Origin of the sequence: Cryobacterium ruanii (genome assembly GCF_004404055.1) — a bacterium.
GTDB lineage: Bacteria > Actinomycetota > Actinomycetes > Actinomycetales > Microbacteriaceae > Cryobacterium > Cryobacterium ruanii.
In genome coordinates, this window is sequence record NZ_SOHK01000007.1 from 1 (window position 1) to 230174 (window position 230174).

Genomic DNA, 230174 nt, shown 5'->3' on the forward strand with positions numbered 1-230174 from the left:
TCTATCGCTCACTGGCGACCCTTACTGCTTGACTTCAACCATAGAAGGGTCGTGTGGTGTCCTTCGTGAGTTGCTTTAGCCGGTCCCCACTGACCATCCCACGATGGCTCCTCGCGTTGACGAAGCAACGCTCAAAGCGGGGAAACCACACCACTCAATGGGACATGACCGTCGCGAAAGCCCAAATACGGGTTCAGAGTGGTCATCGAAATTCTCCTCGGTGAGTGTGCGCTGACTGCTGGATTCAGCCATTATGTCCCGGTTCCCCCGGTTTTTCAGCGCGTGGCCGAGCGCTCATTGCGCTGCGCACGCGGTGAATGAAACCCGAGTCTGAGGGTCGACAGGCACCAGCGGAGTGGCCAGAATAGGGGCAACGTTTTGCTCGTCGTTGACGTGCCTGTGTCGAACCGGCGGCGGCAACGGCGTGGTCCCGAAGACGAGAAGTCCGATGAGCACAGGAAAAGCCGACCGCGCCGCGCGCAATCTGTCTGCGAGTCACCCGCCGTACCCCGCATCTTCCGGCTACGCCCCCGTGTCGGATCGCTCCTTCGTAGCAACCTGGCTGTTCTCCTGGTTGCTCGGATTTCTCGCCGTGGACCGGTTCTATCTGGGCAAAGCAGAGACCGGAACACTCAAACTGATCACTCTGGGAGGCTTCGGCCTCTGGTGGCTCATCGATCTGATTCTCGTGCTGACCGGTTCACAGCGTGACAGGCAGGGCCTGCCCCTGTCCGGTTTCGACGCGAACAAAAAAAACGGCCTGGCTGGTCACGGTGGTGGGGGTCCTCGTGTCGGCCGCCGTGTCGGGCCTCAGCGCGATCTTTGACGTGCTGGTGGGAGGCTGACCGGCTCACCTCACCCATCACACCGAAACGCCCCCGGCCTCGGTACAGGAGGTCGGGGGCGTTTCGGTGCTGCGGCTGCGTTACGAGGGCTGTCCGGTGGGAAGGACGGCGATGTGCTGCAGATTCACGTGTGCGGGGAGGCTCACCGTGAAGGTGATGATTTCGGCGATGTCTTCAGCGTTGAGCAGTGTGATGCTGTCGTCAGCACCGGCAATCCAATCCGACACGCCGGCGTCGGTCACGTGACCGGCCAGTTCGGTCTTCACAAGCCCCGGTGCGATCGATCCCACGCGCACGCCCTGTGCACCGAGCTCCACACGCAGTGTGGTGGTCAGGTGCGTGACGAACGCCTTCGTGGCGGAGTACACCGAGAAGTTGGGAAAGATGTTCTGCCCGGCGATGGAGCTCGTGTTGATGAGGTCCGAGGGGCCGCCCTTCGCGGCACTGACAACGAGCTGGTCGACGAACGCACCGATGGTGGTGACGAGCGCCGTGACGTTGAGGTCGATCTGGTGCTTCCACTGATCGACGGCGTGCTCCTGCATGGGGGCGGGGAGCATGATGCCGGCGTTGTTGAACAGGATGCTCGTGGTGCCGAGCTCCTTCTCAACGGTGGCGGCGGCGCGGCTGATGGCGTCGGCATCCGTCACGTCCGCGACGATCACGAGCGCGGTTCCGCCGGCGGCGGTGATCTCAGCGGCGAGCGCTTCAAGCTTGTCAGCGCGACGCGCGATCAGTGCAACCGATGCGCCGCGGGAAGCGAGCTGACGTGCAGTTGCCTCACCGATTCCGCTCGACGCGCCGGTGATGACCGCGACGCGGCCGTTGAGGTTTGCGGACAAAGTCATGGTGTTCCTTTCGTGCGGACGTGAATGCCCACACCTAGGGGAACCATCGGAGCGCCCGGATATGCCCGCACAACCGCGCCCCCGTCTTCCTAGGACAAGTTGTCCCCGGCTGATGTGCAGCCGGCCTGGGCGATACTGGAGTCATGGACACCGCTGGCACCCTCACTGATTTTCTGCGCTCTGCCCGGGCTCGGCTTGCGCCCGGCGACGTGGGACTGCCCCTGAACCGGGCCGTGCGGCGGGTGCCGGGATTGCGCAGGGACGAAGTTGCCGGAATAGCCGGGGTGAGCGTGGATTATTACGCCCGCATGGAACAGGGCCGCGTGACCCAGGCATCCGACGCGGTGATCAATTCCCTGTCCGTGGCCCTGCGCATGAACGAGACCGAGCGCACCTACCTGTTCACGCTGTTGTCAGCGTCGACGGGTGGGCGGCTCGACGTGCGGGGACGCACGAGCACGGTGCGCGCGCCGCTGCAGGGCATCATGGATTCCCTCACCGGCTCCCCCGCCTTCGTGCTGGGACCGGGGATGCAGGTTCTGGCCATGAATTCCCTCGCGGTGGCGCTGATGGCCGACTTTGGCGCTCGCACGGGTCACCGGCGGAGCCTGGCGCACTGGACCTTTCTCGACCCGTCTGCACGGTCGTACTACCAGGACTGGGACCTGATCGCAGCGGATGTGGCCGCGATCCTTCGACGGGACACGTTGAGGCACCCGCACGACCCCGCCATGACAATGCTGATCAAGGAGCTGATGGAGCAGAGCCCCGAATTTGAAGCGATGTGGGCCGAGCATCGGGTCTACGAGTGCACCTTCGGCATCAAACGGCTGGTGCACCCCGTGGTCGGGCGCATCGATGTGGACTTCGAGAACTTTGCCGTTGCCGGAGAACCGGATCAGGAATTGTTTGTGTACAGCGCCCCGGTCGGCTCGCCGTCCGCCGATGCGCTGAGCATTCTGGCCGCCTGGAACGTGCAGCAGACACGGCCGGCGCGGAGCCCAGAAACCACCGTTGCCGGGTGACCGGGCACCAGCAGCGCTAGGGTCAGGGTATTCGGCTCGACCGCGTTGATCAGACGCGTTATCAGAGGAGACCCATGCGCTATCAGGCAACGATCATTGTGGTGGCGGCCGTGACCAAGCCGGAGGCGCTGAGCGCGATTTCTCAGGTTGTGGGCCGGCCCGTGCAGGGTAGCGCGGCGCATCCGTTCGTCGCGTTGCCCGACGGGGGTCGCGTCACGGTGGAGGTACCGAAGTTCGGCGAAGCGCCCCCGTTGGCCATCGACGTCACCGATCCGCGGAGTGACAGCGACGCCCGGGCTGCTGCTGAGACGCTGCTGGTCTCCCTCGGCGACGCCACCGGGTGGGCCATTCATCATCTGCAGGCCTCGGCCGAGTAGCCGATACAGTGATCTTCATGGAACGATCATCATGAAACTCACCGACGTTGGCGCCCCGGATCGCAGCTTTTCGCGGTGGCTGAGCGACGACGAGATCGGCCAGGTGATCGCGCATAAGCGCGGCTGGCGGCTGGCTCCAGACGGGCGGGTCATTGCCGGCAAGATTTTGCACCGCACCATTGCCTCATCGCTGGCCGCGTTGGGCAGCGCGGCGGTCGCGAACCGTTGGGCGTCTCGCCCGGCCGAGCCGCGCAGCGACGGCAGCGGCCCCACCCACATGATGTGGGGCATCGTCGACGCCCGTTCCGACGCGGAAATCGCCGAACAGATCTAATCACCCGGTGCGCTACGCACCGGCAGGCAGGAACACACCGGCTGGCACGGAGGCATTCGTTGTAGCGTGAAAGCATGACCAACCTGACGCCCCGTTACATCGAACCCGGCCAGCCCTTCGATCGCGACACCAACTACATCGAAGATTGCATCACCCGTGACGCGCGGGACGGCTGACCCGTCGAGACCGGTCGATATCGCCTTGTGGCCGCGCGGGCATGCCCCTGGACGAACCGCACCGCAATCGTGCGGCGGTTGCTGGGTCTTGAAGGGGTCATCTCGCTGGGACTGCCCGGACCCACCCACGATAAGAACAGCTGGACCTTCGACCTCGATGCGGGCGGAGTCGACCCGGTGCTCGGAATCGACCGGATTCAACGCGCCTATTTCGCCCGGTTTCCCGACTACCCCCGTGGCATCACCGTGCCCGTGATTGTGGACGTGCCATCGGGCAAGGTCGTTACGAACAACTACCCGCAGATCACCCTCGATTTCGAGAGTGAGTGGGTCGAGCACCACCGGGTCGGAGCCCCTGACCTCTACCCCGAAGCCCTTCGGTCGGAGATCGACGAGGTCGCCAACCTGATCTTTCACGACGTGAACAACGGTGTGTACAAGTGCGGATTCGCCGGCAGCCAGAAAAGCTACGAACGGGCCTACAACGCACTGTTCGCCCGACTGGACTGGCTTGAGGAACGGCTCAGGGGGCAGCGGTTTCTGGTTGGTGACACCATCACCGAAGCCGACGTGCGACTGTTCACCACACTGGCTCGTTTCGATGCCGTGTACCACGGGCACTTCAAGTGCAACCGCAACAAGCTCAGCGAAATGCCGGTGCTCTGGGCATACGCGCGTGACCTGTTTCAGACGCCCGGGTTCGGTGACACCATGGACTTTGAGCGGATCAAGGCGCACTATTACGTGACGCACAGCGAGATCAACCCCAGCGGAACGTGGTCCCGGTTCCCTCGGGACCCGAGGGGCCCGATCCCGACGAGCTCGCTCGGGCGTTCCAGGAAACTGGTTCGCGCGTCTTCTATGCGCAGCCCACCTATGCGAACCCCACGGGCGCACAGTGGTCAGAGTCCACCACGACGCACATCCTCGACGTCGTTCGGGCGCATGGCGCCTTCTTGGTCGAGGACGATTGGGCCCATGACTTCGGCATCGATACCGATCCGCATCCTGTCGCCGCGCGCGATGACGCCGGCCATGTCGTCTATGTGCGATCCCTCACCAAAAGCGTCTCGCCATCCCTCCGCGTGGCGGCAATTATTGCCCGCGGTCCCGCCAAGGAACGCATCCTCGCCGACCGCAGCGCCGAATCGATGTACGTCAGCGGGCTCCTTCAAGCCGCGGTACTCGACGTCGTCACCCAGCCCGGGTGGCAGACCCACCTCCGCAACCTGCGCCCGCAACTGCGGGCCTGACGAGATCTGTTACTGACGAGTCTGCGCGAGCATGCACCCGACGCCCACGTAACCACCGTTCCGGCTGGTGGTCTCAATCTGTGGGCTCGCCTGCCCGACGGGACCAACCTCGAGCGGCTGGTCGCAGACTGCGAAGCAGCCGGGGTCCTAATCGCTGCTGGCTCGAGTTGGTTCCCGGCCGAGGCCACCGGCCCCTTCATCAGGCTCAATTACTCCGGGCCGAACCCGGGGGCATTTCCCGACGGAGCCCGCATCATCGGCCAAGCACTTTTGTCCAACCGCTGACGGCGCCCGTGCCCGCGGTCCGCGAGCGTTATCAGCGCGAGCGCACCGTGCATAGTTAGCGCCACCGCGGGACTGATATCTCAGCCGTCCCGTAGGGGGTTCCCGTGTGACACAACTTCGGCGGACTCGGTCGCGGGGTGGTTTGGCCCCAGATCTGTCGCGTTCGACGTCCGTCAACTGACACTCGTTGGTCGGAGTAACTCGAAGGACAAGGGCACGATTGCCATGGCTTATTGCCCGGGGTCGGGCGCGTCCTGTAGCTTTCGGAGATGACGACTGACCGCACAAAACCGACTCGGAAGCGCCGCCTGCCCTCTTGGGCCGTTGCGATGATGGGCGCTTACTTGGCGGCAGTCGGCGGGCTCGTTGCGTCGGTGTGCGTGATGCGCGCCTTTGACGTGGGAGCGGGGACGGGCGCAGCCGAATCGATTGTTCTACTCATCGTTGTGTTGACGCTGCCGCTATCAACTCCGTATTACGTTGCCGGTTCACTGGGTTCATCGCAAGGATCGGGGCCAGAAGAATTGGCCGTCGGAGCACTGTCGCTGAGCGCGGCGTTGTACTACCTGGGATTCTTCCTTTTGGCCGCTGTCAATGCCGCCATCTTTCGATGGATAGTAATTAGCACTCGCCGCCGGCGAGCGGAGGCTCGGTCTGATTCCTGATGGTCAACGGGCGCGTTGGGGGAACGGAGCCAGCGCGAAGCAGCGGCCTGGCGAGGACCAGCCCGCAAACCAGGCCGACGAGGGGAGAATGGGCCGTGATACCCGACTTGGAGAATGTCGCATGGGCCGGTCTTGCTCATGAGCGCGATGCAGGACACTGACCTGCTGGAGTTCTTCCCACCACCGAAGAGCGGCGGGGAAGCCCGGGCGTTGATTGTCCGGAACAGACCGCTAGATTAGGGCTGCGATGGAGTCCAGGTATCCCGTGACCGGGCCGTACTAGGCACCGCGTTGTGCACGGGTACGTATGCCTGCTGCCGCCCGCGCGATTGGAGTTCCGACCAGCCACGTGACCGGGGTGGCTGCATGGTTACGCCTCGTCGGACCTGGATGAGGCACGTTCAATCGTCACTGGGTTGCGGCGGATCGGCCGGGCAAGGATCAGAACGCTTATGAGGGCAGCAGCGGCAATGGGTACCGCCAGAAGGTAACTTAGCTCCGGAATTAGAGTGGCGCCAGCAAAAAGCGAGAGCCCCCCAACGAGAGCCGCCGGAACAGCGACCAGGATGCAAGCCCAAAGCGGCACGCGCATTAGCCGTGCCCAAACCGCGGCGATGAACAGGCCGAGTGAGCCGACGAGGATCAACAGGTTTCCGGTCCGGGCTTCTGCGAGTGCCTCGCCGGTTGCTGCGAAGTACACGGTCATGTAAGCACCACGACCCAAGAGCCCTGTGCATGAAACGACGAGGGCCGACCACAGGACGAGGATCCCTGCCCAGGCCAGAACCGCGCCCACGCCGAGAGCCGACTCCGCCTCTTTACCGCTCTGCGTCATCATTATTTGAACTTGAATTTGGCGACGTCGGAGCTGCCGTCATCGAGCGTAAGTGTGAATGTTCGGCAGGTGCCTGCCCATGTGGACGCGGTCTTCCAGACGTACGTGTACGTTCCGCTCGCCGCATCGTATGACAGTGAGCTGTTGCCTGCGGTTGTGGTCGTTTCTACGTTGCTTATGGCTGCGCCTGTTGCGCATTCGGTCGCTGTTGAAGACGGCGAACCTGCGCTCAGAATGTCCATCCCAAAGTCCCCGCCCGGCGCGAACTTCAATGGCACAGCCCTGCCTGCCTTCATCTGGTTGAAGGCCGGTGCGGCATCCACGGGTGAGCGGAAACCGCTGAATTCATATTTCGGGACCTCAACAAGCTGATCCGCCGAAACGAATGCTTCCCCGCCTTCGTCATCTCGAATTGCGAGCGTCACCAAGTATGTTCCGGCGGTGGTGTAAGTGTGGCTGAGTTGACGTCCGGTAGTCGTGCTGCCATCGCCGAACTCCCAGAGATATTCGACGATGCTGCCGTCGGCGTCGGCGCTCGCGCCTGCATCGAGCGTGATCGAACGCCCTGCGGAGGCCAGAGACATGCTTGCCGTGGGATCCAGGTTGGCAGGTGGCGCCTGCCAGACGTCCAAACGAGTCTCCTCGCCCTGCGGCGCGACCTGCGCACCGAAGAGTGTCGCGGTCCATTGCCCCACCTCGGCGTTCGCAATGTGGTAGCTCTCGAAAGTAGGACCGACTTCGTGGCTCACATCGGTGGCGCTGGTTTCTCGCCCGATGACACGGCCTGATGGGGATGTCAGAGACAGCACCACATCGCTACCGGGCCACTGGGTGGATGCGTCAAGGTCGCCCCCTGAGGGCTGGAAGGAGTAGTCGATGGTTTCACCAGGATGCACATTGAAGAGCGTCCCTGGAGAAGGTGCTCGCAGTGCCGCGGTGACGTCGCGAGCGATCAATTCGTGGCCGAATTCGTTCGGGTGGTACGACTCGACTTGATCGAACAATTTGATCCCGTTGAGGAAGAGGTCGGCGCTGGGACCGCACAACTCGTGGCCAGCAGGAGTGTCGTAGATGCCGACGTATTGGAGGCCGAGAGACCGCGCTGAATTGCTGATGGCACTGTTGAACTGTCTGATCTCACGGTTGATCCACCGCTGATCTGTCATGCGCATTCCGGCGCAATAGTCGTCGTGGGCGGCGTTGTGCTGGCCGCCTTCGACGTAGAAGCGTGGGTATCCGAGTATCAGCACGCGAGCAAATGGAGCGCGGCGCCTGACTTCCTTGTAGATGGTTCCCAGCTTGTCCTTGTCGATCATGACTTCAAGTCTGTCATCGACGCTGTCGCCATACTCCGGTTCACACGCGGCATCAACGAACGGGTTCAGAGCGTCGCCGAGCTGCGCCGTTACGCAGCCTTTGAGCACATCCGCGAACCCCATGTCGTTGCCGCCGATGCCCAGGGTGACCAGTTTTGTGCTGCTACCGAGGCGATCGAGTTGCGCAATACCGTCGGTGTAAGGCGGGCGGTTGGGGTCGTAGCCGACTGAGAGATCGTCGATCACTGCGTTGCTGCAGGCTCCGAAGTCCAAATTCAGGTTGACCACGCCAGCGTCGACGAGTCGTTTCGGGTATGCGTAGGCCGAACGTGGCAGCGGTTGCCGGGAATGTCGGTGTTGGGAAGGTACGCGCCCGCGCCTTCTCCGGATTGAAACGAGTCTCCGAGCGCGACGTATTGGGTCAGCGGTGCGCTGCCGCCGCGGACCCGAAATACGTGTCTTCCGGTGACGGAGCTATCGGTGCTGGTGTTAGCCAGCCCAGTGGGGCTCGTGTCGACGAAAGCCCCATTGACCGAGGAGCCGAAGAGCTCGTAGGAGGTGCCGTCACGGCCGCTGCCGTTCGAGCAACCTGCCACTGCTGAGGTTCCGCCGAGCCCTCCCGTCCCGCCGCTGGCGCTGCCTGTTTCCCATTGGACCTTGTCGTAGTTGAAGATGATATCGAAGGCGCCAGGGGAGGAAGCGTCTTCCCGGTTGACCAGGAGCAGTTGGAAACTGTTGAGCTTGTCGGTACTTGCACTGTAATAGCCGACGTCGACCCAGTTCACACAGAAGGCACGCTGGCCTTCATAGGTTGTGGTTCCCCAGCCATAGCGCACGGTTTCGGAACCGACACCGCGAGTGTCGACATCCGCGAAAAACGGAGCGATGATCTTGGCGCGCGTATCAGCTAGACCGAAAAGGAGTGAAGGTGTTCAACGGCCCGTCGAATGTCACGTTGCCGTTGTTGTTCACCCACAAGCTCTCAAACGACGTGCCGTAGAAGTCCACGCCGAACGGCAGCTGCACCTGGCTGGAATAAGAATCATCGTTCGCTCTCAACTCGTTCTGCATGCAATCGGCCGAGTCGATGACCGCACCACCTATCGCCTGAGCTGGCTCCACTGCTAGGAAGCCACCAGCTAGCACAGCGAGCACCGCCATCGCTGCCGTGTTTCGAACCCATTTCAGCTGCACGGTTCCCCCTCGTTCAGACGTGATTCAGACGTGATTCGGAAGCTAGCGAGATTCACATTGGTGCAGCAATACCCCGTTTGGGTGCCTGATCCGAGTCGCCGCGTTCCTCACAGAACGGGGATCCCCGAAGGTCGGGCGCGTCACCTCGGACAACGCATGTATGCAGCCGACAAGGTCTGTCGCAGCTTCCCCGCAGCATGGCGGGGAAGCTTTGTCATACGGGAGCGCTCAGAATCGGATGAGGGCTGGGTTCGACAGACGGGACTACTCAGGAGGGGTGCTTGATGGATCCAGCGATTGTGCCTTTTGTGGTGCAAGAAGGGCATGGTGTTCCGTGGTCGCTGAAGTCAGCCAAGGCAACACGCTCTGACCGGCCCGGAAAGGGTTCCCCTTTCGGGAACGGACTCAGAGCCAGCGATCGTGTGCCCAGGTGTGCCGGTGGACGTCCGGCTTACGGGCGGTCGCATGAGCGACACGCAAATTTCTCCGAGCGTATGCTCGGCTGCATGGGTTCGATACCCCCGATCAGCAAGACGCGAAGCACCGTCATCATCCTGGCGGCCGCGGTCCTCGCTGTCGCTGGCCGGGCGCAAGTTTTGCTTCGGATCGCTGAGGGGGAGGGCGAGCCGGGTGACATATTCGTGTTGGTACTCGGTGCCATTCAGTTCATCTGCGGGCTAGCGGCGTTCATCTATTACGGTCGTCGCCGCTATCTGCAAAAATTTGCGCTCGACAAGTCTCAGGATGACTCGCCTGAAAGCTAGCGCGCGATCCGCCATAAGCAACCCGTGAGGGTCCGGCTTACGGCACCCTTCGTCAAGCTACATTCGGAGTCATATGGAGGACTTTTGTGCGACAGGCGACGGCCGACGACCTGGAGTTTCTTGAAGCGATCGAGAATGAAGCAGATGCGCTGTTCGCGACCGTGTTCTCGATAGTCGACTGGCGGCCTGCTCCTTCTTATACGACGCCCTCACTGCAGAGTGGCTTCATCCTCGTAGCCAGCGAAATTCCGGGATCGGACCCGATCGGGTTTGCCCATGTCCTCGAAGTCCCTGGCAGCAGTCATCTCGAGCAGCTGTCGGTCATGCCGTCGGCGGCACACCGCGGGCATGGGCGCGCGCTCGTCGAGGCAGTCAAGAGCGAATCACGACTGCGCGGATGCAAACGGGTTACCTTGCGAACGTTCACGGACGTTCCACGAAATGCGCCCTTCCACTTGAACTGTGGTTTCATCGAGCGTGATCCCGATTCTGATTTTCTTCGTGATCTGTCAGCGGCAGAGCAACAGCGAGGACTTGGGTACGGCCGGCGTATTCAAATGAACTTCGACCTGACTGATGAGCTGCCCCGATAACCGTTCCCCACTAGGAGCCTCTGGCGGGGGTGCTCCCAGGTCACCGCGAGCGGAACACGATTCGCGGAAATCAAGCTCTCGACATCCCCATCCTCCGGCGTCGGTTTCACCGGGCTTCGCACCGCCCGCACCACAGCAATCGGCGCAGGGCTTTATTTGATTTGGCCGTCGTGCGCTCGGCCACTGCACCACCACCGTCTAGAAGTCAGTCACTTTCTTGGCAGGCCACGCGCACCTTGCGGGAATACGATCTCTTTATCGGGCTTCCCGTCACGTCGGCAGCCCGCGACGCACCGCCTCACAGCAGCGTCGAAGCATAGCTGCACCACAGATTGACGCCGCTGCGATGCGGCGGCTAATCGTTATATTGTGACCCCGACGACACCGTTTCTCATCCAGCTAAAGCACACAGGGAGCATCAATGAGCACTGACGACCAGACCAACACATGCAGTTTCCACATGAGCGGTGCGCTGCCAGCAGGTGGCGACCACCTCGGTGGCACCTTCGGTCAGTCGCCGACCCTGGACAGTTGGTACCCGCAGCGTCTCCGGGTTGAGCTTCTCCACCGGAACGGCGTAGACGCCGACCCGCTCGGCGCGGACTTCGACTACGCGGCGGCTTTCGCCACGATCGACCTCACGACGCTCAAGTCGGACATTAAGCGACTGCTCACCACATCGGTGGACTGGTGGCCGGCGGACTACGGCAACTACGGTCCACAGATGATCCGAATGGCCTGGCATGCCGCCGGCACGTACCGAATTGCCGACGGCCGTGGCGGAGCGGGCACCGCGATGCAGCGGTTCGCACCAATCGGAAGCTGGTGGGACAACGGCAACACCGACAAATCACGACGACTCCTACAGCCGATCAAGCACCAGTACGGCAACGCTCTGTCGTGGGCCGACCTGATGGTCTTGACCGGCAACTGCTCCCTCGAGTTGATGGGCCTGCCGACGTACGGCTTCGGTGGTGGACGACTCGATGCGTGGGAACCGGACGACGGCACCTGGTGGGGCCCGGAGGTCTGGAACCCGCACGCGGTCGCGAGCCCTGACGAGATGGTGAGCCGCGACGAACGCTGGCATGGTCAGAACGGCGACGCCGACTACGACTTGCAGAGCCCCCTGGCCGCGTCGCACCAGGCGCTCATCTACGTCAACCCTGAGGGGCCCTATTCGAACGGCGACCCGCTGGGCTCAGCACGCGACATTCGCATCACGTTCACGCGGATGGCGATGAACGACGAGGAAACGGTGGCATTGATCGCCGGTGGCCACGCGTTCGGTAAGAGCCACGGCCAGGTACCCGCATCCGACATCGGACCATCACCCGAGAAAGCCCCGATCGAGTCGATGGGGCTCGGTTGGCACAACCCGGTGGGTACCGGTAGTGCCGAGCACACTTCGACCAACGGCATCGAGGGCAGCTGGACTCCGAACCCGACACAGTGGGACAACGCCTACCTCGAGAACCTGTTCGCGTACGACTACGAGCAGACGAAAAGCCCGGCCGGCGCGCTGCAGTGGACACCGACTGACTCGGAGGCGCCGAAGACTCCGGACGCCCACGTACCCGGTCAGATGTACCCGCTCATGATGATGACCTCGGACATCGCACTCAAGGTCGACCCGGAGTATCGGGCCATATGCGAGCGTTTCCTGGCCGACTTCGATCTGTTCACCCTCGCGTTCTCGAAGGCCTGGTACAAGCTCACGCACCGCGACATGGGGCCGAAGCACCGGTACCTCGGCCCGGAGGTCACCATCGCCGACGACCTGCTCTGGCAGGACCCGCTCCCGGACGCAGCAGGATCCTCACTCGACGAGGGCGACGTGGCAGCGCTCAAGGAAGCCGTCCTCGCGACCGGGCTGTCCGTGTCCGACCTCGTCTACACGGCGTTCTCCGCCGCCTCGACCTACCGCGACAGCGACAAGCGCGGAGGGGCGAACGGTGCCCGCCTGGCCTTGTCGCCGCAGAAAGACTGGGCGGTCAACCGACGCACCGTCCCAGTCATCGACGCGCTGCGGAACGTGCAGGCGGCTTTCACGGCGACGTCGGGCGGACGGAAGGTGTCTCTCGCCGACCTCATCGTCCTCGCCGGCAGCGCCGCCGTGGAGCAGGCGGCACGGGCGGCAGGATCTGACGCCAGCGTGCCGTTTACGCCAGGCCGTGTCGACACGACGCAGGAGTTGACCGACATCGAGATGTTCGAGTGGCTGCGACCCATTGCGGACGGGTTCCGCAACTTCGTGTCCGAGCGCTTCGAAGAGTTTGCTCCGGGCGTCGCGCCCGAGGCGGCATTCCTCGACAAGGCGAACCTGTTCACTCTCACCGCGCCGGAGTGGACCGTCCTGCACGCCGGGCTCCGCGTGCTCGGCAGTAACTGGGACGGGTCCGACGTGGGTGTGCTCACGGATCACGTCGGAGCCCTGACGACCGACTTCCTCGTGAATCTGACCGACACCGACCTCATCTGGACGAAGGACGACGAGACCGCGATGACCTTCACTGGTCGGGTTCAGGCGACCGGCGAGGCTCGCTGGAGGGCCTCCCGGAATGACCTGGTATTCGGCTCGAACGCGCAACTGCGGTCGATCGCCGACGCCTACGCGGGCAGCGACGGGCAAGAGCGGTTCGTCCGCGCATTCATCCGCGTCTGGTCGAAGGTCATGATGCTCGACCGCTACGACGTCAATGGCCACAAGCGTTACGGGGCGATGGCCGCCTGACCCCCGGAGGTCGCGTCCCGGCGAGCTGACGGCGTGGAGGCACGGCGCGGTCACGCGCTGAGCCTCCAAGCCGTCGAGGCCTTGACCGAACGACGCTTGAGGCCGCGAGCCGAACGTTGCACGGATTGATCAGGCTGGGGACGGCCAAGGATCCTCCGCGGGCAGCACGTGGTCGACCACACTCGCACCTCGACGGCCTGCGAGGGTGGACTGGCCGCTATGCCCTGGAAGCCGTTGCCCCCACTCGTAGAGACGCCGGCCGGATTTGCTTTGGCCTCGGGTCGCGAGAGGGTGCCGCTGATGTTCTCTGTGGCGGCTCGTAAGGCCTGAACCTTCCGGGGTCTTGTCCCGATGAGGAATGCGCGTGACCGGTAGAGGTTCCGCAACGGACGGAGCACGAGCGATCGCCACCGGTCCTGCAATAGCTCGTACAGGCAATCCAGATAAGTGACCTTTGGCGCTCTATGGCGGCATACTATGACACCTAGGTAGCGCATCGACCACCATCGGCGGGAAATCACCGACGACACACCAAAGTCCAAAAAGAGCGTGGTCCTCTGGCGCACGCTTCTTCACCTAGTCTTTTCGAACACCGCCCCGGGAGTACAGGATTTTAAACGCGAGCCCTATGGCAAGACCATATGTAACAAAGATGACCCCGTTGATCCACATGCCCAAAGCACTCGCAAACAGGACAATTCCCAGGACCATCGTGAGTACGGCTGCGACCCACCAAAAAACTTTATCTGCCACGATGCCCCTAATCGAATGATCTAATGCAAGCGAAACGCCCGTTACACCAGCAATAATACGTGCGTCCTTTGTCGCGATGAGAGCACCAGCAACACTCCCCGCACGTGCGACATCGGCTCCGCCGAAAATGACGCGAAGGTTCTCCAATTCGCTATTTCTTAGAGAAGAGCCTCTCACCGTCAGGGCGCAGCTTCCCCTCGGTGAAACATGGCGGTACACCGTCTGCTGGGTGATGCCGAGCTTGTTGCAGAGGTCGCCTAATTTCGTCTCTTTAGCCTTCAGTTAGAGACCCGGGGGTCGGTCGCCGGTGTGTCCAATAGCGTGGGGTAACCCCCGGCCCTGACGGGAGTGCCGCACGAATGTGAGGCGGCCACCACCGTGGAAAAACCGATCCAGACTTTCCGAAGGAGTACAGGCGGCGACATCGCTCGGCCTCAGTGATTTTTCAGCGGTCCGGTCAAGGTTCGGCGGATTCAACCGGTCGTCGCAACGATTGGTTTTTCTGGGTCTGAGAGTAGTCGTTGCATGGCTTGAGTGGGTGTGCTGCCGTCGAGTGTTTTGCGCGGTCGATCGTTGAGTTCGGTGGCCACTTCCAGGAGCCGCTCGGGTGAATGGACGGAGAGGTCGGTGCCCTTGGGGAAATACTGGCGCAGCAGCCCGTTGGTGTTTTCGTTGGAGCCTGGGCGGAACGGACCGTCGCACGTTTGATTTCGTCACGGAAAAAAATGCGATCGGGACCTTTGGGCTCGGCAGCACGATCCTCTCCGGGTCGGTGCCATTCGACCTGGTCAGCAACCGCAGCCGGGCAGCGCGAAGACGCCACTTCTTCGCCGAACTCCTGCCCGAGGGTGCTGCTCTCGACAACCTCCGCTGAAATCAGAGTCTCCACCGACGACACCCTTGCGCTGTTGGCGCGGTTCGGTCGAGGCCGGCAACTGGGTCCGGCTGGGGCCCGACGTCCAAGACCGCGGTCCGCACCTCGTGGGCCGCGAGGTTATGGGGGAGTCGCGCGAGGGCTTGGCGGTTGGCCAACGAGTATCCTGGAGCGGCATTTACTTCGAGACCCCAGCCGATGCTGGCCTGAAGTCGTCGGATGTCGACGTACCGACGGATGTCGGCCCGGCGCCCGCATGACCCATCGCGCCTCAAGGCACGTCGTCGACAACGTGGGTCATCCATATTCACGGTCTCGGAAGCACGCGCGCCGGAACCCTGTATGGCGTGCAGGTTGCCTCGGAGGCCGGTTTGACGTCGCTCGTCGTGACGTATCGGAACGATGGTGAAGGTCCAATGATGGGCACCGGGAGATCTGAGTTCGGTGCTACAGAGGTCGATGACGTGCGCGCGGCCGTGGATTTCGCCCGCGAGAACGGCGCGCACACCGTCATCCTCTTCGGGTGGTCGATGGGTGCGGCTATTGCCCTCCAGCTCGCCGCTGATCCACTGCTCCGCGGCATCGTCGTCGGGCTTGTGCTCGAATCTCCCGTTCTCGACTGGGTCGCCACGATCAAGGCGAACTGCATGCGGTCGGGCCTGCCCGCCTGGACGGGCGCCTTCGCGCAGCCGTGGCTCGGCTGGTTGCTGCTGTCGCGCGTGAGCCGCCTCGCTCACCCCGTGGCTTTGCGTATCTTCGACTGGATCGCGCGCGCCGACGAGTTGGCGGTGTCGACGGTCATCCTTCATGGCGCCCTTGACGCATCGTCGCCGTTCGCGCTGTCGACGCGCTTCCGGTCGCAACGCCCCAACATGGTCGGCCTCGAGTCATTCCACGCAGATCACACGATGACCTGGAACTCGGATCGCTGGCGTGGAGTCGTCACCTCGCGGATAAGCAACTTTCAGGTGACCGTATAGCGGGGAAATATCCGCCACGTGGAAGAAGGTAAGCGTGCGGAGTCGGTGGGAGTCAATTTACCGCTCGTTCGAGAACACCGGCCTTCACCGAGGGTAGACGGCGGGTCTGCTAGATTCAGAATAATTCAGTAGCAGTGGGGAGCCGAGCGTGACATCATCTGATCTTTTGGCCGGGCTTGTTCCCGTCTTCGCCGCTTACGGGGCGGTGTTTGTTCTCGCCGGCGTACTGCCCTTCGTTCTCGCCTTCCTTCTCGATGGCGCCGTGCAAATCTTGCGCGGCAACGGGTTTAAGGCGCTCATCGCCGCCCTTGTGCTGAGCGTTGTCATCGCTGCGGTGGGGTATTTCGTGCTGGTTTACGCATCCGCTCAGCCAACGGTGACAGCAGGCACTGCGACGAGCCTGAAGACGGTGGCCATGTATTTTCTTTTCTTCTCGGTGCCCCTCGCGCTGATTGCGTTCATCGCACGAACGGTCAAGCTGGTACGTGCTGGGTCGCAGGGGGTGTCGGGCCCGGCAAGGTCAGTAGGCCGCTGAAAGCTTAGATCTGAGCCACGACTCTGGAAGTGTCTGACCCTCTGATATTCTGCGAGGGTTTTACCGCATTGCGGCCGGCCGTTGTTCACCGCCAGGCGCCCCCGAGTGCTTAGCTTGCACTTCCCCAAAGGAGCCTCTTCCCGTGCTACCCGCGCACCTCAAATTGCAGATCGACAAGGTCCGGGATGCATTTTGGGCAGCATCTTCAACCTGGTCGAAAACTAATGCGGGGGAGGCATAGTCGCACCATGCGCAGGGCTGGATACCGGTCCGCTGAATGTCACATCTGATCGACGTGAGCTCGTAGCGTCTTCGGCCGGTCTGACCACCCAGCCTCAGTACCGCAGCGTATACAAAACGCGGTCCCACGCCTCTTGCAGATCGAGGCGCACCTCCGTTGTGACGGTGAAGGTGGGCGCGGTGTCGATGCGGGTGATGAGTGCCGGCGATGGGTACAAGTACTTGCTGCGCACGATCGCCGCTGGTGACGGCAAGCGCCTGCTGTCGACCCCGCTCACGCGCTACTACACCGAGGAAGGCGCGCCGCCGGGTCGGTGGATGGGCGGTGGCCTTCGCGGCCTCGGCGAGGGACTCATTATTGAAGACGATGTCGTCACCGAGGCGCAGCTGCAACTGATCATTGGATTGGGCCGGGACCCGGTGACCGGCGAACCCCTCGGTCGTGTATATCCGGTGTATCGCACCGCTGCCGACTGCGCCTTGGACGGGCCACGCGACGACGGTGGCGGACTTAGCGAGCGGGCCGCGGCATCCGCTTTCGAACAGCCGGGCTCAGAAGGCCGCCGCGCCGTGGCCGGTTATGACTTTACGTTTTGATTCCGAAGTCGGCGAGCATCCTCTGGGGTGTCGGCGACGCGGCCACGCAGGAGCGCATCGTGCAGGCCCACCATGCGGCGGTGGCCGAAGTGCTGGCTTACATGGAGCGCGAGGTCGCGGCGACGCGCACCGGCACCACCGGGCAGGGTGGCGCGGTGGCGCAGGTCGACGTGACCGGATTGATCGCGACGGCGTTCGACCATTTCGACAGCCGGGCCGGCGACCCGCACCTGCACACGCACGTCGTGATCAGCAACAAGGTGCAGACCGTGCTCGACGGCAAGTGGCGCTCGCTCGACGGCCGGCCGATGCACGAGGCCGTGGTGGCGCTGTCCGAACTGCACGAGACCCTGTTTGCTGACGAGCTCACGCGATCGCTCGGCGTGCAGTAGCAGAGGCGCGAGCGGGGGCGCGATCGCCAACCCGCGTGGGCGATAAGCACTGGTCCCGAAGCGCTCGTCGCGGAATTCTCAACGCGATCCCGGCACATCGATGTCGAGACCGACCGGCTGATCGAGGCCTACGTGACCAGCCACGGGCATCGTCCGAAGCCCGTGACGATCACGAAACTGCGCGCTCAGGCCACGCTCGCCACGCGACCCGCGAAACAGATGCACTCGCTGGCGAACCTCACGGCGGCATGGCGAGAAGGCGCTGCACACGTGCTCGGACACGACATTTCGACGTTGACGGTCGCCGCGTCGTCACCTGTGTTGCTGCGCGCAGAGGACTTGCCGCGCGACGCCTTAGATACACTCGGGGTGAGCGTGATGACGGCCGTCAGCGAGAAGCGGACCACCTGGCGGCACTGGAACCTCACGGCCGAGGCCGCGCGCCAAACGATGCCGTACCGTTTCACGTCGGCATCCGATCGAGAAGCCGTCGTCGGCCTCATAGTGGATGCCGCCGAGCGCGCGTCCCTGCGCCTCACACCTCCAGAGCTCGCACGCCAGGCGACTGATTGAGCTCGCGAGGCGTCCATGCGCTCTGGGCTCCCACGGACCGACCTCTGATGCGTTGCTTCCGCGTTCACAGCGCCCGCCCGGCCGTGAACAGATACGCAATCATGGGTAGGCTCGATGAGGCGCGGTTGCAGAACTTGTTGACGTGCCGCTCGGCGGGCAATGTCCCGTCGCGCTCGGCTTGAACGTGAAGGAAACACCGTGTCTGATCACGCAAGAATCAAGGGGCACACCGTGGCCCGCACCGTGCACATCGAAGCCTCGCGCGCAGACGTCTGGAAGGCGCTGACCGATCCCGAGGTGATGGTCAAGTGGTTTGGCGACGGTGTGGAGTTCGCCGCGCTCGAGCCCGGTGCAACTGGCAGCATCAACTGGGATGACTACGGCAGCTTTCCGATCGAAATCACCGAGGTCGTGCCTGACGGCTCGTTCGGCTTCCGTTGGTCGGGGATCCCCGCCGAACAGCTTGACGAGTACTCGACGCACGTGCGCTTCACCATCGCCGATGCTGGTTCCGGGACGGATGTCACGGTGATCGAATCGGGCTTCGACACACTCCCCGGCACCACCCGCTACCGTCGTGAACGTCTTGAGCAGAACCGAGAGGGCTGGGACGTCGAACTCGACGAGCTCGCGATCCTGTTCGAGGGTGTCACGGAGTAGTTCACGATTACGGGGGAGGCGCTCGACGAGTTGGCCACGTTGCTCGGCCGGTAGAGGACTATTTGGCGGAGCGCAGAAGATGTGAGTGAAAGCGCCCAAAATCTGCCAGGGATTCCGCCGCCCGTGAGTTCTAGGGATAGCCCGCCATTTTTATCCTTGATCAGAAGATTTGTTGCGCCCATATTGGACGGCCCCCAAACCTCAAATACTCAGCCGGTCGCAGACTAGGGCTACCTTGCCGGTGTCGTGACAAGCCACTATCGGGCGATTCAACCCGACCAGACATTAACCATAAACCCATAAACTGACCAGAATCAGGCCGTATTTCTCCGGCGCGACGCGTACGTTCAGTGCCATGACATCCGCGGAATTCCGCGGAATGCTGCCTGATTTCGGTTGTGCCAGATGACCACGGCGACTTTCATTTGTTCTTGGTTCCCGTCCCGCCGAGTGGATGCTCCTATCGATGACAAGCGACTTTTTGTTCCGGATTGATTTGTTGAGTTTTGTCGTCGAGCCATGCGCTGAAGGCGACTTCCAGATTGGTGTCAGCACGTTGTCCTATCTCGAGTCGGCGTAGGCGTTGGTAGGGGACGTCGAGTTGTTTGGCCGCCTCAGTGAGGACGATGCCGCGGGTTTGACGGCGTTGTCGCAGCCGCGGTCCGATAGGTAGCGCGATAGTGGGATTCTGGGTGAGCAATGCGAATATTGCGTTGGCAACGCGGCGTTTGAGGCAGCGGACGATGTCGCGGTCGGAGAGGCCTTCGGCGGTCCGCCGGGCGATGTAGGCCATAGTCCGCCGGGCGATGTAGGCCATAGTCCGCTGTTCCTTGTGGCGTTTGTGAAGCAGCACGATGCGGTGCAAGGCCGCGTTGGTCTGCCGGTCACCACCGCGAGAAAGACGGAAGCGCTGCCGTGTTCCGGAGGATGCTGGTATCGGTGCGACGCCGCAGAGGGCTGCGAATTGAACCTTGGTAGTAATGCGATTTGGATTGTCATCGGCGGTGGCGAGCAGGTGCGCGGCAACGTATGGGCCGACTCCGCTTACGGCCAGGAGAGCTGGGTTCTGACGGCTGGCAAGCAAGCGGAGTTGGTGATCGATATGAGCAATGTCTGCCGTCAGCGCCTGGTGGCGTTGCGCGAGCCGTTTCGTGGATGCTCGAGCTATCAGCTCCAGAGTGGTCCTCGGCGCCGGACGTGTGCGCGCGAGAGCGACCGCTAGTTTGTCGCCGTGTAAGCGACGAAAATCCTGTCGGACTGCCTCGGGCGTGCTGACCCACAGTGCGTGGATCTGATTGATACTCGCGGTGCGTGCCTTGCTGGCTGAGGAGCGTGCCGCGAGCTGGCCGCCATGAACAATCCCATCGAGGTCATCGATGAGGCGGTGATGATCCCAGCACTCGCTGCGGCCTAAACTAAAACTTCTGACCCGCGTGGTGACGAGGAATTACACCACTCAGCGGGACGTGACCGGCAATGGTCGACGGGCAGGAACATTCGCCGTCCTCCGCCGGGTCATTTGGCCGTGGTCGACCGAGAACAAAAACGAGGAGGAAGACACATGGGACGTTTGAACGGACAGGTCGCGATCGTCACCGGAGGCGCGCGGGGGATTGGCCTAGGCATCGCGTCGCGATTCGCCCGGGAGGGAGCATCGGTTGTGCTTGCCCAGCGCTCGGCGGAGGAGGGGGCCGACGCGGTTGCCTCGATTACCGCGGAGGGCGGGCGCGTTATCACCATCACGACCGACATCACCCTCGAGTCCAGCGTGCAGGGGCTCATCGAGCAGACCGTTGCGACTTTTGGCCGACTTGACGTGCTAGTCAACAACGCGGGTACCGGCGTCGTCGAGCAGGTGTGGGACCTCAATTACACGGACTACGAGCGAGTGATGAACGTCAACGTCGGTGGGACGCTGCTCTGCACGAAGTTCGCCTCGCGCGTCATGAAGGAGGCAGGCCGGGGGAGCATCATCAACATTTCGTCCATCCAGGGGGTGTTGCCGCTCGCGCAATCCGCGGTGTACGCCGCGACCAAGGGCGCGGTCGACCTCATCACGAAGCAGAACGCGCTTGACCTCGGGCCGTTCGGCATCCGGGTGAATGCGATCGCGCCGGGTTACATTGACAACCCGATGATGCACGAGTACTGTGACCTCGTTTCACAGACGCCGGGCTCCGCTCTGGCGGCGGCGAAGAAGGCGATCCCGCTTGGCCGGTTGGGCAGCCCGGATGATATTGCCGGGGCTGCCGTCTTCTTCGCATCGGATGATGCGGCGTGGGTCACCGGAACGACCCTGTTGGTCGATGGCGGGTCGCTCTGCCATGGGCCGCTGGCCTGAGCCGCGAAGGAACAGGCGGCGAAGCGCAGCGATAGTTGCGGAGTCCGCGACGGCGCAGTTCCTTTCGCATTGCTGGTGTCAGCCTGGACTTGACGCGGCTTTGGCAGCCATCGACGAGGCCTCCTTGGCTGGCACGTTACCGCTGGACTGGATCACGGCGCTTGCTGCTTCAGCGGGCGCGAAGGTTCTACTAGTCGGTGACTACGCCTAGCCTCTGTGGCCCTGCGGGAGATATCGACGCGACGGCCAGTTAAATTGCCTAAACGTGATGCAAAATGCAGCGTGCCGTCCACCTACATCGTGAAGACTTGACGCAAGCAGGTTTATGCACCACTTATCGCTTCGAGATTGACCGCTTCAGCCCGAGATGGAACGAGGTGTCGAGATAGAAGTGATGACAATTCACGCAAATATAACTTGATCAGCTCTCGATAACTCGAGACGCGTCGAGGTTTGGTGCGTAGGACGGGTAGCTGAAGAAGGTCGCGGCGCAAACTGTCGGTCCCGGGTTCAAGTCCCGGTCGCCCTACGATTAATTTGATCTGATCGGGGTTTCTTGTCTGTACCGAAAGGGCAAGTCTTGATGCACCCATTGTTTATTCAAAAATATCCGCCTTTTTCAATTGCTTTCAGAGAAGGTGCACGACCCGGTTCGAGTCATCTGGGGTGACCTCGATCACCTTCGGGTTGTGGACACTGAAAAACTCTTCGGCTGGGTCTTGAGCCCGTTTTGACGACAAGCGAGCTCGCCGAATATCTCGGGGTGCAGGCGCAGGCCATCTACGACATGCGCACCGACGGTCGTGGCCCCTCAGGTATTCGAGTCGGCCGGGAGATTCGCTATCGGGTCTCCGATGTGCGGCAACGGCTGGACGGGCTGCACGAGCCTGAACTGGCTATGAGCCGTCGTGGAGGCGATCGCTGGAGGCGGGGCGACCAGGTCTGCCGATCAGCACCTTCGGCTCGATCACAACCGTCAAGCTCGGCCCAGGACGGTTTAGGGCGACGACCGTCTTCCCCGACTGGGACGGACAATCGGCATGTCGGCGCAACATGTGAAAGCCGCAACGCGGCACAGGCAGCGCTCAAAGCCGACCTGGCTGCACGCTTGCGATCTGGTGGCGTCGGCGACTCCGTCGATGCCAGCTCGCCCTTTCCGCTGCTCGCGGCAGCCTGGCTGGAGGACGTGATGCTCGACGTCGTCCGTTCCCAAGGCACGAAAGACACCTACCAACGCGAACTGCGCGCGCTTGTCTTAACCTTCTTCGAGAACTTCACCATTCGCGAAGTGACCGTTGGGCGCATCGAGCTTTTCCTGAGGCAGCAGCGAGCAAAGTCCTATTCGCGAGCAAAGCACTCCCGCACGATTCTCCGAATGATCCTGGTATTCGCAGTGCGGCGGGGCATCATCCCGCGCAATCCCATGAAGGAGACGTCGCGGATGAAGAAACCCCCGCACACCCCGAAGCCTCTCTCCCCGGAGCAGATCGCTGCGATACGCCTCGCATCCAGCGAATGGCGCACGGAGAAGGGCGGGACGGGCCCGCGATCAGACTGGCAGGTGCGGGACCTCATCGAGGTGATGCTCGCCACCGCCACTCGCATCGGAGATGTGCTCGCAATCCGGCAGTGCGACGTCGACCTGGACGCCGACCCGCCGCGGGGAAACATCAGCGGGACGCTCGTCGTGCACAACAAAGCCGGCGTTCACCGGCAGGAGCATCCCAAGACCCACGAGTCGAACCAAGTTATTGGCATGCCGCCTTTCGCTGTCGAGGTTATTCGCCAGCGCTTGGCACTGCTCGATCCGGAGGAGACGGAGCACCTGATGTTCTACTCAAGGGTGGGCACTCCACTCGCGCCATACAACGTCAGGCGCACGTTCCGGGGGATCGTCCGGAATGCTGGCCTCGAGGGCCTGAACATCTCTACACACTCCTTCCACCGCACGGGCGCGACGCTGCTCGCCAACGAACTCGGCATGCGGGCTGCCGCCGACTTGCTCGGACACACCTCCACCTCCTCGACGAAGGCTCACTACGCGGAACCGGACCGGACGGTGAAGTCGGAGCCGGCGGAGGTGATGCAGCGGTTGGCGCCGCCGGAATGAATTTGGCATATCCGGCGAGGGTGAATGAACCACCATGCAACCTACGCATCGGACCGCAAGTAGTTCGTGCAAAAGCTCGGGGAGGCACCGGGGAAGTAAACGTCGTATTGATGCCTTCGCAGGCAGGCGAAAATCGTGACCACGCGGGCGTGTCCGCTAGGCGCCCAAACCGGAAGGTGTTCGGTCGCCTGCCAGCGGAGGAACCCTGTTGCTCCGGCGGGTAACGGTCAGAAGTAGAGTTCTGGACGTCGATCCGTCATGACGTTATTGCGCGGTCCGATCTGCGTACGCCTGGCGCCAATCGTGACGCTCGATTCCAAGACGCCATTTTCGTCTTTCAACCCTCGACGCCAACCATCGGGTCCGACGATCGCCGTGCCCTGAGTCCACTCGTTGCCGCGCTCCACGCCGCTGCGGTCGCAGCAAATTATGGCTACGCTCGAGGCTCGTGCGGCGGCCATTGCTTGTACAACTTCGGGTGGATGTTCTCCGTTAGGGCGCGGCACTAAAGGCCAGTTGGTGGGTACAGCAATGATTTCTGCACCACGTAAGGCGAGGTTTCGGGGCATTTCGGGAAACTCAAGATCGTAACAAATGAGTATGCCCAGTTTTCCCAGCGGGGTATCCACGACCGGGGCAGGATCAGTTCCAGCAAGAAATAGATCGACCTCCGAATCCCAGAGATGGGTCTTTCGATAGACGGCCAGGGGGCCGGCCTCCGTAAGAACGGCGACACTGTTATAGAGGGCTGTGCCGTCCGTTTCTACGAATCCGACAACTATGACCGCGTCGGGCGACAGCATCCTGGCCCAGCGATTGAACAGGGCCGCGTCGGCTGAAATGGCACACGCTCTGGCTTCATCCGCTGTGAGGTAGTAACCGCTGGTGGCTAGCTCGGGCAAGACCAATAATTGAACTCCCGAGTGCTGCGCATCAAGGATGGCAGCCTCAATGATTGCCACGTTCGCAAGAAAGTCCCCAGCTATTGGCGCGAGTTCATGGCACCGCACCCGAGTGGTGCGGTCAGCTGCGACGTGCGTATTAGGAGCGTCCATGACGGGCTCCCTAGACCGATTGAACGGCGTCTGCCGTACGTATTCCGTGCTGCGCGGCTTCGAAGCGCTCTAGGCGCATAGTCGCCGTAGCGCTGTGCGCGGCCATACCTTCGGAGTCGGAAATGATTTGAACAGCCTCCGCGAGTAGCGGTGTGCATTCGCGTTCGACGCGCTGGTAGGTGAGAGGTTTGACGAATCGTGCGGCAGACAGGCCGGCGCTGTGCTTGGCTCCTCCCGCGGTCGGAAGAACATGGTTCGTGCCCGCCATCCCTTTGTCCGAGTAGGCAACCGTGCTCCACTCGCCGATGAATAGCGATCCATAGTTGCGCAAGTGATCATGGTAGTAGGCGTCATCGGTCGTGATGATCTCGAGATGCTCTGGGGCTAGGTCGTCCATGAGCGCGATGGCTACGTCACGATCATTGGCCACCGTAACGGATCCAAAATTGTGCCACGCTGGCCCTGCGATAGACGCGGTCGCAAGCGTTTCGAGCTGGCGGTCGACTGCCTGCATGACCGCCAAACCGAGTTCCTCCGAAGTTGTGATCAGCGCAGCGGGAGACGTGGGGCCATGCTCAGCTTGCCCGAGCAAATCGGCGGCAACTATTTCGGGATCTGCGGATTCGTCTGCGAGCACCGCCACTTCAGACGGTCCAGCGAGCAGATCGATCGCGACGGTACCGAAAAGCTGACGCTTCGCCTCGGCAACGTACGCGTTACCAGCGCCGACGAGCATGTCGACGGGTAGTTCGCCGAGTAATCCGAACGCCATCGCCGCTAGGGCTTGCACGCCTCCGAGAACGAACATCTGGTCGACGCCGGAAAGATAGGCCGCGTAGGCAACGGCGTCGTTGGCGGTTCCGTCCTGTTGCGGTGGCGTGCATGCAATTACGGTAGGAACTCCCGCCTCTTTTGCTACTCCGATAGTCATGAAGGCACTCGCGGTGAGCGGGAAGCGGCCCGCTGGCAGGTAAGCCCCGACCCGGGATACCGGCACGTAGCGCACTCCGGTTACCAGTCCGGGGATGGGTCGGGTTTCGAAATCGACCAGGCGAGACCGTTGTTCCCGTGCAAATGAGCGGGTTCGCAAACTTCCGAGTTCGATAGCGGTGCGCAGTTGTGGGGTCAGGCGATTTCCTGCCGCGGCGATCGACGCCCGATCCAGTTCGATCTCGCGGCCGTCCCAGCGGTCGAGTTTCGTGGCGTAGTCGCGGACAGCGTCCATACCCCTGAGCTCGATGTCACTCAGCATCGCCGATACCGTCGCGATAACGGACGGATCACGTTGCGCGGCGGGCGCATCAACCAGCGGAACTTTCAGTCGATGAAACGCTCCATCAAATTTGTCCAACGCGCCTTTAGAAAAGATCATGCTCAGAGTCTAAAAGAATCTCGAAGTACAGGACAAGAACCCACCTTCCTTGTCCTCCCATAGGCTTTGGCTATGACAACTATCACGCAGCTACGGGCATTTCTTGTGGCGGGCACTGTTGGTTCATTCACCGCAACAGCAAAAGAGCTTGGGTTGACGCAACCCACAGTTTCCGAACTCGTTCGGAAACTCGAGGATGAGCACGAACTTGCACTATTCGTACGCACTGGCCGGAAGCTAGTGTTAACAGCCGCGGGAGAGGAATTGTTTCCGTGGGCCAGACGCGTTGTGGAGAGCGCGGATGGTGCCGACGAAGCCTTGCGAGCACTTCGCGGAATCGAAGGCGGCGTAGCATCCTTCGGGGTTTTAAGAAATGCGCCATTTTATTTTCTCTCAGACCTCGCCGAACGCTTTCATCAGGAACACCCAGGGGTTCGAACGCGCCTCGTCGGTCAAAACTCCTTCGAGGTCGCCGAGGCAGTCAGATCGGGCGAATTAGAGGCTGGTCTCGTCGTCCTACCCGTACCGGATCACGATCTGGATGTAAAACCATTGATGAGAGATGAAGTGCTGTGGGCGAGCGCCGATCCCAGCCGCACGGCGTGCCCGATGACAATGGAGGCTATCAATGAGGCCCCTCTTATCCTTTATGACGCCTATTACGGGTGGAACGACCCGACGAGGCGGCAACTCGCTGCCCGCGCTCAAGTGGCGGGAGTGCGCTTGGAGCCGATGATTGAGGTCGAAAACATAGATTCGGCACTCGGCCTCGTTTCTCGCGGCGTGGGTGACACCATCGTTTCCAAGGCCGTGACGCGCCATTCGATTTTTCCTGCGAACGTCCAGACTGTGGGCTTTGCCGAGCCCATTTTCGACACAATTGCCTTGATCACCCGACAGAATGCCACGCTCTCACCAGTCACTGCCAAGCTGGCCATCATGGCAACGACCATGATGCTTTCCCCGCCCAGCTGATCGATCGGGGCGCTTCCCATGACTCTGAGGACCTGAATTTGGTCGCAATAGGCCTTGCCTATGAGTTTTATAGGTTCTTCCCTGCTTGTACCAATAGCTAATGCCTCACTACTCTTACGTCAACCGTTGAGGTAGATCGTAGATGTGACGCGTGCGGCTATCCCAGCCATGGCGCACCTCGCGACTGAGGAGCACCAAATGAACGCTGTGAGCACCACAATTCCGTCGGACGTCGATTCATCCCGCGGGGAACGCATTGAGTCGCGATCGATCGATTGGGTTCCGCTCAACGAGCGCCGCGGCAAACCAGGGACACTATTCCCCTTATGGTTCATGTCCAATGCGAACATCACAACCCTCGCGACGGGCATGCTCGGTGCCGCGCTGGGGGCCACGTTGGCGACCTCCCTCTTGGCCATTGTGTTGGGAGTAGCGGTCGGCACCGTTTTCACCGCATTCCACTCGGCCCAAGGCCCACAGCTCGGCCTCCCGCAAATGATCCAGTCCCGGGCCCAATTCGGCTACCGGGGGGTCATCTTGATCTGCGCGATTGTCGTGTTCAGTCTCGTCGGATTCAACATGTTCAACCAGATGCTCGGCGCGGACATCATCAGGATGACGACCGGTGTGGATGCGAGCGGTTTGTGGTACCTGCTCATCGGCGGTCTTGCCGTAATTCTCGCGATCTTCGGCTACCACTGGATCCACGCAACCCAGAAATGGCTGACGCTCCTCTTCTTGGTTACCTTCGGTCTGTTCACGATCGCCGCCGTAGCGGTTGTGCCAATCGACCCTGCTCAATTCACCTTCGCAGATTTCAATTGGACAGCATTTCTGGTTCAATTCAGTGCAGCAGCGGCCTATGCACTTGGCTGGGCCCCCTACGTATCGGACTACTCCCGCTACCTTCCGCCGCAGACTAGCCCCGCCAAAGCACTCACGTACACCTACGGAGGAGTGTTCGTCGGGGCGGCATGGCTCATGGCACTCGGCGCACTTGTTGCTGCGGCGTTCGCGGGCGCTTCACCCTTAGACGGCGTCCGCGACGCCGCGGACATGATTTTGCCGGGGGCCGGTTTCTGGCTTCTACTCGCAGCTTTGCCGGGGCTCATTAGCGTCATCACGGTCAATATCTACGCTGCATCACTCGAACTCATCACGATCGTCGATTCGATCAAGCCGATCAAGCCGACTCGCGCGCTTCGCGTTCTTGGATGTCTTGTTATCGCCGCTGCCGCCTACATTGGATCGCTTTTAAGTACTGGCGAATTCCTGGCGAATTTCGGCAGCTTCCTCGTCATTCTGCTTTACGTCCTTGTGCCGTGGACTGCTGTCAACCTGGTCGACTATTACTTCGTGCGACGCGGCAACTATGCAATACGAGACATATTCATACCAAATGGTATCTACGGATCGTGGGGTTGGCGGGGGCTCGTGGCTTACCTCGTGGGAATTATCGCCATGATCCCGTTCGTAGTAACCACTTGGTACACCGGCCCGGTCGCGCTGTCACTGGGGGGCGCTGACCTCGCACTCTTCGTGGGTCTTGCTGCGTCGGCGATCGTGTACCTGGTTTTGGCTCGCAGTATTGATTTCGCGCGCGAACGAGAAGTTGCCGCGCGAGATAGCGCAGAATTTGGCGAATCTGCCGTCGCGTTCCACTTAGGTGCCAGCGCAGGATCCAAAGTGTCGGAAAGCTGAGCGCGGCCGGACGCTAGGCCGCTGAACCAGAGGGCGAGGTGAGATTGTTAAACTTCGCCTCGGCCTTGCGGCGCCTCGCAACGTTCTTCACGACGAACTGCACAAAGTCTTCGTCGCGGTCGCCGATGAACACGTCTTCGACCGTGCAGGCGGGTGGTTCTCCGGGCCACGCAGTGTGCCGAGTGTGCCGTTCGCGTTCCAGTCATGTTCCCGATACTGCCACCCAGTCTCGGAGGCGTTGGCGGGCATCCGCGAAGTCGCGATGCCAGCCGAAGGGGGCTGATCCGTGCTGGTCGGGGTCGTAGGCGCCGATCCAGTGCAGGTGTAGGGCGGAGAGTTCCCAAACGAGTTCGGGGTGCCGATGCCAGAACGGCGGCACAACTGAAGTCGGAAGCGGAAGGGTCTACGCCGGCGGCATCTAGTGTCGGGTGTTTTCCACGAATAGGCTCGGCGCTATGGCGCTTCGACTAGTTCAGGTGAATTTCAAATCTTGGGATGACTCGGCGCTCGGCCGGTTTTGGAAGGATGCGCTCGGTTGGGGCGTGTCCAGCGAGACGCCGGGTGTGACGAACGTTGAACCCTCGGGATTGGTCCTGCCGGATCCAACCGCCGTCTGCGTTGATGTCGTCACCGTGCCAGATCTCGAAACGGTGAAGTACCGCGCGCACCTGGATCTCGCCACATCTTCCTTGGCTCATCAGACGGAATTAGTGGCGCGGTTGAAGGAGTTGGGTGCAATATCCGCTGATATCGGCCAGGGTGACGTGCCGTGGCGAGAGGCGTTCAACGATTCGAAGCAACGCAGGACCGCGGGCAAAGAAGTCGGGCAAAAGGCACTCATCGGGCCCGGTCGGCGCCATTGAGCTGCCCGTTCTCAAAATGGTTATGAAAAAGGCCCTAAACCCGGGGCATGAAAGTCAGTCAGCTGCGATCACACTTGTCGCGGGTGCGCACGGAGCACACGCGTTGCCGTCCCCGTGCCAATTGACAGCAACGGAAGACTCTGGCGAGGCGAGACGCCTTACGCGACTCGAGACTTGTAGTGCCAACGCGGTTCGAATCACTTTCGCACGACACAGCTGCGGAAATAGATGAGGTTCGCTGCGGATAAAGAGCCATCCGGCGACTCGATCACGTCCATCACGCCGTCGACGTAGCCGTTGTGGAGCTGGATTGACTGACTCGCAAGCCACTCGTAGTCCAGAACGTCATAGGCCTCCGGCCAGGGATCGATGTCTTTGATAATGTACCCCGTGACGTCATCTCGATTCATCCCGAACGCGTCATAAGCCGGCGTGGCCTCCGCCGCCTGCCCTTCAGCGGCGTCATCTAGTCCTGACCGGGCGGCTTGGCACATCAGCCCCTTGAGGAGCTTCTGCTCTAGACCTACGACGACATTCCGAAAGTCGTCACTTGGGTTTTTCAGCAGGCTGGAATTGGCGAGGCGCACTGCGTCATCGTTCATTCCGATCTCCCAACCGATGGCAAGTTGAAGAACTCTGTCAAGTTCCTTGTAGAACGCAACCCACCGTTCACCCGACGCGAGAAGCGCCAGCTCATTGTCGGTGAGCGTAGTGCCGGCGCGAACCGCATCGTCTGCTTGTCGCACCGCATCGTCGAGCCCTGACGGCACTGCGATTACTGTCTCTCGCGCAATTACAGCGAAGTCGTCCAGGTAGCCACTGAAACTGGAGCTGGCCTCTTGCAGGCCAGCTTTCAGTACACCCCGAAGAGCGCTCGGGGTTCCTCCGGCGCAAGCAGTCAGGCCCAGAAGTACAACGCAGGATAGGGCAAGGACCTGCGCCAGTCGAGAGCCTGTGTCTTGCGAGCGGCGCGACACGTCAAGCCGCCCAAATCCCGTAGGTGCACACGGAAATGGCATCGGCCACGAGGTGGCATTCCGGGCAGCCACGCAGGGCGTTGGGTCTCTTGCCCCTCAGCATCCTGGACCTTATGGACTTTGAAGCCAATTCATCACCGCCCTGTGACAATTTCACCGATTGCCAGGATTTTCCTACCGAAGTGCTCCGCGCGCAAGGGGCAACTGTTGGGCACGTTGACTCAGTGGAAACCTCGCGTGGCTGTATTCGACGCCTGACGCAAATTTGCAGCGCGTCGGGTGCACGCCCGGACCCACCGTCTCTGCTGGCTCTGGACGATGCCAGCAATCTTGCCGCCGAGCCGGCCAATCGCCCGCATGAGTGATAGCGCTGACCGTTACCCTCACACGCAGCCGTTGCCGACGGTAGGATCCGTTTAGGCGCAGAGTCCTGGGATCAGGAGGCGTCGGCGCGGGCGTAGAACCCGGCCTCTGCCTTGCGTCGCCGAGCGACGTCATCGAGGTCGAGACCATCGTCTACGCCCGGGCTGTCGAGATAGTCGCAGAGCGAATGCGCCGGGTCGACCTGCTGACCGGCCGCGACGTAGCAGCGGCCGTGCGGAGCACGAAGGCCGAGGTAGGCGCGAAGAGCGGCAACGGCAGTTCGACCGAATCGTGAAAACCGTCGTGGCAGACGCTCACCTTAACAGCGCTCGATATGCCCACGAATCCGAGATGGAGATCCAAGCGAGAGTGCTTCGGGGAATGCCTCACCAACCGGTCGAGTCAAAGATCGTGGCGCTCGCGATGCCAGAGGTTATCGAGCGCGTACCCACGATAAGGCTGACGGTTGAGGATACTCGGAGCGCCGCCCGGTTGGCGATATTGCGAATGGATGTACCTCGCTAAGTTTTCACGAGAGGCTTGAGAATCGGACTCACCGCTAGATCCGATAGCTCTCTGGGTGTTTACCGTTCCTTAGGCTAAAAACCCTTGCCGTGTAACCGGCACTCTGACTGGGAGCAGAGTCAGACCCAGCGACCAGAGTGCACTACTCCTATGCCTGAAATGGTGGCGTTGGCAATATCGTCCGCTATTGTTTCGATCCTGCTGCCGTGGCCGCCGGTACCTCGATCAGGCGCCCGGATGCAACGTCGTAAATATAGCCATGGATCGGGATGTTTCGCGGTATGAGCGGGTGCGCTTTGATTCGTTCGACATCCTCCAGCACGCTGGACGCCTGATCTGAGATTGTCAGCCAGTCAATGTACTTCGCCTCGGCGGAGCCCGGGCCGGTGCCGATGTCGTAGAACCCTGCCTCTCCCAAGGCTGCTGTGTCCAAGCTGTTTGCTAGGAGGCCCCGGATGACGTCGTCGGTGAAGAATTCCATTCCACAGTTGGTGTGGTGAATGACGAACCACTCTCTGGTACCCAGCAGCTTGTATGAGATGACGAGGGAGCGAATGGCATCGTCAGAGGCGCGCCCGCCGGCGTTGCGGATCACGTGCGCGTCGCCCTCGCTCAAACCCGCGTACTTGGCAGGATCGAGGCGGGCGTCCATGCAGGTGAGGATGGCGAAGCCGCGCGCTGGCGGCAGTGCGAGTGTGGACTTCTCACCGAATGATTGGGCGTAGACGTCATTAGCTGCTTTGATTTCCTCGAGCACGGTCACGGATGCATCCTTCGTAGTCGGAAAAAGCGACCTTGGTTGGCCGACTTTTGTAGATCGTACTCAGCGAGCCTGCGAGCGAAACATATATTTCGATATGTTCCGATGATCAAACGGGCCCCCGCCCGGTCACGCCATTTCGACCAGCCGCGTAACGGGCACATGCAAAGCACGCAGGCCCGCGGTGCCCGATTGGAGTGATCTGGTCGGGCTTTGCACGCCCTGGTTTGGGTGGATTCGGCGGTACTCGCGCGAGGCCATGGTCCCAGGCCGTGGTGGTTACTCGGGCTTGTGGTAGCCAAGGTGCGGGAGATCTCGTCGGCCTTGGCGCGCCCGCACGCTCCGAGGCGGCCGATCCTAGCCAGGAAGCGCTCACGCGGCGTCGAGACACTCATGCCAGCGACGACGCGGCCGCTGCTGTCCATAATGGGGACGCCGACGCAGCAGGTGCGTAGTTCGTTTTTCTTGAGGCGGGGCGGAAGCGCGTGCGCGGTCCTCGGCCAGGGTCGCTTCGAGCACCACGGCGTCCACGGTGTCCACGGGTTCCTCTCGCCCGCTGTTCGTCTCGCGGAGGACTCGAGCACGTCCGCTGAAGCACAGGCCATGCTCACTGGTGAGTATTTGATGCCTTAAGAGCCACCACAACTTGCGGGTCAGAGCCATTGATCGTGCGGAAGAGAGCCAGTCGTGGTGCGACTGGGAGCCACTGGCTCTTTTCGCGGCCGCGCCGCCGTTCCTTGAGTGGAAAAGAGTTGCGGCTGCGCTGCCGCGCCCGTTGTAGTGCACTACGGATTGGTCGTGGTGGCCTCGGCGACGCTTCCCTGACGGACTGGTAGCGATGATGTCGGAGTTCTTGCCACCACACGGCTCAGCCCGTGGCGAAACGCCAGTGGTCGCCGCGGCGGGTACTAAGCGAGCCCACCGGCGGTGCCTGACCGCAAGGCGTGCTGCTTCGTTATGTCCGCGCCATGATCCGGCGATACAAGGCGCCGAAGGGATTCTCGCGACGGTCGCCGTTTTAGTGGACTTTCACGACGCGGACACCATTGCCAAACGCGACATGGTCCCGAATGTTCTCTGCCGCCGGCGTCGGGGTGGGGTAGTACCAGGCGGCATTCACGTTCTCCTGCCCGTCGACGATGAGCGTGTAGTACTTTGCAGAGCCTTTCCATGGGCACTGCGACGTCAACGATGTGCGGGAGAAGTATGCAGAATTGAGCGACTCAGCCGGGAAGTACTGGTTGCCTTCAACCAGGATGGTTTCATCCGACTCTGCCAGCACGACATCATTCCAGACTGCTTGATACATGGCTTGCTCCCTGCGCGTTGTGTGCGAGACTGACCCGCAACTGCACCAAGTGTAGGCGGCTTTCCCTGCTCGGTTCTATAACCAGGAACACACACGGCGCACGCCCAAGAACATGAGCATGACCTCGGCTGTGCGCCGTAGTGCTCAGTCAGATGTCGCTGGCACTTTCAAACATTGAGGCCTGGGGGCGCTGGCTAGCAATGACCCCAGGTCGGTCGCACCAAGCCACCCCACGACGACGAGGGCCTCGACGTCGCTGAGGCCGTAGCCCCACGCGGCCAGCCGCCGGATTCCAGACCCCGGCAAGCGCGGAACATGGTCGTACTACAGTCTGGTGCCCGGGTTGCTGGACTCGGTCGCCGGGGTGCTCGCCACGGTCTGAGGGCCGCTTTCGGCGGCACTTGCGGCGGCATCCGTTGCCAGCGTTTTCCGGCGACGATAGATTTGCACGGCAATCACGATGGGAATGACGATCAACGCAATAGCGCGCATCCAGGGCTGATCAAGACGGTGCCTGGTCACTCCATCGAGCGAGATCGGTCCGGCACCGGACATCGCGAATGCCGCGGCAGCGACGCCGAGCAGGGCCGGGTATTCGAGACCACCCTCGGTTGCAAAGAAACCATTCGGGGTGTTTACACTCGCGGCGACGCCCATCGTGATCGCCGCCCCTGCGCCGGCAGCCGGCGTCGCCAGCCCGAGGGCGAGGGCGGCGCCCGCGCCCGCTTCGCCGATTCCGGCCATCACGGCGCTCTGCTTCGCGGGGCGGAACCCCATCGCGTTCATGGCCGTGGTTGTCCCCGCGACGCCGCCGCCGCCGAACCAACCGAAAAGCTTCTGGGAACCGTGCGCGACGAGCACCGATCCGAGCGCCACTCGGAAAATCGTTTGCGCAATCGTTGTGGACGTAGCGGATGTGTGCACCATGATCTGTCCTCCCACGTGCATCGGCGGCGCCGGGCCCGGCGCCGGTGCGAAGAACGCTTTCTTTCTAGGCTAGCTGCCCCCGCGCACCGACAGAAGAGGCGGCGTGAACCGTCCCTAGGTAGTGTCCGCGCCGCCATTTCCGTGCCGCTGCCCGTGCCCTTTTAGGGTTGTCCCGGCGGGGAGCGCGAGGGAATCCCCGCGTCGGCCAGCCCGAAGGCTGGCCAGTCCCGCCCCCTCGGGTACCCTGCAAATCCTTGGCGTGCAAAATCGGGTGCACCCCGGTGGTATCAGGACGCCGGTGATTGTGGGACTGGGCCTGAACCCGAGCAACACGGCCATGCATCGATTGGGAGAGCCTGAAGAAGTCTCCAACCTCGTTCTCTTTCTTGCGAGCGCTGAATTTCATTCTGCACCGGAGCAGAGTACCTTGCCGATGGTGGTGAAGCAGCAGACCTTTTTAATCTCATACCTCTGTCGCGGGTTGCCATTTAGTCGGGCTGTTTCGTCCCGGGAATTCCCTGGAGAACAGTGCATGGGAGATCCGCAGTGTTGGCTGTGACGGTGATATCAGTCGCCGATGCAGTTCGGTTTGAGCGGGGTGCCTGCGTCAGACTCTGACGCCTGTCATGAAGTGCATGAAAACGACGGTCTGCTGGGGATACCCCCGATGTTCTTCGTCAAGTCGTGAACGGGGTCCTGATTTCGCAAGGGGTACCTCGTGGAGCGTGACTAAGAAGACGTAGCAGCGCGGCGTGTGAGGGCGACGAGGGCTTGGTTGCGACGTTTGCCTCGGGCGCCTTGCCCTCGCAGGACCTGCGCCAGACGGAGCCGCCGAGGGCTCAGAAGGCGGCTAGAGATAGCGCGCGTTTGAGTATTTTGTTGCCTCATCTCGAGGGATGTTGGTCAGTCGCGGCGGGGCAGTTGAATTCCGTACTGTGCAAGTTTGCGGTAAACAGTGGCGCGGCTCATTCCCAGCTCGGCCGCTGCACCTTCTGAGGTGGCGCCGGGTCTGCTAAGCACGCGCACGATCTCGTCGCGCTCGAACGCCTTGATGCGCGAAAGATGTTCGCTGCGGGAAAGTATCTCGGGCGGAAGGTGGCGCACGTCGACCAAGTCGGTGCGTATCGCGGCCTCTCTGACGGTCTGCGCGAGTTCCTCGACGTTTCCCGGCCAGGCATAGTCGGTGAGCGCGCGTGAGGCGGCGGTCGTAAAATCGACCTCGCGGCGGCGTGCTCGCCAGGCTAGATGGTTGGCAAGGGGCAGGATATCGGCAGGCCGTTCACGCAGCGGAGGAACCTGCACCACGGTTTCGACCAGGGTGCGCAGCGGAAGCGGGATGGCATCGAAATGCTCCGCGGACACCGGGCAGGCCGTCGCGTCTGCGGTGCGCTCGCGGACCAGCATAGCTCGTAAGCGCTCGGCGGCCGGCGAGGAGAGATCATCGACGTCGCACAGCACGAACCCGGTTTTGGGGTGGCTGAGCTCGGGTGTCCAGACCGAGAACCACGAATCCGTGTCGCGCGGCGCTGGGGCACGTACGGCAAACAGCCGGTCGTGAGGATGCACCTGCCGAACGGCTTGGGCCAATAGCGTAGCTCGTCCCGAACCGCGCTCACCGACCGCTGCAACCATTCGTCCCGCGGTGAGGGCTTCGACGGTGCGGGAGACAGCTTGGTTCCAGGCGTCCGACAGATCGCGTAGTGGAGCGCTCCCCGACTGCTCCCGCAGACCCTCGATGCGGAAGACCTGGCCGCGCGATACCGGGCGCGTGTGGTGACCCTGCGATCGGGCGAGCATAAGGTTCGCGGTTGACGTGGCAGCCGTCTGCGCTAGCGCGAGCAGCAGGTCAGAGCCCTTCTCCGACCAAGTCGTCAGATTCACAGCCCCCTCAAGTCGACCGCTTACCGGGTCGAAGACCGGGGCAGCTGCACAGGTGTACAAGCGCAGGCTCAGCGTGTAGTGGTCCTGCGCGCGAACGAGGGTCGGCACTCGATCGGCGAGAGCGAGGCCGAGGCCGTTGGTGCCGGCTTGCCGCTCGGAGTACGAGAACCCCGGAGCCAAGTGAACATCGTCGAGCGCGTGTAGCAGCTGGCGATCTCCGCTGAGTCGGTTGAGCACGAGTCCGTCGGCGTCGGTGAGCATGAGTCCGATGGGTTCGGACGAGAGCGTGTCGTGCAATTCTTTAAGGACCTCACGCCCACACTCGACGAACAGCGACTCGTCGTCGTAGGTGCCCGAGAACATAGGCCGGACGTCGTCAAGGGAGACACCGTAGTCTTCGCTGCGCTGCCACGAAGCGAGAAGGCGAGGGGAGATCGCCGCCATCGGTGCGGTATGCACGTCTGCACGGGAGGGTAGGTCATGAGCGTCCATCAGCACCTTTGCGGTAGTCGGTCACGCACAGCTTAGGTGTTCCCGCCACCATGCTGCTGGGACCCATCTCAGAATGAGACGGCACCGACACGCCGCTGCGGAAAGCATCCGTTAACGTGACGTAGGTAATCACGATTCCCGCATACAGCAAAGGAGCAGGTATGTATCAGAAGGATGGCGAGAGCTACTTCATTGTCGACGCCCACGTTGCGCTCTGGGACGCGCGCCCTGAGAATCAGCGCAACATCCACGGCAAGCAGTTCATCGACTGCTTCTACGATTACCACGCCAACCTGTCCCCAGCTTCGGAGAAATGGCCCTACGAGGAATACCTCTATCAGGGCGGCGAGCGTTTTATCAAGGATGTTTTCACCGACGGTTACGTCGACCACGCCATTTTCCAGCCTGCCCACCTCGGCGAGTTTTACAAGACCGGCTTCGGGCAGACCGAAGAAGCGTTCGCGCTCACCCAGGCGAACTCTGGGCGGCTCACCTACAATCACAATTTCGACCCACGCAACGGCGAGGCCGGCCTGGACCAGCTGCGCGCTGACGCTGAGCGCTTCAATTTGAAGGGCGTCAAACTCTACACCGCCGAGTGGCACGGCGACTCCCGCGGCTACAAACTGAATGACCCATGGACATACCGCTACTTTGAGCTGTGTCGAGAGCTCGGCATCCGCAATATCCACGTGCACAAGGGTCCGACCATTCGCCCACTCGATCGCGATGCCTTCGACGTGGCCGATGTCGACCACGCAGCGACCGACTTCACCGACCTCAATTTCATCGTCGAGCACGTGGGCCTGCCCCGCCTCGAAGATTTCTGCTGGATAGCCACGCAGGAACCCAATGTGCACGGGGGACTTGCGGTAGCGATGCCGTTCATGCACACACGCCCGCGCTACTTCGCTCAGATCATGGGGGAGCTGCTCTATTGGATTGGCGAAGACCGCATTCAGTTCTCCTCCGACTACGCGATCTGGACCCCGCGCTGGCTGGTCGAGGCCTTCGTGGACTTCCAGATCCCGGAGGACATGACGGAGTACGCTCCCATAACGATCGAGCAGAAGCGCAAGATCCTTGGATTGAACGCGGCAAAAATGTACGACATTCCGGTGCCGGTTGAACTGCAGTTGCCCAATGCCAATGAGCGGGCGACGGGGCCGCGCCAGCCCGAACGGGCCGATCTTGAGACAGTGTGATGGCTGCCACGACGATGCCGGGAGCAGCGGCGCCCACTCTTCATTTAGTTGAGCGGGCACCGGAACCGCTCACGGAAAGCCACGTGCTGCGGGCTTTGGATTCGGTCATAGATCCTGAGCTCGACGAGCCCATCACCGACCTCGGATTCGTGCGCTCGGTGACGCTGACGGGTGCGGGCGTCGAGGTTCACCTGCGTCTGCCCACGTCATTCTGCGCACCGAACTTCGCCTATCTGATGGCGTCTGACACCAAAGACGTGCTAGCAGCACTGCCCAATGTCGGGGTGGTGACGGTCGAGCTCGACGACCACCATGACTCCGACATCATCAACCGCGGGCTGGCGGCGGACGCCGGCTACCAGGGAACGTTCCTGCACGAGGCGGAGAGTAGCCTCGATGAGTTGCGGGCGACCTTCCAGCGCAAGGCCCACACTGCGGCAATGGAACGCGCGCTCACCGCGTTCCTGCGCACTCGGCCCGAACTCGCCGAGGAGGCTATCGCGGCCGTGGTGTTGGGCGACCTGCCCAACGACTCGGCGAAGGCCGCCCTCATGCGCCGGCGGGACACGATCGGCCTGAGCACCGTCGACTTCGCAACGGTGCTCGTCGACGACCGTGGATCACCCTGCCCTGCGGCCTCCGCTGCCCTCGCTCTTCGCCGGGCTCGCTCGACCCGTATCTCGATCGATGGCAACGCACATTTCTGTCGGGGGTTGCTCGCGACGCGGTATCCGGGCTCCGAGGCCGACCAACTACCCCGGGCGCAGGAGAATTTCTTTCCCCTGTCTTCACTCATCCGCACGCATAAAAGGAAGATCGCATGAGCACCATGAGAGCCGTTCAGGTCGTCGACTACCACCAGAATCTCCAGATGACCGAGGTGCCAAAGCCTGAAATCACCGGGCCGTTCGACGTGATCGTGAGGGTCGGGGGTGCGGGGGTGTGCCGCACCGACCTGCACATCCTCGAGGGGCAATGGGAACAAAAGTCAGGGGTTACCCTCCCGTACACGATTGGCCATGAGAATGCGGGATGGATAGACGAGATCGGAAGTGCGGTGACGAACCTGGCAGTCGGTGACAAGGTGATCGTACATCCGCTCATCACCTGCGGGTTCTGCCGCGCCTGCCGATCCGGTGACGACGTGCACTGCACTCAGAGCGCCTTTCCGGGCATCGACACCCACGGTGGCTACGCCGAGTACCTCAAGACCTCGGCCCGCAGTATCGTGCGCATCGCCGATTCGCTCGAACCGGCGGATGTTGCGGCGCTCGCAGACGCGGGGCTCACCGCCTACCACGCCGCAGCCAAGGCTGCCCGACACCTGCGCCCTGCCGATCGCTGCGTCATCATTGGAGCCGGCGGACTCGGGCACATCGGCATTCAGGTGCTGCGGGCGCTCACGGCGTCGGAGCTGATCGTCGTCGACCGCAACCCGGCCGCACTCGAACTGGCGATGTCACTCGGTGCCGACCGCGGCGTGATCGCCGATGGGTCGCACGTCGACCGCATTCTCGAACTCACCGATGGGGTCGGAGCCGAGGCCGTGATCGACTTCGTCGGCGAGGGCGGGTCGACGGCAGAGGGAATTCGGATGCTGCGCCAAGCCGGAAACTACTATGTGGTGGGCTACGGCGAGAACATCGACGTGCCAACGATCGATATTATTTCGAGCGAGATCAATTTCATCGGCAACCTCGTGGGCACCTACACCGATCTCACCGAGCTGATGGTGCTTGCCGCACGAGGCCAGGTCACGCTGCATACGACGGCCTACACGCTCGACGACTTCCAGCAAGCGGTCGACGATCTCAGAGCTGGCCGAGTGCGCGGTCGCGCCATCCTCATCCCCTGAAACTGGCTGCGCCGCACCGAGCGCGGCCGCTCCCAATCGTCAAGTGATTGCGAGCAGTCGCTATCGGCCGTCGCACGCCAGGTTGCACGTTTAAAAGGAACGAGATCTTCCAGATGGGCGGCTGTCACGGATAGAGCGGCCTCCAGGCTCTCCCAGCCGCGTGGCCGGGTAAGGCGCTCCGTCATTTGCTACACGTTGAGTCCGCGGGCACTGCTCCAGCGACTTGGAGCAGTGCCTCGGCTCGGTCGACGTAATGGTCACACAGCGAGGTATTGCGTTCGGCGAGCCCGACGAAGCGGTACATAAACTTCGGGTAGGCCTCGTACCCATCCCACGAACGCATGAGATCGGCGACCAGGCACCGCTGAATCGCGGAGGTCAAAGATATGCTCCGCGTGCACGAGGAATTCAGCAGATCGAGCTCGCCAACGCGGCTAGCATCGCGATTAGCACGCATGCCCGTGCGCCCTGCTCCATCGTCCGCATCGACGTCACCGAACGGCCCCTCGAATTCGCATCAGCGGGTGAAGTCGGTGCCTTACTTCTCACAGGCAGCAGAAATCCAACTCGCCGCTTGACCCGTAGCCACTCTCCGGGGTCAAGGCCAGGACTGTTGGTATCTGCACTAGGTTGCCATCCACGGTGACCCGAAGAACTACGCCCATAACAATGAACAGGCCGCCGACGAGCTTGGGCGCGAGTGACGGTTTCATATCGTGACGGTATACCCCATCGGTCGCGATCGCATTTTTAAAAATGCTGCCAGTTCATGCCGCAGTGTCCATCCCTGCGGTCTAAGAGGGACTCGTGGCGCAACACGCGGCGGCGCTTAATTCTGGCGTTAATCAAGTCCATCACTCCCAAGATGAGTTCGTTTCGCAGAGGGTTCCCCAATGAAACGGCGGGCGGCAATGAAGCTTCCAACGCGGACTAAGCGTGATTCTTGTCGCTGTCGCCTATCCTGTCGGGGCGACGCTTGGATCGCTCGACGGTGGATGAGCTGGCGGCCGGCGGTGCTTTCGCTAATCGACCATGATGATCCAGCCGATGAAGAGGGTGAATACTGAGAGGAGAAGCAAGCCGATAGAGAACGAAACTGCCATCTGAGCAGCAGAACCTTCGGTTCATCGCCGTGTTCTGCCGCGACCTAGCGGAATGAGTTGGCAAAGTACTGGCTGGCCGTCGCTAGCATTTCGGGGCACGCAGAAAATAGCATCAGTCTCCCTGCTCGGGTGCGACGGCGGGCAGCTTGATCGGAAACATTGATTCGTCCGCTTCGGCGTCCCCGCCGCCGACAGTAGCCGGCACGCTGCCGGAATCTGCAGGCCGGGATGCTGCGGTCGTTGGAGCCGGGGACGGCCCGGTACGGTCCGCTACTTTCTCCACACGCACGGTCGAGTTTTTGAACAGGGGCTGCTTGGATACCGGATCCCATTCCGTCATCGTCAGTTCGTTGGCTGCGGTGGGGTGACCGTCCGGACCGGACCGTCCCAAATCCCAATAGCCGTAATGAAACGGTGCGAATACCGTACCCTCGCGCACGTTGCTGACGCGGGCGGGAACGACAAGTTCACCGCGACGGGAGGTGACTCGTACAGTGTCGCCCTCCAAGATATCGAGACGGCCAGCATCCAACACCGAGATCTCTAACCACGCCGACGGTGCCGCGTTGTTTAGCTGCCGGGCACGACCGGTGCGAGTGCGCGTGTGGAACTGGTACGCCGTGCGACCGGTCGTGTAGCTTAGCGGGAAGTCGGCATCCGGCTCTTCGGATGGTGGCGCGTAGGGTGCAGCCTTGAAAACGGCGCGTCCGTGAGTTTTCAGCGCACGGAACGCCTGCTCACCGACCGAGGCACCGGTAAGTAGGTCATGGCCGAACGTTTCGCATTCGTCTGGCTCGGTGGCGAAGACGCCGTCACCGTAGAGTCGAACTGTTCCGTCCGGATGCTCGTCGTTGCACGGCCACGGAATGCCGCTTCCTCCTCGAAGTCGCTTGTAGGTGATGCCGGTGTAGTCACACGGGCGGCCTCGGCTGCAGTCCTGCCAAGCGCGGAATCCATCCTCCGGCCCGGCCCAGTCGAGGAGTGGCGCGCCCGACTTCGTGCGGAAATTCATCCGCGCCGAGTAGTCAAGAAAAATGTCCAGGTCGCTCCTTGCCTCACCGGGCGGCTCGACGGCCTTGTCGGAGAGATGCACCGTACGATCCGCGTTGGTGAAAGTTCCTGTTTTCTCGCCCCAGCCCGCGGCCGGCAGCACGATATCGGCATACAACGCTGTTTCGGTGAGATAGAGGTCCTGCACGACGAGGAAAACGCTCTCTTGGCCGAGGATGGCGCGGATACGTTCCAATTGCGGCATCGAGACCGCCGGGTTCGTCGCCGAGATCCAAAGAAACTCGATGCTGCCTTGCTCGACACAACGAAAGATTTGCATCGCATGGGTTGGGGGGACCTTGTGCGGAATGACCGAAATATCAACGTCCCACAGCGTCGCGAGCTCGCTGACGTGCTCCGAATTCTCCCAGTTGCGAAATCCGGGGAGGTCTCCGTCCGCCCCGCACTCCCGATTGTTCTGCGCGGTGGGCTGGCCGTTCATCTGCAGCACCCCGTTTCCTGGCGCGCCGAGCTTTCCTCGCAGCAAGTGCATATTGTTCACCTGACAAGATGCCGCGGTTGCTTGCGCCGACTGGTAGAAGCCCTGCAAAACGGTGGAGAGTACCCGAGCACTCGTACCGAAAATTCGTGCAGCTTCTCGCACATCATCGACCGAGACACCGCAGGTCTCAGCTACTGCCTCTGGCGTCCATGGTTCCACGACGGCCCGCAATCTGTCGACTCCGATGGTGTGGGCCGCGATGTAGGCCACATCAATCCATCCGTTCATGAACAGTTCCCGGATCAGACCATTCATCAGCGCCTGGTTCGTCCCTGGACGCACCGCAAGGTGCACGTCCGCGACCCGCGCCACCTCAGTCTCGCGCGGGTCGATACAAACAATACGTGGCCGGTCGGACCCGGCGATCCGATCGAGCACCCTCGCCCACAGCACCGTCTGCGTCTCAGCCATGTTGTGCCCGTACAGGAACATCGCGTCACACTCGTCGATGTCGGCGTAGCTACCAGGCTGGCCATCCGTACCAAAGCTCTCTTTCATTGCCGCAGCCGCGGTCGCCGTGCACAATCGGGTGTTGCCATCCATGTGCGGGGTGCCGATACCGGCCTTGCCGAGAATTGCCAGCGCGTAGTACTCCTCGAGAAACAGTTGGCCACTGGTATAGAACGCGTGGCTCAGCGGACCCTTGTCCGCCAAAAGCTGCCTGCTTCGCTCGACGATCCGGGACATCGCCGTGTCCCAGTCGGTCTCGACCAACTCGCCACCGATTCGGATGAGCGGACGAGTCAGCCGGTCGCCGTTCGACATACCCTGCCAACTGCCGAAGAGGCCCTTCGGCCCGAGTCGCCCATGATTGACGGTGTCGATGGCTCGACCCCGCACTCCGACCATCCGCCCGTCTTTCACCGCGATGTCGCACGCGCAGCCATTGCTGCACAGCGTGCAAGCCGACTGCACCCAACGATCGACGTCGTCCTCACCGAGGCCATCAGCCAACTTCTGATCAACACGCACCGGCCACTTCTGGCCTCGGGCAAAGGGCGTCCTGGTGCCCCAGATGTCGCCGATCCTGTCCACCATGACAACGCCCTCTTCCGCTCTGATCTGTAGTCTGCGCCCGCTAGCGGTCCAGATCAATGTCACGACGGGATTCTTCTAGAGTGCTCTGTGGCAAAACGATATTGTGCGGGTTGTCTTCACAGGTACCACACTGACTTCTTTACCGACGTGCGGGCCAAAGGAGGAGACAACATGATCACGCATCACACTCCGAACCCTCCACGGTGACGCCCGAGCAGTTGCATCTTTCGTGGGCGTTGACGTGTCAACGCCGACCGAATACAGGGCCAGTATCGCGGACAGTTTCAAGCGGTCAATGCACGGGAGCATAACGACCGACCGGAGGCGAGTCTTTGTTGTTGAGGTTCGGCGGCGCAGTCGTCGGCAAATCTCGCGGAGCACTTCCGCCGCGGCTGTTCCAGTATGACCTGTCGGCTAAAATCGATACGACGTTTGTCGACTGATTACCGCTGAGGAATTCTGACCATGAAAACTCGCAAAGTAGCCATCATCACCGGGGGCTCCCAAGGCATCGGAGCAGGTCTGGTGTCCGCCTTCCGCGGGCTCGGCTACTCTGTCGTGGCCAATTCACGTTCCATCAAGGCGTCCGAACACTCGGAAGTCATTACGGTACCGGGAGATATTTCGGACCCCGATGTGGCCGGGATGGTCGTCAGCACGGCGATGGAGAAGTTCGGCCGAGTTGACACCCTCGTGAACAATGCCGGAATCTTTATCGGTAAGCCATTCACTGAGTACACCCAGGAGGACTACAACAACATTCTTCAGGTGAACCTCGGGGGATTTTTCCACATTACGCAGAAGACCATCGCGCAGATGGTCGAACGGGGAGCGGGCCACGTGGTGAACGTGACAACAACGCTTGTTGAATTCGCGAACTCAAGCGCTCCGTCTGCTCTCGCCTCGTTGACCAAGGGTGGGCTATCTTCCGTCACGAAGTCCCTGGCGATCGAGTACGCCGGCCGCGGTATCCGCGTTAACGCCGTTTCTCTGGGAGTAATCCACACCCCCATGCACCCGGAAGAAACGCACGGAATGCTCGCAGGCTGGCACCCGGTCGGACGGATTGGCACGATCGATGATGTCACCCATGGCGTCCTCTACCTTGAACAGGCCCCGTTCGTCACGGGCGAGATCCTGCACATTGACGGCGGACAAAGCGCCGGAAGCTGAGTCATGATTCGACGAGCAGGCTGCGCTGGCCGTCTCGTCTTCAACGATAGAAAAACGCATGGGAGAGAAACCGATGACCGCTCTTGATAGCATCGCTCGAGTTCGCATCTTGACGGAAGTCTTGGATGGGTGGGCAAATGGAATCCGTGAACATCAGCCGGAACGTGTCGCGTCCTACTTCACCGAAAACGCTCTATTTCAGGGCGTCGCGCCGACGCATTCGATTGGCAGGCTTGGTGTGATCACCTATTACGACAGCCAGCCTGTGGGTCTCAGCCCCGCGTTCCAAATACTGGAACACCGCCAGCTCTCCGACACAACACTGATCTCTTATGTCGACGTCGACTTCACCCATCCTGACGGTGTCGTCATTCCCGTACACCTGACGGCTGTTTTGCAATATGTCGATGCTTCTTGGCTCATCAGCCACTACCACGTTTCACAAGTCGAGTAGCAGCGACTCGTCGTAGCGGGTGCCATCGAACTGGCTAATGTCGTCGAATTCGGTCTAGTTGGGTACGTCCTTAGCCTGGATCTCAACCGTGCGCTGCGACTGTCCGAGGAACTCGAGGTGGGCATGCTCGGCGTGAATACGGGCATCGGTTCGAATCAGGCGGCACCGTTTGGTGCAGTCAAGCAGTTCGGGCTCTGCCAGGAGGGCTTCGATGGCATCGAAGAATACTTGGTGACCCGCTATGTCGGCATCGCCGACCCCTTGGCCACCGCAAACTAGACCTCGGACGCACCTACCGCGTTGAAGGCCCCCCGGGTGACTTCTTGCAGCCCGGATGCGATCGAAAGGGGCCGAAGCCATAGTGAACTGGCACGACCTTCGGCGCGATGGCCACGGCAAATGGCGGGTCCTGCGATTGAAGCCTGTCGCGCGCATATTCGCGCCCGCAAGATGACCGTGCTGTTCAGCGGCTCGACCGAGGTGATTTAGTGCTTGAAGCGCGTGCTCGCACCGAACTGATTCTGGAGGGTCGCGTCGACGCCGTCGATGGCACGCAAACTTTGTCGCCATCCGCGCTCGTTCCCTACTTTAAGCAGCGCAGAGGCTGTCGGGAGGCCTGCTGTCGACGCACCGGGAGCGACCTGTGACGCGGGGCTTCCACCCGCGAGCATCAGGATCTAAAAATTGTTCAGATAACTGATATTGCGCGCCATCGCTAACTGCGATGACAACACCCGAGAGGCCGCGCCATGTTGGAATTGATCTTGGCCGTCACCGCGCGAAGTTACTCTTTCTGCGCCGGTTGATGCCGTCCAACATCGTGATCGACGCCAGCCACTCGCGGCGCGGTCTCAAATGGGGCGTGCCCGCGATGCTTCTCGCGGTCCTGTATGGGCTCGCTGCGGTGTACTTCGTCGGGCTGGTCGAAATTCGGAGGTCGCGATCGATGATGATGACCACAACCTCCAGAATGACATCGCGTACTGCCTGGAGCCCGTCGCTGCGAACGCGGATGCTGACTGGCTGCGCGTCGCGGTCGGGCGTGTGATCACCAATCCGACGGCGCATCGCTCGGAGCTCTTGGCTCTGGTCATCGAGCTGGCCCCGCCGCCTACCGCCTAGCAACGATCATGAACGCACCGCCGGTGGGTCAGCCGTCTGCGCTAACCTCCGAAAAGCGGCGCCAGTATGTGGCGGCGAACCGCGAGAAAGTCCGCGAGTACTACGACCGTTACTTCAAGACCCACCGCGACGAGGTGAACGCCTCGGCCGCCGCGAGACGGGATGCTGACCCCGACCACACGAAGCGGATCACTCGGCAGTGGGCCGAGCGCAACAAGGAGCGCCGTGCGGGGGGTGCACCGCAACCGGCGGAGTGATCCTGGGATCTACCAATCCGAACTGGAAGCCAACGCTGCAGCAGGACGCCTCAAGCGCAGCCTCAGTCGGGCCGGTCTCCCGCGGAAACCATTGCGTGCGACGACCGCGGCCGAACGCCGCACCAACGCGCGCGAAGGAGACGCTTATTTCAATGACCCATCGCGGCCCGAGCATCTGCGGCAGTTCACGGTGTTCGTCGCATCGTTAACCGAGCACATGCTCAAGAACGGTGCCCGCATGCACGAGTTCGCCGAGGCCTACGTATCGTCAAGAGCACGCATCGGGCTTCCTCCTGTTCCGGTGGAGACCATCGTCTACGCCCGAGCTGTCGAGATAGTCGCAGAGCGGATGCGCCGGGTCGACCTGCTGATCAGCCGCGACGTTGCGACTGCCGTGCGAAGTGCGGAGCACGAAGGCCGTGGTCACGCGCTTCGAGCGACAGCAGCGGCTAAACCACCTCGTGGTAACCGTCGTGGCGCACGTGCACCGCCACAGTGTGCGGCTTCGCGTCGACGCGGAGACGGAGAACAAAGCGAGGGCCCACCGGAGAAAGCGGAGCGTGCCGGTTGAGTCGCTCGTCACGCAATTCGCGATGCAGAAGGTGATTGGACGTGAGCCCCGGATCGGCCTGATGATCGAGGATGTTCGAAGAGCGGCTCATCGCGCGGTTGCGCTTTGCGGTGTCGCTTGAATCTTGCCGTTACGTGGTCGACGAACAGAATGGCAGACGGTCATTTAGATAAATGTTGGTCGTTGCGCGCGACGTCGTTTTGACGCGCAGAGGGTCCTACGATTAGTGATGTTGTTGTGTCATCCGTTGCTGCTATCCCGAGCATGGCACGGAACAAGCCCAAAGGTTTACACAGGAGTCTCCGGATAGGCCTTTCTGGACTTGGGCTCTGATGAGACCTGGCTTTTTTGAGCGCTGGTGCGCAAGCATCGAGTCTCCGTTGAGAGTCCTTCCGCCATTCCCGTTCCCGAATCACAGAATATTTACGGTTTCAACCCGTGCGAACGGGCCGCACTTGTTCAGCCCTCCGGTTGACGGAAGGTTACTCCGGTTGCAGCCGATCGGCAGGACCCTATCGGTGCACTCATGCGCATGAGTGCGAACGGAGTGATTACTGGCAACTTGCGACGAGCGGCGCAGACCACCTAACCAAATCTACGACTAGCATCAGGCCGTCGGACGAGGCAGAACCGCGGGGATACTGGGACCTTGTCCCCTGCAGTAAACCATGACCGTGCGTCGGAAACTGATTACCGGCGTTCCGTCTTGGTTATAGCCCGTCGTGCAAACAGTCACGATACCAACGTTGGGTCGAGATGCAGATTCGCGTACCTCAAGAACCTCGGATCGAGAATAGACCGTGTCACCCTCGAAAAGCGGGTTAGGCAACCGAACCTCATCCCAGCCAAGGTTCGCCATCACGTTCTGCGAGATATCGCTCACGGACTGCCCCGTTACTAGCGCCAGCGTGAAGGTCGAGTTGATTAGCGGCTTGCCGAATTCTGTCTGTGCAGCGTAGTGATGGTCGAAGTGTAGCGGGGCCGTGTTTTGAGTTAAGAGGGTGAACCACGAGTTGTCCGTCTGTGTGACCGTTCGGCCCAGCGCGTGCTGGTACACCTCACCCACGACAAAATCCTCGAAGAAACGTCCGCGCCAACTTGGAAGCTTTGTCATTTCCTTTAGTTCTCTCTCTCTCGCTCGGCGCGACTAGGTCGAGAATCCGTCTCGCGTGACGAACTACCGCCTCGTCGACCATTTTGCCGTCAATCCCAACCCACGCCCCTTGACCGGCGTCTGCAAAGACTTTTGCGGCACGAATCAACTCTCTGGCTGACTCGACCGCGCCAGCCGAGGGTGTGAATATCTCATGAATGATACGTAATTGAGCGGGGTGTATAGCTACGCGACCGACGAACCCCAGCCGGCGCAACTTTTCAGTGGACGTGCGGAAAAGTTGAAGATCTGAATAATCTGTTGAAACCGGGCCGACGGGGGCTGCCAGGCCGCTGGCCCGAGACGTGACAACAACGTTCGACCGAATAGTCGAAAGTTCCTCACAATTGGCACCGGGCTCCATCTCCACGTCCGCGGCGAGGTCGGCTTCCCCGAGCTGCAGCATGATCACTCGCGGCCTGGCGATCGGAAGGATGTTGATTATTGCCTCGGCCGTTTCAATGAGAGGCTTAATTGCGATCGCGCCTGGGGAGAGGCCCTGTTTTCTCTCTGCTTTGGTGATCACCTTGTCGGCCGCGGTGAGATTGGCCGACGAGGTGATTTTCGGCAGTACAACTCCCCGTTGGTGTGCCGTCGCGAGTTTGTTCAACTCCTGGAGCCCTGTATCGCAGGCATTCACCCGGACCCATCGCTCCACCACCCGGCCATCGGCGTTCCGGGTAACCTGCTCGGAATCTAACCAGGCGAGGACTTCCGTCAGGGCGCGCGATTTGCGGCCGAGCACTACCGAGTCTTCAAGGTCGGCACTAACTTCGTCCGCTTGCCGCCCTTCTGCCAAGTCGAGTCGTCGACCCGCGCCGCCAGGTACATAGAGATAACTCCGCAGGATTCGGCGGATACCGGGAGGAGTCATCGTCAAAAAAGGATCTGTACGAGCTGGCGCGACGTGGTGAGATGATCGCGCATGGCGGCCTCGGCACGAGAAGGATCCCTGCTTTCGAGCGCACTTAACAAGTCCGCATGCGAAAGCATCGCATCCTTTGACGGTGGCCGGTTCTTCCAGTGCATTCGCCAGAATCGCAAGCTGTGCAGCAACAAGCGGTCGGCGGCATCCTGGAGCAGCACATTCTGTACAATGTGCACGAGCCTGACGTGAACGGCGTGGTCATCGAGAAGGAACTGCTCGTAGTCTGTGCTTTCGCGGTCGCGATCGACGGTCTCTACAAGAGTGCGCAGTGCCGCGAGATCTTCCTCACTCGCGCGTGCGGCCGCAATGTACGCAACACCGCACTCAATCGTTTCGCGTGCCTCGAATATGTCAAGGACATCCGGCAGCGTCAGCGGGGTCACGGCCGTGCCACGCCGGGGCATGATCGTGACGAACCTGTCTTTCGCGAGTCGCGCAAGAGCCTCTCGCACCGGAACGCGGCCAAGCCCCAGTTCGCTAGCAAGCGCGCTTTCGTTGATGAAGGTGCTGGGCGGAAGACGTAAGTCAACGATCATATCTTGCAGGGTCGCATAAGCAATGTCACTGTCCCGTTGAGCTGGCACCCACATTCCTTCCTTCGCTTGCCATTATTAACGACTATCCCTAACAACCGAGGATGCTGAATATAGTCTCCCTCGACTGCGTAAACAACTGATATACAAGATGTGTTCATAAGTGTAGGTTTGGCAGCGGAATCAAAGAAGGACTTCCGATAACCGATTCGACGTCAGGATTCGAACGCATGGCCAATGGGACAGGTGTTGCCGGCGCGAGCGCCGCAACAGCCAGCGAAGGTGCATTTCTGGAGGTCGCTGGCCTCGGTGTGACTTTCGGCGGGCTAACCGCGCTTAGCGGATTCGGCCTGAATCTCGAACAGGGCCGCCTCTTGGGGATCATTGGCCCCAACGGCGCTGGCAAAACTACTCTCTTTAACTTGCTCACCGGACTCGTACGGCCCACGACCGGGTCCGTAGTGCTTGAGGGCCGTGACATCACTGGCGCGAAACCCCACGTGCTCGCCGACGCCGGAGTCGCTCGCACGTTTCAGAACATTCGCAACATTCGGGGGCTTTCAGTCATCGACAATGTGAAAGTCGCACTGGGACTTCACGAATCCCCGTCGTTGCTATCAACGATCTTTTTTACGCCGGCATACCGCTCCGGACAATTCCGCACTGAGCAGAAGGCACGCACACTACTTCAGTTGCTGAATCTGGACGACGTGCGGAATTTGCCGGGTGACGGATTGCCTTACGGCGCTCAGCGGCGGCTTGAAATTGCATGCGCGTTGGCGCTCGAGCCGAAACTATTGCTGCTCGACGAGCCGGCAGCGGGGATGAACCCAACGGAGACGATTGAATTGATGGAACTCATCAAGAGAGTTCACCGCGAGTTCGGGCTCACCATCATGCTCATTGAACACAATGTGCACTTCATCATGAACACGTGTGAACGGATTCAGGTGTTGAACTACGGTCAGCTCATTGCCGACGGTGAACCGTCCTATATCCGAAAGCACCCTGCCGTGATTGAGGCCTACCTCGGAGCGGGAGCCCACGATGCTTGAGATTCGGAACCTTTTCGTCGCCTACGGCAAGATTGTCGCCGTTTCTAAGCTCAGCCTGACGGTCAACGAGGGTGAAATCGTCACCGTCGTCGGGAGCAACGGCGCAGGAAAGACCACAACTCTGCGGACTGTCTCTGGAATGCTCAAGCCACAGTCCGGTGAAATATCGTTCAAAGGCCGGTCGATAGTCGGACTTTCCCCTGAAGCAATTGTGACTCGCGGCATCTCCCATTCGCCGGAGGGAAGAATGGTTTTCGGACGCCTCACGATCACCGAGAACTTAAAACTTGGTGCATACAACCGTAAGGATGCTGCCGGTGTGAAAATCGATATGGAGCGGATGTTCGAAATGTTCCCGGTGCTTGAGCAACGTAAGTCGCAGCGGGCAGGAACCCTCAGCGGTGGTGAACAGCAGATGTTAGCTATTGCTCGCTCACTCATGAGCAGGCCAACACTTCTTCTCCTGGATGAGCCGTCACTCGGACTCGCTCCTCTGCTCGTCGAGCAGATCTTCGATGTCGTGGTTGAGCTCCGAAACGAAGGCGCCACGATTCTTCTGGTCGAGCAAAACGCGAATGAGGCCCTGCGCATTTCCGATCGAGCTTATGTGCTCGAAACGGGAACCGTGACCGTCGAAGGACCCTCGATCGAACTGATTAACAACCCACAACTTCGTGCGGCCTACCTGGGACTGGACTAATCCGATGACGATGAACTACATCCTGCAACAGCTGGTGAACGGGCTAGCCTTGGGCAGCATTTACGCCCTCCTCGCTATTGGGCTAACAATGGTTTACGGCATCCTGCGTCTCATCAACTTTGCGCACGGAGACCTCATGATGCTCGGTGCTTACGTCTCGAGCATCTTCATAAGCGCAACGGTCGTCCCGATTTTGTTCGCTGTCATGATCCCGACCCTGCTCATGGCTGTCATGGGCCTGATTGTCGAACGAACCGCGTACAAGCCGCTACGAGGGGCGCCGGAAGTTGCGATGCTAATCACTTCCCTCGGTGTGAGCCGATTAATACAGAATTCAACGGTATTGGCGCTCAGTCCTCAGCCGCGCGCATTCAGTCTCCCAGGCGACCTCACAAAGACCATGAATGTGGGTGGTATCCGGTTCACTCAGCTGGATGTCCTAACCTTTGCTCTGGTAATCGTTCTCATGGTGCTCCTGACCCTTTACATAAATCGATCGAAGACTGGCATGGCGATGCGAGCTTCGAGCGAGAATCTTCAAGCCGCGCGACTTATCGGTATCAACGTCAACTGGGCAATTGGCGCAGCTTTTGTTCTCGGTTCTGCTCTCGCCGGAACAGCTGGCTTTCTCTGGGCCTCGCGGTATGGAATCATCGACCCTTTCATGGGTTTCCTCCCCGGCGTGAAAGCATTCGTGGCGGCCGTCATCGGCGGGATTGGGTCGATTCGTGGGGCAGTAGTCGGAGGGGTGCTCCTCGGGGTCGCCGAAATTGGATTCGTCGGCTTTCTGCCCCCGGAGTTCTCGGGCTACCGTGACGCCTTCGTCTTCACGCTCCTGTTGATTGTTCTGCTCGTTCGGCCGAACGGCCTGTTTGGTGCCTCCGAGGTTGAGAGGGCATAAGTGATGAAAAGCATCATTACGCGCAAGAATGTCGTCCTGCTCGGCGGGCTCGTTCTACTCGTGATTCTCCTCGGAGTTGCGGACGCGACGCTCAATAACTATTACTTGCGAATTCTTCAACTAATCGGGATCTACATTGTTCTGACGGCCAGCCTCAACCTTACAAACGGTTTTACGGGGGATTTTTCCCTCGGCCATGCGGCATTTATGGCCATTGGCGGCTATACCTCGGCGCTCTTGACTATGCCGCTTGCCGCGCGAGCCCTTCAGCTCGCGGAGCTGCCGGTCTGGTTCCAGGAGTTTGTATCCCCCTTCCCGCTGGCGACCGTGTTCGGTGGAATTCTCGCAGCGATTATTGCTTTGCCGGTCGGCCTAGTCGTGTTGCGACTTCGCGGTCACTATCTCGCGGTGGCTACCCTCGGTTTGCTGATCATCGTCAAGAGCATCGCGAGCAACTGGGAGCCTGTCACCCGCGGTGCTCGCGGCTTGAGCGGTCTAAACGCGGAGACCAATCTGTGGTGGGCGTTCGGATGGGCCGTCATTACGATCTTCGTCGTTTGGCGAATGGTGCACTCTCCCTTCGGTCGATCGATGATTGCCGTGCGGGATGACTCCGTGGCCGCGGCGAGCCGCGGTGTGCACGTCTTCCGGATTCGCCTCGTTGCGTTCATCATGAGTGCATTCTTCGGCGGGGTGGGTGGCGCGTTGCTAGCCCACCAACTAACGGCAATAACGCCGCCCACCTTTTCCTTTGATCTGACCTTCTTGATTGTGATCATGCTTGTCATCGGCGGATCGGGCAGCGTGACAGGTTCCGTTATTGGAGCCATCATCATGACAATCCTGCCCGTGATTCTGCGAGACCTAGAGCGCAGATTCGATCTGCCCGGTGTGTCACAAATTATTATCGCGGCCGCCCTTATCGCGTTCATGATCTTCCGTCGGCAAGGCCTCATGGGTCACCGCGAGCTTCATCCCTCGACGTGGTTCATGAAGAAGCCGGCCACTCCAGCTTCAGTTGACGCACCACAGCAGTAATCGCACACCCACAACACCACGAAAGGCATGACAATGAGAAATATCCGATTTATGGCCCTCGGCGTGAGCGCTGTGATGCTCCTCGCCGGTTGTTCCGCTGGCGGCGGCGGTGGCGACAGCGACGAGATTGTTGTCGGCGCTGTCTACAGCATCACCGGGTCGCAGGCATCAATTGACGAGCCTGCCTACAACGGATTCAAACTTGCCGCGAAGGAAATCAACGAGGCGGGTGGTATCAACGGAAAGCAGATTCGCGTCGCGTTCTCGGATGCCGCCTCCGACACAACGACTCTGACGAATGTCGTTTCCGAGCTCATAGAGAACGACGGCGCGGTGGCGCTCGGCGGAACAAATGACTCCACCTTCGCGCTGGCAGCCGGGCCAATCGCCCAAGCCGCTGGCATCCCGTTCGTTGCTTCCGGGGCAACCCTCCCGACGCTGCCCGACCAGGTCGGTGATTACATGTTCATGGCCTGCTACGGTGACGACCTGCAGGCACAGGCAATCGCGAACTACTCGATGGAGGAGTTGGACGCCAAGACTGCATGGGCACTCGTTGACCAGGCGTACGACTTCACGACCGCGCTTAACACCTTCTTCCAGGAGCGTTTCATCGCAGTCGGTGGCGAGATCGTCCTCGAAGATTCGTACAAGTCGGGTGACACTGACTATTCGGCGCAGATTGCACGACTTCAAGCGCTGCCGACGCAGCCTGACGTGCTGTTCGTCTCAGCAATCCCAAATGAGGCCGGAATCATTACTCAGCAAATCCGCGAAGCGGGGCTCACGCAGCCCATCGTTTCCGGTGACGGCTACGACACTCCGCTGGTCGCTGAAGTCGCGGGCGACAACTCGAAAGACGTCTACTTCTCCACTCACGTCTCGCTAGAAAGCGAAGATGCGGTTGTTCAAAATTTCGTCAAAGCTTACACCGAGGAATACGGTACGGGTCCCGAGAACGCATTTGCCGCTTTGGGTTACGACACGATGAACCTCATCGCTGACGCACTCAAACGTGCGGCCGACGATAGCGACCCGGCAGCGGTCAAGGATGCTCTCGCCAGCACCCAGGATCTCGTTGCGGTGACGGGCACAATCTCGTACCCCGAGGGGTCGCGTAAGCCGAGCAAGGCCGTCTCCATCATGCGAATTGTCGACGAGGTCACGACGTTCGTCAAGGTGATCGAGCCCTAACCCCGCGTCGTTGGGCGGCTCAGCAGCAACCTCGCTGAGCCGCCCAACGTGAGCTCTTCGCCGCTCGGGCGCTCTTAAAAAAAAGGAGAAAGAGAAGTGATAATCGTCGAAGGTAAGCAGGTTTATACCGAGCTCGAAGAGCTTGTCAATCCTGTGCATACCGCGCTCCTCGTTGTCGATATGCAGAGAGACTTCATCGAACCGGATGGCGTTTTCGGTCTCATGGGAGTCGACGTGAGCATGTATCGCAGGAGCCGCCCCAGGTTGCACGAACTTCTGACAAGCGCCCGCGAAAACAGCGTGCTCGTGGTACACATCCAAAACACGTCGCTGCCCGGGCGAGCCAGCGACTCGCCGGCGCAAATTCGATTTAACCTGCGGATGCACGCGGATGCCCGCTCCGGAACTCAGCCCCTCACATATACCCGTCCCGGCACCCCTGGATTCGAAATCGTCGACGAGCTCGCTCCGGTCGGCGATGAACTCGTCGTGCGCAAGTATCGGTCCAGCGCGTTCTGGGGAACCAATCTTGATCTCCTGCTGCGCAGTAACGGTATCGAGACGGTGGTCGTCACCGGATGCACAACAGAGGGTTGTGTGGAATCCACCGCTCGCGACGCGATGTTTGCGAGCTACTACGTGGTTCTCGCCGAGGACTGTGTCGCCAGTGACGATCCGGCGCAGCACGACGCGTCAATGCTGCTCATGCGCCACCGTTTTGACACGGCAACGGAAGCCAAAATTCGAACGGTATGGGCAGGCAGTCCAGCTGCCCTCACCAGTTAGACGCCAGCAATCGAATTGAATTGAGGAGAGCAATGAATACCGTTGCGACAGGACAAGGACTACTAACAGGCAAGGTTGCAGTTGTGACTGGCGCGGCCTCTGGTATCGGCGCCGGGATTGCACTCGCTTTTGCACGAGAAGGCGCGCATCTGGCAGTCGTCGACTTGTGCGGTGAGGCAGACGCGAAACTGGTGCTCGATGAGCTGGAGGCGATGGGTGCAACGGCCCAGTTCTTTCGCACTGATGTGGGCGTCGCTGAGGCCGTCTCCGAACTTGCCGGTGCGGTAACCAGCAGCCTGGGGCCAGTAGATGTGCTCGTCAATTGTGCGGGGGTTTTCACTCAAGCGCTTGTTGAGAACATGACGGTTGACGAGTGGGATTTCGTGATGGGGGTGAACCTCCGTGGTACGTTCCTGTGCACTCGGGCCTTCCTCGGCGGGATGCTTGAACGCGGAGACGGCCGCATCATCAACATTGCCTCCCAGCTCGGCCAGATTGGTGGCGCCGAAGTAGCTCACTACTCCGCCAGCAAAGCGGGTGTTATTGGTTTCACGAAAGCGCTCGCGCGCGAGGTCTCTTCGAGGGGTGTGCTCGTCAATGCAATTGCCCCCGGTCCGATCAACACTCCACTACTCGATTCAGAGACGGAGGAGTGGCGCACTGCAAAGCTGGCCGAATTGCCCATCGGACGATTCGGCGAGGTCAACGAGGTCACGCCTACGGCAGTTCTACTTGCTTCAGCTGGAGGCTCCTATTACGTAGGCCAAACCCTGGGGCCAAACGGTGGGGACGTGATGCTGTGAGGATTGTCGATGTCATCTGCGTGCCCGGCCGTACTGGTTTCTACCGCGATGATCAGATGGCTATTCGCGCAGGAGCCGGGCACGACGGCTTTCTGTACACTGGATCTCCGGTCACCCCCGGATTTCGTTCTGTGCGCGAACCGGGGGAATCGGTCTCGGTGATGATTGTGCTCTCCGACGGACAAGTCGGCGTCGGTGACTGCGCTGAAGTTCAATATTCTGGAGCAGGCGGGCGCGAAAGGGTTTTCCACGCTGACGCTGCGATCCGGCAGATTTCCGAACGGGTCGCTCCTGCGCTTGTCGGTCGCGAGCTTTACAGCTTCCGCGAACTGGCGGAGCAGATTGATGGCGACCCGCATGATCCAGACCGCCTCCCCGCCTCGGTGCGATACGGGGTGACTCAGGCCCTCCTTCATGCCACCTCGCTGACGCATGGCGTGACGATGGCCGAGATCGTGCGGGACGAATACGACACAGGGATCGAGATTTTACCGGTGCCGCTGTACGCGCAAACGGGCGACGAGCGTCGGATAAATGTCGACAAGATGATTCTCAAAGAAGTCGACGTTTTACCTCACGGCCTAATCAACAACGTCGAGACCAAGCTCGGCGTTGACGGCGGACTGCTCAAGGATTACGTCAGCTGGCTAAGCAAGCGCATCCGGACGGTTCGGTTGAATCCGGACTACAACCCGCGGCTCCACATTGACACGTATGGGACAATCGGGATCGCATTCGCGAACGACCTGGATCGCATTGCGGACTACATTGGCGAGCTGGAGAAGTGTGCGTCACCGTTCAAACTGCGTATCGAGCATCCTATCGACGCCGGCAGTCGGGATGCTCAGATCGGGGTATTCACAGCGCTGCGGGCCCTGCTTGCTAAACGTTCAATCCGAGTCGAACTGGTCGTCGACGAGTGGTGCAACACCCTCGAGGACATTGAGGCGTTCGTCTCGGCTCGGGCCGCTGACGTGATCCACGTCAAGACGCCGGACCTTGGCGGTATAAACAACACGATCACCGCGCTACTTCTCGTCCGGGCAAGCGGCCTCGCTGCGTTTTGTGGTGGGACCTGCAACGAAACCGATATATCGGGGCGCGCGTGCGCCCATGTCGCTATGGCGTGCGGGGCGGACCAAGTTCTCGCCAAACCCGGAATGGGCGTCGACGAGGGGCTCATGATTATCGGGAACGAAATGGTGCGAACAGCGGCGCTGGCCGCTGCACGATTGAGCACCTCGGAGTTGCCTCCCTCAGCGGTGGCCGGATGAGGCCACTCGAGGACGTCCGAATAATCGCCATCGAACAGTACGGCGCTGGGCCATTCGGCAGCCTGCACCTCGCGGACCTCGGTGCCGATGTAATCAAGATTGAAGACCCCTCCAGCGGCGGCGACGTCGGGCGCTATGTGGTTCCGCTCCAGGACGGCGAAGACAGTCTTTTTTTTGAAGCGTTCAACCGCAACAAGAGGAGCATTAGCCTCGACCTTTCCACTTCGGGCGGCCGCCGGGTCTTCGAAGACCTCGTTCGCAACAGTGATGCCGTTTACTCGAACCTTCGCGGCGACGTGCCGAGCAAGCTCGGAATAACTTATGAGGCCCTCAAGCATCTCAACCCCAAAATTGTCTGCTGCTCCCTGAGCGGATTTGGGATGTCAGGTCCTCGCAGCGCGCAGCCGGGTTACGACTATCTCCTGCAGGGAATCGCGGGATGGATGGACCTGACTGGCGAACCAAGCGGCCCGCCAACCAAATCGGGGCTCTCTGTCGTCGATTATTCAGGGGGATTGGTCGCGGCCATCGCCCTCCTCTCGGGTCTCCACGCGGCCCGGCGAGACGGCGTGGGCATGGACTGCGACGTGAGTCTTTTCGACACCGCGATTTCGATGCTGACCTACCCCGCGGCCTGGGCGCTGAATAGTGATTTCGTGCCCGAGCGTACGCATCACTCCGCTCATCCGTCCATCGTGCCATTCCAAGCCTTCCCATCTCAGGATGGCTGGTTGGTGGTGGCCTGCGCAAAGGAGAAGTTCTGGTCACGATTGGCCGCTGCCGTCGGCCGACCAGAATTGGCCATGGACGCTAGATTTGACAGCTTCGCGACACGGCTCGCGAACCGAGAAACGTTGACGGACATTCTCGAGGCGGCATTTCGATCCGACACCACCATGTCTTGGATCGAAAAGCTCACCGCAGCTGGTGTACCGTGCGGTCCGGTCAACACGGTCCGCGAGGCGCTCGCGGATCCGCACACCGTAGCGCGCGACATGCTCGTACAGACAGAGCATCCTCGGTTTGGGACCATCGTGCAGGTCGCTACCGCGGCGCGGGTCGGATCGCTCCTGACGGCACGGGGCCGAGCTCCCGCCCGCGATGAAGACGGCCCAGAAATTCTGAGCAACCTGCTCGGATACCCCGAAACGCAAATTCGCGAGCTGCGTGAGACTGGCGCTTTCGGCGCACATAGCTCCGCCGTATCCCCGGCGGTAACAGAAACAGGAGATGCTGATGTTTGACCTTACGGGGCGAGTGGCCCTAATCACTGGCGCCGCCTCAGGCATTGGGGCGGCAACCGCGAGAATATTCGCGGAGGCTGGAGCCGATGTCGCGCTCGCATTTTACCCGCCGGACGGGCACGACATTCGCCCCGTCGTCGCCGCCGTCGAGGCAGCGGGTCGCCGGGCGATCACCGCCCCCGTCGACGTTTCATCCACTGCGGATGTCGAAGGACTCGTGAGAGCCGCCGAAAACGAGTTCGGGGCCGTCCACATTGTGGTCGCCAATGCCGGAATTGCGCGCACCGTGAGCCTCGCCGACTTGGACGACGAGGCGTGGAACTCCGTAATGGAGGTCGACTTGCACGGAGCCTGGCGCTGCTTCCGGGCTGCGATCCCGTCCATGCAGCGCGAGAAATATGGTCGGCTGCTCGCGACCTCATCGGTTGCGGGTACAGTCTCGGGCTGGCCCGAGCATTCCCACTATGCCGCAGCAAAAGCCGGACTTGTCGGGCTCGTGAAGTCGCTCGCCGTGGAGTTCGGTGGCGACGGGATCACGGCCAATGCCGTCGCACCGGGCGTTATCCGAACCCCGCAGTCGCTCGATCCCGTCAACTCACTCGGCCCCGCCGGGGTGGAAGCTGTGGCCAAGAAAATACCTGCCGGGAGAGTGGGAGAACCGTGTGACATCGGGTACGTCTATCGATTCCTCGCCAGTCAAGAGGCGTCTTACGTCAACGGTCAACTTCTGGTCGTGGATGGCGGCCGCAACCTTGCCGGGCTCGACTAGGTGCGTGAACTCGCGCCGAATACCAACCCAGTACACAAACACCAAAGGAGTGAGACTATGTCCCATAATTCGCAGTTTTTCCGTCAGACCGACGTTGCCGATGTTCCCGGGCCAGCCCGCGATTTGATCGGATACGGCGAATTTCCGCCCCGAGTTCGCTGGGCGAATGATGCGAAGGTCGCGATCCAGGTCGTCGTTAATTATGAGGAGGGTTCGGAGAAATCTTTCGCGATGGGCGACGGCGTCAACGACGGAATGTATGAACTCCCGTTCGCCGTTGACGACCAGCGCGACCTCGCGGTCGAGTCAATGTACGAATACGGTGCCCGTGCGGGGATCTGGCGTCTGTTCCGGATCTTCGACGCCGCCAATATTCCGGTCACATTCTTTGCGGCCGCCGTGGCGCTCGAGCGCAACCCGGCGGTTGCGGAGAAGCTCGCTCGCCGTGGCGACGAAGCGGCTGGCCACGGTTACCGATGGAGCAATCACTACGAAATGACCCGCGAGGACGAACGCGAGGCCATTAGGCGCGCGATCGACTCAATTGAGAAGACGACGGGCAAGCGTCCCACTGGCTGGTATTGCCGAGAGATGAGTGTCAACACGCGGGATCTCGTTGTGGAGGAGGGCGGATTCGTGTACGACTCCGATACGTACAACGAAGACATTCCCTACTGGACCCGGGTGGACGGTTCCAACCATTTGGTCGTGCCGTACTCGCTGGTGGTCAACGACGCGCGTTACGTTGTTGGAACCGGATACGCGAGCCCCGAGCACTTCTTCGAGACCGCCAAGGCAAGCTTGGACCGTCTGCGCAATGACGGCGATGATGTGGGTCGAATGATGTCCATCGGCCTGCACCCGCGTATCACCGGGAATCCAGCTCGCGCAGATGCCCTGGCTCGCTTCATCGACTATGCGAAGCAGTTTGACGACGTCGCCTTTATGCGCCGCATCGACATTGCTGAGAAGTTCGCAGAGCAGGTTCCCGCGCCGACTGAGTGACGATGAACGCTGATAGGCAGATTCCAGAAATACTCGTATGTCAGCGATGCCGACATTGGGGTAGCCTGCGACATCGGCGCAACCTGACCGGATTTCCCTACCGCGCACGCACCGGGCTTGCCCTCTGGCGTACAGGTGATTGTCATCTTAGGCTGGAAGTGGGCGTGGGCGTACCGCTACCTGCTCTGCTTCTCCTCACTTAGAACCTAAGTATCCTTCGGAGAAGGAACCGCAATGCCACAGCCGAGATCATGACCGAAGCCCCCCGGGCACTCTCGGGGCTTCGGCGTCTAAAGTCTCGCCAGTATCTGCGCCGATCTTCCCTGCTTCACCCACTACAACATGTGTTGGACCCGTGACCACTTGGATACCGGAATGGCTGCACCGCGCTCGCCGCTGGGGAGGTCGCGCCCGACCTTTTGTCGCTTGCTAATGATGGCCGGTGGACGAGGTCGCCTCCGCATTGGCATTTCTCGTGACCGGCGTGACCTCGGTTCGTCGTTCGTTTCACGTTGCATAGCGACGGTTGGATGTTGTTGATCCGGAACGCAACGACGGTCTTGGGTGAGCGATGGTTGATGGTCGCCTGCGCACGAGCGAACAGTGCGGCTTCGCCGAACACTTAGCTGCCCACAGCCATCGGCGATCTCGCGCCAGGTTCGAAGCCGTCGTCGGCCAGTTCCCGATCCGTCGCTCTGGCAAGCCCGCTGATACCGCTGCGGCGTGCGCGTACTTTGCCTTGGAGGTCGCCTACTGCTTCTTGAGCACCGTGCTCTCACCCGAAAGTCGTTTCTCGGACGGGAGGACCTCTCCCCATCTCCTGCAATCCTCGCGACGGCTGGCCTCAAAGAAGCGCAGGCACGCTTAGGCTTACAGTTTCCAGCGTGTCAGGGCGGCCGCCTCTTCAACGGGAAGCGCTCCGTAGGTGGCTGCGTCGTGACGCCGTACGGCAACGTAGGCGTCGAGAAGAATGGAGCCAAAAGCCTCGCGAACAAACGTGCTCTTCTCGAGCAGGTCGAGCGCTTCGCTAAGGTCGGTCGGGAACGGAGTGACACCGACCGCGAAACGCTCGGCATCAGTGAGAAGCTCAGGATCGACGTTGACAGGTTCAGGCAGCGGGGCTTTAGTGCGCACGCCGTCGAGTGCCGAGGCGATGACTGTTGCGACTGCGAGGTAGATGTTCGCCGCGGGGTCCGCGCACTTCACCTCGACATTCGCTTGCGTCGCCTCTAAACCGGCATAGCCCGGCATGAGTCGCACAGCGACCTCGCGATTTCCGACGCCCCAGCAGATCGCGGCACCCGACCAGTGGTGTGGTTGCAGGCGCTCAAAGCTGAGGGTGCTGCCACCGAGGAGGGCGACGCTTTCTGGCATGTGAGCGAGCACTCCGGCGATCATGTGGCCGCCCTCACTGCTCACCCCCCATGATCCACCCGGAGAGTGAAAGACGTTTATCCCGTCGCGCTGGGCCGAGAAGTGTATGTGGCAGCCATTCGAGGAGGTCGCTGTGCTGGCGACCGGCTGGAATGAGACCAGCAACCCGTGCGCTGCGCTGATGCGGGTGATGACGTGGCGCGCTAGAAGGTAGTCGTCGACCGCCCGGACCGGATTGCGCGGGGCGAACGACACCTCCACCTGCCCGGCACCGTACTCTGGGTGCAGTTGCTCGATCGGCACCCCCGCCTGCTCAAGTCCTCGCAGCACATCCAGGTACCATGCCTCAAGTTCGAGGAAAGGGCGCACCCCGAAACCCGGCCCGAAGTGTGCCAGCACCGGTGCGTCGGCCGAGCCGGTGAAAAGGGTGAACTCCATCTCGAGGCCGATCGCGAAGTTGAGACCGTCGGCGTTTGCTTCTTGGCCGAGACGCCTGAGCAGCGAACGCGAACAGGCCGGATGAGGGCTGCCGTCGAGCGCGTGCAGGTCCGAGGGTGCCCAGGCGAGCCCAGAAATCGGATCGATTAGGGCGACGGCGCCCAAGTCTGGGATGCCCCTCAGATCGCCGACAGTGGAGTCGAGCTCGTCGGTACGGCACGCGTGATCATCGATCGCGAGGAGCAGTGCGACACTTAGCGAAACGGTGGTTCCGCTGCGCGCAGCGCTCTCGATTTTGCGACCGGGTACCACCTTGAGTCGCGAGACGCCGGCGTTGTCGACATGCGAAATCATCAGCGCGCGTACGGCGCCGAGGTCGACGGGCGAAGCCGCGGGTGGGATGCTGGTCATTAAATCTCCTCGTTCGTCTGGATCAAGCGAGCAGTGTGCGGCAGGCTGCGAAATAGGCGAGCATCATCACTCGGGCCACCTGTCGCACGCTCGTGTCGGCGGGGGCGAACTGCGGATGGTGGAGGCCGGGCGAGTGTGGATCGCCGTCGCCCGTACCTGCGAAGACCATGAGAGAGGGCATGTGTACGCTAAAAAAGGCGAAGTCGTCGGCCCCGCACGAGCGCACCGGCGCCGATTCGACGAAGTGGTTAGACCGAAGCTGAGCGGTGAGCTCCACGGCGAGCTCGGCGTTGTTACGGAGCACGGGCTCGCCAACGCTGATCTGCACGTCGGCGGTGCAGCCGTAAGCCTCGGCGGTGGAGTACCCAATCGTCCTGACTAGACCGTGGATCAGCTTTCGATCGGACAGGCTATAGCTTCGGATGGTGCCCTGCAGCAACACCTCAGAGGGGATAGCGTTGTGTGAGTCGCCGCCGCTGATGCGACCCACGGTGATGACCGCAGGATTCATCGGGTCGACCCGACGTGCGACGACCTGCTGCAAGCTCTGAACGATGGCGGCGGCGGCGAGGACGGTGTCGTGGCCGAGGTGAGGATAGGCTCCATGCGCCGGTGTCCCGTTCACGAGGATGTCGAAATTGTCGGCGGCGGCGTTGATGGCCCCCGCCGCTGCGGAGATCGATCCGTCGGGTATGGCGGGTTGCAGGTGCACCCCGATCATCGCGTGGATTTCGTGTTCAAGCAGCGTCGGGTCGTCGACAAAATCCTGCGCGCCGGACGGCATTGTCTCCTCACGCGGTTGGAACACAGCCAACAGCGGTACTGGTATTTTTATACTATCGAGTGCCCGAGTGACCGCCACCAGTGCTGCCATGTGCACATCATGCCCGCAGAGATGGGCGACGTTCGCACGCTGCGAGCGCCACGGGACCTCCGAGCGCTCCTGGATGGGCAGCGCATCGAGCTCGGAGCGGATCGCGATCGACGGACCGTTCGCATCACCGACCCGCAGCACGAAGCCCTCGTGGATGAATTGCGCACCTGGCATCCTGAGTGCTCGTAGGATCTCGTCGCGGGTGTCGAACTCGTCCCCGCCGAGCCTTGGGTCTGAGTGTATACGGTGGCGTAACTCCACCGCCGCGGGCAGGAACGCTTCCAGGGTGTCGAGCACCATCTCCTCCAAGGCGTCTAGTTGCTCGGCCGTGCAGGCGAGTGAACTGCCACTCGCGATCCCATCAACGAAGAATGGCTTCTCGTTCATCGGCTGCCGTCGAGCCGGCGTGCCTCGAGCACACGATCGTCAAGCCCGTGGTTTCCCAGCTCGTAGACGCGCCGAGCATTGCCGGCAGCGACGAGCTCGACGATGCGGTCTGCTTCACCTGTAGTCAGCCAATCGTCGGCTAGCCACTCATCGGCGATGCGCGAGATGGCACTGCGCCACGACGTCGCGCTCACGAGGTAGTGCTCGGCCAGACCATAGGCGTCAGAAGAGTAGAGGACCTTGTGGAAGGGAGCGATCTCGAGCGACTCGCGCACGGCGAAGCCGGCGCTCGCTCCCATGTAGTGGCTCACGAGGCCGACGTCGAGGTAGACGTGAGGGAAAATGTGCGCGAGGCTCCCGGCCTCGCGGATAAATGGGTAACAGTGAAGCAGCATAAACGAGGCGCCCGAGGCGTGGGTGGCGCGGAAGAAGCCGGTCAGACGGGTCGGATCGGACAGGTGCAGATGCACGTCGCTGTCGCCGAAGCCCACGTGAAACTGGATGGGCTTGGCGAGGGCGACAGCCTCCCAGACGACGTGCGCGAGCAGCACCCGGTGATCGAGTCGGTACCCGACCTCAGGGTTGGTGCCAGTCAGCCATTCCGCGGCGGCTGCTTCGACCTCGGCGGCGGTGAAGGGCGAGTCGGGGATGTCGAAACCGGTGCGGTATGCCATCACCGATTTGAAACCCACCGCGCTCGCCGAAGCACGCTGCAACGCCTCCCGGAAGTCGGCCAGGAAACCGGACGCGGTAGTGGAGGGTGCTAACTCCTCTGCGATGCGCTCGAGCCGCACGATCTCGGCCGAACCGATGCCGAGTTCGACGGTCATCGACGAAGGCGACACCACATCGGATGCCGTGAAGCCGGTGTCGAGGATCAGCACGTCGGTGCCGGTAGACGCCATCAGACGGCGGTTGACCTCAGGCGCGCCGAGCTCGTCGCGCCGCGCCAGGTAGTCGGCGATAGATACATGACGCGGCAGACCTAGCAAGGGTGCACACCGCGAGCGGATGCCCAGCCCGAACGGCGAGTCGAGAGTCTCGGTGCCATCGATGCTGAGCCAATCGGACTCGGTGGCGAGCAGCCGGAACTCGTCGGCGGGCAACGCGTCGAAGAGCAGACCATGGCAGTGGTGGTCGACGAGCCTGACGTCGGATGCGATCATTAGGGAGCGACTCCGGAAGCGTCGTCGGTCGCTTCGAAGCGCGAGCCGAACCGGTTGCTGAAGCCAAGGCTGTCCCAGGCCGCGTCGTAGCGGCGCATCCGCTCCACCGGGGTGTCTCCAAGTGAGTCCACGACTCCGGCCAGGAGAGCCTCGGTGACCGCCATCGCCGGCACCATCGAGTCGAGCGGATGTGGCGCGTCGATCGAGCAGGTGAGAACTGCATCGGACTGCGCGGCCAGAGGGCTCATCCATCGATCGGTGAGCAGCACGATTTTTGCCCCGCGGGCCTTCGCCTCGCGGCCGAACTCGATCGTGTTTGACTGGTATCGGCGCAGGTCGACGATTACGATCACATCATTTAAGGCGATGTCGGCGAGCATCGTGGTGCGATCCTCGACGGTGAGGTAGTTGGTGTGCGGCCGCAGCACCTCGAGTGCCAGGATGAGGTTCTTGGCGAGGATAGACGAGAAACGACCGCCGGTTGCATAGATACGGTTCTTCGCAGAGGAGAGCATCGCGACAGCTAAATGGAAGTCGACGGGGTTCATCGTCTCGAAGGTTTCGACGATGCCGCGGCTAAAGATAGCTTGCGAGCGCATCAGCGGGTCTTCGTCTGCTCCGTAGTCCGAGAGCTGCTCGATAGGGGCGAGTGTACGTTCGTAGAGCTCGTGGCGTAACGCGCCCTGAAGTGCTGCATATCCGTCGAAGCCGATGCGCTCCATGAGGCGTAGCACGGTCGGGGCGCTTACACCCGCATCGGTTGCGAGGCTAGCTACCGTGTCGAGGGCCGCCGCCGGATAGTTCGCCAGTAGTGCTCTGGCAACCAGCATCTCGGCACGCGGTAGGGCGGGTAGATGCACTCGGATGAGCTGCGAAACCGTCTGCATGTAACAAACATACCGCAATGTCTCCACTAGATCAGAAATGTAACGTGCCACTCGCTCCGTGATCCCGAGGTCATCCATGCCAGAAGCAGCTTGTTCCGTTCTCGCAACCGCCCAGAACTTAGGCGACGCGCCGTTCGATTCGCAGTCGAGCGTGCCATATGCCGATGCCCTCGTGGCCTACGCCGAACGGCATTGCAAGCGAGTACACCTACCCGGCCACGGCGGCGACACTGCCGGGGTCACGGCCGTGACCGAGTTCTTCGGGGGACGGCTGGCCGAGCTAAACTTCATGCCCATGATCCGCGGAATTGACCTCGGCCCGGAACCCACTGCGCTGGGCCGGTCGTTGGCGTCGGCCGCGAAGGCCTGGGGTTCTCGCTGCACCTGGTTCCTCACAAACGGGGCCACCCAGGACAATCAGGTCGCCTCGATCGCCCGGCGCAGCCTCGGCACCGGACTACTGGTGCAACGATCGGTGCACTCCTCGGTGATCGACGCGATGATGATGACCGGGGCGAACGCTCGGTTCGTCCGCCCGTGTATCGACGACAACCTTGGCATCGCCCATGGGGGACCGCCGCCGACGTACGACAGGAAATCGTGCGGATGCAGGCGGAGGTCAGGGCGCCGGTGGCCGTGTATGTGGTGTCGCCGAGTAATTTCGGATTCGTCTCCGATATAACAGCGATTGCCGAGGTAACGCATGCCGCGGGCATCCCGCTCGTGGTCGACGAGGCATGGGGGCACACACCTGAGCTTCCATCCAGACCTTCCGACAAACGCCCTTGCGAATGGAGCCGATCTCGTCATCTCATCGACTCACAAGCAGGCTGGCTCGCTGACCCAGTCAGCCATGATCCATCTGGGCGACGGGCCTTTCGCTGATCAGCTTGAGCCATTGATAAACCGCGCCCACAGAGCGGTGCAGTCGACTAGTGAGAGCGCCGTACTCTTGGCCTCGCTCGACCTTGCCCGCCGCGCCCTTGTCACGCAGCCCGCCCGGGTGCGACGGTCGATCGACTTCGCGGATTCGCCTCGTGACCAGGTGCGGATTCGCGGGCGGTTCACGATCGCATCCGACCGGTTCCACGAGATTCCCGGCTGGTAGGCGAACGATCCGCTTAAGGTCGTGATTTCCACGATCGACGGGGGCATTACGGGCCACGAGGCGCGTTCGATCCTCGACCAGGCGCACGACGTCCTGTTTGAACTCGCAAACGAAGTTGTCTTAGTGGCGGTGATTGGAGCGGGTGACGATCACAACGCGGGCGTTGTACTCGACCTCTTGCATGGGCTGCCTGTGACGCGTCGGCCGGGGGCCCTGATTCACTGCCGGTTCCGCCCGGTGGGACCCGGCGGATGAGTGAGCGCGAGGCGTTCTTCGCGCGCACCGAGATCGTGCGGCGCACTCCGCCATGGGTGTTGTATCGGCGGATACGATCGCCGGCTACCCACCCGGCATTCCAAACCTGCTCCCCGGGAAGGAGATCACGCAGGCTGGTTTGGAGTATCTACAGGCCGTGGCTGCGAGCCCCAATGACCATGTGCGCGGCACATACGACTCTGGCGTCACCCAGCTTCGGGTTGTGGTCAGTTGAAGTCCGTTCTGGACGATATTTGCCACGTGCGTGACATCTGCAGTTTAAGTTACTGCTAATACATTCTGGGCACTTGGTAGAGATTTCTATCGTCCGACTGGAGAGACGAACACAGGCGATGAAACCAGATGGCGAGCGCTTTGGTAATCAGTCGCGGCGCTCGCAACCCGAGGGTTTGCGACATGTGTTGAATGCACGCCACGCACGAGACATTGACTTATAAGGAGCGTCCAGCAATTCGAGGACGTCTTCAGTCCACAACGAATATGCGCCAGCCCCATCGGCGGCGAAGTAATGCACCGTGAATGTCGTGCTCAGGTCCCTTCGCAGCGTTGCGGCCGGCGCGGCTCGCGAATTACTGGCTGAAGACGTCCTGTTCCGGCCCTTCATCTCAGGCCCGACCGCGCAAGGACGGAAATGGTCAACACGCTCGTGCCTATAAGCATCATCCCAAGAATGGAATCAAAGGGAACATCGGCTTTGGATCCATCCGACGACTATCACGATAAACCTGAGTCGATTGGTTTGGCCTGACCGCACCGGGCTCCAGCCAAAGTCGCGTTCTGGCTAGGCAGAGCGTCTTGGGGAAAAGTTGGGTGGACCGTGTCATCGCGACCCGGTCCGCGGCGGGGCTTCCAGTCGAAGTGCCACGTACAGACCCACTCGACGCTGGCATAGAAGCGCGTGTGCCCATAGTTCTCGAGGCGCCTGGCACCATGACCAACGCGCTCAACCCGGTTCCAGGTTCCGGATTCGCTCCTCTGACAATGACGACGCCACCGCTGAAAATCTGTGGCGGGCGCGTTAGCAATCCGGCCTGATCGACGGGGTTCAAATCTGGAACGCGGTCCCGTGGTATCTGGGACCTACAAAACGGACGCCGCAAGTTGCCCAGAAAGCCGAAGCTGGTGAGATCCTCCGCGAGCTGGCCTAAATGCTTCCTGAACTGCACACGGTCGTTCCACTCGGTGAACACGCGAAGGACACGTGGCGGCGTTTCGCTCGGCCGGGCCTCGGGACTGTGATGCGCACGGTCGAGTCATTTCACAGTGGTAACCAGGCAATGAATCAGCCTGGACTCCGACCTCACCTGCATGCTGCCCTCGCTCGCGCAGCCACTGGGGGACCGCTAACCGCAGCTGAAGACGTATCGATCATGATCGAAATAGACGGCTTCGGAGCGACAACGAATCAATGGTGCGAGGACAACTACGGGGACCGGATTGACGTTCACCCGCGTGGGTGGTGACGGCTTACGGGGGACGTCCGAAACGTTGGCGCGAAGAGCACCGAGATCGAAGTGCGGCCAGGAAACGGTGGGTTGAGTAGTACCCCCCACGGTCCGCCAGGACTGCAACCGCTACTACGCGAAGCCTCACGACGAGGTGAAACGCACGTGCCGCAGCCAGACGGAAGGCCGGCTCCGAACGTACGACGAACATTACCGGGGCCGTCCGCAACAAAGATCACCGCATTGAGTTGCAGCAACAGGCGAAGTGTTTCCCTCTGCTTTCTGATGATAGGAATCAGATATGTTCGTGAAACACCCCATAGAGGTTCACAATCGAGCGGTTCGTCTTGCACCTTCGTGTCACATCGTTCACCGGGGGCATAGAACCTGGGCAGGGCCGCGTTCCGCAACGTCCGGTACCGCCCCCCAATATTACTGAAAGGCGCGAGTTGGCCTGTGGTCCAAACTGAGGGTTGCCAATGTCAGAGCAGCGGACCAACGCATAGCATCGCATGCGACTAATCCGTCAGGCTGTACCGCCCGCTGTGGGGAGCAAAGCGCTTGGCTCGTCGACAGTGCCAGTGGACGTTTGATCCCGGTCTGAGGCAGCGTTGAGCGAACAGTTTCGGAGATGGAGCTGGCGATCGCCGATAAGTTCACCTCCTAGGTCGTGCAGTACCCGTTAGGAATACGAAACCCGGCCGTGTGGATCGGCCGACGTGCAGCATCCGCCTTGTTACCTTGTTCGTAACCTTGGATGGTGTGAGTATCTGGGGGGTGTTGGCCGTCGTAAGGGCTCATCCGGTACCCTACGTGGGAAATATCGGATCATTGGCTTGCAAGGCGGGGTTTTCACAGCGCCAGCCTTTCAGTGCCTCCTTGACGCCGGCCCGAGTGAGGGCGGTGAGTTCCGAGATGCGCAAAACCTGTCGTGATCAGGGTCAGGGTGATTAGGCGGTCTCTTCGTCCTCCCCACTGGCCGACGGCCGGGCCGTTGACCAGCGCTTCGACTTTCAGCATCGGTAAGGGAACTCTTGCGGCGTGGGTGGCGCGCACGTAGGCGAGGGAGTGGGTATCTCGGTGTAAATCGACGCCGAGCTCAGAAAGTAGACGGTGATGAACTTTGTCGCTGCGATTCTGAGATTGATGGAGAGAGCTGACGGCTCATCGTGCCTCAGATGCGTATCCAGACAGTGGTGGGGAGAGTGAACGCGAACAACGCAGCGATAGCGCCCATCGGCCCTGCTGGGTAGTTGCCCAAGCCGAATCTGACCTGGCTCGGCGCCGGGCCTGGGAGGAATTGGACGAGCGCGACCAGGTTTGCGTAATTGGTGACGTTCATCCACCTGCGGCGTTGAACCAGTTCGCCACGGAAAAATCCAAGGCGTACGACTGGGCCACCGAAGGACGTAAGCCCCAATTTCAGGAATACCCGAAAGACCTCGCAAACAGTCCCACGCACGCGAGGTTCAGCCGGCTGCCCTCCGGTGTGGCATTGCCGACTTCCGGTTCGATCAGGCTAGTAGTCGGTACGTCACTTGCTTTTTTGGCCACTCGTGGAATGTTGCACGTTACGGTCCAGTTGTGGGGCCGGCGGCGGTCGCTCGAGAGAACTCGTCAAGCAGGTCCGCGAAGACGGCAACGGTTTCCTCGTCCCAGCGTGCTGCAGCGTGACGAAGGAAACCGATTCGGAATTGCTTCGCGGCCGCGTTGAGTTCTTCGCCAGTCTGGGTGAGATTCAGGTTCACACTCCGGGGATCGGCTCGCCCAGGTGAACGTTGGATATAGCCTGCGCCCTCTGCGGAAGCCACCAGCCGGCTTGCCGTGGATGGCTTCACCGAGAGGTTTCCGGCGATATCTGAAATTCGGGTCTGTTCCCCGTCGGCACGGCGACGGACGATGGTATCAACGACTAGGACGGCTGAGAGATCGGCCACGCCGTTCACCTGCTTTGGCACCTGTAGTAGCCGCCGCATCCTTATCAGGGACGCGTCGATTTTTTCCCACTCATCACCAGGAAGCATAGTTGTACTATACATATATAGTATCGGGGGCCGAAATATGACAATGGTAGGGGATCCGGATGGTAGGTGATCTGATTCTGGTGACCGGCGCGACCGGCAACGTTGGCCGGGTCGTGGTGGAGCGGCTGCTTGCCGCCGGGTGCACAGTGCGGGCTGCAGGGCGGTCTGCCGAGTCAGTTGGCCAGATGTTCGGCGATCGTGTGGACGCCGTCGCACTTGACTTCACTGACCACACCACCTGGGCGGCTGCGTTTGAGGGCATCCAGCGGATGTTCCTGCTGCGCCCACCGCATTTAGCCAAACCAAAAAAGCAAATGATTCCCGCTCTCGAATTCGCAAAGAAGTCCGGTGTAGAGCAGATGGTATTTCTCTCTCTCCAGGGTGCGGAGAAGAACAAGGTTGTACCGCACGCTGCTATCGAAGCGTGGCTTCGCACCTCGGGTGTCACGTGGACGTTCGTGCGTGCTTCGTTCTTTCATCAAAACCTGTCCACCACGCACGTGACTGATATTCGCGATCGCAACGAGATCGTCGTTCCCGCTGGGCTCGGTGCGACGGCTTTTGTCGACGCCGAAGACGTCGGGGCCATCGCCGCAGACGCGTTACTCGACCCGTCGACGCACGCCAACACCGCTGTGACGGTGACTGGGAATGACGCCCTCACTTACGAACAGATCGCCCAGATTCTCAGCGCAGAACTCGGCCGCCCGATCTGGTATGCCCGGCCCGGGATTGCCCGCTACATTTGGCACGCTCGCCGCACCCTGGGTATGCCGTGGGGGATGGTCCTCGTCACTGCCGCAATTTACACCACGGCTCGCCTCGGCCTGGCGGCCAAACTCTCCGATCAGGTCCGCACGGTCCTCGGCCGTGACCCCATTGGGTTCGCTGCCTTTGCCCACCGAGAACGTAGCGTCTGGACTCCCACTTCCACACCGACCGAGAGGCGCATCACATGAAAATTGCACTCCTTGGCGCCACCGGTCTCACCGGCCGCCTCGTCCTTAGGGAAGCGACGGCACGCGGCCACCACATCAACGCTCTCGCTCGCAACGGCGCGTCCCTTCCTGAGGACGGCGTCGCTGTGCACGAAGGCGATATTTGTGATCTCGACGCCGTAACCCGAGTTGTCCAGGGGGCGGACGCCGTGATTTCTGCCGTAGGTGCTCGGGGCCGCGATTCGAACCTCCATACCCTGCTCGCCCAAAACACCACCACCGCGATGAGAACTATGGGCGTGACGCGTTTCGTCGGAATAAGCGTCGGCGGCCTCGACGTTCCGGGCGATCGGAAGGGTCCTCGAGATCGTTTCATCGGAGCCCTCGCCCGCACTCTCGCTGGCGGTGCCTCAGAGGACCGGAGACGTGAATATGAAATCTGGCAAGCCAGTGGATTGCGCTGGACACTCATTCGTGTACCCCGACTGACTGACGGTGAACCCAACACAGCATCCGCTATCGACGTTCATATTCCACCACGCGGCATTACCTTGCACCGAGCTGCACTGGCATCACTCCTCGTGGAGTATGCCACCGCCGAGAAATTCATAGAGCAGGCCCCGTTCGCGGCGAACAGCTAACGTCACCACTGCGCGATCTGCGTTAGCAGAATAGACCGGCGTAGGTGCACGCGCATATTTACCTGCCGCGGCGTCTCCAGCGTTCCCTCGTACGAAGCGAGCTTGCCGGCCTGGCTCTAACTCGGCGGCATCTTTGTGACTGCCCAAATCCGGTGCGGCGGCGAGAAAGGTCCGGCGTGGCATGCGACGGGCCGAGGGGCCGAGGGGCCGAGGGGCCAACATACTCCGAGCGATCACTGATCTAGTCGAGTGTGCTGAGTTCCTGCACGGCACTGCTGGTTCGGGCCGTCGACGGTGCATGCTCCCGCCCCGTTGGCGGAAGTTGCGGCGGGTCGAGATAGCGCAATTACGGATTGTAGCCGTCGCGTTTTTGACGATGACCGCGTCATATCCGGTGACGATTCGGGAGTGTGAAAAAGCCCCACCGAAGGATTCCGGCGGGGCTTTCTTCAGAATGTTGACGTGGTCGCCGTCATTGGCCGCGCGCTGACAGGGTGAGCGAGGGTAAACCTCAGCTGACTCGGAGAGCGGCGGCCAGGCCGTTCAGGGTGACGTTTCCGACGATAGCGGGGCTGATAGGAGTGGACGCTATCTCGCCCAAGAACACCGAGCATTGGAACAGCTAGGCGACCGCCTGGCTGCGTCGTAGACAGCTCCTCAGCGGCTTCAACCGTGATCGCGGTCAACGCTGTCACGAGTGGGCCGGCGCTGCCCTGGCCCCTCGCTAAGCGCTCGTTATCGACCAGCGGCGTGAGCTATCAAGAGGCCCTAGCCAATGAACCCCGTCCTCCTCGGGGGCACGTTGGTCTCGCTTTCCATGTCATAGAGTTCGAGCGCGCGAATGACAAGCGCGATGGTCGCCCACTCTTCGATGTCGTCACTCTGTGGCGGGTTCGCCGCCACCGGCAAGGGCGCCCTCAGCTGTGGCGGTGTAACGACCTCTCGCCACCGGTCATCCCCGACCGTGACAGGAACACGCAAGCGCAGCCCGTAGAGCGTGCCTGGCGCGTTGTACCCCTGGAAGACCACCTCGAGCAAATCATCCGTCTGGGTTGCCGAGACAAGATGCAAACGGAAGGCTGCCTCGTGAAGACGAAAGACTGAGGCCGTTGCAGCGGCAAAGTCGAGGTCAGGCATCATGCCGCTACTATCGCAACCCATGCAGGGCAGACTGTGGACTTGTGTCAACACAGTACGACGTGATGACGCCCTTCGGCCAACCGTCCGAGAGCACGGTGCTGTTCGCGACCACCCGCACAGTCGCCGTCCGGGTGATCTTGCAGCCCGTAAGAGCCCAGCAGGTGTATTCGTTCGCCGTCGTCTCGTAGACGATGGTCGTTCCCTTCGCTGTGCGTGACTTCGGGAACTTCGCCGTCTTCTGAATCATGCTCTTGTCGGTGACGTTGTGGTTTTGGGCGTGCGCCCATCCCCAGGCGGAGTCGCCCTTACGCATAGCCATCTTGAGTGCCTGGTTGTCCTTTTAAGTCGATATCTGGTTATACGGGTTCACCGTGCGCTCCGTCCCGATCGCCATTACCGCACGCGAAACGTTAGCGGCAAGGCTATTCCAGTGCCGCGATCAAGTCGTCGACGGCCGCGGGGCTCAAAAGCTCGTCAAGCACCATAATTGCGGCACCGCGAATGCCAGCGCGGGGTCCGCCTTGAGCTGGCACAATGCTGAGGTGCTGCGTCGCCAGCGGGATAGAGCGTCGGTACACCACTTCTCGGACGCCAGCGATAATCTCTTGCACGTTGACACCCAATTGCCCGCCAATTACGACCACCGACGGGTTGAGTACGCTCACACAGACCGCCGTGACCTCGCCGATCGCCCGGCCCGCCTCTCGTGCAGCTGAGACGGCTGTTGCATCACCGGTTCTGATGCGATCGGTGATGTCACCAGGTTCTATTTTTATGGCTCCTGTCGTGCTCAGGTAAGCCGCGATGGCGGGAGCGCTCGCCGTCGCCTCAAGATCACGGTCGTCGTGTGCGCCCGGAACCTGCACGTGGCCGATATCGCCAGCGGAGCCGCGCGAGCCGCGTTGCAGGGCGCCGCCGCTAATGATTCCGGCACCGATTCCAGTCGATACCTTGATGAAAAGTAGGTCGTTGATCGAGGGCCATTGAATAGCTCGTTCGCCGAGAGCTAGGAGGTTGACATCGTTATCTACTAGAACCGGCGCGTTTAGGCGTTGACGCAAGAAGGCCGGGATGTCGAATCCGTCCCAGCCTGGCATGATCGGCGGGCGGATCGGACGACCCGTCGAATGCTCCACCGGGCCGGGCACCCCCACACCGATTCCGAGTACATGTCGATGCATTCGACCGACCTGGGATAGAAGTCGCGCGGCAGTTTCGGCCGCCCATGTCAGAGTGGCCGTGGGGCCGGCGGCGATATCGAGTGTCTTGCGCTCGTCGATCAGTACGTCGCCGGCGAGGTCTAGGAGGCCGACTGCGCCATGAGTAGCGCCTAGATCGATGCCGATGCAGACCCTCGATGCAGGATCGAACGTTAGTCGGGCGGCCGGTCGCCCACCCGATGTTGGCGCGGTTCCGGAGGGTGCGACAAGTCCGACAGCGGCCAGGGCAGCGACCCTGTTCACTACGCTGGTGCGGGCCAGTCCTGTCTCCTCGACGAGTTCAGACCGGGTGCGAGGTCTGCCATCTCGCAGAATCTGGAACAGCTCGCCTGCGCCGGTGGAAATCATTGAATTTACCTCCCCATGAGGCCACAAACCTCACCCAACCGACATTAGTGGATGAAGTCTCGGGGCCTGAATCAGTACATTTGACAATTATAAGTCAGAAGTGCTACTTTCAACTGTTATAAGACTACGAGGAGGTAGAAGCCGTGAAATTTGCATATGAGGCCAACGCGTGGGGTGGTGTCGTGGGGACTCCAGGGTCTGTAACTGACGTGGCCTCTGGTTTCTACTTCACGCCCGGAGACGTGCACCGCACTCTTGGGGCGATAGCCGCCGCCGGCTACGGGGGAGTTGAACTTTTTGATGGCAACCTTCTTCCATTTGAGGATTCCATCGACGATTTCGTCTCTGCCGTGGAGGCCAATGGCCTCGAGGTCGCAGGTGTGTACAGCGGTGGACATTTCATTTATCCCGACGCCCACGAAGACGAACTCGCTCGTTTTGATCGCTCGATCAGGATCGCCTCGGCAGTGGGCGCGCGCCACTACGTTGTCGGTGGCGGTGCTGTGCGCTCAACGGGCCGCCGGGATGAGGATTTCACCGTGGCTGGCGCCTTCCTTGACAACGTTGCGGAGCGTGCCAAGGCGTCCGGCCTTGTCGCTAGTTACCACCCCCATCTCGGAAGCCTGGCGCAAGCGCCCGACCAAATCGACGCGCTCTTCGCCGCCACGTCTATCGGTCTCTGCATTGACGTCGCGCACGTTGCGGCTGGTGGCGGTGACCCCGTGGCAGTCATTCGCCGTTACGCCGATCGGCTCGCCTACGTTCACCTTAAAGACCTTGATCGCATGACCAACGCATTCCGTCCGCTTGGCGAAGGCGACCTCGACCTTGACGCCATCGTTGAGGCCGTGATCGACGCAGGGTACGACGACTGGATCACGGTTGAACTTGACGGTTTTCAGGGCGACCAAGACCACGCCGCGGCAACCAGTCTGCAATTTCTTCAGCGCGGAAAGCTTTTTTAACTCGCTTGACCCCGATCGACCCAGGTAACGAATCTTCACAGCAAAGGAGCATAAAAATGAAGATCAAAAGCACGTACATTTCCCTTATCGCGGCAGCAGGCTTGCTTGCCTTAGTCGGGTGCACCCCAGCCGGGGGCGCCTCGAATGCCGGTGCCGCCGTCGACCCGAAGATCACCGCAGAAATCAACTCAGCACTGGCCGAGATCACCGGTCAGGTGCTCAGCACCGGACCGAACGGCGAGAAGCCGGCGTCGGTAGAGACGACGTCCGTGACTGATGCGCAGGCCGCAGAAATCGCTGGTATGGGTCTCACCGCCGCCATCGTGATGCATTACGGCGGCAACGACTGGGCAAACGCCCAGATCGCGGGCCTGAACGCGGAATTCGATCGCCTCGGAATCGAAGTCATCGCGACGACGGATGCAAATTTCGACCCGGCTACTCAAGTCTCGAATATTGAGACTGTGCTTGCACAGGACCCCGACATCATCGTCTCGATTCCCACGGACCCCGTCGCGACGGCCAGCGCATACCGTAAGGCCGCCGAGCAGGGCGTCAAGCTTGTCTTCATGGACAACGTGCCCAGCGGATTCGTAGCCGGAGAGGACTACGTATCTATGGTCTCGGCCGACAACTACGGCAACGGTGTGACTTCTGCTTACCTCCTCGCACGTGCGCTCGGCGGTGAAGGCAAGATCGGCGTCATTTATCACGAGGCCGATTTCTTCGTCACAAAGCAGCGTCATCAGGGTTTCACCGACACCATTTCTGAAAAGTTCCCCAACATTGAATTGGTGCAGGAGCAGGGCATCGCGGGTCCGGACTTCGCCGGTGACGCACAAGGTGTAGCGAACGCGATGCTTACTAAGAATCCCGACCTTGCCGGGATCTGGGCCGTCTGGGACGTTCCCGCGGAGGGAGTGATGGCTGCTGCTCGCGAAACCGGTCGCACGGACATCAAGATCGCAACAGAAGATCTCGGCACGAACGTTGCGATCGCACTCGCGAAGAAGCAAATGATCGTCGGTCTCGGAGCACAGCTTCCGTACGACCAGGGCGTAGCAGAAGCCGACCTCGCTGCGCTGAGCATCCTAGGAATCGATGTACCTCCCTATGTGGCAATGAGCTCACTACCCGTTGACCACGAGAACGTGCTGGAGGCGTGGGAGCAGGTCTATCACGCAGCTCCACCCGCGTCTGTGAAAGACGCATACATCAAGTAGTCCCGACACCCCGTGTCGACCTGGTGGGGCGATCGGAGATGATCGCCCCACCCATCACGAAGTACACACAGCTACGGAAGGCAGACATGCAAGACATCAATATCGCCATGATCGGCGGCGGATTCATGGGCAAGGCACACTCACTCGCGTATGCCGCGATGCCCATGTTCTTCTGGCCCGCTCCTGTACGACCCATCAAGAAGATCATCGTTGACGTTACCGAGGATTTAGCTCGTACCGCAGCCGAACGATTCACGTGGGAAGGGTACTCCACATCCTGGCGCGACGTTGTGAACGACCCTGCAATCGATGTCATCGATATCGCCACCCCCAACAACATGCACGCCGAAATCGCGATCGCGGCCGCTGAAGCCGGCAAACACATTATTTGTGAGAAGCCGTTGGCACCGACTGCCGAAGAGGCCCGTCGAATGTACGAAGCGGCCACCAAAGCAGGCATCGTAACGGCCGTCGCCTTCAACTACCGACGTACCCCCGCCGTCGCACTCGCGAAGAAATACATCGACGAGGGAGCCATCGGTACCATCCTCAACTTTCGCGGTACCTATCTGCAGGACTGGAGTGCTGACCCCAATTCACCGCTGAGCTGGCGTTTCCAGAAAAAGATCGCCGGGTCTGGCGCGGTTGGCGACATCGGCTCACACGTCGTCGACTTGGCGCGGTACCTCGTAGGCGAGATCGCCGAAGTCACTTCGGTCGTATCTAACTTCATTCCGGACCGCCCACTCCAAACAAGCGGGTTCGATGCCCTGGGCGGCTCATCCCAGTCCGACGGACCTCGCGGCGCCGTCGACGTCGATGACGAAGCAATGTCTCTTGTTAGATTCCGAAGCGGTGCCGTGGGCTCAATCGAAGCGACCCGCAATGCCTGGGGGCGCAACAACTACATCACCTTCGAAATTCACGGAACCGAGGGATCGATCTTTTTCAACTACGAGAACCGCGACGAACTCCAGGTCGCGTTCAAGAACGACCCCGCGGACCGCCGAGGTTTCCGTACGGTTTACACCGGACCAAACACGCCTTACGGGGAGTCACTCTGGCCCATCCCCGCACTTGGCATCGGATACAGCGAAACAAAGATCATCGAAGCCCATGATTTCCTCAAGGCCGTCGTAGAGGGCGGAACCGTCGAACCCAACTTCCGGGATGGTTATCGGGCAGCCCTAGTAGACGAGGCTATTCTCGAATCAGGTCGCACCGGGGCGTGGGTGCAAATTCCAGACATCACAGAGTCGGGCTCGCTTGATGGCTGAGAACGAACTTCCGCCCGCTGTGCGCATGCGCAGCATTGTCAAGAGTTTCGGCCCCGTCGAGGTCTTGAAGGCCGTTGACATGGACATTGTTGCGGGAGAGGTTCACGCGCTCGCTGGAGAGAACGGTGCCGGAAAATCAACCTTGATGAAAGTTCTACAAGGTGTTCACCAGATAACCTCGGGCACCATCCAGGTCAACGGAGAACCTGTCACCATTCGTAACACCGCGGATGCTGAACGTGCCGGCATCGGTATGGTCTTTCAGGAGTTCAGCCTCATCCCGTCCATGACGGTCGCGCAAAACATCTTCTTGAATCGCGAAATCCGAGGAACGGCCGGGCTCGTCGACGACCGTGCTGCTGAGAATGCGGCACGCAAAATCTTTGACGGGCTCGGCGTGAAGATCGATCCGAAGGCGCGGGTGAGCGACCTGGGAACGGCCTATTGGCAGCTGGTGGAAATCGCCAAAGCTTTGTCCAAAGAGGCCAGCGTGATTGTCATGGACGAACCGACTGCGAGCCTTGCCAAGCACGAGGTCGAGAACCTATTCGACCTGATCGAGACGCTGAAGAAGCGGGGAATCGCCATTGTGTACATTTCGCACCGGATGGACGAGATCCGCCGCGTCGCGGACCGCATCACGGTCCTCCGCGACGGACGGGTCGTACTCGCCTCCGCTGTGGCCACACTGACGGCCGCCGAGATTATTGAAGCCATCATCGGCCGGCGGCTTGCCTCCGATCTGGTGTACCGCGACCGGCAGTTATCGGGTGACGCCCCAATTCTCCTCGAGGCCAAGAACATCGCAAGCAACCGCGTGCTTAAATCTGTCAGTCTCACCATTCGTGCAGGCGAAATCGTAGGCTTGGCCGGTCTGATGGGCAGTGGCCGCACGGAGTTTGCCAGAGTGGTTGCGGGGATGGATCGTCCGACGCAGGGAACTTTAAGTATCGACGGGAAGATGGTGCGTTTTGCAACACCCATCGCCGCCCAACAGGCGGGCGTGGCGCTCATCCCGGAAGACCGTCGTGAGCAAGGCCTGGTTCTGGAACACTCCGTGGCCGACAACCTGACGCTTCCAGTACTCGACCGCATGAAGGCAGGAGGCTTCCTCTCGATGCGCAAACTGCGCGACGCCACAGAAGACCTCGTCACCCGATTTGCTGTGAAGGCAAGTGACCCATATGCACCGATCAGTCAGCTGTCCGGTGGAAACCAGCAAAAAGTTGTTGTCGCGAAGTGGATCAACACCAATCCTCGCATTCTCGTGATGGACGAGCCCACGTCTGGCGTCGACATCGGCACGAAAACCGAGATCCTCGACATCGTGCGTGACTTCGCATCACGAGGAAACGCAGTGCTGTTCATCTCGTCTGAGCTGCCCGAACTACTCGCGGTCGCGGACAGCATCGTCGTTATCCGTCAAGGACGCTCTGACCTTCCGCTCGTTCGCACAGACATCGTCAGCGAGGAACAGCTTCAACTCACTATTCAAGGAGACGCAGCATGACCAGCGCCACAACGATAACAAGGCCGGCCCTCGTCTCGCGAGTGATGACACGACTCGACTGGCGTAGCAACATAATCTACATCGCCTTCGTGATCGTATTTATTCTGTTCGCGATCTTCCTCGGAAGCGACGGTTTTCTCTCCACCAACAACATGCTGAATATCGTGCGCCAGACGGCCACGATTTCCATCATGGCCGTGGCCATGACCTTCGTCATAGCCGCAGCCGAAATTGATCTCAGCGTCGGCTCGATCGCCGGACTCGCATCCGTTGTGACAGCCATGACGACCACGCAATTCGGACTGGTACCGGGCATCGTGGCAGGCATTCTGGCCGGAGCCATCATCGGAGCCATCAACGGCGGTCTCGTAGCACTCTTGAAAGTCCCATCATTCCTCGTCACTCTCGGGATGCTGGGCCTTGCTGCTGGCCTCGCGCAGTGGATCACTTCCTCGGCACCACAGCCAATCACTGACCGCATTTATGTGATGATTTTCGGCGGCGGAGATTTCGGTCCCGTGCCGGGAATGCTCGTCTGGACGGTTGTGGCCGTGGCGCTCGGCTGGCTCGTGATGAACCGCACCGGATTCGGCCGCAAGGTTCTGGCGACCGGAGGCAATCCCACCGCAGCCGCGTACACCGGCATCCGCACAGCCCGCATCAAATTCTCCGTCCTGCTCATCTCTGGAATAGCGGCTGCCATCGCAGGGATGCTTTACGCGGGTAGGCTTGAATCGGGTCGGTTCCAGTGGGGTCAGGGCGATGAACTAACCGTCATCGCCGCCGTTATTCTCGGAGGAACCAGCCTCTTCGGCGGGCGAGGTGCAATCATCGGAACCCTGTTCGGCTCGCTCTTCATGGGCCTTATTAACAACGGACTCATTCTTGCTGGACTCGAAGTCGCCCAACAGCAGGTTGTCCGCGGAGCGATCATCATCGCAGCCGTGGCACTGTCGAGGAAGAAATAATGGCCAACGCAGCGTTACGAAGTGGCGTAATCGGTACTGGATTCATGGGCCGTGTGCACACGCGGGCGGTGCGCTCGGTGGGCGGCATCGTCGTAGCCTATGCCGGCCGAGACAGCAGGCGCACCCAGCAAGCCGCGGACGAGGAAAACGTACCGCTGGTGCTTACAGCGGATGAGCTTGTTGAGCACCCCGACGTTGATCTTGTTCACATTTGCACGCCCAACTCCGAACACCTTCGTCTTGCGCTGGCTGCCATCGCGGCAGGTAAGCACGTTGTGTGCGAAAAACCCCTCGCGCTAGACGCTGACGCTGCAATGCAGCTTCAGCGCGCCGCCGAAGACGCTGGGGTCGTGAACGCCGTGCCGTTCGTTTATCGCTTCTATCCGACAGTGCGAGAGACCAAAGCCCGGATCGCCGAGTCGGGAGAACGCATCTGGCTCGCCCACGGGCATTACCTACAGGACTGGTTCTCCGAGCAATCAAACTACAACTGGCGCGTGGCAGACGAAGGGTCTCGTGCCTTCGCCGACATCGGTGTGCACTGGTGTGACCTCTTCGAGTTCACGACCGGACACCGCATCGAAAAATTACTCGCACAAACATCGCGATTACACGAGACGCGTTTTTCCGCTGCGGGCGAGGTGCCCGTCTCCACCGAGGACGGAGTAACCATGCTGTTCCAGACCGATCGCGGCGCCACAGGCTCCGTCGTAATCTCCCAGGCCAGCCCGGGGCGAAAGAACCGCTTATGGCTATCTCTTGACGGCGAAGATCATTCGTACGCCTTCGACCAAGAAAACCCGAACGACCTATGGATCGGTTCGACAGCCGGCATCTCTATCCTCCCCAAGGGGCTTGAAACCCTCAATAATGCGGCCGCCGGGCCCTATGTGACCGTACCCTCGGGACACCCGCAGGGTTATCAAGATTGCTTCGGACTATTCATGCGAGACGTCCACTCGGCCATACACGGCAAAACCGTGCAGGGATTGCCCACATTTCGCGATGGAGTTCGGGCTGCACAACTTACCGATGCGGTGATTGCATCGTCAAAGACAGGGAACTGGGTTGCGGTACCAGCCATGAGCCCGGTGGAAGCGAACGCACGATGAGCAGCTCAACGCATCCGGTAACCCTTTTCACCGGGCAATGGGCCGACCTGCCGTTTGAGGAGGTGGCCCGGCTAGCCAGTGGATGGGGTTATGACGGTTTGGAGATCGCCGCTTCCGGCGATCACCTCGACCTCGAGCGTGCCGATGAGGACCCCGCGTACCTCGCTTCACGGCTGGAGATACTTGACCGATTCGGCCTCAAGGTCTTTGCCATCTCCAACCACCTGACCGGGCAAGCGGTCTGTGATGACCCCATCGACTTTCGGCATAAGGCGATCCTGCGGGCGAGCACCTGGGGCGACGGCGAGGCGGAGGGCGTGCGACGTCGTGCTGCAGAGGATATGAAACGGTCGGCTCGAGTTGCGCGCAAGCTTGGAGTAGATGTCGTCGTCGGCTTTACCGGGTCAAAGATTTGGCCGTATGTCGCTCAGTTCCCGCCCGTCCCTGATTACGTGATTGACGAGGGATATGAGGACTTCGCAACGAGATGGAACCCGATCCTTGATGTCTTTGATGCTGAGGGAGTGAAGTTCGCCCACGAGGTGCACCCCTCGGAAATCGCCTACGACTACTGGTCGAGCGTTCGGACATTGGAGGCGATCGGACACCGAGCGGCTTTCGGTTTCAACTGGGACCCGTCCCACATGATGTGGCAGAACATCGATCCGGTCGGCTTCATTTGGGACTTTAAGGACCGCATTTACCACGTGGACTGCAAGGACACGCGACTTCACCCCGCTAATGGTCGCGCCGGTGTACTCGGTTCTCACCTGCCATGGGGTGACCCTCGACGGGCCTGGGATTTCGTGTCCACCGGCCACGGCGACGTTCCTTGGGAAGATGCCTTTCGCGCCCTCAAAGCGATTGGGTACTCGGGACCGATCTCCGTCGAATGGGAAGACGCCGGAATGGACCGCCTGCACGGAGCAAAGGAGGCGCACGACTATGTGCGCTCCCTGCTGTGGAAGCTGCCGGAGCATGGCTTCGATCACGCTTTCACGTCGCAATAGGAACAGTTGAGTTGCGGCGATCAGAGTCCCACTGTGTCGACGTTTCGGGCCTGCTACCGCGCGTGGAAGCGGCCCGCAGGTTCGAGGATGTTCGGGACATCGCGGCTGTTCTTCGCGCCCGAGTGGTCTCGGTCGTCTCTCGAAATGCCTGAGCGGTTCGCTCGCGTCTTGTTCCGCTACTTGTCGCTGGGCTGACTCCTCGTGCGATCGGGCTGATGGATGCTTTTATGCGCAGCGCCCTCGAGGATCGCACCGTTCTGATCGAATCGCGAGCAAACGCTGTGCTCGACCAAGGCTTGCTTTCGGTGGAACCTTAGATTTTCAACCCCTCGGGGCACCGCCGCGTGGGTCGGTGCTGTCGCTTGGCGTCAAAACGGATGCGTGGTCGCGGCCTAACGAGACCGCTACGGCATTGTCGGCGCAAAACCGCTTGGTGCACCACCGGAGTCGGCAGCGCAGAAGCTCGACGACGCTCGTGCTCGTGCGGCGCTCCGATAAGCGCAGCGGCTGGCCGGCAGTAACATCTACGATGCGACCAGACCAGACCTGCTGTCATACTTGGGCTGACGCGATGTCTCACCAGACCATGAGCTGCGTCATGGAATAATATGGCGCGGCGGACGTTGCTGTCGATTTGGCGGAGGCGCCCTGGATGCGGATCCTGGTGACGTCTCGCGGCCACTTCCGATTCGGTAACCGGGCAGGTGGCGCTGCAGAGCCTTCTCGTAGCCGTCGTTCCCCTGTCTACGTGTGGGCGGGCGCCCCGAGCTGAACCGAGAGCTCCGCAGCGACGCGCGCCGCCAGCAGGCCTGCTTCGTTGAGGTGCGTTCCCAGCCTGGTCTTGGGCGCGCTGACGTTGATAGCGGCAATGATGTTGCGTCGAAAGTCGAAGACAGGCGCGGAGACTCCTACGACGACTTTCTCGAATTCCTCAGCAACGGTGGCGTAGCCACGCTGACGGATGTGCGCGAGTTCGCGCATCAGGCTGTCGAAGTCGGTGACCAGGGGTACTCCCTGTGACTCGCGCGAGGTCGGGTCGGCCGTGTCGCTGCGTATGAGAAGGGGAGAGAGTGGACCCACGACTGGCTCATCATAACCGTGAGCCTCATACCAGCGCCTGAGATCGTCCTCGGCCCAGTCGCTAACGAGTACCCGCCCCGATGACGTGCGCCAGGCAGCGGTGCTGACCCTCCCGACCGAGCCCGCGGAAGGCATATTCACTCAATTCGCTCGCTAACGTCAGCGCGCTTCCTCCGCGCAAGACGCAGAGGTGTGTGGTCTCGTGAGTGGCCGTGACCATTCGGCGAAGGTACGGCACGGATGCTCGCAGCAGGCGTGATTCCAGCGTGCGCGCTGCGACGGCATAGAGCTGGTATCCCAGACGATAGTTTGGCGTGGCGTCGTCGCGGGAGACTAGACCGACTGCGGCAAGTGTCGCCAGGGTGCGCGATACGAGCCCCTTGTCGCGTCCGGCCAATTGAGCCAGGCGTAAGACCCCGAGCCCACCAGCGGAGTCAGCTTTAGGCGATCCGAGTATCTCAGGAAGCTCGAGATCCCGGCGTAGGCCGGCGGCATTTCTAAGTGGCGCGGCTTTGGCCGCTCCGGAATCCGAGCCGCCGGACGCAGTCATCATGGCCGCAGAATTATTCAATGTTGCCATATGCGCAACCATGGGTGTGCAAAAGAACACGATTTCATAGTCTCGCTGTATTCCACCGCCGATTCGTTCGACGCGGTCACGCAAAGTTGAGTGAAGGAGGGCGCGCCCGTGCGCCTACATCAAGGAAAAGCCGACGTCGCTGGATGTGGTCAGCGGTTGCCGTCGTCACCAGCCGCGATGTTTCCACTCGGACAGCTTGCTCCGCTCGGCTCCGAGCGTTGTTCCTGAGCCATGGCCCGGGTGCACTAGCGTGTCGTCCGGAAGGTAGTCGAAGATTCGGGTGACGACGTCGTTATACAACGATGAGAAACGTTCGGCATCACCGTTGGTGTTCCCAACTCCGCCGGGGAAGAGCGAATCGCCCGTGAACAGATGGGCGGGACCATGCGGATCGCGGTACAGCAGGGCAATGGACCCGGGGGTGTGTCCGCGTAGGTGGATTACTTCGAGTTCGATACCCTCAACGGACCTGACGTCCCCGTGGTGCAAAGGTATGTCCGTAGGCACGGAAATGTCGTCGATATCGTCGAGACCCGCGGCAGCTGGTGCCTTCGTCAGCTCCCTGACCTCGCCGAGCGCCCGCACATGGTCCCAATGCGAGTGTGTGGTGATTATGAGGGCCAGCCTGGTGTTGGCACTCGTGTCCCTCTGTGCATCTTCGAGCAGGGTGAAGATAGCGGGTGCATCGTCCGCGGCGTCGATCAGTACCTGCGCACCGTTGGATTTCGAGGTGAGAACGTAAACATTATTGCCCATCTCGGATACTGAGATGCTGCGCACCGTGAGGGCATTGAGATCGTGCATTGTCCTTTTCCTCCTACGGGTTGCTGGTCTCGTGCGGTGGCGTCGCGGGGTGTGCGGTCAACAATCTTGATGCGACACGGCGACGCGAGCCCATGGAACTATGGATGCTCCTCCTTGCGGCGCAGGTCATGAGGTAGATCGTGGGGGAGTCACCTCGACCGATTCCGCGATCACCCGGCGCTTAGCTGCTCGGCACCGTCATTTCTCCCATTTGGCCCCAACCTTCAGCATCGAGACGCTCGCTGATGATCTCTGGCGTCTTCATGAGCGCTTGAGGCATAGTCTTCATGGCTGCGGAGAAGTGAGCGCTGTTCACGTGGGATCCCGCGGCGTCATCGTGGAATGCCTCGACGAGGACGAACTGGTGAGGATCGTCGACACTGCGCGACCAGTCGAACCACAGATTGCCTGGTTCCTGGCGCGTAGCCTCGGTGAAGTTTCGCGTAAGGTCCATCCAACGATCGCTCCAGTCTGGTTTCACAGTGAACTTAACTACGATGAAAATCATGGGATGGTTCCTTCCTCGGTCACGTCCCGTTGAACGGTCGCGGTTCCTGCAAAACCGTGCGGTACGTTAATTCAGCTTAGGCGACGGCGGGTTTGGGGTGGATCACCGCTTGAGCTGCCGCAGAAATTCAGGGCCGTGGTGCCTTTCCCGCCGCTAATTATCCGTAGGGAAACTTTTTTGAACCTCCTGACCACCCGGATGGTGAATAGACGATGCCCGGGTATGTACCCCCGGTAGTGTCCGGCGGGGTTTCGCGCTCCAGGATCAGAGCGCGTGTTGAAGGAGATGACCCATGCGATCTCGTTTGGTTCGTAGATAGGCGGAGTTGGCCGGATGCGCACCTGCTGTAAGGGGCACACGCTCGAGGACGGTGATCCCGTGCTCGGTGAGCTGGCCGACCTTGTCTGGATTGTTGGTGAGGAGGCGCACCGCATGAAGTCGGAGGTCGTGGAGGATCGCAGCCGCGGCAGCGTAGTCACGGCCATCCGCTGGGAGGCCGAGCGCGAGGTTCGCGTCGAGCGTGTCTAAGCCGGCTTCTTGCAGCTGGTAGGCCTTGAGTTTGTTGACAAGCCCGATGCCGCGGCCCTCGTGGCCCCGCATGTAGATAACGACGCCGCCATTCTGATCAATCGTGTCGAGGGCGGAGTCGAGTTGCGGGCCGCAATCACATTTCCGGGATTCGAACACCTCGCCGGTCAGACATTCGGAGTGCACACGAACGAGGCAACCCTCTGTTGGTGTGCCGGACACGACGGCGAGATGTTCGCTGCCGGAAACGAGGTCGCGGTAGGCACGGAACTGGAAAGTGCCGTGTTTGGTAGGGATGCTTGTTTCAACTTCGAACGTGACATAAGACATCGCGATGGAACGGATGGTGCCGACATTGGCTGCTTCCGCCGAGGGTGCGTCGGTGGGTAACCCCGAAGGGTTGGCATTGAAACATGTTTCGGTCATGATCACAGCGAATCCAGTGGCACATCGGCATCCGCGAGCCTAGCGCGATCAATCTGGTTGCCACGACGGATGAGGCCTTGCACGGCTTCGTTGACATCCCAGACATTCACGTTCATCCCGGCGACAACTTTCTTGCCCGCCACCCAGAAGGCGATGAATTCACGGCCAGCCCGGTCGCCTCGATACACCACATCGGCTCCCCGTGCCAGCGGTCCAAATCCGGAGTACTCCATACCAACGTCGAACTGGTCAGTGTAGAAATATGGAATGTCGTCGTAAGACACGTTCTGGCCGAGCATTGACCGAGCCGCGAGCTTTCCACCATTCAAAGCATTGGCCCAGTGTTCACTGCGCAGTCGTACCTTTGCCACGGGGTGATAAGCGTTGGCAATGTCACCTGCTGCGTAGATTGCCGGGTCGCTCGTGCGAAGCGACGCATCGACAAAGATGCCGTTGTCGATCGCTAACCCCGCTGAATGGGCCAGCTGGACGTTAGGCGTGGCACCAATGCCGACCAAGACGAGGTCCGCGGGAATGACCTCTCCGCTCTCAAGTCTCACAGCGCTAGCTCGACCGTTTTTTCCAACAACACTTTCAACAGACACTGAACGTCGAAGAGTGACGCCGTTTTGTTCGTGGAGATCGGCGAACATCTGGCCGAGCTCGTCGCCGAGCGCGTTCGCCAGCGGGATTGGGTCACGTTCCAGAATCGTCACGTCGTTTCCCAGGGTGCGTGCCGTCGCAGCCACCTCCATGCCAATCCAACCCGAGCCGATCAGGACGAGTCGCATACCTCCGCCCGCAAGCAGAGAGCGCAGGGTGTCGGAGTCCTCAAGGGTTCGTAGGTAGTGCACCCCTTCAAGGTCTGCTCCGGGGATCGACAGGCGGCGAGATGACGAGCCAGTGGTCAGCAACAGCTTGCTGTAAGCGAAGGCCTCACCGGCGTCGGTATGAATGAGCCGGCGGGCGGCATCAACGCGGGCAACAGAGGTGTCGAGGAGTAGGTCGACATCATGTTGCGCGTACCAGTCCTGGGGATCTACATACACAGAGTCCCGGTCACTGGATCCGCTGAGGTAGCCCTTCGAGAGCGGGGGCCGGATATAGGGACGGTGGGCTTCCGCGCCGATCAGTTGGATCGGCCCAGTAAAGCCTTCTTCGCGCAGTGTCCTAGCAGCGGACGCACCAGCGAGCCCTGCTCCGACGATGACATAACTCTGAGAATTTGGCATGTTTCCTCTTTGCTGGTGTGCTGGCTATCTTCGTAGCCCAACTTTAGAAGCCACCCGTTTCTTTTGTCAAGATACTTTGTTTTAGAGTTACGATCATCATTATGAATGAACAATCACAGTCGGACGACATCTCCGCTATAGCGTCGCTCAGTGACCCGCTACGTCGAGCTTTGTTCGATATCGTCTCTCGGAGCGCCACGCCGATGGGACGTGATGAGGCGGCCGAGGCGCTGGGTGTTCCGCGCGGGACGGTGGCGTTCCACTTAGAGAGACTTGCTCGATGCGGACTGCTAGACACCGAGTTCCAGCGCCGCACGGGCCGAAGTGGTCCTGGCGCTGGACGGCCTGCCAAGCTGTACCGACGTGCGGCCAACGAAATCGTCGTGTCTGTTCCGGGCCGACACTACGCTCTGGCCGGAGAGCTCTTGATCTCTGCCATTGAGCAATCCGATCGCACGGGGGAGCCTGCCCGGGAGTCACTCACTCGGGTGTCCATAGAACACGGTCGTGCATTGGGCATGAGTGCAGGCTCATTGGATGCGGTGCTGCAGTCAACCGGATATGAGCCTCAGGATGATGGTGAAGGCGGACTGCTTCTTCACAACTGCCCATTCCACCAGCTGGCGAAGGGCCACGCCGAGGCCGTCTGTGCGGCAAACCTGGCCTTACTGACGGGGGCCGCGGAAGGTGCGGGCGAGAGCACGCGCGAGGTGCAATTTGCACCGAGAGGCGGATACTGTTGCGTGCGTATTGTTCGGAATGCCGACTAGGTCGGATGCCCGGTCCTTCCTGCGCCTATTCGATCTTATTGATGGCCTGGAACCCCATCACTTAGCGACCCAGAGTGGCCATGTTGACATCGAGCCCCAAGGACGGTTGCGATCGCGTTGGTGGTGGTGACGACCAGTTTCAGCGGTCAACCTCATCACGGAACGCCTGAACCTCACGGTGGAGAATATGCGAGGTCGCTCCCGCGCGTTATGGAGAAGCGAAGCGTGGTGCGCAGACATGCAAATTCGACAGTTCTGACGCGGGCTCCAGCACGTGCGGTTCAATGGGAGCATGGCTGCAGTCTGTGTGTACACGATCGGGCATTCAACTCATCCGATTGATGAGTTCGTTGAAATGTTGAAAGCAAACGACGTCGAACGACTCATCGACGTGCGCACCGTTCCGGGGTCTCGTCACAACCCGCAATTCGGGGAGCAGGAACTCGGCACAAGCTTGCCGGAGGCAGGTATTGACTATCAGCGACTCCCCGAGCTCGGCGGGTTGCGGCACACCCCGGCGGCAGTAGCATCTGTCAACGGAGCTTGGCGCAACAAGAGCTTTCGCAACTATGCCGACTACATGCAATCTCAAGAGTTCGTTGCCGGCGTCGACGAGTTGATGGCGCTGGCGAAGAAGCAGACGGTGGCGATTATGTGTGCCGAGGCCGTGCCCTGGCGTTGTCACCGATCTCTTATCGGAGACGCGTTGCTGGCGCGGGGCCTCTTGGTTACCGACATTATGAGCCTGACCTCGACTCGGCCGCACACCCTCACCAGCTTTGCCAAAGTCGATGGTGACCGCGTGTGGTACCCGTCGGAGGTTTGATCAACGAGGGTGCCAATCCGGATCGGGGCAGGATGATGCAGCGAATATGTTGGAGAGATTCGGCAATATTGTGGCTGCGGGAGGCATACCAATGACAGAAAGATTCTCAGTTGGCGATCACGTGCTCTGGAACTCTGAAGCCGGCTATGTGCACGGCACCATCACGAAGATTCACACGAAAGATGTGGAATTCAAAGGTCGCACTCGGCGCTGCAGTCCCGATGATCCGCAGTACGAGATCACGAGCGACACTACCGACCACGTGGCGATGCACAAGGGAGAGGCACTGACGAAAATCTAGCCATCCACGGCCACCGACGCACACATCTAGCGAACGTGCACACCTGTGTGCCTGCCGGCAGTTCTGATGGTGGCCACGATCAAAGTGCGACGTCCACCGGACCGATGAGTCCCCGGCAACGCATTTCAACGTCACGGTTGCGGGCGGCCCGGTTTGTATGTTGAGACGGATGACGCATCAGGTAGCCAATATCGCCAAGGAAAGTTCGTTGCATCGCCACCGGCCCCACTGACGCCAACGCGGGGTCCGGTTCGGTGCGGTAAAACCACACCGTCCTCCGGAACGAAGAATTTCCACTGTCCGCCGAACAGATCGTCACCATCGTTTGTCAGGGTCACCCCGAAGCTTTGGGCAACGCAGCCAGGGCCTCGCGCCAAACTGCTATCTAGGAGTGGAACTTTTCGTGGTCTGCTTTCACGCCGGGTGCGGGCAATGTCGATACCACCCATAACGTCTCCTGCCCTGATGAGACAACCGTATGGTTGGCCTGGTTGTCCGGTGACGAGGTTCAGCGCATGGTGCATTCCGTAGATGAAGTAGCAGTAGAGGTGGCCGGCAGGGCCGAACATTGTCTTATTCCGATTCGTTTTTCCCCGATAGGTGTGTGCGCCAGGGTCGCGTTCACCGGCATACGCCTCGACCTCGGTAATTTGAATGGCCACAGTGCCATCGTCATCGGTGCGTTGAAGGATGCAGCCAAGTATTTCCGGTGCGACATCGAGCACCTCGCGCGAAAAAAACCCGCGGTCCGCTAGATGAAATCCAGTCAGCAGGGTCATCGAGTCAGCGTATCCACTCCCGGCGGTCAACGCTCAAACGAGACGTCGAGAGTGGTTCCGAAGTCGATGCTTGAGCAAGGCCACTTGAGTGACCAGGGAGAGACGGCGATACACAGGATTCCGCCGGCGACGGTGCCGAGAATGAGCACGGATACTGCACCGGCGACGCGTGAGTGTGCTGCCCAGTAGCTCGGGACGCCCTTGTCCGGTGCCGAGCGCCGGAGGCAATTTCTGCTCGGTTCGGCTGAGCCCGAGCGCGCTCGCCGTGGTTCAGAGCTGATCGGTACCTGGCGATAGACGATGTGCGTTTCCGCGTTTGCCAGCACCGACGACGCGAGTGCGCGCATGGCCGACCCCGAGTCGTCGTTGTCGATGGTGCGGTCGGTCGATCCGGCAGGACTACGGCTGTAGACGTATCCGCTCGTGGGAGGAAGACAACGCTGATCCATCGAGACGTGCGTTCCTGCGATTCATACTCAGGCATGCGTCGCTCAAATCAAGTCTTCGCTTCGCTTGGAAGTGCGCGGGGCGCTTATCGGCCCGAGACGACGGTGACAGAATTGGATGATGAGGTTCCGCACCCGTCAGAAGATTCGGATTTCGACGGCAGTCTGCAGAGAAAGAAGATTCATGGTGACAATCGAGCTACTTCACATTGCAGACTGCCCGAACTCAGGAGAAACCCTTCTCCGCCTGGAGCGTGCCGTCGAGAAGACTATGCCGTCGAATGCGACCATCAAATCCACCCTGGTAGATTCTGCCGAGACGGCCGCGAGGGTCCTCTTTGCTGGATCCCCGACGATCCTCGTCGACGGTGTTGATCTCTTTCCCACGGATGGCCGCACCAACGACCTCGCGTGTCGGATTTATCTCACACCGAATGGCCTGGCCGGATCTCCGACCGAGCAACAAATCGAAGCAGCCCTCGCGGCCCATGGATAACGCTTCAGACCTCGCCTGTTCCTGCTGCGGTCGCGTCTATCCGCGCCACAGGCTTGCACGCCTCAAGTGACACGGTCCTTGTCTGCCGTCGATGTGGACTGTGGTTTGCGCTTCGGTTCCGGAACGATCCTCTGGGGCACGGACCGCTCCAATTGGCACTCACTGAGCTGCTTCATCGTGAGGACCGCCGGTATCGGCCACTTGTGGTGATTGGTCAGCAATCCGTGTAATGTCAGTGCATGCTGACTATTGCTTCGAGGGTGGACGTGATGAACCGGTTGGGCCGAGCGATGGCCGATCCCAGCCGGTCTCGAATCTTGCTCTCCCTGCTCGATGGCCCGGGATATCCGGGTGCGTTGGCGCGCGAGCTACGATTGTCGCGGTCGAACGTGTCCAACCACCTGTCGTGCCTGAGAGGTTGCGGAATCGTGGCCGCCGTTCCGGAGGGACGCTCGACGCGCTATGAGATCGCGGATCCTCACGTGACGAAGGCGCTGGGCGCCCTGATGGACGTGGTGCTCGCTGTCGATGACGGTGTCGGATGCGTCGATGAGGACTGCGATGTGCCGTTGTGTTGCCGGAACGACGCATGAGCGTTCCCGCGGAGGGTCGCATTGTTGAGATCCAGCGGGACCGTATGCAGGTTCTCCGTCGCCGAATCCGGTGGATCGTCGCGGCGACCATTGCCTACAACGTCATCGAAGCGATCATTGCGATCGCGGCTGGGACTGCGGCGTCGTCCGCGGCCCTCATCGGGTTTGGCTTGGACTCCATCGTGGAGGTCCTCTCTGCTGCTGCGGTGGCGTGGCAGTTTGCAGCCCCCGATCCGACGAAGCGGGAGAAGACCGCCCTGCGAATCATCGCGTGGGCATTTTTCGCACTCGCCGCTTATGTGAGCGTCGATGCCGGGCTCTCTCTGTTCGGCTTTCGGGAAGCTGAACACAGCACGGTCGGCATCGTACTGGCCGCGGTCAGTCTTATGGTGATGCCGTTTCTGAGCTTCGCCGAACGTCGCGCCGGTCGGGAGCTGGGCTCAGCCTCGGCGATCGCTGACTCGAAACAAACCCTGATCTGCTCCTATCTCTCCGCTGCCCTTCTGTTCGGGCTGCTGCTGAACATCTTCTTCGGTTGGGCGTGGGCCGACTCGATCGCAGCCCTCGTGATCGTGGTCTTCGCCGTCCGCGAAGGCCTCGAGGCGTGGCGCGGCGACGCCTGCAAAGCACCTGTGTCTGCTCTTACGGGGGAACGCGGCGTCGAGCACGACGACTGCTGCTGAACCTCAGACCAAGTACTTACACACACTCCGGCACAGAGGGAGCGCCGGCGCCGCGTCGCGCACGGCGATCAAAGACGGGCTGGACATGGTGGGGCTTGCAGATTCTCGCTCTGCATCAAACGGCGGCCTTGCTGTTAGCCATTGGCCTAACCCGACCTTGACACGTAGCGGCCTCCGGTGCGGCCCTCTTGGTCGAGGATCCTGCGTCTATAGCGTTCGTACTTTTCGGCATTGCCCTATCGTGGCGACAACTTGCGCAGGGCACTGCCCTTATGTGCGGCTTCCGCATCTGTCTTCTCGGACTTCACGATAAACGCAGGCTCATCTTTCGAGGCATGGAACGTGCTGCCTGCGAAGTCAAAGTCGCTCGTCTTCTTGTCGACGATTTTCCCCTGAGTGCGTCCCTGTGATGTCGCCCAACTCACCCGGTCGCCCTTTCTGAAGTCTGTCATTGTGGCAGCATACGGACAAGGGCGACCATGGGCTAGAGGGTTTGGTCAAGTACTGCCGTGCAAACCGCAGAGGACTTCGTATTGCGGGCAGATATCGGTCGTGCAGAAACGTGCGGACATTCCTGCAGAGGTCCAAAGAACTCATTCGGTCCGAACCTTTCGTGAAAGTGCGGATCAAGCCACGAAGCCTGAACGCCCCTTGTCGATGTGAATCATCATCGCAATGATTGAGTTATGGCAGATAAAGCAAACGATGTCGATGCAATCTGGATCGACTGGAAACACGCGGTCACGATGACCGCCGGTGAGATCAAGTCGTGGCTTGACACCGACGAATCCAAAGAGGTCGGACAGAAAGACGATGGCAGCGGGGAATCCATCGGGCATAGGTCCGGACGCAGGATCGTGACAATTCTTGGAAAGAAGAAGGGCGATTTGACCGCGTCCGACATCGAACACATGCATAAGGTCGTCGGCTACGTGAAACGGCATACGGCCCAGAGACCGGATTCCGATGTCGAGCACTCAAGATGGCGATACTCGCTGATGAATTGGGGAAATGATCCACTGAAGGAGGTGTGATGTCGCGGTGCCACGGTCGTTCAACCGGCCCCCGGCCGCTGAGCGGGCAGGTAGCAGTAGTCACTGGTGGTAGCAGCGGCCTGGGCAGGGCGACCGCTATCGCCCTCGCTGTAGCCGGGGCACGGGTGGCGGTGCTCGGCCGCTCTCATGCCGATCTTCAGGTCACGCTCAACCAGATATCCGACATCGTAGAAAGCGTCGGACCGGTGGCGCTTGCTGTTCCGGTGGATTTGGCTGACGCCGACGCGCTGACGCAAGCCGTTCATACGGCCCGAAAGCAGTTAGGTCCGATTGATATTCTGGTCAACGCCGCCGGCACCGACGTTCCCGGATCCATTGAAGAACTCGACGCTGCCGGTTGGGATCGCGTGCTGAACGTGAATCTGCGGGCCGTATTCCTACTGTCGAAGGAAGTTTTCCCCGACATGCGCGCGCGTGGGGGAGGGACAATCATCAACGTCGGGTCCGTCGCCGGGCGCCGAGGATGGGCTAATGCGTCGGCGTACTGCGCATCGAAGTTCGCCCTCACCGGCCTCACGCAGGCAACGGCGGCTGAAGGCCGACCGCACAGGATCAGGGCGTGTCTGTTGTATCCCGGAGCAATGGACACCAGCTGGGGTGCATGGTCACCCGAAGACCGTGACTCAGCCTCCGGCGACGTCGCCACAGCCGAGTCAATGCCCCCGGATCACGTCGCTCAGCTGATCACCTGGATTGCCCAGTCTCCGCCGGACATGGTCCTCAACGAGGTGACTGTGACCCCGCTGTTCGAAAGCGGCTGGCCCTGACCGGTCCGGGCTCCTGGCCGAACTCCAGGCCCACCGGGTGACGACCGACATCCACTCGATGCTCCGCACGTCCCTGGCCGACTCGGCGTGATTCCAGTCGAAAGATCAAGGCCCACGTGCGGTTTGCGATCGTTCCGTTGCGGTGGATGGACGCTACAGCTCTGGTGAGGTCTTCCGACGCTGCCGAGATGACGTCGAGGCAGGCACCACCAGTGCCTCCCGCAGCTGGCCGGATTGGCTTAGCGTTGGTGCATGACTGATACGCGTGCCGAAATCCGTGAATTCCTGAGTTCTCGACGCGCCCGCGTCACTCCGGAGCAGGCGGGTCTCCCGTCCTATGGCAGTAATCGTCGTGTCGCTGGGCTTCGCCGCGAAAAAGTGGCCATGCTCAGCGGGGTGTCCGTGGACTATTACGTTCGGCTCGAACGCGGCAACCTCTCCGGCGCCTCCGAGAGCGTTCTCGATGCTCTGGCACGAACCCTCCGACTGACCGACGCAGAGCGCGAGCATCTCTTCAATCTGGCACGTACCGCGGGGCCAGGTCGCACTCGGCGCGAACGGCCGTCGATGTCGGTGCGTCCCGCCGTTCAGCAGGTGCTCGATGCAGTGTCGGATGCGCCGGCGTGGGTGCGTAACGGCCGTCACGACATTCTCGCCGCCAACCGGTTGGGTCGGGCGCTGTACTCGCCGGTGTTCGATGATCCTCGGCGGCCGGTGAACACGACCCGGTTCACCTATCTAAATCCTGCTGCGCGTGAGTTCTGGCGAGATTACGACCAGATCGCCAACGACGCGGCAGCGATGTTACGTCTGGAGGCTGGCCGCAACCCGCACGACCCCGGGCTGATCCAGCTCGTGGGGGAATTGTCCACTCAAAGCGAACTATTTCGCCAGCGGTGGGCATCGCGGGATGTGATGCATCACCGCAGCGGTCTGAAACGCATCCACCATCCCGTCGTAGGTGACCTCGACCTCAACTATGAGTCGATGGAACTGCCGAGTGAGCCGGGCCTGGTCATGAACGTCTATACGGCACCCATCGGCTCGCCCACAGCGGATGCCCTGAAAGTGCTGGCCTCATGGGCCGTGACGCAGGAGACCGCCTTCACGGAGCGTCAGTCTTAGTCGCTGTGAGTGGGGCGGAATGCCCGAGGGTATCCCGCCGCGACCGACGATTCAGTCGCGCGAGAGCACGCGGAGGGTCGGCCCGAGAACATCGTCAACGGTGATGGCGGCAACGGGGCCGGGTACGTGGCGGTCGTACCTGCGGTGAAGGGTTGCCGTTGGTCTCCACCGCTTGAGCAAGCGCGATCACGACCACATGCAGGACTCAGCCTTCTCCTAGGCAACGGCTATTACGGAGAGCCACGGTCCCGTATACGTTCGAGGAATCATCCCGATTACAAGGAGAGAACATGCCCTTCATCACCGTTCCCGCCCCGAACGATCCCGCTCTTGAACTGCATTACGAAGACGTCGGCGCAGGCAAGCCCGTCGTACTGGTTCATGGCTGGCCGCTGAGCGGCAGATCCTGGGAAGGCCAGGTGCCCGCACTCGTTGACGCCGGCTACCGGGTCATCACCTATGACCGACGCGGGTTCGGCCAGTCATCACAGCCGTGGAACGGGTACGACTACGACACGTTCGCTGCCGACCTTAAGGCCGTGCTCGACACACTCGACCTGCGAGAAGTCACCCTCATCGGGTTCTCGATGGGCGGCGGCGAGGTGGCCCGATACGTCGGCACCTATGGCACAGATCGCATCGCGAAGCTCGTTTTCGCCAGCGCGGTGACGCCGTACCTGTGGAAATCGGACGACAACCCCGATGGTGGTGTCGACGAGGGACTGGCCCAATGGTTCCACGACGGCCTGACCGCGGACCGGCCGGCATTCCTGCACGAATTTGTCCAGATGTTCTTCACCGCCGGCAAACCGTCGCTGATCAACAAGCCCAAGGTCAGCGACGAGCAGATTGCTTACAATCTCGATATCGCTTTGCTGGCGTCACCGAAGGGAACGCTCGACAGCACAGCAGCATTCGCGACGACGGACTTTCGCGATGACCTGACGAGAGTCACTGTACCGACCCTGGTGATACACGGCGACTCCGACACAATCGTGCCGTTTGAGGTCAGCGGCAAGCGCACTCACGAAGCCATCACCGAAAGCGAACTTGTGCTGATAGAGGATGCTCCGCACGGCCTGACCGTTACGCACAAGGCCGAATGGAACCGGCACGTACTCGCGTTCCTCGCGAAGTAGCCGACTTGAGGAGGGCCCGTCGCTGACCGGTGGCGGGTCCTGGCCGCAGACAACCTCAGCGCATCGCACCATGACGCGCTTACTGGTAACGCCGGCCAAACCGAGTCGGGGCTCAAATATCCGTGGACTCGGCCTGGGGTCACCCGGCCAGTCCGCTTGAAGAGCGGGCGTCTCGTTCCAGACAGTTCCGGATATGGCGACCCAATCGTCGAGGCGCTGGCAAGGGCCGGCGAAGTACCGCTACCTGAACGGGGCCGAGCCGTGCGGGAGACCGAACGGTCAGGCCGCGATGACCTCTCGATTGTTGCGCTTCAGAAGACCCGCAATTGCGAAGACGATGCCGGCGATGATCAGTCCGAGAACAAGGCCGAATACGAGCGACATCGCAGTGTCGGTGAGCCAGACAACGACGGGTCCGGCCGATTCGACCGCGTTTGTCGCGGCGTGCAACACGTCGTAGGGGCCGTGCCAGAACGTCTCGGCCAGGTTGGCAATCACGAGATGACCGCCGACCCACAGCATGGCGACCGTGCCGATGATTCCGATCACGCGGAACACGGCAGGCATCGCGGCCACGATGCGCGCTCCGGTGCGTCGCACCCGTCGCACGGGGTTCTTCATCAGCGACAGGCCGATATCGTCAATCTTGACCAGCAGCGCGACCGCGCCGTAGACGAGCACCGTCATGCCGAGGCCGATGACCACCAGGGCGCCGAGCGTCATCCAGATGCCGAAGTCCGGGTCGAGGCTGGCCAGCGCGATCAGCATGATCTCCGTACTGAGGATGAGGTCGGTGCGAATGGCGCCGAAGATGAGCTTGCCCTCATCGCGCGATTCGGGCTCGTCGGCTCCGTGATGCGCGCCGAACCATTCGGTGACCTTCTCCGCGCCTTCAAAGCACAGGTAGGTACCGCCGAGGATCAGCAGCCACGGCAATACCCACGGCGCGAACGCGGACAGGAGTAGCGCGAGCGGGATGATGATGACGAACTTATTGACCAGGCTGCCCAGTGCGATGCGCCAGACGACGTGCAGCTCGCGCGCCGGGGAGAGCCCCTGAACGTACTGCGGGGTGACGGCCGCGTCGTCGATGACGACGCCCGCGGTTTTCGCACTCGCCTTGAGAGCGGCGGTAAGTATGTCATCGACTACGGCGAGCAAGCCGACCGACATCTGGTTCTCCTTGAATGGGGCATCGTCCTCGGGAGGGACAACCGCTAGGTGTCTACAGTACCTCGTGCAGGTGTCCGCGAGCCGTGGCTAGGAGACAGACGAAAGCATCCGCTCGTGGGGACGCGGGTCTGTGCGGGGCATCTGCGAGCAGAGTCTTCGAAGGGCACCCGGTCGACGCTAAGCCGGACAGATTCTTGCCTTCGCTCGGCGAAACGCCGACCGGAGAAGGCCACTAGCCCGGTATAGCGATTCACCACCAGGGCCCAAAATGGGGGTACAGGTTCGGGTGTGTCCGCTGGCAACTCCGGTGCCTTCACGTCAGACTTCGTTCACCGAGGCTGTGCGGCGTCTGAGTCGCCGTATCGGTAGTTCCTTCTGTAGGGGGTGGAACGCAATTTCTCGCGCGTACCCGTGCGAGGGCACGACCACACGCGTCGACAGAGGAACCATGACCAACAGCACGACCTTTCAGGAACGATTCCGGTACTGGTTCGACAGCGTTATGGCCAGGGGCGCTGGCGCCCTGATGGCCCTGCTGGCCCTCGCCAGCCTCGTGTTCATCGCTCTGGTCGCCCTCGTGGTGATGGTCTTTGGGCTTTTTCCCACGGCCGAGCCCGGAGACCCGTCTCCCGGTTTCTTTGAAGTGCTCTGGGGCAACCTGATGCGCACCCTCGACAGCGGCACGATGGGAGGCGACGCGGGGTGGGGATTCCGCGGCGCCATGCTCGTCGTCACCATCGGCGGCGTCATCATGGTGGCCAGCCTGATCGGTATTATCTCGAGCGCCTTCGACTCCAAGGTAGACGAGTTGCGCAAGGGCCGTTCCAAGGTCCTCGAGTCTGATCACACCCTCATCCTCGGCTGGAGCCCCAAGATCTACGCCATCGTCAGCGAGATCTGCGTCGCCAACGATTCCCGTAAGCGCTCGACCATCGTGATCCTGTCAGCTCGCGAAAAGGTCGACATGGAGGATGACCTGCGCGCCCAGGTGCCGAATACCGGAAGGACCCGCATCATCTGCCGCAGCGGCGACCCGATGAACCTCGCCGATCTGGAAATCAGCAACCCGCACACAGCGCGCAGTATCGTCATCCTCGCGCCGGAGGGCAACAGTGACCCGGACTCCGTCGTGATCAAGACCGCGCTGGCCCTCACCAATAATCCGCGCCGCAAGGAGTCGGCGTACCACATCGTCGGCGAAATCCAACACCCCGGCAATCTTGAGGCAGCCCGGCTGGTCGGCCGTGACGAAGCGCACTGGGTGCTCGCGAGCGACCTGATCAGTCGTATCACAGTGCAGAGTTGTCGGCAGAGCGGGCTCAGCGTGGTCTACACCGAGCTGCTCGACTTCGACGGTCACGAGATCTATTTCACTGAGCAGCCCAACCTCGTCGGTCACACCTACTACGACGCTCAGTTGTCCTTCGCCGAATCCTGCGTCATGGGAATGGTCAAGCGCGGGGTTGTGCACCTCAACCCCGAACCCGACTTGGAGTATCAGAGCGGTGACCAGCTCATCGTGATTGCCGAAGACGACAGCACCATTCGCATGAGCGTGCCCGGTGCGGCCGACGAGCAGGCGATCAACGACGCCAGCGTGCTCGCCGTCGCCCCCGAGCGCACCCTGGTGCTCGGCTACAATTCTGGTCTGCACGCCATGCTCGCCGAGCTGGACGAGTATGTCACCGCGGCCTCGAGCGTGACCGTGGTAGCCGACGTGGAGGATCCGCTCTTCGCCCCCTTTGAGAACATGTCGGTGACCTTTCAGAACGGCGACACCACAAGCCGCGCGCTCCTCGAAAGCCTCACGGTGGAGACGTACGACCACATTATTGTCCTGGCCGACAAGGGGGAGACCGTCGAGCCACAGCGTTCCGACGCCCGCACACTCATCACCCTGCTGCACCTGCGGGACATGGCAGACCAGGCGCAGGTCGACCTCAACGTTGTCAGTGAAATGCTCGACGATGCCAACCGCGAGCTGGCCGAAGTGACCCAGGCCGACGACTTCATTGTGAGCGACAAGCTCATCAGCCTGATGCTGTCGCAGATCTCCGAGAACAAGCATCTGACCGATGTGTTCAGCACACTGTTCTCCAGCGACGGAAGTGAAATCTACCTGCGCCCAGCGGATGTTTATATTCGCCCGGGCGCGGAGGTCGACTTCTACACCGTGCTTGAGGCTGCTCGGCGTCGCGGTGAAACCGCCATTGGCTACCGCGTCGCCGAACACGCCCGCAGCAGCGCCCACGCCTACGGGGTCTCCGTCAACCCGAACAAGAGCCAGAAGCGCAGCTTCGCTGCCGACGACAAGATCATCGTGCTGGCCAACGATTAGGGCGAAATCGCCTAGACAGCTTTGAGCTTCGGGGCTACTGTTCCCTCGTCGGCGTCTGTGTGCGTCGGCTCCTTCGGGACAGCACGATCCACGTCGCACCGGTGCGCCGCACACACGCAGCACCCGTTGTCGCATCCTCCAGCACCATCGTTTTCCCCGCGACTCGTCGTGCCTTCTCGGACAACCACCCTGAAATCCACACCGAGTCAAGGAGAAACGTTGTGAAAAAGTTGGTCTTTACCGCAGTCGCCTGCGTCACCGCCGTCGCTTCGGCAATGGTCGCGGCCCCGGCATCCGCTGTGGAGATTCCCATTCTCGGGGGTCCCACGGTGTTGGCGAACGATCTCTTCCTACCCCTGAGCCTGGCTGTCGGCACCGGCGGAACCGTGTACGTTTCGCAGAACGGCCCCGGGTTGCTGAACCGGATCAGTCCCGATGGCACGAACAGCGTGATCGCGAGTGCGACGCCCGGCGATGAGCTCGGTGCAGTTTCGGTGCGAAACGGCACGGTGTACTACTCCACGAACACTCAGGACCACACGGCATCAGTCCTGTACGCACTGCCCGCAGGTGGTGTCGCCACGCCGCTGGGCGATATTTACGCCTATGAGAGCACGGCGAACCCGGACCAGGTCAACACCTACGGATTCGTCGACCTGCCGCAGTCCTGCCTCGACGAATTCGATCCGGCGTCACCACTGGGGCCGGCGACCTACACCGGAGTCGTTGATACCCACCCGTACGCCAGCCTTGCGCTGGACGACGGCGTTTACGTGGCGGATGCCGGCGCGAACGCCGTTCTGAAAGTGGGTTACGACGGCACGGTCAGCACCGCTGCCGTTCTCCCGGCCGGCGACCCGATCGTGGTCAGCGCCGAACTCGCTGCGGGCGTCGGGTTTCCGGCCTGTGTCGTTGGAGCCAGCTACCGGTTCGAACCGGTGCCGACCGACGTCGAACAGGGTAAGGACGGCTGGCTCTACGTCACGAGCCTGCCCGGCGGACCCGAAGACGCGAGCCTCGGCGCCCGCGGCGCGGTCTACCGGTTCAATCCGGTCGACGGCGAAGTGCAGTTCGTGAAGGGCGGGTTCGTTGGAGCGACCGACCTGGCGGTGTCACAGCGCACCGGACTGATTGCCGTGACCGAGCTGTTCGGGGGCCCGAACGGCACCGGACAGGTTTCCGTGTTCCATCCGACCCTGACCGATCGGGTGCTGCAGATTCCGGCCACCTCACCGTCGGCGATCGAGCTTGCCGGCAACAGCGTGTATGTCACGACGAACTCTTTCGTGCCCGACGCTACCGGTGCTCCGCAGCCGATCGGCAAGGTCGTGAAGCTCTCGGTGAGCCTCAACGGCTAGGCCGCGGCATCCGCTCGAAGTGGATGCATCGCCGGCCGCGGCTGACGGTGCATCCACCCAGGATGTCGTGTCGAGGTCGCACCGGAAACCCATACCCGGTTCTGTGAGCGGATAGCGTGGTGACGCCGGCACAACCTCTAGTTTCTTTCGCAGCTGCGCGACGGAACGATCCCGCGTCGATCCTCACGACTTCCCTTAGCCGCATGGCCTGAAGCTAACGTCATTGCCTCGTACCGTGCTGGCTGCGCGAAGGATTGCCTGGGCGCTGAACTTTTCCCGGCCGTACCTCGTGGTAGCTCCAGGCCCCCTACGCCTGCATGCCCGAACAGCGCACCGGGTCTTCGACAGAATCGGTCAACGACAGCGGCAGTCATCGAAACGCACCACTTCATCCCGCACCACTTCAGACCAGTTCACCGAGAGAAGGAAGCAATCATGAACAGCAGAATCTGGCTCAGGGTCGGGCCGGTCGTCGGGGCGGTGGCGCTCAGCGTTCTCGCGCTGACCGGATGCTCGCAGGGAACGACGACACCGGCGGCCGACACGTCGAGCTCGGCGACCGAGGAGGCCGAACCGCCCGCCGAGGCCACGCTCGCCACCGCCGACAGTTCGCTCGGCACGATCGTCGTCGACCCAGCAGGCATGACCCTATATGTCTTCGACAAAGATGTCGCGGACTCGGGAAAGAGCTCCTGCGAGGGCGACTGCCTCGTCAAATGGCCCCCCGTCGTCGCCGAAACCGACACGCCCGTCGTTGACGGTGTCACCGGAACGGTCGGTGTCATCACCCGCACGGACGGCACCAAGCAGGTCACGCTCAACGGGCTGCCCCTGTACTACTGGGCTGGCGACGCTGCTGCCGGTGACACTACCGGCCAGGCCGTCGGCGGCGTCTGGTGGATGGTCGCACCCAACGGCGACAAGATTGCCGGCTAGCACGATCACTCTCCGGTAGTCTCTGGCAGACCACCTCGCCCATCGGCACCGCGAAGCCGATGGGCGCGGCGCGGTGTCCGGCGGCAACCGCGAAGCCGATGGGCGCGGCGCGGAGTGCGGCGGCAACCGCGAAGCCGGTGGGCGCGGCACGGTGTGCGGCGGCAACGGGGCAGAATGAGGGAGTGTATGTCCTGGTGCGGCGAGCGAGCGACGGTGAATTCCTCGTCGACACGCTGGACGAGGCCGGAATTCCGCGTGCGGCGGTACGCCGCCTCACCCTGTCCGCGTTTTTGTCGTTCGTCGCGTCGGTCGAACCGAGCACGCCCGCGCCGCGCTGGGTCTGGGACGACACCGCCCTTATCTATCCGACTCTGCTGGCCGGCGGAATCCGGGTGCGGCGCTGCTACGATCTTCGCTTGTGTCATGTCATCCTGAAAAATTCGGCCCTCACGATGACAAGCGAACTCGCCCTGGCCGCGCCGGACCGTTGGGACGTCGCGAGTTCACCCGCGAGTGACCAGGCCGTACCACGGGCGACCCTCTTCGATTTCGACGCTACCTCAGTCGATGACGGTACCGGTGAATCCACAGCACGAGAGTTTCGCCGCCAACTCGATGCTGTGGCATCTGCCGGCGAACCGGGACGACTACGGCTGCTGCTCGCCGCCGAATCCTCCGGGGCGCTCGTGGCCGCGGAGATGCGCTACGCCGGGCTGCCCTGGCGCACTGACGTGCATGATCTCCTCCTCACTCGGGAACTGGGAGCACGCGTCGCACTCGGCGTTCGGCCGGAACGTCTGGAAACACTGGCCCAATGCATCCGCTCGGAACTGGATGATGCCGCCCTTAACCCGGACTCACCGCAGGAGCTGATCAAGGCGCTGCAACGCGCCGGCCTCGCCGTCACCTCCACCCGCGGGTGGGAGTTGAAAAAGTTGCAGCATCCGGTCATCGAACCGTTGTTGCAGTACAAAAAATTGTCGCGGCTGCTCAGCGCCAACGGCTGGACCTGGATGGAATCGTGGGTCGTCGACGGCCGGTTCCACGCCGACTATGTGCCTGGAGGAGTCGTGACCGGTCGCTGGGCGACCCGCGGCGGCGGGGCGTTACAGCTGCCCAGGCAGATTCGCGGTGCCGTCGTAGCCGACGACGGCTGGAAATTCGTCGTTGCCGATGCCGCACAGCTCGAACCGCGCATACTCGCCGCGCTTGCGCAGGATACGGGCATGGCGCGGGCCGGTCGCGGCACCGACCTGTATGCCGGAATCGTGTCCAGCGGTGTCGTCGAAACGCGCGACCATGCCAAGGTCGCCATGCTTGGTGCCATGTACGGGGCCACGACGGGGGAGAGTGGCCGTCTGATGCCGCGACTGGCCCGAGCCTACCCCCAGGCCATCGCGCTCACTGAGTCGGCGGCTCGCGCCGGTGAGCGCGGCGAGGTCGTGACGACCCGGCTCGGGCGCTCGTCACCGATACCCGGACCGGGCTGGCACGAGTCTCAGGCGCAGGCGTATCACCAGGAGGCCACGGCCACCGATGAGCGGCGGGCGCGCAGCCAGGCCCGGGATTGGGGGCGTTTCACTCGCAACTTCATCGTGCAGGGCAGCGCCGCTGAGTGGGCGCTGTGCTGGATTGCGGAGATCCGACGCGAGCTCACGGCCCTCACGATAGCGGATGCCCCACCGGGGCTGCCAGGTGAGTCGGGTTCTCGCGCCGAACGGTCGGCATCGCCGGGGGCCCGCGCACCCTTCAACAGCACGCCGCACCTGGTGTTCTTTCTGCACGACGAGGTGATCGTACATACGCCGGCCGTGCACGCCGACGCCGTGGTCCAGATCGTCACGACGGCCGCCGAGACGGCCGGTCGACTGTTGTTCGGCGACTTTCCGGTGGATTTCATGCTCACCGTGGCCACGGTCGACAACTACGCCCAGGCGAAATAGATCGAGCCGACTGGGCCCCGTGCCGCCAACGACCGCTGCGCGCGGCCGGCGAATCGGCGAGGGCGCTCCGAGCAAGTCGTGCTGGCCCGCAGGAACCCGGCGCCAGCCCATGTCGTTGACGGTCCGTGGTTGTACATGCGCAGGTGGCTGGGGCATAATGACGCTATCGGTTTGCTGGGCTTTAGAGACCGAACAATTTCACATTCGCCATCGTGCCCACAACTATGAGTTGAAAGCGCGGTCGTTCCGAGGTCGTTGGGGAAGACGAACCTACTAGGAACGGAGATACACGATGGACGCAACACTTAACCGTCGGGCACCGATTGCTCGGGGGATGATTTTCATGCACTCATCTCCGCGCGCCGTCTGCCCGCACGTGGAGTGGTCGGCTGGCCGTGCGCTCGGTGAAGCCGTCAATTTCGACTGGTCGGAACAACCCGCTCTGCCCGGCTCCTACCGGGCCGAGTACTTTTGGGAGGGAGGCCCGGGTACCGGCGCAGCACTCGCATCCGCTCTGCGCGGGTGGGAACAGTTGCGCTTCGAAGTGACCGAAGACGCCGGGCCCGATTCGGATGGCGGCCGGTGGCTGCACACGCCCGAACTCGGCATCTTCCATGCGCAGACCGACAGTGTGGGCAATGTCGTCGTGCCGGAAGATCGCATTCGCTCGGCGATGGAGCACGCGGGGGCGAATGCCATCGAGCTACATCGGCAGCTGCGCCTGGCCCTCGGGCAATCGTGGGATGACGAACTGGAACCATTCCGCCAGGCGAGCGATTTGAATGCAGTGGTCTGGCTGCATCAGGTCGGCTGATCAGCGGGCACCGCAAGAGTGCGGTTCGCCCATGGCGGCGTGGCCTGGCGACCGGTGACGTTCCCGGCGGCAATCCCGCGAAGTCACAGTCTGTGCCCCTGATACCGATAAGGCACGGTGAATCGCTTTACAGAAATGACCCTGTCCGAAGCCGGACGGGGTCATTTCTGATCGTGCAGAGATCAGACCGAGCGGAACGCCACAACGGCGTTGTGGCCGCCGAAACCGAAGGAGTTGCTCAGCGCGAGGAGATCCCCGGCGGGCAGCGCCCGTGGGGCGGTGACCACGTCAAGCGGGATTTCCGGATCCTGCGACGTGAGGTTTATCGTCGGCGGTGCGGTGCGCTCGGCGAGTGCTTTCACCGTGAAGAATGCCTCGAGGGCGCCGGCACCACCGAGGAGGTGACCGGTTGACGCCTTCGTGGCCGAAACCGGGATGCCGTTGAGCAGGACTCCGAACACACGCTTGAGTGCGTTGTACTCGGCGATGTCGCCGACCGGGGTGCTCGTGGCGTGCACATTGATGTGCGAAACATCGGCAAGGGTCGCGCCGGCGTTTTCAATGGTCGACACCATCGCGCGAGCTGCGGCGGACCCTTCCGGGTCCGGCGCGGTCACGTGGTGGGCATCGCTGTTGACGACGCCACCGAGCAGCTCGGCGTAAATATGGGCACCGCGGGCCTTGGCGTGTTCTTCAGTTTCGATGACAAGGGCGGCTGCGCCCTCACCGAGAACGAATCCGTCGCGCGTGACATCGTACGGTCGACTCGCGGTGGCCGGGTCGTCGTTGCGTGTGGACAGGGCGTGCATCGCGGCGAACGAGGCGATCGGCAGTGGGTGGATAGCAGCCTCGGAGCCACCGGCGATGACGACGTCGGCCAGTCCGGCCTGCAGCCGGTTGTAGGCGTTAATGAGAGCTTCGGTGCTCGACGCACACGCGGAAACCACTGTCGTGATCCCGGCGCGGGCGTGCAGGTCCATTCCGATGGCTGCTCCCGGGCCGTTAGGCATGAGCATCGGCACAGTCATCGGGAGCACGCGGCGCGGACCGCGTTCGCGCAGGGTGTCCCAGGCATCGAGCAGGGTCCACACCCCGCCGATTCCAGTCGCCCAGTCCACGGCGAGGCGTTCGGGCTCGACCTCGGGGGAGCCGGCATCGGCCCAGGCTTCACGTCCGGCGATCAGCGCGAATTGGCTGGACGGGTCGAGGCGTTTGACCTCAAATCGTTGCAGCACATCCACGGCCTTGACCCGTGCCTGTGCGGCAAAAGTCACGGGGATCGCTGTTTCAGCGACCCAGGCTTGCTCGAGGGTGGTGGCGCCCGATTCGCCGGCCAGGAGGGCCGTCCAGGTGTCGACCGCCGTGCCGCCCAGCGGCGTAGTGGCACCGATACCGGTGATAACGATTTTTTTGGTCATAAGTCAACTCTCCATCGAAGGACAAACGTGTGGGCCGGCGCGTTGTGGCACCAGCCCAGTGAACAGGTCGGCCGATTTCCGGCCGACCTGGTTCAAGCCTGGGCCTAGTCCTGGGCCTTCACGATGAACTCAACGGCGTCGCCGACGGTCTTGAGGTTCTTGACCTCTTCGTCGGGGATCTTTACGTCGAACTTCTCTTCTGCGTTGACGACAATGGTCATCATCGAGATGGAGTCGATGTCCAAGTCGTCGGTGAACGACTTGCCGAGCTCAACCGTGTCGGCTGCGATCCCGGTCTCGTCGTTGATGAGCTCGGCCAGGCCGGTCAGAACTTCTTCGGTGGACAATGCCATGTTTTTCTCCTTGAGGGTGTCTCGGTTGACCGAGAACTAGTTTAGGGGGTGGGTAGGTTAGGGCAGCACAACGACTTGCGCGCCGAAGACGAGTCCGGCACCAAAGCCGATCTGGAGCGCGAGTCCGCCGCTGAGCTCAGGATGTTCTTCGAGCAGACGATGAGTTGCGAGGGGAATCGAGGCCGATGAGGTGTTGCCGGTCGTAGCGACGTCACGGGCGATGACCACGGATTCCGGCAGTTTGAGCTGCTTGGCAAACTCATCGATGATGCGCATGTTGGCTTGGTGCGGAATGAATGCCGCCAGGTCGGCGCTGTCGATTCCCGCAACTGCGAGGGCTTTCTTGGCGACCTTGGCCATGTCCCAGACCGCCCAGCGGAACACTGCGGGTCCTTCCTGACGGAGGGTAGGCCAGGCGGCCTCGCCGCGACGATATTCCTGCAGGGTATGGTCCATTTGGATCGTTTCCGCCTTGGAGCCGTCCGAGCCCCAGACCGTGGTGGAAATGCCCGGGTAGTCGCTCGGACCGATGACGACGGCTCCGGCTCCGTCGCCGAGGAGGAACGAAATGCTGCGATCGGTCGGGTCAATCAGGTCGGAGAGCTTCTCGGCGCCAATGACCAGCGCGTATTTCGCAGCACCGGTGCGAATAAGGGCGTCGGCCTGCACGATGGCGTAGGCATAACCGGCGCAGGCTGCGTTGATATCGTACGCGGCGGCCGGGTTGGTGCCGACTCGGTCTGCGACGATGGCGGCGACCGACGGCGTCTGCCGAATATTACTGATCGTTGCGACGATCACAGCATCGATGAGCGCAGGATCGATACCGCTGCGCTCGATCGCCTCGCGGGCGGCGTCCGTTGCCAAGTCGATCACGTCGATGTCCTGGCTGGCTCTGGTTCGGGTGATAATTCCGGTGCGTTGCTGAATCCACTCGTCGGAGGAATCGATGGCTTCAACGAGTTCATCGTTGGGTACGACGAGGTCGCCGCGTGCGGCTCCGACGGACAGGATGCGGGTGAACTGCGGTCCGTGTGACTGTTTGAGTGTTGGCTTGGTCATAATCTCTTTCATCTGATTCAGGACTGCTGGTCGATCATGGCCCAGGCGGCGGGCAAGTCGTCCGGGGTCTTGATGGCGACGCTGGGGACGCCTTTGAGTCCTCGCTTCGCGAGACCGACGAGGGCGCCGGCGGGCGCCACCTCGATGATTCCGGTGACTCCCGCCGCAGCAAAGGCCTCCATGCACCTGTCCCACCGTACCGGTGACGACACCTGAGCGACCAGCAGATCCACAAAGCGGGTGCCGTCTTTCACCTGGCTGCCATCGCGGTTGGTCCAGATGGGGAGGGTCGGATTGTCGGGCCGCAGCGAGTCGGCGACTACGGTCATCCGCTCGACGGCAGGCCGCATATACCGGGTGTGGAATGCACCGGCGACCTGCAGCGGAATGACCCGGGCACGGGTCGGGGGAGTCTCGGCCAGGGCGGCGAGGGCATCGAGGGCGCCGGCCACCACGATCTGGCCGCTGCCGTTGAAGTTCGCCGGTTCGAGGCCGAGCTCGGCGACGCGGGCGAGCAGCTCGGTCTCATCGGCACCGATCACGGCGCTCATCCCGGTGGGAATGAGGGCGGCAGCAGCTTGCATCGCCATGCCGCGTGCGTGCACGAACCGCACCGCTTCAGAGGTATTCAGGATGCCCGCTCCCGCAGCGGCGGTCAGCTCGCCCACTGAGTGCCCGGCGATACCGCCAATTCGGTCGCGGCGTTCCGGCGTGAGCAGCGTTTCGAGGGTGAGGATGCCGGCGGCCACGATCAGGGGCTGGGCGATGGCCGTGTCGCGAATGGTGTCGGCGTCACTGATCGTGCCGTGGGCGAGGAGGTCCAGGCCGAGGTCCTCGGAAATGTGTTGCAGGCCAGCGCTGAAGGCAGGCAGGGCCAGCCAGGGTTCGAGGAATCCGGGAGTTTGGGAGCCCTGACCCGGGCAGACGACAACGATCATTTAGTCAGTCTTCCAATCTGGTGGGACAAATGAATGTGCAGATCGCACGAAGAATTCAGGAAAGCTTTGTCGGTAGTCGCACCTCGACGACGTTTCGTGGGGTTAATCAGCGACGGCGGGTTGAACCGTCGTGGTCGCTGATCGAGCCGATGATGAGCGCCGACTGCAAGATGAGTGCCTCTCGGGCTCCGGTGGCGTCATAGCCGATGACCTCCGAGACGCGTTTAAGGCGATAGCGCACGGTGTTGGGGTGCACGAACAGTTCGCGCGCGGTCGCCTCGAGCGAGCGGCCGTTGTCGAGGTAGCACCACAGCGTGGTCAGGAGCTCGGTGGAGTGCGCCTGCAGGGGCCGATAGATGCGATGGATTAGCGTGGCCCGGGCGAGCGGATCGCCGGCGAGGGCGCGTTCGGGGAGCAGATCGTCGGCCTGCACCGGCCGCGGCGCGTTCCGCCACGAGCGAGCGACGGCGAAACCGGCCAGCGCGGCTTTGGCACTCTTCGACGCATCCACGAGGTTGGGCACCTCGTGACCGAGCACCAGGTGCCCGGGGCCGAAGATCGGCTCGAGCTGCATGGCGATCTCCATGAAGGTCAACGCCGCAGCCGTGCCGACATCTTCGCTGTCAGCCGGCGCCGGTCGGGCTCGACCGATCACGAGCACGAGGCGGTTCCCCTGCACGCCGATGAGCACGTCGGCGGCCATGTGCCGGGCGGCGCGGCGCAACTGGTCGACGTCGAGCATCTGGGGCGTTGTGCCGACCAGAACGCAGACTTCACCATGGCCGTGCCAGCCGAGCGCTGCGATCCGGCTGGGCAGTTCGTCGTCGTACTCCCCGCTGAGAATGGAATCAACGACGAGAGCTTCGAGGCGCGCGTCCCAGAGGCCGCGCGCCTCGGCGGCGCGAGCGTAGACATCCGCTGCCCCGAAGGCGATCTCGCGCGAGTAGAGCAGAATCGCTTCCCGCAGGGCTTCACCGCCGTCCTTGACGCGTTCTTCGACGACTTCGACGGTCACTCGAATGAGCTGCAGCGTCTGCTGCAGGCTCACCGAGCGGAGCAGTTCTCGTGGCGCGGCGCCGAAGACGTCAGCGGCGATCCACGGCGTCGACCGCGGGTCGTCGAACCACGAGATGAAGCTCGTGATCCCGGCCTGGGCCACCAGGCCGACGGCGGACCGCCGCCCCGGTGGCATGTCGCCATACCAGGACAGCGTGTCTTCGAGTCGTTTGAGCGTTTGGGTCGACAGCTCACCGGAGATGGTGCGCAGCCAGTTGAGAGTCTGCTCTTTCGTTTTGGGCGCCGGTGCCACGGTTTCTTAGCTCTCGCCCCCGGCAGAGCCGGTGGTGCCCGCGCTCACATCGTGCAGGCGGTACTTGGCGATTGCCTGCCCGGCGAGGCTGCGGTCTACCTCGCCGCGGCGGGCGAGTAGCTCGAGGGTACGCACGACCATGGACGGACCGTCGATCTTGAAGAACCGGCGTGCGGCGGGTCGGGTATCCGAGAAGCCGAAGCTGTCGGCGCCGAGCGTCGCGAAGTCGCTCGGAACGAACTGCCGAATCTGGTCGGGAACGGCGTGCATGAAGTCCGATACAGCCACGAAGGGGCCGGCGGCGCCTGCAAGCTTCGTGGTGACGTACGGGATGCGGGGCTCGTCGTCGGGGTTGAGGAAGTTGTGTTCCTCAGCCGCCAGGCCGTCCCGGCGCAGTTCGGTCCACGAGGTGACCGACCAGACGTCCGCCGAGACACCCCAGTCGTCAGCGAGCAGTTGCTGGGCCTCCAGCGCCCACGGCACGGCGACGCCCGAGGCGAGGAGTTGCGCCTTCGGTCCGCTCACCGTGGATGCGTTCACCCGGTGGATGCCGTGCAGGATGCCGTCAACGTCAACGTCTGCGGGTTCGACCGGCTGCACAGCGGGCTCGTTGTACACCGTGATGTAGTACATAACGTTCGGGTCGGTGTGGGTGCCGCCGTACATGCGCTCGAGTCCGGCGCGCACGATGTGGCCGATCTCATAGCCGTACGCCGGGTCGTAGGAGACGACGGCCGGGTTGGTCGACGCCAGCAGCGGCGAGTGACCGTCGGCGTGCTGCAGACCTTCCCCGGTCAGCGTCGTGCGACCGGCCGTGGCGCCGACGATGAAACCACGGCTCATCTGGTCACCGGCAGCCCACAGGGCGTCGCCGGTGCGCTGGAATCCGAACATGGAGTAGAACACGTAGACCGGAATCAGTGGTTCGCCCTGCGTGGAATACGACGTGCCTACGTTGGTGAAGGCCGCTGCGGCGCCGGCCTCGTTGATGCCGACGTGCAGGATCTGGCCCTGCGGGCTCTCCTTGTACGCGAGCAGCTGGGCGTGGTCGACCGAGGTGTAATGCTGGCCGTTGGGGTTATAGATTTTTGCGTTCGGGAAAAACGCGTCGATGCCGAAGGTGCGAGCCTCGTCGGGAATGATCGGAACGATGCGGTTGCCGAAATCCTTGGCCCGCAACAGTTCCTTGAGCAGACGAACGAACGCCATGGTCGTGGCGATTTCCTGCGTTCCCGACCCCTTCTTGGCGACGGCGTAGGTCTCATCGCCGGGCAGGTTGAGCTTGGTGTGCGTGGTGCGACGTTCCGGCAGGTATCCGCCGAGCGCACGACGACGCTCGTGCATATACTCGATCGCCTCATCCCCGTCACCGGGGGTGTAGTAGGGCGGCAGGTACGGATTTTCCTCGAGCTGGGCATCCGTGATCGGCACGTGCATGCTGTCCCGGAACGACTTGAGGTTGTCGAGGGTCATCTTCTTCATCTGGTGGGTCGCGTTGCGGCCCTCAAAGCTAGGACCAAGACCGTAACCCTTGACTGTCTTCGCGAGGATGACGGTGGGCTGGCCGGTGTGCTCCGACGCTGCCTTGAACGCGGCATAGACCTTGCGGTAGTCGTGGCCGCCGCGCTTGAGGTTCCAGACCTCATCGTCGCTTAGATGCTCGACCAGCTTGAGTGCGCGCGGGTCCCGGCCGAAGAAGTTCTCACGCACGTAGGCGCCGCTTTCGGCCTTGTAGGTCTGGTAGTCACCATCGGGCGTGACGTTCATGAGGTTGATCAGGGCGCCGTCGACGTCGTTTTTGAGCAGGTTGTCCCACTCGCGACCCCAGACCACCTTGATAACGTTCCAACCGGCACCGCGGAAGAAGCTCTCCAGCTCCTGGATGATTTTGCCGTTTCCGCGCACCGGGCCGTCGAGGCGCTGCAGGTTGCAGTTGATCACGAAGTTGAGGTTGTCGAGGCCCTCGTTGGCGGCGACCTGCAGCTGGCCGCGGCTTTCCACCTCGTCCATCTCACCGTCTCCGAGAAACGCCCAGACCTGCTGGTCGCTGGCGTCTTTGATGCCCCGGTTGGTCAGGTAGCGGTTGAGCTGGGCCTGATAGATGGCGTTGATTGGACCGAGTCCCATGGAGACGGTCGGGAATTGCCAGAACTCTGGCATGAGCCGGGGGTGCGGGTACGAGGATATCCCGTCGGGGGCGTGCGACTTCTCCTGGCGGAATCCGTCGAGCTGGTTCTCCGTCAGGCGGCCCTCGAGAAAGGCCCGAGCGTAAGTGCCGGGGGAGGCGTGGCCCTGGATGAAGATCTGGTCGCCACCACCCGGGTGGTCCTGACCGCGAAAGAAGTGGTTGAAACCGACTTCATAGAGGGCAGCGGATGACGCATAGGTCGAGATATGGCCACCCACAGCGATGCCGGGACGCTGGGCGCGGTGCACCAGAACGGCAGCGTTCCAGCGAATCCAGGCTCGGTAACGGCGCTCGATGTCTTCGTCGCCCGGGAAATCTGGTTCGTTCTCCGGGGCGATGGTGTTGATGTAATCCGTGGTCGGAACCATGGGAACGCCCAAATGAAGCTCTTTCGAACGCTTCAACAGGCTGAGCATGATCTCCCGTCCGCGTTCGTGGCCGTGTTCGGCAACGAGCGAATCGAGGGATTGCGACCACTCCGCCGTTTCCTCCGGGTCGGTGTCGGCGTTGTTCGTCGAGTACGGGTCCTGGTCGTTGACCGTCACAGTCGACCTCTCCTTGGGGTTTGCGCAGCGATGGTGCTCTGTGGTGGCAGACTGCGCCGACACGGGGCACGTGCCGTAAAAGAGCAGGTTGGATTGCAACCCGCGGCACCCCGTAAGCCTACCGATGTCACCCCTTGTCCGCGTGCGGAGATGCCGACGACCGAAAACTCGCTAGTCCTGTGAATCCGCGCACGTTGCCCGACTAGAGTGTGACATCGGCCAATCCGTGCGCCAGGGCGCACCGGGAAAGGAGCATTCATGGCTCTCGAAAACGATACCCAGGCACCAGATTTCAAGCTCATCAACCAGTTCGGCGAAACCGTTCAGCTCAGCCGGTACCGGGGGACGAAGTCGGTGGCGCTCGTCTTCTTTCCCCTTGCATTCTCGGGGATCTGCAGTGGGGAGCTGTGTGAGCTCCGCGACAACCTTGCCCTGTTCGAGGACGACGACGTTGAGCTGATCGGCATTTCCGTCGACTCCCGACACGCCCTGCGCGCCTTCGGCGAGCAGGAGAAATACTCCTTTGATCTGGTCGCCGATTTCTGGCCCCATGGCGCCGTCGCGAAGGAATATGGCGTCTTCCTCGAGGAAAAGGGTTTCGCGAATCGGGCGACGTTCCTCATCGACCCGAGCGGCATCATCCGTGCCAGTTTTATCACCGCGCCTGGCGAACCGCGCTCGATCGACTCCTACCGCGCCGCGCTCGGGCAGCTCGCACCGGTTCTCTAAAGCGGGCGGGTCGCCAAGCGCACGTCGACTCTGACCTATACTGAGAAGGCCCGAGACGGAGCGTCGTCGTCGGGGCCTTTAGCTCAGTTGGTAGAGCGCCACGTTTACACCGTGGATGTCATCGGTTCGAGCCCGGTAGGGCCCACAAGTAAAATGCCTGATCAGAAAAAATATATAAGGTATCGCCTCGCGGAGTCGGCTCGCAAATCAACCTGTCAGTTGGTGAGGCGTGGTGAGCGTGCGCCACGGTGTCAGCGCGCCCAATTTCATGCGTCAGATCAGCGACACGCTCGCACCGACCATGGGTCGTCTGGTCTTCAACGGCTTCCCGACGGGGGTTTCGGTTGTCATGGGCTCAGCACCAGGACACGATTCCCCGTCACATGAACGGCGCCCTGGTGCTGCCCCGCTGACCCGGCGCGGCCTACGGCGCCACCGGGACGCACGAAATCGCTCCTGAGGGGGTTCTCAGGAGCGATTTCGTGCGGGTAATTCAGATCAGGCTGTCGGCTCAGTTTCCCGTGTATCGGAAGATGTAGAGCCCGAAATCACGGTCGCTGGCCGCAACGTATTCGACGCCGTTGTTCTCGAACACGTCCACACCCCAAAAGTTGTTGCCGCCCTCGTCAATGAAGCGACCGGTCTCGATGAGTTTGTCGTCGATGATTTTGGTCACTCGAAAACCTCCCGCGTAATACGAGAAGTACGCCAGGTCGGCCCGCTGTTTGGACGTGGCCACCTCGTGAACCGAGAGGTCGCCGAAGCCCACAGCGTAGGCCGGGTCCATGGCTTCGGGAATTGCATAGGTGTCCAGCTCGGACATCTTGCCCGTCGAGTTGTCGAAGAGGTGCACATAACCCCAACCGTCGAAGAACGCGCGCAAGGAAACGAGGTCTCCGACGGCGCCCAGACTCAGGCCGGGAATCAGGCTGGCAGCACCGGCGAGGCAGGCCACGTTATCGTAGGAGGCCTCGAGGTCGAAGAAACCGAATCCGGTTTGACGGTCGACCGAAGAGGTCGGGATGTTGCCGGCAACGCTCATCCCGAACGCGCCGCATCCGTCGGTACCCTCGCGGTTGATGATGACGATTGCGTCATAGCCGCCAGCCGCTTCAACGTTCGCCACCTTCTCGGTGAACGCGCAGAGACCACGGGTGACGATCGCGATCTGGCTGCCGCTTGCGGTGACCGGCGCCGGTAGCACAACCGGATCACCGGAACATGCTTGTCCCGCGTAGACGGCATCACCGGTCAGCGACTCCCCGCCTTGCAGCTGCGGTGTGTCGCTGCCCTGCGAGATTTGAAACGGTGTCGCGGAGTCATCCGTGGTGCCCTCCGCGCCGTTGGGCGCGAAGTCCTCGTCGGCACCGATTACAAACCTGTTGTCGAGGGTGAACTCGCCCTGGTGGCCGTTGCCTTCAGGCTTCTCGATCAGGCCTGCCGACTCCTGAAGCTGAGGGTCGGGGTTGGTGAAGTCCGTATCGCCGACATAGATCGGGTTGTGCACGTCGGTCATGTCGACGGTGACGTATCCGGCGTCCCAGTAGGACAACAGCATCACCTGTTTTCCGGCGATCTGCTTGACGACGAGGTCGTGGAGAAACACCTCGGTCAGGTTCGACGGTGCGTTCTGGAGGATCTGCGGGAAGGTCTTGTCCAGATCGTATTCGGCGGTGAGGAACGGCTTCTTCGGGTTGGTGATGTCCATGATGTCGACATCGGTGCCCTCTTCGTTGTCAACGATGACCGCGTACGCCTTGTCGCCGGCATCCCAGGCGAAAACGCTGTGGGTCTGGTTGGAGGTCTTCTTGCCCTGACCATCGGCTGTTGAATCGCCAATGCCCACGGCGAGTGGTGTGGGGTGCTCGGGATTCGTCACGTCATAGAGATTCATGCCGCCGAACCCTGCTTGGTCCTTGCACTTCTCGTTATTGGTGAGGAGCACGTCGCCGGTAAAGGCTGGCGTATCGAGTTGAAGGGCCTGGACACCCTCGCCTGGGTAGCTGCCCTCCTTGGACTGGATAAACGCGACCTCCTTCGGCTTCGAGGGGTCCTTGATATCCACGACGTGCACCCCGTTGTAGGTGCACGACACGACGCCCCACGCAGCAAGGTAGGCATAGTCCTTGAAGACGCCCACATCGGCGATCTTCTCGGGCACCGCGTTCTTCATCTTCAGTTTGGAGACTACGTTGACATTGGACTGTGTTGCCGGCAGATGACCGGCCGTTTCGCCGTGCTGGTGGGCGTCGCGAGCGCCGTCGGCGGTCGCTAGCGCGCCGTCGTCCCCGGGTCGGGCCGATGCAACGGATGTTGTGGCGAAGATCAACGCTGCGACGGACACCAGCGTCAGTCCAGCGCGAATGGCAGGTGATTTGACCATGACACTCCTTCGGTGCGGAATTTTAAATCGAATGTTCGAACCGTAGTCCGCTTATACACGCTTTGGCAAGGAAGTACAAATCGACCAGGGTGTGGCCGCCATGGCGACGCGGTGCGCATGCGTCGCCATGGCCTACCCCTCTCGGTGGCCTTCGAACCGAATTCTCTGTCGGGCGGTGAACTGGGCCTCGCGGAAATCACCCACTCGCCGCGGGCCGTGTGCATCGAGCGCAATGGGGACACTTTTGGAGGTCTTGGCTATGGACGGGGAGGGACTATGGCGGGTGATTCTCTACGATCCGATGCGCATCATGCAGGCGCTTCGTTTTGCTCGAGCGTGGCTTCCGGTCGACGATGTGTGCTCGCTGCCGTGCGTGCGGCTGGATGCCCTGAATCGGCGCGGGCGTTAGACAGCGGGGTTACACGTGCGCCGGGGCTCGTGGTGCCAGCGGCACAGGGTTTCGATCCACTCCTGTGACCAATCGATCGTGCCCGGGGTGCGGCCGCAGCGCCCACAGGTGGTCGGAGAGCGCGTCTGTGCTCGGGACACAGCTTCGCGGGTTGAGGGGGGGCGCGGGCTGTCACGCTGTCGGCGGGTTCGAGTGTGACTCGGAACTCACCGCATTTCTGCCGGACGCTCGTTAATCGCAGGCGTGGGTCAACGGACAGCAGGACGGCCGAGAGCGCCACCAGAACCCGTAAGGGAAAGTCCTATGGACTCTTGCATTCTGTGGCCTCATGAGGGCCTGACGCCCTCGGTCCGCGGGAGCTCCGGGTCACGACCAGCGGCACCGACGGTGTTCGGTGCCGCCGAGTTCGTAATGCTCGGCTAGTGTTGCGTAAAGGCAGAACAAATCTGCTGGGTGTTTTGAGTTGTTGAGGCGTTGGTGTTCCAGCAACAGGATTCGCCACAATCCCGGATTTTCGGGCAAGTTACCGCAAACGCGCAGTCTCTCGATAGCGCGTGTTCTTGCGGATCTTCATTGAATTTGTGTGCGACCGGACCTTTACGCCGTGGATGTCATCGGTTCGAGCCCGGTAGGGCCCACAATCAGCATTCATCACCGCCCTCTGGTGGTTCGGTGAATCTTGTGGCTGGCAGCAGGGCGAAGCGACTCTCGTATTACTCAGAATGTCGTGATCGTGGGGTCGTATGACAGATCGACGCGGTCACCACGATAGGTATGTGCCCGCCCGAGCGGCATCGGCCGGCAATGACTGAGCGGCGTGAGTTCGCCGCGGCGGTCAACGAGCTGGCCTTGTCTTTTGAACGGGGTACGAGCATCTACCGGCCGTTCGTGCGTGTGCTTCGGGTCGGCGCCGCCAGCGTCTGCACGTTGGGCGCCCCTTTCGGGTCCGAGACGATTTGCGCGAGCACCCCGCTGGCCTTAACGTTTGATGAGCTTCAGCTCGGCCTCGGTAAAGGACCGTCCTGGGACGCCATGATCACCCGGCATGCGGTGCTGATCGATGACCTGCATGCGGTGCGGCATGCGCCTTGGCTGGCCCTTCCAAAAGGCGGCACGACACATTGACGTGCGGGCCGGCTACGCGTTCCCGCTGACCATGGGTTCACTCGATATCGGCGCGGTGTCGCTGTTCTCTCAGGGGTCGCAGGCACTGACTCTCGGTCAGATCGCCGACGCCGAAACACTCGCTCAAATTGCGACGGACCAGGCGGTGGCCATTCCCGATATCGATCGCACGGGTGACAAGTGGGCGAAGTTTCGGACCGGTGCCCTCGCCCAGGGTTTCGCCTCGATGCATGCGGTGCCGCTGCGTCTGCGCGCCATGACCATCGGAATCCTGCAGGAGCGTGTTATCCGTAAGCGAGGTTGTTCGCCAGCAGCTGCCACACGCGATCAGTAGCCGGGTGCTGATCGAACAGGCCAAGGGTGTGGTGGCGTATACCAACGGCGCGCACATGGGCGACTTTTTTGACAGATTCGCGACTAAACCAGAAACAATGGTCTTCCGCTCGCCGACGTCGCCGCAAGCATCGTGAATCGCGCGCTCAGCCTCTAACACCTCGTGTTCAGCCTACTCACCGGCCGGTGAAGACTCGACGTGCGAGATAACTGAGATTCCATCGTCTTGGGGTAGACCGGGCATATACTTCTTGTGGCAACCCCAGACCCCGGTAGCACGCGAATTTTCCGAGCGTTCGAGGGGCGATCATGAAACGCATATTTCACCCGGGCGGTTCAGTAATAACCGGCAGCGATCTTGCTGATGCGGTGTTGCTCTACGCCGAGGCACTGTGCAACCGACGCCAGGTAGACGTCGTGGACATACCAGTGATGGGCGACGACGGGAACCTACTGCGGGCCCAGTTTTTGATCGGTTCGGCCAGCCAGCTGGTCAGCGTGACCGCGGACAACCTGTCGCCCGAACTTGTCGAACCGGAAACCACCGATTTTCTGCACCGTAAGGCGCAAAACGGCGCCATGATTCCCGCCGCCTGGACCCGTGAGGAGTCGGCAGCCGCGCAGTTCGACGACTTCGACTACTGACCTCCTTTTCGTCGGGCGCGGCGCATCGGGTTGCGCCGTGTCCGGCGAAGCCCCGGCCTCGGTCTCCCGGTAGGCTGATCGAGTGCCATTCTCGCTCGCCGACGTTACCCGTGTCGCCCATACCATGTGGCCCCTCGACGGCGCGCAGGACTGGGACGCCCCCGGCCTAGTCAGCGGTGATCCGTCCCGACCGGTGCGCAGAATCCACCTCGCTGTTGACGCCCTCGCCGCCACGGTCGATGAGGCTATCGCGTCCGGTTGTGACCTGCTCCTGACACACCATCCGCTGTTGCTTCGCGGTGTAACGAGCGTCGCCGAGGATGGCTATAAGGGTGCACTGCTCAGTCGGCTGATCCGCGCCCAGTGCGCTCTGCTGTCGGCCCACACGAATGCTGACGTCGTCGCTGACGGAGTTTCCGATATCATCGCCACCCGGCTCGGTCTGGTCGACACGACCCCCATCACTGACAACGCGCTGCCCGGTACGGGTATCGGCCGGGTCGGCCGGCTCCCAAACCCGACGACCCTCGGTCACCTCGCCCACGCTCTGCTGGCCCTGCTGCCGCCCACGGCGTCGGGGGTGCGGGTCGCGGGTGTCTATACCGCACCGATCACCACCGTCGCGCTGTGCGGCGGCGCCGGGGATTCTCTGCTGCGACAGCCGAAGGTTCTGGCAGCGGATGTCTACATCACCTCCGACCTGCGCCACCACCCGGCCTCTGAAGCTCGTGAGCAAGCACTCTGTGTGGGCGGCCCCGCTCTCATGGACGTGTCGCACTGGGCGAGCGAATGGCTCTGGCTGGAACCGGCCGCCGCGCAGCTGCGCGCAGCCCTGCCGGGAATGATCGTCACGGTCAGCGAACTGAACGCCGATCCGTGGTCCTTCGCCGTTGTGCACTAATCTCCGAGTCACTCCAATTTTCCGCACCACATCTCAATTCCAGCGTTAGGTCAGGACATCGTGAAGGCATCACCACTCGAGCAGAAGGAACTTCTGCGGCTTCAGGCCCTGGATATCAAGGTTCTGCAGCTCAGTCACCAGTCAAAGTCGCTCGTGCAACACGCCGAGCTGGCCACTCTCAATCGTGAGGCCGAAGCCAGCCGGATGAAACTGCTCGGTCGATCGGGCGAGCTCGACGACGTGCGCACCGAACTGGGACGCATCGAGAGCGACGTCGAGGTCGTCGAGAAGCGCATCGCACGCGACGCCGACCGCCTGCAGCACACCTCATCGATTAAGGACATCCAGGCCTTGGACTCTGAAATCGCCTCGCTCAAGAAGCGTCTCTTCGACCTGGAAGAGATCGAAATCGCCGTGCTGGAGCGTCAGGAAGAGCACGAGGTTGCCGTAGCCGTGGTGCAGAAGGAACGCGACGCCATCGCGGAGCGCGTGAGCGCTACCGAGTCAGCGCGCGACGAGGTGCTCGTCGACCTGACCCGGCAGCTCGGAGAACTGACCCGAGACCGTGCCACGGTGGCTGCTACCATCCCCGGTGACCTCGCTGCGCTGTACGAGCGCCTCCGTATCACCGGCCACGGCAACGCGGCGGCCCTGCTGCGGGCCCGCACCTGCAGTGGATGCACGATGACACTCACCGGAAGCGACCTCGCCGCTGCTCGCCAGGCACCGGCCGACGAAGTCATCTTCTGCCCCGACTGCGACGCAGTGCTGGTGCGCACCGACGAGTCCGGAATCTAGCCAGGGGTTAGCGCGGCGCTACACGCCCTGTAGGCTTGATTTTCGGAATGGGTCGGCAAGACGGTCGCGTCAGTCGTTTGGTCCTCGGACTATACGACTGCCGAGGAACGTCCGGGCTCCATAGAGCAGGATGGTGGGTAACACCCACCCGGGGTAACCCGCGAGACAGTGCCACAGAAAGTAAACCGCCTTCGGTGCCGAGCCTTCGGGAACGGTGCAGGAGGTAAGGGTGAAACGGTGGTGTAAGAGACCACCAGAGGCCAGGGTGACCTGGTCGGCTTGGTAAACCTCGTCCGGAGCAAGGTCAGACAGAAAGCGTTGAGGCTGCTCGCCGAGCTTTCGGGTAGACCGCTAGAGGGCTGCGGCAACGTAGTCACGAGATAGATGACCGTCGACGGTGTGCAAACACCCGGACAGAACCCGGCGTACTAGCGGGCCCATTCCACCCCATCGTGCTATGCGGGCCGCGGTCCGCCGTCGGGCCCGCCGCGGCACCACTCCGATAGCTAGCCGGGAAAACGGGCTGCCAATGCTGCCGCGCCGAGGATTCCGGCGTTGTTGCGGTGCACGGCGGGGATGATGCGCGTCTTCAGCCTGAGCAGGGGCAGAAAGCTTTCGTGATGCTTGGAGACCCCGCCGCCGACGATGAACAGGTCGGGGGAGAAGAGCAGCTCCAGAGTCGAATAGTACTTCTGCAGGCGGGCAGCCCATTTGTCCCAGCTGAGGTCCTCCCGCTCCTTGGCCGAGTAGGCCGCGCGGGTCTCATAGTCGTAGCCGTCGATCTCAAGGTGGCCCAGCTCCGTGTTGGGAACGAGCACACCGTCGTTGAGTAGCGCCGAACCGATGCCGGTGCCAAGGGTGGTCAGCAGGACGACGCCGGCCACGTCCTGGGCAGCACCGAACTGTGACTCGGCGTAACCGGCAGCATCCGCGTCGTTGACGAAGTGGATCGGATGCCCAAGTACTTTTTCGAACAGCGTTTCGGCGGCCAGTCCGATCCACTTCGACGACACGTTCGCTGCCGACATGGTGTGCCCGTTCTTCACGACGGCGGGAAAGCAGACGCCGACCGGCAGTCCGTCGACGTCTTTGGAGACGGTGGCGAGCAGGGTGCGGGTGGCCTCGATAATGTCCTGCGGGCGACCGCCCTTTGGCGTGGGCAGCTTCACCCGGTCGGAGAGCAGCGCACCGGTCGTGAGGTCGACCACCGCCCCTTTGATTCCGGTACCACCGATATCGATACCGATTGCCGACGTTGTAATCATGTCCCTATTCTCTTTCTGTGAAGCCGAGACCGAACCATCCGAAGAAGTCGGTCAGGCGAGTGTCAGGATCTCGGCGCCGCGCTCGGTCACGACGAGGGTGTGCTCGAACTGTGCGGTGATGCTCCGGTCACGGGTCAGCACGGTCCAGTCATCGCTCCAGATATCCCAATCGCTGGTTCCGAGGGACAACATCGGCTCGATGGTGAAGACCATCCCGACCTCCATCACCGTGTCGTACTGCGGCGCATCGTAGTGCGGAATGATGAGACCGGAGTGGAACGCCTCGCCGACGCCGTGACCGGTGTAGTCACGCACGACGCCGTAGCCGAAGCGTTTGGCGTAGGACTCGATGGTGCGCCCGATCACATTGACCTGGCGCCCCGGGGCGACGGCCTTGATGCCGCGAACTAGGGCCTCCCTGGTTCGCTCGACCAGCAGCGTCACCTCTTCGCTGGCGTCGCCGACAATGAACGTGACGTTGGTGTCGCCGTGCACGCCGTTCTTGTACGCCGTGATGTCGATATTGACGATGTCGCCGTTGTCGAGCACCGTGTTGTCGGGGATTCCGTGGCAAATGACCTCATTCACCGAACTGCAAAGCGATTTCGGGTATCCGCGGTAGCCGAGGGTCGACGGGTAGGCGTCGTTCGCCAGCATGAAGTCATGGCCGATCTGGTCGAGTTCCTCCGTGGTGACGCCGGGAACGATAGCCCGGCCGACAGCGGCAATGGCCTGGGCGGCAATGCGGCCGGACTCACGAATGAGCTCGATCTTCTCGGCCGAATAGACGTCAGAGCCGGTGAAGGGGCTCGGCCCTTGCCGGCCGACGTACTCCGGGCGAACGATGTGGGAGGGAACAAAACGGGTCGGTGACACCGTTCCCGGGATGAGGTGTCCGATGGAATCCTTAGGCATAGGATCAAGCTTATGGCCGAGGACAAAGAACACGCATTCTGGTACAACATGCGCACCGGGCAAGTGGAGCACGGTTTGCAGTCGGCGTCAATTGATCGGGTCGGGCCCTTCCCTACGCGCGACGGGGCCGCTCATGCCCTGGAGAAACTGCGCGCTAACAGCGCTCAGTGGTCGGAAGACGACGCCCGCGACGCCCGCTGAGTCGCCCCGAGCATTCGGGTTCTACTCGTAACTGTGCTCGGGAGCCGGGTAGGCGCCGGAGGCGACGTCCGCGGTGAACCGCTGCACAGCATCCGTCAGCACCGCTCGCACATCGGCGTATTGGCGGACGAATTTAGGCACCCGCCCGCTCGTCATGCCGGCGAAGTCCGTCCAGACGAGCAACTGGCCATCAACGGATGGCCCGGCGCCAACCCCGATGGTCGGGATCGACAGGCGTTCCGTCACACGAGCTGCAACGGTCGCGGGCACCATCTCCAGCACGACGGCGAAGGCCCCGGCGTCCTGCACGGCGAGGGCATCGGCGATGAGTTCCTCGGCGGCGTCCCCGCGGCCCTGGATGATGTGCCCGCCCAAACCGTGTTCGCTCTGGGGGGTGAACCCGACGTGGCCCATCACGGGAATTCCGGCCGAGACGATACGCCGGATCTGCTTGTGACTGCGCCGGCCACCCTCGAGCTTCACCGCGTGCGCCTGGGCCTCCTTCATGAACCGCACGGCCGTGGCGAGTGCCTGGTCCGGCCCGCTCTCATACGATCCGAACGGCATATCGGCCACGACCAGGGCTCGCGTGACCGCGCGGGCAACGGCACGGGTCAGTGGGATGAGCTCGTCGACCGTAACCGGAAGGGTGGTCTCATACCCGAAAACGTTGTTCCCGGCTGAATCACCCACTAGGAGGAAGTCGATCCCAGCTTCGTCGAAAATTTGGGCAGTGAGCATGTCGTAACTGGTCAGACCCGTGATGGGGATGCCCTGCAACCTGGCGGTCTGAAAGTGGCGGGTCCGCACCCGTTTGGGCCCGTCCGCCGCGCGATACGGATGCTGCACCGCGGCATCCGCTGGGGAAGTCGTCTGCTCGGGCCCGGGGGCTGTCAACTCTGGCATGCGACAAGTGTAGTCAGGCAAGTAATCAAGCCGGGAGCCAGTAGCCTAGAGCTACGTACCTGTTGGAGCAATCAGAGAGAGCGTGAATGGACAAGCAGCGCGACTTCGTTCTTCGGACCATCGAGGAACGGGGAATCAAGTTCGTTCGACTCTGGTTCACCGACGTCGTCGGCACACTGAAATCAGTCGCCATTGCACCCGCCGAGGTGGAGGGCGCGTTCAACGAAGGCCTCGGTTTCGACGGCTCCGCCATAGAGGGCCTCACCCGTTCATTCGAAGCGGATGTTCTCGCTCACCCGGATCCCACCACCTTCCAGATTCTGCCCTGGCGCGGTGAAGTCGATCCGACCGCCCGCATGTTCTGCGACATCACCACGCCCGACGGCCAGCCGGCCGTGGCCGACCCTCGCAACGTGCTCAAGCGCACCCTGGCCAAGGCGGCCGAACGCGGCTTCACTTTCTACACCCACCCCGAGGTGGAGTTCTACCTGCTCAAGTCGTCGAAATACGGCAAGAACGGACCGATTCCGGTCGATTCGGCCGGCTACTTCGACAACGTCCCCGGCGGAACCGCCCACGATTTCCGTCGTCGCTCCGTGCGCATGCTCGAAGACCTCGGAATCTCCGTGGAATTCAGCCACCATGAGGCCGGACCGGGCCAGAACGAGATCGACCTGCGGTACGCCGACGCGCTCACCACCGCCGACAACATCATGACGTTCCGCACGGTAGTCAAAGAAGTCGCGATCGAGCAGGGCGTTTACGCGACGTTCATGCCCAAGCCGATGTCGGAGCACCCGGGATCCGGCATGCACACGCACATGTCGCTGTTCGAGGGCGACGCGAACGCCTTCTACGAGGCCGGCGCAAAGTACCAGCTCTCCAAAATCGGCCGCCAGTTCATCGCCGGGCTGCTCAAGCACGCCCCGGAAATCACCGCCGTGACCAACCAGTTCGTCAACTCGTATAAACGGTTGTGGGGCGGCGACGAAGCCCCAAGCTTCGTCTGCTGGGGCCACAACAACCGTTCAGCCCTCGTACGCGTGCCGCTGTACAAGCCCAACAAGGGCCAGAGCGCCCGGGTGGAGTACCGCGCTATCGACTCGGCAGCCAACCCTTACCTTGCATACTCGCTCATGCTGGCCGCCGGTCTCAAGGGCATCGAAGAGGGTTACGAATTGCCCCCGGAGGCCGAAGACAACGTGTGGAGCCTCAGTGACACGGAACGTCGTGCGCTCGGCTACACGCAGCTGCCGGCCAGTCTCGACCACGCCATCCAGTTCATGGAGGAGTCCGAGCTTGTCGCTGAGACCCTCGGCGAACAGGTCTTCAACTATGTACTGCTAAACAAGCGGCAGGAATGGCGTGACTACCGGTCACAGGTCACTCCGTTTGAACTGCAGAAAAACCTGGAGATGCTCTAGCTCCTCACCGGTGTCGATGATCAAAGGAATCACCCGCGATGGAGCGTTTGAAATTGACCCTGACCGAACTCGTTCGGGTCGGCTTCGTCGACCTCGCCGAGGTGCGTGTGCGCCTCGACGAGGTCGCCCTACTCGGTGCTGCCAGCCCCCACAGCGATTCCGGGGGTTCCGACCGTTTGACCGACACGCGGATGTTGTTGCCGCTGCTCACGGCAACAGCCAGCCCGGATGCCGCGCTCGTCGCCCTGGTCGCCCTGCTGCGTCAGGGTTCAGTTGAATTGTTCGACCTCCTCCAGTCAGATGCGGCGGCCGGGCGTCTCCTGAAAGTCCTCGGGGCGTCGAGCGGGCTGGCCGAATTCTTTCTGCGACACCCGGAAGAATTGCCAGTGCTGTCGACTCCGCTGGTCGTGCTGCCGAACGTCGATGCTCTGGTACACGACCTGCTCGACGCCGTTGGCGCCGTCGACGGATTCTCAGTACTGATCGATGATGAGGCGTGGGTCGCGTTGCGGGTACGTTATCGCCGACGGCTGGCGCAGCTCGCGGCCTTCGACCTCGAACAAGCCGACCCCGTGGCCGGACTCGACGGCGTAGCACGCACCCTGTCGGATCTCGCCACCGCGGCGCTCGAGGCCGCCCTCGCGGTGGCCCGCACAATGATCAGCGGAGACACTGCCGGGCGCGGCGTTTTTTCGACCGACCAGGTGGGCGCCACGCGCCTGGCCATCATCGGTATGGGCAAGGCCGGTGCGAGCGAGCTCAACTATGTGAGCGACGTCGACGTGATTTTCGTCGCCGACGGCGACGAGACGGTCGGTCTGGAAAGCTCCCGCGCCGTCGAGATCGCCACCCGGCTTGCGGTGCTGATCATGCGCGGCCTCAATGAATCGGCCCTGGAGCCCGAGCTATGGGAGGTCGACCCCAACCTGCGCCCGGAGGGCAAGAGCGGCGCGCTCGTACGATCGATCGAATCCCACCTGGCCTACTACGACCGATGGGCGAAGAGTTGGGAGTTCCAGGCGCTGCTCAAGGCCCGCCCACTGGCCGGTGACCGTGAGCTCGGCGCGCGCTACATCGACGCCGTCACGCCGAAAGTCTGGAACAGCGCCAGCCGGGAAAATTTCGTCGAATCTGTACAGCGGATGCGGGAGCGGGTCACCGACAATATCCCCGATGACGAGGTCGATGTGCAGCTCAAACTCGGTCCGGGCGGACTGCGCGACATCGAGTTCACGGTGCAACTGCTCCAGCTCGTGCACGGCCAGACCGACCCCGATGTTCGCCAGGCCGGCACGCTCCCGGCGCTGACCGCGTTGGCCACCGCCGGGTATGTCGGTCGCGCAGAAGCCACTGAATTCGCCCAGGACTATCGCATGCTTCGCCTGATGGAACACCGGCTGCAGCTGCAGAAGCTGCGCCGCACCCACCTGGTACCGCGCGACGAAGCACAGTTGCGGGTGCTCGCCCGGTCGACCGGGCTGGCCACGAGCGCTGCCGGGCTGACCATCCGCTGGTCTGAGACGAAGCAACGGGTGCGCGGCCTGCACGAGCGGCTGTTCTACCGCCCATTGCTGTCGGCGGTGGCGTCACTGCCGGCGGAAGGCCTGAACCTGACGAGTGCGCAGGCCGAGGCCCGCCTGGCGGCGATCGGTTTTCTCAATACCAAGGGGGCGCTCGCGCACATCGGAGCCCTCTCCGGCGGGGTGTCCAGGCGTGCGGCAATCCAGCGGCACCTGCTTCCGGTGCTGTTGCAGTGGCTATCGCAGGGGGCAGACCCCGACTATGGATTCCTGGCCTTTCGACGGCTGAGCGACAACCTCGGCTCGACCTACTGGTTCCTGCGCATGCTGCGCGATTCCTCGGGGGCCGCTGAACGCCTCACCCGGGTGCTGTCGGGGAGCAGGTACATCGGTGAGTTACTGGAGAAGATCCCCGAAGCGGTGGCCTGGCTCGAAGATGAAGCTGACCTGCAGCCCCGGCCGCTTAAGGCGCTGCAGGACGAAGCACGGGCGGTGCTGGGCCGGCATGAGAGCGCGGATGCCGCCGCGACGATCCTGCGCGCAGCCCGCCGCCGAGAAATGCTTCGGCTGGCCTTCGCCTCCCTGCTCGGCCAGATCGATCTCGACCAGCTCGGTCAGGGCCTGACCGATGTCAACGCGACCTACATCCAGGGTGTTATCGCCGCCATCCGTGGGGGAGACCTGTTAATCCAGGGTGATCCCAGGGCGGACCAGAGCGGCGCCGCTGGTCCCGACAGGCCCGACGGTGACGGAATCGAATTCGGCGTGATCGGTATGGGCCGGTTCGGAGGAGCCGAGCTCGGTTTTGGCTCCGACGCCGACGTCATGTACGTTTTTCGCGCTGGCATCCTCGAGGGTGAAGCGGCCAACGAACGGGCCCGCTACATCGTGCGCGAGCTCAACCGACTCACCGAAGATGGGCGGTTGCCGCTCGACCTGGACATCGGGCTGCGGCCCGAGGGCAGTAACGGCCCGGTCGTGCGGTCGCTGGACTCTTACCAGGCTTACTACCGCCGCTGGTCGCTGACCTGGGAGGCCCAGGCGCTCCTCCGCGGACGCGGGGTGGCTGGCGACGCTGCATTGTTGCGCGACTTCGAAGCTGTTGCCGACGACGTGCGGTACCCGGTCGCGATCAGCGAGCAGGCCGTGCGGGAGGTTCGCCGCATCAAGGCCCGTGTGGAGAACGAGCGTCTGCCGCAAGCCGCCGACCCGAACCGGCACCTCAAGCTGGGGCGCGGCTCACTCAGCGACGTGGAGTGGCTGGTCCAGCTCCTGCAGCTGCAGCACGCGGCGGCGATTCCGGCGCTGCGTACGACTTCGACTCTGTCGGCGTTGACGGAGGCGGTCAACGCCGGCTTGATACCGACAGCGGATGCCGCGGTGTTGCGCAGCGCCTGGATTTTCGCATCCCGCGCCCGCTCGGCGATCACACTGTGGACGAACCACACTTCGAACGTGTTGCCTACCGATCGTGCCGCCCTCGAGGGCATCGCCCGGGTCATGGAATACCCGCCTGGGTCGGGGAACCAGCTCGAGGACGACTACCTCGCCATGACCCGACGCTCCCGGGCCGTGTTTGAGCGCCTGTTCTACGGCCCCGTGGAACGTCCGGGGCCCAACGTCGGCTGACCGCGCGGCGGGCGCGGCGGCGAACACAGGAAAGGGACCGCATCCGAAGATGCGGTCCCTTTCCTGTGTTCGCTATGGCCTAGACGCCGTAGTAGAGCTCGAACTCGAACGGGTGCGGACGCTGGGCGAGCGGCTTGATCTCGTTTTCGCGCTTGTACTCGATCCAGGTCTCGATCAGCTCGGGTGTGAACACGTTTCCGGCAAGCAGGAAGTCGTGGTCGGCTTCGAGGGCCTGCAGGGCCTCCTCGAGTGACGCGGGAACCTGGGGGATGTTCTTGGCTTCTTCCGGCGGCAACTCGTAGAGGTCCTTGTCGATGGGCTCGTGCGGCTCAATGCGGTTCTTGATACCGTCGAGGCCGGCCATGAGCTGCGCGGCGAACGCGAGATACGGGTTACCGGACGCGTCGGGAGCGCGGAACTCGAGGCGCTTTGCCTTCGGATTGGTTCCCGTGATCGGGATGCGAATCGAGGCCGAGCGGTTACCGGCCGAGTAGACCAGGTTGACCGGGGCTTCGAAACCGGGAACGAGACGGTGGTACGAGTTGACCGTGGGGTTCGTGAAAGCGAGAACGGCCGGGGCATGCTTCAGCAGGCCTCCGATGTACCAACGGGCCACGTCCGAGAGTCCGCCATAGCCGGCCTCGTCGTAGAACAACGGCTTGCCGTCGGCCCACAGGGACTGGTGTGTGTGCATACCGGAACCGTTGTCGCCGAACAGGGGCTTGGGCATGAAGGTCGCGGTCTTGCCCCAATCGTGGGCCGTGTTTTTGACGATGTACTTGAATTTCAGCAGGTCGTCGGCCGCGTGCACCATGGTATCGAACTTGTAGTTGATCTCACCCTGGCCGCCGGTACCTACCTCGTGGTGACTGCGTTCGAGGATGAGGCCCGCTTCGATGAGTTTGAGGCAGATGTCGTCGCGCATGTCGACGTGCTGGTCGACCGGGCTAACCGGAAAGTAGCCGCCCTTGAACGGCGTCTTGTTGGCGAGGTTTCCACCCTCTTCTTTCTTGCCGGAGTTCCAGGCGCCTTCACTGGAGTCCACAGAGTAGAAGCTCGTGTGCTGGTTCACTTCGTAGCGTACATCGTCGAAGATATAGAATTCGGCTTCGGAACCGAAGAACGCGGTGTCGCCGATGCCGGTGGAGGCGAGGTACTTTTCGGCCTTCTTGGCTACCTGGCGCGGGTCCTTGGAGTAGATCTCGCCGTTGCGCGGGTTGTAAATGTCGAACAGCATGATCAGGGTGCGCTCGGTGCGGAAGGCATCGATGTACGCCGTGGAGACGTCGGGGATGAGCTGCATGTCGGATTCGTGGATCGACGCGAAACCGCGGATCGAGGAACCATCAAACATTTGGCCAACGGTGAAGAACTCTTCGTCGACGGTGGATGCCGGAATGTTGAAGTGCTGCTGCACACCGGGGAGATCGGTGAAACGGATGTCAAGAAACTTGACGTCTGTGTCTTTGATGAATTTGAGCACTTCGGACGAATCGCGGAACATGCGGAATAACTCCAGACGACGAGGGCGTGAAAACGGCCGAATCGGACACATCGGCTTCATTGAGATTAGTAGCGCTGCGTTACTTGTCCGTGACGCTTATGTTTCGCCCATGTTACAGGGAGGCCCCATCGGTAGACTCATCGGGTGCCAGACTCCAACTCCCGCCCGAACACTTTTGGTCAGCTTCCTCCCAGTAAATGGCCGGGGGAGCGCCTCGGCTTGCCCCGGTTCGGGCCCAGTTCCATCGGCCGGCCTGGGCGACGACTGCTCGGCTTCGCCATCGACTGGGCGATCGCCATCGGAGTCTCGGCGATCTTCTTCAACTACGATCCGGCCGCCAACCTGATCATTTTCGTCATACTGCAGATCGTCTTCATTCCCACGATCGGAGCAAGTCTGGGCCATCGGCTGGTCGGACTGCGGGTTATCTCCATCCACGGCGGGTGGATCGGACCGTGGCGTCCGATCGTACGCTCGGTTCTCCTGGGGATTGCGCTTCCCGCACTGGTCTGGGACTCCGACCAACGCGGCTTCCATGACAAGGTCGCGGGTACGGCCCTCATCCGCCGATAGCCTCCTGCAAGAACGAGATAGGGCCGAAACGCTGTGAGTTTCGGCCCTTCATCTCCCCCTGCTTTTGGTCAGCCGCGCTGCGGCCGCGCTTTCATCGGGTCGACGCCCTTGGGAATGGGGAGTTTCGTGCCCATGGAGTTGAGGCGGTTGTTCACAGCGAGCACCTCGGCCTTGGTGAGCGTCGGCTTGATCCTAGTCAGGCGGCGTGCCAGCTTGTGCAGTGGTACGGCGTCGTCGTCCGGTCCGACCGAGATGACCGTCACGCCGACGTTTCCGCCGATGCGCACAATTTTGCGCTTTTCTTCGTCGAGCATACGGGTCGTGCGCGTCTTGGGACCCTCGCTGATCAGCACGACACCGCCGCGGCCGACAGCACGGTAAACCGCATCCTGCGTCTTGCCGTTGACGGCCACCGGCATTTCACTGCCCACCCAGCCCCGTTTGAGCGAGCTGCGCAAGACTGCACCGACGGCTCCGGGCTGGCCCTCGATCTGCGAATAGGCAGCCTTCTCGGCGCGACGGCCGAGGATGATGAGCATCGCCAGGATACCGGCGAGTACGCCGGCGACGATCCAGAGCACCATCGTAAAAACGTTGCTGCCTGGTATCAGCAGGGCCAGTGCCAGGCTGATCAGAACGGGTATGAGGAAGGCCAAAACCAGGATCCAGACGATGTTCGAGTCGTAGCGTCTCGTCATCTGGAAAACCTGCCACATTTGCTTCAAGCGGCCGGGCTGTTTTGGTTTTTTGGGGGTCTTTTCCTTGCTGCGTGCCATGGGTACAAGACTACCCAGTCACTCGAATGCCGCGTGACCGAATTCGCATTACGAGGCGGCCTGCGCGAACCCGAGCTGGGCATCCGCCAACTGGCGCAATTCGGCGGGGATTTCCCGTCCGGTCGCGACCATCGACTGGGCCCACAGCCGACCCGCACGATAGGACGAGCGCACGAGCGGTCCGGACAGCACGCCGAGAAAGCCGATCTCCTTCGCTTCCTCGTTGAGCTCGACGAATTCTTCCGGACGTACCCAACGGGCCACCGGCAGATGACGGGCGCTCGGGCGCAGGTACTGCGTGATCGTGATGATGTCGGTGCCAGCCTCGTGCAGGTCGTGCAGCGCCTGGGTGATCTCGGCGCGTTCCTCACCCATACCAAGGATCAGGTTGGACTTCGTTATCATTCCGGCCTTGCGGCCCTGGGTGAGCACGTCGAGTGACCGGTCATACCGAAATGCCGGGCGGATGCGCTTGAAGATGCGTGGAACGGTTTCCACATTGTGAGCGAAAACCTCCGGTCTGGCATCGAAGACCTGGGCGAGGTGCTCCGGGTTGCCGGAGAAGTCCGGCACGAGAATCTCCACGCCGGTTCCGGGGCTCTGCTGATGGATCTGGCGGATCGTTTCCGCGTAGAGCCAGGCGCCCTCATCGGGCAGGTCATCGCGGGCGACACCGGTCACGGTGGCATAGCGCAGGTTCATGGACACAACGGATTCGCCGACGCGACGCGGTTCATCCGTGTCATAGTCGGCTGGCTTTCCGGTGTCGATCTGACAGAAGTCGCACCGTCTGGTGCACTGCGAGCCACCGATCAGGAAGGTCGCTTCGCGGTCTTCCCAGCATTCGAAAATGTTCGGACAGCCCGCCTCCTGGCAGACGGTGTGCAAATTTTCGCTCTTGACCAGGCTCTGCAGTTTTTGATATTCCGGACCCATCCGGGCGACCGTCTTGATCCAGGACGGCTTGCGTTCGATCGGGGTTTCCGCGTTGCGGATTTCCAGGCGCAGGAGTTTGCGGCCTTCGGGTACTGCGCTCATGAGTTTGTCCTGACGGTGTCGAGGCTGGCCTGGGTGGTGTTGGCCGAAGGCCTGCTCACGGGGTTCAGATTCGTGGAGCGACGAAAGGCCGCCGTAATGGGTTCGATCAATTCGTTCGGGTCGACGGTGCGCCCGAGCACGCGGGACATTGTGGTCACCCCGGCGTCGCGGATTCCGCAGGCGATGATGCGGGAATAGGGTTCGAGAGAGTTGCTGCAATTGAGGGCAAAACCGTGCATGGTCACACCTTGGGCGACCCGAATGCCAATGGCGGCGATCTTGTCTTCGTGACCGGCCTCCCCAACCCACACCCCGGAGCGTCCGGCCACTCGCACGGCATCGATCCCGAATTCAATCAGAACCTCGATCAGGATGCCTTCGAGGGATCGAACGTAGCCGACGACGTCGACGGGTTCCTGCAGGTGCAAGATCGGATAGCCGACAAGCTGGCCGGGGCCGTGCCAGGTGATTTTGCCACCTCGGTCGACGTCGATGACCGGCGTGTCGTCAATCGGGCGTTCCTCGGGCAGGGTGCGCTTTCCGGCGGTGTACACGGCCGGATGCTCCAGCAGGAGGACGGTGTCTGGGCGCTCTCGGGCGACGACGGAACGATGGACTGCGCGTTGGAGCTCAAGGCCCTCAACATACGGCACGGGGTTGGCGCTTAGCCCCGCGACGACAAAGTCGAGCATCTGCACAGTATAGGGGCAGGGTAGGTCCAATGGGCGCAGTGGGCACGGGGCGGCCCGAGCGCGCATGCGTCGGCTCCTCCACCGCAGCGCGTCGCTCTTGCTCTGCACGAACGCGGCGTCCGCGGCTCGGCCCACGGGGCTACTGCCTGATCATGGTCGAGTGAGAAGACGCGCTGAACGACCCCTGGTTTCGGTCGACGATATGGCCTGGCTACGTCCTCGCCGCAGCGAGCACGCCCCGCCACGCAGCGAAGCTGCGGCTGCGGGTGCGATGCACACAGATGGCGTCGTCGCCGGACACCGTGTGATCCGGTTACTCGGTTTGGGGGCTCGAGCAGCGGTGTACCTGGGTCATTCGGGTGACGGGAGCACGGTGGCGCTGAAAGTGTTTAAAGCCGACACCGAGCCGGCGAGCATCGAGCTTGATATCGCCGTGCTGACGTCGGCGGCAGCGTCGGGGCTCGTGCGTTTGCTCGACGTCGCGCAGCTTGGCGATGGTCGCATCTGCCTGGTCATGGAACGACTCACCGGGGGGTCCCTCGCCGGATACCTCGTCAACCACCCCCGCCTGTCACCCGGGGAGATCGTGACACTTTTGGCGCCAATCACCGTTGCACTGCACGCCATGCACACGGGCGGGTTCACACATGGCGGCGTGAGTCAGGCCACCATTCTGCTCGACGCGAACGGCCGTGCCGTGCTGACCGGTTTCGGTGCCGTTTCGCATGTCAGCAATCTGCCCCGCGAACGGCTCGGGCAGCTCCGAGACGATTACGAACGACTGGGCACCGTGCTGGCAACCCTGTGTGACTTTCTAGACCCATCGGATTCGCATTGTGCCAGCGCGGCAGTGCTCCTCAGACGGTTCCAGGGCGCCATACACCCGCATCAAAATCCACCCGGGGCAGAGCGAGCCGACGGCGGTGCGTCCATCGGTTCGGTCCTGGAGGTGTTCGAGCACGATCTTTTCGACTGGGCCGACGCCGAACCTCTTCGAGGTTTTCAACACGCTACCCGGGCCGCGGTGAACGCGCTGCTCCACGAGGACACCGCAATGGAAACGGCTGCCCCGCAGTTTGACGGTGGCCGGCGCTGGCGTACCCTGCTCATCTCGCATGGTGTTGACCCAATTGTGACAGCCGGTGACAACGGATTCGCTGACGATGTCACCGCCAACACCACCGACGATTTTGATAGATCCGGCTTCGACAGCGAATCCGACGGCGAATTCGACCGTGCGCTGCCGCGCGGGCGTGGCGGTCAAGTCGGCACAGCTCTCCGCGCGCTTTCCGGGCGGGGCAGGGATGTCCTGCAGGACCTGCAGCGGAAGGCGCGGCGCGGTCGCGCGTTCGCGACCGCGGTGGACTCGGTCGCCGGTTCGGTGGCCGACTCCCATCCGCTCAAAGCCGCCGGACACGCGCTGCGTAAGCGACTCCACGGTCACCAACGGCCCCTGCTGGTGGCGGCTCTCGTCGGCGCCGGATTGCTGGTGCTCGCCCTGTCCCTGTTTCCGGTGCCGGGGCGTGCCGGTGAAGCCGGGACGGCCCGGACTGCAGGTGCCGATGGCACGGCTGGGACCGCTGAGATACCAATAGCTCAAATGTCGCCATCAGCCGATCTCGCAACGGATGTCGCTGGCGCGGACGACACCTCCACTGACCCGGGTGACGAGCCCCCAGTCCCGCATCAATCTGATACTGAGACCCAGGCGGCGATTGCGGGCGATGACCCGGTAGCGGCGGTCGTGGCACTCCTTGGCCGTCGGTCCTCCTGCCTGGCGGCGGCCTCCCTGATCTGTCTCATTGGTGTGGATCAGACCGGTTCGGCCATGCTGACGCTAGACAGCTACGACGCACGCGAACGTCAGCAGGGCGGATCCGGCCGAGACCTAGCTGACTACGTGGGATATCTGCCGGCGTTGGCGGAACGAACCGGCGACCTTGCCGTCGTCGTGTTGGCCCCGATACCGGGTAAAGAAAAAGGCCAGCCGGCCTCGGTCCTTGTGGTCAAGGGCGAGGGCGGCTGGCGTCTCCGTGAGATTTTCGACTACTGAACTGCCGCAGAGTCGACTACGCACGACCGATCAAGTGGAGCTGTCAGATGCCGAGGTTGCCCTCGAACGCTCCGGCTTCAAGACGTGCCTTCATCGTCGTGAGGAAGCGGGCTGCGTCCGCGCCGTCGATGATGCGGTGGTCGTAGGACAGCGCGAGATACACGCTCGACCGGATAGCGATGGAGTCCAGACCGTCGGTGGTGACGACGAGCGGCTTCTTGTACACGATCCCAGTGCCGAGAATGGCACTCTGCGGTAGAAAGACGACGGGCGTGTCGAACAGCGCGCCGCGCGAACCAGTGTTGGTCAGCGTGAACGTTCCACCACTGAGTTCGTCAGGCTTGAGCTTGTTGTCCCGGGTGCGAGCGGCGAGGTCGGCAATCTGGGCGGCAAAGCCAGCCAGGTTGAGTTCCCCGGCATTGCGCACGACCGGGGTCAGTAGGCCACGCTCGGTGTCGACGGCAATGCTGATGTTCTCTTGGGCCGGGTACACGATGGTGTCGCCCTCGATCGTGGCGTTCACGATCGGGACGGCACGAAGAGCCTCAGCGGCAGCGAGAGCAAAAAATGGCAGGAACGAGAGCTTGTTGCCGGTCTTCTCAGCGAACACACCCTTGACCCGGTCGCGCAGCATGGCAACGCGGGTGACGTCGACCTCGACCACGGTGGTGAGCTGAGCGGATGACTGCATCGAGATGACGGCCCGCTCCGCGACGACCTTGCGCAAACGCGACATCGGCTGGGTGGTGCCGCGCAGCGGCGACACCTCGACCACCGGTGCGGCTGCGGCCGTGCCGACAGCCGAGGCGGCCTGCACGATATCTTCCTTGCGGATGCGTCCGCCCACTCCGGTGCCGCTGATCGTCGACAGGTCGACGCCGGCCTCGTTTGCGAGCTTGCGCACGATCGGTGTGACATATCCACTAGTACCGGCGTGGGAGCCACGAGCTGCGGGAACGGCCGCAGCCGGTGACGGTGCCGCGACGGGCGCAGCGGGCGCGGGGGCAGGGGCGACGGGAGCTGGTGCTGCGACGGGTGCGGGGGCTGCAACCGGTGCTGCGACGGGTGCGGGGGCTGCAACCGGTGCTGCGACGGGTGCGGGGGCTGCAACCGGTGCTGCGACGGGTGCGGGGGCTGCAACCGGTGCCGGCGCCTCGGCGACGGGTGTCTCAGCGACCGGCGCCTCGGCGACGGGTGCGGCAGCGCCGGATCCATCGCCGATGGTGACGAGCGGGGTGCCGACCTCGACGGTCTCGTCTTCCTGCACCAGGATGGCCTCGATGATGCCGGCGACCGGGGACGGGATTTCCGTGTCCACCTTGTCGGTCGATACCTCGAGCAATGGCTCGTCGACCTCCACGCGGTCGCCCACGTTCTTGAGCCAGCGGGTGACCGTGCCCTCTGTGACACTCTCTCCGAGTGCCGGGAGGCTGACGGATTCGCTCATGCGTATGTCTCCTTCAAAACCGTTTGCTTATCTGAAAATTGGATGAAAATGGTGGGATCCGGCTACATCGCGTGAAGCGGTTTGCCGGCGAGAGCCAGGAAAGCCTCACCCATCGCTTCATTCTGCGTCGGGTGCGCGTGCAGGAACGGAGTGATGTCCTCCGGGTACGCTTCCCAGTTCACCACAAGCTGGCCTTCGCCGATGAGCTCGCCAACACGGGCGCCGATCATGTGGATTCCCACGATGGGGCCGTCCTTGACCCGCACGAGCTTGACCGAACCGGCGGTGCCGAGAATGGAACTCTTGCCGTTTCCGCCGAGGTTGTACTCATAGGTGGAAATCTGGTCAGCACCGAACTTGTCGGCGGCTTTGGCTTCGCTGTAACCGACGGAGGCGACTTCGGGGTCAGAGTAGGTGACCTTGGGGATGTTCAAGTCCTCGACGATGATCGGGTTCAGCCCGGCGATTTCTTCGGCGACGAAGATGCCCTGCTGAAAACCGCGGTGCGCGAGCTGAAGTCCGGGAACGATGTCGCCCACGGCGTAGACGCCAGGGAGGTTCGTGGCGAGGCGCTCGTCGGTAATGACGAACCCGCGGTCCATGGTGACGCCGACCTCGTCGTAACCGAGACCCGCGGTGACCGGGCCGCGGCCGACGGCCACGAGCAGAATATCGGCCTCAACGGTCGTACCGTTCTCCAGGGTGACGACAACGCCCGAGTCGGACTGCGTGACACTCTGAAAGCGGATGCCGAGGGAGAACTCGATACCGCGCTTGCGGAACGCCCGCTCGAACTGCTTGGAGATCGACTCCTCCTCGTTGGGCACGAGGTGCGGGAGTGCTTCGATGATCGTGACATCGGCGCCGAAGGACTTCCAGACGCTGGCGAACTCGACGCCGATGACGCCGCCGCCGAGCACTGCAACCTTCTTCGGAACGTAGTCCAAGGCGAGTGCGGTCTCACTCGTGATGACGCGCCCGCCGATCTCGAGCCCGGGGAGCGAGCGTGAGTAGGAACCCGTGGCAAGGATCACGTTCTTGCCGACGATCAGGTCTTCGCCAACTCGAACGGTGGTGGGGGAGATCAAATGGCCTTCGCCCTCGATCACGGTGATCCCGCGAGCCTTGATCAGGCCCTGCAGTCCCTTGTACTTGCTCGCTACGATACCCTCGCGGAACGCAGTGACGGCGGCCATATCGATGCCATCGAACGCGGTCTTGACGCCGTATTTGGCGGCTTCACGGCTGACGTCCGCGACCTCGGCCGAGTGCAGGAGGGCCTTGGTCGGAATGCAACCGACGTGCAGGCAGGTGCCGCCGAGTTTGCCCTTCTCGATCAGACCAACGGTGAATCCCAGCTGCACGGCCCGCAGCGCTGCTGCGTATCCACCGCTTCCGCCACCGAGAACGACAATGTCAAAATTCTGTTCCGACACTCAGCTACTCCCTCGCGCATTACCCTTTGTCACGACGACTGACATATTGTGCTGATCGGCCGCGTGGTTTGACAAGCTTTTTCTTGCCTCTCCGACTGTACTACGGGCGTGAAAAGTCCTCGGCCAGTCGAAGGAGTGACCGAACGGACACGCCGGTCGGTCCGGCAGCGGTGAATCCCCAGCCGGCTCCGGAGTTCTGGGCCGGCCCGGCAATGTCGAGGTGAGCCCACGGAATCGTCCGGCCCGCGGTATCCGTTCCGATGAACTCCCGCAGAAAGATCCCAGCCAGGAGCATTCCGCCGGCCGTGCTGCCGATTTTTGCGTTGGCGATGTCGGCGACATCGGAATTGAGAGTGACGCGCAACTCGTCCGGGAACGGCATCGGCCAGGCGGCCTCGCCGACCGCGGCGCTGGCCGCGAGCACCTGTTGAACGAGAGCGTCATCGCCCATGGTGGCAAAATACCGGGTGCCCAAGGCAACCACGGCGGCGCCGGTCAGGGTGGCAACGTCGATGATGGCGTCTGGGTGTTCCTCAGCGGCAGCGACGAGGCCGTCGGCGAGCACGAGGCGACCCTCGGCATCCGTGTTGAGCACCTCGACAGTGCGTCCTCCGCGCATTCGCAGCACGTCATTGGGGCGAATGGCCGAACCCGACGGCATGTTCTCGGCGATGCACATCCATGCGGTGATGCGCACCGGCAGCTGAAGCCTTGCGGCAGCCACCACCACGGCGAGCACCGTGGCGGCACCGGTCATGTCGTATTTCATGCCGACCATCGATGCCGGTGGTTTAAGCGAAAGTCCACCGGTGTCGAACGTGATGCCCTTACCGACGAGGGCGAGGTGCTTACCGGCTCCGGTCGGGGTGTAGCTGAGCTTGACCAGGCGCGGCGGTCGGGTCGATCCGGCTCCGACCCCAGCGATGCCGCCGAACCCGTCGGCGGCGAGCTGATGTTCGTCCCAGACGGTCACATCTATCGGCAGGTCTCGCGCAGCCTCGACCGCGAGATTGGCGAGCGACGCCGGGTAGAGGTCGAGTGGTGGCATATTCACGAGGTCCTTCACCAGGCGGATCGCCTCCGCGCTGACTAGGGCGCGCTCCACAGCGGATGCCGCAGGGGTTGTGGTGTGCACGACGACGCTCCGGGCCGGCAGCTTCGCATCGGCCAGCGAGCTGTGCCGGTAGGTCGAGTACGAGTAGCCGCCGAGAGCAGCGCCTTCGAGTACGGCCTCCACCTGCTCGGCGCTGGTCAGTGGAACCGCGAAAGCGACCGAGGCTGCACCGGTTAGCTGGCGAACGGCTGAACCGGCCGCGCGGCGGAGGGTATCGGTGCTGATCTGGCGTCCGAGCCCGACCACGGCGATGCTGCGCGGGGTGCCGATCGTGGTCACGAGGCGCACCACCTCATCACGTGCGCCGGTCACGTCCAGCAGCGGCAGTTGGGCCGCCACCGACGCGAAGAGGGCCTCACCGAGCGTGACGTCGGCGAGCAGCCGCGCCCCGTCATCCGTTTGAAGTGACGCGAGGATGAGAATGTCCGCGGCTGAGTCACCCGCGGACTCGGTGGACAGGGACAGTGTGGGAACGGTCATAAAACGATGCTAGCCGTGGCTGCGTTTGCGCTGTTCGCGCCTGTTCGCTCTGGGCGCGAAGCTGAAAGCTCGTAAACACAACACGATCGGGGCCTCCGGATTAGAGTTGAGGAATGCTGGACCCCACGGAGTTGTACGAACTTACCCCTGACGCCGATGGCGTTCCGGAAGGATTGCATCTCGTCATGGGCCTGACCGGCTTCGCGGATGCCGGCGGTGCGGTCGCGCAATTCACCGACTACCTCCTGACCACGCTGGATCACACAGAGGTGGCGTCGTTCGACACCGACGCCCTGCTCGATTACCGGGCCAGGCGCCCGATCATCTACTTCGATCAGGATCACCTCACCAACTACCAACCTCCATCGCTACGCCTGTACCTCGCCCGCGACGAGATTGGGCAGCCGTTTCTGTTCCTGACCGGCTTCGAGCCTGACTTTCGCTGGGAGCAGTTCACTGCTGCCATGCTGCAGCTTGTCGATCGATTCACCGTCGCCTCGACGACCTGGGTGCATGCCATCCCGATGCCGGTGCCACACACGCGTCCGGTCGGCGTGACGGTCAGCGGCAATCGTTCCGACCTCATCGAGAATCGGTCGGTGTGGCGGCCGCACACGCAGGTGGCGGCCAACATACTGCACCTTCTGGAATTCCGTCTGCAGGAACGAGGCGCATCGACCGTCGGATACGTGTTGCTCATTCCGCACTATCTGGGCGACACCGAGTTTCCTGCGGCCGCCCTGGCCGCCCTCGAGAGTACGAGCGCGTCGACCGGCTTGATCTTTCCGACCGATCGCTTGCGTGAGGCCAATCGCGAATTCGTTGCACGAATCGATGACCAGGTACAGAGCAACCCCGAACTGGCCAAGCTCGTTGGCACCCTGGAGCAGCGATACGACGCCTATATGGAGGGCAGCCCACTGCGGTCGCCACTCACCGACGAAGACGGTGAACTGCCATCGGCTGATGAAATCGCCGCCGAACTCGAGAATTTCCTTGCTTTGCGTCGCAGTCGTGACGACGGGGCCGCCCATTAGCACCAGTGCGGCGTAGCAGAGCGCTGTTGAACGGCTTGAGCCATCGGTGAAGAGAGCGCGATAGATTGGATCGAGTGAACTCTCGTCGATCCACCCTGATCTTTATCATTGGGTCGTTCGCGTACCTGTCGGCCGTCTTGCAGCGCACCTCAATGGGGATCGCCGGGGTGGCAGCCGCGGAAAGATTCGGAGGGTCAGCCGCCATTCTCTCCAGTCTGGCCGTCGTTCAACTCATCGTGTACGCCGCCGCGCAGATTCCGGTCGGAGTGTTGGTCGACCGCTACGGTCCGCGGGTGCTCATGATCACCGGTACTGCGCTTATGATCATTGGCCAAATCACTCTGGCCCTTGCACCGGATATCACGATCGCCGTCATCGGACGCATTCTCGTTGGCGCGGGCGATGCGACGATCTTCATCTCAATGATCCGCCTCATCAGCTCCTGGTTCAGCGGTCGCATCGTTCCGCTGTTGTCCCAGTGGATGGGCAACATCGGGCAACTCGGCCAGGTTCTCTCCGCGGTGCCCCTGGCCTGGTTGCTGCATGCGAGCGGCTGGACGCCAGCTTTTCTGTCGGCCGCATCCGTGGCAGTTATCGCCCTTATCGTGGTCACTATTTTCGTGCAGGACCGGCCAAGGGACGTCATCGAGCACGCACGCACCAACAGCCTCGGCATGGCACTGACCCAGCTGCGACACAGCTTTCGACGCCCAGGAACCCAGCTCGGATTCTGGTCACACTACGTGACACAGTCGTCCGGAACGGTCTTCAGCTTGCTCTGGGGCTATCCGTTCATGGTCTTCGGCCTCGGCTACGAACCAGCGTTCGCCGCGGGGATGCTCACCGTGCTGGTCGGCACCGGACTCGTTTTCGGCCCGATCCTCGGCCTGCTGACGGCACGCCACCCCCTGCGCCGGAGCAACATCGTGCTCGGCATTGTGACAGGAATCGGTGCCGCCTGGGCTATCGTGTTGCTCTGGCCTGGTGTTCCACCGCTTTGGACGATCGTGCTGTTGCTGGTGGTGCTCGGCATTGGCGGGCCCGGCTCCCTCATCGGTTTCGACTTCGCGCGCACGTTCAACCCGCAGCGCAGCCTGGGGTCGGCAAACGGCGTCGTCAACGTGGGTGGCTTCACGGCGAGCTTCGTCATGATGTACCTGATCGGGTTACTGCTCGATCTGCAAAACGGTTGGCGTGTGGCCGGAGGGGCGACCAGCGACCTGTATGCGCTCGACGCCTTCCGAGCGGCGTTCGCGGTGCAATACGTCATCGTCGGCATCGGCGTTGGCTTTCTGGTGCACGCCAGGCGGCGAACTCGGCGCCAGCTCTCCCGCGATGAGGGAATAGAAGTCGCACCGATCTGGGTTGCACTATCACGCGCTTGGAAAAAGCGTGACCACTGAGGGTAGTACGGGCCGTGGCTTGTCGTGCAGACAAACCGTGCAATAATTGAACTTAGGACCCGTTCTGGTCCGGGGCATGCCGAATTCAATTTGGTGTGGACATCCCGGGACTTGACATGGGTCCAAGTTCTGCCCAAAAACGCTTCTGGCTCCGTTCTGGCTCCCAAAAGCAGGTAAGACTCCGCATGAGAGGTGTTCGAATGGTAACCACCGCCAAGACCGAGGTGACCGACGAGTCTGTCACGACTCCCGCAGTACCGGCGGTCAAAAAGATTGTCACAAAGGCCACAGCCGCTAAAGCTGCCGCAGCGACGAAGAAGTCCGCAGCTGCTGTCGAGAAGCCGGCCCCGAAGAAACGTGTCACGAAGGCAAAGGTCGTCAAGAAAGATGACGACGCCGACGTGGACGCCGGTTCTGAAGCCGACGAGGACGACTTGGACGACGACAGCACCAAGCGCACGACCTCGACGGAACCGCTCCCCAGCGGAGCACTCGTGCTCTCGCTCGTCGACGACGACGACGAGGTTCCGGTCTACTCCAGCGCCATCACCGGCGCCACGGCCGACCCGGTCAAGGATTACCTTAAACAGATCGGCAAGGTCGCACTGCTGAATGCGGCCGAAGAGGTCGAACTGGCGATGCGCATCGAGGCCGGCCTGTTCGCCGAAGACAAGCTCTCGGAGATGACCGACGTCGAGAAGAAGAATCCCCTTGGCCGTGAGCTGCAGTGGGTCGCGAAAGACGGTGCCAGGGCCAAAAGTCACCTCCTCGGTGCAAACCTGCGCCTCGTCGTGTCTCTCGCCAAGCGGTACACCGGCCGTGGAATGCAGTTCCTCGACTTGATTCAGGAGGGTAACCTCGGCCTCATTCGTGCCGTCGAAAAGTTCGACTACACGAAGGGCTTTAAGTTCAGCACGTACGCCACCTGGTGGATTCGCCAAGCCATCACCCGAGCCATGGCCGATCAGGCCCGCACCATTCGTATTCCCGTGCATATGGTCGAGGTCATCAACAAGCTCGCCCGCGTGCAGCGCCAGATGCTGCAGGATCTCGGTCGCGAACCCACGCCGGAAGAACTCAGCCGCGAACTCGACATGACGCCAGAGAAGGTCGTCGAAGTACAGAAGTACGGGCGCGAACCGATCTCGCTGCACACGCCGCTCGGTGAAGACGGTGACAGCGAATTCGGCGACCTCATTGAAGACACGGAAGCCGTCGTCCCGGCGGATGCGGTGGGCTTCACCATGCTGCAGAAGCAGTTGGAAAGCCTGCTCGACTCGCTCTCGGAGCGGGAAGCCGGCGTGATTCGCATGCGCTTTGGCCTCGGTGACGGTATGCCGAAAACACTGGACCAGATCGGAGACACCTTCGGCGTAACGCGCGAGCGCATCCGCCAGATTGAGTCCAAGACGATGGCCAAGCTTCGTCACCCGTCCCGGTCGCAGTCCCTGCGCGACTACCTCGAGTAAACGTGGCAGTGACAGAACCCGCTCGGCTTTCGAAGCGCGGTTTCGTGACTTCCGTCCGGTACGCTCCGGCGATTCTCCTCGGGCGGGCCGTTCGGGTACTGGCGCGTTGGCGTAAGCCCGGAGGTGGCTCTGCCATCCCCGGGGTTGTGGTCAACCGCATCGCCCCTGGCTTTCTCGCAACGACCCTCAACGGGTTTCCCCTCGGGCTCGTCATCGTCACGGGATCCAGCGGTAAATCTACGACGACCAAGATGCTCGTCGCCGTGTTGCGCGCTCACGGCCTGACCGTGTTTACCAACCAGTCGACGGCGAACATCAGCCAGGGGCTGACCAGCGCTCTGCTGGAACGGGTCAGCTTGTCCGGGCAGATCGCTGGTGATGTTGCTGTGCTCGAAATGGACGAAGGACATGGCGCGTTCATCGCAGGGTCGCTGACTCCGCGAGTCGTCGCCCTCACCAACGTCATGGTCGACCAGATCGACAGGTTCCACGATTCGGAAATGGTCGCCGTCCTGCTCGGAAAGATCGCCGCGCGCGCGACGGAGACGGTAGTACTCAACGCCGATGACCGTTACCTCACCGATCTCGGCTCCAGCCTTGACAGCACGGTGGGTGTCGCCCGCTACGGAGTGACCGCCGAAGTGCTGGGCCAGTATCCCCGCGGACTCGGTTACGCCGAAACCGCAGCGAATAGGCTGCCGACCGGCACCGGCCTTCAGCTCACCCGCGTGGTCGGCCGTGACGCCACGGTGGAATTTGGCGCGGACAGCCACAGCATTCGGCTGCCGGCGCGCGGCATCCACTATGCCGTCGACGCTTTGACCGCGTTGAGTACGGCCCAGGCGACTCTCGGCGACGGCTTCGATCCCACCATCGCCTGTGCGGCGCTGTCGGCTATGCCGGCCGTTTTCGGTCGCGGTGAGGTCGTCACAGTTGGCGGTAAGACCATCGAGTTCGTGCTGGTCCAAAACCCGTCGAGTTTCCAGCTCAACGTCGACAGCCTGGAAGACGGCACGGAGCAAATCCTGGTGATCATCGGCTCCGACGTTCGAGACCCGTCTTACTTCTGGCCGGTGGACACCTCCCGCCTGGACCACGTACTCATCGCCTCGGGCCTGAAGGCGCACGATATCGCCCTGCAGCTCGCCTACGACAACGTTCGAGTGGATTGCATCGAACCCGATGTGCCGACGGCCCTCGACGCATTCCTGGCCTTGCCAGATCCCACGTCCGGGGTGAAGACCATCATCTTCTCGGCCGACGGCATGCGTCGCACTCGCGCACATCTCCGCCTCGTCTCCAACGCTGAGGATCCGGTATGACCGCCACTTTACCGGGGCGGCCGTTCACAGTCATCTCGCTGCTGCCCCGCCTGCTCAATACGAACGGAGATGCCGGCAACGCCCGGGTACTCGCCCAGCGCATTCGCTGGAGCGGTCACGACGCCCAAGTCGTCGACGTGCACTCCCGCGCGGACCTTCCCGAGCAGGTCGACGCCGTATCCATCGGTTCAGGAACGGACGCTGCGCTCATCCCGGCCCGGGATGCGCTGCGCACCCTGGTCGAGGAATTGCGCGTCTGGTCCAACTCCGGCGTTCCCATCCTGGCGGTTGGTACCGGCTGGGAATTGTTGAGCTGGGGCATCGACCTTTCCGACGGCACCGTGCTCGAGGGTCTCGGCCTCGTTGCCGGCCAGGCCGTGCCTCGAAAGACCCGCGCTACCGACGACATCATCATTATCTCGAAATATGGCCGGCTTATCGGCTTCGAGAACCACGCGCGTGACTATGTCGGCGCCGAAGCCAGCCCGCTCGGACGGGTGCTCTATGGCAGTGGAAACGGTACGCGATCATCCGGCCCGCAGATCGAGGGGCTGATCATGGGGGAGGTGTTTTGCACGCACCTGCACGGACCCGTGCTCGCGCGCAATCCCGCGCTCGCGGATCACCTGCTGCGGGCGGCGTTCAGCCGCCATGGACTCGAGTATGCTCGCGGCGTCCGGGCGGACAGCGCCGATGCGACAGCACAGGCCGCGCGCAACGAAGTCGCCGTTCGCTTGGGCCAGAACGCCGAATAGCATGAGCTGCTTAACAAAAGTGGGCGGCTGGCCGAAGCCAGCCGCCTACCAGCGCCCTCAACTCGAACAGCAGCTAGGAGCGCTGGTCTTCCAGCAGTCGACTTGACTCGTCGTGCCAGCTCTCGGCGATGCTCGCGAGCTTTTCTTGGTGCTTTCGACCGTGGTGGGCGCAGAACAACAGTTCGCTGTTCTTGACGACAACACGAATGTAGGCCTGGGCGCCGCAAGCGTCGCAGCGGTCGGCTGCGGTGAGCTGGTGGGGGGCGCCCTGCTTGTTTCCAGCACCGTTGTCTACAGCACCATTTTCGGTGGCGATCTGGGACATATTCTCCTCCTCCAGACTGAATTTCAATTTCCCGTTGACTCAATGTAAACACGCCGGGGGACCATTGACGAGATGAACGGCCGGTATTTCGCTTACCGCGTAGCCGCGTCATGCCGTACGTCGACTCGCGACTAGTCGGGCTGGCGCGAAGGATCGCCGGTCGGGGCCGGTATTCTTGATCGTTGTGAGCTCTGACTATTCCGCACGCCACCTGTCAGTCCTTGAGGGACTGGAGGCAGTGCGCAAACGCCCCGGCATGTACATCGGTTCCACCGACTCGCGCGGCCTGATGCACTGCCTCTGGGAGATCATCGACAACTCCGTCGACGAGGCTCTCGGTGGGCACGGCGCGAGTATCCACATCGAGCTGCATCCCGATCAGAGCGTCGAAGTGCGCGACACCGCCCGCGGAATCCCGGTCGACATCGAACCCAAGACCGGCCTGACCGGCGTTGAGGTCGTGTTCACCAAGCTGCACGCCGGCGGAAAGTTCGGCAGCGGATCCTACGCCGTGTCGGGCGGGCTGCACGGAGTGGGAGCATCCGTCGTCAACGCCCTCTCCGAGCGGCTCGACGTCGAGGTCGACCGCGACGGTAAGACCTGGGCCATGTCCTTCCACCGCGGCGAACCTGGCCTGTTCGCTGATTCGGGAGACAAGAGCCCCGATGCCCCGTTCACCCCCTTCGAGAACCAGAGCGAGTTGCGGGTGATCGGCAAGGTGAAACGCGGCCTAACCGGAACCCGCATCCGCTACTGGGCCGACCGCCAAATCTTCACCAAGGGCGCAACTTTCCAAACCGACGAGGTGCTGAACCGCGCCCGCCAGACGGCCTTCCTCGTGCCGGGGCTCGCCATCGAGGTCGCCGATCGACGCACCGACGAGCCGGTGACCAACCTGTTCCAGTTCGACGGCGGCATCTCCGAGTTCGTCGAACACCTAGCCACGGATGCCCCGATCACCGATACCTGGCGACTGACCGGCAGCGGTACCTTCAGCGAGACCGTGCCCGTGCTCACCGACAAGGGCGCCATGGTGCCGACCGAGCTCGTGCGCGACTGCCAGGTGGACATCGCCCTGCGCTGGGGCACTGGCTACGACACAATCGTGCAAAGCTTCGTCAACATCATCGCCACTCCCAAGGGCGGCACCCACCAGGCCGGCTTCGATGCCGGACTGCTGAAATTCCTGCGCGGCCAGGTCGACCTCAACGCCCGTCGACTCAAGGTGGGCAGCGACAAACTCGACAAGGACGATGTGATGGCCGGGCTCACCGCGGTGCTCACCGTGCGCCTGCCCGAACCGCAGTTCGAGGGTCAGACCAAGGAGGTGCTCGGAACCCCGGCGGTGCGCGCAATCGTCGCGAATGTTGTCGCCACGGCCATGGCTGATCGGTACGCCTCGCCGAAACGGGACGATAAGACGCAGTCGGCGCTGCTGCTCGACAAGATCGTCGCCGAGATGAAGTCCCGAATTTCCGCTCGGGCGCATAAGGAAACCCAGCGACGCAAGAACGCTCTGGAAAGTTCGTCCCTGCCGGCGAAGCTGGTCGACTGTCGCAGCAACGATGTGTCAACGAGCGAGCTGTTCATCGTCGAGGGGGACTCGGCCCTCGGCACGGCCAAACTCGCCCGCGACAGCGAGCACCAGGCGCTGCTGCCGATTCGTGGCAAGATCCTCAACGTGCAGAAGGCATCCGTTTCGGACATGCTATCCAACACGGAGTGTGCCTCGATCATCCAGGTGATCGGGGCCGGCTCCGGGCGCAGCTTCGACCTTTCGGCGGCTCGCTACGGCAAGGTCATCATCATGAGCGACGCCGATGTGGACGGTGCTCACATTCGCACCCTGCTCCTCACGCTGTTCTTCCGGTACATGCGTCCGATGATCACCGAGGGTCGCGTGTTCGCCGCCGTGCCGCCCCTGCACCGGGTCATCGTCATGAACCCGGGCAGTAAACCCAACGAGACCATCTACACCTACTCGGAAACCGAACTGCACTCGGTCCTGAGTGCGCTTGAGAAGAAGAACCGCCGTTATCAGGACCCGATTCAGCGGTACAAGGGCCTCGGTGAAATGGATGCCGACCAGCTCGCGACCACGACCATGGAACGAGCCCACCGCACCCTGCGGCGGGTGCGGGTCGACGATGCCGAGTCTGCCGGGAAGGTGTTCGAGTTGCTGATGGGCAACGACGTTGCCCCGCGCAAGGAGTTCATCATCGACAGCTCCGACAAGCTGTCCCGCGACCGCATAGACGTCTAGATGGACTGCCTTCCGGGTGGGCGGTTGAGAGGCCGGTCGCCAGCCCCGCAGCGGGGCTGATTCAGGATATGCGTATCGGTGACGCTGCCGTTCCGCCTTGTTTACGTACCCGGAGAGACGCATCCATAGTTTTTCGTGAATCAGCCACGAGTCGGGGCGGTTCCGGCCTACAGGTACTCCCGACGTACTAGATTTCGGCGCCGATAGCACCAATCATCGCGTCGAGCATGACACCGGAGGCATCACGGCGAGAGCCCGACTCCGGCAGGGCGCGTGGTGTGCCGTCCGGTCCGACGGCACGAGCCGGGGCACGGCCGACCCAGGCCACCGCCAGGGTGTCTTCACCCTTGAGGAAACGCTGGGCGCGCACCCCGCCCGTCGCCCGCCCCTTGGCCGGGTATTCCGAGTAGTCGCTCTGCTTGGCGCTGCCCGGATCGGTACCCAACAAGGTCTGGTTGCTCGCCGCTACCGTAGCCACAACGGCCGTCTCGACGTCGTCGGGAGACAAACTCGTGAAGAACACGACCGTTTCGCCCGGAGTCAGCTTGATGCCGGCCATGCCGCCTGCCGCCCGCCCCTGAGGCCGCACGCCGACAGCGGTGAAACGCAACAGCTGCGCATCCGAGGTGATGAAGACCAGGTCGTCGTCCTCGGCGCCCTGCACAGCACCGACCACCTCGTCCGTGGCTTTGAGCGCGATGATCTCGAAGTCCGGCTTGTTCGCCCAGTCATTCGGCACGACGCGTTTCACGACGCCCTGCCGGGTTCCCAGTGCGATTGCCCGATCGGAGTCGAGCGAGACGATCGCGAGAACGCGTTCCTTCTTATCGGGCAGCACCAGGTACTCACTGATGCGTACGCCAGCGGCGAGCTGAATCGACGTCGGCGGCATCACCGGCAGGTCGACGGGAGAGAAGCGGATGAGCCGGCCACGGTTGGTCACCACGCCCACCTCGGTACGACTCGTTGTGTCCAGCGTCGACAGCACGGCGTCATGCTTGCTCCGCCGCTGGGGTGGCTGGATGCGAGGCGGTACAGCGTCGTCGACCGTGACCAGGTCGACGCGGGCAATGCGCCCGGTCACGCTCAGGAAGACCCGGGTGGGAATATCCTGCACTTCGAGCACCGCGGCCTGACGTTTGGCGGCAGCCGCCGACAAGCCCGCGATACTCGGCTTCGCCTCGGTAAGCACCGTGCGCCGCGGGGTGCCGAACTTGTCGGCTACTGCGCCCAGTTCTTCCGACACGAGCGTGCGGATAGCCGGCTTGGACGACAAGAGCTTTTCGAGTTGCGCGATCTCGGCGAGCAACTGGTCGCGTTCGGATTCAAGATCGATTCGAGAGAACTTCGTCAAACGTCGCAACCGAAGTTCGAGAATGTACTCGGCCTGGATCTGGCTCAGGTCGAACACATCGATGAGTCTGGCACGGGCTTGCTCGGTGTCGTCGCTGGCCCGAATAACCTGGATGACCTCGTCGATGTCGAGAATCGCAACGAGCAGACCGAGTACGAGGTGCAACCGCTCTTTGCGCCGGGCCAGCCGATAGGCCGAGCGACGGGTGACGACCTCGATGCGATGGTCGACGTAGACGTGCAGTAGTTCGAGCAAGCCGAGGGTCTGCGGGGCGCCGTTGACGAGGGCGACAGCGTTGATGTTAAAGGACTCTTCCAAGGGGGTGTATCGGTAGAGCTGCTCGAGCACGGCATCCGGGCTGAACCCGGTCTTGATGCCGATGACGAGGCGCAGGCCCTTGGTGCGGTCGGTGAGGTCGGTGACGTCCGAAATGCCGCTGAGTTTCTTGGAGTTCACGCCGTCCTTGATCTTCTCGATCACCTTTTCCGGACCGACCAGGTAGGGGAGTTCGGTCACGACGAGTCCGGTTTTGCGGGCGGTGATCGCCTCGATCGAGACGCGGGCGCGGGTCTTGAAGCTGCCACGGCCGGTACTGTACGCGTCCTTGATCCCGGTCAGGCCCACGATCGTGCCACCGGTGGGCAGGTCGGGCCCCGGCACGAACTCCATGACGTCGTCGAGACTCGCGTTCGGGTGGGCCAGCAGGTGCCGGGCGGCACCGACCACCTCGATTAAATTGTGCGGGGCCATGTTCGTCGCCATACCGACGGCGATGCCGCTCGTGCCGTTGACGAGCAGGTTGGGGTAGGCCGCCGGCAATACGTCGGGCTGGGTGAGCTGATTGTCGTAATTGGGCACGAAATCGACGACGTCCTCGTCGAGATTCTCGGTCATCGCCAGCGCTGGCGGCGCGAGTCGGGCTTCCGTGTAACGCGGCGCGGCTGGCCCGTCATCGAGCGAGCCGAAGTTTCCATGCCCGTCGATGAGTGGCACCCGGAGCGAGAACGACTGGGCCATGCGTACGAGGGCGTCATAGATGGCGGTGTCCCCGTGGGGGTGCAGCTTGCCCATTACTTCCCCCACGACACGGGCGCTCTTCACGTGGCCTTTGTCCGGGCGCAGCCCCATTTCGCTCATCTGGTACAGGATGCGCCGCTGCACGGGTTTCAAGCCGTCCCGCGCGTCGGGCAACGCCCGGGAGTAGATCACCGAATAGGCGTACTCGAGAAAGGAGCCCTGCATCTCCACCGACACATCAACGTCTTCGATGCGTTCGGTGCTGGCGGTACTGGCGGCTGGTGGGGTGTTGTCTGAGCGGCTCATCATGAATTCTGCTTCAAGCGTGCGGCAATAACCGATCGAACCGGTCACGCTGCACTACGTAGGGAGCGCCTGCGGAGCGCTGGAGGGCTCGGGTTCCGCCCTGTGAAAGAATGAGACCCGATGCCCACCATGCTACCGGCCCGCCAATTCAGTGCCCTGCGCCTTGCCGATGTTCTCACCAGTTCCCTCGATGCCGTTTGCGCCCGGCCGAATCCGCTGGGGCTCCCTGCCGTGCGCAAAGCGGTCGTGATTCTGGCCGATGGGCTCGGCGTCAGCTCGATCCGGGCCAGGGCCGGGCACGCCCGATTCTTGTCGTCCCGCCTGAACAAATCCAGCATCATCGACGGTGTATTCCCCGCCACGACGGCCGCAGGAATCGCTACCCTGACCACCGGAGTCGAACCGGGCCAGCACGGCCTGGTCGGCTACCAGGTGCTCGACCGTGCCCATGACAGGGTGGTGAACCAACTCACCGGCTGGGACGACGGTATGCAGCCAGCAACCTGGCAGCGGTCCCGCACCGTCTTCGACCGTGCCGGCGACGAGAACGTGCCGAGTTTTGCCATCGGTCCCAAACGGTTCATTGGCTCTGGCTTCACCCAGGCCGTCCTGCGCGGGGCCCAGTATGTGCCGGCCGAGAAGGTGGCGGAGCGATTCGCGGCCGCGCGCAGCATTCTCTCGGAAAACCCGTCGGCTTTGATCTACCTTTACGTGGCCGAGCTCGACGTCGCCGCGCACGCGCACGGGTGGGAATCCGACCGGTGGCTGGCCCAACTCGAAAGCCTTGACTCCGAACTGACCCGCTTTGCCTCCACCCTGCGCTCCGACGAGGGACTCCTGCTCACCGCAGATCACGGTGTCATCGATGTGCCGAGCACCAGACACGTTTTGTTCGATACCGAACCCGCGCTCGTTACCGGAGTGCGCCACATAGCGGGGGACCCGCGCTGCGTGCAGCTGTATCTGGATTCGCAGCAGGCCGAGGCCGGGTCTGACTCGAGCGCCGCCGACACGCTGGCGGATGCCTGGCGTACGTCCCAGGGGGACCGCGCCTGGGTCTACACCCGTGCCGAAGCTGTCGCCGCCGGCCTGTACGGCCGGGTGGCCGCCGAGGTCCTGCCGCGCATCGGCGACGTGCTCATCGCTGCCCGCAAGTCCATCGCCTATTACGATTCCCGGCCGGCAAACCAGAAAGCCCGCGGCATGATCGGACAGCACGGCTCCCTTACCGATGAGGAAGTGCGTGTACCGCTGATCCGCGCAGGCGCCTTCGAGAGATGACAGGCTGGCGCTGATCGTTCCGGCGCTGGAACAGCAGCGGAACGATCGGAACGGCCCTTGCGGCCCTAGACCGGGTACTGCCGGCGCTTCACCTGCGGCTTGGGCAGGCGCATCGGACGAAGCTGCAGCGCGCGCATGGCCGCATACCAGCGGATGCGTTCGGCCTTATCGGCGCCGAACTTCGCCTCGATCTTTTTGGTGAGGATGAAGCCGAGCACGACGCAGTCGATGACAGCGAGGATGAAGAAGGCCCAGAGCGCGAAAATCGCGTAGACGTCAATGCTCGGAATCGTGGTGAGAAGAATGACCAGGAACATGATTGGAATCATCAGCTCGCCGACGTTGAATCGAGCGTCGACATAGTCACGTGCGTAGCGTTTCTGCAGGCCGCGTTCACGCAGCGGCAGATACTTGTCGATTCCGGCGGCCATGCCGGCGCGGGCGACGTCGCGCGCAGCCGTTGACTTCGCGCGCGCCTGCTTTGCGGCGAGCTTACGATCATCCGGAACGAGCGGGCGCTTGTTGGCCGCTTCCTGCTTCTTCCGGGTGGGGGTCGCCTGACCCTTACCCACGTTGTGCGTGAGGCCGAGGCGTGCTGCGGTCTCGTCGGAACTTTCTATCGACGGCTGGGCGTCGGGGTTTACGGGAGGCTTGGCCACATCAAATCCTTGCAATTGGGTGCCTTAAGATTACCCGTATGACTGGTAACCCACAGACAAATTCACGTTCCGACGGCCCTACGCTTCGCTCCGACACCGGTTCAGAGGCCCGGGCAGCCCTCCGCGCCGCAGTCGAATTGGGCTTCCCCACCACCATCGCCGACCTGTGTGCACTGGTGCGTATCCCCTCGGTGTCGTGGGCGGCGTTCGACCCGGCGCAGGTTGCCGTGAGCGCAGAGGCCGTCGCCGCGCTGGTGCGAGAGCTCGACGTGTTTGAATCGGTCGAGATCGTGCAAGCGAGCATCGTGCCGGCCAGCGCTGGCGGCGACCCCGAGCTGGGCCAGCCAGCGGTCCTGGCCTCGCGCCCGGCGCGCAACGGCCGCCCGACCGTTCTGCTCTACGCCCACCACGACGTGCAGCCCCCCGGCAGAGACGACGATTGGGAATCCGATCCCTTTACCCCGACCGTGCGCGGTGACCGACTCTACGGGCGCGGCGCGGCCGACGACAAGGCTGGCGTCATGGCGCACGTCGCCTCAATCCGCGCCCTCGTTGCGGCCGTCGGTGCTGACTTTGATTTGGGGATCGCCCTGTTCATCGAGGGGGAGGAAGAATTCGGCAGCCGCTCCTTTGCGACCTTCCTGGACGAAAACCGGGAGGCCCTGCGTGGCGACGTGATCGTCGTGGCCGATTCGAACAACTGGGACATCAACACGCCCGCCATCACCACGGCGCTGCGCGGCAATGTCACCCTGCGTTTGACGGTGCGCACCCTGGCTCACGCCTCGCACTCCGGAATGTACGGGGGAGCGGTACCCGATGCCATGCTCGTCACCATCAAGCTGTTGGCCACGCTCTACCACGCGGACGGCTCAATCGCTGTGGCGGGCCTGACCAGCATGGAGATGCCCACCCCCGACTATTCCGAACAGCAACTGCGTGCGGAAACTGGTCTGCTGCCGGGAGTCACTCCGATCGGCCACGGTTCTATCCTGAGCCGGATCTGGTACCAGCCGGCGCTGACCGTGACCGGCATCGACGCGCCGACCGTCGACACCGCCTCCAACACACTCACCCCGACGGTGACCGTTCGGATCAGTACGCGCATCGCCCCCGGCCAATCCGCCATCGAGGCTGCCGCAGCGATAGAGGCGCACCTGCTGCAAAATGCGCCATTCGGCGCGGTTGTCGAGATCGACGACGTGGATACCGGAGAGCCCTTTCTGGTTGACACCAGCGGGTGGGCCGTGGCCGAAGCGCGCTCCGCCATGACGGATGCCTGGGGCGTGCCGCCGGTCGATATCGGTGTCGGTGGATCCATCCCCTTCATCGCCGACCTCGTGCGCACCTTCCCGGCAGCACAGATCCTGGTCACTGGAGTGGAGGATCCAGATTCCCGGGCGCACAGTCCGAACGAATCCCTGCACCTGGGCGTCTTCAAACGCGCCGTTCTTAGCGAGGCTTTCCTGCTCGGCAGACTGAACGGGCGCACCACCCACTGACCCGCCCAGGTACCCACTCGACAGCCAACCCTCAGGTGCAATGTGACACGTTGGGAATGTCCATGTCGACATTCGGGTTGTCGAAGGTAGAATTAGTAGAGACCGCAATGCATGAGATCGCAACCGTGCGTAATTGCGTGAACCGAGGAGAAGCATGACCGACACCATGACCGAAACCGTCAGCACTGCTGACGCCGTGCACGCCCCGGCTACCGCCCATGGCGTCGGACTCACGGAGGCTGCCGCCCTCAAGGTGCGCAGCCTGCTAACCCAGGAAGGCCGTGAGGACCTCCGCCTTCGCGTCGCCGTGCAGCCCGGCGGTTGCTCCGGCCTGATCTACCAGCTCTACTTCGACGAGCGCGTTCTCGACGGCGACGCCCTCGTCGATTTCGATGGCGTCGGGGTCGTCGTCGACAAGATGAGTGTCCCCTACCTCGACGGTGCCTCGATCAACTTCGAGGACACGATCGAGAAGCAGGGCTTTACCATCGACAACCCCAACGCCGGCGGCAGCTGCGCCTGTGGTGATTCATTCCACTAGCACCGGTTAGCGGCCGCATTGGTTGGTTAGAAACACCCGGCAGGGGCATCATCACTTCGATGGTGTCTCTGCCTTTTTTCTGCCGCATTGTTCTCGAATTGCCCGTATTTCTGCCGACGACAGAGGGACCACGGAACAATACATCTACGACCCGACCGCGAGTGCACTTCAGGCGTGCTCTCGCGGAGTAAGCTAGAAATCGATCAAAACACTTACTGAAAAGTGTCCTCGAATCTCCCGAAAGGTACCCGGTGCGCAATAACCACCGCCTTCGTTGGGCTGCTATCCCGCTTGCCGCGACGCTCGCCGTTGTACTGGCCGGATGCACGCAAGCCCAGCTCCACGGTTTCTTGCCCGGTTTCGAAGAAGAGGGCGAAACGGCGGTGACCAACCAGACCGACCGCATTGCCGGCCTCTGGACCACCTCCTGGATCGTGCTCCTCATCGTGGGCCTCATCACCTGGGGCCTGATCATCTGGACCATTGTCGTGTACCGCCGCCGTAAGGGCCAGACCGGCCTCCCGGTGCAGCTGAGATACAACATGCCGATCGAGATCTTCTACACGGTCGTGCCGCTCATCCTGGTCGTCGGCTTCTTCGCGTTTACCGTGCGCGATCAGATCGCCCTCGAGACTCGCTACGAAAATCCCGATGTGACGATTGAAGTTCAGGCCAAGCAATGGGCTTGGGACTTCAATTACGTTGACGAAGACGTGTACTCGCCCGGAATCCAGGGACAGCCGGACCCTGCTGGTGAGCGTGGCTCGTTGATCGAGTCCGAACTGCCCGTACTCGTTCTTCCAGTCGACAAGACCATTGAAATCGCATTGGAATCTCGAGACGTCATCCACTCGTTCTGGGTCATCGACTTCCTCTACAAGAAAGACGTCATTCCGGGCAAGACCAACTTCATGTCGGTCACCCCGGAGCGCATCGGAACCTACGCGGGCAAATGTGCCGAACTCTGCGGTGAGTATCACTCCCTCATGCTCTTCAATGTCCAGGTCGTCTCCCAGGCCGACTATGACACGTACATCCAGTCCCTGCGCAGTGCGGGCAACGTCGGTCAGCTCGACAACGAATTCGACCGCAATCAGAATCAGCCGGGCACGAGTGCACCGACGGCTCCGGAGGGCAACTAAGCCATGACCACGTCCATCGCACCTGCCCAGTCACGCCCGGCAGCACCAGTCTCCACGTCGGCGGAACGCAAGGGCAACACGCTTGTCCGGTGGATCACCTCCACCGATCACAAGGTCATCGGGTACATGTACCTGATCACCTCGTTCATCTACTTCTGCCTCGGCGGCGTCATGGCGTTGATCATTCGTGCCCAGCTGTTCGCCCCGGGGCTCGACGTGGTGCAGACCAAGGAGCAGTACAACCAGCTCTTCACGATGCACGGCACGATCATGCTGTTGATGTTCGCCACGCCGCTGTTCTTCGGCTTCGCCAACTTTCTGGTTCCACTCCAGATCGGTGCGCCCGACGTTGCATTTCCTCGGCTGAACGCACTCGCATACTGGTTCTTCAACTTCGGCAGTCTCATTGCCGTCGCGGGGTTCCTCACCCCGCAGGGCGCGGCATCCTTCGGCTGGTTCGCGTACCAGCCGCTGGCCAGCACAACCTTCTCACCGGGAGTCGGCGGCAACCTCTGGATGGTCGGTCTCGGTCTGTCCGGCTTTGGTACCATCCTCGGTTCCGTGAACTTCATCACGACAATCATCACCATGCGCGCCCCGGGCATGACGATGTGGCGTATGCCGGTCTTCACCTGGAACTCACTCGTCACGGCTCTGCTCGCACTCATGGTCTTCCCGGTGCTAGCTGCAGCCATGCTCGCCGCAGCATCGGATCGCATCTTCGGTTCGCACATCTACGACCCGGCCAACGGTGGTGCCATCCTGTGGCAACACCTGTTCTGGTTCTTCGGCCACCCCGAGGTGTACATCATCGCCTTGCCGTTCTTCGGCATCGTCTCCGAGGTGTTCCCGGTCTTCAGCCGCAAGCCGATGTTCGGTTACAAGACCCTGATCTACGCGACCATCTCGATCGCCGCGCTATCCGTCTCGGTCTGGGCGCATCACATGTACGTCACTGGATCGGTACTGTTGCCGTTCTTCTCACTCATGACCATGCTGATCGCAGTACCAACTGGCGTGAAGATCTTCAACTGGATCGGCACCATGTGGCGAGGGTCCATCACCTTTGAAACCCCCATGATCTGGGCCATCGGCTTCCTCGTCACCTTCACCTTCGGTGGCTTGACCGGAGTGATTCTGGCCTCACCGCCGCTCGACTTCCACGTGTCTGACACCTATTTCGTCGTGGCGCACTTCCACTATGTGGTCTTCGGCACCGTCGTCTTCGCGATGTTCAGCGGGTTCTACTTCTGGTGGCCCAAGTGGACCGGCAAGATGCTCAACGAGAGCCTCGGCAAGTGGCACTTCTGGCTTCTATTCATCGGTTTCCACACCACCTTCCTGATCCAGCACTGGCTGGGAGTGATGGGCATGCCGCGTCGGTACGCCACCTACTCTCCGGAGGACGGTTTCACCTGGATGAACCAGGTGTCGACGATCGGCGCAATGGTTCTAGCGGTGTCGATGATTCCGTTCTTCCTGAACGTATACATCACGGCCCGCAAGGCTCCGCTGGTGACCGTGAACGACCCATGGGGTTATGGCTCCTCGCTCGAGTGGGCAACGTCCTGCCCGCCCCCTCGTCACAACTTCACCTCCATCCCGCGAATCCGCTCCGAGCGCCCTGCCTTCGACCTGAACCACCCTGAGGCTGGCCTGCCCGTCGGTATCGGCCCGGGCAAGGATGCGCCAGACGTTGCGGTCTACGACATCGATTCGAACCAGGTTAAGTAAATGAAGACGAACGTAAACATTCTCTGGGTCCTCACCGCGTTCTTCGGAATCGTGACCGTCGCCTACGTTGTCTGGAGCCTGCTCGATCCCGCCCACGGGACCGTAGAGTGGGCCGGCACGTTCATGCTCGGACTGTCTGCGCTGCTTGTGGCATTCATCGCCTTCTATCTCGACAAGGTACACGGAGCACAGGCCGGCGAGCTGCCCGAAGACCGCCTCGACGGCAACATCGACGATGGAGATCCCGAAATGGGCTTCTTCAGTCCGTGGAGCTGGTGGCCGATCTTCCTGGCCGCATCCGCTGCCTTGCTGTTCCTCGGCCTGGCCGTGGGTATCTGGATCTGCTTCATCGGCTTGGGGCTCGGCCTCGTGGCCCTCACCGGCTGGGTTTACGAGTACTATAGGGGCTTGTTCGCCCGCTAGGCGCACTAAACGTTCGATACCGACCTCGCCCCCATGGAAGGTCGGTATCGTCGTTTAACCGGCACAGCACCGTTGATACACCGCCACCGCGGGCACGCTGGTGCCGCGGCACTACAGCACGGCTACCGGGTTAGTCCAGCCGTCAGCGCCGTCGAAACTGGAAGATGTCGAAAGCGAGTGTGACGTCGCGATTCATTGTCGCGCTGGCCTCGACTGTTTTAGGGTCGGTATGGTGCGCGGACGGGCCCATTCCGATGAGCGACATTACTTCCGACGGTGACAACTCCACGGTGCGGTCCAGCTGGTCGTGTGACTCGAGGCGGAACCACGCAGCAAGACTCGTGGTCAAGTGTGCGGCCTTGTCGGCCTGCATTTCCACGACAAGTCCCGACTTTCGAAGCTGACGAAGGTGAGTTGATTGCGGCACGACGACGAGCAGCAAGCCGTCCGGTCGGAGGACACGATGGAATTCAGCAGCGTTCCGCGGTGCGAAAATGTTCAGAATGATATCGGCGACGCCATCACGGACGGGGAGGGGCGACCAGACATCTGCTACTAGCCCGTCAGCACGATCGTGCGCGCGGATTGCGCGCCCGACGGCAGTGGGGGACAGGTCCATTCCCAGCGCCCGCACGCCGTCGTCTCCTGGCGGCAACGCTGCCCCCAAGTAGTAGCCGGTGCCGCAGCCGACGTCGAGGATACGCCGGGGTGACTCGCCGGTGACACGGGTGCGGATCGCATTCCAAAGCGGTTCGTACCACCCTGCGTCGAGAAACCTATCCCGGGCGTCGAGCATCGCCGCGCTGTCGCCGATGAACTTGCGCGGACCGGTGAGCAGATTGACGAAGCCCCGCTTGTTGACGTCGAAGGAATGCCCGCGCTCACACCCGAGCACCAAGTCAGCACTGCGGTATAGGGGGAGACAGCAGTTCGGGCACCGAAGCCACTCCGATAACGTCTGGAGTGACATCGATGCCCGTTCTCTTGATGTGCTACTTGTTCGTGATCTCCGCTGGGTGATCGCCATGAGCCTGGTTCACTTCAGTCTGCGACACCGGTGTGATCCGGTCCTCAAAGAACCACCGTGACAGACCGGCGCGAACCTTCTCAGCAGGGCCGATCTTCCCTTGGGCGTTTGGGCGTAGCATGAGCGGCTTGAAGTCGTTATAGCTGACCAACTTCCAGCGCTCGTACTCATCGACGGGCTGATGCACTTCAACGAATTCTCCGCCGGGAAGACGGACGATACGGCCGGACTCGTAGCCGTGTAGGACAATCTCACGGTCCTTCTTCTGCAAGGCCAGACAGACACGCTTGGCAATGAAGAATGCGAGGAACGGACCGAGCAACGTGGTCACCTGAAGCGTGTGAATGACGCCTTCCATAGTGAGGTGGAAATGCGTCGCCATGATGTCGGACGATGCTGCTGACCAGAGCGAGGCGTAAAACGTGACACCGGCTGCGCCAATAGCGGTGCGGGTCGGCGCGTTGCGTGGACGGTCGAGGACGTGATGCTCACGCTTGTCGCCGGTGATCCACGCTTCAATGAACGGGTAGATCATGACGGTTACGATGAACAATCCCACCACGACCAGCACCACCAGGATGTTGAGCGAGTACGTGTGGTCCAGCCAGACAAATTCCCACCCGCTCGGAATCAAGCGCATGGCGCCGTCGGCGAAGCCGATGTACCAGTCTGGCTGGGTGCCGGCTGAGACCGGTGAGGGATCGTAGGGCCCGTAGTTCCAGATCGGGTTGATCGTGAACAGCGACGCGATGAGCATGACCACACCGAAGACGATGAAGAAGAATCCGCCGGCCTTGGCAGCGTAGACCGGGAGAACCGGATAGCCGACGACGTTCTGGTTGGTGTGTCCTGCAGCCGGATACTGAGTGTGCTTGTGCACAACGACGAACAGGAGATGCATGGCTATCAAGGCGACGATGATGGCGGGAAGCAGAAGGATGTGCAGGGAATACAGCCGGCCGACGATGTCCGTTCCGGGGAACTCACCACCGAAGAGCAGGAAAGAAATCCAGGTGCCAACGACCGGTATGCCCTTGATCAGGCCGTCGATGATGCGCAGCCCGTTACCGGAGAGCAGGTCATCGGGGAGGGAGTAGCCGGTAAAGCCTTCAGCCATTGCGAGGATGAACAGGATGAAACCGATAACCCAGTTCAGCTCTCGCGGCTTGCGGAACGCACCCGTGAAGTAGATGCGCAGCATGTGCAGACCGATGGCCGCCACGAACAGCAAAGCCGCCCAGTGGTGAACCTGACGCATGAGAAGTCCACCGCGAATATCGAACGAGATGTCCATGGTGGAGGACATCGCCACAGACATCGGGATGCCCTTCAGCGGCGCGTAGGACCCCTCGTAAATAACTTCAGCCATCGACGCCTGATAGAAGAACGTCAGGAATGATCCTGACAGCAGAATGATGACGAAGCTGTACAACGCCACCTCGCCGAGGAGGAACGACCAGTGGTCGGGGAAGATCTTACGACCAAGCTCCTTGACGGCGCCCGAAATGCTCGTGCGTTCGTCAATGTAGTTGGCGGCGGAAGCGGTGAAGCCACCGGATTTCTTCGCCCCGACGGCTTGGTCATCAACGGGTTCGCGGGTGGTTATCGTTGTCATGCTCGCTCCCAGAAACTTGGGCCGACTGGTTCAGTGAAATCGCTCTGCGCGATCAGGTAGCCCTCAGCGTCCACGGCGATGGGGAGCTGGGGTAGTGCCCGTTTGGCCGGACCGAAGATGACCTTGCAATGGTTCTCAACGTCGAACTGCGACTGGTGGCACGGGCAAAGCAGGTGGTGCGTTTGCTGTTCATAGAGCGCGACCGGGCAGCCGACGTGGGTACAAATTTTAGAGTACGCCACGATTCCGTCATACGACCAGGACTTGCGATCCTCTGCTTCGGTTAGATCACGAGGATCCATTCGAATGAGCAGAACAGCGGCCTTTGCCTTCTCTTCTAGACGGCCATGACCCATTTCGGACAGGCCCTCAGGAATGACGTGAAAGGAGGATCCGAGCGTGACGTCTGCTGCTTTGATCGGGGTTCCGCTCGGGTCCATGGTGAGGCGGACGCCCTTTTTCCACAAGGTCTCATGAAGCAGGGCGACGGGGTCCTCATCCATCGGGCCGAGCCCACGAAACAAGACGACGGCTGGCAGTGGGAAGACGACCAGCGCACCAATCAGACTGTTGCGAATGAGCGTACGGCGGCCAAAGCCAGACTCTTCATTCGCCTGCTGAAAGATTTCAACGGCGCGCGCCCGAACTGGTTCAGTTCCCCGTACGGGGTGGCGTTCGTCAACGCCCTCATGATCGCTCATAAGGGCCTTGCCCCAGTGCACAGCTCCGATACCGATCGCGAGGAGGGCGAGACTGAGGCCGAGGCCGATGAACAGATTGTTCAATCGAACCGAACCGGGATCTTCGGCAACGATCGGAAAGGCCATATATGCGGCGATTGCGAAAACACTACCCACGATGGATACGTAGAACAACGTGTAAACAGCACGCTCGGCCTTGCGCTCTTCCTTGCGGTCAAGGTCGGTGATGCGCGGACGGTGCGGCGGGAATCCTGGGTTGACCAGGCCGTCCCTTGTAACGACGGCTGTGCTTGCGGCGGATGTCGCGAGCTGCGCGCCAGGCGAGTCGGCGGCGGTTACGTCTTCCGCGCCGTTATCGTCCTTGGCCATTGTTCTCCTTTGTGAGCTGTGTTAGTACTCTGCACTGCGGTGCTGCGCGGCGCTGGATCGAGACGGAATGTCGTGTCACGACCGGCAACCGGCGCTCAGTTCGATTTTGCGGTGATCCACACGGTGAGGGCCACGATTGCACCCAATCCGAAGATCCAAATAAACAAGCCTTCCGCTACCGGCCCCAGCGAACCGAGAGCCAAACCGCCCGGAGACGGGTTGTCCTCGACGTACTTGAGATACGTGATGATGTCCCGCTTGTCTTCAGGCGAGATGTTCATGTCGTTGAAAACGGGCATGTTCTGCGGGCCGGTGAGCATGGCCTCGTAGATGTGCTGGGCGGACACGTTCTCGATCGCGGGCGCGAACTTGCCCTCGGTTAGCGCGCCGCCCGCACCGGCGACGTTGTGGCACATGGCGCAGTTGATGCGGAACAACTCGGCACCGGCCGAAGCATCGCCGCTGGCATTGAGCAACTCGGCGGCGGGAATGGCGGGGCCGGGAGCGAGCGAAGCGACGTAGGCGGCCAGTGCGGCAGTCTGCTCAACCGTGAACTGCACCGGCTTCTTCTGTGCTTGCGGACCTTGCATCTGCAACGGCATGCGACCGGTGCCCACCTGGAAGTCGACCGAGGCAGCGCCGACTCCAATCAAGCTGGGCCCTTCCGACGAGCCCTGGGCGCTGAGCCCGTGGCAGGTGGCGCAGTTCGCTGCGAAGAGTTTCTCACCCTGAGCGATGGTCTGCTGCGAGGACGCATCCGTTGTTGCAAGAGCTGTGCCCGTGCTAAAGGCCGCGTAAGCACCTCCGGTGAAGAGCAACCCGATAGCAATGAGAGCGACACTGGCGAGGGGATGGCGACGTCCAGCTTTGCGTGGGCGGCGTGCGCGAGGAGTTTTGATCGTGGTCATGCTGAAGTAATCCGCTCCTGTTTCTATTTGAGAACGTAGATGACCAGGAAGAGCCCGATCCAGACGACGTCGACGAAGTGCCAGTAGTAGGAAACCACAATGGCGCTGGTGGCTTCCTTATGGCCGAAGTTCTTGACCGCGAATCCGCGCCCAATCACGAGAAGAAAGGCGAGCAGGCCAGCGGTCACGTGAATGCCGTGGAAGCCGGTCGTGATGTAGAACGCGGAACCGTACGCGTTGGATGAGAGCGAAACCCCCTCCGACACCAGAGTCGCGTACTCAAACACCTGGCCGGTGACGAAAATCGCGCCGAGGGCGTAGGTGAGGAAGAACCACTCAACCATGCCCCACTCACTCGGCTTCCAGCCGGTCGAGCGCGCTTGCAGCCGTTCGGCGGCAAACACTCCAAACTGGCACGTCACCGAGGACGACACCAGGATTAGCGTATTGATCAGAGCGAAGGTGAAATTATGCTTGTCGGCCTCGAAGAGCCACAGCTCTGGGGAGGTTGAACGAAGCGTGAAGTAGATTGCGAAGAGCCCCGCGAAGAACATCACCTCGCTGCCCAACCACACAATGGTGCCCACAGCCACGCTGTTGGGCCGGTTCACGACGGGTGCACTCGCCGTCTGAGTAATTGAGGTGCTGGTCACCCCTCTATTATGGCCGATATTCCCACACGTTTTTCTCAATCAGACGTGTGAGTGAGAGTTATTTCCTAGTTAGATGGTTCAATTTTCGCGCTCGAATGCCGTGAATTCGGGGGAGTTGGGCCCGTTCTCGTATGATCGGAACCATGCTTGAATCGCAGTCCTGGCCGAACATATTAAATTCCCTTCTCGATGGACGGGATCTGAGTGTGGCGGATGCCGCGTGGAGCATGGAACGGATAATGCTCGGCGAGGCCTCCCCGTCCCAGCTCGCGGCTTTTTTGGTGGCGCTTCGCGCCAAGGGCGAGACCGTCGACGAGATTGTCGGATTCCGGGACGCAATCCTAGAGCAAGCCATTGCGCTGCCGGTCGATCCCATGGCCCTCGACATCGTCGGGACCGGTGGTGACCAGTTCGGCACGGTGAATATTTCGACGATGGCGTCAATCGTGTGCGCGGCGGCGGGTGTGCCGGTCGTCAAGCACGGTAACCGCGCTGCCAGCTCAGCCTCGGGATCATCGGACGTGCTCGGTGAATTGGGCATCGACCTGTCGCGGGATGCGACGCGTGTGGCTCAGGTATTCAAAGAAATCGGTATTACCTTTGCGTATGCGGCCGCATTTCATCCCGGATTCCGGCATTCGGCGCTCACCCGCAAAGAGTTGGGGATTCCCACCGTGTTCAACTACCTTGGACCGCTGTGCAATCCGGCGCGGCCGGAGGCATCCGCTGTCGGTGTCGCCAACCTCGACCGGGTATCGCTGTTTGTGGGTGTGTTCCAGACTCGCGGCGCGACGGCCCTGGTCTTTCGCGGCGACGACGGGCTCGACGAATTGACAACCACCGGGCACAGTCACGTCTGGGAGGTGTCCCGCGGTCTGGTGACCGAACACGACATCGACCCACGAGAACTCGGCATCAACCGTGCGCAGATCAGCGATCTGGTGGGCGGCACGCCGCAACACAATGCCAAGGTCGTGCACTCGGTGCTCGCCGGCGAGCACGGTCCGATCCGCGACATCGTACTGCTCAACGCCGCTGCCGGGCTGGTCGCCTTCGACCTGGCCAACGACGCCTCACAGGTCCAGGTGGCCATCCTCGACCGTTTTCGCGCCAAATTGGCCGTGGCCGCCCATACAATTGACTCCGGTGCGGCCACGGCCAAGTTGTCAGCGTGGATTACGGCGACCCAGATCTGAGTCTGGGTTGCCGCACCCAACGTTCACTAGAGAACGTCGTCATCGACCCAACCAAAACTTTTTGTGACCGCCTTCTTCCAGTTGCGCAGCTGGCGGCTGCGTTCAGGTACGTCCATTTGCGGCGTCCACCGGCTGTCTTCCTGCCAATTCGTGCGTAGTTCGTCGAGACCGCTCCAGAAGCCGACCGCGAGGCCGGCGGCATATGCGGCGCCCAGGGCGGTCGTCTCGGCCACTACCGGTCGAACCACGGGAACACCGAGGATATCGGCCTGAAATTGCATGAGCAGGTTATTGGCGATCATGCCGCCGTCGACCTTAATTTCGGTGAGGGGCACGCCCGAATCGGCGTTGACCGCATCGATGACTTCTCGAGTCTGGAACGCCGTCGCTTCCAGTGCCGCGCGGGCGATGTGGCCCTTGTTCACGAACCGGGTCAACCCGACGAGCGCACCACGAGCGTCGGAACGCCAGTACGGTGCGAACAAGCCCGAGAATGCCGGCACAAAGTAGGCTCCACCGTTGTCATCGACGGTCTTTGCCAGGCCTTCAATCTCGGAGGCCGAGTTGATCATGCCTAGGTTGTCGCGCATCCACTGCACCAGGGCGCCGGTCACGGCGATGGAACCTTCCAGGGCGTAGTGCGGAGCATCATCGCCGAGCTTGTACCCCAGGGTGGTCAGCAGACCGTTCTTGGAGTGCACAATCTCGGTTCCGGTGTTGAAAATAAGAAAGTTTCCAGTGCCGTAGGTGTTCTTGGCTTCGCCCTTGTCGAAGGCAGCCTGCCCGAACGTCGCTGCTTGCTGGTCGCCAAGGATGCCTGCGACCGGCACCTCATGCAACAGGCTTGACGCGTGTGCGGTGCCATAGACCTCCGACGACGACCGGATCGACGGCAGCATTGACTTGGGTACATCGAAAATTGCGAGGATCTCGTCGTCCCATTGCAGGGTCTCGAGGTCCATGAACAGCGTACGGCTCGCGTTGGTGACGTCGGTGGCGTGCACCCCGCCGTCCACTCCGCCAGTCAGGTTCCAGAGCACCCAAGAGTCGGTGGTGCCGAAGAGCAGGTCACCGGCATCCGCTTTAGCCCGAGCCCCTTCGACGTTCTCGAGGATCCAGACGATCTTGGTTCCGGAGAAGTAGGTGGCGAGGGGGAGGCCCACCTTCTTCTTGAACCGCTCAACACCTCCGTCGGCGGCGAGGCGATCGACGATGGGTTGGGTGCGGGTGTCCTGCCAGACGATGGCGTTATAGACCGGCACACCGGTCGTCTTATCCCAAACCACAGCTGTTTCCCGCTGGTTGGTGATTCCGATGGCCTGGATATCGTGTCGGGTGAGGTTGGCCTTAGAGAGAGCCTGCCCGACCACTTCACGGGTGTTGTCCCAGATTTCTTTCGGGTCGTGCTCGACCCAGCCCGCCTGAGGAAAGATCTGCTCGTGCTCGAGCTGCCCGGTTGAGACGATCGACCCGGCCTTGTCGAAGATGATGGCGCGAGAACTGGTCGTGCCCTGGTCAATCGCGAGAATGTAATCAGCCATTGTTGCGTGTCCTCCTGTTGAGTGTTCGTGACATACGGGTGCGGTCGCACGACGACGGGCCAGTCCGCTCGGGGACCGGCCCGTTCCTGCGGTCAGGTAGTGAGCAGAGGCAGCAGGGGCAGCGCGGCCCAGCCGGCAAGCAGGCCACCGATGACGGGGCCCACGACGGGAACCCAGGAATAGGCCCAGTCGGAACTGCCCTTGCCCTTGATTGGCAGGATGAAGTGAGCGATGCGCGGACCCAGGTCGCGAGCGGGGTTAATGGCGTAGCCCGTCGGGCCACCGAGCGAGGCGCCGATAACGATCACGAGCAGTGCCACGGGGAGGGCGCCGAGTGAGGCCAACCCGCCCGTGTCGCCCTGCCGGTTGCCGCCGAACGCGATGACGACGAACACCAGCACGAAAGTTCCGATGATTTCGGTGACGAGATTCCAGCCATACGAGCGGATGGCCGGTCCGGTGGAGAAGACACCGAGTTTGTTGGCCGGGTCGGGTTCGGCGTCGAAGTGCTGCTTATAGGTAAGCCAGCACGCGACTGCGCCGAGAATAGCTCCGAGTATCTGCGCACCGATATAAGCGAGCACCGATATGGCGTTGACGGGAACGTTCATTCCGAATTCCTCGGAACCGTTGGCGACGAGGCCGAGGGTGACGGCCGGATTGAGGTGGGCCCCCGAACGGTACGCAACAATTACGCCGGCAAACACCGCGAAACCCCAGCCGATGGTTACCATGAGGAATCCACCCCCAAGCCCCTTGTTCTTGGCCAGGGCTACGTTGGCTACCACCCCGGTTCCCAGGAGAACCAACATGGCAGTACCCACGACTTCCGAGACAAATACAGCTCCGATATTTTCCACGAGAACCTTTCTGGTCAGGCCGGGGATGGCGAAGCTATCCCTCTGCGGTGAGCGGACGGCAACAACATAGCGCGGGGTGCCTCCGAGGGGAATAGTCGGGCGCACTTCGTTACCGGCCTTTACTGCGGGCGGTGCCAGCGCGTAAGTTGACCGTGGGAAGCTGGCGGCTGTGGGCGATGCCACGTCAGTCTCGTGCCTCAGTTTCAAGCCGTGGAATCACCGAATGAACGAATGGATGGTCATGAAGAAGCTCATCAACGATCCCAAGAACGTTGTCAACGAAGCCGTTGCGGGCTTTGAGGTGGCGCACGGTGATATCGTGCGGGTCTCGCACGATCCGATTTTCATCGTGCGAAGCGATGCCCCCATTCGCGGCAAGGTGGGACTTGTCAGCGGTGGCGGAAGTGGTCATGAACCGCTTCACGGCGGGTTTGTCGGGTACGGCATGCTGGATGCCGCGGTACCGGGAGCAGTATTCACCTCCCCAACTCCAGATCCCATTCTGGCGGCTACCCAGGCCGTGGATGGTGGCGCGGGCGTTTTGCATATCGTAAAGAACTACACCGGCGACGTCTTGAACTTTGAGACTGCGGCCGATCTGGCGTCCGCTGAAGGCATCGACGTGCGCGCTGTCATCATCAACGACGATGTGGCCGTCAAGGACTCCCTCTACACTGCGGGACGACGAGGTGTGGCCGGAACGGTACTGGTGGAAAAGATCACCGGGGCGGCTGCCGAACGTGGCGATGATCTGGACGCCGTCGTCGCCGTGGCCGAGAAGGTGAACTCCCGAGTGCGCACGATGGGCGTCGCACTGACACCGTGTGTCGTGCCGCACGCGGGGGAGCCCAGCTTCGTCCTCGCGGATGATGAGATCGAGATTGGCATTGGAATTCATGGTGAGCCGGGGCGCGAGCGCATCAAGCTCGAACCCGCCGATGCCATCGTCGACCGGCTGCTCGCTGCTATCCTCGACGACCTGCCCTTTGTCCGTGGCGACAATGCGCTCCTGTTCGTGAATGGAATGGGAGGAACACCGCAGGTTGAGTTGTATATTGCATTCCGTCGCGCCGCTGAAGTGCTCGAAGAAAAGGGCATAGCGGTTACCCGCAGCCTGATCGGTAATTACACGACAAGCCTTGAAATGGCGGGAATATCCATTTCGGTGCTCAAGCTCGATGAGGAACTCATGAGCCTGTGGGACGCCCCGGTGCAGACGGCAGCGCTACGGTGGGGTCGGTAGCGCTACGGTGGGACGAAAGAAGGAGATTTGATGACCTCTAATGACCATCCCGAGGTCGCCCGAGCCGACGAAGTCCTGAGCGACGCAGCGCACGATGATGCGGCGCTCACGCTCGACACAACCTGGACCGTACGCTGGATTCGGCGAAGCGCAGAGGTGCTCGCCGCCAGCCGCGCCGCGCTCAATACCCTCGACCGGGATATCGGCGACGGTGACCACGGTGAAAACATGGATCGAGGTTTTCAGGCGATCCTGCCCAAACTCGAGAACCTGGCCATTGAGACAACCCCCGGCACGGTGCTCAAGCTGGTCGCGACCACTCTCATCTCCACCGTGGGAGGCGCCGCCGGGCCGCTCTATGGCACCGCGTTTCTTAAAGCCGCCGGCGCCGTTGGAACCGCGCAGTCGCTGGATGCGGCCGCTCTCGTCGCATTGGTGACGGCCGCCCGAGACGGCATCGTACTGCGGGGCAAGGCCGAGGAGGGTGATAAGACCATGATCGACGCTTGGACTCCGGCGGTCAATGCGGCGGCAGCAGCGCAGGCGGCCGGTTCGGGTGTCGGGGCTCTCTTGCTGGCCGCAGCGGATGCGGCAGCATCCGGCGCGCAGGCCACGGAACCGCTGGTGGCACGCAAGGGCAGGGCGAGCTACCTGGGTGAGCGAGCGATCGGCCACCGAGACCCCGGTTCCCAGTCGACCTCGCTGCTGTTGCGCGCCGCCGCCGACGTAGTCCTGGCGACTCCGTGATGGTGCGCGCGTGATGGTCGTGGTACCTGTTCGCCAGGTCGGAATCGTGTTCGTTTCGCACAGCGAGAAGATCGCGACGGGACTGGTCGAATTGGCTCGACAGATGGCGCCGACCGCGCGTCTCATCGCCGCGGGGGGAACGGATTCCGGCGGGATCGGGACCAGCTTTGTGAAAATCAGTGACGGAATCGCAGCAGCAAATACGGGCGGTGGCGTGGTGATTCTCTGCGATCTCGGTTCGGCAATTCTGACGGCGGAAACTGCACGCGATGTACTTGATGAGTCCGAACAGAACCGCGTGCGGATTGTTGACGCTCCCCTCGTCGAGGGCGGGGTAGCCGCAGCGGTGGCTGCAGAAATCGGGGGAGACCTGGACGCGGTCGTGACAGCCGCGCAGACAGCGCTGCAGCTGACCAGACTCACGATATCTCCAGTACGCGATGACGAAACAACCGTCAGGACACCACGCGGCGACGCCCAGCTAGGCGCTCACTCGTCGGTGTCGGGCGCAATCTCACGCACAGTGGTACTCACCAACAAGGATGGCCTTCACGCACGTCCAGCCGCAGAATTCGTCAACCTGGCGAGCACTTTTTCCGTTCCAGTTACCGTGAACGGAACGGATGCGACCAGCCTGCTGAGCATTATGTCTCTCGGGCTGGCCCGGGGGAGTAACGTGCAGCTTTCCTCGACCGACCCGTCGGCCGGGCCAGCGATCAAGGCTCTCGCAGATCTGCTGGAGTCAGGCTTCGGCGAGGACTAACCGCTTCGATCACCTCGCTCGCACAAAGTGCCTAGCAGACGCGTGCCTTTTTGTCTAATCCGGCGTATCGTGATGACATGATTCAGGACAGGAACCCCTCGAACGGTCCGGAAGAGCGGCGCGCGACTGACTCGCAGGCATGCCCGATCTGCGCTCATGCGATGCGCGAACACAGTATCGATCACTCGACCCGAAACACCGTGGTCAACTGTCCGGTTCCGCACCCCGGGGCTTGGGACCGTGACGCCTTCGAACCGGTCAATGAGTTCGGCATGGTGATTCACCGCACCCAGGCCTGACACGTCGGCGGCCTGACATGTCGGCGGGTTGACTGTATAAAGCGCCCCTGACAGCACTTTGTTGACATAATGCGCATTATCGGTCATGTTTATGGCCGCCCTGAACGGGGCCGAGGACGGTTGATTGCCGGCGAGATCTCCCGAGCGGTCAGGCGCTGGCCCCGACACCGACGTAGGCCGCGAGATGTTCGCCGGTGAGAGTCGTCCGAGCGGCGACGAGGTCTGCGGGTGTGCCCTCAAAGACGATTTGACCGCCGTCGTGGCCGGCTCCCGGTCCGAGGTCGATGATCCAGTCGGCGTGTGCCATGACGGCCTGGTGGTGCTCGATGACAATGACCGATTTGCCGGAGTCGACGAGGCGGTCCAGCAGCCCGAGCAGTTTCTCGACGTCTGCCAGGTGAAGACCGGCGGTCGGTTCGTCCAGAATGTACACCTCCCCCTTTTCGGCCATGTTGGTAGCGAGCTTCAGTCTCTGCCGTTCGCCGCCGGATAGTGTCGGCAGCGGCTGGCCGAGGCTGAGGTACCCGAGCCCTACGTCGGCGAGCCGGCCCAGGATTGCGTGGGCGGCCGGAAGGCGTGCCTCCCCCACATCGAAGAATTCATTGGCCTCCGTCACCGACATCGCCAGCACTTCGCTGATGTCACGACCACCAAGGCGATACTCCAAAACGGATGCCTGGAACCGCTTTCCCTCGCACACCTCGCAGGGTATGGCGACGCCCGCCATCATTCCCAGATCGGTATAGATGACTCCGGCACCGTTGCAGTTGGGGCACGCACCTTCGGAGTTGGAGCTGAACAGCGCGGGTTTGACGCCGTTAGCCTTGGCAAAGGCCTTACGAACCGGCTCGAGCATTCCCGTATAGGTCGCCGGGTTGCTGCGTCTGGACCCCTTGATCGCGCCCTGGTCTACGGTCACGACCCCGGCGCGGCCCGAGACTGAGCCGTGGATCAGCGAGCTCTTTCCCGAACCGGCCACGCCGGTCAGCACTGCCAGCACACCGAGCGGAATGTCGACGTCGACGCTTTTTAGGTTGTGGGCGCTGGCACCGCGCACCCGAAGGGTACCCACCGGAGTGCGCACCGACGGCTTAACTGCGGCCCGGTCGTCCAAGTGCCGCCCGGTCAACGTCCCGCTGGATCGGAGTCCGGCGAGAGAACCCTCGAACACAACGGTGCCACCGTCCGTGCCGGCGCCAGGGCCGAGGTCGATGACGTGGTCGGCGATCATGATCATCTCCGGCTTGTGCTCCACGACGAGCACCGTATTGCCCTTGTCACGAAGCTGTAGCAGCAGGGTGTTCATTCGCTGAATGTCGTGAGGATGCAGACCAATCGTCGGCTCGTCGAAGACGTAGGTGACGTCGGTGAGCGAAGAACCGAGGTGCCGGATCATCTTGGTGCGCTGCGACTCCCCACCGGACAGTGTTCCGGAGGAGCGATCGAGGGACAGATAACCTAGTCCGATCTCGACGAAGGAGTTCAACAGTTGCTGCAGCGATCCGAGCAGCGGCGCGACGGATGGTTCGACGAGCCCCTGCGCCCAGGCGGCGAGGTCGCTGATCTGCATTGCGCAGGCATCCGCGATACTGATCTCGTTGATTTTCGATGACCGCGCCCCCGCACTGAGTCGGGTTCCATTGCAGTCGGGGCAAACGGTGAAGGTGACCGCCCGCTCCACAAACGCGCGAATGTGGGGCTGAAGCGAGTCGATGTCTTTGGAGAGCATCGATTTCTGGATCTTCGGGATCAGTCCCTCATATGTGAGGTTGATACCCTCGACTTTGATCCTGGTCGGCTCTTTGTGAAGCAGGTCGCCGAGCTCCGTCTTGGTGAAATCGGCAATCGGTTTGTTCGGGTCGAAGAATCCGCAGCCGTTGAAGATGCGCCCAAACCAGCCGTCCATGCCGTACCCCGGGATGGTGAGCGCTCCGCCGTTGAGGGACTTGGCATCGTCGTACAACGCCGTCAGCTCGATGTCGGTGACGGAGCCCCGCCCCTCACAGCGGGCGCACATGCCGCCGGTGATGCTAAAACTGCGACGCTCCTTGACGGTTTCCCCGCCGCGTTCGATCGAGACGGCACCGGCACCGCTGATCGAGGCGACGTTGAACGAGTAGGCCTGTGGGGAGCCGATGTGCGGCTGGCCCAGCCGGCTGAAGAGGATGCGAAGAAGCGCGTTGGCGTCGGTTGCGGTACCGACGGTGGAGCGCGCGTTGGCACCCATGCGTTCCTGGTCGACGATAATGGCGGTCGTCAATCCGTCCAGTACATCGACGTCCGGCCGCGCAAGGCTCGGCATGAAACCCTGCACGAAGGTGCTGTAAGTTTCGTTGATCATGCGCTGCGACTCGGCGGCGATGGTGCCGAACACGAGCGAGCTCTTGCCGGACCCGGACACGCCCGTGAACACCGTCAGCCGCCGCTTCGGAATCTCCACGTTGACGTCTTTGAGATTGTTCTCCCGGGCGCCCTGCACCCGGATCAGGTCGTGGCTGTCAGCGACCTGGAGTTCAGCTGACGGGGTAGCCATCTTCGACGTTCTGCTCATCGGTTCTCCTGTGCTTTGTTTCGACCGGCAGGAATCTGTCCCACCAGTCCAAAATAATCTCGAACCGTTGCACACGATGCCGTGGGCGACCGGTTCGGCTGAGCTCGTGGTTCTCCCCCGGAAAAATGACCAGTTCGGTCGGAACTCCCCCGCGTTTGAGAGCAGCGTAGTACCGCTCGCCCTGAGCGAGCGGGCATCGGAAGTCCTGTTCTGAGTGCAGCACGAGCGTCGGGGTGACCACCTCGCCGACCAGGAACTGTGGGCTTTGGGACCGCAACAGGTCAGCATCCGTCCCCGCATATTCGTCGCCGAAGAAGTCACCGATATCACTGGTGCCGACGAACCCTTCGGGATCGAGAAAACCGCGTTCTACGATGGCTGCGGCGAATCGATGGTCATGCGCGATCGTCCAGGCGGTCAGGTAGCCGCCGTAGGACCCGCCCATAATGCCGATTCGTTCTGAGTCGAGAACGGGATCGGCCCGCAGCGCGCCATCGAGAAAATCCAGTACATCGGCCAGGTCGAGTGTGCCCATGCGCTGGCGGATGGCCCGCCCGTGGGCCTGGCCGTAACCGGAAGAACCGCGCGGGTTGCACAGCACCACCGCATACCCAGCGTCTACGTAGACCTGGGTCTCATCAAGCAGCGCACCGGTGTACTGCGCGAACGGGCCGCCGTGAATGGTCAGCAGCACCGGGTGCGGGCCCGGACCCGGCGGGGTGTGCACCCAGCCGTGCACCGGGTAGCCGTCTCGTCCGGTGACTATGAGCTCGATACCGGTTACCAGACCGGTGGCTCGAAGCGCCACGGAGAAGTCGGTGAGGTGCTGAGGTCCGGCGTCCTGCGGTCCGGTATCCTGGCGGTCGAAGCGCACGAGTACGAGGTCACCGGACGTGCCGGCGGACTGCACGGCGACAACGGCCGTCGTCTCACGGGCAGCTACCGCGGTGACCACGGCCGCGCCACAATCGACGACCTCGACCTCTCCCTGTCCGTGCACCCGAAGCAGCTCGACCCGGCCACGGCTTCCGCGAAGTACCAGCACCGAGCCGTCTGGCAGCGGCGTGATTCCACCGGTCGCGTCCAGATCTACGCCGTCCCGATCGTCCTGCTTCGGGTCGGTCACCCGGATCGGAGCCGAGCCGTCGAGCAGGGTGCTGCGGTACAGGGCGGTCACGCGTCCAACGAAATCTCGGCCGGTCATGCCCAGGTCGGTGGCAAGCAACCAGAGGGTGCCATCATCGGCGCAGGCAAGCCCCGCGATGCCCAGGTTCTGCTTCGACCCTACGATGGTGCGTACCAAACGAACCGCCTCGGCACCATCGATGTCGTCGATTTTCTCGAGGTCGACTTCGATGATTTCGCTGCGCAGGTCGCCATCACGCCCGGCGTGACGCGCCGAGACGGTGAGAAGGCGGGATCCATCCGGAGAGAACGCCAACCCGGAATGATCGAAGTCCCCGTCGGTCAACGGGCGTGCGACGGCGAGGCCGGCGGCGTCGGCGCCGGACTCAGTGCGCTTCACATCAGATATGGACGGCGCAGGAGTAGGCATCGGTTCATCCCAGACGTTCGGAACCGCGACCAGGAATACGTGGACGCGGCGATCGGTGGTGTAGCCGACTCCGTTTGACCGATACCGCAGCGTGAGGATGCGGCGGGCCGGCTCGGACTCTGCGGACAGACCGGCTGCGGTGCCGTACCGGCCGAGTGCGGGAACCCGGGCAAGGAAGGCGATGCGATTGCCGCTCGGATGCCACCGAAAGTCCGTCACGCCGAGTGTGGCGTCGGTCATCGCAACGGGTTCGCCCCCGGCCGCGTCGACAACGTACAGTTGGGCGGTACCACCGGCCTGCGTTCGGAGGAATCCGATCAGGCTGCCGTCCGGGGAGAACCGTGGCGCCGAATCCCGAAAGCCGCGGGTCACACGGCGCGGAGCCGGCTCCCCCACCAACGCGACGGTCCAGAGCTGGCCGACATAGTCATCGGCTGCAAAATCTGCACGCGCCCGCGCGAACACGGCCCGCGAGCCGTCGGGATGAATCGTCGGGCGCGACACCGACCCGAGCAGCAGAAGATCGGCGGGCTTCATCGGCTATTCGTCCCGCTCTTCGCCGATAGTCCTACTGGCCGACGAAACCGGTCGTGTCACCAACGAGACGGGTGTTGCCGACCGGAACCGGCTCGACCGCTGCTGTGACGATCTCTGCCGCGAATTCACTTACGTTGTACAGGCGGCCAGCCGCCTCCTTGCGGGCGCTGAGGGCGCCGGGGTTTGACCGTTCGAGCAGGGTCGCCGTGATGGTGCCTTCGATCATGTCACCCGAGACGACGACGAATCCGATCCCGGCCTCTTCAAGCTGGGGTATGACGGCGCGAAGGGCATCTTCGCCGGCGCGCTTGCTGCGGGCGACTGGCTCATATTCAGGCATGGTGGGTGTGGTCTCGATGAAGTGGGCCTGGTGGCTGGTGACGTAGACGATTCGGGACTCGTCGCCGAGCACCGGGATGGCCTCGTTCAGCAGGTTGACCTGGGCATCGCGGTTGAGGGTCATGGCGTAGTCCTCAGCCATGCCGCTTTCCATGCCGCCGGACGCATTCATCACAAGGATGTCGAGGCCGCCGAATTCGGACCGAATAGTCTGGAACATCGTGGCGACCGAGGCCGGGTCGGTCAGGTCGGCACCGACCGTGATGGCTTGTCCACCGGCGGCGCGAATGGCGTTGGCGAGTTTGTTCGCGCGGCCCTCTTTATTGCGGTAGTTGATGACAACGCGCGCTCCGGCTTCGGCAAAATAGCCCACCGTGTCGGCGCCGATACCGCGAGACGAGCCGGTGACGAGTACACGCTTGCCCTCAAGTGATCCTGCTGCAAGTGGATTGGTCACGGGTGCTCCTCTAAATTCAATCATCGATTTTCCGTGGCGAAGTGTGGCCTGATCGGTCATCCTCTACCCATTCGACCTTATCAAAAAGCCTCCGCCGCTCCCCCGGCGTGTTGTCCCCGGCACCTGCTAGTTTCGAGGGGAAACGCAATGTGGAAGGCATCACCCATGGTCGACCTGACCGACTATCTCTGGATTTTGTGGCTCGTGCTCATTTTTGTGGCCATCACGATCGAACTGCTGAGCCTCGAGTTCACCTTTCTCATGATCTCCATCGGCAGTCTCGGGGGTCTGGCCGCCGACCTTCTCGGCCTGGACTGGTGGCTGCAGATCGTCGTTGCCGCCGGCCTGTCGGTGCTGCTGCTGCTGACTATCCGGCCCTTTCTTCTGCGGGCCCTGCGCAATGGCGGTGATCCTGCGCTTAGCAACATCGACGCCCTGATCGGGATGACCGGCCGGGTCGTCTCGACGGTCACCGAAACTGGCGGGCTGGTCAAACTGGCCAACGGCGAAACCTGGACGGCTCGCCTGCTGGTGGCCGGGGCGAGCATCGAGCCTGGCCAGCCGGTAAACGTCCATCGCATAGAGGGCTCAACCGCCGTCGTCATCCTCGCTGAAAGGACCCAGAACAATGCTTGACCCCACAGCCTTCATCGGGCAGATCTTCGTGATCGCCCTGCTCGCCGTCCTGACGGTGTTCGTCATCGTCATTCTTGTGCGCGCCATTCGCATCATTCCGCAGGGAAATGCCGGGGTGGTGGAACGCCTCGGTAAGTACCACAAGACGCTGCTGCCCGGCCTGAACGTGCTCGTGCCGTTTGTCGACCGAGTGCGGCCGCTCCTGGACATTCGGGAGCAGGTCGTCTCGTTCCCGCCGCAGCCCGTAATTACCGAGGACAACCTCGTCGTCTCCATTGACACCGTCGTCTACTTCCAGGTGACGGATGCCCGCGCAGCGACCTACGAGATCAATAACTACCTTGGTGCGGTCGAACAACTCACTACGACAACCCTGCGCAACGTGGTCGGTGGTTTGAACCTCGAAGAGGCGCTGACCAGCCGAGACAACATCAACAGCCAGTTGCGCATCGTCCTGGATGAAGCCACCGGCAAATGGGGTATCCGCGTGGGCAGGGTCGAGCTCAAGGCGATCGAACCGCCCCACTCCATCCAGGATTCAATGGAGAAGCAGATGCGTGCCGAACGAGACCGTCGCGCGCTCATCCTGACCGCTGAGGGTACCAAGCAGTCGGCCATCCTCACTGCTGAGGGGGCACGCCAGGCGGCGATCCTCGAGGCGGAGGGCGATGCCAAAGCTGCCGTCCTGCGCGCCCAGGGCGAGGCCGAAGCCATCACCACCGTATTCAAGGCCATCCACGACGGAGATCCCGACCCGAAGTTGCTCGCCTACCAGTACCTGCTCACCCTGCCCAAGCTCGCCGAGGGCAGCGCCAACAAACTTTGGATCGTACCGAGTGAACTGACCGAGGCGATGAAGGGCATCGGCAGTGCGTTCGGTGCGTATGCCGCCCAGTCTCCCGGGACGGCACCGTCTGCCACAGCCGCACCGGTGGCATCCGCTTCACCTGAGGTCTAGGCGGTGACGGGCACTGCACAGTCGGAGTTCTTGGCCGCACCGCCACCCCGGGTCTTCGCCCACCGCGGGCTGGCACAGGATGCTCCGGAGAATACGCTGCTCGCTTTCGTGAAGGCGCTCGCGGGCGGCGCCACCCACCTCGAGACCGACGTACACGTGTCGCTTGACGGCGTGGCCGTCATCAGCCACGATCCGGACTTGGCCATCCTCGGGCGGGACGTGCGTATCGAGCAGCTGACCCTGGCCGAGTTGAGACGCGTCAATCTGGGCTTCGGCCAGACGTTCACGTCCCTGGCGGATGCGCTCGAGGCGTTTCCCCGGGCGCTATTCAATATCGATATCAAAACCGATGCCGCCGCCGAGCCGACCGCCCGAGCAATTCGGGACCAGCGGGCCACCGCTCGTGTCCTCGTGACCTCGTTCAACGAACAACGCCGCCGACACGTGGTCGGTTTGCTCCCCGGGGTGGTCTCGTCGGCCTCCGCACCGCTCGTGGCCCGGGCCGTAGCGGCAACGAATCTGGGGCTCACCTCGCAGGTACGACGTGCCCTCGAGGGCTGTGTCGCGGTGCAGGTTCCCGAATGTGCCGGGCCGGTGCGCATCGTCACTCCCCGTTTCGTTGCAATGATGCACAGAGCAGGGGTCGAGGTGCACGTGTGGACTATCAACGCCCCTCTCGACATGATTCGCCTCCTTGACCTCGGTGTCGACGGACTGGTCACAGACCGCACGGACCTGGCCGTGTCTGTCATTACTCGCCAAACCTGAGAATTACCTCCCAGAATGGGGGGTCTGGGAAGGTTAATACCCAGCTTGATGGTTTAAACATGGGAGAGCGTCGCGATCGATTTGTGATTGCGAGCGAGAGGAGACCACACCATGGCTGACCGTAGTTTGCGTGGCATGAGATTAGGCGCACAAAGCCTGCAGAGCGAAGAAGGCGTCACCTTCTCCCCCCGGGTTACGCACACCTACCGGTGTGAGACTTGCGGGCGCGAGACGGTAATGATTTTTTCGGCCGAAGCTGAGGCTCCGGACGAATGGGAATGCAAATACTGCGCACGGACGGCGACCCGCCTCGTCGACTCACTGCCGGTGATCGTTGACCACTCCGACGAGAAGATACCTCGGACCCATTGGGACATGTTGTTGGAACGCCGCACCAGAGACGAACTCGAAGAGCTGCTCGAAGAGCGCCTCACCGTGTTGCGCCTGCGACGTGGCGGGCAGCAGAAGATCGGCGCCTGACAGCCGATTGAACCCCGCACGACCCGCCTCTTGCGGCAGAGCCGCTGTCGTTCGATCGGGCTCGCTAAATAACCGGATGGAACGACCGGCGTCGCTGGCGCTGAGTGGAAACGACACACATCACCAGCCCGGCCAAGCCCAGCCCAGAGACGAGCCATTCAAGCCCGCGGCCAACCAGCATCGCCGGCGTGGTGGCGTCGCTCAGCGGCACAGTCTGCACCATGGCACCCGCGGTGAAAGTCGGCAGGCTGTCGAGCGTCTGCCCGTCGGGCGTGATTATGGCACTCGACCCTACCGTGGAGATGTTCACCACCGTACGTGACGTCTCCAGTGCGCGGAGCCGGGCAATGGCGAGTTGTTGCACGCTCTCATCAGTACGACCAAAGTCGGCGTTGTTGGTCTGCGCGAGAATGATCTGGGCGTTCCCGTCGATCATCTCGTGTACGAGCTGATCGTCGGCGATGTCGAAGCAGATCGCGATGCCAGCGAGGACGCCGTCGATGTCGAAGATGTTGTCGCGGGTGCCGATGCCGTAGTCCCGGCCGATGAGGTCAATCAGGTCCGGGGCGAATGGTCGCCAGAAAGCCCTATCCGGCATGTATTCCGCGAAGGGCACCGGATGAATCTTGTCGTAGACGTCGACGGCTCCCCTGCCGGCCTTCCAGAGCAACGAGCTGTTGTAGTAAGTGTCCTCAGGCCTGGTAATGGTGCCGGTGATGAGGGGGGCATCCATTTCGGTGCTGACGTAGTCGAGTACCTGAGCGGCGGCTTTCGACCGGGTGGGGTCGATATCGCTCGCGTTCTCGGGCCAAACCACGAAATCCACCGTCTCGCCGATCAGCGGCAGAGTGGCCGAGGTATGGTCTTGCAGAATTTGCCCGGGATCATATTCGGCGAACAGCCCCGCATCCGCGTTGCCTTGCACAGCGGCCAGGCGGGTCGTGCCGCTCTGGATGGTCGGCCAGGCCGGTATGGCGAGGACGAGCGCGACGGCACCGACGCCAACACCCACGCGCAGCGTGCGTGCCAGTTCAGGCTCGCGGAACAGCTGCACGGTGAGGGCACTCAACCAGACCAGGATGAAACTCAGGCCGGACAAACCCACCCAGGCGACAAGCGGTCCGAATGGGCTCTCCGACTGCGAGAGGGCGACCCGGCCCCAGGCAAAGCCACCGTAGGGCCACACCGCGCTGATGGCCTCACGCGCTGTCCACAGGCCGGCCACAATGACCGGCAGGAGACCGAGACGGCCCCACACACTCGGCCAGACGCGCGGACCATGCCGCAGCACGACGGCGGTGACGCCGAGCCCGGCGGCGAAGAACAGGCTCTGCAGCCCGCCGAGAGCGAACCACGGCACGAGGCCCAGGTAGAGGGTGATCCAGAAGATGTGGATCAGCCAAAACGACAACCCGGCGACCAGCCCCACGAGCAGACCGGCGCCCAGGCTGCGTCCGAGTAGGGCGAGGAGCATGAGCGCGACCCCCACGGGTGCGAGAAACCACCAGTCCCGGTCGGGAAAACCGGCATCGAGAATCGCCCCGGCACCCGCTGCGACGAGAACGGATGCCCACAACGGCAAACTGAACACGCGCTCACGCCCCGGCACGTGAATTCAGGCCACCGATGAGTACGCGACGATGCCGCGGCGGATAGCGTCTATGGCTGAACGGGCGATCGGACCGACTTGGGCGTCGCCGGCGATCGACAGCTGATCGAGCAGGTCGATGGTCTGTTTGGTCCAGCGCACAAAATCGCCGGCGGCCATCTCCGCTTCGTAGAGCACGTCGCTCAGGGACGAGCCGCGAGCCCACTTCCACATGGCCAGGCTGAGGCCTACCGCGAGTGGGTTGCTGCCGGGCAGTTTGTGGTCGCGTTCCAGGTCGTCGATGCGGCTCCACAGGTCTTGCGTTTCGTCGAGGGCCGGTCGGAATGGGCCCTTCGGCAGGTAGCGGGCGTCGATAAGTCCCTCTTCCCTGCGCGGCTCGAAAACGAGCGCGCAGGCCATCGCCGCGAGGCTCGCAGCATCGAGTTCCCTCCACAGGCCCCGGCGTAGGGACTCCGCGACGAGCAGATCCCGTTCGGCGTAGATGCGGCGCAGGATGCGTCCGCTCTCACTGAGCGTGACGGTACCGCTCGCATCGGACTCGAGGTAACCGTAGCCGAGGAGAACGTCGGTCACGCGGTCGAAAACGCGAGCGACGGCTCCGGTGCGCTGGGCGATTTGCTGGTTGAGGGCATCAGTTTGCCGCTTTAGTTTAAACCAGCGTTCAGCCCACCGGGAGTGTGCCTCCCGGTCGGGGCAGTGGTGGCAGCCGTGTGCCCGCATCTGCTTACGCAGGCCGGCCACCTCACGCTGGCGTTTGTCGTGCCCGCCGCGCAGGGAATTGTCGGCCTTGGTTCCCTCGCGTTCCACCTCGGTCAGACGCCGACGAATCGACGAGTAGTACTCGAAATCGCCGAGGTGGCAGGTCATGCTGGTCTTGAAGCCGGCCAGGGATTCCTCTTGCTGACGCACCGAGCGGGCCAGGTCGACGACGGCGCGATCGGCCTGGAATTGAGCGAAAGAGGATTCGAGGACCCCCCGGGTGCGGGCAACGCCGAACTGGTCTATGAGGTTAACGGCCATGTTGTAGGTCGGCTTGAAACTCGAATTCAACGGATAGGTGCGCCGCGAAGCGAGCGATGCCACGGCCTGGGGGTCGAGTCCCTGCGCCCACTGAATCACCGAATGGCCGAGGGTGTCGATTCCGCGGCGACCGGCCCGACCGGTCAGCTGGGTGTACTCCCCCGGTGTGATCGGTACACGAGCTTCCCCGTTGAACTTCTCGAGTTTGTCCAGAACGACGGTGCGGGCCGGCATGTTTATGCCGAGAGCGAGCGTTTCGGTGGCGAAGACGGCTTTGACGAGCTTCTTCTGGAACAGTTCTTCGACGACCTCTTTGAACGCGGGTAGAAGGCCGGCATGATGGGCTGCGACGCCACGTTCGAGCCCATCGAGCCATTCGAAGTAGCCGAGCACACCGAGGTCTTCGTCGAGCAGGGTGCGGCAACGATCGTCGACGATCTGACGAATTTCATCCCGCTCGTCTTGCTGCGTCAGACGAACCCCAGAGCGGAGTACCTGCCGCACAGCCTGATCGCAACCGACCCGGCTGAAGATAAAGAAGATGGCCGGAAGCAGATGCTTGCCGTCGAGCATGCGCACGATGTCGCCACGATCCATCCGGCCGGCGTCGAACTGTGGCCGTTGTTTGTCATGCCCCCGAAAACCGCCGGAACCGCCCCGCCGACGGCCGGAACCGCGGCCGCTTGCCGAGCGCCCGCCGGCGTGGGCCAGGCGAACGAGCTCTGGATTCACCCGATGCGTTCCAATCAGGCCGGTCGAATCGAACAGGTCGAGCATGTTGTTCTTGACGAGCACGTGTTGCTCGAGCGGGACGGGGCGCTCTTCGGACACGATCACATCGGTTTCACCGCGAACTGCCTGTAACCAGTCTCCGAATTCTTCCGCGTTCGATACCGTCGCGCTGAGCGACACCATGCGCACCGGCTGCGGCAAATGGATAATCACTTCTTCCCACACGGCTCCGCGAAAACGGTCGGCGAGGTAGTGCACCTCATCCATCACCACAAAGGCGAGTTCGGTCAGCAAATCGGAATTGGCGTACAGCATATTCCGGAGCACTTCGGTCGTCATGACCACGATGCGTGCTCCCGGGTTGATGTTGCTGTCACCGGTGAGCAACCCCACTTGTTCCGCACCATACTCGGCAACGAATTCCTGGAACTTCTGGTTAGAGAGCGCCTTCATGGGGGCGGTGTAAAAAACTTTCGCGCGGGATTGTTGCATCGCCAGGTAGATGGCGAATTCAGCCACAATCGTCTTGCCGGCACCGGTCGGTGCGGCCACGAGCACACTGTTGCCGGCCTCCAGACAGGCGCAGGCCTCACGCTGGAAGGGATCGAGGTCGAATCGGAGGTCGTTTTCAAATGCGCGCAGCCGTGGCTGACCAGCTCGGGTGCGGGCGGCCGAATACCGTTCAGCCGCCGATTGCGTGTGCGTCACGTGATCCTTAACAGTTACTACATTCGGGTCGCAGTTCAGACTAGAGCGAGAGTTCCTTCTCGAACGCGAGCACTTTCTTAGCCGCTCGGCGATCGTGCAGCCACGCGATGCCGTAAGCGGCAAAGTACAACATGACCATGGGAATGGCCAGCAGGAACATAGACACGACGTCCGCGGCGGGGGTGGCGATCGCCGTGAAAAGCACGATGACGAGAATTGCGATCCGCCACGACTTAATGATCGACGCCGCGCTGATGACACCGGCGAAATTGAGCAGCACGATGAAAACCGGCAGGACGAAAGCGATACCGATCGCCACGACGAGCTTGAGCACGAAGTCAAAATAGCCCTGAGCGTTGATGAACGCCGAATCCTCGGTCGGGGCAAATCCCGTCATGAGCTCGACGACGTGCGGCAGAACGATCCAACCGGCTGCGCAGCCAGCAAGAAATAAGGGAATGGCGGTGAAGAGAAACCCGAAGGTGTATTTCTTCTCGGTGCGGGTGAGCCCGGGAACAAGGAAGGCGAAGACCTGATACAGCCACACCGGGCTGGAAACTATCAAACCCACGTAGAGCGAGATCTTTAGTTTGAGGTCGAAAGCGCTCGTGATGTCGGGATAGTTGATCTGGGCGTTGCGATGCTGCGCGTTGATGATGGCGTAGATCGGTTCGCGCAGCTGATCCCAGACGAAATCTGACAGGAACCAACCGGCAATAGCACCGATGAGCAGACCCGCGGCAGCTAGATACAGACGTTTGCGCAGTTCGATCAGATGCTGCCCGAGCGACATCTTTCCTGCTTCGGTCGCACTTCGTCGGGCGCGGACCGCCACGAGGCTAGGGCTTTACGGCGGGGTCAGCTGGACCGGTCGCCGACGGGCCGGACGGCTTTGGTACGTCGTCGTCCTTGGGACTCGTGGACCGGGCCGGTGCGTTGGGATCCGGATCGACGGAATCGTTCTTGATCTCGCTCTTGAAGATCTTCATAGACTGTCCCAAACTTCGAGCGAGTCCGGGAAGCTTGGGCGCACCAAAAAGAAGCAGGACGACGACGAGGATGATGAGGAAATGCCATCCGGTCAGGTTTTGCAGCATGAGGGTGAGTCCTCTGTGTTAGCGGGTGTCGTAGCGAGCGGTTCGCATCAGTTTACCCCGCACGATCAGCCTATCGCGACGCAGTTGGCGCCGATGGGTTCGTTCCGCTCGATGCTGCTCGACATTGTGCAGCAGCACCGCCGAATCAGCGAACACGGCCGAGCCGAACGAAGACGTGGCGGTCGACAGATCGAAATCGATTGCGGAGACCTGATCACTCAGGAATTCCAGGGCCTGCAGGGTGCCACGAGCCTTACGATACAGTGCAACGGCAAACCAGCCGAGAACGGCGCACAGGCCGAGCGTCAAAACGCACCAGATGAGCAGCCACGACCACCACGGCATTCGCTAGTCCTTGCCCGGCATTGGCTCGGCAGCGGCGTACTGCGCGAGTCCGGCTGCGGCCCAATCGGCCACAACCTGCCTCGCTTCGGCCGGTTCGAGAACGGTGACGATTCCGGCGAGGCCGGTGACGAGGCGTTTGAGTGCGTGGGTATGAGCGACGCGCAGGGTGGTGCGGGTGCGGACACCCGAGCCGACGGGCTCGGATCGTTCGGGTCGATAGTCGGACAGCAGCGGCAAGGCGGCGGTCGCGAGCTCAAGTCGAACGTCGATATCGTCGGTTGATGCCTGGAACAGGGTGTCGGGCAGCAGCAAGTCGGCGGGGTGTGTGCTGCGCGGCGCTGCCGTGACTAGTGGGTTGCTCATGCGGTCCAGACGGAAGGTACGTACGGCCTCACGGAGGTGACACCACCCGCGCAGATACCAATCGCTGTCAACGGATTCAATGCGCAACGGGTCGACAAGTCGGTGTTCCTGGCAACCGCGAGCATTGAGATAGTCGAACTCGACCTGCATCCCCGTGGTGAGAGCCGTCTGCACGACTTCGCGGGTTGCATCGGCATCGCGCTGCGCAACGGCGACCTGCGTGGGCGGCGCCGATGCGCCGCGGGTCAACTTGGCCATGAGCGATGCGATGGCGTCGGTGTCGGCGTTGTTGGGCAGCGCGGACAAGTACTGCAGGCCGGCGATGAGCGCCGCGGCTTCGCGGGCCGAAAATCGTGGTGAATCGTCGATGGCGACCTGATGCGTGAGGACGATCCGATCGTTAGTCTCGAATTCGTCCCACAAAATATCGAACAGGTCGCCGTGCAGGTACTGGCGCGTTTCCCCGGGAATGCCGGACAAGGCGATCAAGTTGACCAGGCCACGTACCCGCTCCGGAGACAGTCCGAAGTGCACGGCTACCTCGGAGACAGTGACCCGCCCCTGATCGATGAGGTACGGAACGAGAGAGAGCAGGAGGGTGAGCTGGTCACCGGCCACCCGCGGCTGGGTATCCGGTTTGGTCTTCGCTTCTCGCAACGGGGGTGTTCGCCGGCGCATTGTGCGCCCCGGCGAGGTGACCGGAAGCGCGTTGGCGTGAGCGTCCCGGGCTGCGACGAGTCGATCTCGCACCGCGCTGCGCAAGGCTAGCGGGCTGTCGACGAACACTTCCGGACCGAATCCGGCCAACTCGTCGGCGAGGATGTTCAGGTCGGTGAAGTGCAGGGTACGCTCAAACTCAGTCGACTCGTCGGCCCTAAGGTTGGCCGTTCCTTGCCTGGCGCCGAGGCGCACGGCAGCGTCGGAGCCTGGCTGTACGACAACGCGCGCAGCATTGCCGACCCACAGGGTATCTAGCTCGGCGAGAGCCCGCACGCTGTCGGTCGTGCCGTTGACACGGCTGATCATTTCGTCGGTAGCGCCGTCACTGACCGGAGCCGGAATCGGATGGGGCACGACCGCGATAGTGCCGACGATGCGTGCCAGGAGGAACGTGCGCGGCGCGTGAACGGCCTCATCCATGGCGTACAAGTGCCAGCGGCCGTCATGTTGCACGATCGCGCGCGGAGCAACCACCCGACGTGCCGGTTTGGTCTCCCCCGGCTTGAGGTATAGGAAAGCGACAACCTGCGCCCGGTCCAGGGCTTTGCTCAGTGGTTCGAAGCTCTGGTCTTTGGTACGAAGCAAGGGTGCATAGCCGAGAACCGGTTCGCTCGATTCAACTCCGAGAGAGTTCAACTTCATCAGGGCTCGGCGGGATTCACCCGACAACGATCCTTCCCGCCAGACCGTTCCGGCCAGTTTGAGCAGGGACACCTCGTCGGGAGTAAAGGTCACATCGGACGGCAGATCGTAAAGTCCCTTCGGGATTCGATACCGCAGGAAGTGATTGCTGCCCGGATCGTCCGGGGGCTCGATGGTCTCCAGCGGAATGCCCAGCTCGCGGATATCGTCCTTGTCGCGCTCAAATTGGCGTTCCAGGCTCTCGTTGGAGCCGCCCGACGCGTACCGCTGGCGATACCCCTGTACGTTCGCCAGGATGTCGGCCTTGGTCAGCCCCGATTCCGTGGCGACAAGGGCCAGCACCAGATTGAAGAGCCGCTCGGGCGCGGTGACCGGCGTCGGCTTGCTCTCGCTCGGGCGTTCCACGGGTGCAGGCCCCGGCTGGCTTGGCATCGAGGTGCGGCCGATTCAGTTGACGCCGAGAATATCGACGACGAAGATGAGCGTGGAACCGGCCGGGATGGAAGCCGTTGCAGTGTCTCGGTAGCCCTGGTCGGGCGGAATAACGGCGACGATCTGCGAGCCGACCGTCTGTCCGATGAGTGATGTCGCCAGACCGGTGATGACTCCGTTGGGAACGATTTGGGTGGGCGCGCCGTCGGTCCAGGTCGATGACACAACCTTTTTGTCTTTCCAGAGCACGCCGATGAGGTTCACCACGACGTTCGAATCCTCCACGACCTTTTGTCCGGCGCCCTTTTTCAACACACCGACTTCGAGGGTGGTCGGTGCGTCACCGCTGGGCACGACAACGCCCGGAACGCCGTTTTCGTCGAGCACCACAGCGGGTAGGCCATTTGCGACCGTCTGGTCCACACCGTCTGCGCGGGGTAGAAAGGCCTTGACGACGTCGACGACGACGACGAGGGTGTCCGTGGCTGCAATACCCGCGGGTTGAGTGTCTGCACCCGCGAACCCATCGTCGGGCGCTACGACGATCACGACGCGCTCACCGACGCGGGCGCAGAGGAGCCCGTCCGTAATCCCGGTGATATCGGCGCCATTCAGCAGGAACAAGGGCACATTGGCTTCATCGTAGGCCCCCTGCGCGATGACATTGCCGTTTGTTCCGTTGTAAATATTGATCTCGGCAGAGATCAACTGGCCGGCCACGAGATTGTCCCCCGAACCCGCGATGATTTCGCTGCGCTGGGTGGTGGCTGACTTCAGCGGCGTCGGAAAGTTCACGTCGGGGGCGGTACCGAAGTCACCCGTGGCCGAGACCAGTTCTGATGCTGCACCCGACGTGGTCGTCGTCTCGCAGGACGCTTGGGCGGTGCCGGGGCTGGCACAGGCCGTCAGTGCCGTCATCACGAGGCCGGCGGTGATGATCAGCGCGGATGCTTTGCGCACGAGTCCTTCTTTCAATACGGGGTTGCTGCAGTACAGGTCTGCTGCGCGGGGTGAGGAGTGTGGGGTGCCCGCATGGTTGCGAGTTCGGCCTACTACAACCGAGGGGCCGGAGCCTATCCTAACCGGCGTCGAAGTCTCGAGCCTTGGAAAGCCCTGCGCTCGTTCCGGCCGCCCGCACGCGTTTGCGCATGACCTTCGCGCTCACATTGCGCTCGCCGAGCGCTCCGGGGGTCCAGGCTTCGACATCGGCGTCGCTGAAGTCTGTCTTCGACGGGCGTCGCTTCAGCTCGGGAAGAATCGTGTCTGGGGCCAATCGGCGCGCAGTGATGAGGAAGCCGGTATGGCCGATCATGCGGTGGTCCGGCCGCACGGCCAGTCCCTCCACGTGCCAGCCACGGATCATCGTTTCGTTGGAATCCGGATTGGTGTAAGAACCGGTACCGCGGATAGCCTCGGCCACGCGGGACAGCTGGGTGACCGTGGCCACGTAGCACAGCAGCACTCCGCCAGGCTTGAGCGCATCGGAGACCGCACTGAGGCATTCCCACGGCGCCAGCATGTCGAGAACGACCCGGTCGACGCTCTGCGCCGGCAGCGTATCAGGCAGCGTCTCGGCGAGGTCACCGAGCGTGATCGTCCAGTTCTGTGGGTCGCTTCCAAGGAAAGTGGCGATATTGTCACGCGCGACATCGGCGAATTCCTCGCGCCGTTCGAAGGATGCGAGGCGGCCGGCCGGCCCGATCGCGCGCAGCAGCCAGAGCGACAGCGCCCCCGAACCGACGCCGGCTTCGACAACCGTTGCACCGGGGAAAATATCGGCCTGGGCGAGAATCTGCGCAGCGTCCTTGGGATAGATGATGGCGGCCCCGCGCGGCATGCTCATCACGAAGTCCACGAGCAGCGGACGCAGCGCGAGATGTTCCACACCAACATTGTTGGTGACGACCGACCCGTCGGGCTGCCCAATGATGTCATCGTGCGCGAGGATGCCGCGATGGGTGTGAAAGGTGAGGCCCTCCTGAAGCGTGATGGTATTCATCCGCCCCTTGGGCCCGGTGAGTTGCACACGGTCGCCGACGCGAAAAGGCCCGCTATTTTGAATGACCTGGCTATTGCTCATGCGAGTGGTGCGCTTTCGTTTCGGGCGTATCCGGTGGGGGCGAGAGAAGGAATGGGGAGGACCGATTCGGAACGCGTCGACGGGCGGTACAGCGCCGCGATGTCGTGGATGGTGCGCCCCGCGAGGGTCGGCCAACGCGTGTAGGACACGCTCTCCGGAAGGTCGATCTGGTGGGGAACGGCGATGGTGATGGTACCGGCAGCAACAGCGGATGTGACGCCCGGCACGGAATCCTCGATCGCAATGCAGTCCCTCGGGTCGACACCGAGGCGCTCTGCGGCGACCAGGTACGGATCCGGGTGCGGCTTGCTGTTGGCGACCATATCGCCGGCGACGACAACATCGAAAGCAACGAAATCCATGAGGTCGATGATCTGGCGGGCCATGCGCTCAACTGACATGGTTACGAGCGCGGTCGGAACGCCGGCAGCTTTCAGCTCCTGCAGCAGCTCACGTGATCCGGGACGCCAGGGGATCCCGTGTTGACCCAGTTGCTCCTGCACGCGATCGGTGAGGCGAGCCACGATGGCATCCGGCGAGAGATCCACGCCTCGGGATTGCAGAATCGTCGCGGAATTCCACAGTCCGGAGCCGACGAGCAACATGCCGTCGTCCTGGGTCCACACCCCTCCAAACTCGGAAACGAGCTCGGTTTCCGCTTGCATCCAGTAAGGTTCGGTGTCGACGATTGTGCCGTCCATATCCCAGAGGACGGCGGCAGGCAGAAAAGCGGGCGTGGGCAGGGGTAGCGGAAAAACATTCACGGGGTTCAAGTGTAGGGCCACCGCCTATCCTTGATTGAGGCCATCCACTCGGAGGCCGGAGGAATTGAGGACATACACGGTGGCTAACGGTAATGGGTTTCTGGGCGGGCGGCTCCTGGTCGTCGCTTTCGAAGGCTGGAACGATGCCGGCGAGGCTGCGACGGGTGCCGTTCGCGCGCTCAAGGACCTGCTCGATGTTGAGATGATCTCCGAAGTCGATCCGGAGCTGTACTTCGACTACCAGTTCAACCGGCCGACCGTTTCAACCAACGAGGATGGGGTTCGCGCGCTTGGCTGGCCAGGTGCGATCATGTACGGTCCGAAGGCACCCGGAGTGGTCAGCGTTCCGCTTGCCGAGGATGCCCAATTGCGCGTGAGCGGAACCAATGCGGGCAACATATACCTCCTGATCGGCACGGAGCCGTCGCGCAGCTGGAAGAGTTTTGCCGCGGAGATTCTGGACGCGGCCCTCGCGGCGGACGTGAGCGGCGTAGTCTTCCTGGGTGCGATGCTCGCCGACGTTCCGCACACCCGTCCCATCTCGATTTTTGTTTCAAGCGACAATGCGCAGGTGCGCGGCGAACTGCAGATCGAACGCAGCACCTACGAGGGCCCGGTCGGTATTCTCAGCGTGTTGTCGGACGCCGCCGAGACGGTAGGTATCCCTACCCTGTCAATTTGGGCATCCGTTCCCCACTATGTTCACAACGCACCGTCGCCCAAGGCGATGCTCGCGCTGATCGACAAGCTCGAAGAAGTCATCGACGTGGTGATTCCCCGGGGCGCCCTGGTGACCGAGGCAGCCGAGTGGGAAACTGGGATCGATGTCCTCGCTGGCGAGGACGAGGAAATGGCCGCCTACATCGCCCAGCTCGAGCAGGCCCGCGACACGGTCGACTCGCCCGAGGCGAGTGGCGAGGCCATTGCGCAGGAATTCGAGAAGTACCTACGCAAGCGCGGCAGCGACGGTCGGCCCGACGGCCCCGGTAGCCGGCCAGACGGGCCACGGCACTAGGCGCAGCATGCCACCGCAGCCGCAGCGGCAGCGGCAGCGGGCAACTTAGCCCCGAGCAGCCCTGCGTTACAGCGCGACGCCGAGCAGCGCGCTGATCGCACCATTGACCAGACCAAGGTCATCGAACTGGGCGTCGACAGCGTCGTCGATGAGCTGCAGGGCCGTTGGAGTGTCGAGGTCTTGGCGGAGCGCGACGCGGACGGATTCCACGAGCGCGGCGGCCGCACCGGTCTTCTCCGCACGGGTGGCGTCCTCGGCAGCGGTCACGGCCGCAGCGCCGAAGGCCGCGGACCACACCGACAAACGCACGACGGCTTCGTCTAGAAGCGCTGCGGTCCATTCCCAATCGGTTCGGTAGTGCCGGGCCAGAAGGGCCAGACGAATCGCACGCGGGTCAAATCCCGAAGCGCGCAGCCTCGAGACCAGTACAAGGTTGCCGAGTGACTTGCTCATTTTCTCGCCCCGATAGGCGACCATGCCGGTGTGGCTGTAGACGCCGGCAAGCGGATGCCCGGACAGCGCTTGAGCGTGCCCGGCACTCATATCGTGGTGCGGGAAGATCAGGTCTGAACCGCCTCCCTGCACGGTGAAGTCGGTGCCGAGTTCTTTGAGGGCGATGACCGAACATTCGATGTGCCACCCGGGTCGTCCGGCGCCCACCACTGATTCCCACGCCGGCTCCCCGACCCGCGCAGCCTTCCAGAGCAACGGGTCGAGACGATCGCGTTTGCCTACCCGGTCGGGGTCGCCCCCGCGCTCGGCGAACAGCCGAAGCATACTGCCGAGGTCGAGGTTGCTTTCATCGCCGAGGGTCCAGTCCGTGCTGGTCTCGGCTGCTTGAATGTCGAAATAAAGGTCAGCGGCGATGGTTCCGTCAGCACCGGCGATGGCATCATCCGTCGGCACCGTGTAGGCGAACCCGGCAGCCTGCAGGATCGCAACGGCGGCGGCGACCTCGTCGATGACCTCGGTCACGGCGACGAAATCATTCGGCGGAATGATGCCGAGGGCTTCCATATCGGTGCGAAACAAGTCAACCTGCGATTCGGCCAGTTCCCGCCAGTCCACGCCGGTTGCGGTGGCCCGCTCCAGAAGTGGGTCGTCGACATCCGTTACGTTCTGGGCGTAGTGCACGCGAAAACCCGCGTCGATCCAAACCCGCTGCAGGGTGTCGAAGGCCAGGTAGGTGTTGGCGTGGCCGATGTGAGTCGCATCATAGGGCGTGATGCCGCAGACGTAGAGGCGGGCAGCCGCGAGGGGCTGAGCCAGCACCAGACTGTCGGTTTTGGTGTCGTGGAGCCATGGTGCACTCGACTCACCGGGGACAGAGACTATGTCGGGTCGTTCCCATGCACGCATTCGACCAGCCTATCCTCGCCATGGCGATCCATTTGCCGGGGGTCGTCGCCGCGCGAGCCGGCTAAGCGGAGATGACGTTCGTACCGAGGAGCACGAACAGCACGATGCCCAGCACGATGCGATAGATCACGAACGGGAGAAAACTTCGCTTGGAAATGTAGTTCATGAAAAAAGCGATCACGGCGAGAGCGACGAGGAACGCGATGATCGTTGCCACGAGTATTTCGAGCGGGCCAAAGATCTCGGGGGTGCAGGTGGTCGCGCCGATCAGACAGGGCTCGGCAATGGACTTGTAGACCTGGAAAAAGCCGCTCCCGAGAACGGCGGGAATTGCCAGCAGGAAGGCGTAGCGAGCGGCCGCTGCCCGCTCGTAGCCGAGGAACAGTCCAGCGGTGATGGTGCCGCCCGACCTGGACACGCCGGGGATCAGGGCGAGCGCCTGCGCGAACCCGTAAATCGCACCGTGGCCGACGGTGATGTCCTGCACTTTGCGCCGTTTCGCGCCGACGTAGTCGGCAATGCCGAGCAGGACACCAAAAACGATCAACATGGTGGCGGTGATCCAAAGCGAGCGCAGCACGGTTTCGATCTGGTTCTGGAACAGCAAACCGAGAATGATGATGGGCAGCGAGCCCAGAATGATCAGCCAGCCCAGTCGGGCATCCGGGTCCGCACGAGGGACTCGGCCGCTAAGCGATCTGGCCCACTGCCCGATGATGCGCACGATATCGCGCCAGAAGAATATGACGACGGCCGCCTCGGTGCCGATCTGGGTGATGGCCGTGAAACGAGCCCCGGGGTCTTCACCGGTGCCGAGAAACTGGCCGACGATGGCGATGTGGGCACTCGATGACACAGGAAGGAACTCGGTCAGCCCCTGGACCAGACCCAGGATGATCGCATTCAGAATGTCCACACGCTTCACTTTCTCGGGTATGTCAGACGGCGTAGGTTCCCGAACCCAACTGGGCCGAGCGGCGGTTCACGACGTCAATAGTTTGACAGCAGGTCGGTCAAAACCTGCCTGCCAAACACTAGTGCGTCCAGCGGCACTCGCTCGTCCACACCGTGAAACATTGCGGGGAAGTCCAAGTCGGCCGGGAGCCGAAGGGGTGCAAAACCGTATCCCTTGATGCCGAGGGTACTGAGCGCTTTATTGTCGGTTCCTGCGGACAGCAGGTAGGGCAACACCGGTGCGCCAGGGTCGTGGCGTTCCAGGGTGCTCACGACAGCTTCGATCAGCGGTCCGCTGAATTCGGTCTCCAGACCGATATCGCGATGCATCGTGACGATCTCGATGTCGGCGCCGACAATCTCTTGAATCTGCGAGAGCACAAGGTCTTCCTCCCCCGGCAGGGAACGGATGTCGATGAGAGCCTCGGCCATGTCCGGTATGACGTTGTGCTTATAACCGGCGGCCAGCCCCGTCGGATTGGCCGTCGTGCGCAGGCTGGCCTGGATGAACCCGGCGGCGGTGCCTGTCGCGAGGGCGAGCTCATCGGGGCCGACTCGCTGCGGATCGACGTCGAGGATGCGGGCGATTTCACCGAGCAGCTGCACGGTCGTATCGGTCAGGCGGATCGGCCAGTCGTGGCGCCCCAGCTTGGCCACGGCCTCGGCGAGCCGGGTGATTGCGTTGTTCGGGTGCATGCGTGAGCCGTGACCCGCGTCCCCGCGGGCGACGAGCTTGACCCAGATCAGCGCCTTCTCGCCGGTTTGCAGTAGGTAGGCACGCTTGCCGCCGAGCGTGATCGAATACCCGCCGACCTCGCTGATCGCTTCGGTTGCGCCGTCGAACAGGTGCGGGTGCTCGTTGACAAGAAAATGCGAGCCCAGTACGCCGCCAGCCTCCTCGTCGGCGAAAAACGCGATGACGAGATCGCGTTCCGGCGCACCCTGGGCGCTGATCACGTCCTGCAGGGACGCGAGAATCATGGCATCCATGTTCTTCATATCGACGGCGCCACGGCCCCAGAGCAGGCCGTTTTTGATGATTCCGGCGAAGGGGTCGACGCTCCAGTTGGCCGCATCAGCCGGAACGACATCGAGGTGACCGTGCACGACCAGGGCGGGCCGGGAGGAATCGCGCCCCTTCACCCGCGCCACCACGCTGGTTCGGCCCGGTTCGGAATCGAACAGGTCGGGCGCGAGCCCGAGGGCGCGCAGCTTCTCAGCGACGTACTCGGCGGCATCCGTTTCACCGTTGGAACGCCCCTCACCGAAGTTGGTGGTGTCGAAACGGATGAGATCACGCGCAATTTCAGCGGTCAGGTCAAGCTTCTGTGGAACATCTGCACGGGACGGGCCCATTGAATCAGCGGACTCTGGGGCCTGGGACACGTTCGAAGAGGAAGCCATGATCAAACGCTACCGTTCGGTGCTGGGGGCAGTGACACAACAGGGCTTCTAAAGCGTGCTAAGTTATTACCTCGGCAGCCGGTTCATCCGGAGGCCGTTTCACCCAGTCCGGGTGGCGGAATTGGTAGACGCGCTGGCTTGAGGTGCCAGTGCCCGTTAAGGGCGTGTGGGTTCAATTCCCATCTCGGACACGGAGATTTCTTTCGGGAAATCAACGAGGACTGGTTGAGACAGTTCACAAGGCCGGATCCATTGGATCCGGCCTTGTCTCGTTAAGCGCCTTTGCCGCAGGCTGGAAATCAGGACAAAATGTCCTTGGTCACGAACCGGCTGTAGGCCAATGACCCGAAAACAGCCGCGTAGCACACCTGTACGACCGCGTTCTGGCCGAACGAACCGAGGTCGAGGGGTTGCCGGAGCAGGTCCGCGAAGCCGAGCCAGTAGTGGCTGAACAGCCACGGGTGCAGCCAGGACAGCTGCGGAATGATATCGAGGATCTGGGCGACGACCGAGACCACGATCGTCGCCGCCATGGCCCCCACCGGAACGTCCGTGAGGGTGGAGATGAACAGCCCGATCATGGACAGCCCCAGCAGCGAGACGGTGACGTAGGCGGCAACGAGCAGGGAGCGCAACAGCGACTCGGTCACGCTGACGGTGTCTCCGGATAACAGCGTGACCGGGCCGACCGGGAAGAGAGCTGCCCCGATGAGCGCTCCGGACACGGTAAGCGTCAAAGACGCTACAAGACAGAACAGGGCCGCACCCGTGTACTTGACCAGCAACAGCCGCACCCGGCCAGCCGGCGCCACTAGGAGGTAGCGCAGGGTGCCAAGGCCGGCTTCACCGGCGATCGTGTCTCCGGCGACCACACCAATGGTGAGCGGTAGAAAGAGGGGAATGGCGACGACCATCGCGGTGAAGCCGACGAACAGTCCGTTCTGGGACACTCGATCGAGAAAGGGCGGCCCCTCCCCCGGGTCCAGTGTCGAAGACGACAACCGCACCGCGACGGCAAGGAGGATGGGGATGAGCGCCAGGGCGACGAGCATGGCCCAGGTGCGGCGGCGGCGAAACAGCACCATGATCTCGGATCCGAGCAGGTCCCAGCCAACCCCGCGGTGTGTAGGGTTAACATCGTTCTCCGGTGGAGGAACGTCACTGGACGACATCGAAACCCTCCCCCGTCAAGGCAACGAAGCGTTCTTCGAGGCTCGGCTCCTCGATAATGAAGCCGCGAATGCGCACCCCACCGGCCACGAGCGCCGTCACGATGGCCTCGGGCTGCCAGTGGGTGCCGCGAAGCAGCGCGACTACGTCCGGGTCAGCACGATCGTTCTGAGTCTGTGTCGGGTCCAGCCCAAGGTGGGTGAGCACGCGGACCGCGCTCTGGGTATCAGGTGTGCGCACGCGCACCCGCGTGTCGCCGACCTGTCGCAGCGCGGCCAGTGTGCCCTGGGCCACGATGCTGCCAGCACTCATCACGGCAGCATGGGTGCAGATCTGTTCGACCTCGGCGAGCAGATGGCTGGAGACGAACACGGTCGTTCCCTCAGCGGCCAGGGAACGCACGAGGTTGCGAACTTCCCTGGTGCCTTGGGGATCGAGGCCGTTCGTGGGCTCATCGAGGACCAGCAGTTCCCGTGGGAGCAGCAGCGCATTGGCGATGCCGAGCCGCTGCTTCATGCCGAGGGAATACGCGTGCACCTTCTTGTCGGCCGCGTGCGAGAGTCCCACCCGTTCGAGGGCGAGCTGCACCCGGGCAGCGCGGGTGCCGCCCGGAGCGTGTCGGTCGGCGGTGTCGAGCCGACGCAGGTTGGCCGCACCGGAGAGAAAAGGATAGAACGCCGGTCCTTCGACGAGGGCACCGACCCGGGGCAGCACATCGTGCAATCGGGCAGGCATGCGCCGACCGAGCACGTTGATGGAGCCGCTCGTCGCTTGGGTGAGGGCGAGAAGCATGCGAATGCTCGTGGTCTTCCCTGAACCGTTAGGACCGAGAAACCCGAAGACGGAGCCGCGGGGAACCGCAAGGTCGATGCCGTTCACAGCGGTTTGCCTGCCGAACCGTTTGGTGAGACCCCGGCTTTCGATCGCGAGATCCTCCTCCGGGGTAACGCCGATCACAGCGTAGGGCGCGGCAGTGCTACCGCCAGCACGGCTTGGGACATTACTCGGCGGCTGTCTGGAGCTGGGCGAGCGGAACCGCGCCGGCGAAAACACGACCGTCGCTGGCAAGAAAAACCGTGAGGAGCGACGTGGTCAGAGCGCGGCCACCATCGACGGCCGTCGTCAGTTGGTCAATCAGGGGGTTGTCACCCAGTTTCGCCGGTACCGCCGTAGCGGGCACTTCGATAATGGCAGACCACCCCGTTCCCGTGACGACAGGCGCCTCGCCCGCTGCTGCGCTGTGATCAGCCGCGTGGTCACCGGCAGTGTCGTCGGACAAGTCAGGCATGACCTGCTCGTTTACCGTGGCACCTGCCGGCGGCACAAAATTGAACAATGCCGCATTTGGAGCCGCGAAATCGATGGCGGTGAAGCCGACCTGGAATGCCGGCGCAGACTGTCCCTGGGCCAGCACTGTCACCTGCAACGGTAGGCCTGTCTCCGAGTCCACTGCGATCGACACGGATGCGACGAGGGTGTCCGTTACTTTGGGAGTAAGCACCAGCTGGTAGACGCTGCGACCGGCGACACGGGCGTCGGTGCCGACCGAGACCGCCGTACTCGGGTCGAGTTCGCCCAGGAAGCGCTCGGCGAGCTGGGCCGGCGTCGACAGGTCAGCGGGCAACTGCGACTGCAACTCGGCGAATTTCGCTTCGGCCGTAGCGGCGAGGTCGGCCGGAAGAGTCAGGTGAGTCGCCGCGTTGCTGTTCGAATCGTACAGCCAGACGTCGCTGCCGTTGTGGATCACATCACGCTCGGCCATGCGGTCCTTGACCTGCACACGGGACTGGGTCTCGCCTCCGACGTATACCCGGAATTCGTGCGATCCGCTGAGCAGTTCCAACACCGTGGACAGCGCCCCGGCCGACCCTTCACCGGACGATGCTTGGCCGGGGGCGACATTGCTCATGCCCGCGCTGAGGTCCACCGATGGTAGGCCCAGATCGGATGATTGGGCGACCGTGCCGGCGAAGGCCGAAGCTGTGCTGTCGTTGACGAGGAGTAGAACCTGTTGCGGAGTTTTATCGGGCAGATCGACGGCAGCACCGGCTTGGAGCGGCACGGCCACTACCGCACAGACAACGACCGCCGGTACGACGAGGGCGGGGAGCCAACGGAGAGAAATGTGCGACATGATCAACGACCTCGTGCATTCGGATTCATACCGAAATCGTACGCCCCGAGCATGACGGAAGGCTGGCAGATCAGCGGATTTTCAGGTGCGCGAAAGGTCAGACTGGTGCGCTCTGCTCCGGGGCCTCATCGGTGATGCCGATGAACTGGCTGCCAATGCCGTCACACTCGGTGCGCCCGAATCCAGCGGCCGGTTCTGGCAATTCGTCGAAGCCATGGTTGGAGCAACTGATGTAGGTGAACGTCGGCCACCACTTCTTCGGGCGAACGGATTCGGTGTAACCGCAGATCGTGCAGGTCAACTGCACCCAGACGGGCTTTTTGCCGGTGCGATTGGCGCGCGACTGCACCAGCCAGACCGGCGGTTCGGCCTCGAGCTTGGCGAGCTGCCCTTCACTGAGGCGCGAAGGAATACCGTGGCGTGCCGCCATTTCCAGCGGAATGTCCAGGCGTAATGCTATTTCTCGTCGCGTAATCATCTCAGTCAACGATAGGCGCTCGGCCAAGCGGGCGCAGCATCCTCTTGTCGGCGAGCCCCGACGCGGCAACGGCAGCTGTGGGAGACTACAGGCATGCCTACGCCTGTGTCCCCGCTGGGACTGCTTCTCGACGTCGACGGTCCGATTGCAAGCCCGATCTCACGCACCATTGCCACGCCGAGTATCGTGACGGACCTGATCACCCTCGCGGCCGGACACGTGCCAATCGCATTCATCACGGGGCGGTCAGCCGGCTTCATTCGCGAGCAGGTCGTCGCCCCGCTCGTGGCAGCCGGTCTTCCGCAGAACTTTCGCATGTACGGAGTCTGCGAAAAGGGTGCCGTCTGGTTTCCGATCGAACGGCACGGTATGGGTGAGGTGGTGGTCGACCGGGCGGTGGCGCTGCCGGCAGCGGTCATCGACGAGGTGCGTCACCTGGTCACGCAATCGTTTGCGACCGAGATGTTTTTCGACGAGACGAAGCAGGCCATGATCTCGGTCGAGCAGCGCACCGACGTGAGCCACGCTGACTTTCGCGCCCGCCAACCCGAATTCAACACGGCGGCCTACGCCATTTTGGTGAAACACGGGCTCGGCGTGCGACTCAACGGCCTCGAATCACCGGATACCTCGGGCCGGATTCGGTTTCGGTTGGACGCCACGATCATTTCCACCGATATCGAATCCATCACCCTGGACAAGGACCATGCCGCGAAACGAGCGCTCGACTACTTCGCGCGCAGGGGCCCGCTACCCCGATTGTGGCGTTCGGTGGGAGATTCCCGCAGCGACTATCGTATGGCCGACCACCTGCACGAGGCCGGCTACGACGTCTCCCACGTGGATGTGCGGCCATCCGACGGACTTCTGGACCGGCCGTACCCGGTAATCGTGATCGGAGACCAAATTCACGACGAAGCCGGAGCGACGTTCCTGCGGTACTGGGTCAAGAAGCTCGCACTTCCCGCGTAACCGTTTAGGTGTTCACAAAGCGGATGCCGTTTAGCAGGGTACTGCGCAACTCGAAGACCTTCTCGAAGCTGCCGCGTTCCATGCCGGCCAGTCCTTCGCGCAGCACGCCGACGAGGCGCGAACGCGGGATGACGATGATCATCGGCCTGCGGCCGCGCTTGGGCAGCGACACGGGTTCGTCGACGGCCCCGTCTGGCAGCACGACGATGAGCGCCGTGAAACGCACCTTGAGACCGCGGGCGATCATCTTGGCGGCGTCGTCGAAGTGGTGGATGGGGCGATCCTCGTCTGGCACCTCCTCGCCGACCAGTTCGCCGCGGCGCAGCTGAACCGAGCCGCCCCAATCTTCGGAGAGCAGGCCGAACAGGCCTGCCGGGCCGAGGATGATGTGGTCGAGTTTGTCGGTCTGGCCGCCGGTATCAATGTCGTGCCAGGCCGTGAATCCGATGCCGAGGTTGGCGACTAGCTGCGCGGTGGCCTCTTCGGCGAGGGCCTTGGCGAGACAGTGGCGCACGAGTCGGGGGGCGCTGCGAATAAGGGCTGGCGCATACGGATCGTCGATGACCGTCCCGCGGCCGGCCCATTCGCGCACTAAATCGAGGTACCTCAGCCGCGCCTGGCCACCGGGATGACCGTGCATGCGAGTTTTCAGGCTGGATTTGGTGGCGGGGCCGCGGGAGGAGGGGGCGGCGTAGGCATCCGGTGCGGCACTCGGCTCGGTGTTGTCGAAGCGCCGACGATCGTAGACGGCTCGGCTCTCGGGGCTGCCAATGCGTTCCCAGGCGAGCTGCACAGCGTGAAATTTGGTCGCGTTGCCGCCGACATCGGGGTGAGTCTGGCGGAGCAGCAGCCGATAGGCGCGCCGCAGTTCATCATCGGTGGCGGTCGGACTCACGCCGAGGACCTCGTAGGGGGTGGATGCGGCCGGGCTGTCTTGCATCCTGGGCGGGACCTTTCCGTGTTCGGGGCAATCGTTGCGGAAACGATTGGAACGTCAACGCTACCGTGGGATTCTGACACCGGGCCGAGGGTAGGCGAGCCCTACCCGGATACGACGAGTGGCCCCCACCCGCCGGCACCAAGGAGACCTCGGGACGCTTAGTCGCGCAGCAGGTGGAACGGAATTGCCATGGCAAATGAAACGCACAGGATTCCTCCGACGAAGATCGGTGCCATCAGCGACGTGACCGAGAAAGCGAGGCCGAACAGCCAGAGACCGAAGACGAAGATCGCAAACGCTACGACGAAGGCGACAATGTTCATGGGGGGTCCTTTCCCGGCAGCGCCCGCGTAATATCGCCGGTCACTGATTTGTGCGTGCTGATTGTTCGTACTGATTCGAGCGTACCGTTTGGGGCCGGGTGCAATTACATCGGATCGACGTTAAGGGGCGCGATCAGTTCGGGGCCGTTCCCGGTCACCGGGGCGACCTCGTGGAAATCCAGCGATTCCAGGACCTCACGAGAGGCTGCTACGGCGGCGTCGACCAGTGCCTGATCGCCCTCGGTGGCCGGGTCCAGCCAATGGTCCCACCACTCCTCCGGCAAAGCTACGGGGGTGCGGTCGTGAATTTGCGCGAGCGGGCCCCGGGCATCCGTCGTTAAAATGGTAGCGGACAGCACCCACCGCGCCGGATCGGTATTGGCGGCTGCCGGGTTCTTCCACCAGGAATACAGGCCGGCAAAGGCCAGCGGCAGGCCATCGTCGGAGTGAACAAAAAACGGCGTCTTGACGGTGCCTTCGGTGCGCCACTCGAAGTATCCCGTGGCGGGCACCAGGGCTCGCTGTGATCGCACGGATGTTTTGAAGGTCGGTTTCTCGGCAGCAGTTTCTGCTCGCGCATTGAAGGTCGGAAATTTCGAGGACGGTTCGGTCGCGAACGAGGGAATCAACGACCAGCGGGCCGATTCCAGCCGGCGCACCGCCGGATCGGTTCTAGCGGATTCAAGCACGATTGGGATCTGCTCGGTCGGCCGGATGTTCCAGGACGGCTCCGGCAGGTTCTCCCCCTCGTGTTCGACATCGAACATGGCCGCCAAGTCCGGCGCTGTATCGGTAATGATGAATCGACCACACATACTCCGAGAATACCGCGCCCTGCCCGGGTGATTCACGGTTGTCCGCTAGCGTCGATGCAATGGACGATCGATACAGTGCAGACGTGCTCTCCCCCGGGTGGCGCGACGCTGGCCGCCGGATCATTCCGACGCAGGAAGCCACGCGTGACCTCGTCGTCGAGGAGGTCGCCACGGGATTTTGCGGTGCGGTCACTCGGGTGGAAAAGAAGATCGTCACCCTGGAGGATCGGCACGGCAAACTGCGACTATTTCCGCTCGGCTCCGGTTTTCTGATCGACGGTCGCCCGGTGAACCTCGTGGCTCCGACGATGGCCGCCGCTCTCGGCCGGTTGCGCACGGCTTCGGGTTCGACCGCCGTACCGAACGCCCCGGCCCGGGTCGCGCGCGCCAGCCGCCTCTTCGTCGAGGGGCGTCACGACGCCGAGCTGGTCGAAAAGGTCTGGGGCGCCGATCTGCGCATCGAAGGTGTCGTCGTTGAATACATCGAGGGAGTCGACAACCTCGACGAGATCCTCCGGAAATTCCGGCCGGGACCCGGCCGTCGGGCCGGAGTGCTGGTCGACCACCTCGTTCCGGGTTCGAAGGAAAGCCGCATCGCCGAGGCCGTGGCGCGCGGGCCGTTCGCCGCGAGCGTGCTCGTGGTCGGGCATCCCTTCGTCGACGTCTGGCAATCGGTCAAACCAGCACGAGTTGGCCTCACAGCCTGGCCCACGGTGCCGCGAAGTATCGAGTGGAAACACGGCATCTGCGACGCCCTCGGCTGGCCGTCCGAGGAGCAGGCCGACATCGCGCGGGCCTGGCAGCGAATTCTCGCGCAGGTGCGTACTTTTGCCGATCTGGAACCGCAACTTTTGGGGCGCGTGGAACAACTTATCGACTTCGTCACAGCCGAATGACACGCCGTAACGAGTTTCGGCCAACGGGTGCCCGGGAGCTTCTCCGGGTAGTGCTAGACCGGGAGTTCACGCGAATTTTGCCGTGAACGTAACGCTTTCATGTCAAAAAGGCTGGGAATTTTGAAACCGTCCAGACTTGTGGGCTAGTGTTGGACACGTAGTTGTAGTGCTTGCACGTCTTAAACGCCCCGACTGTGATTCAACTGGATCGCGGTCTGTGCGCCACATTCCTTTCGGAAGCGGACGACGAATACCGCGACGAACGGTCCCGACAGTCGGGGCCGGTCTAACACTCCTGGAGGAGTTTTACAAATGGCAACAGGTACCGTGAAATGGTTCAACGCTGAAAAGGGCTTCGGCTTTATCGCACCCGACGACGGAAGCGCCGATGTTTTCGCGCACTACTCCGCGATCGCGTCGAACGGCTACAAGTCCCTCGATGAGAACCAGAAGGTTGAGTTCGAGGTAACCCAGGGCCCCAAGGGTCCTCAGGCCGAGAACATCCGCGCCCTCTAAATAGAGCTTGCGAAGAACGCCTCCCGCTTCGGCGGGAGGCGTTCTTATGTTAATCAGTTCGGGCCGGTCGGCGATACGGGCCGGAAGGCCTGCCCCACTATTTGACCAGATCTTGCCAGCCGTCACCGTCGACATATTCAAAGATCAGGTTCGTTTCAGTGTGGGCGACGGCCGGATGCTCTGCAAGATGTTCCAACACGAAGTCGCGCAGGTGGGAGGCATCAGCTGCGGCCACGTGCAGCAGGTAGTCGTCGGCACCGGCCGTATGAAAGAGCCCGATCACGCCGGGCCAGTGCGGGGCGGCGTTACGAAAGTCATCGATCTGAACCCGGGCGTGCTTGGCGAGCCGCACCGAGATTAGTGCCTGCAGGCTGGCACCGAGCGCGGCCAAATCGATATTGGCCCGGTAGCCACGAATGTGGCCGAGTTGTTGAAGGCGGCGCAGGCGCAAAGACACCGTGGACTCGGCGACTCCGATTTCAGTCGCCAGGGCAGCACCCGACGCCCGGGCATTGACCGACAGGGCACGGAGGAGTGCACGGTCAACCCGGTCAAGTTCTGGCTTCTTCGATTCCATAAAGAGACTCCCTCGTTATCAAGCAGTTTATGCGATGCCAAATAAAGTTTTGCAAGGGTCTGCAGGCTGCCTTGCGCCAAAACACAGAATCTGTTTCTGTGAGGGCATGCTGCCACTGATGTCACATATTGAAACCCTTGCCGTGCACGCCGGAATGGACGGCCTCACCGAAGCCGGAGTTCACGTTCCGGGTATCGACCTGTCGACCACGAATCCGCTGCGCGGTGTGGAGGCGGGCGGAGAGTCCTACGAGAACCTGGCGACCGGCGGTACGCCGGAGCCCGGGGACTCTGCCGTCTACCAACGGTTGTGGCAGCCCGGAGTCGCCCGGTTCGAAAGTGCACTCGCGGCATTGGAACGGGCCGAGGGCACCGTGGCCTTCGCCACCGGGATGGCCGCCCTCACCGCGACGCTCATCGCGACGGTCACCGCCAGCAAGCCCCATATCGTGGCCCTGCGCCCCCTCTACGGCGGAACCGATCATGTCCTGGCCAGTGGGCTGCTTGGCACGACGGTCACCTGGACCGATCTGGCCGGCGTGGCTGCGGCCATCCGTTCGAACACCGGCCTGGTCGTTCTGGAGACGCCGGCCAACCCAACCCTCGAGCTCACCGATATTCGGGCGGTCGTGGCGGCCGCCGGAAATGTTCCGGTGTTGGTGGACAATACCTTCGCTACCCCGGTACTGCAGCGCCCGATCGAGTCGGGGGCTACCCTGGTGCTGCACAGCGCGACGAAATTCCTCGGTGGGCACGGCGACGCCATGGGCGGAACCGTCTCGGGGCCGGAGGAGTGGATGGTGCGCCTGCGGCAGGTGCGCGCGCTCACCGGTGGCTTACTGCAGCCGTTCAACGCCTACCTGCTGCATCGTGGCCTGCGCACCCTGCCGATTCGGGTACGCGCCCAACAGGTCACAGCTGGTGCGATCGCTGCCCGGCTCCACGAACACCCGGCGCTGATCCGTGTGCTGTACCCCGGCCTGCCCGGCCAGGACCCACAGGGGCTGATCGGCCGCCAGAGTGCCGGGGCCGGCTCCCTGATCGCCCTGGACCTCGGCTCCTGTGCGGCCGCAGTGCGCTTCACCGAAACGCTGCGGCTGATCACGCACGCCGTGTCGCTCGGCGGTGTCGACTCCCTCGTGCAGCATCCGGCGTCACTGACCCACCGGCCGGTTGCGGCGGAGGCACGCCCGGGTACCGGCATCGTGCGCCTGTCGATTGGGTTGGAACACGTCGATGATCTGATGAACGACATTCTGACCGCACTGTTGGTCGCCCGCGTGCCCGTGGGCGCCGCCGCGCGGTCGGCAACGCTGCGGAGCTAGCTGCGGCCGAGGCGGCGGCGCAGCAGGTCGATGCGCATTTGCAGCTGAGTCACGCTGGCCTGGGCGACGGCGGGCCCTCCACAGATCCGACGCATCTCGGCGTGGATCATGCCGTGCGGCTCGTTGGCGAGCTTCGACCACATGCCCACGAGGCTCGACAGCAGGGTGCGCTGTTCCTTGAGAGTACGGTACAGCGGCGGCGGCTCGAGCGGGGCTATTTCACCGGTGACCGGGTTTTTGCGCTTGTCGGTCGATCGTTTCGACTGCCGGGACTGGCGTTGCCGCAGCAACTCAGAGACCTGTTCCGGCTCTAGCAGGCCCGGGATGCCGATGAAGTCGAACTCTTCATCGGTGCCGGGTTCGGCGAGCTCACCGAATTCGTCACCGTCGAACATGACCATGTCGAACGTCGCCTGTGAGTCAAGGGCCTGCCAGGTAAAATCATCCAGGCCAAGGTCATCGGACGCTTTGTCTTCCTTGTTCGCCGCGGCGACCATGGCATCTTCGGGGTTGTACATGCCGTCGTCGCCGTCTTCACGGTTGCTGCGGTCGAGTGCATGGTCACGTTCAAGCTCGAGCGCGTTGGCCAGGCTGAGCAGCCCGGGAACGTTGGGCAGAAAAATGGATGCCGTCTCGCCCCGCCGGCGGGCCCGCACGAACCGGCCGATCGCCTGCGCGAAGTAGAGCGGCGTTGCCGCGCTCGTCGCGTAGACGCCGACGGCGAGGCGCGGCACATCAACGCCCTCCGACACCATGCGCACGGCGACCATCCAGCGGCGGGTGTTCTTGGAGAACTCGTCGATGCGGTCGCTCGCCTCCTTCTCGTCGGAGAGCACGATGGTGACCGGCTCCCCGCAGATGTCTTCCAGAATGACGGCGTAGGCGCGTGCGGTGGTCTGGTCGGTGGCTATGACGAGGCCACCGGCATCCGGAATGCCGTGCCGCACCTCGGTCAGGCGAGAATTAGCGGCGCGCAATACGGAGGGTATCCACTGTCCGCTGGGCTCGAGCGCGGTGCGCCAGGCCTGGCTCGTGATGTCCTTGGTGTTACCCTCGCCGAGCTTGGCTTCCATCTCGTCGCCGGCGCGGGTGCGCCACTTCATGTGTCCGGCGTAGACCATGAACATCACCGGGCGCACCACGCCGTCGGCGAGGGCACGGCCGTACCCGTAGGCGTAGTCGCTCTGCGACATGCGTATGCCATGTTTGTCGGGCAGGTAGCTCACGAAGGGAATCGGCGAGGTGTCGGAGCGGAACGGGGTGCCGGTCAGAGATAGCCTGCGGGTGGCCGGGCCGAAGGCCTCGCGGATCGCGTCGCCCCAGCTCAGGGCGTCTCCCCCGTGATGGATCTCGTCGAGGATGACCAGGGTGCGGCTCGACTCGGTCAGCTGCTTGTGCAGCGCGGCCCGAGCTGCGACCTGGGCGTAAGTGACGACGACCCCGTGATAGTGACTGCCATAACTGCGGTCGGCGTTCTTGAACATGGGATCGAGACGGATGCCCGCGCGCGCCGCGGCATCCGCCCACTGGTTCTTGAGATGCTCGGTCGGGGCAACGACCGTGATGCGGTCGATTGTGCGCCGAGACCGGAGTTCGGCCGCCAGACGCAGGGCGAACGTCGTCTTCCCGGCGCCGGGTGTGGCCGCTGCAAGGAAGTCGCGGGGTTCGTGCACGAAGTAGGCTTCGAGCGCTTCGGCTTGCCAGGCGCGCAGTTTGCCGGCGGTACCCCAGGCCGCCCGTTCTGGGAAGGACGGCGAAAGGTGTTCGGCTGCACTCGTTCCCTGTGCGGGACCGAAAACAGATGGAGTATTCACTTCTGCCAAATCTATCAAAGCCCACCGACGTTCGCGCGCGCGGCGGGTTCGACCGGAGGCGGGGTGGTCAGACAGACTGGGTCGATGACGAAGCAACAGCATCCCTGGTCACGCTACGTCGCGCTAGGTGATTCGTTCACCGAAGGCATCGGCGATCCTGAAGTTCAAAGCCCCGGCGGGCACCGGGGCTGGGCCGATCGGGTGGCCGAGGTACTGAGCGACGGCACCGAGGACTTCGCCTACGCGAACCTCGCCGTGCGGGGCAAACTCATCCGGCAGATTGCCGCCGAGCAAATCGAACCGGCCCTGGCCCTGCGCCCCGACCTGATCACCATCTCGGCCGGCGGCAACGACGTGATCCGACCTGGTACCGACCCCGATTTCATCGCGGCGCGCTGTGACGAAGTGATTTCCCGCTTGAGCCAGGACGGTGCGACGATCGTGCTGTTCACCGGCGCCGATGTGGGCTTCTCCCCCGTGTTTCGCAGCATTCGCGGCAAGGTTGCCATCTACAACGAGAACATTCGCGCCATCGCCACGAGGTATGACTGCATCGTGGCCGATATGTGGCAGCTGACCGAGATCCAGGACCCACGGCTGTGGGCTCCCGACCGGCTGCACCTCAATGCGCTCGGGCACCACACGGTCGCGCGCATGGTTCTGCAAACCCTTAACATAAAGAATTCCCTCGAACCGAGCGCGCCTGAGCCGATGCCGGGAACCAGCTGGCGTCAGGCTCGCACCGAAGACTTCGCCTGGGCGCGGGAGTACCTCGTGCCCTGGGTACTGCGGCGTGTGCGCCACCAGTCCTCCGGGGACCACGTGCTGCCCAAACGGCCAGAGGCCGGCCCGTTCACCCTGCCGCCCATGTGACCGGTGTTTCCTCCGTGCGGTCAGCCGGCAGCGAGTTCGCCGGGGTGCCCCATGCGCCAGGCCGGGCCGGGATCGGTCAGGGTGTGCTGGAGTTCGAGCGGTACCGTCACCGTCGTCGACGCTTCGGTTCCGATCGTGAAAGTCACCTCCCCGATCTCGTCGCCAGCCCGTCCGAGCTGCACATCAGCGGCCGTCGCGGCTCCCGAGATGGGTGAATCCGACCAGACCAGAACGGATGCCGTCCGTTCAGCAACGATATCGCTCACGTCACCCCACTCGGTCGTGTACCTGCCGAATGCGGCACCGGCTTCGGCCAGGACCACCTCGTGGAACCCGGGTTTTACGCTCGCAACGAGCGCGGAAATCGCCGAATTGAGCTCGGAGTGAGTGTCGCCGCCGAGCACCACGCCGACGAGGGTTACCGTGCTGTTGCCGACCGTGAAGTCGGTCGAAAACAGCAGACAGGCACCGGCGACATCTGTGGTTCCCGTCTTGATACCGTTGATGCCATCACGACCAAGCAGTTTGTTTGTGTTCGTGATGGTGCCTATGACCGGCAGCACTGCCGACTGCAAGGCGACGATCTCGGCCAGGGCGGGGTGACCGACGACGAGCTTGCCGATCTCAACAAGGTCGGCCGGGCTGCTCACGCTCGAGGTCGACAGACCACTGGTGTCGGCGACGCTGGTCTCAGTCAGGGCCTTGTCGGACAGCCAGGCAGCCGCCGCCGCCAGGTAGTTGTCAAGGGAGCCGTACGCCCACACCGCGAGGGAGGCCGCGTAGTTGTTGGCCGATGGCAGCAACATGGCCTCGAAGGCCTCTCGCTGGGTGAGCACCATTCCTGACACGACGGGGGCCACCGAACCGTTCTCGGCGATCACGTCGTAGTAGATCTCCACGTCGGCCTCGGTGAAAATAATGTCTGGTCCGGTCTCGCCGGCGGCGAGCGGCTTCGCATCGAGGATGACGAGGGCGGTGACCATCTTGGTGATGCTCGCGATCGGAACAGTGTCCTCTTCACCACTCGCAGCCAGAACACCGGGAAAACCGACCGCGCCGATGGCGCTCTGACCGAAACTCGGCCAGGTCGGTGCGGCTACCTGCTGGGTAAGGTCGGCAGGCTGCAGGAGCGCTGCGGCACTCGCCGGCACCGGAGCCAGATTGGTGGTACCGATGTAGCCGACGCCGCCCAGCACGACGAGCAGAATGCTGAAGACGGCCAGTCGCCGTCGTTGAATGACTACACGCCGGGAGGGAGACATCCGTTCAGCCTAACTTCTTCGTGTCGTGCATCAGGCCCGCCCGAGTTACGAACGACTGCGCAGGGCGTAGAGCGCGACGGCACTTGCAGAAGCGACATTGAGCGAGTCAACCCCGTGCAGCATCGGGATGGTCACGACCGTGTCGGCCGCGGCAAGGGCATGCTGGCTAAGCCCGTCGCCTTCGGCGCCGAGGATGATGGCGAGCCGTTCCGGCGCAGCCTCGGCGAACACGTCGAGCGACACGGCGTTGTCGGCCAGCGCCAAGGCGGCCAGGTGAAAGCCGGCGTCGTGCAGCAGGGGGGCGGCTACGCCCCACTGCGGCAGCCGAGTCCACGGTACCTGCAACACAGTGCCCATGCTCACGCGCACGCTGCGCCGGTAGAGCGGGTCGGCGCAGCGCGGGGTGATCAGTACGGCATCGGCACCGAGCCCGGCAACGGAGCGAAAAATCGCACCTACATTGGTGTGATCGACGATGTCTTCAAGAATGACGATTCGGCGAGCATTCGTCAGCAGCGCCTCGACCGGTTTGAGCTCCGGCCGGTGCATGGCGGCGAGGGCGCCGCGATGCAAGTTGTAGCCGGTCAACTGTTCCAGAACGCTCGCCTCACCGACGTAGATCGGCACCTCTGGCCAGTCAGCGAGCAAGCGCTCGGCGTCGGGCATCCACTGTTCCTGAATGAGCAGGGAGCGGGGGCGATGGCCGGCGTTCAGCGCGCGGGCGATGACCTTGGGCGACTCAGCGATGTACAGGCCGCCGGCCGGTTCCAGGACTCGCCGGAGTGCGACATCCGTCAAACGCGAATAGTCGGCGAGACCCGCGCTGGACAGGTCGGTGATTCGGGTGATTTGCACGAAAAAGTGCCTTTCGAGACGAGTGTTGAGGGCAAGCCTGACAGGTGGGTCGTCAAACCGGAAAACATACGAGTTTAGAATCAAGTAAAGAGCACCTTCTCCCGTGCGCCCTGGCCCGAAAGGAGCGCCGATGACTGCCGACTCGGCTCCGCACCGCGACACGGTACTGGTCGACGCGCTCGAGCCCGCCTACGCTCCCGATACCGCCGACGCGCTCGCCTCTGCGGTCGCCCTCGATTCCGAGCGGGAAGTGGATGCTGTCGCCACCCTGTTACGCGATAAACGTGCCGCGGTGCTCACCGGTGCCGGCCTCAGCACTGATTCCGGCATTCCGGACTATCGCGGCGAGGGTGCGCCGACGCGCACGCCGATGACGTTTCAAACCTTCGTCGCCGATGAACGATCACGCAAACGGTACTGGGCCGGCAGTCACCTGGGCTGGCGGGTCTTTCACCAGGCCGAACCCAACCTCGGCCACCGCTCGCTCGCGCAACTGGAAAGCGCCGGTGCCATTGCCGGGGTCATCACCCAGAACGTCGACGGCCTGCACACCCGGGCGGGGTCACGCCACGTGGTCGAGTTGCACGGTTCCCTCGACCGGGTAATCTGCCTGGCCTGTGGCCAGGCCTTCGGTCGCGACAGCATTGCGGCCCGGCTCGAAAACGACAACCCGGTTCTACGGGACCCGGAGAGTATTCGCATCGCTCCCGACGGCGACGCCGACGTGGGGAACATCGATGACTTCGTGGTACCGGCCTGTACGGTCTGCGGCGGCATGCTCAAGCCGAATGTCGTGTTCTTCGGTGAGCTCGTTCCGACGGAAACGTTCTTGGAGGCATCCGCTTTGATTCAGGGAGCGGACGCCCTCATCGTGGCCGGGTCTTCGCTGGCCGTGAATTCTGGTATCCGTCTGGTGGAACAGGCACGCCGACGCAAGCTTCCCATCATCGTCATCAACCGCGGCGCGACGAAAGGTGACGGGCGGGCCCTGCACAAGCTCGAGGCCGGGACTTCCGAAACCCTCGCTGCCCTGACCACCCGGCTGCTGGGCTGACCGCGTTGCCCGTTATCCGGCCAAACACCCAGGCATCTGATCATCTCCCCATGACCACGTTTTCGATCGTTCGTCATGGCCAAACGGACTGGAACCTGCACCACCGCATCCAGGGGAGAACGGATATTCCCCTCAACGCGACGGGGCGCGCCGAGGCCGTTGCCGCCGCGGCGCGGCTGCAGGGTCGCGGCTGGGATACCATCGTGTCCAGTCCGCTGCTCCGCGCCGCGGAATCAGCCCGCATCATCGCCGCAGAACTCGATCTAAACGAACCCCAGATTGTTCCCGCGCTCACCGAACGTCACCACGGCGCCATCGAGGGGCTCACCTTCGTTGAGCGCCAGGCTCGCTTTCCCGACGGTGTCGCTGTTCCCGGGTTGGAAACCCGGGGTGATGTCGTGGATCGGGTGCTGGCAGCCCTGGCGACGCTCGCGGCCGGGAGAGCAGGCCAGCGCGTACTGGTGCTCAGCCACGGCGGAATTATCGGAACGTTGCTGCGTCACGCTACAGACGGCGAGCGGCCGAGGCACGGTGAATTCATCGCCAACGGATCTGTGCACGATTTTCGTTGGGAGAACGACCAGCTCCTGCTGACGCATTTCGACGCGACGATGCGGTTGCCCGGCGATCGCGGCGGGCCCTCCCCGTCTCCCGTGCTCTGATCCCTGGGCCTATGTGCTAAACACGGGCCCGGAACAGCAGATCAATGAGGTCGGGCATCGGCGCTCCTACGAAGCGGCGTGGTGCTCTCCAGCACCCCGAGCAGCGTGCGGGCCGATGCCGCCCAGCTGAAGCGTGCGGCCTGGGCCATCGACCGAGCCGACCGAGCCGCCCACTCCCCCGGAGCCTCCAGTCGTCGAACCATTGCAGCGATGGAATCAGCATCATGCGGGTCAAAGTACAGGGCCGCGTCGCCGCCGATCTCACGAAAGATTTGAATATCACTGACGACGACTGGAATGCCGAGGCTCATCGCCTCGACCAGGGGAATTCCAAAGCCCTCATCGAGCGATGCGGTCACGAGAGCGGTCGCCGAACGCAACAGGCGGTGGTACTGCTCGTCGGTGACCCCGTCGTGGAAGACGAGACGGGCCTGCGGCGCCAGCCGGCTGAGGCGGGCCCGTTCGGTCGCTGACACTTTACTGAGCAGGTGCAGTTCGTATTCAGACAGGTCGGCCAGTGCCAGAATCAGCGTGTCGAGGTTCTTGTACGGCATGAAAGACCCCATGTAAACCAACCGAGTGGTCTCCGGAATGCTCCGGTGGCTGGGGATGCCCGGTACGGCGTCGGCGGCGTTCGGCACCACGGCGACCGGACGCCGGGTGAGGTGGTGCTCTCTGATCAGTGAACGCGTGGTCTCGGAAACCGTAACGATGCCGTCGGCGCCGTTCAGTAGCATCCGCTGTGGCCACCAGGAGAGGTGGTAGGCCCGCCAGAGCAGCCGGATAAGCGGGGAGAGATCGCGCGGCGGCGTGCGATTGCGGTAGTAAATCAGGTCATGCACGGTCAGGAACAGCCGGTATTTGCGGCCCCAGGAGCCCATCGTCTGCATCGGGCTGAACACGACATCGGGTTTCAGACGGTTGACCGACAGGGCGACGAGCGGTTCGTACAGGCTGGTCGGTGCGCGCACCAGCTGCCAGGGCAAGGCCGGAAGCATCGCGAGCTGGCGATGGTCACTGATCAGCATTATGAGCGGATGCAGGCGGCCCAATTCGGTGACCAGTCCCGCCGTGTATCGGCTGATGCCGTCATGCTGATCGGGGCGCACGTAGCGACAGTCGACGACAATTCTCACAGCGCACGCTCCCCGGCGAGGAAGTCCCGAATGAACGCGGCGGCTGCTTTCGGCTTTTCGTAATGGATGAGATGGCCGACGTTCTCGATGACCCGCAACGTGGCGTTCGAAAACAAGGTCGTCAACCGATGCTGCGCAGCGAGTGGTGTGATGTCATCTTTGTCGGCGGCGATCAGCAGCGTGGGCTGCCGAATCTGTGCCGCGAACTCGCTCACATCGTGGCTGACCGAGGCGGTGAATGCCTCCATCACGACCCGGCGGTTGGCGAAGGCACTGAAGTACCGGTCATGCTGGTTGTGAATCCAGCGGCGCAGGTGCGAATCGCGGGTCTTGGCCATGCTCACACTCATGATGCGTACGATGGCACGGTTCTGCAGCAGCGCGTAGCCCCAGCGTTCGGGCAGGGTCGCAGCGGCCCAGTAGTAGAACACGGCCAGTCGGGTCAGCACACCGCGCGGCCCGGACAAAGCCGGCGCCGCGATCGGATTGACCAGAATGACTTCGTCAACCGCCAGCCCGTCGGCGACGGCCGCAGCGACCACGATCGACCCAAAGGAATGGCCCAACACGGCCACACGGCCGGTCGGGGCCAGCACGCGGAGAAATTCCTGGAGCCAGAGGGCATATCCGGCCAGGGAATGCGCGCCCGCGTGGAAAGGAGCTGACTGGCCAAAACCGGGCAGGTCTGGTGCGACGATATGCAGGTCGGGTGTATTCGTGTCGCCGCCGAGCAGCTCGGCCACAACCAACTGCAGGCCGTGGTGGTCGCCACGAAAACCGTGCACCAGAACTAACGTGGTGGCTGCGGTGGGATCGCCGTACTCCCAGTACCGCGCGTCACTGCGCTGTCGGTCGGTGCCAGGAACGGATGCGGTGAGCTCACGCACCGGGAGGCTTTGCAGCAGCTTGTCGTAGGGAGAAGAAACGATCATCGCCCTTAGTTTAGGCGCGAGACTTACACAAGGCTGGACGTGCACCGGGGTGGTCGATCTAGACTCTAGCCAGCATCTGCATCGATCGAGCCCTTCGCGGGGACGGAAGGAAAGCCGTGAGCTTTACCGCACCCATTCAGCTGCCCGGTTTGGCCCTCGACCCGCGGTGGTATCGCCGCGCCGTCTTCTATGAGGTCATGGTGCGGTCCTTTGTCGACAGCAATGCCGACGGCTCCGGCGACCTGGCTGGCCTGGTGTCAAAACTCGACTACCTGCAGTGGCTCGGAATCGACGCCCTATGGATTCCGCCGTTCTTCAACTCTCCGCTCAAGGACGGCGGCTATGACGTCGCTGACTACCGCACAATCCTGCCGGAATTCGGCACTCTGGAGGAATTTAAGGATCTCGTGACCAAAGCGCACGAACGGAATATGCGCATAGTGATCGATTTTCCGCTGAATCACACCTCGGACCAGCACGAATGGTTCCAGCAGTCCCGTGAGGACCCCGATGGTCCCTACGGAGACTTCTATGTCTGGAGCGACACCGACGAGCGGTATCCGAACATTCGCATCATATTCACCGACACCGAAGAATCGAACTGGGCCTTCGACCCGGTGCGTCGACAGTTCTTCTTTCACCGGTTCTTCTCACACCAGCCCGACCTCAACTTTGAGAACCCGGCCGTCGAGGAGGCGATCTTCGATGTTGTGCGCTTCTGGCTCGACGTTGGCGTCGACGGGTTTCGGCTGGACGCGATCCCCTACCTGTTCGAGTCCGAAGAGGGCAACGGCGAGGGCGAGCCGCCGACCCACGAGTTCGTCAAGCGTCTGCGTGCCATGGTCGACCGAGACTATCCCGGCCGGGTCATGATCGCCGAAGCCAACCAGTGGCCGCGGGAAGTGGCCGCGTTCTTCGGCACCGAGGACGAACCGGAATGCCACATGGCATTCGATTTTCCCGTTATGCCTCGCATCTTCTATTCCCTGCGCTCACAGCAAGCAAACGAGCTGGTACGGGTGCTCTCCGAAACGACCGACATTCCCGACGGCGCCGGCTGGGGCGTGTTCCTCCGTAACCACGATGAGCTCACCCTGGAGATGGTCAGTGAGGAGTACCGGCAAGCCATGTATGGCTGGTACGCCTACGACCCACGAATGCGCGCCAATATCGGCATACGCCGGCGGCTGGCCCCGTTGCTGGACAATTCCCGGGCTGAGTTGGAACTAGCCCACGCCCTGCTCTTTGCCTTGCCGGGGAGCCCGTTCCTGTACTACGGCGATGAGATCGGCATGGGTGACAATATCTGGCTGCCCGACCGTGACAGTTCCCGCACACCGATGCAGTGGACGCCGGACCGAAATGCCGGCTTCTCCGATGCCGACCCCGGCAAGCTCTTTCTGCCGGTCGTGCAGTCCCTTGTCTACAATTTCACACAGACCAATGTGGAATCGCAACTCGCGCAGTCCGGTTCGCTCCTGCACTGGATTCGCAATGTGATCCACGTGCGCAAGGCACATCCAACCTTCGGACTGGGTACGATCCGCGTGCTCAAGACCAACCACGAATCGGTGCTCGTGTTCACCCGCAGCTATGCCGGCTCTGGTTCCATGTTCGGCGACCAGCCGGAAACCGTGATCTGCGTCTTCAGCTTTTCGCACAATCCGGTCGCGTTCACCATCGACGATGTCGACATGGCCGGAACCCGGCTGTACGACCTGTTCGGCGGTGCTGTCTTTCCCAGTTTCGATGATAAGGGTACCCTCACCCTCACACTCGGCGCCCAAAGTTTTTACTGGCTGCATTGCGGTTGACATCTGTTCTGACCGCCGGGGGGCTTTCAAACAAATTTGGCATGAACTTTCATTGTCGTGGTCGCTCGAACGACGTATTCTTGGGCTGAGCAAGCAATCGCCCAGGGTCTGGAGGCCGGTCGATCGTGGCTGAAGGGTCGAGCACAGAGGGTGGAGTCGAAGACACGGCCTTATGCGCCCATTTTCTCGTCGCACTTCCCGTAGATGGTGCCGCGATGTCAGTTTTCGGTGGCACCGTTCCGGAAACGGTCGTTTGTGCCACCGACGGCCTGGCCGCTCGCCTTGATGAACTGCAGTTCGATCTCGGCGAGGGCCCTCGATGGGAAGCTGCTCGCACACGGCGTCCCGTGCTGGAACCTCGGATACGCGAGGTTGCGCATCCGCTTTGGCCGGTTTTTCACACGGCGCTGATGGACACCGCCGTCGAAGCCCTCTACGTGTTCCCCCTTACTCTCGGCGCGCTCGATGTCGGAATAGTCGAGTTGTACAGCAGAACGCCCGGGGTGCTGGATCGCACCGACCAGGCGAAGGCCCTGGTACTGGCCAATGAGACGGCCTGGAACCTGCTCGACCGCCTGTTGCGCGTGCAGGAAGCAGCCAGCGAAGCCGTGACGCCAACGGCATCGCCGCTGTCAAGGCGGGAGATTCACCAGGCGACCGGCATGGTCCTGGTGCAGATGAACGTGACGCCAACGGATGCCCTGCTCGTGCTTCGTGCGCACGCCTTCTCCCACGGTAAGACAGTGCGCGCAATTGCCGGTGACGTGGTTGCCAGGCGTCTGGAGTTCAGCCCGGTAGATTAAATGGACGGAAACCAGCTCCCGACGAACGTGCTTGATGTTGATGTGTTCGATGCCGACGTGTTCGATCCAAACTGACGGAATATCAGGAAATGTCTTAGAATTAATCATGGTCACGATGACTCGCGCCTCACTGGTGAGCGCCGCTTTTGTGAAGTTGACGGACACTCTCGTAGGCGAGTACGACGTTCTCGACGTTCTGCATACCCTGGTCGAGGAGTGCGTGCATTTACTCGATGCAACCGCGGCCGGCCTCTTGCTGGCCGATCCCAGCGGAGAACTCCAGGTGGTCGCGTCCACCAGCGAAGAAAGCTACCTGGTCGAGGTCCTGCAGCAGCAGGCCGGTGCCGGTCCCTGTGTCGACTGCTACCGCACCGGCAAGGTCGTCACGATGGGTGATATCGCCTCGTCCGGAGATATCTACCCCGACTTCAAGGCGGCCGCGCTCTCGCAGGGCTTTCACTCGGTGCACGCTATCCCGATGCGGGTGCGCCATCGGGCGATCGGGGCGCTCAATCTGTTCCGCACCAAGACGGGCGACGTCACCCCCGAAGACGCAGCGATCGGGCAGGCCCTGGCCGATGTCGCGACGATCAGCATCCTGCAGGAGCGCACCGCGCACGAAGACGCCGTCGTCAACGAGCAGTTGCAGCGGGCGCTGAACAGCCGCATCCTGATCGAGCAAGCGAAGGGGGTCATCGCCCAGGTCAGTACCGTCAGCATGGACGAAGCCTTCAAAAGACTGCGAGCGGATGCCCGGGCGAAGAACCACACCATGCACGAGAGCGCAGAAGACATCATCAACCGGCGGATCACGCTCTGACTGCCAGTTGAACCTGTAGCTGGCTGGCCAGGGGGTGCAAAAGCGTGTCGGTGGGCGCCCCTAGGGTGGAAGCATGAGCACCTGGAGCGATCGCCTCGCCGTATTCGACCTTGAAACCACCGGCATCGACGTGGAAACCTGCCGCATTGTGTCGGCCACCGTCGCCGTTCTCGACGCGAGCGGCACGGCCGTTGAACGCATCGATTGGCTGATCGATCCGGGCGTCGATATTCCGGCTGGTGCTACCAACGTGCACGGCATCACCACGGAGCATGCCGTGGAGCACGGTCGCATCGCGTCGGAGGCTGTTGCCGAGATCGTCACGGCCCTGCGCGGGCATCTGACCGATGGTCTGCCCATCGTGGCCTACAACGCCCCCTATGACCTCACCCTGCTCGACCGTGAGGCTCTGCGCTATGGCGTTGCGCCCCTGGTCTCTCCCAGCCCGGTTGTCGATCCTCTGGTCATCGATAAGGCCGTCGACAAATATCGCAAAGGAAAGCGCACCCTGGAGGTCACGAGCGCGTTCTACGGCGTAACACTCGACGACGCGCATGATGCCGGGGCCGACGCGATCGCGGCGGGACGTGTCGCCCAGGCGATTCACCGCGCGCACGAAGGTGCCCTTCCCTCCACTCTTGACGAGATGCATGCGCTGCAGGTTGGATGGTACCGCCAGCAGGCGGAAAGTTTTCAGGATTATATGCGCCGCGGCCGCGATCCCGAATTCTTGGCCGACACCGCCTGGCCCCAGCGATAAAGTCGCGCGGAGCTGATTAGCGCGCGTTTACACGAAAAAAGCGACCAGCCTGAGCTGGTCGCTTTTTTGTACTGAAAATCCAGTGCTATTTGCCGAAGCCTTTGTAACGCGAGTTGAACTTCTCGACGCGGCCGGCGGAGTCCATGATGCGCTGCTTGCCCGTGTAGAACGGGTGCGACTCGGAGGAGATTTCCACGTCGATGACGGGGTACGTGGTTCCGTCTTCCCATTCGATGGTCTTCTTGCTGGAGACCGTCGAACGAGTCAGGAAGGTCGCGCCGGAGGCGAGATCCCGGAAAACGACGGCAGCGTACTCGGGATGAATGTCAGACTTCATGAAAATTTCCTTTTGCACTTCTGGTGAACAGACTTGTAACTGGTCACAGTGCTGTTCGATTATTGGGCCCCGCTCGCCGTGCAACAGAAACGAAGGCAGGCAGGGTGGCCAGATGGCCAGCCCCTCACTTTAGCAGAAATCGCCATAGCAGCAGGCCACGCTCTACGAATGGTGCATTCAGAAAGCGCGTGCCGAATAACGACCGTCAGTCTCGGTGAGTTCGATGTGCAGGCCGAAGGTCTCACTGAGGGCCTCGGCGGTGAGTGCCTCACCGATCGGTCCGGCGGAGACGACCTGGCCGCCCGACAGCAGCAGCACGTGGGTGAATCCGAGCGGAATCTCCTCGACATGGTGGGTGACCATGATGATCGCGGGTGAATTGGGCTCCTGCGCGAAACCGCTGAGCAGCTGCAGAAGCGATTCCCGAGCGCCGAGGTCGAGGCTCGCAGCGGGCTCGTCGAGCAACAGAATCTCCGGGTCGGTCATGACCGACCGGGCGATCTGCACGCGTTTCTGCTCGCCGTCACTGAGGGTGCCGAACTTGCGGTCGGCGAGGTGGTCGAGGTTCCATTCCTGGAGCACGCGCTGGGCGCGGCGTTCGTCAATGGCCTCATATTCTTCGTTCCACCGACCGGTGACCGAATACGCGGCCGTCATGACGACGTCGAGGATCTTCTCGTTTCCCGGCACCTTCCGGGCCATGGCGGTCGAGGCGAATCCGATCCGCGGTCGCAATTCAAAGACATCGGTTCCGCCGAGCGTCTCGTCGAGTACCTCGGCCTGACCGGTCGACGGGTGCATGAACGCGGCAGCGATCTGCAGCAGGGTGGTTTTGCCGGCGCCGTTCGGGCCGAGGATGACCCATCGTTGGTCGTCATCGACGCTCCAGTTCACTGAGTCGAGGATGGCAGTGCCACCCCGGACGACGGAGACGTCGGTGAAATGCAGAACGTTGACCATACAGCCATGTTATCGAACGGGGCCGGTGCTGAAATACGCCGGGCCGCCGCTGCGGCAGGCTCGGCGTACTCGCTAGTCACTCAAAGCAGGGATGCGTAGATCTCGCGCGTGCGAGTGGCAATCTGACTCCAACCAAACTCGTGCTCCGCCCGCAGACGACCGGCGCGCCCCATGTCGGCTGCGCGAGCCGGATCGCTCACCACGTCGGTGAGAATGCGGGCCAGGTCGGCCACGAACTGCTCGGGGTGCAGCGGCGTGCCCGTACCGTCGGTGAGTTGTTCGATCGGCACCAGGCGCCCGGTGAGACCATCGACGACGACCTCGGGAATCCCTCCGGTAGCCGTGCCCACAACAGCCAGGCCACAGGCCATGGCCTCGAGGTTGACGATTCCGAGGGGTTCGTAGATGGAGGGGCAGACGAAGACCGTTCCGTGGGTCAGCACCGCAGCGAGCTCGGGCTGAGCGAGAAGCCGGTTGATCCACACGACTCCGGACCGTTCTCGTTGCAGGGCCTCGACGCCCGCGCTGACTTCAGCCAGGATGCCGGGAGTGTCGGGCGCGCCGGCGCACAACACGAGCTGCACCTCGGGTGGAAGCAACGCTGCGGCCCGCAGCAGGTAGGGCAGGCCCTTTTGCCGTGTGATCCGACCGACAAAGACAACAGACGGCCTGTCGGGGTCGATTCCCAGCCCGCGCACGAACTCGGCGTCGAGTCGGGGCTTCCAACGGTCGAGGTCGATGCCATTGTACACCGTGTGTACCCGGCTCTCGTCTAGTGCCGGGTAGCTGCGTAGGATGTCGCGACGCATGCCGTCGCTGACGGCAATGACGGCATCCGCTGCCTCAAAGGCCGTTTTCTCGATCCAGCTCGAGACGCGATAGCCGCCGCCGAGCTGCTCGGCCTTCCACGGACGCAGGGGTTCGAGACTGTGCGCTGTCACAACGTGTGGAACGCCGTGCAGCATCTTTGCAAGGTGGCCGGCTGCATTGGCGTACCAGGTATGCGAGTGCACCAAATCGGCACCATCGGCGTCCTGTGCCATTTGCAGGTCGACGCCCAGCGTGCCCAGGGTAGCATTGGCGTCGGCCAGTTGCGCGGGCACCGCGTAGGCAAATGTGTCGACATCGGAGCGCGGCGCGCCAAAGCACCGCACCGAGACGTCAATATCTTCGCGGAGAGCTCGCACAAGCTCCGCGACGTGAACGCCCGCTCCCCCATAGATCTCCGGGGGGTATTCCTTGGTCATCAGATCCACTCGCATGCAGCAAAGGTAGCGCAGCCCGACCGGACGCACATCCCACGTGCTAGTCGTGTCGCCCAGTTGCCCCTACTGTGGACACATGAAGGCCAAGAAGATCTTTGGAATTGTCCTCGCCGGTGGCGAGGGAAAACGGCTGATGCCGCTGACCGAGGACCGCGCCAAGCCCGCGGTCCCCTTCGGCGGGCACTACCGCCTGGTGGACTTCGCTTTGTCCAACCTTATTAATTCGGGCGTCACCCAGATCGTCGTGCTGACACAGTACAAGTCGCACAGCCTGGACCGCCATGTCTCCCAGACCTGGCATGTCTCCGGGGGACTGTTCAACTCCTACATCGCCTCGGTGCCCGCCCAGCAGCGCCTCGGGAAGCGCTGGTTCAGTGGTTCGGCCGACGCGATTCTGCAAAGCCTGAACCTCATTCACGACGAAAAACCCGATATTGTCGTCGTGGTCGGCGCTGACCACGTCTACCGCATGGACTTCAGCCAGATGATTGACGCCCACATCGCATCGGGCCTCGCGGCGACCATCGCGGCGATTCGCCAGCCCATCGGCCTGGCCGACCAGTTCGGCGTCATCGAAGTGGATGCCGACACCCCCGATCGCATCTCCAATTTTCGGGAGAAGCCCAAGGATGCCGTCGGACTCGCCGACGCCCCGCATGAAGTGTTCGCCTCGATGGGCAACTATGTCTTCAACACCGACGCCCTGATCGAAGCGGTACTGCGCGATGGAGAGCGAACCGATTCGAGCCACGATATGGGTGGCGACATCATTCCCGACTTCGTTTCCCGCGGCGACGCGGGCGTGTACGACCTGCAGCGCAACGAAGTGCCCGGGTCGACCGACCGCGACAAGTATTATTGGCGCGATGTGGGAACGATCGATTCGTTCTTCGAAGCGCACCAGGACCTCATTTCCGCGCTTCCGGTGTTCAACCTGTACAACCAGAAATGGCCAATCTTCAGCATGCAGTTGAACTCACCCCCGGCGAAGTTTGTGCGCGACGGCCGTGGCGCGCTCGGAACCATGATCGATTCGATCGTCTCGCTGGGCTGCGTCATTTCCGGCGCTCACATCGAGCGCAGCGTGCTCGGCCCGTGGACGTCGATCAGCTCCGCCTGCGAGGTCGTCGACTCGATCGTGTTCGACCGGGTGCAGATCCGGGCGGGCGCCATCGTGCGGCGCGCCATTCTCGACAAGGAAGTGATCGTCGAGGCCGGCGCCACGATCGGCGTGGATCGAGATCGCGACCTCGCACGCGGCTTCAGTGTGACCGAATCCGGCATTACCGTGGTGGGCAAGGGCGTGCTTGTCACTCCGTGATCCTTACTACCGCACCACGTTTCCTGGTCGTGCTCGACGCCGACTCTACCCTGATCCAGGACGAAGTGATCGAGCTTCTGGCGGATGTCGCCAGCTCACGTGAACTCGTCGCCGACATCACCGAACGCGCCATGCGTGGCGAACTGGACTTTGCTGAAAGCCTGCGCGAGCGGGTGTCGACCCTGGTCGGACTACCGGAAACGGTCTTCGCCGAGGTGGGGCGGCGCATCCGCCTGACTGAGGGGGTTCCCGAGCTGATTGCCGGCATTCATGCCGGTGGCGGCATCGTCGGAGTAGTGTCCGGTGGCTTTCACGAACTCCTCGATCCACTCGCGGCTGAGCTGGGTCTCGACCATTGGCGGGCCAACCGGCTCGAAGTGGAAGCCGGCCGCCTGACCGGGCGGGTTCTCGGACCGATCATCGACGCCGAGGCGAAGGCGATAGCGCTGCGTGAATGGTCCGCCAACCGCGGGATAGCCCTGTCGCAGACGATCGCGGTCGGCGACGGCGCCAACGACCTGCGCATGATGGACGCGGCCGGCCTAGCCGTCGCGTTCAACGCCAAGCCGAGGGTGAAGCGCGAGGCCGACCTGGTGATCGACCACTGCAATCTCAGTCAGGTCCTGCCGCTGCTCGGCCTGCGCGGCTGAGACGGCAGCCGTGCCGCCTAGCTCCGACGGTCTAGTGGCCCATGCCGAGACCGCCGTCGACCGGAATCACTGCACCCGAAATGTAGGCAGCGTCATCGCCGGCGAGCCAGGAGACGACACGAGCGACTTCCGAGGGAGTGGCGAATCGGCCGGCCGGGATACTGCGCTTGTAGTCCGCCTGCTGCGCCTCGGGTAGGGCCGCCGTCATGTCCGTTTCGATGAAGCCGGGAGCGACGACGTTGGCGGTGATACCGCGGGCGCCAAGCTCGCGGGTGACCGAACGAGCCAGGCCGATCAGGCCGCTCTTGGACGCCGAGTAGTTCACCTGCCCGGCAGAGCCGTAGAGCCCCACGACGCTGGAAATGAGCACGATGCGCCCGAATCGCGCCTTGAGCATGCCCTTGCTGGCACGCTTGACGACCCGGAAGGCGCCGCTCAGGTTCGTGTCGATCACCGACGTGAAGTCATCTTCGGACATGCGCATAAGCAGGGTGTCGCGGGTGATCCCGGCGTTGGCGACGACGACCTCGACCGGACCATAGGTCGCCTCGATTTCGGTGAATGCCGCGTCGATCGATGCGGCATCGGTCATGTCGGCACGCACGGTCAGGCTTCCGGACGGCCCATGGCCGGACCGCGAGATCACGGCGACGCGGTGACCCTCGGCGAGGAAGTCCTCTGCGATGGCAAAGCCGATGCCGCGGTTTCCGCCGGTGACGAGCACTGTTCGAGCCGTTGTCATGGAGTTCCTGTTCTGTGGATTGCTGGGAAGCGAGGTTCGGGGCGGGCTCAACGAAATACCCGGCAGATTCAAGTTTAAGGCGTGTAACAAACGCTCCGTGCAGACGTAGGCTTATGGAAGCGGAATCTCCCCCATTCCCTCACCCACTCACGGACCCGATGGACCTATGAAGCAGCAGTCGATCACCTCGCTCCCAGCCTCCCCGGAGGTCGAACGACGCAACCGGATGATCAAGTACTCGATTGCAATGGGCGTGCGTATCATCTGCATTGTGCTCATGCTGTTCGTGCAGGGCTGGTGGCTCGTGTTGTGTGCCATCGGTGCGATCGCCCTGCCGTACTTCGCCGTCGTCGTCGCCAACGTGAAGATCGCACCCCGCGGAGCCGAAGTCCTGCGGCCGGGCAGCGTTGAGATCTATGCCCGGCCTGACGTCCGCAACGCCGACGATGAGGTCAAGTGATTGCTCGGCAGGACGCTGCCACCGGTCCGGTGATTGGGCTCGGCGCTCCCCTGCAATCGACGACCTGCTCACGAGCCGACTGCCGGGATGCAGCTACTTGGCGGCTGGATTGGCGCAATCCGCGCATCCACTCTGTCGACCGGGTCAAGACGTGGCTGGCCTGCGACGACCACGTCGACTACCTGCGCGAATTTCTGGCCGCTCGTGACTTTCCCCTCACGGTGAGTCCGCTGGACGCCGCACCGGATCCGAGCGGAACGTCCCGATGACGGGTTGGAAGTTCGCGTTCAGCCGCCGCTGGGCGGGATACCTGGCACTCACCATTCTTTTCGCTGCGGTCTGTTCCGGCCTGGGGGTCTGGCAGCTGGCGCGGCGCGATGAAGCGCTCACCGAGCTGTATAAAATCGATTCCAACTTCGACTCTGACCCGGTCGCGATCGCCGACGCGCTCCCCGAGCTGACCGCCTTCGACGAATTCCAAAAATGGCTGCCGGTGGAACTGACCGGGATTTACCTCACGGACGAGGAGATGCTCGCGCGCAACCGCCCGCTCAACGTCAATCCCGGCTTCGAGGTGCTTACTCCTCTGCTGCTCTCCAACGGCACGATCTTCATCGTCGACCGCGGCTGGCTGCCCACCGGGCAGGAGCAGGACGCCCCGGACATCGTGCCCGCGCCGCCGAGCGGAACGGTGACCGTCGTCGCACGCCTTAAAGCCAGCGAACCGAATCTGCCGGGCCGCACGGCCAGCGGCGACCAGGTCGCGACCATCAACCTCGCGACCATTGCTGCGCGACTCGACCAACCCACGTACACCGGTGCGTACGGCCTGATGGACACGGAGACCCCCACCGCGACGGACAAGCGTCCGACTGCCGTCGCCAAGCCGATCCGGGATGAGGGCCCTCACCTGTCCTACGCCTTCCAATGGTTCGTGTTCGGCCTGCTGGCGTTCATCGGGCTGGGCTGGGCAGTGCGGGAAGAGTACCGCAGCGTGAATGCAAATCACCCTGAGGAACGCGAACGCGCTGACGAACGGGCTCGCAAGCGCGCGGCGAAGCCGCGCAACGACGCGGAGATCGAAGACTCACTGCTCGACCGACAACTGCACTAGTCGCGATAATCGTCAGGCGACGGCGCGTCGGTGCTGTCGCCTGCCGGTTTCACCAAGGCTGGATTTGCGCCGGCGGGTGTCCGTTGTGAGCACCCGTCGGTAGACGGTGAGCAGGGACGCGGCCGACCGGTTCCAGTCAAGGCGGAGCGCGTGCGCCCGAGCCGCTACGGACAACCGTTCTGCGCGCTGCGCATCGGTAAGGATGCCAGCGATCGCATCGGCCCAGACCTGCGGCTCTCGCGACTCCAGCACCAAACCGGTCACCCCGTCGACGACGGCTTCACGCAGGCCACCGGATGCTGCGGCGATTACCGGCACGCCGCTCGCGGCGCCTTCGAGCGCGACGAGACCATATGTTTCTGAATGGGACGGAACGAGCACCAGTCGCGCGCCACGAAACAGGCCGGCCAGGTTGTCCCTTGGTCGCGCACCGACCAGCCGAAGCTGCTCGGTAAGCCCGACCCGATCGGCGAGTTCGCGCAACTCGTCGACGTAGCCGTTGTGGTCGGCCGATGCTGCCCCGGCGATCACCAGGGTCGGGCGGATGCCCGCCGGTATGGCGGCGACGGCGGCAATAGCCAGGTCCAGTCCTTTCAGGGGCTGAAGTCGGGCGGCGACGAGGACATAACCGAGGCTGCCTGCATCCGCTCGGCCAGTCGGTCTGGCCGGGCTGAAAGCGGCGCTATCGACGCCGGGCAGAACCACGGCCGTGCGGTCGACGTGGCCGCCCAGACGCCCCGTGATCGTCGCTGCCTCGGCTGCGCTGATTGCGACGAGGGAATCCGATTCGCGGGCCAGCTTGGCCTCGCCGACCATCCGTCCCGGTGATTCGGCCCGTTCCCCGGCCGAAAGCGGCGTCGAATCGTCGGCAGCGATGCTGTGAAAGCTCTGCACGTGTGGAATGCCCCACTGCCTGGCGACCGGTAGGGCCGCCATTCCGGAGAACCAGTGATGCGAGTGCACGATGTCAAATGGTTCGAAAGCGGCGAGCCGGGCCGAGAATTCGTCGATCCACTGCTCGTGCTCGCCCTTCGGCAGGGCTGCTGCCGGACCGGCGTCAAGAAAGTGAAGGGTCACACCGGGAGCGAGTTGCATCGACGCTGGTTGGTCGACCGCTGAGCGGCGGGTCAGAATGCTGACCTCGTGGCCGAGGGCAGCGAGACCCTCCGCCTGGTGGCGCACAACGACGTTCATCCCGCCGGCGTCACCGGCACCGGGATCTGTGCCCGGCGATGTGTGCAGGCAGACGAGGGCGATGCGCAGTGACTTTTCGAGTGACAGCACGCACGGTTCCTTCGACTCGGACGATTCGGCGGGGTAACGCCGAATCAGACAATCAGTTAGGAGAGCTCGATGAGGTCGAGGTAATCCTTGTTCCAGTGATCTTCAGTACCCTCGGGCATGATCAGCACGCGCTCCGGGTTGAGGGCCTGCACTGCGCCCTCATCGTGGCTCACGAGCACAACGGCACCGGCGTAGTGCGCCAGGGCATCGAGGATCTCCTCGCGGCTGGCCGGGTCGAGGTTGTTCGTGGGCTCGTCGAGTAGCAAAACGTTGGCACCGGAAACGACGATCATGGCCAGGGCGAGACGGGTCTTCTCGCCACCGGACAACACGCCGGCCGGCTTGTTGGAGTCGTCGCCGGTGAACAGGAACGATCCGAGCACCCGGCGCGCTTCCATTTCGGTGATGCTCGGCGACGACGAGACCATGTTTTCGAGAACCGAACGCTTGACGTCGATAGTCTCGTGTTCCTGGGCGTAGTAGCCGATGCGCAGACCGTGGCCGGGTTCGATCGATCCAGTGTCGGATTCGTCCACGCCGGCGAGCATGCGCAGCAGGGTGGTCTTTCCGGCGCCGTTGAGGCCGAGGATGACGACCTTGGACCCGCGGTCGATGGCGAGGTCGACGGCGGTGAAGATTTCAAGCGAACCGTAGCTCTTGGACAGGTCCTTGGCCATGAGCGGTGTGCGGCCACAGGGAGCTGGTTCGGGGAAGCGTAGTTTCGCGACGCGTTCCACGGCACGCACGGCGTCGAGCCCGGAGAGGAGCTTCTCGGCGCGGGCCACCATCTGGTGGGCGGCGGCGGCCTTGCTGGCTTTGGCACCGAACTTCGCGGCCTGCAGCTGCAGGGTGGAAGCCTTTTTTTCTGCGTTGGAGCGTTCCTTCTTGCGACGGTCGGCATCCGCTGTGCGCTGGAGCAGGTAGTTCTTCCAGTTCATGTTGTAGATGTCAATCATCATGCGGTTGGCGTCGAGGTAGAACACCCGGTTGACCGTTTCGCCGACGAGTTCGATGTCGTGGCTGATGATGATGACGCCACCCTTATAGTTCTTGACGAACTCGCGCAGCCACGCCACCGAGTCGGCGTCGAGGTGGTTGGTGGGCTCGTCGAGAATCATCATTTCGGCAGCCGAAAACAGGATACGCGCTAGTTCGATGCGGCGACGCTGACCACCGGACAGGGTACTCAGGGCCTGGTCGAGGATGTGGTCGGGCAGCTTCAGGTTACTCGCGATCGACGCCGCCTCGGCCTCGGCGGAATAGCCGCCCAAGCCGTTGAACTCGTCGGTCAGTCGACCGTATTTCTTCATGGCGGCCGCGCTGATCTTGGGATCGGGGTCGGCCATGGCAAGGCTGGACTCGTGCATTCCGAGGGCGATGGTGCCGAGGCCGCGGGCATCGAGGATTCGAGTGCGGGCGAGCATGGTCGGATCGCCGGCGCGCGGGTCCTGCGGCAGGTAGCCGATTTCACCCGAGTGGCTGATCGACCCCTTGGTCGGGTTCGTCTCACCAGCGAGCGTCTTTGTCAGCGTGGTCTTACCGGCACCGTTGCGGCCGACGAGGCCGATCTTGTCGCCGCTCGCGACGCGGAAGTTGACGCCCTCCATAAGCACGCGGGCTCCAACGCGGATTTCGAGATCTTGCACGTTGAGCACAGCAATAGTCCATTCGAGGTGTTTGTACGGGTGTGAAGTGTGTATGGGCCAAAGCGATCCAACTCACTAGTATATTTGCCTTCAGGCTGTGCTTGGCACACGATTACCCGACGCCTAGAGCAGGGCGGCCAGCAGCGACTTCTCCAGCCAGTTGAGATAGGCCTCGGTCGACCAGCCCAAGGACAGAACGAGCGTGCGATACGTGTGCGGATGGGCCAGCGCCCACATCGTCGCCGCCGCTTCGTGGTCGCTGATCCCACCCCGCAAGCCGCGCTTCTCCCGGAGGGCTGCCGCCACCTCGCCAAAGCCGTGCAACCGGGCCGCGTCGCGCTTCTGCTCGAACTCTCCCACATCAGGATCGACGACGGCCGCCTCGCTTACGATGCGCAATATGCCGGAGGTGCGTTCGTTCACCAGTGCGCTCGACCGGGCCAGGATGCGGATGACCTCCGTCGCCGTGCGTGCCTCGGCAATGCGTGCACGGGTCGCCCCCGACAGCAGCGCCGGTGCTCCCGGCTCCGCAGCGACCCGGTCGAGCACCGCCGCGAGCAGTTCAGCCTTCGACCCCACCGAGTTGTAGATCGTTTGCACAACGACACCGGCCTCCCCCGCGATCGCCGCGACCGACGTGCCCACATAGCCGCGCTCTAGCATGAGCCGCCCAGCAGCCATGACGATCTCCCCCCTCGTGCTCGCTGCCTGTGCCGCCCGCCGCCGCACCGCCCCGCTCTCCACTGTATCCATGTAACTAGCATACTGTTCTACTAAATGGAACGATGTACTAAACGCCATATTTGGTCGCTCCGCAACACCTCAATGCTCGAACGGGGAGCGGATGACCCGTTTCGGCGCGACCCCCCGCCCGGCACCGCATTGGAACACGACCGAATTAATGGACGAGCGACGCACGAGGGCCCCGCCTGCTGAAGCAGGCGGGGCCCTCGTACGCACACGAGCTACATGGCGAAGCCGAGGGCCCGCATCATGTCGCGACCGTCGTCGGTGATCTTATCCGGACCCCACGGCGGCATCCAGACCCAGTTGATGCGGAACTGGTCGACGACGCCGTCCAGGGCCTCAGCCGTCTGCTCCTCGAGCACATCCGTCAGCGGGCAGCCAGCCGACNTCCTCGAGCACATCCGTCAGCGGGCAGCCAGCCGACGTGAGGGTCATGTGGATGATGAGCGCATTGTTCTCGTCGTCCCAGCCAAGGTCATAGATGAGCCCGAGGTCGACGACATTGATGCCGAGTTCCGGGTCCATGACATCTTTGAGGGCTTCTTCGATTTCGTCGAAGCGCGCCGGACTGAGTGTGGAGGCCATGGGATCAGCCTACGTTCGACGGAACGAGAAAGCGATCGTAGCCTTCGTCCTCAAGGCGGTCGGCGAGCTCGGGGCCACCCTGTTCGGCGATGCGACCGTTGACGAAGACGTGCACGAAGTCGGGGTGGATATAACGCAGTATGCGCGTGTAGTGCGTGATCAGGAGCAGTCCGAGGCCGGTGTTGGCCTTGGCGCGATTGACGCCTTCTGAGACGACCTTCAAGGCGTCAACGTCGAGGCCCGAGTCGGTTTCGTCGAGCACAGCGAACTTAGGCTTGAGCAGTTCGAGCTGGAGGATCTCATTGCGCTTCTTTTCGCCACCGGAGAAGCCCTCGTTGACGTTGCGCTCGGCAAAGGTCTTGTCCATGCGCAGGTTGGACATGGCCTGGCGAACGTCCTTGATCCAGGTGCGGATCGGTGGGGCCTCACCTTCGATGGCAGTCTTGGCGGTGCGGAGGAAGTTGGTGACGGTCACTCCGGGAATCTCGACCGGGTACTGCATGGCGAGGAACAGGCCGGCGCGAGCGCGGGCATCCACTGTCATGGTGAGCACTTCGGCGCCGTCGAGCAGGATGGAGCCGCTCTCGACGTGATACTTGGGGTGCCCGGCGATCGTGTAGGCGAGGGTGGACTTGCCCGAGCCGTTCGGGCCCATGATGGCGTGGATTTCGCCCTCATTGATGGTGAGGTTGACGCCGCGCAGAATCTGCTTGGTGCCCTGGTCGGTCTCGACGCTGACGTGCAGGTCTTTGATCTCAAGAACAGACATGAAAGTCGTATCCCCTTCTGGATATTAATAAATGAGCTGGTGGGGCGGTCGGTGCTTGAGACAAGCTCAGACCGCGACGGTGACGGACGGATCGACGAAGACGAAACCGTCGATGAGCTCAACGTTGTAAACCGGGACCGGGTCGTAGGCCGGTAGGGACAGCGGCTTGCCGGTGGTGAGGGAGAACATCGAGCCGTGAGCCCAGCACTCGAGAGTCTGGCCTTCCACGAATCCCTCGGACAGGGAGATATCACCGTGCGTGCACGTGTCGCCGATGGCGAAAACGTCCCCGGCGGCGTCACGCACGAGGGCAATGGCTACCCCATCGATTTCGACCTTGACGGCCTGGTTAACTTCGAGCTCATCGAGAGCGCAGATCTTCGTTGCGGCCATGCTTACTTGTCGTCCGTTCCAATAAGTTCGGCTTCGATTGCAAGTTGCAACCGCGCTTCAAGTTCGGGGGCACCAATCTGTTGCACGACCTCGGTGAGGAAGCCGCGCACGACCAAGCGGCGGGCTTCTTCCTCGGTGATGCCGCGAGCCTGCAGGTAGAACAGCTGCTCGTCGTCGAACCGTCCGGTGGCACTGGCGTGACCGGCCCCGACGATGTCGCCGGTTTCGATCTCCAGATTGGGGATGGAATCAGCGCGGGTGCCCTCGCTGAGTACAAGGTTGCGGTTCTGCTCATAACTATCGGTGCCGGCAGCCTTGTTGCCGATCAGTACATCGCCAATCCAGACCGTTCGTGCGTCCTGGCCCTGCAGGGCGCCCTTGTAGTTGACCCGGCTGCGGCTCTTCGGCGCGTCGTGAAAGACGTACACCTGCTGCTCCAGGTGCTGCCCGGCATCCGCGAAGTACAGACCGAGGAGCAGCGTATCGGAGCCGGGTCCGGCTAGACGCACCGAGGGGTTAACTCGAACGACGTTACCGCCCAGAGAGACGACGACATGCTTGAGGCGGGCGTCACGGCCGACGGATGCGAAATGGTTGGCCAAGTGCACCGCCGAGTCATCCCATTCCTGAAGCGAGACGACCGTAAGGTTCGCGGACTCGCCGAGGATGATCTCGACGTTTTCGCTGAGCCGAGCCTCGCCCATGTTCTGAAGGATAACCGTTGCCTGACTGAACGGCTTGGCCTCGATGATCGTGTGGGCGCCGCGGGCGGTATTGCCAAGAACCGATCGCGTGACCGTGATCTCCTTGGCTTCCTCGCCGTTCACCGTGATGGCGAGAGCCTCATCGAACACCGACCAGGCATTTGCGGCTGCCCGTTCTTCCGGCAGGCCAGCGGTTCCGATGCGGGCATCCGTTCGGGGCACCCACTCGACGGAAATATCCGCTGACGGGGTGGACTCGACCTCGTAGCGGGAGCCGTCAAGGTCACCGGCCGTGAGGTCGCTGAATTTCGCGACGGGCGAGTGCTTCCAGACGGCTTCGCGGCCGGTGACGGCCTCGAAATCGGCCACGTTCACGCTCTTGAAACGGTCCGAGCGAGTTTGCACCGGCACGAAGCCGAAACGACCGTCGGAATGTTCTTTGATCCCGTGCTGGCCGGGCGACAGGGTCGACGAACCCGCAGCGGGTGTAGATGGTGCGGGCACAGTTTTTGAAGCGCTCTTCG

The 230174-nt window shown here is 62.4% G+C and carries 211 protein-coding genes, 2 tRNA genes, 1 other RNA gene and 10 pseudogenes (1 of these 224 running past the window's edge); 116 read left to right on the top strand and 108 right to left on the bottom strand.

Annotated elements, in window-relative coordinates; genetic code table 11:
- Positions 1-448 precede the first annotated feature (448 nt).
- Entirely contained in the window at positions 449-826 is a 378-nt protein-coding gene (locus E3T47_RS03460; RefSeq protein ID WP_198416577.1) for a TM2 domain-containing protein, read from the top strand.
- A gap of 99 nt (positions 827-925) precedes the next feature.
- Here E3T47_RS03460 and E3T47_RS03465 read toward each other — a convergent pair whose 3' ends face one another.
- Positions 926-1693, bottom strand: a complete 768-nt coding sequence (locus E3T47_RS03465) for an SDR family oxidoreductase (RefSeq protein ID WP_104195822.1) — start codon at positions 1691-1693, stop codon at positions 926-928.
- Between the two features lie 143 nt (positions 1694-1836).
- On the opposite strand from E3T47_RS03465, the gene E3T47_RS03470 reads away from it, so the two are divergent.
- From E3T47_RS03470 to E3T47_RS16250, 5 genes and pseudogenes are all read left to right on the top strand, one after another.
- A complete protein-coding gene (locus E3T47_RS03470) occupies positions 1837-2718 on the top strand; it encodes a helix-turn-helix transcriptional regulator (RefSeq protein ID WP_134554352.1) in 882 nt (293 codons plus the stop codon).
- Between the two features lie 74 nt (positions 2719-2792).
- Entirely contained in the window at positions 2793-3095 is a 303-nt protein-coding gene (locus E3T47_RS03475; RefSeq protein ID WP_134554354.1) for a hypothetical protein, read from the top strand.
- 31 nt (positions 3096-3126) lie between these two features.
- Positions 3127-3429, top strand: a complete 303-nt coding sequence (locus E3T47_RS03480; RefSeq protein ID WP_134554356.1) for a hypothetical protein — start codon at positions 3127-3129, stop codon at positions 3427-3429.
- Between the two features lie 74 nt (positions 3430-3503).
- Positions 3504-4379, top strand: a pseudogene (locus E3T47_RS16245) (glutathione S-transferase C-terminal domain-containing protein); the annotation flags it as partial.
- A pseudogene (locus tag E3T47_RS16250) lies at positions 4337-5143 on the top strand (aminotransferase-like domain-containing protein); the annotation flags it as partial. The pseudogenes E3T47_RS16245 and E3T47_RS16250, both read left to right, overlap by 43 nt.
- 1035 nt (positions 5144-6178) lie before the next feature.
- Here the strand turns inward: E3T47_RS16250 and E3T47_RS03495 are convergent.
- Genes E3T47_RS03495 through E3T47_RS03510 form a run of 4 tightly spaced genes read right to left on the bottom strand, consistent with a single transcriptional unit; the run spans position 6179 to position 9120 of the window.
- Positions 6179-6646: a hypothetical protein gene (locus tag E3T47_RS03495; RefSeq protein ID WP_134554358.1), complete on the bottom strand. Its 468-nt coding sequence runs from the start codon at positions 6644-6646 to the stop codon at positions 6179-6181.
- Positions 6646-8247, bottom strand: a complete 1602-nt coding sequence (locus tag E3T47_RS03500) for a PxKF domain-containing protein (protein WP_134554359.1) — start codon at positions 8245-8247, stop codon at positions 6646-6648. The genes E3T47_RS03495 and E3T47_RS03500 overlap by 1 nt, the downstream gene beginning before the upstream one ends.
- On the bottom strand, positions 8235-8849 hold the full coding sequence (locus tag E3T47_RS03505; protein WP_338419377.1) for a nidogen-like domain-containing protein: 615 nt from the start codon (positions 8847-8849) through the stop codon (positions 8235-8237). The genes E3T47_RS03500 and E3T47_RS03505 overlap by 13 nt, the downstream gene beginning before the upstream one ends.
- A gap of 13 nt (positions 8850-8862) precedes the next feature.
- A complete protein-coding gene (locus E3T47_RS03510; protein ID WP_134554363.1) occupies positions 8863-9120 on the bottom strand; it encodes a hypothetical protein in 258 nt (85 codons plus the stop codon).
- A gap of 539 nt (positions 9121-9659) precedes the next feature.
- On the opposite strand from E3T47_RS03510, the gene E3T47_RS03515 reads away from it, so the two are divergent.
- From E3T47_RS03515 to katG, 3 genes are all read left to right on the top strand, one after another.
- On the top strand, positions 9660-9917 hold the full coding sequence (locus E3T47_RS03515; protein ID WP_134554365.1) for a hypothetical protein: 258 nt from the start codon (positions 9660-9662) through the stop codon (positions 9915-9917).
- Positions 9918-10003: 86 nt separating this feature from the next.
- Positions 10004-10510, top strand: coding sequence for a GNAT family N-acetyltransferase (locus tag E3T47_RS03520; protein ID WP_134554367.1), 507 nt, complete (start codon positions 10004-10006; stop codon positions 10508-10510).
- A gap of 421 nt (positions 10511-10931) precedes the next feature.
- The gene (gene katG / locus E3T47_RS03525) at positions 10932-13244 is read left to right on the top strand and encodes a catalase/peroxidase HPI (RefSeq protein WP_134554369.1); all 2313 of its coding nucleotides are present in this window, start codon (positions 10932-10934) and stop codon (positions 13242-13244) included.
- A gap of 576 nt (positions 13245-13820) precedes the next feature.
- Here the strand turns inward: katG and E3T47_RS03530 are convergent.
- Positions 13821-14144: a hypothetical protein gene (locus E3T47_RS03530; RefSeq protein WP_134554371.1), complete on the bottom strand. Its 324-nt coding sequence runs from the start codon at positions 14142-14144 to the stop codon at positions 13821-13823.
- A gap of 326 nt (positions 14145-14470) precedes the next feature.
- A pseudogene (locus E3T47_RS03540) lies at positions 14471-14698 on the bottom strand (transposase); the annotation flags it as partial.
- Positions 14699-15176: 478 nt separating this feature from the next.
- On the opposite strand from E3T47_RS03540, the gene E3T47_RS03545 reads away from it, so the two are divergent.
- From E3T47_RS03545 to E3T47_RS03560, 4 genes and pseudogenes are all read left to right on the top strand, one after another.
- On the top strand, positions 15177-15851 hold the full coding sequence (locus tag E3T47_RS03545; RefSeq protein WP_277871807.1) for an alpha/beta hydrolase family protein: 675 nt from the start codon (positions 15177-15179) through the stop codon (positions 15849-15851).
- 148 nt (positions 15852-15999) lie between these two features.
- On the top strand, positions 16000-16386 hold the full coding sequence (locus tag E3T47_RS03550; RefSeq protein ID WP_134554382.1) for a hypothetical protein: 387 nt from the start codon (positions 16000-16002) through the stop codon (positions 16384-16386).
- A 426-nt stretch (positions 16387-16812) separates the two neighbouring features.
- Positions 16813-18170: pseudogene (mobF, locus tag E3T47_RS03555) on the top strand (MobF family relaxase); the annotation flags it as partial.
- Positions 18171-18386: 216 nt separating this feature from the next.
- Entirely contained in the window at positions 18387-18848 is a 462-nt protein-coding gene (locus E3T47_RS03560) for an SRPBCC domain-containing protein (RefSeq protein ID WP_166805600.1), read from the top strand.
- Between the two features lie 460 nt (positions 18849-19308).
- Here E3T47_RS03560 and E3T47_RS16255 read toward each other — a convergent pair whose 3' ends face one another.
- The gene (locus E3T47_RS16255) at positions 19309-19665 is read right to left on the bottom strand and encodes a RodZ family helix-turn-helix domain-containing protein (RefSeq protein WP_241981906.1); all 357 of its coding nucleotides are present in this window, start codon (positions 19663-19665) and stop codon (positions 19309-19311) included.
- Between the two features lie 51 nt (positions 19666-19716).
- Positions 19717-19932: pseudogene (locus E3T47_RS16735) on the bottom strand (transposase); the annotation flags it as partial.
- A 477-nt stretch (positions 19933-20409) separates the two neighbouring features.
- Here E3T47_RS16735 and E3T47_RS03570 point away from each other — a divergent pair.
- The 3 genes and pseudogenes from E3T47_RS03570 to E3T47_RS03575 all read left to right on the top strand — a co-directional run bounded on the left by E3T47_RS03570 (position 20410) and on the right by E3T47_RS03575 (position 23299).
- Positions 20410-21189 (top strand): SDR family NAD(P)-dependent oxidoreductase, encoded by a 780-nt coding sequence (locus E3T47_RS03570; protein WP_134554387.1) that lies wholly within the window; start codon positions 20410-20412, stop codon positions 21187-21189.
- Positions 21173-21397 (top strand): annotated as a pseudogene (locus E3T47_RS16670) (AAA family ATPase); the annotation flags it as partial. The gene E3T47_RS03570 and the pseudogene E3T47_RS16670, both read left to right, overlap by 17 nt.
- Positions 21398-21919: 522 nt before the next feature.
- On the top strand, positions 21920-23299 hold the full coding sequence (locus E3T47_RS03575; protein WP_134554389.1) for a tyrosine-type recombinase/integrase: 1380 nt from the start codon (positions 21920-21922) through the stop codon (positions 23297-23299).
- Positions 23300-23526: 227 nt separating this feature from the next.
- On the opposite strand, the gene E3T47_RS03580 is transcribed toward E3T47_RS03575, so the two are convergent.
- Together E3T47_RS03580 and hisD are read right to left on the bottom strand one after the other, a co-directional pair.
- On the bottom strand, positions 23527-24354 hold the full coding sequence (locus E3T47_RS03580) for a nitrilase-related carbon-nitrogen hydrolase (protein WP_134554391.1): 828 nt from the start codon (positions 24352-24354) through the stop codon (positions 23527-23529).
- 10 nt (positions 24355-24364) lie between these two features.
- Positions 24365-25726, bottom strand: a complete 1362-nt coding sequence (gene hisD, locus E3T47_RS03585) for a histidinol dehydrogenase (protein ID WP_134554393.1) — start codon at positions 25724-25726, stop codon at positions 24365-24367.
- A 72-nt stretch (positions 25727-25798) separates the two neighbouring features.
- Here hisD and E3T47_RS03590 point away from each other — a divergent pair, with 72 nt between their 5' ends.
- Positions 25799-26701 (top strand): LysR family transcriptional regulator, encoded by a 903-nt coding sequence (locus tag E3T47_RS03590; RefSeq protein ID WP_134554395.1) that lies wholly within the window; start codon positions 25799-25801, stop codon positions 26699-26701.
- Between the two features lie 168 nt (positions 26702-26869).
- Entirely contained in the window at positions 26870-28402 is a 1533-nt protein-coding gene (locus E3T47_RS03595) for a purine-cytosine permease family protein (RefSeq protein WP_198416579.1), read from the top strand.
- 13 nt (positions 28403-28415) lie between these two features.
- Here E3T47_RS03595 and E3T47_RS03600 read toward each other — a convergent pair.
- Positions 28416-28805 (bottom strand): annotated as a pseudogene (locus E3T47_RS03600) (hypothetical protein); the annotation flags it as partial.
- A 73-nt stretch (positions 28806-28878) separates the two neighbouring features.
- On the opposite strand from E3T47_RS03600, the gene E3T47_RS03605 reads away from it, so the two are divergent.
- Positions 28879-29265 (top strand): VOC family protein, encoded by a 387-nt coding sequence (locus E3T47_RS03605; protein WP_241981909.1) that lies wholly within the window; start codon positions 28879-28881, stop codon positions 29263-29265.
- A gap of 197 nt (positions 29266-29462) precedes the next feature.
- Here the strand turns inward: E3T47_RS03605 and E3T47_RS03610 are convergent, their stop codons facing one another.
- The 6 genes from E3T47_RS03610 to E3T47_RS03635 all read right to left on the bottom strand — a co-directional run bounded on the left by E3T47_RS03610 (position 29463) and on the right by E3T47_RS03635 (position 36499).
- Positions 29463-30035: a hypothetical protein gene (locus E3T47_RS03610; RefSeq protein ID WP_134554397.1), complete on the bottom strand. Its 573-nt coding sequence runs from the start codon at positions 30033-30035 to the stop codon at positions 29463-29465.
- 1279 nt (positions 30036-31314) lie between these two features.
- Positions 31315-31893 (bottom strand): beta-class carbonic anhydrase, encoded by a 579-nt coding sequence (locus tag E3T47_RS03615; RefSeq protein WP_134554398.1) that lies wholly within the window; start codon positions 31891-31893, stop codon positions 31315-31317.
- Positions 31890-32495: an IclR family transcriptional regulator domain-containing protein gene (locus E3T47_RS16740; protein WP_134554400.1), complete on the bottom strand. Its 606-nt coding sequence runs from the start codon at positions 32493-32495 to the stop codon at positions 31890-31892. Before E3T47_RS16740 ends, E3T47_RS03615 begins: the two co-directional genes overlap by 4 nt.
- Before the next feature lie 413 nt (positions 32496-32908).
- Complete coding sequence (locus E3T47_RS03625; protein ID WP_134554402.1) at positions 32909-33199, bottom strand: DUF427 domain-containing protein; 291 nt, start codon at positions 33197-33199, stop codon at positions 32909-32911.
- A gap of 324 nt (positions 33200-33523) precedes the next feature.
- Positions 33524-34126 carry a DoxX family protein gene (locus E3T47_RS03630; protein ID WP_134554404.1) on the bottom strand — a complete coding sequence of 201 codons (603 nt, stop codon included), beginning with the start codon at positions 34124-34126 and terminating at the stop codon, positions 33524-33526.
- Between the two features lie 903 nt (positions 34127-35029).
- Entirely contained in the window at positions 35030-36499 is a 1470-nt protein-coding gene (locus E3T47_RS03635; protein WP_174844631.1) for an AAA-type ATPase lid domain-containing protein, read from the bottom strand.
- A gap of 161 nt (positions 36500-36660) precedes the next feature.
- Between E3T47_RS03635 and E3T47_RS03640 the strand changes: the two genes are divergently transcribed.
- The 3 genes from E3T47_RS03640 to E3T47_RS03650 all read left to right on the top strand — a co-directional run bounded on the left by E3T47_RS03640 (position 36661) and on the right by E3T47_RS03650 (position 39559).
- Positions 36661-37704, top strand: a complete 1044-nt coding sequence (locus tag E3T47_RS03640) for an amidohydrolase family protein (RefSeq protein WP_134554406.1) — start codon at positions 36661-36663, stop codon at positions 37702-37704.
- 83 nt (positions 37705-37787) lie between these two features.
- The gene (locus tag E3T47_RS03645; RefSeq protein ID WP_241981911.1) at positions 37788-38528 is read left to right on the top strand and encodes an iron-sulfur cluster assembly protein; all 741 of its coding nucleotides are present in this window, start codon (positions 37788-37790) and stop codon (positions 38526-38528) included.
- Positions 38525-39559, top strand: a complete 1035-nt coding sequence (locus E3T47_RS03650) for an NAD(P)-dependent alcohol dehydrogenase (protein ID WP_198416580.1) — start codon at positions 38525-38527, stop codon at positions 39557-39559. The genes E3T47_RS03645 and E3T47_RS03650 overlap by 4 nt, the downstream gene beginning before the upstream one ends.
- Positions 39560-40104: 545 nt before the next feature.
- Here the strand turns inward: E3T47_RS03650 and E3T47_RS16160 are convergent.
- Together E3T47_RS16160 and E3T47_RS03655 are read right to left on the bottom strand one after the other, a co-directional pair.
- Positions 40105-40272 carry a hypothetical protein gene (locus tag E3T47_RS16160; RefSeq protein ID WP_206751326.1) on the bottom strand — a complete coding sequence of 56 codons (168 nt, stop codon included), beginning with the start codon at positions 40270-40272 and terminating at the stop codon, positions 40105-40107.
- A 502-nt stretch (positions 40273-40774) separates the two neighbouring features.
- Positions 40775-43252 (bottom strand): molybdopterin oxidoreductase family protein, encoded by a 2478-nt coding sequence (locus E3T47_RS03655; protein WP_134555055.1) that lies wholly within the window; start codon positions 43250-43252, stop codon positions 40775-40777.
- Between the two features lie 465 nt (positions 43253-43717).
- Between E3T47_RS03655 and E3T47_RS03660 the strand changes: the two genes are divergently transcribed.
- From E3T47_RS03660 to E3T47_RS03680, 4 genes are all read left to right on the top strand, one after another.
- Positions 43718-44425: an SDR family NAD(P)-dependent oxidoreductase gene (locus E3T47_RS03660; protein ID WP_134554408.1), complete on the top strand. Its 708-nt coding sequence runs from the start codon at positions 43718-43720 to the stop codon at positions 44423-44425.
- 58 nt (positions 44426-44483) lie between these two features.
- The gene (locus tag E3T47_RS03665; protein WP_198416581.1) at positions 44484-44879 is read left to right on the top strand and encodes a nuclear transport factor 2 family protein; all 396 of its coding nucleotides are present in this window, start codon (positions 44484-44486) and stop codon (positions 44877-44879) included.
- Positions 44880-44909: 30 nt separating this feature from the next.
- Positions 44910-45158, top strand: coding sequence for an aldehyde dehydrogenase family protein (locus E3T47_RS03670; protein WP_422386470.1), 249 nt, complete (start codon positions 44910-44912; stop codon positions 45156-45158).
- 851 nt (positions 45159-46009) lie between these two features.
- Positions 46010-46258 (top strand): hypothetical protein, encoded by a 249-nt coding sequence (locus tag E3T47_RS03680; RefSeq protein ID WP_134554412.1) that lies wholly within the window; start codon positions 46010-46012, stop codon positions 46256-46258.
- Positions 46259-47436: 1178 nt separating this feature from the next.
- On the opposite strand, the gene E3T47_RS03685 is transcribed toward E3T47_RS03680, so the two are convergent.
- The 3 genes from E3T47_RS03685 to E3T47_RS03695 are packed head-to-tail and all read right to left on the bottom strand — an operon-like array spanning position 47437 to position 49500.
- Positions 47437-47943 carry a MaoC family dehydratase gene (locus E3T47_RS03685; protein WP_134554414.1) on the bottom strand — a complete coding sequence of 169 codons (507 nt, stop codon included), beginning with the start codon at positions 47941-47943 and terminating at the stop codon, positions 47437-47439.
- Positions 47888-48856, bottom strand: a complete 969-nt coding sequence (locus E3T47_RS03690) for an HpcH/HpaI aldolase/citrate lyase family protein (protein ID WP_241981962.1) — start codon at positions 48854-48856, stop codon at positions 47888-47890. The genes E3T47_RS03685 and E3T47_RS03690 overlap by 56 nt, the downstream gene beginning before the upstream one ends.
- Positions 48857-48858: 2 nt before the next feature.
- Entirely contained in the window at positions 48859-49500 is a 642-nt protein-coding gene (locus E3T47_RS03695) for a GntR family transcriptional regulator (protein ID WP_134554418.1), read from the bottom strand.
- Positions 49501-49673: 173 nt separating this feature from the next.
- Here E3T47_RS03695 and E3T47_RS03700 point away from each other — a divergent pair, with 173 nt between their 5' ends.
- From E3T47_RS03700 to E3T47_RS03750, 11 genes are all read left to right on the top strand, one after another.
- The gene (locus E3T47_RS03700; RefSeq protein WP_134554420.1) at positions 49674-50498 is read left to right on the top strand and encodes an ABC transporter ATP-binding protein; all 825 of its coding nucleotides are present in this window, start codon (positions 49674-49676) and stop codon (positions 50496-50498) included.
- The gene (locus E3T47_RS03705; protein WP_134554422.1) at positions 50491-51198 is read left to right on the top strand and encodes an ABC transporter ATP-binding protein; all 708 of its coding nucleotides are present in this window, start codon (positions 50491-50493) and stop codon (positions 51196-51198) included. The genes E3T47_RS03700 and E3T47_RS03705 overlap by 8 nt, the downstream gene beginning before the upstream one ends.
- A gap of 4 nt (positions 51199-51202) precedes the next feature.
- A complete protein-coding gene (locus E3T47_RS03710; RefSeq protein WP_134554424.1) occupies positions 51203-52099 on the top strand; it encodes a branched-chain amino acid ABC transporter permease in 897 nt (298 codons plus the stop codon).
- Between the two features lie 3 nt (positions 52100-52102).
- The gene (locus E3T47_RS03715; protein WP_241981963.1) at positions 52103-53137 is read left to right on the top strand and encodes a branched-chain amino acid ABC transporter permease; all 1035 of its coding nucleotides are present in this window, start codon (positions 52103-52105) and stop codon (positions 53135-53137) included.
- Positions 53138-53170: 33 nt separating this feature from the next.
- The gene (locus E3T47_RS03720) at positions 53171-54331 is read left to right on the top strand and encodes an ABC transporter substrate-binding protein (protein WP_198416583.1); all 1161 of its coding nucleotides are present in this window, start codon (positions 53171-53173) and stop codon (positions 54329-54331) included.
- A gap of 96 nt (positions 54332-54427) precedes the next feature.
- Positions 54428-55117 carry a cysteine hydrolase family protein gene (locus E3T47_RS03725; protein ID WP_134554430.1) on the top strand — a complete coding sequence of 230 codons (690 nt, stop codon included), beginning with the start codon at positions 54428-54430 and terminating at the stop codon, positions 55115-55117.
- A gap of 32 nt (positions 55118-55149) precedes the next feature.
- Entirely contained in the window at positions 55150-55920 is a 771-nt protein-coding gene (locus E3T47_RS03730) for an SDR family NAD(P)-dependent oxidoreductase (RefSeq protein ID WP_134554432.1), read from the top strand.
- Positions 55917-57194 (top strand): methylaspartate ammonia-lyase, encoded by a 1278-nt coding sequence (locus tag E3T47_RS03735; RefSeq protein ID WP_134554434.1) that lies wholly within the window; start codon positions 55917-55919, stop codon positions 57192-57194. The genes E3T47_RS03730 and E3T47_RS03735 overlap by 4 nt, the downstream gene beginning before the upstream one ends.
- Complete coding sequence (locus tag E3T47_RS03740) at positions 57191-58438, top strand: CaiB/BaiF CoA transferase family protein (protein WP_134554436.1); 1248 nt, start codon at positions 57191-57193, stop codon at positions 58436-58438. Before E3T47_RS03735 ends, E3T47_RS03740 begins: the two co-directional genes overlap by 4 nt.
- On the top strand, positions 58431-59207 hold the full coding sequence (locus tag E3T47_RS03745; protein WP_241981913.1) for an SDR family NAD(P)-dependent oxidoreductase: 777 nt from the start codon (positions 58431-58433) through the stop codon (positions 59205-59207). Before E3T47_RS03740 ends, E3T47_RS03745 begins: the two co-directional genes overlap by 8 nt.
- On the top strand, positions 59208-60212 hold the full coding sequence (locus tag E3T47_RS03750; RefSeq protein ID WP_241981915.1) for a polysaccharide deacetylase family protein: 1005 nt from the start codon (positions 59208-59210) through the stop codon (positions 60210-60212). It begins immediately after the preceding gene.
- Between the two features lie 870 nt (positions 60213-61082).
- On the opposite strand, the gene E3T47_RS03755 is transcribed toward E3T47_RS03750, so the two are convergent.
- From E3T47_RS03755 to E3T47_RS03770, 4 genes are all read right to left on the bottom strand, one after another.
- Complete coding sequence (locus E3T47_RS03755; RefSeq protein ID WP_134554441.1) at positions 61083-62435, bottom strand: type I glutamate--ammonia ligase; 1353 nt, start codon at positions 62433-62435, stop codon at positions 61083-61085.
- A 22-nt stretch (positions 62436-62457) separates the two neighbouring features.
- On the bottom strand, positions 62458-63606 hold the full coding sequence (locus E3T47_RS03760; protein ID WP_166805604.1) for a M20 metallopeptidase family protein: 1149 nt from the start codon (positions 63604-63606) through the stop codon (positions 62458-62460).
- Between the two features lie 86 nt (positions 63607-63692).
- Positions 63693-64862: an amidohydrolase family protein gene (locus tag E3T47_RS03765; protein ID WP_166805605.1), complete on the bottom strand. Its 1170-nt coding sequence runs from the start codon at positions 64860-64862 to the stop codon at positions 63693-63695.
- Complete coding sequence (locus E3T47_RS03770; RefSeq protein ID WP_166805606.1) at positions 64862-65749, bottom strand: MurR/RpiR family transcriptional regulator; 888 nt, start codon at positions 65747-65749, stop codon at positions 64862-64864. Before E3T47_RS03770 ends, E3T47_RS03765 begins: the two co-directional genes overlap by 1 nt.
- Before the next feature lie 76 nt (positions 65750-65825).
- Here E3T47_RS03770 and E3T47_RS03775 point away from each other — a divergent pair, with 76 nt between their 5' ends.
- The 3 genes from E3T47_RS03775 to E3T47_RS16745 all read left to right on the top strand — a co-directional run bounded on the left by E3T47_RS03775 (position 65826) and on the right by E3T47_RS16745 (position 67347).
- Positions 65826-66431, top strand: coding sequence for an aminotransferase class I/II-fold pyridoxal phosphate-dependent enzyme (locus E3T47_RS03775; RefSeq protein WP_134554449.1), 606 nt, complete (start codon positions 65826-65828; stop codon positions 66429-66431).
- Between the two features lie 21 nt (positions 66432-66452).
- Positions 66453-66857, top strand: coding sequence for an aminotransferase class I/II-fold pyridoxal phosphate-dependent enzyme (locus E3T47_RS03780; RefSeq protein ID WP_134554450.1), 405 nt, complete (start codon positions 66453-66455; stop codon positions 66855-66857).
- 307 nt (positions 66858-67164) lie between these two features.
- Positions 67165-67347 carry an Orn/Lys/Arg family decarboxylase gene (locus tag E3T47_RS16745; protein WP_134554452.1) on the top strand — a complete coding sequence of 61 codons (183 nt, stop codon included), beginning with the start codon at positions 67165-67167 and terminating at the stop codon, positions 67345-67347.
- A 2405-nt stretch (positions 67348-69752) separates the two neighbouring features.
- Here E3T47_RS16745 and E3T47_RS03790 read toward each other — a convergent pair.
- Together E3T47_RS03790 and E3T47_RS03795 are read right to left on the bottom strand one after the other, a co-directional pair.
- Positions 69753-70040 (bottom strand): chromate transporter, encoded by a 288-nt coding sequence (locus E3T47_RS03790; protein ID WP_134554454.1) that lies wholly within the window; start codon positions 70038-70040, stop codon positions 69753-69755.
- A gap of 109 nt (positions 70041-70149) precedes the next feature.
- On the bottom strand, positions 70150-70602 hold the full coding sequence (locus tag E3T47_RS03795) for a MarR family winged helix-turn-helix transcriptional regulator (RefSeq protein ID WP_166805607.1): 453 nt from the start codon (positions 70600-70602) through the stop codon (positions 70150-70152).
- A 59-nt stretch (positions 70603-70661) separates the two neighbouring features.
- Between E3T47_RS03795 and E3T47_RS03800 the strand changes: the two genes are divergently transcribed.
- Together E3T47_RS03800 and E3T47_RS03805 are read left to right on the top strand one after the other, a co-directional pair.
- A complete protein-coding gene (locus E3T47_RS03800; protein WP_134554458.1) occupies positions 70662-71561 on the top strand; it encodes an NmrA family NAD(P)-binding protein in 900 nt (299 codons plus the stop codon).
- Entirely contained in the window at positions 71558-72181 is a 624-nt protein-coding gene (locus E3T47_RS03805; RefSeq protein WP_134554460.1) for an NAD(P)-dependent oxidoreductase, read from the top strand. Before E3T47_RS03800 ends, E3T47_RS03805 begins: the two co-directional genes overlap by 4 nt.
- 768 nt (positions 72182-72949) lie before the next feature.
- On the opposite strand, the gene E3T47_RS03810 is transcribed toward E3T47_RS03805, so the two are convergent.
- The 3 genes from E3T47_RS03810 to E3T47_RS03820 form a co-directional block, all read right to left on the bottom strand.
- Complete coding sequence (locus E3T47_RS03810) at positions 72950-73321, bottom strand: hypothetical protein (protein WP_134554462.1); 372 nt, start codon at positions 73319-73321, stop codon at positions 72950-72952.
- A gap of 7 nt (positions 73322-73328) precedes the next feature.
- The gene (locus E3T47_RS03815; protein WP_134554464.1) at positions 73329-73640 is read right to left on the bottom strand and encodes a hypothetical protein; all 312 of its coding nucleotides are present in this window, start codon (positions 73638-73640) and stop codon (positions 73329-73331) included.
- Between the two features lie 103 nt (positions 73641-73743).
- Positions 73744-74889, bottom strand: a complete 1146-nt coding sequence (locus tag E3T47_RS03820) for an ROK family protein (protein WP_134554465.1) — start codon at positions 74887-74889, stop codon at positions 73744-73746.
- A 143-nt stretch (positions 74890-75032) separates the two neighbouring features.
- Between E3T47_RS03820 and E3T47_RS03825 the strand changes: the two genes are divergently transcribed.
- The 7 genes from E3T47_RS03825 (at position 75033) to E3T47_RS03855 (ending at position 82954) form a co-directional block, all read left to right on the top strand.
- A complete protein-coding gene (locus tag E3T47_RS03825; RefSeq protein ID WP_134554467.1) occupies positions 75033-75854 on the top strand; it encodes a sugar phosphate isomerase/epimerase family protein in 822 nt (273 codons plus the stop codon).
- Positions 75855-75859: 5 nt separating this feature from the next.
- Positions 75860-77077 carry a substrate-binding domain-containing protein gene (locus E3T47_RS03830; RefSeq protein WP_241981916.1) on the top strand — a complete coding sequence of 406 codons (1218 nt, stop codon included), beginning with the start codon at positions 75860-75862 and terminating at the stop codon, positions 77075-77077.
- An 86-nt stretch (positions 77078-77163) separates the two neighbouring features.
- A complete protein-coding gene (locus tag E3T47_RS03835) occupies positions 77164-78354 on the top strand; it encodes a levoglucosan dehydrogenase (protein WP_134554469.1) in 1191 nt (396 codons plus the stop codon).
- The gene (locus tag E3T47_RS03840; RefSeq protein ID WP_198416584.1) at positions 78347-79864 is read left to right on the top strand and encodes a sugar ABC transporter ATP-binding protein; all 1518 of its coding nucleotides are present in this window, start codon (positions 78347-78349) and stop codon (positions 79862-79864) included. Before E3T47_RS03835 ends, E3T47_RS03840 begins: the two co-directional genes overlap by 8 nt.
- Entirely contained in the window at positions 79861-80832 is a 972-nt protein-coding gene (locus E3T47_RS03845; protein WP_134554471.1) for an ABC transporter permease, read from the top strand. Before E3T47_RS03840 ends, E3T47_RS03845 begins: the two co-directional genes overlap by 4 nt.
- On the top strand, positions 80832-81944 hold the full coding sequence (locus E3T47_RS03850) for a Gfo/Idh/MocA family protein (protein ID WP_134554473.1): 1113 nt from the start codon (positions 80832-80834) through the stop codon (positions 81942-81944). Before E3T47_RS03845 ends, E3T47_RS03850 begins: the two co-directional genes overlap by 1 nt.
- Positions 81941-82954 carry a sugar phosphate isomerase/epimerase family protein gene (locus E3T47_RS03855; RefSeq protein WP_134554475.1) on the top strand — a complete coding sequence of 338 codons (1014 nt, stop codon included), beginning with the start codon at positions 81941-81943 and terminating at the stop codon, positions 82952-82954. The genes E3T47_RS03850 and E3T47_RS03855 overlap by 4 nt, the downstream gene beginning before the upstream one ends.
- 744 nt (positions 82955-83698) lie before the next feature.
- Here E3T47_RS03855 and E3T47_RS16265 read toward each other — a convergent pair.
- The 6 genes and pseudogenes from E3T47_RS16265 to E3T47_RS03880 form a co-directional block, all read right to left on the bottom strand.
- Positions 83699-84034: an IclR family transcriptional regulator domain-containing protein gene (locus tag E3T47_RS16265; protein WP_241981917.1), complete on the bottom strand. Its 336-nt coding sequence runs from the start codon at positions 84032-84034 to the stop codon at positions 83699-83701.
- Between the two features lie 61 nt (positions 84035-84095).
- Positions 84096-84614: an IclR family transcriptional regulator gene (locus E3T47_RS16270; RefSeq protein ID WP_241981919.1), complete on the bottom strand. Its 519-nt coding sequence runs from the start codon at positions 84612-84614 to the stop codon at positions 84096-84098.
- Positions 84615-84779: 165 nt separating this feature from the next.
- Entirely contained in the window at positions 84780-85418 is a 639-nt protein-coding gene (locus E3T47_RS03865) for an MBL fold metallo-hydrolase (protein WP_134554477.1), read from the bottom strand.
- Between the two features lie 181 nt (positions 85419-85599).
- Positions 85600-85926 carry a putative quinol monooxygenase gene (locus E3T47_RS03870; RefSeq protein ID WP_134554479.1) on the bottom strand — a complete coding sequence of 109 codons (327 nt, stop codon included), beginning with the start codon at positions 85924-85926 and terminating at the stop codon, positions 85600-85602.
- Between the two features lie 264 nt (positions 85927-86190).
- Positions 86191-86781 (bottom strand): annotated as a pseudogene (ribA, locus tag E3T47_RS03875) (GTP cyclohydrolase II); the annotation flags it as partial.
- A 101-nt stretch (positions 86782-86882) separates the two neighbouring features.
- On the bottom strand, positions 86883-88112 hold the full coding sequence (locus E3T47_RS03880) for an NAD(P)/FAD-dependent oxidoreductase (RefSeq protein WP_134554481.1): 1230 nt from the start codon (positions 88110-88112) through the stop codon (positions 86883-86885).
- A 101-nt stretch (positions 88113-88213) separates the two neighbouring features.
- Here E3T47_RS03880 and E3T47_RS16750 point away from each other — a divergent pair, with 101 nt between their 5' ends.
- The 3 genes from E3T47_RS16750 to E3T47_RS03895 all read left to right on the top strand — a co-directional run bounded on the left by E3T47_RS16750 (position 88214) and on the right by E3T47_RS03895 (position 90009).
- Positions 88214-88882: a helix-turn-helix transcriptional regulator gene (locus tag E3T47_RS16750; protein ID WP_134554483.1), complete on the top strand. Its 669-nt coding sequence runs from the start codon at positions 88214-88216 to the stop codon at positions 88880-88882.
- Between the two features lie 292 nt (positions 88883-89174).
- Positions 89175-89708 (top strand): DUF488 domain-containing protein, encoded by a 534-nt coding sequence (locus E3T47_RS03890; RefSeq protein ID WP_134554485.1) that lies wholly within the window; start codon positions 89175-89177, stop codon positions 89706-89708.
- A 91-nt stretch (positions 89709-89799) separates the two neighbouring features.
- Positions 89800-90009: a hypervirulence associated TUDOR domain-containing protein gene (locus E3T47_RS03895; RefSeq protein ID WP_134554487.1), complete on the top strand. Its 210-nt coding sequence runs from the start codon at positions 89800-89802 to the stop codon at positions 90007-90009.
- Positions 90010-90140: 131 nt separating this feature from the next.
- Here the strand turns inward: E3T47_RS03895 and E3T47_RS03900 are convergent, their stop codons facing one another.
- Together E3T47_RS03900 and E3T47_RS03905 are read right to left on the bottom strand one after the other, a co-directional pair.
- Positions 90141-90788: a DNA-3-methyladenine glycosylase gene (locus E3T47_RS03900; RefSeq protein ID WP_134554489.1), complete on the bottom strand. Its 648-nt coding sequence runs from the start codon at positions 90786-90788 to the stop codon at positions 90141-90143.
- 198 nt (positions 90789-90986) lie between these two features.
- Positions 90987-91162 (bottom strand): annotated as a pseudogene (locus E3T47_RS03905) (ATP-binding protein); the annotation flags it as partial.
- A gap of 193 nt (positions 91163-91355) precedes the next feature.
- On the opposite strand from E3T47_RS03905, the gene E3T47_RS03910 reads away from it, so the two are divergent.
- The 3 genes from E3T47_RS03910 to E3T47_RS03920 all read left to right on the top strand — a co-directional run bounded on the left by E3T47_RS03910 (position 91356) and on the right by E3T47_RS03920 (position 93006).
- Positions 91356-91730: a thioredoxin family protein gene (locus E3T47_RS03910; RefSeq protein ID WP_241981920.1), complete on the top strand. Its 375-nt coding sequence runs from the start codon at positions 91356-91358 to the stop codon at positions 91728-91730.
- A 239-nt stretch (positions 91731-91969) separates the two neighbouring features.
- Positions 91970-92323: a Cd(II)/Pb(II)-sensing metalloregulatory transcriptional regulator CmtR gene (gene cmtR / locus E3T47_RS03915; RefSeq protein WP_134554491.1), complete on the top strand. Its 354-nt coding sequence runs from the start codon at positions 91970-91972 to the stop codon at positions 92321-92323.
- The gene (locus E3T47_RS03920; RefSeq protein ID WP_134554493.1) at positions 92320-93006 is read left to right on the top strand and encodes a cation efflux transmembrane domain-containing protein; all 687 of its coding nucleotides are present in this window, start codon (positions 92320-92322) and stop codon (positions 93004-93006) included. The genes cmtR and E3T47_RS03920 overlap by 4 nt, the downstream gene beginning before the upstream one ends.
- 236 nt (positions 93007-93242) lie before the next feature.
- Here the strand turns inward: E3T47_RS03920 and E3T47_RS03925 are convergent, their stop codons facing one another.
- On the bottom strand, positions 93243-93458 hold the full coding sequence (locus tag E3T47_RS03925) for a hypervirulence associated TUDOR domain-containing protein (RefSeq protein ID WP_134554495.1): 216 nt from the start codon (positions 93456-93458) through the stop codon (positions 93243-93245).
- A 234-nt stretch (positions 93459-93692) separates the two neighbouring features.
- On the opposite strand from E3T47_RS03925, the gene E3T47_RS03930 reads away from it, so the two are divergent.
- The 4 genes from E3T47_RS03930 to E3T47_RS03945 all read left to right on the top strand — a co-directional run bounded on the left by E3T47_RS03930 (position 93693) and on the right by E3T47_RS03945 (position 97092).
- The gene (locus E3T47_RS03930; RefSeq protein ID WP_134554497.1) at positions 93693-94040 is read left to right on the top strand and encodes a DUF3140 domain-containing protein; all 348 of its coding nucleotides are present in this window, start codon (positions 93693-93695) and stop codon (positions 94038-94040) included.
- Positions 94040-94828 carry an SDR family oxidoreductase gene (locus tag E3T47_RS03935; RefSeq protein WP_134554499.1) on the top strand — a complete coding sequence of 263 codons (789 nt, stop codon included), beginning with the start codon at positions 94040-94042 and terminating at the stop codon, positions 94826-94828. The genes E3T47_RS03930 and E3T47_RS03935 overlap by 1 nt, the downstream gene beginning before the upstream one ends.
- A gap of 252 nt (positions 94829-95080) precedes the next feature.
- On the top strand, positions 95081-95953 hold the full coding sequence (locus E3T47_RS03940) for a helix-turn-helix transcriptional regulator (RefSeq protein ID WP_134554501.1): 873 nt from the start codon (positions 95081-95083) through the stop codon (positions 95951-95953).
- Positions 95954-96243: 290 nt separating this feature from the next.
- The gene (locus E3T47_RS03945; protein ID WP_134554503.1) at positions 96244-97092 is read left to right on the top strand and encodes an alpha/beta fold hydrolase; all 849 of its coding nucleotides are present in this window, start codon (positions 96244-96246) and stop codon (positions 97090-97092) included.
- A 279-nt stretch (positions 97093-97371) separates the two neighbouring features.
- Here E3T47_RS03945 and E3T47_RS03950 read toward each other — a convergent pair whose 3' ends face one another.
- Complete coding sequence (locus E3T47_RS03950) at positions 97372-98265, bottom strand: DUF808 domain-containing protein (protein ID WP_134554505.1); 894 nt, start codon at positions 98263-98265, stop codon at positions 97372-97374.
- 448 nt (positions 98266-98713) lie between these two features.
- Here E3T47_RS03950 and E3T47_RS03955 point away from each other — a divergent pair, with 448 nt between their 5' ends.
- The 5 genes from E3T47_RS03955 to E3T47_RS03980 all read left to right on the top strand — a co-directional run bounded on the left by E3T47_RS03955 (position 98714) and on the right by E3T47_RS03980 (position 105654).
- Positions 98714-100603: a CASTOR/POLLUX-related putative ion channel gene (locus E3T47_RS03955; protein WP_134554506.1), complete on the top strand. Its 1890-nt coding sequence runs from the start codon at positions 98714-98716 to the stop codon at positions 100601-100603.
- A gap of 221 nt (positions 100604-100824) precedes the next feature.
- Entirely contained in the window at positions 100825-101961 is a 1137-nt protein-coding gene (locus tag E3T47_RS03960; RefSeq protein ID WP_134554508.1) for a ScyD/ScyE family protein, read from the top strand.
- A gap of 435 nt (positions 101962-102396) precedes the next feature.
- Positions 102397-102897 (top strand): COG4315 family predicted lipoprotein, encoded by a 501-nt coding sequence (locus E3T47_RS03970; protein ID WP_134554510.1) that lies wholly within the window; start codon positions 102397-102399, stop codon positions 102895-102897.
- Between the two features lie 182 nt (positions 102898-103079).
- Positions 103080-104840, top strand: coding sequence for a bifunctional 3'-5' exonuclease/DNA polymerase (locus E3T47_RS03975; RefSeq protein ID WP_241981921.1), 1761 nt, complete (start codon positions 103080-103082; stop codon positions 104838-104840).
- A gap of 334 nt (positions 104841-105174) precedes the next feature.
- The gene (locus E3T47_RS03980) at positions 105175-105654 is read left to right on the top strand and encodes a DUF3145 domain-containing protein (protein WP_134555067.1); all 480 of its coding nucleotides are present in this window, start codon (positions 105175-105177) and stop codon (positions 105652-105654) included.
- Positions 105655-105836: 182 nt separating this feature from the next.
- On the opposite strand, the gene E3T47_RS03985 is transcribed toward E3T47_RS03980, so the two are convergent.
- The 6 genes from E3T47_RS03985 to aceE all read right to left on the bottom strand — a co-directional run bounded on the left by E3T47_RS03985 (position 105837) and on the right by aceE (position 113467).
- Positions 105837-107072 carry a beta-ketoacyl-[acyl-carrier-protein] synthase family protein gene (locus tag E3T47_RS03985; protein WP_134554514.1) on the bottom strand — a complete coding sequence of 412 codons (1236 nt, stop codon included), beginning with the start codon at positions 107070-107072 and terminating at the stop codon, positions 105837-105839.
- A gap of 104 nt (positions 107073-107176) precedes the next feature.
- The gene (locus tag E3T47_RS03990) at positions 107177-107425 is read right to left on the bottom strand and encodes an acyl carrier protein (protein WP_134554516.1); all 249 of its coding nucleotides are present in this window, start codon (positions 107423-107425) and stop codon (positions 107177-107179) included.
- Between the two features lie 57 nt (positions 107426-107482).
- A complete protein-coding gene (locus E3T47_RS03995) occupies positions 107483-108487 on the bottom strand; it encodes a beta-ketoacyl-ACP synthase III (protein ID WP_134554518.1) in 1005 nt (334 codons plus the stop codon).
- 17 nt (positions 108488-108504) lie between these two features.
- A complete protein-coding gene (locus E3T47_RS04000) occupies positions 108505-109425 on the bottom strand; it encodes an ACP S-malonyltransferase (protein ID WP_134554519.1) in 921 nt (306 codons plus the stop codon).
- A 106-nt stretch (positions 109426-109531) separates the two neighbouring features.
- A complete protein-coding gene (locus E3T47_RS04005) occupies positions 109532-110734 on the bottom strand; it encodes a PucR family transcriptional regulator (RefSeq protein WP_105036859.1) in 1203 nt (400 codons plus the stop codon).
- A gap of 6 nt (positions 110735-110740) precedes the next feature.
- Positions 110741-113467 (bottom strand): pyruvate dehydrogenase (acetyl-transferring), homodimeric type, encoded by a 2727-nt coding sequence (gene aceE, locus E3T47_RS04010; protein ID WP_134554521.1) that lies wholly within the window; start codon positions 113465-113467, stop codon positions 110741-110743.
- Between the two features lie 258 nt (positions 113468-113725).
- Here aceE and E3T47_RS04015 point away from each other — a divergent pair, with 258 nt between their 5' ends.
- Together E3T47_RS04015 and E3T47_RS04020 are read left to right on the top strand one after the other, a co-directional pair.
- Positions 113726-114196, top strand: coding sequence for a peroxiredoxin (locus tag E3T47_RS04015; RefSeq protein WP_134554523.1), 471 nt, complete (start codon positions 113726-113728; stop codon positions 114194-114196).
- Between the two features lie 72 nt (positions 114197-114268).
- Positions 114269-114341, top strand: a tRNA-Val gene (locus tag E3T47_RS04020).
- 366 nt (positions 114342-114707) lie between these two features.
- Here the strand turns inward: E3T47_RS04020 and E3T47_RS04025 are convergent.
- Positions 114708-116579, bottom strand: coding sequence for a PA domain-containing protein (locus E3T47_RS04025; RefSeq protein ID WP_134554525.1), 1872 nt, complete (start codon positions 116577-116579; stop codon positions 114708-114710).
- 1213 nt (positions 116580-117792) lie between these two features.
- Between E3T47_RS04025 and E3T47_RS04035 the strand changes: the two genes are divergently transcribed.
- The 6 genes from E3T47_RS04035 to rnpB all read left to right on the top strand — a co-directional run bounded on the left by E3T47_RS04035 (position 117793) and on the right by rnpB (position 121234).
- Positions 117793-118113 (top strand): hypothetical protein, encoded by a 321-nt coding sequence (locus tag E3T47_RS04035; protein ID WP_134554527.1) that lies wholly within the window; start codon positions 117793-117795, stop codon positions 118111-118113.
- Complete coding sequence (locus E3T47_RS04040; protein ID WP_134554529.1) at positions 118070-118447, top strand: hypothetical protein; 378 nt, start codon at positions 118070-118072, stop codon at positions 118445-118447. The genes E3T47_RS04035 and E3T47_RS04040 overlap by 44 nt, the downstream gene beginning before the upstream one ends.
- A gap of 308 nt (positions 118448-118755) precedes the next feature.
- Complete coding sequence (locus E3T47_RS04045; RefSeq protein ID WP_134554530.1) at positions 118756-119091, top strand: hypothetical protein; 336 nt, start codon at positions 118756-118758, stop codon at positions 119089-119091.
- Between the two features lie 82 nt (positions 119092-119173).
- Positions 119174-119992 (top strand): Nif3-like dinuclear metal center hexameric protein, encoded by an 819-nt coding sequence (locus E3T47_RS04050; RefSeq protein WP_134554532.1) that lies wholly within the window; start codon positions 119174-119176, stop codon positions 119990-119992.
- 60 nt (positions 119993-120052) lie between these two features.
- On the top strand, positions 120053-120790 hold the full coding sequence (locus E3T47_RS04055; RefSeq protein WP_134554534.1) for a zinc ribbon domain-containing protein: 738 nt from the start codon (positions 120053-120055) through the stop codon (positions 120788-120790).
- 48 nt (positions 120791-120838) lie between these two features.
- Positions 120839-121234: RNase P RNA component class A (gene rnpB / locus E3T47_RS04060), an RNA gene on the top strand.
- 62 nt (positions 121235-121296) lie between these two features.
- Here rnpB and ppgK read toward each other — a convergent pair.
- The gene (ppgK, locus tag E3T47_RS04065; protein ID WP_134554536.1) at positions 121297-122055 is read right to left on the bottom strand and encodes a polyphosphate--glucose phosphotransferase; all 759 of its coding nucleotides are present in this window, start codon (positions 122053-122055) and stop codon (positions 121297-121299) included.
- 51 nt (positions 122056-122106) lie between these two features.
- Positions 122107-122970 carry a type I methionyl aminopeptidase gene (gene map / locus E3T47_RS04070; RefSeq protein WP_134554538.1) on the bottom strand — a complete coding sequence of 288 codons (864 nt, stop codon included), beginning with the start codon at positions 122968-122970 and terminating at the stop codon, positions 122107-122109.
- Positions 122971-122982: 12 nt separating this feature from the next.
- Here map and E3T47_RS04075 point away from each other — a divergent pair, with 12 nt between their 5' ends.
- Positions 122983-123171 (top strand): SPOR domain-containing protein, encoded by a 189-nt coding sequence (locus E3T47_RS04075; RefSeq protein WP_134554540.1) that lies wholly within the window; start codon positions 122983-122985, stop codon positions 123169-123171.
- A gap of 21 nt (positions 123172-123192) precedes the next feature.
- On the opposite strand, the gene panB is transcribed toward E3T47_RS04075, so the two are convergent.
- Positions 123193-124077 (bottom strand): 3-methyl-2-oxobutanoate hydroxymethyltransferase, encoded by an 885-nt coding sequence (gene panB, locus E3T47_RS04080; protein ID WP_134554542.1) that lies wholly within the window; start codon positions 124075-124077, stop codon positions 123193-123195.
- Positions 124078-124163: 86 nt separating this feature from the next.
- Here panB and E3T47_RS04085 point away from each other — a divergent pair, with 86 nt between their 5' ends.
- Both E3T47_RS04085 and E3T47_RS04090 read left to right on the top strand, forming a co-directional pair.
- On the top strand, positions 124164-125501 hold the full coding sequence (locus E3T47_RS04085) for a glutamine synthetase family protein (RefSeq protein ID WP_134554544.1): 1338 nt from the start codon (positions 124164-124166) through the stop codon (positions 125499-125501).
- A 38-nt stretch (positions 125502-125539) separates the two neighbouring features.
- Positions 125540-128650, top strand: coding sequence for a bifunctional [glutamine synthetase] adenylyltransferase/[glutamine synthetase]-adenylyl-L-tyrosine phosphorylase (locus E3T47_RS04090; protein ID WP_134554545.1), 3111 nt, complete (start codon positions 125540-125542; stop codon positions 128648-128650).
- 79 nt (positions 128651-128729) lie between these two features.
- On the opposite strand, the gene glnA is transcribed toward E3T47_RS04090, so the two are convergent.
- On the bottom strand, positions 128730-130154 hold the full coding sequence (glnA, locus tag E3T47_RS04095; RefSeq protein ID WP_134554547.1) for a type I glutamate--ammonia ligase: 1425 nt from the start codon (positions 130152-130154) through the stop codon (positions 128730-128732).
- Positions 130155-130298: 144 nt separating this feature from the next.
- On the opposite strand from glnA, the gene E3T47_RS04100 reads away from it, so the two are divergent.
- Complete coding sequence (locus tag E3T47_RS04100) at positions 130299-130727, top strand: RDD family protein (RefSeq protein ID WP_134554549.1); 429 nt, start codon at positions 130299-130301, stop codon at positions 130725-130727.
- Positions 130728-130795: 68 nt separating this feature from the next.
- Here the strand turns inward: E3T47_RS04100 and E3T47_RS04105 are convergent, their stop codons facing one another.
- The 3 genes from E3T47_RS04105 to lipB are packed head-to-tail and all read right to left on the bottom strand — an operon-like array spanning position 130796 to position 133233.
- Positions 130796-131503 carry a DUF4191 domain-containing protein gene (locus E3T47_RS04105; protein WP_134554550.1) on the bottom strand — a complete coding sequence of 236 codons (708 nt, stop codon included), beginning with the start codon at positions 131501-131503 and terminating at the stop codon, positions 130796-130798.
- A gap of 48 nt (positions 131504-131551) precedes the next feature.
- Entirely contained in the window at positions 131552-132541 is a 990-nt protein-coding gene (gene lipA, locus E3T47_RS04110; RefSeq protein ID WP_134554552.1) for a lipoyl synthase, read from the bottom strand.
- The gene (gene lipB / locus E3T47_RS04115; RefSeq protein WP_134554554.1) at positions 132538-133233 is read right to left on the bottom strand and encodes a lipoyl(octanoyl) transferase LipB; all 696 of its coding nucleotides are present in this window, start codon (positions 133231-133233) and stop codon (positions 132538-132540) included. Before lipB ends, lipA begins: the two co-directional genes overlap by 4 nt.
- 271 nt (positions 133234-133504) lie before the next feature.
- On the opposite strand from lipB, the gene E3T47_RS04120 reads away from it, so the two are divergent.
- Positions 133505-135286, top strand: a complete 1782-nt coding sequence (locus tag E3T47_RS04120; RefSeq protein WP_241981966.1) for a protein kinase domain-containing protein — start codon at positions 133505-133507, stop codon at positions 135284-135286.
- Between the two features lie 43 nt (positions 135287-135329).
- Here the strand turns inward: E3T47_RS04120 and E3T47_RS04125 are convergent, their stop codons facing one another.
- The 3 genes from E3T47_RS04125 to E3T47_RS04135 form a co-directional block, all read right to left on the bottom strand.
- The gene (locus E3T47_RS04125) at positions 135330-136733 is read right to left on the bottom strand and encodes a 2-oxo acid dehydrogenase subunit E2 (protein WP_134554558.1); all 1404 of its coding nucleotides are present in this window, start codon (positions 136731-136733) and stop codon (positions 135330-135332) included.
- Between the two features lie 62 nt (positions 136734-136795).
- Positions 136796-138169 (bottom strand): dihydrolipoyl dehydrogenase, encoded by a 1374-nt coding sequence (gene lpdA / locus E3T47_RS04130; RefSeq protein WP_134554560.1) that lies wholly within the window; start codon positions 138167-138169, stop codon positions 136796-136798.
- Positions 138170-138269: 100 nt separating this feature from the next.
- The gene (locus E3T47_RS04135; protein ID WP_134554562.1) at positions 138270-139763 is read right to left on the bottom strand and encodes a leucyl aminopeptidase; all 1494 of its coding nucleotides are present in this window, start codon (positions 139761-139763) and stop codon (positions 138270-138272) included.
- 113 nt (positions 139764-139876) lie between these two features.
- On the opposite strand from E3T47_RS04135, the gene E3T47_RS04140 reads away from it, so the two are divergent.
- The 5 genes from E3T47_RS04140 to E3T47_RS04160 all read left to right on the top strand — a co-directional run bounded on the left by E3T47_RS04140 (position 139877) and on the right by E3T47_RS04160 (position 145749).
- On the top strand, positions 139877-140800 hold the full coding sequence (locus tag E3T47_RS04140) for a proteasome assembly chaperone family protein (RefSeq protein WP_134554564.1): 924 nt from the start codon (positions 139877-139879) through the stop codon (positions 140798-140800).
- 74 nt (positions 140801-140874) lie between these two features.
- Positions 140875-142203, top strand: coding sequence for an MFS transporter (locus tag E3T47_RS04145; RefSeq protein ID WP_134554566.1), 1329 nt, complete (start codon positions 140875-140877; stop codon positions 142201-142203).
- A gap of 200 nt (positions 142204-142403) precedes the next feature.
- Positions 142404-143672: an RNA polymerase sigma factor gene (locus E3T47_RS04150; protein ID WP_241981923.1), complete on the top strand. Its 1269-nt coding sequence runs from the start codon at positions 142404-142406 to the stop codon at positions 143670-143672.
- A 44-nt stretch (positions 143673-143716) separates the two neighbouring features.
- Positions 143717-144994, top strand: coding sequence for a MurT ligase domain-containing protein (locus E3T47_RS04155; RefSeq protein WP_134554570.1), 1278 nt, complete (start codon positions 143717-143719; stop codon positions 144992-144994).
- Positions 144991-145749 carry a type 1 glutamine amidotransferase gene (locus tag E3T47_RS04160; protein WP_134554572.1) on the top strand — a complete coding sequence of 253 codons (759 nt, stop codon included), beginning with the start codon at positions 144991-144993 and terminating at the stop codon, positions 145747-145749. Before E3T47_RS04155 ends, E3T47_RS04160 begins: the two co-directional genes overlap by 4 nt.
- Before the next feature lie 73 nt (positions 145750-145822).
- On the opposite strand, the gene E3T47_RS04165 is transcribed toward E3T47_RS04160, so the two are convergent.
- Positions 145823-146074, bottom strand: a complete 252-nt coding sequence (locus tag E3T47_RS04165) for a DUF7455 domain-containing protein (protein ID WP_166805609.1) — start codon at positions 146072-146074, stop codon at positions 145823-145825.
- 184 nt (positions 146075-146258) lie between these two features.
- Between E3T47_RS04165 and E3T47_RS04170 the strand changes: the two genes are divergently transcribed.
- Entirely contained in the window at positions 146259-148337 is a 2079-nt protein-coding gene (locus E3T47_RS04170) for a DNA gyrase/topoisomerase IV subunit B (RefSeq protein ID WP_174844633.1), read from the top strand.
- 187 nt (positions 148338-148524) lie between these two features.
- Here E3T47_RS04170 and E3T47_RS04175 read toward each other — a convergent pair whose 3' ends face one another.
- On the bottom strand, positions 148525-151017 hold the full coding sequence (locus E3T47_RS04175) for a DNA gyrase/topoisomerase IV subunit A (RefSeq protein ID WP_422386471.1): 2493 nt from the start codon (positions 151015-151017) through the stop codon (positions 148525-148527).
- Positions 151018-151134: 117 nt separating this feature from the next.
- Here E3T47_RS04175 and E3T47_RS04180 point away from each other — a divergent pair, with 117 nt between their 5' ends.
- The gene (locus E3T47_RS04180) at positions 151135-152295 is read left to right on the top strand and encodes an alkaline phosphatase family protein (protein WP_241981925.1); all 1161 of its coding nucleotides are present in this window, start codon (positions 151135-151137) and stop codon (positions 152293-152295) included.
- Positions 152296-152360: 65 nt separating this feature from the next.
- Here E3T47_RS04180 and E3T47_RS04185 read toward each other — a convergent pair whose 3' ends face one another.
- Positions 152361-152954, bottom strand: a complete 594-nt coding sequence (locus E3T47_RS04185; protein ID WP_134554574.1) for a DUF3043 domain-containing protein — start codon at positions 152952-152954, stop codon at positions 152361-152363.
- A gap of 38 nt (positions 152955-152992) precedes the next feature.
- Here E3T47_RS04185 and E3T47_RS04190 point away from each other — a divergent pair, with 38 nt between their 5' ends.
- The 5 genes from E3T47_RS04190 (at position 152993) to ctaF (ending at position 158296) form a co-directional block, all read left to right on the top strand.
- Positions 152993-154456 (top strand): dipeptidase, encoded by a 1464-nt coding sequence (locus E3T47_RS04190; RefSeq protein ID WP_134554576.1) that lies wholly within the window; start codon positions 152993-152995, stop codon positions 154454-154456.
- A gap of 154 nt (positions 154457-154610) precedes the next feature.
- A complete protein-coding gene (locus tag E3T47_RS04195; RefSeq protein WP_198416585.1) occupies positions 154611-154997 on the top strand; it encodes a HesB/IscA family protein in 387 nt (128 codons plus the stop codon).
- Positions 154998-155248: 251 nt separating this feature from the next.
- Positions 155249-156139, top strand: coding sequence for an aa3-type cytochrome oxidase subunit II (gene ctaC / locus E3T47_RS04200; protein WP_134554578.1), 891 nt, complete (start codon positions 155249-155251; stop codon positions 156137-156139).
- 3 nt (positions 156140-156142) lie between these two features.
- Positions 156143-157873 (top strand): aa3-type cytochrome oxidase subunit I, encoded by a 1731-nt coding sequence (gene ctaD, locus E3T47_RS04205; protein WP_134554580.1) that lies wholly within the window; start codon positions 156143-156145, stop codon positions 157871-157873.
- Positions 157874-158296 (top strand): aa3-type cytochrome oxidase subunit IV, encoded by a 423-nt coding sequence (ctaF, locus tag E3T47_RS04210; RefSeq protein ID WP_134554582.1) that lies wholly within the window; start codon positions 157874-157876, stop codon positions 158294-158296.
- Positions 158297-158438: 142 nt separating this feature from the next.
- Here the strand turns inward: ctaF and E3T47_RS04215 are convergent, their stop codons facing one another.
- From E3T47_RS04215 to ctaE, 5 genes are all read right to left on the bottom strand, one after another.
- Entirely contained in the window at positions 158439-159323 is an 885-nt protein-coding gene (locus E3T47_RS04215) for a methyltransferase domain-containing protein (protein WP_134554583.1), read from the bottom strand.
- Complete coding sequence (gene qcrB, locus E3T47_RS04220) at positions 159289-160938, bottom strand: cytochrome bc1 complex cytochrome b subunit (protein WP_134554585.1); 1650 nt, start codon at positions 160936-160938, stop codon at positions 159289-159291. The genes E3T47_RS04215 and qcrB overlap by 35 nt, the downstream gene beginning before the upstream one ends.
- Entirely contained in the window at positions 160935-162008 is a 1074-nt protein-coding gene (qcrA, locus tag E3T47_RS04225) for a cytochrome bc1 complex Rieske iron-sulfur subunit (protein WP_134554587.1), read from the bottom strand. The genes qcrB and qcrA overlap by 4 nt, the downstream gene beginning before the upstream one ends.
- 95 nt (positions 162009-162103) lie before the next feature.
- Positions 162104-162916, bottom strand: a complete 813-nt coding sequence (gene qcrC, locus E3T47_RS04230; protein WP_134554589.1) for a cytochrome bc1 complex diheme cytochrome c subunit — start codon at positions 162914-162916, stop codon at positions 162104-162106.
- A 23-nt stretch (positions 162917-162939) separates the two neighbouring features.
- On the bottom strand, positions 162940-163569 hold the full coding sequence (gene ctaE / locus E3T47_RS04235; RefSeq protein ID WP_241981927.1) for an aa3-type cytochrome oxidase subunit III: 630 nt from the start codon (positions 163567-163569) through the stop codon (positions 162940-162942).
- Between the two features lie 143 nt (positions 163570-163712).
- Between ctaE and trpD the strand changes: the two genes are divergently transcribed.
- Entirely contained in the window at positions 163713-164765 is a 1053-nt protein-coding gene (gene trpD, locus E3T47_RS04240) for an anthranilate phosphoribosyltransferase (protein ID WP_134554590.1), read from the top strand.
- Positions 164766-164791: 26 nt separating this feature from the next.
- Here trpD and glpK read toward each other — a convergent pair whose 3' ends face one another.
- Positions 164792-166306, bottom strand: coding sequence for a glycerol kinase GlpK (gene glpK / locus E3T47_RS04245; protein ID WP_134554591.1), 1515 nt, complete (start codon positions 166304-166306; stop codon positions 164792-164794).
- Between the two features lie 92 nt (positions 166307-166398).
- Positions 166399-167166: an MIP/aquaporin family protein gene (locus E3T47_RS04250; protein WP_134554593.1), complete on the bottom strand. Its 768-nt coding sequence runs from the start codon at positions 167164-167166 to the stop codon at positions 166399-166401.
- A 241-nt stretch (positions 167167-167407) separates the two neighbouring features.
- On the opposite strand from E3T47_RS04250, the gene dhaK reads away from it, so the two are divergent.
- The 4 genes from dhaK (at position 167408) to E3T47_RS15770 (ending at position 170218) form a co-directional block, all read left to right on the top strand.
- Complete coding sequence (gene dhaK, locus E3T47_RS04255; RefSeq protein WP_134555082.1) at positions 167408-168409, top strand: dihydroxyacetone kinase subunit DhaK; 1002 nt, start codon at positions 167408-167410, stop codon at positions 168407-168409.
- Positions 168410-168439: 30 nt separating this feature from the next.
- Positions 168440-169156, top strand: coding sequence for a dihydroxyacetone kinase subunit DhaL (gene dhaL / locus E3T47_RS04260; RefSeq protein ID WP_134554595.1), 717 nt, complete (start codon positions 168440-168442; stop codon positions 169154-169156).
- A 13-nt stretch (positions 169157-169169) separates the two neighbouring features.
- Complete coding sequence (gene dhaM, locus E3T47_RS04265; protein ID WP_134555084.1) at positions 169170-169919, top strand: dihydroxyacetone kinase phosphoryl donor subunit DhaM; 750 nt, start codon at positions 169170-169172, stop codon at positions 169917-169919.
- Between the two features lie 161 nt (positions 169920-170080).
- On the top strand, positions 170081-170218 hold the full coding sequence (locus E3T47_RS15770) for a hypothetical protein (protein WP_166805611.1): 138 nt from the start codon (positions 170081-170083) through the stop codon (positions 170216-170218).
- Positions 170219-170366: 148 nt separating this feature from the next.
- On the opposite strand, the gene E3T47_RS04270 is transcribed toward E3T47_RS15770, so the two are convergent.
- The 3 genes from E3T47_RS04270 to E3T47_RS04280 are packed head-to-tail and all read right to left on the bottom strand — an operon-like array spanning position 170367 to position 175657.
- Positions 170367-172769 (bottom strand): ATP-binding cassette domain-containing protein, encoded by a 2403-nt coding sequence (locus E3T47_RS04270; RefSeq protein ID WP_134554597.1) that lies wholly within the window; start codon positions 172767-172769, stop codon positions 170367-170369.
- On the bottom strand, positions 172732-174861 hold the full coding sequence (locus tag E3T47_RS04275; RefSeq protein WP_134554599.1) for a S9 family peptidase: 2130 nt from the start codon (positions 174859-174861) through the stop codon (positions 172732-172734). The genes E3T47_RS04270 and E3T47_RS04275 overlap by 38 nt, the downstream gene beginning before the upstream one ends.
- A gap of 31 nt (positions 174862-174892) precedes the next feature.
- Entirely contained in the window at positions 174893-175657 is a 765-nt protein-coding gene (locus tag E3T47_RS04280; RefSeq protein ID WP_134554601.1) for an SDR family oxidoreductase, read from the bottom strand.
- Between the two features lie 165 nt (positions 175658-175822).
- On the opposite strand from E3T47_RS04280, the gene E3T47_RS04285 reads away from it, so the two are divergent.
- From E3T47_RS04285 to E3T47_RS04300, 4 genes are all read left to right on the top strand, one after another.
- Positions 175823-176293: an NfeD family protein gene (locus tag E3T47_RS04285; RefSeq protein ID WP_134554603.1), complete on the top strand. Its 471-nt coding sequence runs from the start codon at positions 175823-175825 to the stop codon at positions 176291-176293.
- Positions 176286-177251 (top strand): SPFH domain-containing protein, encoded by a 966-nt coding sequence (locus tag E3T47_RS04290; RefSeq protein WP_134554605.1) that lies wholly within the window; start codon positions 176286-176288, stop codon positions 177249-177251. Before E3T47_RS04285 ends, E3T47_RS04290 begins: the two co-directional genes overlap by 8 nt.
- 3 nt (positions 177252-177254) lie before the next feature.
- Entirely contained in the window at positions 177255-178019 is a 765-nt protein-coding gene (locus tag E3T47_RS04295) for a glycerophosphodiester phosphodiesterase family protein (RefSeq protein ID WP_241981930.1), read from the top strand.
- 111 nt (positions 178020-178130) lie between these two features.
- Positions 178131-178499, top strand: coding sequence for an RNA polymerase-binding protein RbpA (locus E3T47_RS04300; protein ID WP_134554606.1), 369 nt, complete (start codon positions 178131-178133; stop codon positions 178497-178499).
- A gap of 64 nt (positions 178500-178563) precedes the next feature.
- Here E3T47_RS04300 and lnt read toward each other — a convergent pair whose 3' ends face one another.
- From lnt to E3T47_RS04350, 9 genes are all read right to left on the bottom strand, one after another.
- On the bottom strand, positions 178564-180090 hold the full coding sequence (gene lnt, locus E3T47_RS04305) for an apolipoprotein N-acyltransferase (RefSeq protein WP_241981932.1): 1527 nt from the start codon (positions 180088-180090) through the stop codon (positions 178564-178566).
- 24 nt (positions 180091-180114) lie between these two features.
- Complete coding sequence (locus E3T47_RS04310; RefSeq protein ID WP_134554610.1) at positions 180115-182568, bottom strand: DEAD/DEAH box helicase; 2454 nt, start codon at positions 182566-182568, stop codon at positions 180115-180117.
- A 40-nt stretch (positions 182569-182608) separates the two neighbouring features.
- A complete protein-coding gene (gene tatC, locus E3T47_RS04315) occupies positions 182609-183361 on the bottom strand; it encodes a twin-arginine translocase subunit TatC (protein ID WP_134554612.1) in 753 nt (250 codons plus the stop codon).
- A gap of 46 nt (positions 183362-183407) precedes the next feature.
- Entirely contained in the window at positions 183408-183665 is a 258-nt protein-coding gene (gene tatA / locus E3T47_RS16515; protein WP_134554614.1) for a twin-arginine translocase TatA/TatE family subunit, read from the bottom strand.
- 18 nt (positions 183666-183683) lie between these two features.
- Positions 183684-184010, bottom strand: a complete 327-nt coding sequence (locus E3T47_RS04325) for a hypothetical protein (RefSeq protein ID WP_134554616.1) — start codon at positions 184008-184010, stop codon at positions 183684-183686.
- Positions 184011-184013: 3 nt separating this feature from the next.
- A complete protein-coding gene (locus tag E3T47_RS16280; RefSeq protein WP_241981934.1) occupies positions 184014-186140 on the bottom strand; it encodes a helix-turn-helix transcriptional regulator in 2127 nt (708 codons plus the stop codon).
- A 42-nt stretch (positions 186141-186182) separates the two neighbouring features.
- Positions 186183-187142, bottom strand: coding sequence for an FKBP-type peptidyl-prolyl cis-trans isomerase (locus E3T47_RS04340; protein WP_134554617.1), 960 nt, complete (start codon positions 187140-187142; stop codon positions 186183-186185).
- Between the two features lie 103 nt (positions 187143-187245).
- On the bottom strand, positions 187246-188247 hold the full coding sequence (locus E3T47_RS04345) for a tRNA (adenine-N1)-methyltransferase (protein WP_134554619.1): 1002 nt from the start codon (positions 188245-188247) through the stop codon (positions 187246-187248).
- Entirely contained in the window at positions 188244-188990 is a 747-nt protein-coding gene (locus E3T47_RS04350; protein WP_277871808.1) for an HAD family hydrolase, read from the bottom strand. Before E3T47_RS04350 ends, E3T47_RS04345 begins: the two co-directional genes overlap by 4 nt.
- A gap of 100 nt (positions 188991-189090) precedes the next feature.
- On the opposite strand from E3T47_RS04350, the gene E3T47_RS04355 reads away from it, so the two are divergent.
- Positions 189091-190026: a PAC2 family protein gene (locus tag E3T47_RS04355; RefSeq protein WP_134554621.1), complete on the top strand. Its 936-nt coding sequence runs from the start codon at positions 189091-189093 to the stop codon at positions 190024-190026.
- A gap of 66 nt (positions 190027-190092) precedes the next feature.
- On the opposite strand, the gene mshC is transcribed toward E3T47_RS04355, so the two are convergent.
- From mshC to E3T47_RS04370, 3 genes are all read right to left on the bottom strand, one after another.
- Complete coding sequence (gene mshC / locus E3T47_RS04360; RefSeq protein WP_134554623.1) at positions 190093-191385, bottom strand: cysteine--1-D-myo-inosityl 2-amino-2-deoxy-alpha-D-glucopyranoside ligase; 1293 nt, start codon at positions 191383-191385, stop codon at positions 190093-190095.
- 61 nt (positions 191386-191446) lie between these two features.
- Positions 191447-192301: an undecaprenyl-diphosphate phosphatase gene (locus E3T47_RS04365; protein WP_134554625.1), complete on the bottom strand. Its 855-nt coding sequence runs from the start codon at positions 192299-192301 to the stop codon at positions 191447-191449.
- A 74-nt stretch (positions 192302-192375) separates the two neighbouring features.
- The gene (locus E3T47_RS04370; RefSeq protein WP_134555092.1) at positions 192376-193695 is read right to left on the bottom strand and encodes a M20/M25/M40 family metallo-hydrolase; all 1320 of its coding nucleotides are present in this window, start codon (positions 193693-193695) and stop codon (positions 192376-192378) included.
- A 154-nt stretch (positions 193696-193849) separates the two neighbouring features.
- On the opposite strand from E3T47_RS04370, the gene E3T47_RS04375 reads away from it, so the two are divergent.
- A tRNA-Leu gene (locus tag E3T47_RS04375) sits at positions 193850-193934 on the top strand.
- Positions 193935-194042: 108 nt separating this feature from the next.
- Here the strand turns inward: E3T47_RS04375 and E3T47_RS04380 are convergent.
- The 4 genes from E3T47_RS04380 to E3T47_RS04395 all read right to left on the bottom strand — a co-directional run bounded on the left by E3T47_RS04380 (position 194043) and on the right by E3T47_RS04395 (position 197525).
- Complete coding sequence (locus E3T47_RS04380; RefSeq protein WP_134554627.1) at positions 194043-194915, bottom strand: ABC transporter permease; 873 nt, start codon at positions 194913-194915, stop codon at positions 194043-194045.
- Positions 194902-195870 carry an ABC transporter ATP-binding protein gene (locus E3T47_RS04385; RefSeq protein ID WP_134554629.1) on the bottom strand — a complete coding sequence of 323 codons (969 nt, stop codon included), beginning with the start codon at positions 195868-195870 and terminating at the stop codon, positions 194902-194904. Before E3T47_RS04385 ends, E3T47_RS04380 begins: the two co-directional genes overlap by 14 nt.
- A gap of 43 nt (positions 195871-195913) precedes the next feature.
- On the bottom strand, positions 195914-197047 hold the full coding sequence (locus E3T47_RS04390; RefSeq protein WP_134554631.1) for a LolA family protein: 1134 nt from the start codon (positions 197045-197047) through the stop codon (positions 195914-195916).
- 97 nt (positions 197048-197144) lie between these two features.
- Positions 197145-197525: a hypothetical protein gene (locus E3T47_RS04395; RefSeq protein ID WP_134554633.1), complete on the bottom strand. Its 381-nt coding sequence runs from the start codon at positions 197523-197525 to the stop codon at positions 197145-197147.
- Between the two features lie 93 nt (positions 197526-197618).
- Between E3T47_RS04395 and E3T47_RS04400 the strand changes: the two genes are divergently transcribed.
- Positions 197619-198497 (top strand): hypothetical protein, encoded by an 879-nt coding sequence (locus E3T47_RS04400; RefSeq protein WP_174844634.1) that lies wholly within the window; start codon positions 197619-197621, stop codon positions 198495-198497.
- A 4-nt stretch (positions 198498-198501) separates the two neighbouring features.
- On the opposite strand, the gene E3T47_RS04405 is transcribed toward E3T47_RS04400, so the two are convergent.
- The 3 genes from E3T47_RS04405 to E3T47_RS04410 all read right to left on the bottom strand — a co-directional run bounded on the left by E3T47_RS04405 (position 198502) and on the right by E3T47_RS04410 (position 200575).
- Positions 198502-199437, bottom strand: coding sequence for a J domain-containing protein (locus tag E3T47_RS04405; protein ID WP_134554635.1), 936 nt, complete (start codon positions 199435-199437; stop codon positions 198502-198504).
- A 158-nt stretch (positions 199438-199595) separates the two neighbouring features.
- Entirely contained in the window at positions 199596-199760 is a 165-nt protein-coding gene (locus tag E3T47_RS15775) for a hypothetical protein (protein WP_166805612.1), read from the bottom strand.
- Positions 199761-199864: 104 nt separating this feature from the next.
- Positions 199865-200575, bottom strand: a complete 711-nt coding sequence (locus tag E3T47_RS04410) for an SOS response-associated peptidase (RefSeq protein WP_134554636.1) — start codon at positions 200573-200575, stop codon at positions 199865-199867.
- A 59-nt stretch (positions 200576-200634) separates the two neighbouring features.
- Here E3T47_RS04410 and E3T47_RS04415 point away from each other — a divergent pair, with 59 nt between their 5' ends.
- Both E3T47_RS04415 and cspE read left to right on the top strand, forming a co-directional pair.
- On the top strand, positions 200635-201471 hold the full coding sequence (locus tag E3T47_RS04415; protein WP_134554638.1) for a DUF3097 domain-containing protein: 837 nt from the start codon (positions 200635-200637) through the stop codon (positions 201469-201471).
- 312 nt (positions 201472-201783) lie between these two features.
- Entirely contained in the window at positions 201784-201987 is a 204-nt protein-coding gene (gene cspE / locus E3T47_RS04420) for a transcription antiterminator/RNA stability regulator CspE (protein WP_035840308.1), read from the top strand.
- Positions 201988-202084: 97 nt separating this feature from the next.
- On the opposite strand, the gene E3T47_RS04425 is transcribed toward cspE, so the two are convergent.
- Entirely contained in the window at positions 202085-202564 is a 480-nt protein-coding gene (locus E3T47_RS04425; protein ID WP_134554640.1) for an Lrp/AsnC family transcriptional regulator, read from the bottom strand.
- A gap of 118 nt (positions 202565-202682) precedes the next feature.
- Here E3T47_RS04425 and E3T47_RS04430 point away from each other — a divergent pair, with 118 nt between their 5' ends.
- A complete protein-coding gene (locus E3T47_RS04430) occupies positions 202683-203888 on the top strand; it encodes a trans-sulfuration enzyme family protein (protein WP_198416586.1) in 1206 nt (401 codons plus the stop codon).
- Here E3T47_RS04430 and E3T47_RS04435 read toward each other — a convergent pair.
- Positions 203885-205702, bottom strand: a complete 1818-nt coding sequence (locus E3T47_RS04435) for a DEAD/DEAH box helicase (RefSeq protein WP_241981936.1) — start codon at positions 205700-205702, stop codon at positions 203885-203887. The genes E3T47_RS04430 and E3T47_RS04435 overlap by 4 nt on opposite strands.
- 84 nt (positions 205703-205786) lie before the next feature.
- On the opposite strand from E3T47_RS04435, the gene E3T47_RS04440 reads away from it, so the two are divergent.
- Positions 205787-206575: an SGNH/GDSL hydrolase family protein gene (locus tag E3T47_RS04440; protein WP_134554645.1), complete on the top strand. Its 789-nt coding sequence runs from the start codon at positions 205787-205789 to the stop codon at positions 206573-206575.
- A 20-nt stretch (positions 206576-206595) separates the two neighbouring features.
- On the opposite strand, the gene E3T47_RS04445 is transcribed toward E3T47_RS04440, so the two are convergent.
- Together E3T47_RS04445 and E3T47_RS04450 are read right to left on the bottom strand one after the other, a co-directional pair.
- Positions 206596-207837 (bottom strand): D-alanyl-D-alanine carboxypeptidase family protein, encoded by a 1242-nt coding sequence (locus E3T47_RS04445; RefSeq protein ID WP_134554647.1) that lies wholly within the window; start codon positions 207835-207837, stop codon positions 206596-206598.
- 45 nt (positions 207838-207882) lie between these two features.
- Positions 207883-208692, bottom strand: a complete 810-nt coding sequence (locus E3T47_RS04450; protein ID WP_134554648.1) for a TrmH family RNA methyltransferase — start codon at positions 208690-208692, stop codon at positions 207883-207885.
- A gap of 130 nt (positions 208693-208822) precedes the next feature.
- Here E3T47_RS04450 and E3T47_RS04455 point away from each other — a divergent pair, with 130 nt between their 5' ends.
- Both E3T47_RS04455 and E3T47_RS04460 read left to right on the top strand, forming a co-directional pair.
- Positions 208823-209746, top strand: a complete 924-nt coding sequence (locus tag E3T47_RS04455; protein WP_134554650.1) for an NAD-dependent protein deacetylase — start codon at positions 208823-208825, stop codon at positions 209744-209746.
- 50 nt (positions 209747-209796) lie between these two features.
- Positions 209797-210408: a histidine phosphatase family protein gene (locus E3T47_RS04460; protein WP_134554652.1), complete on the top strand. Its 612-nt coding sequence runs from the start codon at positions 209797-209799 to the stop codon at positions 210406-210408.
- A gap of 41 nt (positions 210409-210449) precedes the next feature.
- On the opposite strand, the gene E3T47_RS04465 is transcribed toward E3T47_RS04460, so the two are convergent.
- On the bottom strand, positions 210450-211544 hold the full coding sequence (locus E3T47_RS04465) for a glycosyltransferase family 4 protein (protein ID WP_134554653.1): 1095 nt from the start codon (positions 211542-211544) through the stop codon (positions 210450-210452).
- The gene (locus E3T47_RS04470) at positions 211541-212476 is read right to left on the bottom strand and encodes an alpha/beta fold hydrolase (protein WP_134554655.1); all 936 of its coding nucleotides are present in this window, start codon (positions 212474-212476) and stop codon (positions 211541-211543) included. Before E3T47_RS04470 ends, E3T47_RS04465 begins: the two co-directional genes overlap by 4 nt.
- 116 nt (positions 212477-212592) lie before the next feature.
- On the opposite strand from E3T47_RS04470, the gene treS reads away from it, so the two are divergent.
- From treS to E3T47_RS04490, 4 genes are all read left to right on the top strand, one after another.
- Entirely contained in the window at positions 212593-214290 is a 1698-nt protein-coding gene (treS, locus tag E3T47_RS04475; protein ID WP_134554657.1) for a maltose alpha-D-glucosyltransferase, read from the top strand.
- A gap of 215 nt (positions 214291-214505) precedes the next feature.
- Positions 214506-215093: a GAF and ANTAR domain-containing protein gene (locus tag E3T47_RS04480; RefSeq protein ID WP_241981938.1), complete on the top strand. Its 588-nt coding sequence runs from the start codon at positions 214506-214508 to the stop codon at positions 215091-215093.
- Between the two features lie 106 nt (positions 215094-215199).
- Positions 215200-215913: a GAF and ANTAR domain-containing protein gene (locus E3T47_RS04485; protein WP_134554661.1), complete on the top strand. Its 714-nt coding sequence runs from the start codon at positions 215200-215202 to the stop codon at positions 215911-215913.
- A 73-nt stretch (positions 215914-215986) separates the two neighbouring features.
- Positions 215987-216673: an exonuclease domain-containing protein gene (locus tag E3T47_RS04490; RefSeq protein WP_134554663.1), complete on the top strand. Its 687-nt coding sequence runs from the start codon at positions 215987-215989 to the stop codon at positions 216671-216673.
- A gap of 85 nt (positions 216674-216758) precedes the next feature.
- On the opposite strand, the gene E3T47_RS04495 is transcribed toward E3T47_RS04490, so the two are convergent.
- The 3 genes from E3T47_RS04495 to glgA form a co-directional block, all read right to left on the bottom strand.
- Positions 216759-217010 (bottom strand): type B 50S ribosomal protein L31, encoded by a 252-nt coding sequence (locus E3T47_RS04495; protein ID WP_092107894.1) that lies wholly within the window; start codon positions 217008-217010, stop codon positions 216759-216761.
- Positions 217011-217187: 177 nt separating this feature from the next.
- On the bottom strand, positions 217188-217970 hold the full coding sequence (locus E3T47_RS04500; protein ID WP_134554665.1) for an ABC transporter ATP-binding protein: 783 nt from the start codon (positions 217968-217970) through the stop codon (positions 217188-217190).
- 80 nt (positions 217971-218050) lie between these two features.
- On the bottom strand, positions 218051-219232 hold the full coding sequence (gene glgA / locus E3T47_RS04505) for a glycogen synthase (RefSeq protein ID WP_134554667.1): 1182 nt from the start codon (positions 219230-219232) through the stop codon (positions 218051-218053).
- Positions 219233-219311: 79 nt separating this feature from the next.
- On the opposite strand from glgA, the gene E3T47_RS04510 reads away from it, so the two are divergent.
- Both E3T47_RS04510 and serB read left to right on the top strand, forming a co-directional pair.
- The gene (locus E3T47_RS04510) at positions 219312-220556 is read left to right on the top strand and encodes a glucose-1-phosphate adenylyltransferase (protein WP_134554669.1); all 1245 of its coding nucleotides are present in this window, start codon (positions 219312-219314) and stop codon (positions 220554-220556) included.
- Positions 220553-221206 carry a phosphoserine phosphatase SerB gene (gene serB, locus E3T47_RS04515; RefSeq protein WP_241981939.1) on the top strand — a complete coding sequence of 218 codons (654 nt, stop codon included), beginning with the start codon at positions 220553-220555 and terminating at the stop codon, positions 221204-221206. Before E3T47_RS04510 ends, serB begins: the two co-directional genes overlap by 4 nt.
- Before the next feature lie 31 nt (positions 221207-221237).
- Here the strand turns inward: serB and fabG are convergent, their stop codons facing one another.
- Positions 221238-221948 carry a 3-oxoacyl-ACP reductase FabG gene (gene fabG, locus E3T47_RS04520; RefSeq protein WP_134554671.1) on the bottom strand — a complete coding sequence of 237 codons (711 nt, stop codon included), beginning with the start codon at positions 221946-221948 and terminating at the stop codon, positions 221238-221240.
- 166 nt (positions 221949-222114) lie between these two features.
- Here fabG and E3T47_RS04525 point away from each other — a divergent pair, with 166 nt between their 5' ends.
- The 3 genes from E3T47_RS04525 to E3T47_RS04535 are packed head-to-tail and all read left to right on the top strand — an operon-like array spanning position 222115 to position 223522.
- Entirely contained in the window at positions 222115-222408 is a 294-nt protein-coding gene (locus E3T47_RS04525; RefSeq protein WP_134554673.1) for a DUF3099 domain-containing protein, read from the top strand.
- A 29-nt stretch (positions 222409-222437) separates the two neighbouring features.
- A complete protein-coding gene (locus E3T47_RS04530) occupies positions 222438-222677 on the top strand; it encodes a hypothetical protein (protein WP_134555098.1) in 240 nt (79 codons plus the stop codon).
- Positions 222674-223522 carry an SURF1 family cytochrome oxidase biogenesis protein gene (locus E3T47_RS04535; RefSeq protein ID WP_134554675.1) on the top strand — a complete coding sequence of 283 codons (849 nt, stop codon included), beginning with the start codon at positions 222674-222676 and terminating at the stop codon, positions 223520-223522. Before E3T47_RS04530 ends, E3T47_RS04535 begins: the two co-directional genes overlap by 4 nt.
- A gap of 12 nt (positions 223523-223534) precedes the next feature.
- Here E3T47_RS04535 and E3T47_RS04540 read toward each other — a convergent pair whose 3' ends face one another.
- The 7 genes and pseudogenes from E3T47_RS04540 to sufD all read right to left on the bottom strand — a co-directional run.
- Positions 223535-224806, bottom strand: coding sequence for a glycosyltransferase (locus tag E3T47_RS04540; RefSeq protein ID WP_134554677.1), 1272 nt, complete (start codon positions 224804-224806; stop codon positions 223535-223537).
- A gap of 56 nt (positions 224807-224862) precedes the next feature.
- Positions 224863-226461 (bottom strand): ABC-F family ATP-binding cassette domain-containing protein, encoded by a 1599-nt coding sequence (locus tag E3T47_RS04545; RefSeq protein ID WP_104192730.1) that lies wholly within the window; start codon positions 226459-226461, stop codon positions 224863-224865.
- A 114-nt stretch (positions 226462-226575) separates the two neighbouring features.
- Positions 226576-227205 (bottom strand): TetR/AcrR family transcriptional regulator, encoded by a 630-nt coding sequence (locus E3T47_RS04550; RefSeq protein WP_134554679.1) that lies wholly within the window; start codon positions 227203-227205, stop codon positions 226576-226578.
- 212 nt (positions 227206-227417) lie between these two features.
- A pseudogene (locus E3T47_RS04555) lies at positions 227418-227784 on the bottom strand (metal-sulfur cluster assembly factor).
- A gap of 4 nt (positions 227785-227788) precedes the next feature.
- Entirely contained in the window at positions 227789-228553 is a 765-nt protein-coding gene (gene sufC, locus E3T47_RS04560) for a Fe-S cluster assembly ATPase SufC (RefSeq protein WP_134554681.1), read from the bottom strand.
- A gap of 66 nt (positions 228554-228619) precedes the next feature.
- Positions 228620-228946 (bottom strand): non-heme iron oxygenase ferredoxin subunit, encoded by a 327-nt coding sequence (locus tag E3T47_RS04565; protein WP_092340113.1) that lies wholly within the window; start codon positions 228944-228946, stop codon positions 228620-228622.
- 2 nt (positions 228947-228948) lie between these two features.
- Positions 228949-230174, bottom strand: partial view of a Fe-S cluster assembly protein SufD gene (gene sufD, locus E3T47_RS04570; RefSeq protein WP_134554683.1) — the 3' portion only. The gene runs 22 nt beyond the window's last position; the window shows 1226 of its 1248 coding nt (coding positions 23-1248); the start codon falls outside the window, past its right edge — the gene reads right to left on this strand; the stop codon is at positions 228949-228951.

Coding starts and splice junctions, on each gene's coding strand:
- E3T47_RS03805 (WP_134554460.1), top strand. CDS start 71,558: ATGAAAATTGCACTCCTTGGCGCCACCGGTCTCACCGGCCGCCTCGTC.
- E3T47_RS04040 (WP_134554529.1), top strand. CDS start 118,070: ATGCGCCTTGGCTGGCCCTTCCAAAAGGCGGCACGACACATTGACGTG.
- E3T47_RS03955 (WP_134554506.1), top strand. CDS start 98,714: ATGACCAACAGCACGACCTTTCAGGAACGATTCCGGTACTGGTTCGAC.
- ppgK (WP_134554536.1), bottom strand. CDS start 122,055: ATGATTACAACGTCGGCAATCGGTATCGATATCGGTGGTACCGGAATC.
- E3T47_RS04345 (WP_134554619.1), bottom strand. CDS start 188,247: ATGAGCAATAGCCAGGTCATTCAAAATAGCGGGCCTTTTCGCGTCGGC.
- E3T47_RS03880 (WP_134554481.1), bottom strand. CDS start 88,112: ATGCCAAATTCTCAGAGTTATGTCATCGTCGGAGCAGGGCTCGCTGGT.
- dhaM (WP_134555084.1), top strand. CDS start 169,170: ATGGTCGTGGTACCTGTTCGCCAGGTCGGAATCGTGTTCGTTTCGCAC.
- E3T47_RS04125 (WP_134554558.1), bottom strand. CDS start 136,733: ATGAGCGAATCCGTCAGCCTCCCGGCACTCGGAGAGAGTGTCACAGAG.
- E3T47_RS04550 (WP_134554679.1), bottom strand. CDS start 227,205: ATGGATACAGTGGAGAGCGGGGCGGTGCGGCGGCGGGCGGCACAGGCA.
- E3T47_RS04430 (WP_198416586.1), top strand. CDS start 202,683: ATGTCACATATTGAAACCCTTGCCGTGCACGCCGGAATGGACGGCCTC.
- E3T47_RS04415 (WP_134554638.1), top strand. CDS start 200,635: ATGGACGATCGATACAGTGCAGACGTGCTCTCCCCCGGGTGGCGCGAC.
- E3T47_RS03940 (WP_134554501.1), top strand. CDS start 95,081: ATGACTGATACGCGTGCCGAAATCCGTGAATTCCTGAGTTCTCGACGC.
- mshC (WP_134554623.1), bottom strand. CDS start 191,385: ATGCGTGCATGGGAACGACCCGACATAGTCTCTGTCCCCGGTGAGTCG.
- E3T47_RS03835 (WP_134554469.1), top strand. CDS start 77,164: ATGCAAGACATCAATATCGCCATGATCGGCGGCGGATTCATGGGCAAG.
- map (WP_134554538.1), bottom strand. CDS start 122,970: ATGCCTAAGGATTCCATCGGACACCTCATCCCGGGAACGGTGTCACCG.
- E3T47_RS03640 (WP_134554406.1), top strand. CDS start 36,661: ATGTATCAGAAGGATGGCGAGAGCTACTTCATTGTCGACGCCCACGTT.
- E3T47_RS03990 (WP_134554516.1), bottom strand. CDS start 107,425: ATGGCATTGTCCACCGAAGAAGTTCTGACCGGCCTGGCCGAGCTCATC.
- cspE (WP_035840308.1), top strand. CDS start 201,784: ATGGCAACAGGTACCGTGAAATGGTTCAACGCTGAAAAGGGCTTCGGC.
- E3T47_RS04180 (WP_241981925.1), top strand. CDS start 151,135: ATGCCCACCATGCTACCGGCCCGCCAATTCAGTGCCCTGCGCCTTGCC.
- E3T47_RS04390 (WP_134554631.1), bottom strand. CDS start 197,047: ATGTCGCACATTTCTCTCCGTTGGCTCCCCGCCCTCGTCGTACCGGCG.
- E3T47_RS16255 (WP_241981906.1), bottom strand. CDS start 19,665: ATGGCCTACATCGCCCGGCGGACTATGGCCTACATCGCCCGGCGGACC.
- E3T47_RS03730 (WP_134554432.1), top strand. CDS start 55,150: ATGAATACCGTTGCGACAGGACAAGGACTACTAACAGGCAAGGTTGCA.
- E3T47_RS03890 (WP_134554485.1), top strand. CDS start 89,175: ATGGCTGCAGTCTGTGTGTACACGATCGGGCATTCAACTCATCCGATT.
- E3T47_RS03635 (WP_174844631.1), bottom strand. CDS start 36,499: ATGGACGCTCATGACCTACCCTCCCGTGCAGACGTGCATACCGCACCG.
- E3T47_RS03465 (WP_104195822.1), bottom strand. CDS start 1,693: ATGACTTTGTCCGCAAACCTCAACGGCCGCGTCGCGGTCATCACCGGC.
- E3T47_RS03865 (WP_134554477.1), bottom strand. CDS start 85,418: ATGCACGATCTCAATGCCCTCACGGTGCGCAGCATCTCAGTATCCGAG.
- cmtR (WP_134554491.1), top strand. CDS start 91,970: ATGCTGACTATTGCTTCGAGGGTGGACGTGATGAACCGGTTGGGCCGA.
- glpK (WP_134554591.1), bottom strand. CDS start 166,306: ATGGCTGATTACATTCTCGCGATTGACCAGGGCACGACCAGTTCTCGC.
- E3T47_RS15770 (WP_166805611.1), top strand. CDS start 170,081: ATGCGCGAACACAGTATCGATCACTCGACCCGAAACACCGTGGTCAAC.
- E3T47_RS04455 (WP_134554650.1), top strand. CDS start 208,823: ATGACTGCCGACTCGGCTCCGCACCGCGACACGGTACTGGTCGACGCG.
- E3T47_RS04275 (WP_134554599.1), bottom strand. CDS start 174,861: ATGAAGCCCGCCGATCTTCTGCTGCTCGGGTCGGTGTCGCGCCCGACG.
- E3T47_RS03755 (WP_134554441.1), bottom strand. CDS start 62,435: ATGACCAGCATCCCACCCGCGGCTTCGCCCGTCGACCTCGGCGCCGTA.
- qcrC (WP_134554589.1), bottom strand. CDS start 162,916: ATGACCACGATCAAAACTCCTCGCGCACGCCGCCCACGCAAAGCTGGA.
- E3T47_RS04000 (WP_134554519.1), bottom strand. CDS start 109,425: ATGATCGTTGTCGTCTGCCCGGGTCAGGGCTCCCAAACTCCCGGATTC.
- E3T47_RS04290 (WP_134554605.1), top strand. CDS start 176,286: ATGCTTGACCCCACAGCCTTCATCGGGCAGATCTTCGTGATCGCCCTG.
- E3T47_RS03945 (WP_134554503.1), top strand. CDS start 96,244: ATGCCCTTCATCACCGTTCCCGCCCCGAACGATCCCGCTCTTGAACTG.
- E3T47_RS04380 (WP_134554627.1), bottom strand. CDS start 194,915: ATGTCGTCCAGTGACGTTCCTCCACCGGAGAACGATGTTAACCCTACA.
- lipB (WP_134554554.1), bottom strand. CDS start 133,233: ATGCTCGACTTTGTCGTCGCGGGGCTAAGCGCCAACCCCGTGCCGTAT.
- fabG (WP_134554671.1), bottom strand. CDS start 221,948: ATGACAACGGCTCGAACAGTGCTCGTCACCGGCGGAAACCGCGGCATC.
- E3T47_RS03925 (WP_134554495.1), bottom strand. CDS start 93,458: ATGACAGACTTCAGAAAGGGCGACCGGGTGAGTTGGGCGACATCACAG.
- E3T47_RS04105 (WP_134554550.1), bottom strand. CDS start 131,503: ATGGCACGCAGCAAGGAAAAGACCCCCAAAAAACCAAAACAGCCCGGC.
- E3T47_RS03680 (WP_134554412.1), top strand. CDS start 46,010: ATGAACGCACCGCCGGTGGGTCAGCCGTCTGCGCTAACCTCCGAAAAG.
- E3T47_RS04495 (WP_092107894.1), bottom strand. CDS start 217,010: ATGAAGTCTGACATTCATCCCGAGTACGCTGCCGTCGTTTTCCGGGAT.
- E3T47_RS04565 (WP_092340113.1), bottom strand. CDS start 228,946: ATGGCCGCAACGAAGATCTGCGCTCTCGATGAGCTCGAAGTTAACCAG.
- E3T47_RS04405 (WP_134554635.1), bottom strand. CDS start 199,437: ATGCAAGACAGCCCGGCCGCATCCACCCCCTACGAGGTCCTCGGCGTG.
- E3T47_RS03855 (WP_134554475.1), top strand. CDS start 81,941: ATGAGCAGCTCAACGCATCCGGTAACCCTTTTCACCGGGCAATGGGCC.
- E3T47_RS03480 (WP_134554356.1), top strand. CDS start 3,127: ATGAAACTCACCGACGTTGGCGCCCCGGATCGCAGCTTTTCGCGGTGG.
- E3T47_RS04480 (WP_241981938.1), top strand. CDS start 214,506: ATGTCAGTTTTCGGTGGCACCGTTCCGGAAACGGTCGTTTGTGCCACC.
- E3T47_RS04270 (WP_134554597.1), bottom strand. CDS start 172,769: ATGAGCAGAACGTCGAAGATGGCTACCCCGTCAGCTGAACTCCAGGTC.
- E3T47_RS03980 (WP_134555067.1), top strand. CDS start 105,175: ATGATTTTCATGCACTCATCTCCGCGCGCCGTCTGCCCGCACGTGGAG.
- tatA (WP_134554614.1), bottom strand. CDS start 183,665: ATGCTGCAAAACCTGACCGGATGGCATTTCCTCATCATCCTCGTCGTC.
- E3T47_RS04460 (WP_134554652.1), top strand. CDS start 209,797: ATGACCACGTTTTCGATCGTTCGTCATGGCCAAACGGACTGGAACCTG.
- E3T47_RS04445 (WP_134554647.1), bottom strand. CDS start 207,837: ATGTCTCCCTCCCGGCGTGTAGTCATTCAACGACGGCGACTGGCCGTC.
- panB (WP_134554542.1), bottom strand. CDS start 124,077: ATGCCAGAGTTGACAGCCCCCGGGCCCGAGCAGACGACTTCCCCAGCG.
- E3T47_RS03495 (WP_134554358.1), bottom strand. CDS start 6,646: ATGATGACGCAGAGCGGTAAAGAGGCGGAGTCGGCTCTCGGCGTGGGC.
- E3T47_RS04440 (WP_134554645.1), top strand. CDS start 205,787: ATGACGAAGCAACAGCATCCCTGGTCACGCTACGTCGCGCTAGGTGAT.
- E3T47_RS03995 (WP_134554518.1), bottom strand. CDS start 108,487: ATGACCAAGCCAACACTCAAACAGTCACACGGACCGCAGTTCACCCGC.
- E3T47_RS04135 (WP_134554562.1), bottom strand. CDS start 139,763: ATGACCGTTCCCACACTGTCCCTGTCCACCGAGTCCGCGGGTGACTCA.
- E3T47_RS04535 (WP_134554675.1), top strand. CDS start 222,674: ATGACGGGTTGGAAGTTCGCGTTCAGCCGCCGCTGGGCGGGATACCTG.
- E3T47_RS03765 (WP_166805605.1), bottom strand. CDS start 64,862: ATGATCGCATCCGACGTCAGGCTCGTCGACCACCACTGCCATGGTCTG.
- E3T47_RS03770 (WP_166805606.1), bottom strand. CDS start 65,749: ATGCAGACGGTTTCGCAGCTCATCCGAGTGCATCTACCCGCCCTACCG.
- E3T47_RS04485 (WP_134554661.1), top strand. CDS start 215,200: ATGGTCACGATGACTCGCGCCTCACTGGTGAGCGCCGCTTTTGTGAAG.
- E3T47_RS04470 (WP_134554655.1), bottom strand. CDS start 212,476: ATGATCGTTTCTTCTCCCTACGACAAGCTGCTGCAAAGCCTCCCGGTG.
- E3T47_RS03700 (WP_134554420.1), top strand. CDS start 49,674: ATGGCCAATGGGACAGGTGTTGCCGGCGCGAGCGCCGCAACAGCCAGC.
- glnA (WP_134554547.1), bottom strand. CDS start 130,154: ATGTTCCGCGATTCGTCCGAAGTGCTCAAATTCATCAAAGACACAGAC.
- E3T47_RS04075 (WP_134554540.1), top strand. CDS start 122,983: ATGGCCGAGGACAAAGAACACGCATTCTGGTACAACATGCGCACCGGG.
- E3T47_RS04090 (WP_134554545.1), top strand. CDS start 125,540: ATGGAGCGTTTGAAATTGACCCTGACCGAACTCGTTCGGGTCGGCTTC.
- E3T47_RS03685 (WP_134554414.1), bottom strand. CDS start 47,943: ATGACAAAGCTTCCAAGTTGGCGCGGACGTTTCTTCGAGGATTTTGTC.
- E3T47_RS03710 (WP_134554424.1), top strand. CDS start 51,203: ATGACGATGAACTACATCCTGCAACAGCTGGTGAACGGGCTAGCCTTG.
- E3T47_RS03590 (WP_134554395.1), top strand. CDS start 25,799: ATGACAACTATCACGCAGCTACGGGCATTTCTTGTGGCGGGCACTGTT.
- lipA (WP_134554552.1), bottom strand. CDS start 132,541: ATGAGCGCAGTACCCGAAGGCCGCAAACTCCTGCGCCTGGAAATCCGC.
- E3T47_RS03840 (WP_198416584.1), top strand. CDS start 78,347: ATGGCTGAGAACGAACTTCCGCCCGCTGTGCGCATGCGCAGCATTGTC.
- E3T47_RS03510 (WP_134554363.1), bottom strand. CDS start 9,120: ATGGCGGTGCTCGCTGTGCTAGCTGGTGGCTTCCTAGCAGTGGAGCCA.
- E3T47_RS03650 (WP_198416580.1), top strand. CDS start 38,525: ATGAGCACCATGAGAGCCGTTCAGGTCGTCGACTACCACCAGAATCTC.
- E3T47_RS03630 (WP_134554404.1), bottom strand. CDS start 34,126: ATGGTGCACACATCCGCTACGTCCACAACGATTGCGCAAACGATTTTC.
- E3T47_RS03745 (WP_241981913.1), top strand. CDS start 58,431: ATGTTTGACCTTACGGGGCGAGTGGCCCTAATCACTGGCGCCGCCTCA.
- E3T47_RS04325 (WP_134554616.1), bottom strand. CDS start 184,010: ATGCCGTGGTGGTCGTGGCTGCTCATCTGGTGCGTTTTGACGCTCGGC.
- E3T47_RS03900 (WP_134554489.1), bottom strand. CDS start 90,788: ATGACCCTGCTGACTGGATTTCATCTAGCGGACCGCGGGTTTTTTTCG.
- E3T47_RS04300 (WP_134554606.1), top strand. CDS start 178,131: ATGGCTGACCGTAGTTTGCGTGGCATGAGATTAGGCGCACAAAGCCTG.
- E3T47_RS04525 (WP_134554673.1), top strand. CDS start 222,115: ATGAAGCAGCAGTCGATCACCTCGCTCCCAGCCTCCCCGGAGGTCGAA.
- E3T47_RS03795 (WP_166805607.1), bottom strand. CDS start 70,602: ATGCTTCCTGGTGATGAGTGGGAAAAAATCGACGCGTCCCTGATAAGG.
- katG (WP_134554369.1), top strand. CDS start 10,932: ATGAGCACTGACGACCAGACCAACACATGCAGTTTCCACATGAGCGGT.
- E3T47_RS03720 (WP_198416583.1), top strand. CDS start 53,171: ATGAGAAATATCCGATTTATGGCCCTCGGCGTGAGCGCTGTGATGCTC.
- E3T47_RS16160 (WP_206751326.1), bottom strand. CDS start 40,272: ATGAAACCGTCACTCGCGCCCAAGCTCGTCGGCGGCCTGTTCATTGTT.
- E3T47_RS16745 (WP_134554452.1), top strand. CDS start 67,165: ATGGGTGTTGTATCGGCGGATACGATCGCCGGCTACCCACCCGGCATT.
- E3T47_RS04400 (WP_174844634.1), top strand. CDS start 197,619: ATGCCTACGCCTGTGTCCCCGCTGGGACTGCTTCTCGACGTCGACGGT.
- E3T47_RS03690 (WP_241981962.1), bottom strand. CDS start 48,856: ATGACTCCTCCCGGTATCCGCCGAATCCTGCGGAGTTATCTCTATGTA.
- E3T47_RS03930 (WP_134554497.1), top strand. CDS start 93,693: ATGGCAGATAAAGCAAACGATGTCGATGCAATCTGGATCGACTGGAAA.
- ctaF (WP_134554582.1), top strand. CDS start 157,874: ATGAAGACGAACGTAAACATTCTCTGGGTCCTCACCGCGTTCTTCGGA.
- E3T47_RS03665 (WP_198416581.1), top strand. CDS start 44,484: ATGGGAGAGAAACCGATGACCGCTCTTGATAGCATCGCTCGAGTTCGC.
- E3T47_RS03780 (WP_134554450.1), top strand. CDS start 66,453: ATGCCGCGGGCATCCCGCTCGTGGTCGACGAGGCATGGGGGCACACAC.
- E3T47_RS03870 (WP_134554479.1), bottom strand. CDS start 85,926: ATGATTTTCATCGTAGTTAAGTTCACTGTGAAACCAGACTGGAGCGAT.
- E3T47_RS03515 (WP_134554365.1), top strand. CDS start 9,660: ATGGGTTCGATACCCCCGATCAGCAAGACGCGAAGCACCGTCATCATC.
- dhaK (WP_134555082.1), top strand. CDS start 167,408: ATGAAGAAGCTCATCAACGATCCCAAGAACGTTGTCAACGAAGCCGTT.
- E3T47_RS03740 (WP_134554436.1), top strand. CDS start 57,191: ATGAGGCCACTCGAGGACGTCCGAATAATCGCCATCGAACAGTACGGC.
- qcrB (WP_134554585.1), bottom strand. CDS start 160,938: ATGACAACGATAACCACCCGCGAACCCGTTGATGACCAAGCCGTCGGG.
- E3T47_RS04165 (WP_166805609.1), bottom strand. CDS start 146,074: ATGTCCCAGATCGCCACCGAAAATGGTGCTGTAGACAACGGTGCTGGA.
- E3T47_RS03580 (WP_134554391.1), bottom strand. CDS start 24,354: ATGGACGCTCCTAATACGCACGTCGCAGCTGACCGCACCACTCGGGTG.
- trpD (WP_134554590.1), top strand. CDS start 163,713: ATGCTTGAATCGCAGTCCTGGCCGAACATATTAAATTCCCTTCTCGAT.
- E3T47_RS03935 (WP_134554499.1), top strand. CDS start 94,040: ATGTCGCGGTGCCACGGTCGTTCAACCGGCCCCCGGCCGCTGAGCGGG.
- E3T47_RS04490 (WP_134554663.1), top strand. CDS start 215,987: ATGAGCACCTGGAGCGATCGCCTCGCCGTATTCGACCTTGAAACCACC.
- E3T47_RS03815 (WP_134554464.1), bottom strand. CDS start 73,640: ATGGCTATGCGTAAGGGCGACTCCGCCTGGGGATGGGCGCACGCCCAA.
- E3T47_RS03920 (WP_134554493.1), top strand. CDS start 92,320: ATGAGCGTTCCCGCGGAGGGTCGCATTGTTGAGATCCAGCGGGACCGT.
- E3T47_RS16740 (WP_134554400.1), bottom strand. CDS start 32,495: ATGGCCTGTGCTTCAGCGGACGTGCTCGAGTCCTCCGCGAGACGAACA.
- E3T47_RS03810 (WP_134554462.1), bottom strand. CDS start 73,321: ATGATGCCTGACCTCGACTTTGCCGCTGCAACGGCCTCAGTCTTTCGT.
- E3T47_RS04085 (WP_134554544.1), top strand. CDS start 124,164: ATGGACAAGCAGCGCGACTTCGTTCTTCGGACCATCGAGGAACGGGGA.
- ctaD (WP_134554580.1), top strand. CDS start 156,143: ATGACCACGTCCATCGCACCTGCCCAGTCACGCCCGGCAGCACCAGTC.
- E3T47_RS03695 (WP_134554418.1), bottom strand. CDS start 49,500: ATGTGGGTGCCAGCTCAACGGGACAGTGACATTGCTTATGCGACCCTG.
- E3T47_RS03800 (WP_134554458.1), top strand. CDS start 70,662: ATGGTAGGTGATCTGATTCTGGTGACCGGCGCGACCGGCAACGTTGGC.
- E3T47_RS03625 (WP_134554402.1), bottom strand. CDS start 33,199: ATGTATCAAGCAGTCTGGAATGATGTCGTGCTGGCAGAGTCGGATGAA.
- E3T47_RS04140 (WP_134554564.1), top strand. CDS start 139,877: ATGCTGGACCCCACGGAGTTGTACGAACTTACCCCTGACGCCGATGGC.
- E3T47_RS03460 (WP_198416577.1), top strand. CDS start 449: ATGAGCACAGGAAAAGCCGACCGCGCCGCGCGCAATCTGTCTGCGAGT.
- glgA (WP_134554667.1), bottom strand. CDS start 219,232: ATGCGAGTGGATCTGATGACCAAGGAATACCCCCCGGAGATCTATGGG.
- E3T47_RS03895 (WP_134554487.1), top strand. CDS start 89,800: ATGACAGAAAGATTCTCAGTTGGCGATCACGTGCTCTGGAACTCTGAA.
- E3T47_RS04025 (WP_134554525.1), bottom strand. CDS start 116,579: ATGGTCAAATCACCTGCCATTCGCGCTGGACTGACGCTGGTGTCCGTC.
- E3T47_RS04190 (WP_134554576.1), top strand. CDS start 152,993: ATGACTGGTAACCCACAGACAAATTCACGTTCCGACGGCCCTACGCTT.
- E3T47_RS04035 (WP_134554527.1), top strand. CDS start 117,793: ATGACTGAGCGGCGTGAGTTCGCCGCGGCGGTCAACGAGCTGGCCTTG.
- E3T47_RS03775 (WP_134554449.1), top strand. CDS start 65,826: ATGCCAGAAGCAGCTTGTTCCGTTCTCGCAACCGCCCAGAACTTAGGC.
- E3T47_RS04195 (WP_198416585.1), top strand. CDS start 154,611: ATGACCGACACCATGACCGAAACCGTCAGCACTGCTGACGCCGTGCAC.
- E3T47_RS04285 (WP_134554603.1), top strand. CDS start 175,823: ATGGTCGACCTGACCGACTATCTCTGGATTTTGTGGCTCGTGCTCATT.
- hisD (WP_134554393.1), bottom strand. CDS start 25,726: ATGATCTTTTCTAAAGGCGCGTTGGACAAATTTGATGGAGCGTTTCAT.
- E3T47_RS16270 (WP_241981919.1), bottom strand. CDS start 84,614: ATGGCAACATTGAATAATTCTGCGGCCATGATGACTGCGTCCGGCGGC.
- E3T47_RS04370 (WP_134555092.1), bottom strand. CDS start 193,695: ATGGGCCCGTCCCGTGCAGATGTTCCACAGAAGCTTGACCTGACCGCT.
- E3T47_RS03715 (WP_241981963.1), top strand. CDS start 52,103: ATGAAAAGCATCATTACGCGCAAGAATGTCGTCCTGCTCGGCGGGCTC.
- E3T47_RS15775 (WP_166805612.1), bottom strand. CDS start 199,760: ATGAACATTGTCGCCTTCGTCGTAGCGTTTGCGATCTTCGTCTTCGGT.
- tatC (WP_134554612.1), bottom strand. CDS start 183,361: ATGTCGCTCGGGCAGCATCTGATCGAACTGCGCAAACGTCTGTATCTA.
- E3T47_RS04045 (WP_134554530.1), top strand. CDS start 118,756: ATGAAACGCATATTTCACCCGGGCGGTTCAGTAATAACCGGCAGCGAT.
- E3T47_RS03655 (WP_134555055.1), bottom strand. CDS start 43,252: ATGGTGGACAGGATCGGCGACATCTGGGGCACCAGGACGCCCTTTGCC.
- E3T47_RS04395 (WP_134554633.1), bottom strand. CDS start 197,525: ATGATTACGCGACGAGAAATAGCATTACGCCTGGACATTCCGCTGGAA.
- sufC (WP_134554681.1), bottom strand. CDS start 228,553: ATGTCTGTTCTTGAGATCAAAGACCTGCACGTCAGCGTCGAGACCGAC.
- E3T47_RS04510 (WP_134554669.1), top strand. CDS start 219,312: ATGAAGGCCAAGAAGATCTTTGGAATTGTCCTCGCCGGTGGCGAGGGA.
- E3T47_RS04410 (WP_134554636.1), bottom strand. CDS start 200,575: ATGTGTGGTCGATTCATCATTACCGATACAGCGCCGGACTTGGCGGCC.
- E3T47_RS04215 (WP_134554583.1), bottom strand. CDS start 159,323: ATGGCGATCACCCAGCGGAGATCACGAACAAGTAGCACATCAAGAGAA.
- E3T47_RS03470 (WP_134554352.1), top strand. CDS start 1,837: ATGGACACCGCTGGCACCCTCACTGATTTTCTGCGCTCTGCCCGGGCT.
- E3T47_RS03845 (WP_134554471.1), top strand. CDS start 79,861: ATGACCAGCGCCACAACGATAACAAGGCCGGCCCTCGTCTCGCGAGTG.
- E3T47_RS03820 (WP_134554465.1), bottom strand. CDS start 74,889: ATGATTTCCACCGGCGCAGGCGAGCTGTTCCAGATTCTGCGAGATGGC.
- E3T47_RS03660 (WP_134554408.1), top strand. CDS start 43,718: ATGAAAACTCGCAAAGTAGCCATCATCACCGGGGGCTCCCAAGGCATC.
- E3T47_RS03475 (WP_134554354.1), top strand. CDS start 2,793: ATGCGCTATCAGGCAACGATCATTGTGGTGGCGGCCGTGACCAAGCCG.
- E3T47_RS03950 (WP_134554505.1), bottom strand. CDS start 98,265: ATGTCGGTCGGCTTGCTCGCCGTAGTCGATGACATACTTACCGCCGCT.
- E3T47_RS03570 (WP_134554387.1), top strand. CDS start 20,410: ATGGGACGTTTGAACGGACAGGTCGCGATCGTCACCGGAGGCGCGCGG.
- E3T47_RS03985 (WP_134554514.1), bottom strand. CDS start 107,072: ATGACCAAAAAAATCGTTATCACCGGTATCGGTGCCACTACGCCGCTG.
- E3T47_RS03705 (WP_134554422.1), top strand. CDS start 50,491: ATGCTTGAGATTCGGAACCTTTTCGTCGCCTACGGCAAGATTGTCGCC.
- E3T47_RS04160 (WP_134554572.1), top strand. CDS start 144,991: ATGACCGCCACTTTACCGGGGCGGCCGTTCACAGTCATCTCGCTGCTG.
- E3T47_RS03595 (WP_198416579.1), top strand. CDS start 26,870: ATGGCGCACCTCGCGACTGAGGAGCACCAAATGAACGCTGTGAGCACC.
- E3T47_RS04175 (WP_422386471.1), bottom strand. CDS start 151,017: ATGATGAGCCGCTCAGACAACACCCCACCAGCCGCCAGTACCGCCAGC.
- E3T47_RS03970 (WP_134554510.1), top strand. CDS start 102,397: ATGAACAGCAGAATCTGGCTCAGGGTCGGGCCGGTCGTCGGGGCGGTG.
- E3T47_RS16750 (WP_134554483.1), top strand. CDS start 88,214: ATGAATGAACAATCACAGTCGGACGACATCTCCGCTATAGCGTCGCTC.
- E3T47_RS03910 (WP_241981920.1), top strand. CDS start 91,356: ATGAGGTTCCGCACCCGTCAGAAGATTCGGATTTCGACGGCAGTCTGC.
- E3T47_RS04015 (WP_134554523.1), top strand. CDS start 113,726: ATGGCTCTCGAAAACGATACCCAGGCACCAGATTTCAAGCTCATCAAC.
- E3T47_RS04150 (WP_241981923.1), top strand. CDS start 142,404: ATGGTAACCACCGCCAAGACCGAGGTGACCGACGAGTCTGTCACGACT.
- qcrA (WP_134554587.1), bottom strand. CDS start 162,008: ATGGCCAAGGACGATAACGGCGCGGAAGACGTAACCGCCGCCGACTCG.
- E3T47_RS04120 (WP_241981966.1), top strand. CDS start 133,505: ATGCACACAGATGGCGTCGTCGCCGGACACCGTGTGATCCGGTTACTC.
- E3T47_RS04500 (WP_134554665.1), bottom strand. CDS start 217,970: ATGGTCAACGTTCTGCATTTCACCGACGTCTCCGTCGTCCGGGGTGGC.
- E3T47_RS04425 (WP_134554640.1), bottom strand. CDS start 202,564: ATGGAATCGAAGAAGCCAGAACTTGACCGGGTTGACCGTGCACTCCTC.
- E3T47_RS03850 (WP_134554473.1), top strand. CDS start 80,832: ATGGCCAACGCAGCGTTACGAAGTGGCGTAATCGGTACTGGATTCATG.
- dhaL (WP_134554595.1), top strand. CDS start 168,440: ATGACCTCTAATGACCATCCCGAGGTCGCCCGAGCCGACGAAGTCCTG.